The following is a 216318-nucleotide window of genomic DNA, read 5'->3' as shown; positions in this document are numbered from 1 at the left end:
CAGGACCGTGAAACAACTTTGCGCCGATGATAGTGCTGCAACCAGTGTGAAAGTAGGTTATCGTCAGGCTTGTTATTCGCAGTAAGAGAAAAACCCGTCAAGCAATTGACGGGTTTTTTTTCGTCTGCTGCTTTCGTGATGCGGCCCCCAGGCAAAGGCGGGGGGCAGTCACTGCGTGAGCGGGATGTCCCCCGCCGGAAGGCCGGGGTCAGACCCGCGTGCCAACGTCAAAGTCATCGCCAACGGGCGAGGGGGGGCTGACCCCGCCTGTCAGGATCTGACCCCGGCGGTGCATCGACTGCCGCGACAGGCGAAAAAAAGGCAGCGCTGCGCACTGCCTTTGTCATGTAACGTCGCTTAACTTCCCCGATACGTCGAATACGACCACGGCGACACCACCAGCGGCACATGGTAATTTTCATCCGTATGCGCGATGCCGAAGGACAGGGTCACCAGGTCGATGAAGCGGGGCGAGGGCAGTTCCACGCCCTGAGCGGCGAAATAATCACCGGCATTGAATACCAGCTCATATTGGCCCGCTTTCATGCTGTCGCCTTCCAGCAAGGGTGAACTGCAGCGGCCATCGCTGTTGGTCATATCCATCTTCAATAAGACTTTTCCTTCCGGCGCGACCGAAAACAGGGCCACCTTGACGCCGGCTCCCGGCTTGCCGTGGGCGATATCGAGTACGTGCGTGCTGAGTTTTCCCATTTGCTATCCTGTATATAGGGTGAGTGAATGTGCTTATCCTGCAAATCATATACCGATGGCGGCATCGGGCTATATGATTGGGCATATAGACACACATTGTCCTCCTATAGGCGAGCCACCGCATGAGCAATTACGACCATTATCCACGCGACTTGATCGGCTATGGCCGCACGCCGCCGCATCCGCACTGGCCGGGCAAGGCCCGCATTGCGCTGCAATTCGTCCTCAATTACGAAGAGGGCGCTGAAAACAGCGTATTGCATGGCGATCCCGCGTCGGAGACGTTTTTATCGGAAATGATCGGCGCCGCCGCTTTTCCCGCCCGCCACCTGAGCATGGAATCGATTTATGAGTACGGTTCGCGCGCGGGGCTGTGGCGCTTGCTGCGCATGTTCGAGGAACGGCGCCTGCCATTGACGGTCTTTGGCGTCTCGATGGCCTTGAAGCGCAATCCGGAAGCGGTGGCCGCGTTCCAGGAACTGGGCCATGAAATCGCCTGTCACGGTTTGCGCTGGATTTCCTATCAAAACATGGATGAGGCGACGGAACGTGAACACATGCGTGTAGCCGTGCAGATCATCCGCGAATTGACGGGGGCCGCCCCGCAAGGCTGGTACACCGGGCGCGATTCGCCAAATACGCGCAAACTGGTGGTGGAACATGGCGGTTTCCGCTACGACGCCGATTATTATGGCGACGACCTGCCCTTCTGGGAAAAGGTCGCATGCACGGACGCTTCCGGCGCCAGCGCCGTGCAGCCGCAGCTGATCGTGCCGTATACCCTGGACACGAACGACATGCGTTTTGCCGCCATGCAAGGTTTTAATTCGGGCACGCAGTTCTTTGATTATCTGAAGGATGCATTCGATGTGTTGTATGCGGAAGGCGATCCGGATGGCTTGAACCAGCCGAAGATGCTGTCCGTGGGCTTGCATTGCCGGCTGGTGGGCCGCCCTGGCCGCGCAGCCGCCCTGGCGCGCTTTCTTGACTACGTACAGGGCCACGAACAGGTGTGGATCACGCGCCGCATCGATATCGCCGAGCACTGGCATGCGACGCATCCGTTCCAGGGATAAGTTTATTGATATAGGATGATAAGTAAAATCAGTCTTTGCATATAGTTGTCCTGTGTGCCGGTGTTAATCTTCTCCACTGGGACTATTCCGAGGCCAGCATGTCAGAACCGATTCGCTTTTATTACCGTGGCGCCGTGCAGGAAGTGCACAATGCCGCCCCCACGCAGACTGTGTTGCAGCACCTGCGCGAGGATCTGCATTGCACGGGCACCAAGGAAGGCTGCGCCGAAGGCGACTGCGGTGCCTGCACGGTGGTCATCGGCAGCCTGGTGGATGGCCAGGTCGAGATGAAGGCCGTCAACGCCTGCATCCAGCTCACGCCCACCCTTGATGGCAAGGCCCTGTTTTCCGTGGAAGACTTGCAGCAGCCCGACGGCGCCCTGCACCCGGTGCAGCAGGCGATGGTCGAGTGGCACGGTTCCCAGTGCGGCTTCTGCACGCCCGGTTTCGTCATGTCGCTGTGGGGCATGTACCTGGAGAAGAATGGCGCGACCCCCACGCGCTGCGAAATCGACGATACCCTGTCGGGCAACCTGTGCCGCTGCACGGGCTATCGCCCTATCATCGATGCGGCCAAACGCATGGGCGAATTGCCGCATGTAAGCTTTGACCGTGACGCCTTGCAGACGCAATTGCAGGCGCTGCAGCGCGGCAGCCTGCTGAGCTACGAACATGGCGGCCAGCGCTTCCATGCGCCGCGCACATTGGACGAACTGGTGGCGCTGCGCGCGGCATATCCGCAAGCTTGCCTGCTGGCCGGTTCCACCGACATCGGCCTGTGGGTCACCAAACAATTGCGCGACCTGGGAGATATCATTTATCTGGGCAACGTCGCCGTGCTGAAAAACATCGCCATTGTTGACGGCAAGCTGCAGATTGGCGCTGGCGCCAGCCTGAACGCTGCCTATGGCGCGCTGTGCCAGCATTATCCCGATGAACTGTCGGAACTGTGGCAGCGCTTCGCTTCCTTGCCGATCCGTAACGCGGGCACCCTGGGCGGCAATGTGGCGAATGGCTCGCCGATCGGCGACTCGATGCCGTGGCTGATCGCACTGGGCAGCGAGATCGTGCTGCGCGGCCCTGCCGGTCAGCGCAGCATGCCCTTGGAAAACTTCTACCTGGGCTACCAAAAAAAAGATCTGCAGCCCGGCGAATTCGTCGAAGCCGTGCGCGTGCCCTTGCCCCGTGCCGGCGTGCATTTCCGCACGTATAAACTGGCCAAGCGCTTTGACCAGGATATCTCGGCCGTGTGCGCCGCGTTTGCCTTTGAGCTGGACGGCGAACGCATCGTCGATGCGCGTATCGCCTTTGGCGGCATGGCGGCCACGCCGCAGCGGGCGGCGCAGACGGAAGCGTTCCTGCGCGGGCAAGCCTGGACGGAGGACAATCTCGTTATCGCCATGCGCTTGCTGGCCGACGATTACGCGCCGCTGTCGGACATGCGCGCCTCGAACACTTACCGCATGACGACGGCGCAAAACCTGCTGCGCCGCTTCTGGCTGGAAACTCGCCCCGGCGCGCCCTTGCTGCGCACCGCCGTCAACGCCTACGCTTGCCGCGCCTGAAAGGACCCGCATGAACCATCCTGTCACGCCCGAACTGCAAGCGGCCGCCTGGGCCGCCGTGGGCAAGTCCAGCCCGCATGAATCGGCCCAGTTGCATGTGCTGGGACAAGCCACGTACACGGACGACATTGCGGAACTGCAGGGCACCCTGCACGCGGCCCTGGGCCTGTCGCAAAAGCCCCATGCACGCATCACGGCCATGGACCTGTCCGCCGTGCGCGCCGCTCTTGGCGTCGTTGCCGTCTATACGGCGCAGGATATTCCCGGCACCAATGATTGCGGCCCCATCATCCATGACGATCCCATCCTCGCTTCTGACTTGGTGCAATACGTGGGCCAGCCCATCTTCATCGTGGTGGCCGATACGCACGACCGCGCGCGCCGCGCCGCGCGCCTGGCGCACGTGACGTATGAAGAGCTGCCGGCGATCATGACGCCGCAGGCAGCCAAGGCGGCGCAATCGTACGTGCTGCCACCGATGCGCCTGGCGCGTGGCGACTATCAAGCCGCGTTCGAGAAGGCGCCGCATGTGGTCAAGGGCCAGTTATATGTGGGCGGGCAGGAACAGTTTTATCTGGAAGGGCAGATTTCCTACGCGATTCCGAAGGAAGCGCAGGGCATGCTGGTGCTGTGTTCGACCCAGCATCCGAGCGAGATGCAGCACGTGGTGGCGCATGCGCTGGGCGTGCATTCGCATAACATCACTGTCGAATGCCGGCGCATGGGCGGCGGCTTTGGCGGCAAGGAGTCGCAATCGGCCCTGTGGGCGGCGGCCTCGGCCATTGCTGCATCGAAACTGAAACGCCCCGTGAAGCTGCGCGCCGACCGCGACGATGACATGCTGGTGACGGGCAAGCGCCACTGTTTTTATTATGAGTACGAGGTGGGCTACGACGCCGATGGCAAGATTCTCGCCGCCAAGGTCGACATGACCACGCGCGCCGGGTACTCGGCGGACCTGTCCGGCCCCGTCGCCACGCGCGCCGTCTGTCATTTCGACAACACCTATTATTTGTCCGATGTGGATATCCGTGCCGCCTGCGGCAAGACGAATACGCAGTCGAACACGGCGTTCCGTGGCTTTGGCGGGCCGCAGGGCGCCATCGCCATCGAATACGTGATCGATGAAATCGCCCGCCACCTGCAGCGCGATGCGCTCGATATCCGCCTGCTCAATTTTTATGGCCGCAACGATGGCGAAGGGCGCAACGTCACGCCCTACGGGCAGAAGATCGTCGACAACGTGATCCACGAACTCGTTGCCGAACTGGAAGAGAGCAGCGACTACCGCGCGCGCCGCCGCGCCATCGATGCCTACAACGAGGCCAGCCCTGTCCTGAAGAAGGGCTTGGCGTTTACGCCATTAAAATTTGGCATCGCCTTCAACGTCACGCATCTGAACCAGGCCGGCGCGCTCGTGCACGTGTACGTGGATGGCTCCGTGCTGGTCAACCATGGCGGCACGGAAATGGGGCAAGGCATCAATACCAAGGTGATGCAGGTGGTGGCGCACGAACTGGGCCTGGACCTGGACAGCGTGCGCGCCACGGCCACGGACACCAGCAAGGTGGCGAATACCTCGGCCACGGCGGCCTCCACGGGCGCCGACCTGAACGGCAAGGCGGCGCAGGATGCGGCGCGGCAGATCCGTGAACGCCTGGCCGCTTATGCGGTCAAACTGTACGGCGGCGAGGACGGCTCCGTGCGCTTCGTTAACAACCATATCCACGTGCATGGCCATGTCGTGCCGTTTGCCGAGCTGGTGCAAAAGGCGTATTTGGCGCGCGTGCAACTATGGTCGGACGGTTTTTATGCCACGCCCGGTTTGTCATGGGATGCGAAGACGATGACGGGCCATCCGTTTTCGTATTACGCGTATGGCGCGGCCGTGGCCGAAGTGGTGGTCGATACCCTGACGGGCGAATGGAAGCTGCTGCGCGCCGATGCCTTGTACGATGCGGGCCAGTCGCTCAATCCCGCCATCGACCTGGGCCAGGTGGAAGGCGCGTTTATCCAGGGCATGGGCTGGCTGACGACGGAACAGCTGTGGTGGAACGCCGCGGGCAAGCTGATGACGCATGCGCCCTCGACGTACAAAATTCCCGGCATCTCCGATTGCCCGGAAGATTTTCGCGTCAAGTTGTTCCGGAACCGTAATGTGGAGGACAGCATCCACCGCTCGAAAGCCGTGGGCGAGCCGCCGTTGCTGTTGCCGTTTTCCGTCTTCTTCGCCATTCGAGACGCCATTTCCAGCGTTGGCAGCCATGCCGTGCAGCCGCCGCTGAACGCACCCGCCACCAGCGAGGAAATCCTCAAGGCGGTGATGGCCGTGCAAGCGGCGGCTGCGGTCGCATAGGAGAATATGATGAGCGACTGGCTGACAGCGATGGACGACGACAGGCAGGCTTCCGTGCTGGTGACGGTTGCGCTGGTGGAAGGCTCCGGGCCGCGCGAGGCGGGGGCCAAGATGCGCGTCACCACGCTCGGCCAGGTTGACACCATCGGTGGCGGCCACCTTGAATTGCGCGCCGTGGAAATTGCCAAGACCATGCTGGTCACGGGCAATACCCAGGCGCGCCTGGAGCGCTTTGCCTTGGGCCCCAGCCTGGGCCAATGCTGCGGCGGTGTCGTGCACCTGGCGTTCGAACCCGTCGATGCCAGCCTGACGGCGGTGCTGTCCGCCTTGCGCGAACGCCGTCAGCAAGACAGCTGGCGGCTGACGGCGCTCGATGGCGGTGCCGCCTCGGTGCTGTTCGATGCGGCGGGCAAGCTGGTCGCCGGCACGGGGGAACAGGCGCCCGATACGTTTTCACGCGAACGTGGCACGCATGTGGCGCAAGGCATGGACGGACGGCGCTGGCTGGTCGACCCCTGCCTGGCGCCGCGCGCCCACCTGACCCTGTTTGGCGCCGGTCACGTGGGCGCCGCCATCGTGCGGGCGCTGGCCCATTTGCCCTGCAATGTGACCTGGGTCGATGAACGCGAAGACATGTTTCTCGCCCACATGCCCGATAATGTGCGCATCGCCGCCACGGACACCCCCGAAGAGTTTGTCGCCATGGCGCCGCCGGGTGGCAGTTTCCTCGTCATGACGCACAGCCATGCGCTGGATCAGCGCTTGACGGAAGCCATCATGGGGCGCGAGGATGCGGGCTGGTTTGGCTTGATCGGTTCGCAAACCAAGCGCAAGCAGTTCGAGCACCGGCTGCAGGCGCGCGGCGTGCCGGACGAGCGTATCGCCGCCATGGTGTGTCCGATCGGCATGCCCGGCATCCGCAGCAAGGTGCCGGCCGTGATTGCCGCCTCTGTTGCCTGTCAATTACTCATGGTGTGGGAGGAAGCCGCCAGCGCGGCCCTGGCCGCACCGCTGCGGCTGGTATCTGCCAGTGCGCCGCCGCGCCGCAAGAGCCGCGCGGCCATTCATCCCTTATAGAAAGAAGTCATGCCGATAGTTCCCGCCACATTGCAAGCTTACCGTGCCAGCTTGCTGCACTTCCACGCCGATCCTGCTTTCAGCGAGCAGGCGCACGCCTGGCATGCGGATGGCTTGCTGATCGTTGCCGATGGCCAGGTCGTGGCGGCCGGCGATTATGCGCAGCTGCTGCCGACTTTGCCTCCAGTAACGGAGGTCGTTGATTACAGCGGCAAGCTGATCGTGCCCGGCTTTATCGATACGCACCTGCATTTCCCGCAGACGGAAATGATCGCTTCGCCCGCACCCGGTTTGCTGCCGTGGCTGGAAACGTATACCTTTCCCACGGAGCGCGCGTTTGAGGATCCCGTCCACGCGCGCAACGTGGCCGAATTCTTCCTCGATGAACTGCTGCGCTGCGGCACCACCACGGCCATGGTATATGGCAGCGTGCATCCGCAATCGGTCGATGCCTTCTTTGGCGCCAGCGAGGCGCGCGGCTTGCGCATGGTGGCGGGCAAGGTCATGATGGACCGCAACTGCCCTGAATTCCTGCGCGATACGGCCGAGTCGGGGGCGCGCGACAGCGAAGAACTGATCCGGCGCTGGCACAAGCACGGCCGTTCGCTGTATGCGATCACGCCCCGCTTCGTGCCCACCTCAACGAATGAACAGATGCACCTGGCGGGCGAGCTGGCGCGCGCCTATCCGGATACGTATCTGCAGACGCACGTATCGGAAAATGCGGATGAATGTCGCTGGGTGCGTGAACTGCACCCGCAGGCGCGCAGCTACCTCGACGTGTATGACCAGTACGGCATGCTGCGTCCCCGTGCCATGTTTGGCCACTGCATCTGGCTCGACGAGCGCGACCGCGCACGCATGGCGGAGACCGCCTCTGCGGCGGCCATCTGCCCGACGTCGAATCTCTTCCTTGGCAGCGGACTATTCGATTTTGAGCGGGCCGATGCGGCGCAAGTGCTGATCTCGCTGGCCACCGACGTGGGGGGCGGCACTTCGTTCTCGATGTTGCAAACCATGAACGAAGCCTATAAAGTAGCACGCTTGAAAGGCAGCTACCTGCCCGCCTTGCGCATGTTTTACCTAGCCACGTTGGGTGCCGCGCGGGCCATGCAACTGGAAGGCGTCCTGGGCAATTTCACGGCTGGCACGGAAGCGGACTTTATCGTGCTCGACAAGAAGTCGACACCGCTGCTGGCGCGCCGCACGGCGGGCTGTCACAGCCTTGAGGAATTGCTGTTTGCCTTTGCTTTGCTGGGCGACGACCGTGCCGTGGCCGCCACCTATTCGGGCGGACGCTGCGTGCATGTGCGGGGGGCTGACCTTCCCGTTGTTTAACATGAATCACCCTGAGCGAGAACGCGAATGCAAAAGAAACTCACCGGCCTGGCGCTTGGCGCCGCGCTGACACTGGCCGGAACGGCCCATGCCGCCAGCCCATCGTCGAATGAAGCGGCCACCGCGCGCCATTTTGCCGCGTTGGTTGCGGGCGCCCAGCCCAGGACTGCCGAGCTGAGTCTGTTCTTTTCCATGATGCCCAAGGGCGGTGACTTGCATCATCATTACTCGGGCGCCATCTACGCAGAGCAATTCCTCGACTGGGTCGACAAGGAAAACTATTGCGTCAACAAGACGACCTACCGCATCGAAAGCAACAAGGATGTCGTGGCGGCCGAGCGCGCCAAGCCGGCCGCACAGCGCGCCTGCCTGTCGTCCACGGAAGTGTTTGCCGATGCGGGCCTGTACGCGGAATTGCTGCAGCGCTGGTCGACCAAGGATTTCTATAACCACGGCGCCATCCAGACGCCGCCGGATCGTACCTTCTTCGATACCTTCGGCTACTTCGGCCCCGTCGCCTCGACCAACACGGCCGATGGCCTGAAAACCCTCAAGCAGCGCGCCATCGCGGAAAACCTGAGCTATATCGAAACGATTTTCGAACTGTCGCCATTCGTGCAAAACACGCAGTTCGACCAGCAAGTGCTGGCGCCAGGCTTGCAGCCGGCCGCCTTGCAAGCCCTGCTGGCCAACTGGACGGGCAGCCTGGAGCAGGATGCCAGCTTCCAGAAAAGCATCACCGCTTATAACGACAACGTGAACAGCAGCAGCGCCGGCATCGACGACGCCAACTTCACCATGCGCTACCAGGCGTATGTGCTGCGCTTCCTGTCGCCATCGCAAGTGTTTTCCTCGATGGTGGCGGCGTTCAAGGCGGCCAGCCTGAATCCGCTGGTGGTGGGCGTCAACATCGTGGGCCAGGAAAGCGTGAATGTCTCCATGCGCGATTACAGCCTGCACATGGAAATGTTCAAATTCCTGAAGGCGAAATATCCGAACGTCAAGATTGCCCTGCACGCGGGCGAACTGGCGCTGGGCATGGTGCCGCCGGAAGGCATGGCCTTCCACATCGCCGAAGCCGTCGATGTGGCCGGTGCCGACCGTATCGGCCACGGCATGGATATCGCCTATGAACACAAGGCGCTGGCCACCATGGAAAAGATGCGCGAGCGGGGCATTCCCGTGGAAGTGAACCTGACCAGCAATGATTACATCCTCGGCATCAAAGGCCAGGCCCATCCGATCACATTGTATCGCAAGTACGGCGTGCCATTCGTCATCTCGACGGACGATGCGGGCGTGTCGCGCAATACCTTGTCGAACGAATACGTGCTGTTTGCCAGCCAGTACAAGACCGATTATGCGGAATTGAAAAAGCTGTCGTATAACAGCCTGCGCTATTCCTTCCTGGCTGAGGCAGATAAACAACGTTTGTTGAAAGCACTCGATGCGCGTTTTGCCCGCTTTGAGGCACAGATCGCTGCCGCCGACAAGGCGGGAAAAAGAAGCAAACCGTAAGTCTCAGCGTTGTCGAAACTGATACTTCCATAACGGCCGGGTTCTCCGGCCGTTTCTTTTTCTCCCCCCAATTTCCATGCTGTTTTTCTGTTAATTTTGTGGCAGCCATGCGACACAATTAACGACAGATGCGCGACTTTGCGCAATTTGATGGATGAATCAAATTCAAGGACATATTGCTCATTTATAATCTCGCGCCATAAGCCCGGACGCTGTCAGCACGATATTCATCCAGCCGGTTCCCCACGCTATTTATATTTTAAATATATAAATATGTAAAAAAAAACGTATTTGTCATCCATTTTTTGATGATGCATAGTGGGATGAGCGTGATGTTAAAAAGTCACAATTCGTATGGCGGATAGCGTATGAAGATGGGTATTAGCAGTAAATAACGGTGAGATGCAGAGTGAAACAAACAGTCGCGTAGCCAAATGACGACATTCCTCCGTATCTTGCCGCCGTGTCACAGTCTTGAAATATTTAACAATTACACTCGCGGCTTGCCATGTTGGCCGGTTCAGCATGTCGGGTGAATGACACAGGTGCTAGCGCCCTGGGTTGTACAGACAGGAAACATTGTTTTCTGTCGTCATTGCTTGAATGTTCCATGGCGGTGATGTGTGGAAAGGCGTTTGTGAAGGTCTTTGTCAGGACCGCAGCCAGTCCAGCCGGCGTAACAGTTGCAGCATCGTAAAGAGGAAATGTTGTGTTTGTGTTGCTGTGCGGCGCAGCCGGGCAGTGAGGCAATCCAGGATTTTCAAAAAATAATAGTCTTTTCTGGGGTTAAAGATGATCAATCACAAGCGACTTCGGCTAACGCAAATCGCGTTAAGCCTGTCTATTGCACTGGCGGCGGCACCATCGTTCGCACAGAACACCACGTCCGCCATCAGTGGACGTATCTCGGCCAATGACGGCAAGCCTGCAGCTGGCGCACAAGTCAATATCGTTCACGTTGAGTCTGGTTCGGCCAGCAACGTCACCACCGATGCCGAAGGCCGTTATGTTGCACGTGGCTTGCGCGCAGGCGGTCCTTACACGATCACCATCACCAAAAATGGTCAAGTGGAAAAACGCGAAGGCGTGTTCATCCAACTGGCGGAAACGGCCAGCGTCGACGCCACCTTGGGCGCGCAGATGCAAGTGGTGAACGTCAGCACCAATGCCATCCGCAATCAGGTATTTAACCGCAACAACATGGGCGCCGGTACCAATATCAGCCCAACCGAGCTGGCAACCCAGGCGTCGATTTCGCGCAGCCTGCAAGATTACGCCCGTGCCGACCCGCGCCTGTCGCAAACCGACAAGGAACGCGGCGAAATTTCCGTTGCCGGCCAGAACTCGCGCTACAACTCGATGACGATTGACGGCGTAGCCGTGAACGATACCTTCGGTCTGGAAGCATCCGGTACCGCGACCGGCAAGCAACCGATTTCGATCGAAGCGATCCAGTCCGTGCAAGTGAACGTCGCCAACTATGACGTCACGCAAAAAGGCTACACTGGCGCCAACATCAACGCCGTGACCAAGTCCGGCACCAACAAGGTCAAGGGCAGCGTTTACTATGTTTTCCGCAATGACACCACTGCTGGCGACCGCTACAACGACACGACCGGCGAATACTACGCGCCACCAAAATCGAAAGACACCACCAAGGGCATCACCCTGGGCGGCCCGCTGATCGAAGACAAACTGTTCTTGTTTGCCAACTACGAAGAAACCAAGAGCTCGCGCGGCGCGCCAGCCTTCGGTCCGATCGGCAGCGCGCAGACCAACGTGGCGATCACCCAATCGGCCATCGATGGCGCCATCGCCATTGCCAAAGATAAATATGGTATCGATATCGGCAGCTCGGCCATTCCTAGCGGTTCGGAATTCACGGCCAAGGAAAAGCTGCTGAAACTGGACTGGAATTTGACCGACACGCAACGCATGATGTTGCGTTACGCTAAGACCGAACAGTCCGAGCCAATCTACACGGGCTTCTCGCCGACGGGTTTGTCGTTGAGCTCGTACTGGTACAACCAGGAAAAGAGCCTGGAAACCCTGGTTGGCCAATGGACGGCCGAGTGGACGCCAACGTTCTCGACCGAAGTGAAAGTGTCGTCGCGCGAATATGACAGCGTGCCGAAAAACAATTCTTACTTGCCATCCATGGGCATCCAGTTCACGGGGGCCTTGCCTGCGGGCGCGCCAGCTGGCCTGGCTACCGGTAACCGTTTCCTGAACTTCGGTACCGAGCAAAGCCGTCAAATGAACGTGCTTGGCACGAAGACCAAGGATTTCTACGCTGCCGGTACGTGGGCGCTGGGCGATCATGAAGTCAAGTTCGGCACCGACTACAGCAAGAACGATGTCTACAATGCATTTTTGCAAAACGTTAACGGTAACTACACGTTTGGTTGTATCAACAACGTGGAGTACTCGTTCCTGAAGCCGGATATTGGTACTACGAATAAATACACATTCAACTGTACGGGAGCCGCTGCAGCGTTGCAACAGCAAGCCGTGCTGGAAAACTTCAGCCGTGGCCGTCCAAGCTCGTACAGCTACCAGACGCCACAGCCAGGGCGTTCGCTGGCCGACGCTACCGCTACGTTCTCGCTGAAAAACATCGGCCTGTTCGTGCAAGATACCTGGGATGTCAGCAAGCAGCTGACCATCAGCGCCGGCTTGCGTATCGATGGCACGCGCATCGGTGAAAAGCCGATTTACAATCCAACCGCAGCCTTGCCTATGGTGGCGCGCACCACGCAGTACGGTCGTCAAACCGGCGGTTTCGGTGTCGACAATTCGCGCACCATCGATGGCGAAAACCTGTACCAGCCGCGCGTCGGCTTCAACTACAAGTTTGATTCGGCGCGTCCGACGCAACTGCGCGGCGGCTTCGGCTTGTTCCAGGGCGCGGCAGCCAGTGTCTGGCTGGGTAATCCTTACCAGAATACCGGCATGGTCATGCAAAACATTACCTGCTCGTCTTCGGCTGGTACTTGCCTGAACACGGATGGTTTCTTCAATCCTGATCCGACCAAGCAGCCGACCAGCATTGGCCCTGTTATTCCGGCAATGAAGGTCGATCTGCTGAGCCCAAGCCTGGCACAACCTTCCGTATGGAAAGCCAACTTGGCCTTCGAACACGAGTTGCCATGGATGGGTCTGATTGTTGGCGCTGAGTACCTGCGTCTGCAAACGAAGAACTCGATTTACTACCAAGAGCTGAACATGGGTGCCCCGACCAATTTTGGTAGCGATGGCCGTCCCCTTTACTATGGCGAAAATGCGTATAAATCGACGTGCTGGAATGCCACGGGCAGCTTGATTGGTGGTGCTTCTTGCAGCGCCTTGACCAAAGCGGGTTCCAACGAGAAATTTGGCCAGGTGCTGATGGCAACGAACACCGACAAAGGCGCTTCGAACGTGCTGACCCTGTCGCTGCGTAGCCCGCTGCGCGAAGGCCTGTCGTGGGGTTCGTCGTACACCTACAGCGATGCCACGGAAGTGTCGCCGCTGACGTCGTCGACGTCGAGCTCGAACTGGGGTGGCCGTGCTATCTTCAATCCGAACGAAAACGTCGCGTCGAACTCGAACTACATGGTCAAGGACCGCTTTACGGCTAACGTCAACTGGCAAAAACGCTTCTTCGGCGAATACAAGACCACGTTCGGTCTGTTCTATGAAGGCCGTAGCGGCAAGCCATACAGCTGGACCATCAACAATGACTTGAACGGTGATGGTCTGGCCGGCAATGACTTGATGTACATTCCTAGCGCACCAGGTTCGGGCGAAGTGGTCTTCGCTGGCGCCACGGCAGCGGCAAAGGCTGCCAACGAGGCAGCGTTCTGGAAAGTTGTCAACGCGAATGGCGACCTGCGCAAAGCCAAGGGCGGCGTGATTGGCCGTAACGAAAGCTTTGCACCATGGACCAACAGCTTCGACGTGCGTCTGAGCCAGGAAGTGCCGGGCTTCTTCAAGGGTAACAAAGGTATCTTCACCTTCGACATCCTGAACGTCGGTAACATGATCAACCGCAAATGGGGCCGTATCAATGAAGTGGCCTTCCAATCGGCCGGCGGTCAAGTGCGCAGCTTCGTGGACTACGTGGGTATGGAAAACGGCAAGTACGTTTACAACACCCGCCCTGTGGTGGAAAGCCTGGAAACGCGTCAAGCCAAAGGCGAGTCGCAATGGGCACTGCAAGCGACGGTCAAGTACGAGTTCTAATCTCGTAATTGCTTCGTAGCTTGGCAAACTAAAAAACGGCTGGTGGCGACACCAGCCGTTTTTTTTATAGGCAAGATGGTTTACCCTTTCTCTTTTTTACATATTGATTCCATGGCTCACTTCCTACGCACTCCGGTCGCCAGCGCGGCCCTGATCCTGACCCTGTCCGGCTGCAGCCATTTCGCTGCCGCGCCACAGGCTGCACGCAGCGGCCCGATTGAAGTGAACCTGGTTGCCCTGAACGATTTTCACGGCAATCTCGACCGCAGCAAATTCAGCTACACCAGCGTCACCGACCCGGTGCGCCAGACAGTGCAGGCGGGCGGCATCGATACCTTGTCCGGCGCCTTGGCGGCCTGGCGCAAGGAAGACGCGCAATTGATTTTTGTCGGCAATGGCGACCTGGTCGGCGCCAGCCCCGCCATGTCGGCCCTGTGGGCGGACGAGCCGAGCATCGTGGCCATGAACATGCTGGGCATGAAGGCCAGTTCCGTCGGCAACCATGAATTTGACCAGGGCAAGGCGGAATTGCTGCGCCAGCAGCGCGGCGGCTGCGAGTCCTCGCGCGCCGACAAGGCGTGCAAATTCAGCCCCGACTTCAAGGGCGCCAGCTATGCCTATCTGGCGGCCAACGTGGTCGACACGCAGACGGGCAAGTCCCTGCTGCCGGCCTACCGCATCGAAGAAGCGCATGGCGTCAAGGTGGGCCTGATCGGCGCCGTGCTGAAAGATACGCCGTCCGTGGTGACGGCCGCCGGCATCGCCGGCCTGCAGTTCGGCGATGAAGCCGACGCCATCAACGCCACCTTGCCGCAATTGCGCGCGCAGGGCGTGGGCGTGTTCGTCGTGCTGCTGCACCAGGGCGGCGAGACCAAGGAAGCCGTCGACCAGCCCGATTGCAGCCATCTGAAAGGCGAAGTGGTCGACGTGGTGAAACGCCTCGATCCGGCCATTCAATTGGTCATCAGCGGCCACTCGCACCAGGGCTATCTGTGCCGTGTCGATGGCCGCCTGGTAACGCAGGCACAGATGGGCGGGCACATGCTGACGCGCATCAAGCTCAAGGTCGATCCCGTCAAGCATGCCGTGATGGATGCCAGCGCGCGCAACGTCGTCATGCTGCCGGGCCAGTATGAACCGGACCCGGCCGTGGCTGCCTACCTGGAATCCGTGAAGCAGCGCAGCGCGGCCGAATTGTCGCGTCCGGTGGCCGTCATCGCCGTGCCCAATGTGGGGCGCAGCACCAAGGGCAGCGGCGCCTCCCCGCTGGGCGACCTGGTGGCCGACAGCACCCTGTTCGGCGCGCGCGCCGCCGGTGCGCAAATCGGCCTGATGAACAATGGCGGCATCCGCAAGGACCTGGAGGCGGGCGCCGACCTCATGACGAACGTGGGCCAGAACCAGGCCGTGGTGCCATTTGGTAATACCCTGATCGTCGTCAGCCTGTCTGGCGCGCAGATCCGCACCTTGCTCGAGCAGCAATGGCCGGGTGAAGCAGCGGAAGAGGGCAATCTGCTGCAGGTCTCCGAAGGCTTTGCTTATCGCTGGGACAGCACGCGGCCACAAGGCCAGCGCGTGCTGCCGGATAGCATCATGCTCAATGGCAAGGCCATTGAAGATAATCAACAATACCGTGTCGCCGCCAACAGTTTCCTGGCCGGTGGCGGCGACCGCTTCACCGTGCTGGCAGCCGGCACGCGCCGCCTGGACACGGGCGTGCGCGACATCGATGCCTTCAGCGATTACCTGATCGCCCGCGCGCGTGCCGGCAAGCCGGCCGGCAGTGCTACGTCCGCCGGCCGCATCGTGCGCGTCAAATAATTTTTACAAGGAAAAACCATGCGTCGTTTATTTGTTTCCGTTCTTCTCTCCAGCCTGTTCGCGGGCAGCGCCCACGCCGACTTCACGATTCCCGGCTACGAGCTGGTGCACACCTCGCCCGTGGAAACCACCTTGACCAATCCCGACCTGCGCGAGCCTGTTGCCGTGTGGACGGAGCTGTTCGATGCGGCAAAAAAAGAGATCGTCATCGCCCAGTTCTATGCCGTCAGCAAACCGGGCACGGCCTTTGAAAAAGTGCTGGCCAGCCTGACGGCGGCCGGCCAGCGCGGCGTAAAAATCCGCTTCCTGCTGGACCAGAAGGGCGTGGGCCTGTCGGAAGCGTCCACCATCGCCCAGATCAAGGCCATACCGAACCTGGACTTGCGCCTCATCGATTTCAATAAAGTCACGGGCAACGGCATCGTGCACGCGAAATACCTGGCCGTCGATGGCCAGGCGGCGTATATCGGCAGCCAGAATTTCGACTGGCGCTCTTTCGAGCACATCCATGAGACGGGTTTGAAGATCACGGAACCCGCCATGGTCAGCCAGGTGCAGGCCATCTTCGAGCAGGATTGGCAAGCGCAGGCGCTGACGTCGCAAGGCAGCCGCGCCACGGTGCTCAACAGCAAAGTGGTGCCGGCCAATTATGCGCAAAACGCCTTCCTGCTGGCCAGCCCGAATGCCTACAATCCTGCCGGCGTGGGCGACTCGGAAACGGGCTTGCCCGCCTTGCTGGCGCAAGCGCAAAGCGAGGTGCGCATCCAGCTGCTCGATTACGCCCCCCTGTCGTATGGCCCGAACCGCACGCGTCCGTACTACGCCGTGATCGACAACGCCGTGCGCGCAGCGGCCCAGCGCGGCGTGAAAATCAAGCTGATGGTGTCCGCCTGGAACACGGAAGCGCCCGCCATTGCCTACCTGAAAAGCCTGGCCCTGGTGCCGAACGTGGAAATCCGCATCGTCACCTTGCCAGCGGCATCGACGGGCTTCATTCCCTTCGCGCGCGTGATCCACAGCAAGACCATGAGCATCGACGGCAAGCTGGCCTGGGTCGGCACGAGCAACTGGGCTGGCGGCTATTTCGACCTGTCGCGCAACCTGGAAGTGGTGCTGCGCAACGATGCCATGGCGCAGCGTATCGCAGCCTTGCATGAACAGACGTGGAGCTCCGCGTACGCGCAGCCGATCGACATCAACAAGCAGTATCCGAAGCCGGCGAAAGCCACGCCGCAAGGCAAGGAGTAAGGGTGAGTACATCGATGAAAAAACTGTTGGGCGTGCTGGCGCTGGGCACCGCTTTTGCTTCCGGCAATGCGCTGGCCTGGGGCAATGACGGTCACCGCGCCGTCGGTGCCATCGCCGATCAATTGCTCAAGGGCAGCGCTGCCCAGGCGCGTATCGACAAGCTGCTGCTGCCCGGCGAAAGCCTGGAAAAGATCGCCAACTGGCCCGATTGCGTGAAGGGCACGTATTGCGGTCCGCAATCGCCTGAAATGCTGACCTATGTGGCGGCCAATCCGAAGCATGGCGAATACCATTACACGAACGTGCCGTTCCAGAGCGCGCATTACCACGACCATGGCGTGGGCACGGCCGACGACGATATCGTGCAAACGCTCAAGCAGGCGATCCTGGTGTTGCAGGGCAATGCTGATGCGGCCGGCAATCCGCACGGCTTCAGCCAGCGCGAAGCCTTGATCCTGATCACGCACCTGGTGGGCGATATCCACCAGCCGCTGCATGTGGGCAATGCCTTTGTCGGCAAGGATGGACAGTTCTTCGTGCCCGCCACGCAGGCGCAGATCGACGACGTCAGCATTTTCAATGCGCGTGGCGGCAACGACCTGCTGCTCGACGATGCGAAGATGACGGCCTTGTCGGACGCCGTGATTCCTGCTGCGCTGCCGACGGAGGAAGGAGTGGCCAGGGCGCCGGCGTATCCGAAGTCGCCCACCAAGCCCTTGCATTCCTACTGGGATACGACCGTGGTCGACTACGCCATGCGCCGCCTGAGCACGCGCACGCCGCAGCAGTTCGCCAAGACCGTGATCGCCAGCGCGCCTGAGGTAAACGGCAACAGCGGGGACCCCGTCACGTGGCCGTATCAATGGGCCGATGCCTCGCTGGCGGCTTCGAAGCTTGCCTTCACGGATGTGGTGGCGGGACCGGCCACCCAGCAGACCAGCCGCAAGGGCGATGTGTACAAGGTCTGGGCCTTGACGGTGCCGGACAATTATCCCGTGCCCAGCTCGGCGCTGGCGAAGCAGCAATTGATCGAGGCGGGCTATCACCTGGCAGCCGTGCTGCAGGCAATCTGGCCGCAGTAAGATGACAAAGAGAAAGCGGCCTGCGGGCCGCTTTTTTTATGCCAGGATCACATTGATGTCCAGCTCGCGGTAAGGCGCCACCAGCGCATCATCTGTTGTCCGGGTCACTACAATGTCGCTGACCTGGTCCAGGGGCACGATCTGGAACGGCGAAGCCGTATTGAACTTTTCCGGCGAGGCCAATACCACGGTGCGGGCGGCAGCGTCGCTGAATGCCCGCTTCACGCACGCTTCTTCGTAATCGCCCGTCGTGATGCCCGCTTGCGGATGCAGGCTGGACACGCCCATGAAATACAGGTCGGCGCGGATGCGGCCGATGGCTTCCACGGTGGCCGCGCCCACGCCCACGATCGAGTGCTTGTACAGGCGCCCGCCCAGCATCAGCACCTCGATCAGCGGATGCTGTACCAGCTCGACGGCAATCGACGGGCTGTGCGTGACGACGGTGGCCTGCAGCTCGCGTGGCAACTGGCGTGCCAGCTGCACGGCCGTGGTGCCGCCATCGATGAAGACCACTTGCCCCGTTTGTATCAGGGCGCCCGCCGCGCGGCCGATGGCCGGCTTGGCTTCCAGGGAAATCTGCTCGCGGCCGGCAAACGGCACCAGGGCGGGCGAGCGGGCCAGCAAGGGCAGGGCGCCGCCATGCACGCGTTCCAGCAGGCCGTCTTTCGCCAGCTCGCGCAGGTCGCGGCGTATGGTGTCTTCCGATAATCCCAAGGCGTCGCTGACGGCCTTGGCGACGAGTTGTCCTTCGCGCTGCAGCAAGTCCAGCAGGTATTGTTTGCGTTGCTGAGTGAGCATGATTTTTCTTGTATTTTCTTGATATTGCACGAGTTTGCATGATAAAGTCGGTGAAGGCAAGCGTAGGTAGACACAAGGAGACACGATGCGCGAAGAAAATACGCAGCAGGAGCGGGTACGCATCCACGGCGTGCAGACCCTGTCGCAAGACTGGTATCTGCTGCAAAAGACCACGTTCGATTACCTGCGCCGCGATGGCCAGTGGCAGACGCAAACGCGGGAAACCTATGACCGCGGCGACGGCGCCACCATCCTGCTCTACAACAAAGTCAAACGCACGGTGATCCTGATCCGCCAGTTCCGTTTCCCCACCTATCGCGAAGGCCACGACGGTTTCCTCATCGAGGCGGCGGCCGGCCTGCTGGAAGAGGCCAGCGCGGAGCAACGCATCCGCGCCGAGGTGGAGGAAGAAACGGGGTACACCGTGGGCGATGTGCACAAGGTATTCGAAGCCTTCATGAGTCCCGGCTCGGTGACGGAGCGCCTGCATTTCTTTGTCGCCGAATACGATCCATCCAGCCGCATCAGCGACGGTGGCGGCCTGGCGCAGGAGGGCGAGGATATCGAGGTGCTGGAGTTGCCGCTGGCACAGGCCATGCGCATGGTGGCCGATGGCCGCATCTGCGACGGCAAGACCATCATGCTGTTGCAGCATGCGCAGTTGCACTTGATGCCGCCAGCGCAAGAGATGCGGCAGGGCATGCAGATTCTCGTGGCCGGCCCTTACCGTTCAGGCACGGGCGACGATCCCGCCCGGATGGCGGCGAACGTGGCGGCCATGCAAGCCGTCTGCCTGCCCCTGTATGCCAAGGGACACATGCCCGTGCTCGGTGAATGGCTGGCCTTGCCCATGCTGGCGCTGGCCGGTTCCACCCGGGTGGGTGATCGTGTGTACGAAGAACTGTTCCACGCGCATGCGGTGCGCCTGCTCAGCCATTGCGATGCCGTGCTGCGCATCGGCGGTGCTTCGGCGGGGGCGGACCAGATGGTGGCCGTGGCGCGCAGCCTGGGTCTCGCCGTCTTTTTCTCGCCGGACGAGATTGCTCAGGCGTAAAAAAAGCGAAGCCCGCGGGCTGCGCTTTTTTATCATTTGATAGTGAGCCTGAAAAGTGCCCAGGGCTAGGCGTCTTGCCGCATGTACGATGAGGCAAGGCACCGACGCCACGGATATTTTCTCGGGTGCTCCTAGCGCGATTTGACGAACGGGATACCGATGGCTTTGGGCGCGATGGATTTCGCCATCAGGCCCGCCAGCACGATCACGGTCACCACGTACGGCACCATCTGGATCAGCGAGCCGGGGATGCGGCCCACGACCGGCAAGTCCACGCCTTCGATCTGGATCTGGATGGCGGCGAAGAAGCCGAACATCAAACAGCCCAGGAAGGTATAGACGGGGCGCCAGTTGCCGAACACCATGGCCGTCAGGGCCAGGTAGCCGGCGCCGGCCGACATGTCGCGCAGGAAGAAGCCGCTTTGCACGATGGCCAGGTAGGCGCCCGAGAACGAGCACAGGATGCCGGCCACCAGCATGGCCATGTAGCGCGTCGCTTCCACGCTCACGCCGGCCGAGTCGGCAGCATGCGGGTTTTCGCCGCAGGCGCGCAGGCGCAGGCCGAAGCGCGTGTGGTACAGCAGCCAGTGCACGAGCGGGATCAGCAGGAAGGCCACGTAGACGAGGATGGAATGACCGCCGATCAGGTGGGCATACACCCAGCCGATGAAGGGAATATGCTCCACGTACTGCGTGCCCGGCAGGACGACGTCGAACAGGCGCGCCGATCCCAGGTCGGGCGTGCGGCCGCCTTGCTGGAAGAAGAATTGCGCCAGCACGAACGTCAGTCCGCTCATGGCGATGTTGATGGCCATGCCGGCCACCAGCTGGTTGCCCTTTTGCGTGATGCTGACGTACGCCTGCAGCAGGGCCAGGGCGACGCATACCAGCATGCCGGCCGCCATGCCGTAATACGGGTTTTGCGTCGTGTAGGCCACGGCGGCGGAAGCGAAGGCGCTGGCCAGGATCTTGCCTTCCAGGCCGATGTCGATCATGCCGCTGCGTTCGGCGAACAGGCCGGCCATGGCGGCGAAGATCAGGACCGGCGCATTGCGCACGGTCGATACCAGGATGCTGGCGAAATGAAAGTCGTCGAGTGTCATGGTTTAGCCTTTGGTGCGCTTGAGCAGGGCGGAAATGGCCGGTGCGTAGAAGTTTTCCATCGCGCCGCAGAACAGGATGATCAAGCCCTGGATGAAGATGAAGGTTTCCGTCGGAATATTCGGTTTTTCCAGCGACAAGTCGAAGCCGCCCTGGATCAGCGCGCCGAACAGCACGGCCGAGAGGAAGATGCCGACCGGATGCTGACGGCCCATCAGGGCGATGGCGATGCCGATGAAGCCGGCACCGCCGACGAAGTTGAGCGACAGATAATGCGTCGACCCCATGATGGAATTGACGGAACCCAAGCCCGCCAGCGCGCCCGAGATCAGCATGACGATGATGATCATCTTGCTGATCGACACGCCCGCATAGTGGGCCGCATGCTTGTTCAAGCCCGTGGCGCGCAGCTTGAAGCCCCACGACGAGCGCCAGACCATCACGCCGTAGATCACCAGCGCGGCGATCGCCAAAATAAAACTGATGTTCAGCGGCGTGTCGCCCAAGGATGGGAACCAGGTGGAGAGGCGCGGCATTTCGCCGCTTTCCGCAAACACGCGGCTGGCCGTGTTCTGCTCGCCTGGCGGGATCAGGTATTTGACGATCACGAAGTTCATCAGGCTGGCGGCGATGAAGTTGAACATGATGGTGGTGACGACGATATGGCTGCCGCGCTTGGCTTGCAGGTAGCCGGGCAGGAAGCCCCACAGGGCGCCGAACAGGGCCGCGCCGATCATGGCAGCGGGGATCAGCAGCCAGGCGGGCAGGGTCTGGTCGAAGGCCAGCATGGCCACCGTCAGGCCCAGGCCGCCAATATACATCTGGCCTTCGGAACCGATATTGAACAGGCCGGCCTGCATCGCCACGGAAACCGACAGGCCCGTGAAAATGAAGGTGCTGGCGTAGAACAGGGTGTAGCTCAGGCCTTCCGGATTGAGGATGGCGCTGTTGACGAGGATGCCCAGCGATTCGCCCGGATCTTCGCCCAGCATATAAATCACCAGGGCCGCGACCAGCATGGCCGACAGCAGGTTTAACATGGGCATGACAAAGGCTGTCGCCCAGCGTGGCAAGTCGTTATTCATGATTTATGCATTCCCCCCATCAGCAGACCGATGCGGGTGGTATCGAATTCTTCAATTTTCAGTTCGCCGGTGATGCGTCCGCCGCACATGACGAGAATGCGGTCGGCCAGCGCCCGCACTTCTTCCAGTTCGACGGACACCAGCAGGATCGCCACGCCCGCGTCGCGCAGGGCCAGCAATTGCGTATGGATGCTTTCGATGGTGCCGATATCGACGCCGCGCGTGGGCTGGCCCACCAGCATCAGTTTTGGCTGCGCCAGCACTTCGCGCGCGATCACCACCTTTTGCTGGTTACCGCCCGACAGCAGGCCGATGCGCAGGTCCGGATTGGCCGGGCGCACGTCGAAGGTCTTCAGCAGTTCCGCGCAGCGCGCGCCGATGGCCTTGAAGTTGAACAGGCCCCAGCGGTTTTTCAGGCGGTCCTGGTAGCCGAGGATGGTGTTCTGCATGACGGAGAAATTCTTCACCACGCCATCGCGCAGGCGGTCTTCCGGAATGTGGGCGATGCCCAGTTCGCGGAAGGCCAGCGGCAAGCCGTCGGCATCGTGGCGCTTGGCAAACGGCAAGTCCTTGTCCAGGAAGCGCAGCGTGCCCGCCGTGGGCAAGCGCATGCCGGACAGGATTTCCAGCAGTTCGCTCTGGCCATTGCCCGAAACGCCCGCGATGGCGACGATCTCGCCGGCGCGCAGTTTGAAACCTATATCGGCCAGCAATTTGACCTGCTGCTCGTCGGCCAGTTGCAGGCCGTCCACTTCCAGCACCGTGGCGCCCGGATTGTACGGCGCGCGCGGAAGATGGCTCTGGATGGGGCGCCCGACCATCATGTTGGCCAGCTCCTCCTTCGAGGTGCCGGCTGTTGCCACGGCACCCACCACCGTGCCGCCGCGCATGACGGTGACGTTGTCGGTGATTTCCAGGATCTCCTGCAGCTTGTGCGTGATCAGGATGATGGTCTTGCCCTGTTCCTTGAACAGGCGCAGGATTTCAAACAGCGAAGCCGTTTCCTGCGCCGTCAGCACGGCCGTCGGCTCGTCGAGGATCAGGATATTGGCGCTGCGGTAAATCTGCTTGAGGATTTCCACGCGCTGCTGCGCGCCGACGGACAGGTCCTCGATCTTCGCCAGCGGATCGACGTCGAGGCGGTAGCGGGCGCAGATGTCGCGCAGCTGGGCTTCCGCTTCGGCGCGGTGGCTGGCCAAACGAAAACCGCCTTCCGTGCCCAGCATGATATTGTCGAGGACGGTGAAGTTCTCGACCAGCATGAAATGCTGGTGCACCATGCCAATGCCGAGGTTGATCGCCTCCTGGCTGTTGCGGATCGGCTGTACTTTTCCGTCGAGCAGGATTTCTCCGCCGTCGGCACGGTAGTACCCGTACAGGATGCTCATCAAGGTCGACTTGCCGGCGCCGTTTTCCCCCACCAGGCCATGGATACTGCCCTTGGCGATGGAGAAGCTGACGTCGGCGTTCGCCTTCACATGTCCAAATTGCTTGGAAATGCTGCGAAATTCTACTGCTGGCTGCATAGGTTCATAACTGGATAGTTTCATGGAAACGCGCCGCGCGGAGACAGGCCCCGGCGGCGCGCTAAAAGATACGGAGAAAAATTAAACCGGGCAGCTGCTGCCGACGCGGTAATCGATCACTTTGATCTTGCCATCGATAATGTCCTTACGCGCACCCAACACGCGCTTTTCGATTTCCGGCGTGATCAGCTTGCGGTTGTTGGCGTCGAGCGCCCAGTCCACGCCGCCTTCTTTCAAGCCTTTATAGCTGACGCCGCCCTTCCAGGTGCCGTTCTTGACTTCCATGAAGCTGTCGTAAACCGTGTTGTCGACGCGCTTGACCATCGAGGTCAGGATGCTGCCTGGATACAGGTGGTTCTGGTTCGAATCGACGCCGATGGCCAGCTTGCCTTTTTCCTTGGCCATCTGCAGGGTGCCCATGCCGCTGCCGCCGGCAACGGCGAAGACGACATCGACGCCGCGCTCGAATTGCGAGCGGGCCAGTTCGCCACCCTTGGCCGGGTCATTCCAGGCGCCGGACGTGGTGCCGACCATGTTTTGCGTGATTTCCGCCTTCGGATTGACGGCCTTGACGCCTTGCGCGTAGCCGCAGGCGAAGTTGCGGATCAGGGGAATATCGATGCCGCCGATGAAGCCGACCTTCTTGCTCTTGCTGGCCATGGCCGCAGCCACGCCCACCAGGTAGGAGCCTTCTTCTTCCTTGAAGACGACGGAATTGACGTTGCTGCCGGCGGCCTGGCCGTCGATCAGCACGAATTTCACGTTCGGGAATTCCTTGGCGACCTTTTGCACGGCTTGCGTTTGCGCAAAGCCGATGGCGGCGATCATGTCGAGTTTCTTGCGGGCCAGGCCGCGCATGACTTGCTCAGCCTGCGTATCGCTCGAGGCCTGTACTTCGATGAAGGAAATGCCCGTGTCTTTTTTGAAGCGCGATGCGCCTTCGAAAGCGGATTGATTGAACGACTTGTCGAACTTGCCGCCCGCGTCATACACGACACCCAGTTTTGGGGTAGCCGCGGACGCTTGAGCAGTCAGAAATACGGCTGCGATCGTCAAACTAAATTGTGTAAGTTTCATGAATTGGCTCCTGGAAGATCGATATTGTATATTTTTTATAGGTGAAACATATAATTTGGGGTCGATTTAGCCTGTTTTTCATGCACGAGGTGATAATTCCTTATCAACATTGCACCGTATTGCACAAGATCATTGCTGGGCTTGTATGCTTTTGCGGCGACAGTGTGATGCTCGTGCAACAGTTGAGCCCCGTCTCTTTTATAGTTACAACATCGAATGGGGCGGCCGGAGCGGGCTGGGATGCGCCGTCAGCGGACGGGCAAGGCAAGCACGGAACCGGCGCCGCGATGGGCGTCCGAATCACTATGCATCATGCCAGATATGTATGACAAATACGTTTTTGTTTAACTATTTATATGAAAGCCATATAAATAACCGTATCAAGCCGTGGGGGGATTCAGGATATTCAGGAAAGCCCGCACGACAGGGGCGTCGTCGAGCGTGGTGTAGCTGATATACAGGTTGGCCGACGGCGGATTGGTCTTGATCGGCAGGAACACTACGCCGGGCCAGCCGATGCGGCTCGTCGTTTCCGGCACCAGGGTCACGCCCAGGCCGGCGCCCACCATGGCCAGCAGGGTTTGCGGTTCGCTTGCTTCCTGGAAGATCACCGGTTCGAAACCGGCATTGATGCAGCATTGCACCAGGTAGCGGGGAAATGCGGATTTATCCAGGTTCAGGGTGAGCATGGGCTCATGGGCGATGTCGATCAGCTCGATGGCCGTGTTTTTCGCCAGCGGATGGTGTTCATTGACGGCCACGCAGACGTTTTCGCGGAAGCACAGTTCCTGGCGCAGATTGTCGTGGCGCAAGTCGTCGTCGTTGAGTTTGGGTTCGCGCCAGAAGCCCACGTCGATCTGCTTGGCGCGCAGCGCTTCGTATTGCACCGTGGGACCGAATTCGTGGATGGTCCAGCTGACGCGGGGAAATTTCGTCTGGAATTCCTCCAGCAGGCTGGGGATGGGACCCCACATGGCCGAGCCGACGATGCCCACGCGTAAACGGCCCACCTCGCCACGGTCGATCTGGCGGATGGTGTCGATGGTCATGCGCATCTTGGCCAGCAGGTCGGCCGCTTCATTCATCAGCGCCTTGCCTGCCACGGTCAGCTCGAAGGTGCGCGTGGTGCGCGCAAACAGGCGTACGCCCAGTTCGCTTTCCAGTTTCATGATCTGCTGGCTCAGGGGCGGCTGCGAGATATGCAGGCGCTCGGCGGCGCGGCTGAAGCTTTTCTCCTCGGCGACGGCAAGAAAATACTTTAACTGTTTCAGATCGATGGACATGCTTTCCTTGGCGTTGCGCGGTGCTTGGCGATGGAACGGCGCGCGCACCGGCAAGGCGCGCGCGCTTTCTTTACAGCACTCCTATTATCGTGCCAGCACTGCCTGCATGGCAATGGCCAGTGCCGTGCCGACTTGCGCATTGTGCTTGACGAGGGCGATATTCGTCGCCAGGCTGCGGCCATCCGTCAGCTGTTTGATGCGCGACAGCAGGAATGGCGTGACTTGCTTGCCCTTCACGCCGCCCGCGTCCGCCTCCTGCAGGGCCTGCGTGGTGATCGCATCGATTTCTTCCTTCGGCATGGCTTGCGCGGCGGGCACGGGGTTGCTGACGACCACGCCGCCTTTCAAGCCCAGCTGCCACTTGGTGCCGATGAAGGCCGCCTGTTCCGCGGGTGTATCCAGGCGGAAATCGGCCTTGAAGCCGCTTTCGCGCGTGAAGAAGGCGGGAAAGCCTTCCTGCCCCACGCTGATGACGGGCACGCCATGCGTTTCCAGGTATTCCAGGGTCAGGCCGATGTCGAGGATGGATTTCACGCCTGCGCAGACGACGGCCACCGAGGTGTGCGCCAGTTCCTGCAAGTCGGCGGAAATATCGAAGCTCGTTTCCGCGCCCCGGTGCACGCCGCCGATGCCGCCCGTGACGAACACGGCGATGCCAGCCAGTTCCGCGCAGATCATGGTGGCGGCCACGGTGGTGGCGCCCAGCTTGCCTTGCGACAGCACGAACGGCAGGTCGCGGCGGCTGACCTTCATGGCGTCGGGCGAGGTGCCCAGCAATTCCAGCTGCTCGGGCGACAGGCCCACGCAGATCTTGCCATCGATGATGGCGATGGTGGCCGGCACGGCGCCGCCGTCACGGATGATCTGTTCCACTTCGCGCGCCATTTCCACGTTTTGCGGATACGGCATGCCGTGCGAAATGATGGTCGATTCCAGCGCCACGATGGCCTTGCCGGCGGCGCGCGCGTCGAGGACTTCTTGCGAGAACGAGAGGAAGTTATTGAGTTGAGTCATGCTTCAATCCTGTTGAAAGAGGGTAGGTGGGGGCGGCGCTAGGTCGGCGTCGTCGATATCGTCGAGTGCGCCGGCAGAAATCAGCGGCGACACGGTGGCATCGGATTCGAGGGTCATGGCAGCGAGCTTCAAGCCGCGCCGGCAAGCCAGCTTCAGGTCGCTGCTGTCGTGGTACAGCGACCAGCAGACGGCGGCGGAAAACGCGTCGCCGGCGCCCGTCACGTCGACGGCATGCACTTCGCGCGCGGCCAGATGCTCGATCGGGGCGTCCAGCGTGTCGCCATCGGTGAAGTACACGCCTTCGCCGCCGCAGGTGACGATCACCTGGCGCGCGCCCTGGCGCTGTACTTCGCGGCAGGCGGCGCGCACATCAAACGCCGTGGGCAGGGCGCGCGCCACGCGCGTTTCCAGCTCGCCCCGGTTGAGGATCAGCAGGCGCAGGCCCGCCAGGTCCTGCGGCAGGTGCGCCATCTTCGGCTGCGAGACGGCGATGATGACCAGCGGCGCGGCCAGGCTGCTGCCCTGGCCGGCGTCCTGGCGCGCATCAGCCAGCAGTGCCTGCACGCTATCGTGGCCCAGGTTCAGGTCGCACACGGTCAGGGCGGCGGCGGCGCGTTGCGGCTGGCGGCTGTGCAGGAAAGCGGGCGTCAGTTGTTCATACAGCTGCATGTTGGCCATGGCCAGCAGCATTTCGCCATGTTCGTCCAGCACGGCCGTGTAGGTGCCGCTGCTGGTATTGCTCAAATGCAAGCTGCCGCGCATGTCGATGCCGGCCTCTTCCGCATGCGTTTGCAGGGCGTGGCCGGCCGCGTCGTCGCCCAGCGCCGTCAGCAAGGCGACGGGCAGCGACAAGCGGGCCAGGTTTTCCGCGATATTGCGGCCCACGCCGCCAAATACCTCTTCCGAGCGCACGGGATTGGACGTGCCCATCTGTAAGGTGGCCAGGGTGCGCATCTTGCGGTCCAGGTTGGCGGCGCCGATGCACAGGACGGGACGGCTGTCGGGCAGCACATAGGCGCGTCCCAGCAGGCGACGTTCACGGATCAGTCCGGCGATATGGCCGGCGACGGCCGAGCGCGACAAGCCCAGTTCGCTCGCCAGGTCTTGCTGCGAGATGAAGGGGTTGTTGCGGATCAGCGTATATAACTGGTCTTTTTTATTGATATCGGTCACAAGGTTTTCGCTGAGGGTTGAACATTTGTTTGCGACTGTAAACATTTGTCTTGCTTGTGTCAAGAGGGTGTCAAGTTCAGGCCCGGCGTGCGCGGCGTCATGCGTGCCGGCCATGGAATCCATACATTTTCCGGGCATTGCGGGGAATTGGCGGCGGCTGGCGGGCAAGGGCTTGCCTGGACTATAATATCGGCCATTTATATTTGAATTGTATAAATGGGCAAGAAAAATGGTATTTGCCATACATATTCCGTTTGATGCATAGTGGCGGCCAATAGCAGCCATACGCATTTCGATATACCCGTAGCACCATGCATACCCGATGCCTGGGCCGCAGCATCTTGCCTTGTACTGCCGAGCAGGCAGCAACCATCATCATTAGTCAATCAGAGGATAACCATGTCGAACAACGCCCCTTTCCACGCCGCCGAAATCATCCGTGCCCGCGCTCCTGAAAATTTCAAGCCGCGCGTGGCGATGATCCTCGGTTCCGGCCTGGGCGTATTGGCCGAGCAGATGACGGACGCCGTCAGCATCAGCTTTGACGAATTGCCGGGCTTTCCGATCAGCACCGTGCATGGCCATGCGGGCGAGCTGGTAGTGGGCACCCTGTCGGGCGTCGCCGTCGTCTGCATGAAGGGCCGCGGCCACTTCTATGAAGGCTATGGCATGGGCGTCATGACGAGCGCCATCCGCACCTTGAAACTGCTGGGCTGCGAAATGCTGTTCGTCACCAACGCCGCCGGTTCGCTGCGTCCTGAAGTGGACGCTGGCAGCCTGGTCGCCATCAGCGACCATATCAACCTGCTGCCAGGCACGCCGATGGTCGGCCCGAACGACGACCGCTTCGGCCCGCGCTTCTTCAGCATGGCCAATGCCTACGATGCGGACCTGCGCAAGCTGGTCAAGGAAACGGCCGCGTCGAACGGCATCACCCTGCATGAAGGCGTGTTCGTCGCCTACCCGGGCCCGAACTTCGAGACGGCCGCCGAGATCCGCATGATGGCCCGCCTGGGCGCCGACACGGTCGGCATGTCGGTGGTGCCGGAAGTGGTGTCGGCCCGTCATTGCGACCTGAAAGTGGTGGGCGTGTCCGTCATCACCAACCTGGCAGAAGGCATGTCGCCATTCGCCCTGTCGCACGAACAAACCCTGAAGTACGCGGCCATCGGCGCGAAAGACCTGGTCAAGCTGATCCTGGCTTTCCTGGCCACCGTCTCGGCCACGCCGCAAGCCTGAGCACCTTCTTGACGCAGCAGCGGCGCGCCAGGCACTGGCGCTGCCGCGCGGCAGGCCGGAAAAATCCGGCCTACACTGTCCGCATCACCTTTGCATCACTCCATAAAGCGAGCCTTATCATGTCACGCGCATTTATCCTCCTGCTTGATTCCTTCGGCCTTGGCGCGACGCCAGACGCCGCCAAGTATGGCGACGCAGGTGCCAATACCTTTGGCCATATTGCCAGCACTGTCGCCAAAAGCGGCAAGACCTTGAAACTCCCGAACATGGAACGCCTGGGCCTGGGCGCCGCCGCCCACCTGGCCAGCGGCGAATGGGCCACCGGCTTCGACCAGCGCGATGGTTTCACGGGCGCCTACGGCGCGGCGCGCGAGCGCTCCACCGGCAAGGACACGCAGAGCGGCCACTGGGAAATCGCCGGCGTGCCCGTCGAATTCGACTGGGGCTACTTCCCCCGCACCACGCCGTCGTTCCCGGCCGACCTGACCGACAAGCTGAAAGCCATGTCGGGCGTGCCGGGCTTCCTCGGCGACTGCCATGCCTCGGGCACGGACATCATCAACAAGCATGGCGATGAACACGTCGCCACCGGCAAGCTGATTATCTATACCTCGGGCGACTCGGTGATGCAGATCGCCGCGCACGAAGAATCGTTCGGCCTCGAACGCCTGTACGCAGTGTGCGAAATGGCCTTCAAGCTGGTCGAGCCGTACAACATCGGCCGCGTCATCGCCCGCCCGTTCACGGGCAGCAACGGCAATTACACGCGCACCTCCAACCGCCACGACTACGCCGTCGCGCCACCTGCGCCCACCCTGCTCGACCACGTCAAGAATGCGGGCGGCGAAGTCGTCGGCCTGGGCAAGATCAGCGACATTTTCGCCACCCAGGGCATCTCGCGCGTCGTCAAGGGCGTCGACAACATGGCGCTGTTCGAAGCGCTGTTGAAGACGGCCGATGAAGTGCAGGACAAGTCGCTCACTTTTGTGAACTTCGTCGATTTCGACCAGGCTTTCGGCCACCGCCGCAACGTCGAGGGCTATGCCGACGCGCTGCGCGAAATGGATGCGCGCCTGCCGGAATTCATGGCCAAGCTGAAGGAAGGCGACCTGGTCGTGATCACCGCCGACCATGGCTGCGACCCTACCTGGCACGGCTCCGACCACACCCGCGAACACATTCCGATGATCTTCTTCGGTCCCGGCGTCGCCCCGCGCGCACTGGGTATTTCCGAGACGTTCTCCGATATTGGCCAAACCCTCGCCAAGCACCTTGGCGTACCACCACTTGCTAATGGAACCAGCTTGTTATGACACTCATGCACCCCGACTTCAAGCGTAACGAAGCCATCGGCCTCGACCTGGGCTGGATCAACCAGATCCGCGTCAACCGCGCCGCGACGGACCGCCGCGCTGCCAGCCTGGCGAACCGCCGCACGGTGAAAAAAGAATACCAGGCCGCCTGGCTGGTGAAAGCCATCCAGATGATCGACCTGACCACCCTGGGCGGCGACGATACGCCGGGCCGCGTCGAGCGCCTGTGCATGAAGGCCATGCGCCCGCTGCGCGCCGACCTGATGGCCGCGCTGGGCCTGACCGACTTGAGCACTGGCGCCGTGTGCGTGTACCACGAGATGATCGCCCCAGCCGTGAAAGTCATCCAGGGCCGTTTGCCCATCGCCGCCGTGTCGACGGGTTTCCCGGCCGGCCTGACGAGCATGGAAACGAAGCTGCGCGAGATCGAACTGTCGGTCGCCGCCGGCGCTTCCGAGATCGACATCGTCATCACGCGCCAGCACGTTTTGAACGGCAACTGGCAAGTGCTGTACGACGAAATGCTGGCTTACCGCAAGGCGTGCGGCGAAGCGCACGTGAAGGCGATTCTCGCCACGGGCGACTTGCTGACCCTGGAAAACGTGGCCAAGGCCTCGTGGGTGTGCATGATGGCCGGCGCCGATTTCATCAAGACTTCCACCGGCAAGGAGGGCGTGAACGCCACCATTCCCGTGGCCCTGACGATGGTGCGCACGATCCGCGAGTACCACGAGCAGACGGGTTTCCAGGTGGGCTTCAAGCCGGCCGGCGGCGTCAGCTCGGCCAAGAGCGCGCTGCAATACCTGACCCTGATGAAGGAAGAACTGGGCAACGAATGGCTGCAGCCGCACCTGTTCCGCATCGGCGCTTCCAGCCTGCTGACCGACATCGAGCGCCAGCTCGAGCACTACGTCACCGGCAGCTACTCGGCCAATCATCGTCACGCACAACCTTAAAGAACAATCGTCATGCCTACAATTAACGAGATTCTCACTACTATGGACTACGGCCCTGCTCCCGAAAGTCAAAAAGAAGCACAGGCGTGGCTGGACGGCCACCAGCGCAAATTCGGCCTGTTCATCGACAATGCCTGGAGCGAGCCGGCCGAGCTGTTCGCCTCGACCAATCCTGCCGACGGCACGCAGCTGGCCGAACTGACGCAAGCCACTGACGCGGACGTGGAACGCGCCGTGGCAGCGGCACGCCGCGCGCAGCCCGTGTGGCAGGGCATGGGCGGCCATGGCCGCGCCAAAGTCATGTACGCGCTGGCCCGTTTGCTGCAAAAGCATGCGCGCCTGTTCGCCGTGCTGGAAACCCTGGACAACGGCAAGACCATCCGCGAAACGCGCGATATCGACCTGCCGCTGGCCGCGCGCCACTTCTACCACCACGCGGGATGGGCGCAGCTGCAGTCGGAAGAATTCGCCGACTACCGCGCCGTGGGCGTGGTGGGGCAGATCGTGCCGTGGAATTTCCCCCTGCTGATGCTGTCGTGGAAAATCGCCCCGGCCCTGGCGGCCGGTAACACGGTGGTCTTCAAGCCGGCCGAATTCACCTCGCTTACCGCCATGCTGTTCGCCGAACTGTGCGTGCAGGCGGGCGTGCCGGCCGGCGTGGTCAACATCGTCACCGGCGACGGCCGCGTGGGCTCGGCCATCGTCAACCATCCTGGCGTCGACAAGATCGCCTTTACGGGGTCGACGGAAGTGGGCCGTCTGATCCGCGAGGCGACGGCAGGCAGCGGCAAGAAGCTGTCTCTCGAATTGGGCGGCAAGTCGCCATTCATCGTCTTTGAAGACGCGGACCTGGACGGCGCCGTGGAAGGCCTGGTCGATTCGATCTGGTTCAACCAGGGCCAAGTGTGCTGCGCCGGTTCGCGCCTGCTGGTGCAGGAATCGATCCAGGAGCGCTTCCTGAACAAGGTGCGCGCGCGCATGGAAAACCTGCGTCTGGGCTCGCCCCTGGATAAATCGATGGACGTGGGCGCGCTGGTCGACCCCGTGCAGCGCCAGCGCATCGCCGCGCTGGTCGCTTCGGCCAAGGCCGAAGGCTGCGACGTGTGGCAACCGGCGTGCGAACTGCCTGCCGACGGCTCGTGGTTCCCGCCGACCCTGATCACGGGCGCGTCCACTTCCGCCGCCGTGGCGCAGGCTGAAATCTTCGGCCCCGTGCTGGTGGCCATGAGCTTCCGCACGCCGCCAGAAGCGGTGCAGCTGGCGAACAACACGGTGTACGGCCTGGCCGCCAGCGTGTGGACGGAGTCGATCAGCCTGGCGCTGGACATCGCGCCCGCCATCAAGGCCGGCGTGGTGTGGATCAACAGCGCCAACCAGTTCGACGCGGCGTGCGGCTTCGGCGGCTACCGCGAATCGGGCTTCGGCCGTGAAGGCGGACGCGAAGGCATGTTGGAATACATGACGGCCCTGGCCGAAGACGCGCGCCCGGCCCTGCCGGTGGTGGAAGCGAAAGCCAAGGGCAATGCGAAGCCGGCAGCCGCCGATCCCTTCGCCATCGACCGCACGGCCAAGATGTACATCGGCGGCAAGCAGGCGCGCCCTGACAGCGCCTACAGCGCCCCCGTGTTTGGCGCGAACGGCGCCCTGCTGGCCGAAGTGGGCGTGGGCAGCCGCAAGGACATCCGCAACGCCGTCGAGGCGGCGCACAAGGCGTCCGGCTGGACCGGCGCCACGGCGCACAACCGCGCGCAAGTGCTGTACTACATCGCCGAGAACCTGGCAGCGCGCGCCGACGAATTCGCCGCCCGCATCGCCGCCATGACGGGCAGCAAAAACCCGGAGAAGGAAGTGCAGGCATCGATCGAACGCCTGTTCTACTATGCCGCCTGGGCCGACAAGTACGACGGCCTGGCGCACCAGCCGCCCACCAAGGGCATCACCGTGGCGCTCAATGAAGCCGTTGGCGTGATCGGCATCGTCTGCCCGAACGAAGCACCCTTGCTGGGCTTCATTTCGCTGGTGGCGCCGGCCATCGCGCTGGGCAACCGCGTGGTGGTGGTGCCGTCGGAAGCGCATCCGCTCTCCGCGCTGGACCTGTACCAGGTGTTCGACACGTCCGACCTGCCTGGCGGCGTCGTCAACATCATCAGCGGCAACGCCGATGAACTGGCACGCACCCTGGCCACGCACGCCGACATCGACGCCGTCTGGCGCCATGACGGTTCGGCGGAAGGCTGCGCGGAAGTCGAGCGCCTGTCGGCCGGCACCCTGAAGCGCACCTGGGTCGGCGGCGCCAAGGGCCGCGACTGGTACAGCGCGGCCCAAAGCGGCGGCCGCGCCGTGCTGGCGCATGCGTCGCAAGTGAAAAACGTGTGGATTCCTTACGGCGTCTGATGGACAACTAGCGTTGCAAAGCTGGGGTCAGCGCCGCAGGCACTGACCCCAGATCTCATTATTGGAGCTATTCCATGTTTTTAACCCAAGAAATCATCCGCAAGAAGCGCGACAAGGGCGTGCTGAGCGCCGAGGAAATCCAGTTTTTCGTGCGCGGCATCACTGACGGCAGCGTCAGCGAAGGCCAGATCGCGGCGCTGGGCATGGCTGTCTATTTCAACGACATGAACATGGATGAACGCGTGGCGTTCACCCTGGCCATGCGTGATTCCGGCCACGTGCTGGACTGGCGTACGCTGAACCTGCCGGGCCCCGTCGTCGACAAGCATTCGACGGGCGGCGTGGGCGACGTGGTCTCGCTGCTGCTGGGCCCCATGGTGGCCGCGTGCGGCGGCTACGTGCCGATGATCTCGGGCCGCGGCCTGGGCCACACGGGCGGCACGCTGGACAAGTTCGATGCCATTCCCGGCTACTGCACGGTGCCGGACAATGAACTGTTCCGCAAGGTGGTACAGGAGATCGGCGTGGCCATCATCGGCCAGACGGCGCAACTGGCGCCGGCCGACAAGCGTTTCTACAGCATCCGCGACGTCACCGCCACGGTGGAGTCGGTGGCCATGATCACCGGCTCCATCCTGTCGAAGAAGCTGTCGGCCGGCCTGGACGCGCTGGTGATGGACGTGAAAGTGGGCACCGGCGCCTTCATGCCGACCTACGACAAATCGGTGGAGCTGGCCGAGAGCATCGTCGCCGTGGGCAATGGCGCGGGCATGCAGACGTCGGCCATTTTGACGGACATGAACGAATCGCTGGCGCCGTACGCCGGCAATGCGCTGGAAGTGCGCGGCGCCATGGATTACCTGACGGGCCGCTCGCGTCCCGCGCGTCTGCACGAAGTGACCCTGGCGCTGTGCGCCGAGATGCTGGTGCTGGGCGGCCTGGCCGCCACCGAGGAAGAGGCGCGCGCCAAGCTGGTGGCGGTCCTCGATTCGGGCGAAGCGGCCGAGCGCTTCTCGCGCATGGTGTCCGCCCTGGGCGGCCCGGCCGACCTGGTCGACAACCCGGACAAGCACCTGGAACAGGCACCGTTCGTCGTGCCGGCGCCGGCCTTGTCCGCCGGCTATGCCAATGTGCGCGATTGCCGCGCCATCGGCCTGGCCGTCGTCGCCCTCGGTGGCGGGCGCCGCCGTCCGACGGACAGCATCGATTTTGCCGTCGGCCTGACGGACCTGGTGGGACTGGGCGAGCAGGTGGCCGTCGGCCAGCCGCTGGCCATGGTGCACGCGCGCACGGAAGCGGCGGCGCAGCAAGCCGTCAAGGAAATCCAGGATGCGTATGCCATCAGCGCCGTGGCGTTGGCGGCCAATCCGGTGATTTACCGTACCATTCGACCGTAGTCGACAACTGGGGTCAGAACCCCGTTTGCGATAGCGCTGAACTATGTGTCAGCGGTGTTGAGGGTCTGACCCCGGCCTTAATGATTTCAAAGGTATTGCAGAAAAAATGAACAACCAAGAACTGATCGCTGAAGCCAATGCAGGGCGCGAACTGGCGTACGCGCCATACTCGCGCTTTAAAGTGGGCGCGGCGCTGCTGTGCAAGGATGGCCGCGTCTTCCGTGGCTGTAATGTGGAAAACGCCGCCTATGGCCTGTGCAACTGTGCCGAGCGCACGGCATTCTTCAGCGCCGTCGCGCATGGCTGCAAGCCGGGCGACTTCGCCAGGCTGGCTGTCACGGGCGACACGGCCGAACCGATCTCGCCATGCGGCGCCTGCCGCCAGGTGATCTTCGAGATGGGCGGCGCCGACCTGCCGGTGATCCTGACGAACCTGAAGAACGACATCATGGAAGTGACGGCGGGCTGGCTGCTGCCGCACGGCTTCGGCAATTCCGACCTGGACATGAAGTAACAGGATCCGCTTGAACAAGACGATTGACATTCAGGCCGCTGTGGCGATAGCCGCGGCCGAAGCGCTGGCGGCCAAGACGCAAGGCACGTTCGGCGTGGGCGGCGTGCTGCTCGATGGGGCCGGCAATGTGCTGCAATCGATGCACAACAACGTCGTGCGCCAGGGCCTGGTGTTCGATCCCACCGCGCATGGCGAACGCCAGCTGGTGGACTGGTATTTTGCCGAACGGGCCAAGGGCACACCCTTGCCGCCGCCCGGCGAGCTGACCATCGTCACTTCGCTCGACCCGTGCTGCATGTGCACGGGCGCGATTTTGGCCGCCGGCTTCAACGTCGTGGCGGCCGCTCCCGACGCCAAGGCAGGCATCAACTACGATGGCGCCGCCATCTTCACGGCCTTGCCGGCGCCGCTGCGGGCGCAGGCGGGGCGCAGCTTCTGCTATCCGGCCGTGCGCGGCGCCACCGACTATGCGCGCGTGCCCTCCGGCGCCGCGCCCAAGTCTTTTTTCATCGGCAAAAGCATCCACGAAGCCACGCAGGCCCTGTGTTCGCTGGTGTTCGAATCGACGTCGGCGCAGGTGATGCAGCTGCTGAACGCCGGCGACGACGAGCAGCGGCGCGACCCTGCCACCTTGCCGTTCGAGCATCCCGTGGTGCGCGCCTTGCGCCGGCGTTATCCCGATGCCCTCACTTACCGCTGCGCGCCGCATGCGCCTGATGCGGGCCTGGCGCCGTTCCTGCAGGCGGCCATGGAACAGGACCTGCGCGATGGCGGGCAGGGCGATGCGGCTGCCTTGCTCGATTCCTTCGGCAACCTGCTGCTGTGCATGCCGGGAAAAGTGGCGCAATCGGCCATCCGCACGCCGTTCATGGAATGCACGCGCCAGTACGCCCAGCTGCGCTATGAGTTGATGGCGAACGCGGCGCCGGCGCTGCAGGACGAGATCAAACGCTATCTGTGCCACCCCAAGCACGGCACCTTCGTGCTGGCCATCGGCCCGGACGACAGCGCCGCCAGTTTCATGACCCTGGGCGCCTATGGCTCCACGATGGAAGGGGCGCTGCCGGAAAATAATCCCGCACAATTCCAGTATGTGCGTCCGGCCATGGACGAAGACGCGCTGCTGGCGCTGTGCGACGCCATGCCGCCCCTGTACCGCAAGCTGATCCGCATCCGGCCGCGCAAGGTGGCGAGCCAGGCGTTGATCGACGCACTCGCTTAGGCGTCGTCGTCCGGCAGGTTTTGCAGTAAAAAGTCGCGCACGTTTTCACCGGCGACGCGGCGGATCTGCGCTTCCGACAGGCCCGCGTCGAGCAGCGCCTGCGTCAGGCGCGGCAGCCCGGCCGCGTCGATGGCGGTGGTGACGGCGCCATCGAAATCCGAGCCATAGGCCACGTGCTGCGCGCCGACCAGCTTGACCGTGTAGACGATGGCGCGCGCGATCGACGCCACGTCCTTGCCGCAGACGGCCGTGTTCCAGAAGCCGATGCCCACCAGGCCGCCCTGGGCGGCGATGCGTTTCAGCTGTGCGTCGCTGAGATTGCGGCCATTGGCGCAGGTGCCGCGCACGCCCGTGTGCGACACCATCACGGGGCGTTTCGCCAGGCTCAAGACGTCGTCGATGGTGGCCGGCGAGGCGTGCGCCAGGTCGACGATCATCCTGCGCTGCTCCATGGCGCGCAGCCATTGCCTGCCCAGCGGCGTCAAGCCGCCTTTTTTCAAGCCGTGCTGGGAGCCGGAGATTTCCGTGTCGAAGAAATGCGTGGGCGCGGCCATGCGGAAGCCGGCCCGGTACAAGGTGTCGAGGTTGTCCAGCTTGCCTTCCAGCGCATGCGCGCCTTCCAGCGTCAGCCAGCCGGCCAGCAGGCGCTGATCGGTGTCGCGCGCGGCGATGAAGCTGCGCAGCTGCGCGCGGCTGCCGATGACGCGCATCTTGCCATCGCTCCTGGCCGCTTGCTGGCGCAGTTCGTCGGCCTGGTAAGTGGCGCGCGCCAGCAGGCTGTTCCAGGTGGCCGGCGGCAAGCCTTGCGCCACGACCAAGGCCGTGATGTTGTCCGTGTCGCTGCCATTGCGCTCGATATTCATCTTGCGCGGCGTCTTGGTGACGACGGAAAAGGCTTGCAGCGCCACGTTGGCCCGCTGCAGGCGGGGGAAGTCGACGTGGCCGCGCTGGCTGTCGCGGTTCAGGTCGCGCTGCCACAGCAGGCTGTCCGCGTGCAGGTCGGCGATCCACAGGCTCTGGTGCAGGGCCACGCTGGCCGCCGATGCTGCCTTGCCGGAAGGGGGATGGGTGCGGTTGAGATGTTCGTCAACGAGGACGGGAGCGGACAGGAAGCCGCCAGCCAGCACGAAGCTGGCGGCGGCGATGGTACTGATGATCATTGTTCTCCGTTTCACCATGGGTCGTAGGTGCCCAGGCTCCAAATGTGGCCTTCCGGATCGCGGCAAGTAAAGCCGCGTCCGCCGTAATCTTCATCCTTGATGTCGAGCACGATCTCGGCACCCGCTTCGCGCGCCTGGCGGTAGACGGCGTCGGCGTCGCTGACGACCAGGTAGCAGCTTTGCGTGTTGGCATTGCCGATTTCGCCTGGCTGCTTCATCAGGCGGCCATACTCGCCATCGACCACGGAGCCAAGCATGATCATGCCGTTGCCATAGCTGAGCTGGGCATGGGCGATGCCGCCGTCGCTGTCGGGGACGACCAGCTGTTGTTCAAAACCGAATGCCTTGCATAGCCAGTCGATGGCCGCTGGCGCATCGCGGTAGCGCAGGCAGGGAATGGTGGTGGCCCTCGTGGCTTTTGCTGTCGTGGTCATATGGAAACTCCTGTAGGGGAATGGAGTAGTTTCGATCGTGAATGCTGCATTGCGTTCACCATGACGGGTATTGACGGCAAGGGTATTGATACCTGTCATGGCCGCGCTTCACTATATGCCACTCCCGTCCGCCCTACAAGCGCGTCACGCCTGGGGCGGCTGTTCCGGCTGCGCCGTTTTTTTGTCCCAGCTGAAGCCGCCCGCATTGCCGGCCCATTTCAGCAGCAGGAAGATGACGAACAGCGTGAGGGCCAGTGGCAGGATGGTGATGACGAAGGCCAGGCCGATGGCGCAAGCGAGCAGCATGGGCCAGGACATGGCCGCCAGGGCATCGAGGCCCTGGCGCGCATAGCCGCACAGCTCGTTCCAGAAGGCGGAAAAGGATGTGCTGCCGGGTGCCGAATTGATGTCTTTCATGCTGCTCTCCTGTCGTCGTTGAGTGCCGTTGCCGTCATGATGGCCTGGCGATGAAGCAACTATAGCCAGGCATGTTCCTGCCTGCAGCCTGTCTGCGACGAATGGCATGTTGGGCGGCACGAACGACGATCTGCGGCGACAGGCCGTTACTCGAAGACTTTCAGCTTGAGCTGGAAGCTGAGGGCGCCATACAGCCGGTCCTTGTACGACGGCACGATGGCGATATTCACGCCCACGCGCTGGTATTCATAGCTGATGGTGGGCACCAGGGCGGGAAACCAGCCGCCGTCGCGCATCTTCGGATAACCATTGAAGCCACCAACGACGGCGCCCACGCGAAACGGTCCCATCTGGATGGGCTGGTAATACACGCCCAGGTAGTTCGAGTACCCGCGGTCGCTATTGTAGAAGCGGCCGGCCGTGGCCGAGGCAACAGTGGAAAAACGGTACTCGGCGCCCAGGCCCGGGTTGCTGTCGTTCAAGCCCTTGTCGCGCTGGAAATGGTACGAATAAAAGCCCGCGTTGAGCCACGTTTCGCTGAGCGGCTGGTTCTCGATCATGTTGAACACATCGGCTTGCGCGCCGCAGGCATATGCCAGCATCAGTGCGCCTAGGGACAATCGTTTCATGCGTGCTTCATCCTTATGATGTCGTAATCTGTGGTCCGGCCTGGTCTGGCGCTGCCGCGATCGTAGCACTTGTCGGCCAGGTTGCTAAGCAATATTGAAAACCTTGAACAGGCGGCTGTTTACCCCTCTGTTGCATGCGTAAGCCTGACGTCAGCGGCGTTTCCCGGGCAACGCTCTGATAATGATTTCCATTAAGCAACTATGTTTTCATAATTGTTACAAAAGTTGTTGGCTAGCGACATCTTAAATCCGATGAATATGATATTCTGGCGTCAAGTTAATTTTCTTTTTGGAAATAAAAATGTCAACCGTGCCAAAATTGCCACTCCTCCTCGTTCTGTCGACCGTGTTCGCCGCCGGCGCCGCGCAAGCCGGTGTTGTCGATCTGGGGATCGGTGGCGCCAATTTGTATTCCCTGAGCAACTTCAGCGCGTCCGGCAGCGATGTCGAAGGCGGCGTGCTGGTCGCCGGCAATCTCAATGCATCGAGCTATTCGATCAATGACAAGAACAAGGACGCCTATGTTGCGCATGGCAATTCCGGCTATGCGCTGGTGGTCGGCGGCAACCTGAACTACAGCTCCGGTTCGATCAAGAACGGCAATTACTATGTGGGCGGCAGCACGACGACGAGCAGCGTGGGCCTGAACACGGCGACCAAGACGACGACGTCGCCCGTGTCGTTCGCCTCGACCTCGGCGCAGCTGAAAAATACCTCGACCTCGCTGGCGAAAGTGGCATCCACGGGCAGCAGCTCCGTGGCCTACGGCGGCATGACCCTGAAGGGCGGCACGGGCAACGTGCAAGTGTTCGACCTGACTTCCGCGGCCCTGGGCTCGGTGAACAACTTCAAGTTCAGCAACCTGCACACGAACGACACGCTGATCCTCAACATCAGCGGCACGGACGTGACCTTGAGCGGCGGCTATGATGGTTTTAAGAATTACAATGTCCTGTACAACTTCTACGAAGCGAAGAACCTGACCTTGAGTAACGTTGGCCTGTACGGCAGCGTACTGGCGCCGCTGGCGAACCTGGCTGGCGGTGGTGGCCAGATCAACGGCAACGTGGTGGTGGGCAACTGGGCGTCGAACATCCAGGTCAACGCCAATCATTATTTCAACGCCACCAACGTGGCCGGTTATGTCTCGGCCGTGCCGGAACCGGAAACCTATGCGATGCTGCTGGCCGGCCTGGGCCTGGTCGGCTTCATGGCACGCCGCCGCAAGAACAAGGCGGCAGCGTAAGCCGTCGCCTCCTTCGGAAAACCGCCTGTCAGGGCGGTTTTTTTTCGTCTGCCGGCGGCATGGAGACGGCCGCCAGCACCATGTGCGTGATGAGGGTTTCCGCCTCTTCGTAATCCTTGCGCGTGAGCTGTTTGCGCTCCAGCACCAGGATCATCTGCGCTGAAAAATCCGCGTACGATTGCGTCATGGCCCAGATGGTGAACATCAGGTGCGTGGCGTTGACGGGGGCGATCTTGCCGGCCGTGATCCAGGCCTCGAAGACGGCGATATCCTTGCGCAGCAGGGGCACGACCCTGTCGCGTATCTGCGCGCCGTACAGCGGCGCCCCGTTGATCACTTCCAGCGCGTACACGCGCGACGCCCACGGCTGTTCGCGCGAAAAGCGCAGCTTGGCGCCGATATACGCGCGCAGCACGTCGCCCGGCTCGTCATGCCCGCTGGCCAGCATGTCCATGCGCGCCAGCCAGTCGTCGAGCACGTCGTCGAGCACGCGCTGGTACAGCAGCTGCTTGGACGGGAAGTAGTACATCAGGTTCTGCTTCGACAGGCCGGCCCGCTCGGCGATGGTGGCGATCGATGCGCCCTCGTAGCCGTTTTCCGCGAACACGCGCACCGCCTGTTCGAGGATGTCCGCCTCCAGGCGGTCGCGGTTCTGCAGGCGCCGGCCGCCGGCGTTTTTCACGGGAAGGGCAGGGGATTTGTCGCTGGCCATGGCGGGTTCTCTAGCGTGGACGGATCGATTGCAGGAAGGCTTGCAGCACGGGTGTATCGGTGTAGGCCACGTTGAAGCGGAACCACACCGTCTCGGGCGCGCGCAGCGTGAAAAATTCGTTGGGCGACAGCAGGATTCCCGCCTTCAAGGCCATGTCGGCGATGATTTTCCCGTTCCATTCCGGCGTCTGGATATCGGGCCAGCCGGCGCTGACGAACATGCCGCCGCGCGGACGCGCCACGGGCGCCATGCCGGCCTGCGCCAGGCAGTCGATGCTGCGTTCGCGGGCCGCATCGAGCTGCGCCACCAGGCGCTCGACCATCCGCTTGTAGGGCCGCGCGGACACGGCGTGGTAGACGGCGCGCTCGTTGATTTCCGACGTCGTCAGCCCCGCCAGCATTTTGACGCGCACCAGTTCGGCCACCAGCGACGGCGAGGCGCAAATCGATCCCACGCGCAGCACGGGCGACAGGGTCTTGGAAAAGCTGCCCACGCGGATCACGCGGCGCAAGCCATCCATGGCCGCCAGCGATGCCTCGCCGCGCGCCGCCAGTTCGCGGTAGATATCGTCTTCCACCAGCCAGAAATCGAATTGCTCGGCCAGTGCCAGCAAGCGGTGCGTTTGCGCCTGGTTCAAGGACGTGCCCAGCGGATTTTGCAGTACCGTGTTGACGAACATGAGCTTGGGCTGCGTGCGCGCCGCTTCCAGCGCCAGCGCCTCGAGATCGAGGCCCGCCTCGCCGCGCGCAATGCCGACGGGGATGCAGCCATGGTGGCGTATCAGCGACTGCAAATTGCTGTAGCCGGGATCTTCCACCAGCACCGTGTCGCCCGGCTTGGTCAGGCTGCGCAGGATCAGGTCAAATGCATGCGTGGCGCCATGCGTCAGCAGGACCTGGTCCGGCTCGACCTGGAACAGCTCTTCCGACAGGTGTGCGGCCAGGTGCTGGCGCAGCGACGGGAAGCCGAGCGGGTGGCCATAGCCGCGCAGGCGGCTGGCGGGAATGCGCATGGCCTGGCGCACGGCGTCGAGCACCGTCGCCTCGCCATACATCTCGGGCGGCAGCCAGCCCGCGCCCACGGGCAGCGCTTCCGACACGCCCGAATACAGGTCAGGCGTGAGGGCGTCGATGGCCGTGGGACTGGCGTGCATGGCGGTTTGTGGCGATGCGGCGATATCGTGGCGCGCGACAAAATAGCCGGAACCGCGCCGCGACGACAGCAAACCGAGGTTGACCAGGCGGTCGTATGATTCGACGACGGTAAACGTCGACACGCCATTGCTGCGGGCGAACTGGCGCACGGAAGGCATGCGCGTGCCGATGCGCAGGGCGCGGCTGCCGACCATGACGCTGATGGCGATCACGATCTGCTCGACCAGGCCGCCCTTCTTCTGGCGGTCGATGTCCAGCACGGGCCAGCCGCTGGCTTGCTCGGGAGCATCGTCTGTGCTGTCGCTGTGCTTCACGGTGGCTCCTTATGCTGCCTTGCACAAAACTGTAGTGGTTTTTTGACCTGTACGGTTGGGATACTTTGCCGTTTGTGTATCTGTGCCATTGGGGATGGCCTGTCTATTATTACATCAGCTTTTTGCCAACTGGTAAATTATTTTACGCTTCGTCAAAAACGATCTTGGCGCCGCGGCAGCCCATCCCAAGGAGAAGGTCATGAACGAAACAAGGCCGGAATCGATGTCGGCATTCTGGATGCCGTTTACGAACAATCGTGATTTCAAGGCCCATCCGCGCTTGCTGGTATCGGCCGAAGGCATGTATTACAAGGACGTCGATGGCAACGCCATCCTCGATGGCACGGCCGGCCTGTGGTGCGTGCCGTGCGGCCATGCGCAGCCGAAGATCGTCGGTGCCATCCGCGAAATGGTGGGCCAGCTGGACTTCGCGCCCACCTTCCAGATGGGCCATCCAGCCGCCTTCGACCTGGCGGAAAAACTGATGGACTACACGGGCCATAAATTCGGCCACGTCTTCTATACCAACTCCGGTTCCGAGGCGGTGGACACGGCCCTGAAAATCGCGCTGGCCTATCACCGGGCGCGCGGCGAGGGGGCGCGCACGCGCCTGATCGGCCGCGAACGCGGCTATCACGGCGTGGGCTTCGGCGGCATTTCCGTGGGCGGCATCGGCGGCAACCGCAAGACCTTCGGCCCGCTGCTGCCGGGCGTGGACCATTTGCCGCACACGCATAACCTCGACAAGAATGCCTACACGGTGGGCGAACCGGAATACGGCACGCACCTGGCCGATGAACTGGAGCGCATCGTTGCCCTGCATGACGCCTCCACCATTGCCGCCGTCATCGTCGAACCCGTGGCCGGTTCCACGGGCGTGCTGATTCCGCCGAAAGGCTATCTGAAACGCTTGCGCGACCTGTGCACCAAGCACGGCATCCTGCTGATCTTCGATGAAGTCATCACGGGTTTCGGCCGCATGACCACGCCGTTCGCGGCCGACTATTTCGACGTCGAGCCGGACCTGATGACGACGGCCAAGGGCCTGACCAATGGCATGGTGCCGATGGGCGCCGTGTTCAGCAAACAGTACATCCACGATGCTTTCATGGATGCGCCGGCCGGCATCGAATTGTTCCACGGCTACACGTATTCCGGCCACCCGCTGGCTTGCGCCGCCTCGCTGGCGACCCTGCAGGTATTCGAGGAGCAGGACATCCTGGGCCACGCCAAAGCGATGCAGGCATATTGGAGCGACGCCGTGCACTCGCTGAAAGGCTTGCCGCACGTGATAGACCTGCGCAGCATCGGCCTGATCGCCGGCATCGAGCTCGACCCCGTCGCGGGCAAGCCGGGCACGCGCGCCTTCAACGCCTTCAAGCAGGCCTTTGCCGATGGCGTGCTGATACGCACGACGGGTGACATCATCGCCCTGTCGCCGCCGCTGGTACTGGAAAAACAGCATGTCGACGAGCTGTTTGGCAAGCTGGCCAAGGTATTGAAAAATCTCGACTAAGGAACACCATGAACGATCTCGACACCATCACCCACTACATCAACGGCGCCCAGGTCGACACCAGCAGCGGCCGCTACGGCGACGTCTACAACCCCGCCTTGGGCGAGCCGGTCGCCCGCGTGGCGCTCGGCACCAGCGCAGAAGTCGATGCGGCCGTGCAGGCGGCGGCCGCCGCCTTTCCCTCGTGGTCGGCCACGCCGCCATTGACGCGCGCCAGGGTCCTGTTCCGCTACCTGCAGCTGTGCCAGCAGCACACGGACGACTTTGCCGCCATGCTCACGCGCGAGCATGGCAAGACCTTCGCCGACGCGCAGGGCGAAGTGGCGCGCGGCATCGAGATGGTGGAATTCGCCGTCGGCATCCCGCAGCTGTTGAAGGGCGAATTCACGGACCAGATTTCGCGCGGCATCGACGCCTGGTCCATGCGCCAGGCGCTAGGCGTGGTGGCCGGCATCACGCCGTTCAATTTTCCCGTGATGGTGCCGATGTGGATGTTCCCCGTCGCCATCGCCTGCGGCAATACCTTCGTATTAAAACCATCCGAACGCGATCCCTCCGCCTCCCTGCTGCACGCGAAATTGCTGAAGGATGCGGGCCTGCCGGACGGCGTCTTCAACGTGGTGCAGGGCGACAAGGTGACGGTGGACGCCTTGCTCGACCATCCCGTGGTGCAGGCCATCAGCTTCGTCGGCTCCACCCCGATCGCCGAATACATCTATGCGCGCGGCAGCGCCAGCGGCAAGCGCGTGCAGGCGCTGGGCGGCGCGAAGAACCACATGGTGGTGATGCCCGACGCCGACATGGACATGACGGTCGACGCGTTGATCGGCGCGGCCTACGGTTCGGCGGGCGAGCGCTGCATGGCCATTTCCGTGGTGGTGGCGGTGGGCGACGCGGGCGACAAATTGATCGATGCACTGGCAACGCGCACGGCCGCACTGAAAGTGCGCGACGGCATGGCCGATGGCGCGGAAATGGGGCCGGTGGTGTCCGGCGCGGCCAAGCAGCGTATTGAAAAGCTGATCGGAGAGGGCGTGGAGCAGGGCGCCACCCTGGTCGTCGATGGCCGCAACCACGTGGTGGCCGGACGCGAAAACGGCTTCTTCGTCGGCGGAACCCTGTTCGACCACGTGACGCCCGACATGAGCATCTACAAGGAAGAAATTTTCGGCCCCGTGCTGTGCGTGATGCGCTCGCCCGACGTGGTGCATGCGGTGAACCTGATCAACGCCAACGAGTATGGCAATGGCGTGGCCATCTACACGCGCGACGGCGGCGTGGCGCGCGAATTCGTGCGCCAGATCCAGGTCGGCATGGTGGGCGTCAACGTGCCCTTGCCCGTGCCGATGGCCTTCAACAGTTTCGGAGGCTGGAAGCGCAGCCTGTTCGGCGACCACCACGCCTACGGTCCCGAAGGCGTGCGTTTCTATACGCGCCACAAGGCCGTGATGCAGCGCTGGCCGAATACCGCCAGCGCTGGTGTGGAATTTGCTTTTCCCCAGATGAAGTAAAGGTTTCAAATCACAAGCCGGCCGCATATAACAAGAGGAATACGCGATGATCGAGTCTTTGAACTATTTGCCGCATCCCGCCCTGCCCAACGAAGAACTGGCAGGCCACTTCACGGACCTGGCGCCACCCCTGAGCGCGCGCCAGGCTGCCATCGAAAGCGCCCGCTGCCTGTACTGCTACGACGCGCCGTGCAGCCGCATCTGCCCGTCGGAAATCGACGTGGCCAGCTTCATCCGCAACATCCACGACAAGAATATCAACGGCGCCGCCGCCGGCATCCTGAAGCAGAATATCCTGGGCGGCAGCTGCGCCCGCGTCTGCCCGACGGAAATCCTGTGCGAAGACGTCTGCGTGCGCAACCACGACGCGGAAGGCCAGCCCGTGAAAATCGGCCTGCTGCAGCGCCATGCCGTCGACCACATGCACTTTGCCAGCCACCCGTTCCAGCGCGCCGCATCTACCGGCAAGACGATCGCCGTCGTCGGCGCGGGACCGGCCGGCCTGTCGTGCGCGCACCGCCTGGCCATGCTGGGGCACGACGTGGTGATCTTTGAAAAGGAAGGCAAGGCGGGCGGCCTGAATGAATACGGCATCGCCAAGTACAAGCTGACGGACGATTTCGCGCAAAAGGAAATCACGTTCCTGCTCGGCATAGGCGGCATTGAAATACGATGTCGCCAGGTGCTGGGCGAGAACCTGCACCTGCGCGACCTGCACGCGCAGTACGACGCCGTGTTTCTGGGCCTGGGACTGGGCGCCAGCCGCAAGCTGGGCCTGACGGGCGAGGATGCGCCGGGCCTGCTGGCCGCCGTCGACTATATCGCCGCCCTGCGCCAGGCGGACGACCTGGCCGCGCTGCCCGTGCCGAAACGCGCCATCGTCATCGGCGCCGGCAATACGGCCATCGACATGGCCGTGCAAATCCAGCGCCTGGGCGCCGAGGAAGTCACCCTGGTGTACCGGCGCGGTTTCGACGCCATGACGGCCACCCGCCATGAACAGGAGATCGCCAAGGCCAACCAGGTGCGCATGCTGACGTGGGCCCAGCCGCAGCATGTGCTGCTCGATGGCGCGGGCAAGGTGGCCGGCATGCGCTTCGAGAAGACGTCCATGCAAGGCACGCGCCTGGCAGGCACGGGCGAGACGCTCGACGTGGCGGCCGACGCCATCTTCAAGGCCATCGGCCAGAGTCTCGATAGCGAGGTGCTGCATGACCCGATGGCGTCGCTCCTGAAGCGCGAGGGCGACAAGATCGCCGTCGATGGGGGCTTTCGCACGGTGCTGCCGGGGATTTACGCGGGCGGCGACTGCGTGGCGCCGGGGCAGGACTTGACGGTGCAAGCCGTCCAGCATGGCAAGCTGGCCGCGCTGGCCATCCATGCCGATTTACTGACCAAACTGGAGGCTGCATAATGGCTGATCTCAGCATCGAATTTTGCGGCATCAAGTCGCCAAACCCCTTCTGGCTGGCCTCCGCGCCGCCCACCGACAAGGCCTATAACGTCGTGCGCGCCTTCGAGGCGGGGTGGGGCGGCGTGGTGTGGAAAACGCTGGGTGAAGACCCGGCCGCCGTCAACGTCTCGTCGCGCTATTCCGCCCTGTATGGCAAGAACCGCGAAGTGGTGGGTTTTAATAACATCGAGCTGATCACCGACCGTTCGCTGGCGATCAACCTGCGCGAAATCACGCAGGTGAAAAAAGACTGGCCCGACCGCGCCATCGTCGTCTCGCTGATGCTGCCGTGCGAAGAGCACTACTGGGCCGACATCCTGCCCAAGGTCGAGGCGACGGGGGCGGACGGCATCGAGCTCAATTTCGGCTGCCCGCACGGCATGCCGGAGCGGGGCATGGGCGCCGCCGTGGGCCAGGTGCCCGAGTATGTGCAGATGGTCACCGCCTGGTGCAAGAAGCACAGCCGCCTGCCCGTCATCGTCAAGCTCACGCCGAACATCACCGACGTGCGCATGCCGGCGCGCGCGGCCAAGGCGGGCGGCGCCGATGCCGTCTCGCTGATCAACACCATCAATTCCATCACTTCGCTGGACCTGGACCGCATGGTGGCCCTGCCCATCGTGGGCGGCGCCAGCACGCACGGCGGCTATTGCGGCGCGGCCGTGAAACCCATCGCGCTCAACATGGTGGCGGAAATCGCCCGCGATCCGCAGACCCGGGGCTTGCCCATTTCCGGCATCGGCGGCATCGGCAACTGGCGCGACGCGGCCGAATTCATCGCCCTGGGCGCCGGCTGCGTGCAGGTGTGCACGGCCGCCATGCTGCATGGTTTCCGCATCGTCGAAGAGATGAAGGATGGCCTGTCGCGCTGGATGGACGAGAAGGGCTATGAACGCATCAGCGACTTCTCCGGCAAGGCCGTGGCCAACACGACGGACTGGAAATACCTGGACATGAACTACCAGGTCATCGCACACATCAACCAGGACGACTGCATCAAGTGCGGCAAGTGCTACGTGGCCTGCGAAGACACCTCGCACCAGGCGATTGCGCAGCTGATCGACGCCGCCGGCACGCGCAGCTATGAAGTCATCAAGGACGAATGCGTGGGCTGCAACCTGTGCGAAATCACCTGTCCGGTGCAGGGCTGCATCACGATGGTGCCGCAGACCACGGGCAAGCCGTACATGAACTGGACGCAGGATCCCAGGAATCCCCGCGCGTTGGCGGAGACGGCATAGGGCACGGTTATTGCGTGTGTTTATTTTATAAACAGCGGCGCGTCTTTGCAGTAAGCTAGATTACGTAACAGCCGAGCCGTTTCCACATTGCCGTATCCCTGGCGCCTTCGCGCGCCAGCGGTCTCACCGATGGAGCCACCCTGTGAACCACGACTACTCAGGCAACACGCAACTCTGGAATGAAGACCTGGCGCCCACCACGGCGGCGCAGCGCACCTGGCGCTGGTATCACTTCGCCGCGCTGTGGGTCGGCATGGTGATGTGCATACCCGCCTATACCCTGTCGGCCAGCCTGATCGACAGCGGCATGTCCGGCTACCAGGCCGTGCTTACGGTCTTTCTCGCCAACGCCATCGTGCTCCTGCCCATGCTGCTGATCGGCCATGCGGGCACCAAGTACGGCATCCCGTACGCGGTGCTGGCGCGCGCCTCGTTCGGCACCATGGGCGCCCGCCTGCCGGCGCTGATGCGCGCCATCGTCGCCTGCGGCTGGTATGGCATCCAGACCTGGTTCGGCGGCCAGATGATCTACACCCTGATGGGCGTGCTGATAGGGCATGAACTGGGCGGCGAGAAGATCGCGGGCCTGGGCATCAACGGCAGCCAGCTGCTGTGCTTCCTGGCTTTCTGGGCCATCCAGTTCTATTACATCCTGCACGGCATGGAATCGATCCGCAAGCTGGAAACCTACACGGCACCCCTGAAAATCCTCATCTGCTTCGTGCTGCTGTACTGGGTGCACAGCAAGGCTGGCGGCGTGAGCGCGCTGCTGGACCAGCCGTCGCAATTCATCCCCGGCGGTAAAAAGGCGGGCCAGTTCTGGAGCGTCTTCTGGCCGTCGCTGACCGCCATGGTGGGTTTCTGGGCCACGCTGGCGCTGAACATTCCCGATTTCACGCGCTTTGCCAAGACGCAGCGCGACCAGGTGATCGGCCAGTCGATCGGCTTGCCCGTGCCCATGGGATTGCTCGCCATGCTGGCCGTCATCGTCACGGCAGGCTCCGTCGTCATGTATGGCAAGGCCATCTGGGATCCCGTTGACCTGGCCAGCCGCATGACGGGCGCCGCCGTGCTGATCGCCCTGATCATCCTGCTGATCGACACCGTCAGCGTCAACCTGGCCGCCAACCTGGTAGGTCCGGCGTACGATTTTTCCTCGCTGGCGCCGAAGCAGATTTCGTACAAGATGGGCGGCTACATCACGGCCTTCATCGCCATCGTGATGATGCCGTGGAAGGTGCTCGAATCGACGCAGGGCTACATTTTTACCTGGCTGATCGGCTACTCGGCCCTGCTGGGTCCCATCGCCGGCATCCTCATCGTCGACTATTACTTCGTGCGCAAGACGCAGCTCGACGTCAGGCAGCTGTACCGCGACGACGGCGCCTACTCGTATGGCAATGGCTGGAACATGGCGGCGCTGATCGCCTTCGTCATCGCCGTGCTGCCGAACATCCCGGGCTTCTTGAACGCGGCCTTTCCCACGGCGTTTCCCGACGTGGCCGAAGGCTTTAAAACGGTCTACACCTACGCCTGGTTCGTGGGCGTGGCCATCGCCGCCGTCGTCTACGGCGTCATGATGAAGGGCAAGGTGGCGGCGCACGTGCAGCAGGCGCCGCAATCCTGATCTTCCCGCATAAAAAGGAGACAAGATGACTACACTGATACGTGGCGGCACCGTCGTCAACGCCGACCGCGCCTTCCGCGCCGATGTGCTGATCGAGGGCGACAGCATCGCCGCCGTCGGCGAGAACCTTGTGGCACCCGCCGGCGCCACCGTGATCGATGCGGGCGGCCAGTACGTGATGCCGGGCGGGATCGACACGCACACGCACATGAACTTGCCCTTCATGGGCACCGTGACGTCCGACGATTTTTTCACGGGCACGGCGGCGGGGCTGGCGGGCGGCACCACCACCATCATGGACTTCGTCATCCCCGCGCCGAAGCAGTCGCTGATCGAGGCCTATCACCAGTGGCGCGAGTGGTCGGCCAAGGCGGCCGGCGACTACACCTTCCACGTGGCGATCACCTGGTGGAGCGAGCAGGTGCATGAAGAGATGGGCACCCTCGTGCGCGAGCATGGCGTGAACAGCTTCAAGCACTTCATGGCGTATAAAAACGCCATCATGGCCGACGATGAAACCCTGGTCAAAAGCTTTACCCGCTCGCTGGAGCTGGGGGCGCTGCCCACCGTGCATGCGGAAAACGGCGAGCTGGTTTTTCAGTTGCAGCAAGCCTTGCTCAAGAAGGGCATCACGGGGCCGCAGGCGCATCCCTTGTCGAGGCCGCCGGCCGTGGAAGCGGAAGCGGCCAACCGGGCCATCGCCATCGCCAATGTCCTCAATACTCCCGTGTACATCGTGCACGTCTCCTGCGCCGAGTCGCTGGACGCCATCACGCGGGCGCGCGCAAATGGCCAGCGCGTGTATGGCGAGGCGCTGGCGGGCCACCTGGTGATCGACGACAGCGTCTACCAGAGCGATGATTTCGATTACGTGGCGGGCCACGTCATGAGCCCGCCGTTCCGCGGCAAGCATCACCAGGCAGCGCTGTGGCATGGCCTGCAAAGCGGCAACCTGCACACGACGGCCACCGATCACTGCACCTTTTGCGCGGAGCAGAAGGCGGCGGGCAAGGATGACTTCACGCGCATCCCGAACGGCTGCGGCGGCGTCGAGGAACGCATGGCCGTGGTGTGGGATGCGGGCGTCAATTCCGGCATGCTGACGCCGTCCGAATTCGTCAAGGTGTCGTCGACGAATGCGGCGCAGATCTTCAATATGTATCCGCGCAAGGGCGTCATCGCCGCAGGCAGCGACGCCGACATCGTGCTGTGGGACCCGCAGGGCACGCGCACCATTTCCGCCGCCACGCAGTTCGCCAAGGGAGGCTTCAATGTCTTCGAAGGACGCACCGTGCGCGGCATTCCCAGCACCACGATTGCCGCCGGCAAGGTGGTGTTCCACAAGGGCGAGCTGATGGCCGTCGAGGGTGCGGGACGCTATATCGGGCGTCCGGCGTTTTCCGCCACCACCGCATGAAGTCAGGAGACAGTAATGGATGATCTACGGGATGATCTGCGCATCAATGGCGCGCGATTGTGGGCAGCCCTGATGGAGCTGGCGCGAATCGGCGCGACAGCAAAAGGCGGCGTCAAGCGCCTGGCCCTGACGGACCTGGACAAGCAGGGGCGCGACCTGGTGGTGGGCTGGGGCAGGGAAGCGGGCATGAGCATCACCATCGACCAGATCGGCAATGTCTTCATGCGCCGCGACGGCACGGACAATAGCCTGCCGCCCGTGATGACAGGCAGCCATATCGACACGCAGCCCACGGGCGGCAAGTTCGATGGCAATTACGGCGTGCTGGCGGGCCTGGAAGTGGTGCGCACCCTGAACGACCTGAAAATCAAGACGCGGGCGCCCATCGAGGTGGCCTTCTGGACCAACGAGGAAGGTTCGCGCTTCGTGCCCGTGATGATGGGCTCGGGCGTGTTCTGCGGCGCCTTTTCGCTCGAAACCGCGTACGCGGCCAAGGATACGGAAGGCAAAACGGTGGGCGAGGAACTGGCGCGCATCGGATACAAAGGCGAGCAGGTGCCGGGCGAGCATCCCATCGGCGCCTACTTCGAGACGCACATCGAACAGGGCCCGGTGCTGGAAGACGCGGACAAGATCATCGGCGTGGTGCCGGCCGTGATGGGCCTGTCGTGGTATGACTGCGTGGTGACGGGCATGGAAGCGCATGCGGGCCCCACGCCCATGGGATTGCGCAAGGATGCGCTGCAGGTGGCCACCGCCATCATGCAGGAGGTGGTGGCGATTGCCAACCGCTACCCGCCATACGGGCGCGGCACGGTGGGCATGGTGCAGGTGTTCCCGAACAGCCGCAATGTGATACCCGGCGAAGTCAAGTTCAGCATCGACCTGCGCAATGTGAACGACGAGCTGCTCAACACCATGCACGGCGAAATCACGGCCTTCATCGACGCCACGCGGGAAAAGACAGGGCTGGGCATTTCGCTGGAGAGAGTCTCCTATTACCCGCCATGCCCGTTCCATCCCGACTGCGTGGGCGCCGTGCGCAATGCCACGGAAAAGCTGGGCTACTCCGTGATGGACGTGGTGTCCGGCGCCGGCCATGACGCCATCTATGCGGCCCGGCTGGCGCCGGCCGGCATGATCTTCGTGCCGTGCAAGGACGGCATCAGCCACAATGAAATCGAGGACGCCAAGCCCGAACACCTGGAAGCGGGCTGCAACGTGCTGCTGCACGCGATGCTGGAGCGGGCCGTCGCCGTGTAGCCGCGCCGGCCCGGGCCCGCCTCAGGGCTTGGGCTGGAAGTGGCGCAAAAATGCCAGCAGCGCGCGCGCCGCGATGTCGGCGTCGTCCGCCGTCATGGTTTCCAGCGGGTTGTGGCTGATGCCGCCATTGCCGCAGCGGACAAACAGCATGGCCACGTCGGTGATGGCGGCCATGGCCATGGCGTCGTGGCCGGCGCCCGACAGCAGCGCGTACGGCGCGATGCCGACCGACTCCACGGCCTGCGCCAGTTGCGCCATCAGCCACGGTGCGCAGGGCGCGGCGCTGATCGACAGCAGCAATTCGAGCTGATAGTCGATCTGGCGCCGCGCGCAGATGGCGGCGATGCCATCGAGAATATCGTCGACGGCCGCCTGGCGCACGGCGTCGCTGGCGGCGCGGATATCGAGCGACAGGGCGCAGGCGCCGGCGATCACGTTGACGGAGCCATTGGGCACGTGCAGCTGGCCCACGGTGCCCACCAGCGCCTCGCCCTGGTTGCAGCGCTGTTCCACCAGCAGGATGATTTCGGCGGCCGCGCTGGCCGCGTCCTTGCGCATGGTCATGGGCGTGGTGCCGGCGTGGCTGGCCACGCCGCCGAGGCTCACCAAATAGCGCGAGCTGCCGGCAATCGCCGTGACGATGCCCAGTGGCAGGTCGCGTTCCAGCAGCACGGGACCCTGCTCGATATGCACTTCCACATAGCCCAGCAAATCGGCCGGATCGCGCGCGATGGCGGCGATGGCGGTCGCTTCGTGGCCGGCGGCGGCCAGCGCCTCGCGCATGCTCGTGCCGTCCGCATCCACCTGCTCCAGCAGCGCCACGTCGAACCTGCCCGTGACGGCCGTGCTGCCCAGGAAGGTGCTCTTGAAACGCACGCCTTCTTCCTCGGCGAAGCCGACGATCTCGAAGTGAAATGGCAGTTTTTCCCCCCGTTCATGCAGGTGGCGCACGACGGCGATCGGCAGCACGATGCCCAGGCGGCCATCGTACTTGCCGCCATTGCGCACCGTGTCGTAGTGCGATCCTGTCATCAATGTCTTTGCGCCCGGCGTGTCGGACAGGTAGCGCCCCACCACGTTGCCGACGGCGTCGATATGCACCTGCATGCCCGCGTCGAGCATCCATGCGGCCAGCTGTGCGGCCGTTTTCCGGTGCGCCGGCGTCAGGTAGGCGCAGGTCAGGTTGTAATCCGAGTCGCTCCAGCCGGCCAGCGTTTCGGCCTGCTGCATGATGGCCGGGCCGAAATCGAGGCGCACGTCGAACAGGTCGTTCAGGCGCAGCTCGGCGATGCGCTTGATCTGCCGCAGCGACTCGGCCAGTTCGTCGGCGCGGCGGTTTTTCAGGCGCCGCGCAAAGGTGGCGATGATGTCCTGGCGCGTCAAGCCTTCGCCCGTCGGTCCCTTGACGGCGAGGATGAAGGGAAAGCCGAACTTGGCGTTGTAGTCGCTGTTCAGGCGCTGCAGGGTGGCAAATTCGTCGGCGCTGCACAGGTTCAGGCCGGACTTGGCCTGTTCGCGCGTCGATTCCGCCGTCAGCTGCCCGGCGATGGCGGCCTTGCCGGCCAGTTCGGGGTGGGCGCGGATGAGCCCCAATTGTTCTTCCGGCGAAGCGAGGGCCAGCACGCGCTGCAGTTCCGTCTTCAGCGCCGTCAGGCTGGCAAACGGCATGGCGGCGGCGGCCCGCTGGGCGATCCAGGGCGAGTGTTCATAGATGCCATGCAGCCGTGCGATAAAGTCGGCCGGGCTGCCGGCGTTCAGGTCTGAAAGGGTGGTCATGGTTTTCCGATCATGCAAGCGGTGATGATAGCGCCCCGTTCTGGCGTCCATTATATGCGCGCGCTGATAGCGCCTATCGCTGCACCAGCGCCTTGGCCGCCGCGCTGACCTGGTCGCGCAGCCATTTGTGCTCGGGCGCCTGGTGCACGCGCTGGTGCCACAACTGGTAAAAGCGCATCGGCGGGAATTTCAATGGCACGGTATACGTCTTCAAGGCCAGGGTCTTTTCATAGAAGCGCATGAATTGCCGGCCTGTCGTCAGCACCAGGTCCGTCTGCGTCAGCATGTACGGAATCAGGCCGAAGTACGCCGATTCCACCACCACGTTGCGCTGCAGGTTTTGCCGTTCCAGGAAGGAGTCGATCACGCCGTGATAGCCGGGCATCATCTGCGACGGCGCCACGTGGGGCAGGCTCAGATAGTCGTCCAGGGTCATGGCGTCGCTGGCCGTGCGGCGCGCATAGGCGTTTTCCGCATGCATGGCGCAGATGATCGGGTCCTCGAACAATTTCGAGATGTGCAAGTGGGCGGGCGGCTCGTCCCAGTTGGCGATCACCAGGTCCAGGCCGCCGTCGGACAATTGGCGGATATGGTCGATGCCCGGCCCCAGGCTGTGCAGCACCACGCGGCTTTTCGGCGAGCCGCGGCGCAGCAGCGCCACCACGTTGGGCAGGAACTGGCTGTCCAGGTAGTCGGGCGCGGCGATGTGGAAGGTGCGCGCCTCTTCCTGCGCCACGAAGGGCGTCTTCTTGACGAACAGGCTTTCCGTCTGGTCGAGGATGCGCTTGGCCGGATTGAGCAGGCTTTCGCCATGCTGCGTGGGCACCATGCCGCGCGCGCCGCGCACCAGCAGCGGATCGCCCGTCAGCTCCCGCAGCTTGCGCAGGGAGGCGGAAATCGAGGGCTGCGGCTGGTTCAGTTTCAGCGCCACGCGCGAGACATTTTTTTCCACCAGCAGCAGGTAGAGGATGCGGATCAGGTGCAAATCAAGGTGTTGCGGCAGGCTGGACATGGGGCAGTGGCTCTGTTGTATATCGAATTGAATATGTCAAATATACGATATTTTTCATGTGACGGGCGGTAAATCCGTTTATCTTGTGTAGATTGGCACGAATATTGGTTCGGTCTGACTAGAGGAAATTTATGGAAGTATTTGCCTACCTGATTCCGTACGGCCTTGAATGGCTGAACCTGATCGTCCGCTGGCTGCACGTCATCACGGGCATCGCCTGGATCGGTGCTTCCTTTTATTTTGTCTGGCTCGACAACTCCATACGCCCGCCTGCTCCCGGTTCCGAACTGGCGAAGAAGGGCGTGTCGGGCGAGCTGTGGGCCGTGCATGGCGGCGGCTTTTATCATCCGCAAAAATACCTGGTGGCCCCGGCCGAATTGCCGAAGGAACTGCACTGGTTCAAATGGGAAGCGTATTCCACCTGGCTGTCCGGCTTTGCCCTGCTGACCATCGCCTACTACTTCAACGCGCAAGCCATGATGATCGACAAATCCGTGGCGGACATTTCCAGCGGCCAGGCCGTCGGCATCGGCATCGCCACCCTCGTCATCGGCTGGACCGTGTACGATTTGCTGTGCCGCTCGAAGCTGGCGCAATATGAACTGTGGTTCGGCGTGACGGTGTTCGCCTTGATCGTCGGCGCCGCCTATGTGCTGACGCACCTGCTCAGCGGACGGGCCGCCTACATCCACGTGGGCGCCATGATCGGCACCATCATGGTGGCCAATGTGCTGATGCTGATCATTCCAGGCCAGCGCAAGATGGTTGAAGCCATGGCCGCCGGCAAGCTGCCCGACCCCAGGCACGGCCTGAAAGCCAAACAGCGCAGCGTGCATAACAATTACTTTACCTTGCCGGTGCTGTTCATCATGATCAGCAATCACTATGCGATGACTTACCGCAACGATCACGCCTGGCTGGTGCTGGCGCTGATCATGGCGGCCGGCGTCTTCATCCGCCACTTCTTCAACCTGCGCCACAAGGGCCGCGTCGAGTGGCGCTATCCGGCCCTCGGCGTGGCCTTGCTGGTGGCCGTGGCGGTGGCCATCGCGCCGAAAGCGCCCGTGACCGTGGCGGCCGCGCCGGCCGTGGATTCGGCCGCGCAGTTCAAGGCCGTGCATGCCATCATCGCCCAGCGCTGTGCCACCTGCCATTCGGCCCGGCCCACGCAGCCGGGCTTCGCCACGGCGCCGGCCGGCATGATGCTGGATAATGAAACGGAAATCCGCCAGCACGTGGCGCAAATTTACAAGCAGGCCATCGAACTCAAGGCCATGCCGATCGGGAACCTGACCAACATGACGGACGCCGAGCGCAGTGAGCTGGGCGTCTGGCTGCAACAGACCATGCAAGGAACAAAATGACGACGCACGCAGAACAGATTACGGCCTGGATCGACAGCCATTTCGACGAGGAAGTCGAATTTCTACAGAAAGTGGTGCAGCAGCCGACGGACACGCCACCCGGCAATAACGCGCCCCATGCGGACCTGGTGGCGCAGCTGCTGCAGGCGTATGGCTGGCACGCGGAAAAGCACGCGGTTCCGGCGGACCAGGTGGCAGCGTACGGCATGCAGAGCATCACCAACCTGATCGTGCGCCGCCCGTATGCGGCCGGCGGGCCGACAGTGGCCCTGAATGCCCACGGCGACGTGGTGCCGCCCGGCGACAACTGGACATATCCGCCGTACGGCGGGCAGATCGACAACGGCTATATGTACGGCCGCGCGACGGCCGTCTCGAAAGGCGACTTCGCCACCTATGTGTTTGCCGCGCGCGCGCTCGAAGCGCTGGGCATTCCACTGCAAGGCCAGCTGGAACTGCATTTTACGTACGACGAGGAATTCGGCGGCCTGCTGGGGCCGGGCTGGCTGCTGGAACAGCAGCTGACCAAGCCCGATTTCGTCATCGCGGCCGGTTTCAGCTACGGCATCGTCACGGCGCACAACGCCTGCCTGCAGCTGGAAATCACCGTGCATGGCAAGGCTGGCCACGGCTCCATGCCGGAAACGGGGCATGATGCGCTGCAGGCGGCCAACAAGATCCTCAACGCCATCTACGGCCAGTTGCCCGAGCTGAAAAAGATCAAATCGACAGTGGCCGGCATCGACTCGCCCACCATGCTGGTGGGGCGCATCGACGGCGGCACGAATACCAATGTGGTGCCGGGAAAAGTCGTCATGAAGATGGACCGCCGCATGATCCCGGAAGAAGACCCGGTGGCGGTGGAGGCGCAGGTGCGCGCCCTGATCGAGGACGCCGTGCGGGGCGAGCCGGGCATCCGCATCGAGATCCGCCGCCTGCTGCTGTCGCATGCGCTGCGTCCCTTGCCCGGTTCCGAGCAGCTGGTGGACAGCCTGCAAAAGAACGCGCAAGCCGTCCTCGGCGAAAGCATCCCCGCCGTCGGCACGCCCCTGTATGCGGATGCGCGCCTGTATGGCGAGCGGGGCATCCCGGCCGTGCTGTATGGCGCCGGCCCGCGCACGGTGCCCGAGTCGAATGCGAAGAAGGCCGACGAGCGCCTGGCGCTGGACGACTTGCGCAAGGCCAGCAAGATCGTTGCCCTGACCTTGCTGGACTTCCTGGCGCAGAAATAGGGCAGGCCGCTTTGGCTTACAATGGGGCGACCTCGCCATCCGTGAAGATGAACCCCGTTGATTGAAGAGCCAAATTGAATACCCGTTTTCTCGAAGCGTTTGTCTGGGCCGCGCGGCTGGGCAGCTTCCGCACGGCCGCCGACAAGCTGCACATCACGCAGGCGGCCATCTCCAACCGCATCGCCTCGCTGGAGCAGGACTTCGGCACGCGCCTGTTCGACCGCGACGCGCGTGAAATCCGCCTGACCTTCGCCGGGCGCAATCTGCTCGTGTACGCCGAGCGCATGCTGGAACTGTGCCGCGACATGTACGCGGCCAATTCCTCGCCCGCCCATATCACGGGCGAGGTGCGCATTGGCGTCATCGAAACCATCGTGCATACGTGGCTCATTCCCTTCCTGCAGCGCGTGCAGGAACGCTATCCGGGCATCGAGATCCAGCTGACGTCAGAATCGACGCGCCGCCTGCACGAACAGCTGCAGCAGGGAGAGCTCGATATCGCGCTGCAGACGGACATGCTGACGGGCGACCATATCCGCAGCACGGGCAGCGGCGCCATCGCCATGGGCTGGGCCGGGCGCGCGGCCGACTGGGCCGGCACGGGCACGCCATTCACGGTGGCGCAACTGGCGCAGCATCCGATCATCACCATGAACCGGGGGTCGCAGCCGCATTCCGCGCTGAAAGCGCTGTGCCAGGACGAGGGCGTGCAGCTGGGCAGGGTGCACTGCGTCAGCTCGATCTCGGCCATCGTGCGCCTGGTGAAAGCGGGTTTCGGCATCGCCGTGCTGCCGCTGGCGCCCCTGCGCGAGGAAATCGAGCTGGGCAACATCGCCCTGATTCCGTGCACCAGCAGCCTGGCGCCGCAGCGCATCGTCATCAGCTACAGCGAAGACCTCACCACGGAAGCGATCCAGCTGGTGGCCATGCTGGCATGCGAGGAGGCGGCCAGGTTCACCTTGGCGCTGGGTGAGGAATATGGGGCGGGGTGATGTCGGCTTACGCTGGCGCTAAGCCGACCTACGATGCCGTGGTCGAGGTAAGTCGCGCAGGCCGGATGAGCGCCCAGGCGCGTCATCCGACAGCATTCCTGCTGACAGCGTTCCCGACCCACAAGAAAAACTTATCAGTCGCGTTCAGAATAACCCGTTTGCCAAGGAATGGCGTGCCACCTATTCTGGGTTGGCACACCACCCATAACGCAGAACGGAACCATCATGACGACGTCCCCCACCTTGCCCGGCATCCTGTTTGTCTGGACCAGCGCCGACCCGGAACACGAACTCGATTTCAACCGCTGGTATGACCGCGAGCACGTGGAAGAGCGCGTGCGCATTCCCGGCTTCGTCAGCGGCACGCGCTACCAGAGCGTGCGCGGTCCCCGCAAATACCTGGGCCTGTACCGCACCGTTTCGCTCGACGCCTTCCAGACGCCCAATTACTTCAAGGCCTTCGGCCAGCAGACGCCATGGTCGGTGACGAACTTGCAGCGCATGCTTGATCCCATGCGCCGCGTCTGCGCCATCGAGGCGGAAACGGGCATGGGCACGGGCGCCTGGCTGGCCGTGCTGCGCCTGGGCGCATCAGCCATCGGCCAGGATGCCGCAGCGAAGGCTGGCATGGCGGCGCTGGGCGAAAAACTGCTGCGTGCCGATGGCGTGATTGCCACGCGCCTGCTGACGCCCGACGAGAAACTGTCCGGCCCCCTGCCGGCGGAGCGGAAGGAAGGCCGCGTGCTCGATCCGATCTTCCTGATCGACGCTTCGTCGGAAAGCGCCGCCGTGGCGGCCGCCAGCGAAGCGAGCGCGGCGCTGGGCCTCGATGGCGCCGAGGCGGCCATCCTGCAGCTGTCCTGGCAATTGCGCGAGGCCGACCTGCAGGCCGCCTGACACGGCCGCGCGCATCTTGCCGGCACCGATAACACGAGACACGGGCGACGGCGCAGGGCAAAGCATCCTGCGCCGCGCCTGCAATAAAACTGACGAGAGAGGTAGGCTATGACCACACACACCACGGCGCACGGCACCGCACAGGGACGCACGGACGCCAGCACGCATGCGGGGGCACCGGGCGCACAGCCCAGGACGGGCCGCCTGGCCACGGCCAGCATGGTCGGCACGACCCTGGAATGGTATGACTTCACCGTCTACAACACCATGGCCGCGCTGATTTTCAACCATCTGTTCTTTCCTTCATTCGACCCGCTGACGGGCACCATCCTGGCTTTTTCCACGTATGCGGTAGGCTATATCTCGCGCCCGATCGGCGGCGTGATCTTCGGCCACCTGGGCGACAAGCTGGGACGCCGCTGGGTGCTGGTGGTGACCCTGATGCTGATGGGCCTGACGACGGGCCTGATGGGCCTCTTGCCCACCTACGCCACGGCCGGCATCTGGAGTCCCGTCCTGCTGGTGGCGCTGCGCTTCGTGCAGGGCATCGCGCTGGGCGGCGAATGGGCGGGCGCCGTGCTGATCTCCGTCGAACACGGGGCAGCGGACAAGCGGGGCCGCAACGCTTCGTGGACGCAGGTGGGGCCGTCCTTCGGCACCTTGCTGGCGACGGGCTGCATCGGCCTGATCACGTATCTGCTGCCGCATGACGCCTTCATGGACTGGGGCTGGCGCATGCCGTTCATCGCCAGCCTGCTGCTGGTGGCCTTTGGCATGTGGATACGCAGCGGCATCGATGAAACCCCGCTGTTCAAGGAACTCGACAAAAAAGACGCGAAGGCGGAAGCGCCGATCGGCGACGTGCTGCGCGTCTATTGGCGCCGTCTGCTGATCGCCGGCGGCGTGCGCATCGGCTCGGACGTGCTGTATGCGCTGGTGGTGGTGTTTACCCTGACCTACGTGACGACGGTGCTGCACCTGTCGTCGACCCTGGCGCTGACCGTCATCATGCTCGGCACGGCCTGCAATGCGCTGGCGGTACCCGTGTTCGGCGCGCTGTCGGACAGGATCGGCCGCCGGCCCGTGTATGCGCTGGGCGCCGTGCTGGGCCTCGTGTGGGCGTTTGCCTTCTTTACCTTGCTCGACACGGCCAGCCCTGCCGCCATCGTCACGGCCGTCGTCGTTGGCCTGGTTATCCACGCCATCATGTACGGCCCGCAGGCGGCCTTCGTCATCGAGCAGTTTCCCACCAAGGTGCGCTATGCGGGTTCCTCGCTGGCGTACACCCTGGCCGGCGTCATCGGCGGCGGTTTCGCGCCGCTCGTCATCGCCAGCCTGTACCGCTCGTACAACAGCACCATGGCCGTCTCGCTGTACGTGGCGGCGGCTCTGCTGATCACCGGCGCCGCCGTTTTCGCGGCCAGAGAAACGGGCCGCGGCCCATTGGAAGAGTAATACATACCATGACTACCCATACCTTCAACCTGGCCGGGCACGGCCCCGTCACCTTCGACATCGACAACCTCATCATCGCCGGCTGGACGGGCCGCGACATGGCCATGGTGGAGCACCATATCGCCGAACTGGAAGCCATCGGCGTGGCGCGCCCGAAAAGCGTGCCGACCTTTTACCGCGTGGCGGCGGCGCTGCTGTCCAGCGATGCGGCCATCGAAGTGCCGGGCAGCGATTCGTCCGGCGAGGCGGAATTCGTGCTGTTTTCCACCGAGTACGGCCTGCTGGTGGGCATCGGTTCCGACCATACGGACCGCAAGGTGGAAAGCTATGGCGTGACGGTGTCGAAGCAGATGTGCGGCAAGCCCGTGGGCGATACCCTGTGGCGCTATGCCGACGTGGCCGGCCACTGGGACCAGCTGCAGATGCGTTCCTGGCGCGAACGGGCCGGCGTGCCGGCGCTGTACCAGGACGGTCCCGTGACGCGCATGCTGTCGCCGGAAGACCTGATACAGCGCTACACGGGGCAGGCCAGCCTGCCCGTGGGCAGCGCCATGTTCTGCGGCACGCAGCCTATCATCGGCGAGATGGGCCACGGCGACGCTTTCGAGCTGGAGCTGTATGATCCTGCCTTGCAGCGCCGCCTGCAGCACCGCTATGCCGTGCAAACCCTGCCCGTGGAAGGATAAGGCAATGAACAAGACGATCCGTGAACTGGCCGCCGACCTGGCCGCCGGCCGCATCACCAGCGTGGAACTGACGCAGCGCATGCTGGCGCGCGCCGAAGCGCACCGGGCACAGGGCGGCCATGCCTATGTCAGCCTCGATGGCGAACAGGCGCTGGCCGAGGCCCGCGCCAGCGACGCGGCGCGCGCCGCCGGCTGGCTGCCGTCGCCGCTGGCGGGCATTCCCCTGTCCATCAAGGACCTGTTCGACGTCAAGGGACAAACCAGCAGCGCAGCCTCGCTGGCGCTGGCCGAGGCACCGCCCGCCACCGCCGATGCCGGCGCCGTGGCGCGCCTGCGCGCGGCCGGCGCCGTCCTGCTGGGACGCACCAACATGAGCGAATTTGCCTTTTCCGGCCTGGGCTTGAATCCCCATTACGGCACGCCGCGCAATCCGCTGGACCGCGACAGGGTGGCGGGCGGCTCCACCTCGGGCGGCGCCGTCACGGTGGCGCTGGAGATGGCGGCCGGCGCGCTGGGCACGGACACGGGCGGCTCGATCCGCATCCCGTCCGCCTTTTGCGGCCTGACCGGCTTCAAGCCGACGGCGGCCAGCGTTACGCTGGAAGGCACGGTACCACTGTCGCGTTCACTCGATTCGGCCGGTCCCATCGCGCGCAGCGTCGACTGCTGCGCGATCATGTATGCGGCGCTGTCGGGCCAGGAGATCGGCGCTGACGCGCCGGCAGTGAAAGGACTGCGCTTCGGCTTTACCACGGATTATGTCGGCACCCATGTCGAGCCGCAGGTGCAGCGGGCATTTGACCGCGCGCTGGACACGCTGCGCGCGGCCGGCGCGCAGGTTGAACAGTTCGACTTCCCCGAATTGCTGGAGCTGCCCGTGATCAATGGCGGCGGCGGGCTGGTGGCGGCCGAGGCGTGGCACTGGCACCGGGCGCTGCTGGAAGAGCGGGGCGGGCAGTACGACCAGCGCGTGGCGGCGCGCATCCGCCGCGGCCAGCAGCAGGGCGCGGCCGACTACATCGACCTGCTCGACGCGCGCGCGCGCCTGATCGCGGCCGCAGAGCGGCGCCTGGCGCCATTCGACGCCTGGCTGATGCCCAGCGTGGCGATCCTGGCGCCGCAGCTCGCGCCGCTGGAAGCCGATGACGCCACCTTCTTCGCCACGAATGGCCTGGTGCTGCGCAACGCCAGCGTGATCAATTTCCTCGATGGCTGCGCCTTGTCGCTGCCATGTCATGCGCAGGGCGAACTGCCCGTGGGGCTGGGCATTTGCGCGCTGGCGGGCGAGGATGCGCGGGTGCTGCGGATTGGCCGCGCGGTGGAGGCCTTATTCGGCGCGCGTGCGTAAATAATGCTGTAGTGCAGGAAAATGCCAACTCTGTCATGATGGCTGGCATTGACAAGAGATCGGCGTGCCTTCCCGCGCCGGCAAACTTCACACTGTGCACCGATACGACCTGATTAGCTGTCATGACTGCGGCGTGCTGTACCGCAAACGTCCGCTGCGTCCACGCGAAAAGGCGCGCTGCATCCGTTGCCGCTCGGTGCTGTATCGCGCCGCGTCAGGCCGGGCCGCGTCAGGCCGCGGCGCGCCCGCTGGCCTGGACAAGGTGGTGGCCCTGACCCTGGGCGCCGCCCTGGTCTTCCTGATCGCCCAGTTTTTCCCCATCGTCGAACTCGACGTCAATGGCCTGACGTCCAGCGCCACCCTGCTGGGCTCCATCCGCGTGCTGTGGTCCGAGCAGATGCAGGTGGTGGCGACCATGGTTTTCCTGTTTACCATCCTGTTTCCCGCCATCGAACTGGGTTCCCTGCTGTACGTGGCGCTGGGTTTGCGCGGCGGCGTCAAGGTGCCCGGCTTTAACCGCGTGCTGCGCGCCGTGCAGACGTCGCGCGAGTGGGGCATGACGGAAGTGCTGATGATCGGCATCCTGATTACTGTTGTCAAGATGACCAGCCTGGCCACCGTGGTGCCGCAACCGGGGCTGTTCGCCTTTGGCGCCCTGACCCTGCTGCTGGCGATTGTCGTTTCCTTCGATCCGAAGGCGCTGTGGAACCTGGGCGACGACCTGACCCGGAAAGCGCTGCCCGGCATGCGCTACAAGGCTTTCGCGCCCGGTGAAAAAGTCGTGCCCTGCCACGCCTGCGGCCTGGTGGCGCCGCCTGTGGGCAAGGGCAGGCATCTGGCGTGCGCGCGCTGCGGCTCCACCCTGCATGTGCGCAAACCAGACAGCATCAACCGCACCTGGGCCCTGCTGATCGCCGCCATGATCCTCTACATCCCCGCCAACCTGCTGCCCGTGATGGTGACGTACACGCTGTTTGGCGCGCAGAACGACACCATCATGAGCGGCGTGGTGCTGTTCTGGACCAGCGGCTCGAAGGGCCTGGCCATCATCATTTTCATCGCCAGCGTGGTAGTGCCCATGCTCAAGCTGGGCGTGCTGGCGCTGCTGGCCTGGACGGCGCAGCGGCGTTCGCGCTGGCGGCCGCGCCAGCGCACCGTTTTGTACCGCATGGTCGAATTCATCGGCCGCTGGTCCATGCTCGATATCTTTGTCGTCACCCTGACGGTGGCGCTGGTGCGCTTCAAGTCGCTGGCGGTGATCACGGCGGGTCCCGGCGCGCTGGCCTTTGGCGCCGTGGTGGTGCTGACCATGCTGGCGGCGATGCAGTTCGACCCGCGCCTGATCTGGGACCCCGTCGACGAGCAGGCTCCCGGCGAGGAAGAACCCGTGGTGATAACGAATACCGGAAACAATACAGTGATTGGAGAACAGCATGTCTGACAAAGAAGCGGGCGACCTTGCCGAAACGGGCGGACGGCTATTGCCGGAACCCGAGGTGGAACAGGGCAGCCGCTGGCTGCCGTCGCTGGTGTGGCTCATTCCGCTGCTGGCCGCGCTGATCGGCGCCGGCCTGGCCGCCAAATCCATCCTCGACCAGGGACCCACGTTGACGGTCAGCTTCAAGAGCGCCGAAGGCCTGGAGCCGGGCAAGACCAAGGTCAAGTACAAGGATGTCGACATTGGCCAGGTGCGTGCCATCACCCTCGATGATGATCTGACCAGGGTGCTGGTGACGATCGACATGAGCAAGGAAGCGCGCCGCTTCGCCACCAAGGATACGCGCTTCTGGGTGGTGCGCCCGCAGATCGGCGCCAGTGGCGTGACGGGGCTGGGCACCTTGCTGTCGGGCGCCTACATCGGCGTCGACACGGGCAAGTCGGAAGAGAAAAAGGAGAGCTTCGTCGGCATGGAAGATCCGCCCGCCGTGGCCGGCGACCAGAAGGGCAAGCTGTATACCCTGCATGCGGAAAGCCTCGGTTCCGTCGACGTGGGTTCGCCCCTGTTCTTCCATCGCCTGCGCGTGGGCAAGGTGGTCAGCTTCGCGCTGGACAAGGATGGCCACGGCATCACCATGTCGGTCTTCGTGAATGCGCCGTATGACCAGTTCGTCGGCAAGAATGCGCGCTGGTGGCATGCCAGCGGCGTCGACGTGCGCCTCGATTCCAACGGTTTCAAACTCAATACCCAATCGCTGGCCGCCATGCTGGTGGGCGGCATTGCCTTCGAGGCGGAAAACGGCCGCAAGCCGGAGGAGCCGGCGCCGGCCGGCACTGTTTATCGCCTGGCCGCCGACGAGGCAAGCGCCATGCGCGAACCCGATGGCGAAGCCATTACCACCGTGTTCTATTTCGACCAGTCCCTGCGCGGCTTGCAGCCCGGCGCCACGGTGGACTTCCGCGGCATCGTGCTGGGCGAGGTGCGCTCGGTGGGCATCGAGTTCGATCCCGTGAAAAAGAACTTCCGCATGCCCGTCACCGTCAACCTGTATCCGGCCCGCCTGGGCATGCGCTTCAAGACGGCCGTCGACGATGCGGAAGGCTCGGCCGGCCACCAGCTGCTCGAACGCATGGTCAGCCGCGGCTTGCGCGCGCAGCTGCGCACCGGAAACCTGCTGACCAGCCAGCTGTATATCGCGCTGGACTTCTTCCCGAAAGCGCCGAAGGTGGCGCTGGAGCTGAACAAGTATCCGCTGGAAGTGCCGACCGTACCCAATACGCTCGATGAATTGCAGACGCAGATCGCCAGCATCGCCAGGAAGCTCGACCAGGTGCCGTACGCCGAGATCGGCAACAACCTGAACGCCACCATCAAGCAGGCCAATACCCTGTTCAAGCAGCTCGATGGCCAGGTGGTGCCGGAAATGCGCGACACCCTGACGGCGGCGAAGCAGACCTTCGGCACTGCCGAGCAGGTGCTGCAAAAGGATTCGCCGCTGCAGTCCGACGTGCGCCAGGCCTTGCAGCAGCTGACGCAAACCCTGCAATCGCTCAATGCCCTGTCGGACTACCTGGAACGCCATCCCGAGTCCCTGATCCGCGGCAAAAAAGGAGATGAAAAATGATGAAGTCCATCCTCGCGGCATGCGCGGCGGCCGTCCTGCTGGGCGCCTGCTCCACGCCCCAGCCCGAGCATTTCTATACGCTCAGCGGCGGTGCCGACGTGCAGCCGGCCAAGCCCGTGAAATACTATGTCGAGATGCTGGCCGTCAGCGTGCCGCAGCAGGTGAGTCGCAACCAGTTCGTCGTCACGGCGCCATCGGGCCGCATCGAACTGCTGGAGCAGCAGCGCTGGGCGGGACCCTTGGCCGGCGAAATCGGCCAGGCCCTGTCCACGGCCGTGACGAACGACCTGGGTGCCATCGACGTGTTCCGCACGCCGCATCCCGACAATCTGCCCGTGTACCGCATCAGCACCAACGTGCAGCGCTTCGAGTCGGTGATGGGCCAGTACGCGCTGATCGACGCCGTCTGGAGCGTGCGCCAGCTGTCCAGCAGCAAGGTGGTGACATGCCGCACGGTGGCCAATGAAAAGGTCGGCGCCGGCTACGACGCCCTGGTGACGGGCCACCGCCAGGCCGTGGGCCGCATCGCCGCCGACATGGCCACGGTCGTGCGTTCCTTTGACAACGGCAGCGCCGCCTGCCCGGCCGCCTGAGGCGCTTTCCGCTACCCGTTCCCGTCGGCCGCTGGTAAAATGCGGCCATGGGAATGACCTTGTTCACGCGCCGCTTTGCCGCCTGGATCGCCTGTTTCGCGATCCTGCTGGCGGCGCTCGCGCCATCGATTTCCCAGGCCGTCGCCAGCGCCAAGCAGGAGTCTGGCTCCGGCTGGGCGGAAATCTGCTCGGTGGCCGGCATCCGTTTCGTCCAGGTCGCTGACGGCGCGACCGATGACGGCAAGTCCGCCGGCAAGGCCATGCAGATGGAGCATTGCGCTTTCTGCTCCACGCATGCGGGTTCCGTGGGCTTGCCGCCCAGCCCGATAGTGCCGCTGCCCGTGGCCAGCGGCACGGCCATCTTCCCCGCCCTGTACTACCAGTCTCCCGCACCGCTGTTCATCTGGAGCACCGCGCAGTCGCGCGCGCCGCCCGCCCTCGTCTGAGTTTTGCATTGTCAAGTTCGACCTGTCCGCCTATTGGCGTGACGGGCCGCATCCGCATACTTCAACGAGAATCACATGAACAAACAACTGTTGGTGCTGGCCGTGGCCATCACCCTGGCCTATCCATGCGCGCAGGCGCAGCAACTTGATAAAACCGACCACGCCATCGACACCGTCGTCGTTTCCGGCTCGCGCGCGCAAGCGTGGCTGTCCGAGACGCCGCAGGCGATCGGCGTGGTCAATACCCAGACGCTGGAACGCGACAAGCCCAAGACCATGGGCGATATCCTCAACCGCATCGCCGGCGTGTACTGGAATGACCTGGGCAACGAGCAGCACAGCATGAGCATCCGCCAGCCCATCGGCACGAACGCCGTCTACCAGTACCTGGAGGACGGCATTCCCATCCGTCCGCTGGGCGTCTTCAACCACAACTCGCTCAACGAGATGAACATGGCCGGGGCCAGCGGCGTGGAAGTGGTGAAGGGGGCCGCCTCGTCGCTGTACGGCAGCAATGCCGTCGGCGGCGCCATCAATTTCCTCACGGCCAGCGCCAGCGCGGCCGCCACGGCAAGCGCGGGAGTTCGGCGCGACCATGTGGCCGGCTACACGCGCTACGACACGTCCGCCAGCGATACCTGGGGTCCGCTGGGCCTGCGCTTTTCCCATTACAGCTCGCGCCGCGCGCGCGACAACTGGCAAGAGTACAGCTATGGCGACAAGGATTCATTCTCGCTGCGCGCCGACTATGCGCTCAGTCCCACGTCGCAGCTGCGCGCCACCATCGCCCACACGGATCTCGACGCGGCCATGACGGGCAGCTTGTTCGAGAACGATTACCGCAATGATCCTGGCAAGAGCCTGAACACGTTCACTTATCGCAAGGACAAGACGACGCGCATGAACCTGGCGTGGGAAGGCGCGACGACGCAACGGGGCACGAGCACCGTCACCGTGTTTACGCGCAAGAACGACCATGGGCAGATACCCGCGTATTCCATCGGCAGCTGCGCAGGCATGCTGTGCAAGGGCGTCATCAACAACAACCACGTCGATTCGCTGGGGCTGGACGTGAAACACCAGCAGGAATTCGCCTGGCTGCGCTCGCGCCTGGTCGCCGGGGTGTACGTGGACAGGAGCGACAATCCCTTTGTCAGCGACAACCTGTCCATCGTGCGCGATGCGGCCACGGGCAGGTATTTGCGCTACAGCGTGGCCAATGCGAGCAATCCGCAGGGCGTGCGCGACTACCGGACGGATATCCTCAACACGGCCGTCTTCGCGCAGTGGGAATTTTCTCCGCTGGCCGGCACGCGCGTGGTGCTGGGCGGCCGTTCGGACGCCATCCGCTACGATTACCATAACCATCTGGCGCCCGGCGGCAGCGTTGATTACGGCGCGCCCGACGAGGCGCGCAGTTTTTCCCATGCCAGCCCGAAGCTGGGCGCCACCCATGCCATCGGCCATGCGGGCAGCGCGTATGCGAACGTCAGCCAGGGTTTTACCCCGCCCGAAGTGAGCCAGCTGTATGGCAAGACGGGCATCGCCGACTTGCGGCCGTCCGTGTACAACAACTATGAAATCGGCCTGCGCTGGGCCTTCCTGCAGGGCCGGCTAAAACTCGATACGGCCCTGTACCGGCTTGACGGGCGCGACACCATCGTCAGCTATACCGTCTCGCCAGGGAACAGCGAAAACCGCAATGCGGGCCGCACGCGCAGCGAAGGACTGGAGCTGGGCCTGAACTACGCCAGCGGTCCGTTCGACGCCCGCTTCGCCACGGCCGTCGCGCGCCACCGCTACCTGCGTTACCAGCTCTCGAGCACCCTCGATTACAGCGGCCGCACCATGCCGCAGGCGCCGCGCGACATCACCTCGTTCGAGATCGGCTACCAGCCCGTGGCCGGCGCCAGGGTGGCGCTGGAAGCCGTGCACCAGGGCCGCTACTGGATGAACAACGCCAACACGGTGGCATACGGCGGCCACGCGCTGCTGAACCTGCGCGCCAGCTACCGCATCGCGCGCGGCCTGGAAGCGTGGGCGCAGGTGCGCAATGTGGCCGACAAGCGCTACGCCGATTCGGCCAGCAGCAGCTATTCAGGCGTGGGCAGCTACGCGGCCAATACGCAGAACCAGTACACGCCCGGCGCGCCGCGCAGCGTGATGCTGGGCCTGTCCTACACCTACAGCGCACTGTGAGGCACAGCATGGACGATCACACCTTTCTCATCGCACGCCGCAAAAGCCTGTACTGGCGCATCCACTTCTGGGCCGCGCTGATCGCCTCGCCGTTCGCCCTGCTGGCGACCTTGACGGGCATGCTGTACGTGTTCACGCCGCAGATTGAAACGGCGCTGTACGCCCACCTTGACCATGTGGCGCCGCAGGGCGCCATGCTGCCGCTGGACGCCGCCGTGGCGGCGGCGGAACGGGCCGCGCCGCGTGGCTGGCAAGTGCAGAATGTCATACCGCCATTCCAGCCGGACGATGCGGTGCAGGTGGCGTTCGCGCCGCCCGGCAGTGCATCCGACGAGCATGCGGGGCATGGCGGGCATGCGGTCGCCGTCAAGCCGACATTCGGCTTGCCCGCGCAAGCCATCGTCGTCTACGTGAATCCGTATGACGCGCGCGTGCTGGGCAGCCTGGCCAGCAGCGAGCGTTTCGGCAACTGGGCGAAAAGACTGCATTCGAGACTGCTGCAGAACGATGGCTGGCGCTGGATGATCGAGCTGGCGGCCAGCTGGCTGATGGTGATGCTGGTGACGGGCGTGATCCTGTGGTGGCCGCGCGGCGCACAGGCAGGCGTGCCGAGGCGCGGCGCGCGGGGGCGCAATGGCTGGCGCCAGTGGCATGCCTTCCTGGGCGTGGCGCTGGGACTGGTAAGCTTTGTCATCCTGACCACGGGGCTGACGTGGAGCCAGCAGGCGGGCGGGCGCATCCGCGCGCTGCGCGACATCAGCGGCCAGGCATCGCCGCCCGCGCCGCGCGGCCTGCACTCAACCGAGGAGGGCGCTCCGCTGGACTGGCAGGGCGCCTGGCAAGTGGCGCGCAGCCATGCGCCGGCCATTGCCGTGCAGCTGACGGCGCCGGCCAGCCAGGACGATGTGTGGCGCGCCACCATGGCCGACCGCAGCCGGCCCACCTTGCGCTTCGACCTGCAATTCGACGCTTACAGCGGCAAGCCCCTGTACTACGCGGGGTGGGAGGCGCAAACGGCGTTCGGCAAGGCCACGGCCATCGGCATCCCTTTCCATCGCGGCGAATTCGGCTGGTGGAACCAGGCCTTGCTGCTGCTGTTCGGTGCCAGCGTGCTGTTCTCGCTGGTGTCGGGCTGGGTGATGTTCTTCAAGCGGCGCACGCCGGGCACCCTGGGCTTGCCCAAGCTGCTGCCTGGCGCCTGGACCTCGCCTTCCGCGCTGGCCTGGCTGGTGGCGGCGCTCATGTGCGCGCTGATGCCGCTGCTGCTCCTTTCCGGCAGCGTGCTGATGCTGCTGGAGCTGGCCCTGGCGCGGCGACAGCGGCTTAGCCGCCGACGATGGGCTGGGCGATGATCCAGAGGCTGAGCAAGGTGTAGGCGATCATCAGTGCCAGCATTGGATACTGGCTGCGCAGGGCGGCGCGGCGGCTGGCGTACAGGCGCAGCGCGCAGACGTGGGCCAGCCAGACGGCCGCCACGTGGCCGGCGATGATGGCGAACAGCGACACGTACCACACTACCTTGGCGTCGACGATGCCAAGGCGGATGAAGTACAGCTTCGTGCCGAACAGGTCCCAGCCCAGGCCCAGCGGGTCCGACGCCAGCGGAATCAGGTACTGGCCCGCCATCGCCAGGAAGGAGAGGTAATGGGCGAAATGGTAGGCGATGGCAATCGGCACCAGCGTCAGCACGAAGTGCCCGGCCACGCGCGGCAGGAGCAGGGCCGGCTGGCCATCGCCTGCGCCGCAGCGGGCGATCAGCGCGCAAAACAGCAGGAAGATGGCCAGGAACAGGGCCGGCATCAGCAGCAGGGCGGCCGTGGTGATCCACGCCAGCGCGCCCGGCGCCACGGCAAGGACGGCCTCGACGATGTCGTACCATGCCTGCGTTTCCATCATGCCGTCGAAGCTGACGGAGGCCAGCATCAGGATCACCAGCGCCACGCAGGCGGGGCGCACGGGCTCTGTCGCCAGCAGTCCCGCCGCATACGGGCGCACGTACCATCCGCCATCGCGCAAGGAGAGGGGAGCGAAGCGCGCCAGCAGGCCGAAGACGACGTGGAACACTTCCGCGTGGCGCAGCCAGGTTTCACGGCCGAACAGCGCCATGCCCGCCCATGTGCAGGCGGAATACAGCAGCATGGTCCAGGCCAGGCTGGCAGGCTGCTCGCTGCCTTCCCAGTTCAGCTCCATCCAGATAAAGGCAAAGAACAGGGCTGTCGCCGGCCAGCTGTCGAGCCAGCGCGGCCAGCTTAGCGGCGCGCGCCAGCGCGGGTACAGCTGCGCCGCCGCGCGCGCCACGCTGTCGAGCGGATTGACCAGCGCCCACAGGTCCCCCACCAGTGCCGAGACATACGCCATGCCCACCCACCAGATGGCCCACACCATGGCGGGGGCGATATTTTTCACGGGGTTCTGCACGCCCACCAGTCCGGCCACGATCACGAGGACATACAGCGCCAGCACCAGCAGGCGCAGCGCAAGGTTGATGGCACGCGCAGCGGGGACGTGCCGCACGAGCAGGCGCGCATAGTCGCCCTGATAGGGCGCTGCATCGTCGCGGCGCCACAGGGCCAGGAAGACAAACGACAGCGCCACCGTCAGCCCCGCGCCGGTCAGGTACAGCCAGAGCGGCAGGGGCAGGTCGTAGCGCTGGCCAAAACCGTGGGCGTGCCCAAGACATGGCGCGGCCAGCAGGCCGAGAGCGGCGGCGCGCCGCATCATCGCGGCAGCACTTCCAGGTACATCAGCGGCGCTTCGCGGTGATGCTTGCCCTTGTGCTCCGTCTGCGCGCCGTAGCCGTGCGCGGAAACGGGGAAGCGGCCCGGCACGCTGGCGTCGATACGCATGGCTTGCGGGGCGCCCGGCTTGACCGTCAGCAGCTGGTCGTAGCCGTGCAAGTGGATACTGACTTCCTCGTCGGTAGTCCAATCCAGCGTGATGATGTCGTGCTGCCGCACCCGTATCGTCGGCGGCCTGGGCGCGATTTTGCGCTGCGCGATGGCCAGCGCCACATGCTGTTCCGGTTGCCGCTGGTTGGCCGCCGGGCCGCCCTGCGCCTGGCTTTGCGCCGATGCGCACAGCAGAAAAATGGCCAGACCCAGGCTGGCGAACGGAAGGGGGAGTGGAGTTTTTTTCATGCTTAAATTTTAGGAAAGATTTCCAGCATTGGCCATCTGAAAAAAAACGCCAGTTTGAAAAAGTACCGCCGTAGAATGATCGGCGCAGACTGGCGGCAAGCGTTGTCCGTCCGGGCCATCCAATGACACTTGAAAGAGGCAGGGGAGACGATGAAGAATAAAAAAATGCTGTTTGCACTGGCGCTGGCCTGCCTGGCCACGCTGCCCGCACGGGCCGAAAACCTGGCCATGGTCAATTACGAAAGCAAGTCGCCCGAGTCATTGAAGTCGCTGAAAAGCCCCGTCGCGCCGCCCTCGCGCAAGGAGGGCATCGCCATCATCGACGTCGATCCGGAGTCGAAACACTTCGGCAGGATCGTGCGCGACATACCCCTGCCGCCGGACCTGGTGGCGCACCATATTTTCTACAACCACGACATGAGCAAGGCCTACATCACGGCGCTGGGCAGGACGCAGCTGCGCGTGATGGACATGCGCCACAAGGACTTGCCGATCAAGGTGATCGAGGTGCCGACCTGCCAGGTGGGCGAGGACATCGTCTTTTCGGATGACCACAAGCGCTGGTACCTGAGCTGCATGGGCTCGCAGGCCATGCTGGAAGGCGACGCCGTGCACGACAAGCCGGGGCGCACTGTCAAGCTGCCGGCGCCGTATCCGCATGGCCTGGCCGTCCACGATGGCATCGACCGCACCTTGCTGACCAGCACCATCCGGCCCACGGACCTGGGCGATGCGGGGGAGGTGATCAGCGTGGTGGAAACGAGCACGGGCAAGGTGCTGGGCACGCGCAAGCTGTCGAAGAAGCCGTCGCCATCGGGCGAGGCGCCCGTGGAAGTGCTGTTCGTGCCTGGCAGCAATCCGCCCGTGGCGTATGTCGCCAATATGTATGGCGGCACCGTGTGGACAGCCACGTGGAACCCGCAAACGAAGGATTTCGACATGGCCCAGGTGCATGACTTTGCCGAGCAAAAGGCGGGCGTGCCGCTGGAGCTGTATTTCAACCAGGGCGCCACCCGGATGTACCTGACGACGGCCAAGCCGGGGCATCTGCATATCTTTGATTTGACGGCCGGCGTCGGCAAGCCGCGGCTAGTGAAATCGATCCCCGCCGCGGAAGGCGCGCACCACGTGGCGTTCACGAAGGATGGGCGCTATGCCTTCGTGCAGAATGCGTTGCTCAATTTGCCCGGCATGAGCGATGGCAGCATCACCGTCATCGACATGAAGAAAGAGGCGGTGGCGGGCAGCGTCGATACCCTGAAAAACAAGGGACTCAACCCGAACAGCATCGTGCTGCTGCCGAAGTGGAATGACTTCATGGGGCATTGAAAGACGCATTCCGCTAGAATGCCAAGGCGCGGCCAGGCTCGTTGCCAAAGGCCGCACCTTTGCAATGGCCGAGCATGATATTCATCGATTTTTCCGCCTTGTCCACCCTGGCCGCCGCGTCGGCGCTGGTGACAAAACAGTGCAGCTGCTGCGCCGTCCCTCTGGACGCCTGGCAGCGTCTTCCCACTTCGCTGGAACTGGACCGGTTTGCAGAAATCGGCACCCTGCGCGAAGACCCGTACGAGGAACCGACCTTCGCCGAGTACCATCCGCAGGGCACGCGCTACGACAGCGTGGATGCGCCCATCGCGCCGCGCTACTATCCCGCCAACCTGAGCCAGGTGGCCCGCTGCCTGGACTGCGGCCGCCACTACCTGCGCTACAACGAGGCGGGCGGCTATTTCACGGAACTGCGCATCCGCGCGCTGCGCCCCGAACTGCTGGCCGACGCGCCGCTGTAGCCTGATTTCCGCTACAGGCTTTCCTTGACGTGCGCGATGCCGTGTTCATCGTAGATCGAGTACACGGCGGCGAGGATGTTTTCCAGTTCGGGCGCGCGGTCCATGTGGCGCACGCTGAAGAAGATGGGGGAAAACGCGTGCGTGTCGTCCAGCTTGCGGTACACGACGTTCCGGTGATGCATGGCTTGCACGCTTTCCGGCACGATGGAAATCCCCTGGCCGGCCGCCACCAGTCCCATGGAAATCTGCAGCTCGCGCACCTCGGTGACGAGGCCCGGCGTGACATTGCCATCGCTGAACATGGCCAGCACCTGGTCGGCAAAGCTGGGGCGGGGTGCCTTCGGGTAGACCAGCAGGGTTTCATGCGTCAGGTCCGTCAGGCGCAGGCCGCCCTCGCCATGCGCCAGCCGGTGCCCGGGCGGCAGGGCCACGACCAGGCGCTCCTCGCGCAGCAGGATGCGGCGGATGCTGGGGTCCTCGCTTTTCAGGCGTCCGAAACCGACGTCGATGCGGCCCTCCTTGAGCGCCTTGATCTGCTCCACCGTCGTCATCTCGTGCAGGGTCACGTCCACCTCGGGGTGGCGCTCGCAATAGCGGTGCACCACATCGGGCAATTCCCCGTACAGGGTCGAGGCGACGAAGCCGACCGACAGGGTGCGTTCCAGCTTGCCGATGCGCTGCGTCATCGCCTTCAGGTCGCGCACCTGGTCGAGCAGCGGGCGCGCGTGGGCGAGGAAAAACTCGCCCGCTTCCGTCAGCCGCAGGGGCCGGGAACCTTTTTCGATCAGCGCCACGCCCAGGGTTTCTTCCAGCTGCTGCATCTGCCGGCTCAGTGGCGGCTGCGCGATATGCAGGCGCTCGGCGGCGCGCGTGAAGTTCCTTTCTTCGGCGACCGCAACGAAGTAGCGCAAATGGCGTAATTCCATCTTCATACCTTTCAGGTATAGGTTTGATACCAACTCGGTGTTGGACGTGGGGACTTTGGGGGCATATCGTGTCACCACTCCACAGAATTATACGGAATAAATATGATTCAAAATATCGAGACCTTCCTGGTCGATGTGCCTACCATCCGCCCGCACAAGCTGTCCGTCGCCACCATGAATACGCAAACCCTGGTGCTGGTGCGCGTGCGCTGCGCCGACGGCATCACGGGCTGGGGCGAGGCCACGACCATCGGCGGCTTGAGCTACGGCGGCGAAAGCCCGGAAAGCATCAAGACGAATATCGATACCTATATCGCGCCCCTGCTGGCCGGCATGGAAGCGAGCCAGGTGGCGAAGGCCATGGCCAAGGTACGCAAGGTTATCCAGGGCAACCGCTTCGCCAAGTGCGCGATCGAGACGGCGCTGCTGGATGCGCAGGCGCGCCGCCTGGGCGTGCCCCTGTCGGAATTGCTGGGCGGCCGGGTGCGCGACGCGCTGCCCGTGGCCTGGGTGCTGGCCAGCGGCGACACGGTGCGCGATATCGCCGAAGGGGAAAAAATGCTGGAACTGCGGCGCCACCGCATCTTCAAGCTGAAGATCGGCTTGCGCGACGTGATGGACGACGTGGCCCACGTGCTGGAGATCAAGCGTGCGCTGGGCGACCGTGCCAGCGTGCGCGTCGACGTCAACCAGGCCTGGAGCGAGACGGACGCCGTGCGCGGCATCGCCGCCCTGGAAGCGGGCGGCATCGACCTGATCGAGCAGCCCGTCAAGGCGGGCAACCGCGCCGCGCTGGCGCGCCTGAAGCAGCGCTTCGACGTGGCCATCATGGCCGATGAAGCCTTGCACGGTCCCGCCGATGCGCTGGCGCTGGCGCAGGCCGACGCGGCCGACGTGTACGCGGTGAAGATCACCCAGTCCGGCGGCCTGCTGCCGGCGCTGGAAGTGGCCACCGTGGCGCGCCTGGCCGGGGTCGGCCTGTACGGCGGCACCATGCTCGAAGGCGGCATCGGCACGGCGGCCACGGCCCATGTCTGTTCCACGTTTGCGGAACTGGCCTGGGGCACGGAACTGTTCGGGCCTTTGCTGCTGACGCAGGAAGTCCTGCGCGAACCGCTCGTGTACCGCGACTTCATGCTGCAGGTGCCGACGGGGCCGGGCCTGGGCGTGGAGATCGATATGGACAAGCTGCGTTCCCTGCAGCGCGCCTGAGGACGCCTATCAAAACCTACTGCGCGTCGTGATTTACGGCCTGCGATGCTCACTGTACCTTCGTACAGTTGCGCTTCTCGACCGCAACTCTCTTCCGCTCGCTACGGTTTTGTTAGGCGTTGTACGTGCCAATAAAAATCTTAAGGAGACACCATGTTATTTCATGTACGCATGAACGTGAACCTGCCCGTCAGCATGCCGGCGGAACAGGCGGCGCAGCTGAAGCAGACGGAAAAGGCGCTGGCGCAGCGCCTGCAGCAGGAAGGCAAGTGGCGCCACCTGTGGCGCATCGCCGGCCAGTACGCCAACATCAGCGTCTTTGACGTGGACAGCGTGGACGAGCTGCATGCTTTACTCACCTCGCTGCCCTTGTTCCCCTATATGCAGATCGACGTGATGCCGTTGTGCCGCCATCCGTCGTCCGTGCGCGACGGCGATGCCTGACCCGCGATGCGGCACGAGCCGAGGACCCATGCCATGAAACAGACGGATACCGGAATTGTCGTGACCACCTCGAACGGGGACGATACGCTGCTGCATTACCGTACCGACGGCGAGCGGGGAAAACCATGCCTGCTGCTGTCCAATTCCCTGGGCACGGACCTGTCCATGTGGGATCGCCAGGCAGCGGACCTGGCCAGCGACTTCTACGTCGTGCGCTACGATACGCGCGGCCACGGCCACTCGGCCAGCGGCGGCGCGCCGTTCGGCATCGAGCGCCTGGGCCTGGACGTGGTGGCGCTGCTCGACCATCTGGACGTGGCGCAAGCCGCGTTCTGCGGCATCTCCATGGGCGGCTTGACGGGGCAGTGGCTGGGCATCCACCGGCCGCAGCGCTTCACGCATCTGGTGCTGGCCAACACGGCGGCGCGCATCGGCGCGGCCGACGCCTGGCTGGCGCGCGCGGAACAGGTGCGCCGCGATGGCATGGCCACGGTGGCCGACGGCGCCGCCGGGCGCTGGTTCACGCCGGCCTTCATCGCGCGCGAGGCGGCTACCGTGGCGCGCATGATCGCCACCCTGCGCGGACAGGAGGCCGAAGGTTACGCGGCTTGCTGCGCGGCGCTGGCGCTGGCGGACTTGCGCGACGCCGTCGCCACGATCACGGTGCCCACCCTGGTCATCGCCGGCGCGCACGATCCCGTCACCACGGTGGACGATGCGCGCTGGCTGCAGCGGCAAGTGGCAGGCGCGCAGCTGGCCGAGCTGCCCGCGTCGCACCTGTCGAATGTCGAGGCGGCGCCAGCCTTCACGGTACAGCTGCGCGCCTTTGTCGCGTCGCAGGCAGGATAAGATTCGCTTTGCCCCTGGGCACCGCCACCGGCAAGGCCGGCACGCGGCAGGGGAAGCTTTTTTAAAAAATAATAAGAAAAAAGCAGACTTGGACTTGGAGCAGACAGATGGAAAACAGATTGATGATTATCGCCGGGGTCACGGTGGGCTATTTTGCCCTCATGAGCTACATCACGTACAGCGTGCGCAAGCATGCCAACAGCAGCGAAGGCATGACGGCGGGCGGGCGCAATTATCCCGCCTTCCTGATCGGCGCCTTGCTGCTGTCGGAATTCATCGGCAGTTCCGTGAGCATCGGCACGGCCCAGAAGGGCTATGAGCTGGGCATTTCCGCCGCCTGGAACCTGGTGGCGCTGTCGCTGGGCTTTTTGCTGCTGGCCATCGTGCTGGTCAAAAAATACAAGGAAAGCGGGCAGTCGACGATTTCCGGCATCCTCGCGCAAACGTATGGCGAGCCCGTGCGTTATGCCGCATCCATCCTCACCATCGTCGCGCTGGGCATCGTTGCCGTCGCCCTGTACGCGAGTGGCGGCGCCGTGCTGGCCGCCGTGCTGCACATCAATAAAACCGTCGCCATCCTGCTGGTGGGCGCCATTACCGTGATCTATGTCAGCCTGGGCGGCATGCGCTCGGTCGTGTACACGAATTTTGCGCACTCCATCGTCAAGTACCTGGGCGTGATCCTGGCGCTGGCGTATGCGCTGGAAGCGACGGGCGGCATCGGCGAATTGCAGGCGCAGCTGCCGGCCAAGATGTTCAACTGGATCGAAATCGGCTGGGGCCAGGTCATCGCCTGGATGATCGGCGGCATCGGCTCCATCTTCGCCACGCAGTACGTGATCCAGGCCCTGGTCAGCACGGACAACCCGGCCGTCGCCAAGCGCGCCTGCTACTACGTGTCGTCCCTGATGATCCCGTTCGGCCTGATGGCGGCCCTGATCGGCATGTGCAGTGCCGTGTTGTATCCGGGCATGAAATCGATCGACGCGTTTCCCACGCTGATCGCCCACATGCCAGCGTTTTCCGCCAGCATCATGATCGTCGGCCTGGCTGGCGCCCTGTTCGGCGGCATTTCCGCCACCACCCTGGCATCGGCCACCCTGGCGATGAAGGATTTTTATGACCCGTGGTACAACAAGGCAAAGAATGACGCGAAGTCGATGATGTTCCTGCGCATCGCCATCGTCGTGGCCGGCTTGCTGCCGCTGGTGCTGGCCCTGTATGCGGAGAAGCTGCTGATGATCGCCTTCCTTGGCAAGGCCTTGCGCGCCACGCTGGCCGTGCTGGTGCTGATGGCCTTTTATGCGCCGAAATTCGGCACGCCGCGCGGCGCCTTTGTCGGAGTGATCGTCTCCGTGGTTGCCACCATCGGCTGGTTCCTGGCCGGCAATCCGTATGGCGTGGACAGTTCCTACCTGGCGCTGGCCGGCCCGCTGCTGACCATGGGCATCAGCCATCTGTTCAAGCCGGCGCAGGCCGTGGCCAAGCCGGCAGCGTCCACGCGGCCGTAATCGACGCCTGGCCTTACACGAGTCCCGTCATGTAATAGATGCCGATCACGAAAAACACGACCACCGTCTTGATGATCGTGATGCCGAAGATGTCGCGGTAGGACTGGCGGTGCGTCAGGCCCGTGACGGCCAGCAGGGTGATCACGGCGCCGTTGTGCGGCAGGGTATCCATGCCACCGCTGGCCATGGCCACCACGCGGTGCATTACTTCCAGCGGAATGTGCGCCTGCCGGGCGGCCTGGATGAAACTGTCGGACATGGCGGCCAGCGCGATGCTCATGCCGCCCGAGGCGGAACCGGTGATGCCGGCCAGCGTCGTTACGGACACGGCCGCGTTGACGAGCGGATCGGGCACGCTGCGCAGGGTATTGCTGACGGCAAGGAAACCGGGCAGGGCGGCGATGACGCCGCCAAAGCCATATTCGGATGCCGTGTTCATGGCTGCCAGCAAGGCGCCGCCCACAGCCGCCTTGGTGCCTTCGGCAAAGGCGGCGCGGATGCGCCCGAACGCCGTCACGCACACGAGCAAGATACCCAGCAGCAAGGCGCCTTCCACGGCCCAGATGCCGGTGACGGAGGCAATGGCCGTCGACACGGGCGCATGCAGGCCCGGCAGCGCGTCGGCGGACAGCACATAGCTGTCGCCATACCAGCGGGGAATCAGCTTGGTCAGCGCAAAGTTGGCCACGCCCACCAGCACCAGCGGCGCCACCGACAGCAGCGGATGGGGCAAGTCGCCCGCGTCGGCCGTGGCCTTTTCGGCCTCGGCCCCATAGCCTTCGCCCGTCGCCATGACGGAGCGGCGGCGCCATTCCAGGAAGGCCAGTCCCATTGCCACGGTCAGGATGGCGCCGATGGTGCCCAGCCACGGCGCGGCCCAGCCGGTCGTGTTGAAGAAGGTGGTGGGGATGATGTTCTGGATCTGCGGCGTGCCCGGCAAGGTATCCATGGTGAACGAAAACGCGCCCAGGGCGATGGCACCCGGCATCAGCCGCTTGGGAATATCGCTCTGGCGGTACAGTTCGGCCGCGAACGGGTACACGGCAAACACCACCACGAACAGCGACACGCCGCCATAGGTGAGGGCACCGCAGACGGCGACGATGACGGCATTCGCCCGCGCGCTGCCGATATAGCGGATCGCCGCCACGACGATGGACCGGGAAAAACCGGACAGTTCGATGAGTTTGCCGAACACGGCACCGAGCAAAAAGACGGGGAAATACAGCTTGATGAAACCCACCATCTTTTCCATGAAGATGCCGCTGAACACGGCGGGCACGGCGGACGGATCGGTCAGCAGCACGGCGCCCAGTGCCGCGACGGGTGCAAACAGGATCACGCTGTAGCCGCGGTAGGCGGCCAGCATGAGGAAGGCCAGAGCGGCCAGCACTATCAGGAAAGACATTTGACCAGGCCCTCGCGCAAAAAGTGTATGAAATACTAATTATTCAATTAATATCATACTTCCCGGCAACACGCCAACGCGCAGGTCAAGGGCGCAGCAATGGATGCGGACACGCGGTGCGGATATGGCCAAGAAAAAAGCTGGTCGGGGTGAGAGGATTCGAACCTCCGGCCTCTGCGTCCCGAACGCAGCGCTCTACCAGGCTGAGCCACACCCCGCGTACTGCATTTGCATTACAGCAGATGGCGGGGGTGGTTTCAAGTGGCCATATCAAGGCTTATTTCTTTTCCTGCTGCGCCTTCTGGATGTCCGCCTCGCTGACCTTTTTCGCCGGCGCATTCGTCGCGGGCGAGGTGGGGTTCTTGCGCGTGGCCTTGGCTTGCGCCATCACGGCGGCGCAGTCCGTGTCGGGGGCCTTGTCGATGTTGACCAGGGGCAGCAGGGCGGCCAGCGGCGTGACGACGGTGGCCAGGGCCACGGCGGCGCCCGCCTTCAAGGCCAGCGGGCCTTTCTGCGGACCCACGTCCGGGTTCTTGAACGTGCCTTTCGCGTACAGCGGCGTGCGCAGGGTGATGATGCGCGCGCCTTTGGTACGGGGACGCACGTCCAGGTCCAGGGTTTCATTGGCCAGGTTCACGTTGCCCGTGACATTGACGACGGCGCTGTCCGTGTCGAGCACGAAGCGGCGCACGTCGGCGCGGCCATTCGTCACGGCAAAGTCGCTGGCCAGGCAGTTCAGCTGCACCTGCTTGTCGCCGAAGATTTTCACGAAGACGGCATTGGCCAGGTTCAGGCCGGCCAGTTCCAGCACGAACTGGCTGACGGAGCCTTCGCTGACGGTGGCGGCCAGCTCGCCATTCGCGCTGGCCAGCATGGCCGAGACGGAATTGCCGTGGCCCGTCAGCGCTGCGTCGCCGTACACTTCGCCGAAACTGGCCTGCATCGATTGCAGCTTGGGAAACAGTTCGCGTATCTTCAGGTGGCGCGCCGCCACCTTGGCTTGCGCGGCGATGTTTTTCTGGCGCCCGTCGAGCGTGATGTTCGAGGTGATGTCGCCGCCGGCCATGCCGAAGTTAAGCGGCGTCAGGCTCAGCACCTTGTCCTTCATGCGGATGTTGGCGACGATGTCGTTGAACGGAATGTCGTGGGTGCGCACGAGCTTTTTGCCCGTAAATTTCACGTCGGCATCGAGCGCATCCCATTTGGCCGTGTTGAACTGTTCCACTGGCAAGGCCTTATTGTCCGGCTGCACGGGTGCCTTGCCGCGCGCCTGTTTCTGCGCATTGCTGTCGGCGCCGATGGTGGGCCCCAGGTCTTCCAGGCGCAATTGCTGCGACGTCACTTCGCCGCGCAGCAGGGGACGCGGCTGGCGCGGCAGATATTGCAGGGTGCCAGCCAGGTCGCTCTTGCCCACCGTGCCCTTGAAGTTCTGATACGTCCAGTCCCAGGTAGCGCCATCCTTCTTGCCCAGCAGGCGGCCCTTGGTGGCGTATTCCGGCGTTTCCGGCAGCAGCACGCCCGTCAGCGGGTACAGGTCGGCCATGCTGGCGCCGGCCAGGCTCAGCTGCAAATCGATGCCGGACAGCGAGCGCGGGTCCGTCAGCGTGCCGGCTATGCTGGCCTTGTTCTTGCCCAGCACGGCATGCGCCTGCACGGGATACACGGTCTTGTCGTCGGTCAGGGACAGCACGGCGCCGGCCTTGCCGCCACCCGTCACGGGCGCCTTGCGGTAGCTGCCGCCCAGGGTGAAGGCGATGCCGTACTTTTCCACGGGCGCGGAGCCTGGCGCATCGCCCGGCGTGGCGTCGGGCGCCGTCGAGCTGACCTTGGCGCGCACGTCCAGCGCGATGCCCTCGTCGAGGTAGCGGATGCTGCCGTCGGCAAAGGCCATGCGCTGGATTTCCACCTCCCATGGCGACGGGCCATTGTCCTTGAAGGTCCAGCTATTGCTGCCATCGGCGCGGCGCTGCAGGGCAATATTCGGCGCATCCAGCGCCAGGTCCGTCAGCACCACCCTGTGTTGCAGCAGGGGCAGCGGATGGATGGCCACGTCGATGCGCCTGGCGCTGGCCAGCTGCGGGCCGGCCGTGGCCCAGTCCGGGTTGCTCATGCGCACGTCCTGCGCGCTGATGACGGGGCGCGGCACGTAGCGGCGCCAGCCCGGCTCCGTCTTCAGCCCCTGCTTCCATTTCACTCGCAGGTCGCCGGCGATGACGAAGCTGCGCCCCGTGCTGTCGGATACTTTCTGGTTGATGTAGGGGCGGGCGCGGTTCCAGTCGAAGGTCAGCACGAGGATGACCAGGATTGCGAGGAGGGCCAGCAGGGCGGCCAGGCTCCAGCCGAGAGTTTTGAGCGGGGTTGAGCGTGTCATGGGAAGCCGATCTCAATGATTTTTTCATCAATGTAGTCCGATTGCCCATGCCGGTCGGTGCGCTGGGTTACGTACGTGAGGGCAGGCGCGCGATGATTGACGTCGATTCCATAATTCGATTATTATTGAATTATGGAAAACGAAAACACAATCGCCGCACAGGCCGCACCACTGACCAGCACGGCGGCCATTGCGGCGCTGGCCGCGCTGGCGCAGGAATCGCGGCTGGCAGTGTTCCGCCTGCTGGTGCAGGCGGGGCCGCAAGGCATGGCCGCCACGAAGATCGCCGAGGCGCTGGCCATCGCGCCGTCATCCCTGTCGTTTCACTTGAAGGAATTGGCGCATGCCAACCTGGTGACGGCGAGCAAGGCTGGGCGTTCCATCATTTACGCGGCCCATTACGCGGGCATGAATGGCTTGCTCGCCTTCCTGACCGAGAACTGCTGTGCCGGTGCCCCTTGCTGCATCAGCGAACCCAATTTACTCAAGGACATCACGCCATGACCATCACGATCTATCACAACACGGCCTGCGGCACCTCGCGCAACACCCTGGCCCTGATCCGCAACACGGGCGTGGAACCCGTCATCATCGATTACGTCAAGCATCCGCCCACGCGCGGGCAACTGGCCGACCTGATCCAGCGTGCGGGCCTGTCCGTGCGCGCCGCCATGCGCGACAAGGGCGCCCTGTACGACGAGCTGGGCCTGGCCAATCCGGACTTGTCCGATGCGGCCCTGCTGGACGCCATGCAAGCCCATCCTATCCTGATCAACCGTCCCATCGTCGTCACGGAACTGGGCGTGCGCCTGTGCCGGCCGTCGGAAAAGGTGCTGGAGATCCTGCCGCTGCCGCAGCAGGGCGCGTTTGCCAAGGAAGATGGCCAGCCCGTGGTGGGCACCGACGGCAAGCCGGTGGCCTGACATGGACGACTTTGCCTATGAGCTGGCCAATGAGTTGCCGAACATCAGCGCCGCACACCTGGACGTGCCGACCCTGGACAAGCTGGCGCCGGCCAGCGTGTCCACGCATGCGCCGCGCATCCTGCTGCTGTATGGTTCCTTGCGCGAACGCTCGTACAGCAAGCTGATGATCCTGGAGGCGGAGCGTATCCTGCGCCGCTTCGGCGCCGACACGCGCGTGTTCGACCCGCACGGCTTGCCCATGGTCGACAGCGTGCCGCCCGAGCATCCGAAAGTGCAGGAGCTGCGCGCGTTGTCGCTGTGGTCGGAAGGGCAGGTGTGGTGCAGCCCCGAGCGCCATGGCGCCATGACGGGTGTCTTCAAGTCGCAGATCGACTGGCTGCCGCTGGAAACGGGCAGCGTGCGCCCCACGCAGGGGCGGACCCTGGCCGTGATGCAGGTGTCGGGCGGCTCGCAATCGTTCAATGCCGTCAATGGCTTGCGCGTATTGGGACGCTGGATGCGCATGGTGACCATCCCGAACCAGTCGTCAGTGGCCAAGGCCTACCAGGAATTTGACGATGACGGCCGCATGAAGCCGTCGGCGTATTACGAGCGCCTGGTCGACGTGATGGAGGAATTGTATAAATTCACCCTGCTGGTGCGCGACCGCCGCGATTACCTGGGCAGCCGCTACAGCGAGCGGCGGGAAGCGGAGCCGGCCATCGTGCAGGAATTGGCGGGCGCGGCAATGGAGCACGAGCGCAAGTAGTTTTTTTTGTGCATGAAAAACGGCGCCATCGGCGCCGTTCTTTTTGCTGCAAGGTCAACCGTGATCAGTGATTGCGGTCGACGGCAAACGAGCACAGTTGCAGCATGGATTGCTTGTAGATACTGTCCGGCCAGCCGGCGATGGCATCGGCGGCGCGCTGGCCGGCGATTTCCGCCTGCCGGCGCGTGTAGTCGAGGGCGCCACTATTGGTGATGGCGGCCAGGATGGCGTCGAAATGCTGTTCGTCGCCCTGCTCGATGCAGCTGCGCACCAGTTCGCGCTGCTCCGGCGTGCCGTTTTCCATCAGCCAGATCAGCGGCATGGTCGGTTTGCCTTCGCGCAAGTCGTCGCCCACGTTCTTGCCGATTTCGGCGGCGTCGCCGGCATAGTCGAGCACGTCGTCGATCAGCTGGAAGGCCGTGCCCAGCGAACGGCCGTATTCGGCGGCCGCTTCGATATCGGCTTCGCTGGCGCCGGCGATCAGGGCGCCCAGCTGCGCGGAGGCTTCGAACAGTTTCGCCGTCTTCGAGCGGATGACGTTCAGGTAGCTTTCCTGCGTCACGTCCGGATCGTGCATGTTCAGCAATTGCAGCACTTCGCCTTCGGCGATCACGTTGGTGGCGTCCGACAAAATTTGCATGACGCGCATATTGTTCAGCGAGACCATCAGCTGGAACGAGCGCGAGTGCAGGAAGTCGCCCACCAGCACGGAAGCGGCATTGCCGAACAGGGCATTGGCCGTCTGGCGGCCGCGGCGCATCGACGATTCATCGACGACGTCATCGTGCAGCAGGGTGGCCGTGTGGATGAACTCGACCACGGCGGCCAGTTCATGGTGCGCCGTGCCGCGATAGGCGTGGGCATTGGCCACCAGCAAAATCAGCACGGGACGGATGCGTTTGCCGCCCGCGCTGATGATGTATTCGGCGATCTGGTTGATCAGAATCACATCGGAATGCAGTTTTTGGCGGATCACCGTGTTGACTGCGTCCATATCGGCGGCAATCGTTTGCACGATGGTGTTTTGGTTAACGTGTTTGTTAGCGTCAGACAAGGCGAACCTGCAATAGATTGTGGGTGCCGCGATTATACGACATGGCTTGCCTGCGCGTGACGTTTGCCTATGACTGCAGAGCAATTGATTGTTCTTATTGTCATGGGCGCGCGTTTTCCTGTTTGCCCGGAACAAGCCTGACATCGTGTCCAGGTTGTCGACATACCACGATCGTCAAGCTTTGTGAATAGTTTTTGACGCATTTTCTCAGTCCGTGTATAATCGCTGGTTCCCCCTGTTGTGTACGGCTTGCTTTGCACGGCGTCGGGACAAATTCTTTCAACATTTGATGAGGTTTCAAATCATGTACGCGGTCATAAAAACCGGTGGCAAACAATACAAAGTTGTCGCTGGCGAAAAACTTAAAGTAGAACAGATACCGGCAGACATTGGTTCCGAAATCACCATCGATCAAGTTCTCGCAGTAGGCGCGGGCGACAGCATCAAGTTTGGTGCTCCATTGGTCGAAGGTGCAACGGTACTGGTTACGGTTGTGGCGCATGGTCGCCATGATAAGGTCAAAATTTTCAAGATGCGTCGTCGTAAGCACTACCAAAAGCATCAAGGCCATCGCCAGAATTTTACCGAAATCCAAATCGTTTCGATCAACGGCTAATCGCCGCTGTTTGAATTAATCAGCTATCAAGGAGTCTTAAATGGCACATAAAAAAGGCGGCGGCACAACGCGAAACGGCCGTGATTCAGAATCAAAACGTCTGGGCGTTAAAGTCTACGGCGGCCAAGCTATCAATGCTGGCGGCATCATCATTCGTCAACGCGGCACCCCAGTGCGCGCCGGCGAAGGCGTAGGCATGGGCAAGGACCACACTCTGTTCGCGTTGATCGCAGGCAAAGTGAAGTTCGTTGTCAAAGGTGCTGGCTCGAAGCAATTCGTGACCGTTGTACCAAACGAAGCAGTACCAGCGTAATTCATCGCGGAGCGCGTGCTCCGCATGATCGCATGATGTAAGGCGCAAGCCTTCAATCGAAAGGCTCTGCCCAAGGTAGAGCCTTTTTAGTTTTATGGCGGCAAAATTATGAAGTTTATCGACGAAGCAAAAATCGAAGTCATCGCGGGCGATGGCGGCAACGGCTGCGCATCTTTCTGCCGTGAAAAATTCCGGCCTTTCGGCGGCCCCGATGGCGGCGATGGCGGTAAAGGCGGGTCCATCTGGGCCGTGGCCGACCGCAATATCAACACGCTCGTCGATTTCCGCTTTTCCAAAATGCACAAGGCTCGCAATGGCGAGCCTGGCCGTGGCGCGGATTGCTATGGCAAGGGCGCGGATGACATCCACCTGCGCATGCCGGTTGGCACCTTGATCATCGACAACGCGAGCGGCGAAATCCTGGCCGACCTGACCGAACACGGCCAGATCGAATTGCTGGCCAAGGGCGGCGAAGGCGGCTGGGGCAATATCCACTTCAAGTCCTCGACCAACCGCGCGCCACGCCAAAAGGGCGAGGGCAAGGAAGGCGAACGCCGCGAACTGCGCCTGGAACTGAAGGTATTGGCCGACGTGGGCCTGCTGGGCATGCCGAACGCCGGCAAGTCGACCTTCATTTCGGCCGTCTCGAACGCGCGCCCGAAAATCGCCGACTACCCGTTTACCACCCTGCACCCGAACCTGGGCGTGGTGCGCGTGTCGCACGAGAAGAGCTTTGTGATCGCCGATATTCCCGGCTTGATCGAAGGCGCTTCCGAAGGCGCGGGCCTGGGCCATCAATTCCTGCGCCATTTGCAGCGCACGGGCTTGTTGTTGCACATCGTCGACCTGGCGCCGTTTGAAACCAACGTCGATCCTGTCAAGGAAGCCAAGGCGCTGGTCAAGGAACTGAAGAAGTATGACGAAACGCTGGTCGACAAGCCGCGCTGGCTGGTGTTGAACAAGCTCGACATGGTGCCGGAAGAAGAGCGCAAGAAGATCGTCAAGGACTTCCTCAAGCGTTTCGCCTGGAAAGGTCCCGTTTTCGAGATTTCCGCGCTGAACCATCAAGGTTGCCCGGAACTGGTGAATGCGATTTACCAGCATCTGGAAGAGAAGAAGCACAGCGAAAGCCGTGCCGAAGAAACGCAGATGACCGAAGAAGCACGCGGTATCTCGTCGATCGACCCGGATGATCCGCGTTTCAAGATCCTCGACTAAGAGCCTTACCTGATGTCGGTACAGACGGTCGCTGTCGCGCCAGCGCGCAAGCAAGCGTGGCAGCGCCGTGTATTGCATCTGATCGCGTATGCCTACGGGCTGGGCGCGGTCGCCTGTTTGCTGTTCGCCGATGAAATGGCGGCCGGCATGGGCATCTTCCTCAATGGCGTCAACGGCTACAGCCAGTTCTACGCCAGTCATGTCGGCCTCTGGGGCGCCACCGCGCTCCTGGCGCTGTTCGCGGCACGGCAGGGCGAACCGCCCGTCTACAGCGATATCACTGCAATGTTGGTCCTGGCGCAGCCCGCCGGCCGCCTGTTCGCGGCCATCAGCTTCGGCTTGCCCCAGGGTATAGTGTTGTTCATGTGCGTCATGGAACTGCTGGCGGGGCTGATCTTGCTGCTGCTGCGTCCTGCACGCTGACGTCTATCAAAAGTGAAGAGCGCCACCCCATGGATTCCGTGATTCAAAAAGCTACCCGTATCATCATCAAAGTCGGCTCCTCGCTGGTCACCAACGATGGCCGCGGACTCGACCATGCCGCCATCGCGCGCTGGGCCGCGCAGATTGCCGGCTTGCGCGCCTTGGGCAAGGAAGTCGTCCTCGTCAGTTCCGGCGCCATCGCCGAAGGCATGCTGCGCCTCGGCTTCGAGCAGCGCCCCACCGATATCCACGAATTGCAGGCCTGCGCCGCCGTGGGACAGATGGGCTTGGCGCAAATCTATGAAAGCAGCTTCCGCGCCCACGGCCTGGGCACGGCGCAAGTGCTGCTGACGCACGCTGACCTGGCCGACCGCGAACGCTACCTGAATGCCCGCTCCACCCTGACGACCTTGCTGCGCCTGGGCGTAGTGCCGATCATCAATGAAAACGACACCGTTGTCACGGATGAAATCAAGTTCGGCGACAACGATACCCTGGGCGCCCTCGTCGCCAACCTGATCGAGGCCGACGCGCTTGTTATCTTGACGGACCAGCACGGTCTGTTCTCGGCCGACCCGCGCAAGGACCCGAACGCCTACCTGATCACGCAAGGCATCGCCGGCGATCCGGCCCTGGAAGCGATGGCCGGCGGCGCCGGCAGCAGCCTGGGGCGTGGCGGCATGCTGACCAAAATCCTCGCCGCCAAGCGCGCCGCCAAGTCCGGCGCCCATACCATCATCGCCTGGGGCCGCGACAGCGACGTGCTCAGCCGTCTCGCCAAAGGCGAAGCGATCGGCACGGAGTTGCGGGCACAAACGGGGCAATTGACGGCGCGTAAGCAGTGGATGGCCGATCATCTGCACACGGCCGGCGCCGTCGTGCTGGACGCGGGCGCCGTGCAAAAGCTGCGCCAGGAAGGCAAGTCGCTGCTGCCGATCGGCGTGACGGGCGTGAATGGCGAATTCGGCCGCGGCGCCGTCATCACCTGCGTCGATGCGGCTGGCGCGCCCGTGGCGCGCGGCCTGTCCAACTACACGAGCGGCGAAGCGCGCCGCATCATGCGCAAGCCGTCCACCGAGATCGAGTCCATTCTCGGCTACATGGAAGGCCATGAGCTGATCCATCGGGACAATATGGTATTGCTGTAAATCACGTATGGCCCGCTGGAGACTGCGGGCCATTGTTACATCTGGCCGTAGCGAAATCCCATGCCCAGTGCCATTGGCCACTTTAGCCACAGCAGCAGCAGCAATCCGCCATACCACAGCGTGAAGAGCAGATGCACGACTGGTGCTGGCAAGTAACGCAAAAGAAATTGGTACATGTCACGTCCCAGGTAACAGTGGCGCAAACAGCGCCGTCATGCAGGTCCAGGCCGTCTGCAGGTCCGGCGTCGAGGTCAGGGCGAAACTGAGTATGACAAATTGCAAAGTCAAAAACCAGCTGAAAGCACGCCAGAGAGCGTAGCGGCGCAGATGGTGCGCCCAAGGCAAGTGCTTGCCCCACAGGTGCGCGAGGGCGAGTCCGGCGCCGTGGAACAGGCCCCAGGCCAGGTAGCGGGGCGACAGCTCATGCCACAGGCCCAGCACGATCATGCTGCCCAGGCTGGCAAACAGGTATTGCCGCGTGCGCGACAGAATGGGGCGGAAAACGAAATCGCGGCACCATTCCGATACGGTGATATGCCAGCGCCGCCAGAAGTCAGGCAAGTTGCGCGCGGCAAATGGAAAATGGAAGTTTTCCGGTACCCGTATGCCCAGCAACGCGGCAAAGCTGATGGCAATATCGCAATACCCCGAGAATTGCCAGTACAAATTCAAGCCATAGCCCAGCAGGGGCAGATAGGCATCGAGCCAAGCATATCCCGTCGACAGGTTCAGGCCATTGAGCTTGACGGTGAGGAGAAAACCCGCCAGCAGCACCACCTTGCAATAGCCGTACAGCATGCGCTGCAGCGCTTGCGAGGCGAGTTGCCTGTCCCAGCGCGCGCGCAATAGTTCCATGCGAAACGCATCGTAACGCTGGATCGGGCCGACGGCCAGGGTGGGCGGGAACAGCAGATAGCTCAGCGTCGTGCTGGCACGGCCATCGCGCGCGATGCCTCCGCCATGCTCGGCGATCAGGTGCCAGGCTTTCAGCGAGACGAAGGCATAGCCCAGGTAGGCGGCCAGGCCATGGCTGGCTTTGGCGTACTGGTAAGCCATAAAAGCGAGTAATACACCGGCCAGCCCCAGCGTTTGCATGACAGCCGGGCGGCGCCATTGCGGACCGCAGATAAAGGCCAGCCATGCCAGCAAGGCGCTCCATGCTGCCGCGCTGCTCCAGCCGTCATGCGCCAGCAAGATGGCGCCGCCCAGCGCCAGCAGCCAGGGGCGCCAGGCCGTTGGCAAACGCCAGTAGAGCACGGCCAGAATGGGCATGCACAGCATGCCAAAGCTTGTCAGCCACACCATGCTAGGCCCTGTTCCGCAGTTGCTGCAACTGGCTTTGCCACCAGGGACCAAACAGGCGCGCGCCCTGCGCGTTCAGATGGCTGCCGTCACAATAAAGGTTTTGCCGGGTGAATGCGGGTGAGGTGAGATAAATGATGTTCCGGCTTGCAGGCAGCAAGGCATGCAGGCGCCGCTGCCAGTCTTCCTTTTGTTGCGCTGTTAGTTGTTCCATGAGTAATGAGCGCCTTACATCGAGCAGAACTACCCGCACGCCCCGCTGCGCCAGAGCGGCAACGTTGCTGATCAGTGCGGCATCGAAGGTGCTCTGTCGATACAGATCTTGTAGCGAGACAGCATGCTGCCGCATCTGCGCGACGCTGAATGTTCTCTGTTCCGGTCCGCAGGTAAATGCCAGCTCCTGATCATTGCGCTCCCAATAGGGCGGTGGCGAAGAAAATTTCCCGGCGGTGAGAAGTGAAACAGTTTGCTTGGCAAAATGCCAGGCATCTTCGCGCAGTTCATCCATCGCCATGTTGCCATCATCTGGCAAGAGCAAGTTCTGCTCAAGGATCAGCACGTCCGGTGGCCGGCTGACGAGCGTGGCGAGGCTTGCTTGCAAATAACCCATGCCGCCTCCGCCCTTCGTCATGCGCATCCATGCGATGTCTGGCATGGCAGCCCGTTGCACGCTTGCCACTTCAGGGGTAGCGGCCCGCAGTAGCGACGAACCAAGGGCGAGCACGCGCAACTTTTCACCAGAAGAGGGTGTGGCGAGAAACGTTTGTGTCTGGCTAGCAATCGTGTTGTCGTAGCGGGGGCCGGGCATATGTCGCAACAGCATACATAGTCCGATCACGCCTGCCAACAGCGCCGCACTGTACAGCCAGACGCGTAGAGGAGGTGCATTTGTCATCTCAGCGCGTCAACCGTTTGATCAGTTGCACGGTAGCGTCCATCGTTTCCATATGCACGACGTCGGATGGGCTCAGGCGCACCTTGAACAACGTTTCCAGACCGATCACGAAGTTGATATGTGCCAGCGAATCCCAGCCTGGCGTATTGGCCGGGCCTGAATCCCCCTTCAAGGCCCCTGCCGGCAAGTTGAACAGGTCGGCGGCCAGCGCAAAAATGTCCTCCTGCTGATTGCCGTGTGCGCTTGCCTCCTTGGGCGCAAGCGAGAGCGCGTGCTGTAACTGAGCCGTAATGACCTTGCCCGATGGTGTGCGCGGCAATTGGCCAGTAAAACTGATGCGTTTTGGTATTTCGTGCGTCCCGAGATGTTGGGTGCAATGTAGTAATAGTTGTTGGCTGTCCGCCTCCATGCCGGGGCGCAATACTACACAGGCGACGGGTATTTCGCCCCAAGTCGGGTCGGACAAGGCGACGGTCGCCGCTTCCAGCACGGCTGGATGTTGCATCAGTACGCCATTGATGGCTTCCGGCGACAGGTTGTAGCCGCCGCAAATGATCACGTCCTTGATGCGCCCCGTGATCCAGTACACGCCATCGCTGTCGCACCGTGCCAGGTCGCCCGTATGCAGCCAGCCATTGCGCAGTACGGCAGCGGTCGCTTGGGGATTGTCCAGGTAGCCTTGCATCAGGTTGGCACCTTGCAGGCACAGTTCTCCTGCCTCGTCGCATCCGGCCTCGCTGCCATCGTCGCGTACGATTTTTGCCAGCATGTCGCGGGGCATGCCTACGCTGCCGATCTTGTGGCTGGCTGCATCCGGCCCCGCGTACAGTCCGCAGGTCCCCGTTTCGCTCAAGCCATAGGTATTAATCAGTTTTACATTGAAACTTTGGCTGAAGTTGCTCCAGGTGGCTGCGCTCAAGGGGGCGCTGCAGGAAACGGCGAAGCGGAAATGAGCATTCTCGAAGTTTTCCGCCAGGTGGGCGCCATATTGCTGCATCAGGGCCAGCGCCGTGGGCGCGGCGATCAGGTGCGTGACTTGTTCGCGGTAGACCGCGATCAGGATCGCCTCGATGGCGACGATGCTGAACGGCGCCGGCCGTACCAGGGCACAACCGCGCTGGTACGCCAGTAGTACGCCTTGCACCAGGCCATCGGCGTGCGAGAGCGGCATCAGGTTCAGCAGTCGTGAAGCGGGTGTCAGTGTGTAATGTTCGCCGATGGTATGCAAATGCGCCAGCAAGGAAGGCCAGTGCATTTCCACGCCTTTCGGACGGGCGGTGCTGCCGGAGGTGAACACGACATAGGCGGCTCCCTCCTGTCTTGCGGGCGGCAGCGGTGCCGGTGCCGGCGCTGCCAGCAGGCCGGGCCAATTATCCAGGTCGGCTGGCGCACGCCGTCCCAGCAGCTTACTCAGCAGCAATCCCTTGGTCTGGGCGGCACCGACTCTTATCTGCCGCGCCGGTAAAGGAACCTCCTGCGCGCGCCACAGGTCGATGGCGTCCGCATCGGCAATGACAGCATCGATATGGGTATGTTGCAGCAAGTCCTTGACCTGCCGCGCAGCGGTGCCTGGATCGAGCAGCAGGGGGACCGCGCCTGCGCGCATGCAACCCAGCAACAAGGGAATGTAAGCCAGATCGTCACGCACCATCAGCAGCACACGCTTGTCGTGCAGGTCGCCTGCGATCAGCCTGGCAGCTACCCGCAGGACCTGTTCATCCAGTTCAGCATGAGACAAGGACTTGGGACCGATGAGGAATGGTGTATTCGTGGGTGTGGGGCGAGTCAGAAACATGTTGGGCGTGTCTATTATTGTGTGATGGAATGAGCCAATGCGCGGCGGTCAAGTTTTCCTGCCGGCGTATAAGGCAGCACCGCCTGTACGCGCAAGTCGCGGGGGAAGGTAGTAACTTGCGCGTGTTGGCGGCAAAAGGCGACAAAAGCAGGTAAATCAAAGCCATCATCGACCACCAGCAAACCGATCAGGCCCTGTGGCCCGGCAGTGACGGCCGCTTGGCGCACCTGCGGATAGCTGCACATGGTGCGCTCGAGCGGGGCGGGGTGGACGATGTCGCCATATTCGTTCTTCAGCTGGTCGTCATGCCGGCCCAGCAACGTAATGTTGCCAACACCGTCATGGCTGGCAATATCGCCCGTATAGATCCAGCCATCGCGGGCCATGGACGCCGTTTGGACCGGATCGCCCCAGTATTCCAGCATGAGCTGATTGCTGTGCACGCGCAGTTCGCCAGGCTGATCCGGCCCCAGCGGCAAGCCCTCCGCATCGCAGACCTGCACCACGGCGCCCGCGGGGCGGCCGCTGGCTTGCGCGGCGCCGGGAGCGTGCTGGAACACCATGCACAGGCCTCCCGTTTCCGTCAGTCCGTAGTAATCGATGATCTCGATCCGCATGCGCTCGCTCAAGGCCGTGTGTAGCGACGATTGCAGCGGCGCGCCCGTGGAGATCATTTGCCGCAAGCTGGCAGGATGCAGGGTCAGGTGCGCCGGCAGCAGTTGCAGCATGGCTAGCCAGGCGGGACCTGTCGCCAGGATGGTCACGCCATGGCGCTGAACGGCTTGCAAGGTCTTGCCGACGCTTGCCCTTTCGCTTTCATCGGTCAGGTACACGCTGGCGCCAGCAAACAGGGCGGCCACCATGGGATTGCGCAAGCCGCTCATCGTGTGACAGTCGCCCAGCGACAACAGCACGTCGCCATCATGCCAGGCAAATTGCGTGGCGGCCAGCTGGCCGCTCTGCATGAGGGCACGCTGGCTGTGGACGACGCCTTTCGGCACGCCGGTGCTGCCGGACGTGAACAGGATCATGGCAGGATCGTCAGGGTGGACGACATGTTCCGACCGCTCAGGCAATGGCGGCAAGTCCATCCAGCGTTCCAGCAAGGCCGACAATTCAGGCAATTCAAAGCCTGGCGCCAGGATCGCTGCCGCCTCCTGGCGGATATCGTCGAGCAGCAGGGCCGGGCACTTGACCAAAGCGGCGGCGCCGTGACGAGGATGGTCCAGTACCAGCAAGGCGGGAGCGATGCGTTCCAGCAAGGGCTGCAGCAAGACGGGCGTGTCCGTCAATTCCTTGCGTAAAGGAACCACGACGGCGCCGATGCGCCAGCTGGCCCAACTGAGCAGTACCGCTTCAGGATGTTGCGCGCACAGCATGACGATGCGGTCGCCAGGCCGCACGCCCAGCGACAGCAGGCCACGCTGCAGCGCCGGTACGAGTATCTCGACTTCCGTCCAAGCAAAAGCGCTGTCATCCATGCCACACAACAATAGCGGGCGTTGCTGGTACAGCGTCGGCAGCAGTTGCCACAGGTATTCAAAAGTCTCCTCCTGTGGCAGCGGGCGCACCACCTGGCTCGCATAATAGGATTGCAGGCGGGCCATGGCGCCGCTGATGGGGGCCACCTGCAGCAGTTCGCTTTGCACCATCAGGTAGGCTTGCCGGCAAACATGTTCCACTGGCAGGCACAGGCGCTGCGCCACTGCGTCGAGGGTACGCAACTGCCCCAACTGGAACAGGATTTGCAATTGCTCGGCGTTCAGCGGCTGTGGTCCCAGGCGCGCCAGGCGCTCCGCATAGCACGGATGGCGCAACAACAGATCTTCCATCAGACCACCCAGCGCATCGGCATCGGGCACGGCGCAGCCGTTCAGGCTATCGATACGCAGCAGGGCATTGACGATGGCGCGCGAGGAAGGCGAGGCGATGTCCAGATTGGCCTGGCGCAAGGTGCCGCCCGTCCAGACGGGCGGCACCAGCGCCACGACGCCGTTGTAGTGCGACGTGTCCGGTTCGCTACACAGGCTTCCCTTGCCTTCGAACATGGTCACTTCGGACATCACCATCGTCTGGCGCTGGCCGCATGCTTGCGCGGCATCAAAGCGATCCTGATAGCGCTGACCATGCAGGATGGTGCCGCCCCGTTCGAAATACGGCGATGGCTGGCTGTTGGCCATGTGCACATGGGGGAAAATAATGGGCGCATCACGGCGGGCGATGCGCAGCATGTCGCCCGCAAAAGTCGACGGCGCGTAGCGATGCAAGGAATCAAGGCCGTGGATCAGTGCAAACTGCTGGTCGCGGAAAGGCATGGGACTGCCTGGCGGCACGAAGATGATGTCGTGGTTGGGTGCCCGTTGGCCGGCGGGCAGCCAGTGTGCGTAGCCCATGTATCCCAGCACATCAAAATTGCCTTCCCAGACGGAGATTACATGTTGCTGGGGAAAGGCCGCGGCCAGCATTTCGCCGCTCCAGCCCGTGCGGCCCCAGGTGTCGAGGATGAGGTCTCCAGGTTGCAGTTGTTCCCTGACCATGTCCAGCAAGGTATAGAAGGCCCGGGTGGATTCATTGAAAGGCTGGAAGGCGGCGTAGCGGTCGGGGATGCGGCGCACATGGCGGCGATGCATGAAGGACAGATAGTCGGCACTGGGCGTCAACAGGGCACCCAGCTGGGACAGTGCCAGTTGCGCATGTGTATCGCTGCCTTGCAGCACTTCGGTAAACAGGGCGAAACCTTGCACGACTGGGATCTTGATCGCGCAGGCGGAGCAGCTCAGCAGGGCTTGCTGCAAGGGTGTCCCTGCCTCGACATGCATGTCGCTGTGCAAGGGTTGCCGGCAGGCGGGGCAGGCCAGGGTGTCAAGAGTCGTTTTCAGCATGGTGAAACGGCGAGTGAAAGTGGGTTGTCAGATAAGGGCCGGCATCGGCGTCTTACTCTTGTAATCGCACAGGTCGGCGATCATGCAGTTCCAGCATTGCGGCTTGCGCGCCGTGCACGTGTAGCGGCCGTGCAGGATCAGCCAGTGGTGGGCGTCGTGCAGGAACTCTTTTGGCACGAACTTGAGCAGCTTTTGTTCGACGATATCGACATTCTTGCCTGGCGCGATGCCAGTGCGGTTCGAGACGCGGAAGATATGCGTGTCGACGGCCATGGTCGGTTCGCCAAACGCCGTGTTCATGACCACGTTGGCCGTCTTGCGGCCCACGCCGGGCAAGGCTTCCAGCGAGGCGCGGTCGCGCGGTACGTCGCCGCCGTGCTGCTCCAGCAGGATCTGGCAGGTGGCGATGACGTTCTTCGCCTTGGTGCGGAACAGGCCGATGGTGCGGATATAGCTGGCCAGCTCGTCGACGCCCAGGGCCAGCATGGCGGCCGGCGTATTGGCGACGGGATACAGCAGGCGCGTGGCCTTGTTGACGGACACGTCCGTTGCCTGGGCCGACAGCAGCACGGCGATCAGCAGCTCGAACGGCGTCGTGTATTCGAGCTCGGTTTTCGGCGAAGGGTTGGCGGCGCGGAAGCGCGTAAAGATTTCCAGGCGTTTGGCGGCGTTCATGCGTCTTTTTTCGGGGCAGTGGGGGGAATTTGTTCGGCTTTCGCTTCGGCGCCGGCGGCCGCCTTGGCGCGCGCGCGCTCCATGGCGGCAGCGATGATCGCGCGCTTGCGTTCCTTCTCCGCCAGTTCGTCGGGCGTGGCGGGCACTTCCTGCGTCACTTCCTGCATCTTGGCAACCGCCTTGGCGGCCAGGCGTGCCTCGTTTTCCTCGCTTTCGCGGCGCAGGCGCTGCGTGCGGAAATCGTGGCGCGCGCGCGCTTCGTCGGCATCCGTCTGGCTCCAGGCATCCCAGCCCGTGGCGTCGCCGCTGACGGGATACATGACGATGCAGTCGACGGGGCAGGGCGCCACGCACAGGTCGCAACCGGTGCACAGGCTGGTCACCACCGTATGCATCTGCTTGGCGGCGCCGACGATGGCATCCACGGGGCAGGCCTGGATGCACAGGGTACAGCCGATGCACAGTGATTCGTCGATGTAGGCGACAGATCGCGGACGTTCCAGGCCGTTGACGGGATTCAGTGGAATGACTTTTTTGCCCAGCAAGCTGGCCAGGCGCGCGATGCCCTGCACGCCGCCGGGCGGGCACTGGTTGATGTCGGCGCTGCCGGCGGCAATCGCTTCCGCATACGGACGGCAGCCGTTGTAGCCGCATTTGGTGCACTGCGTCTGCGGCAGCAGGTCTTCGATTTGGTCGGCAAGTGAGGGAGGGGCGGGAAGCGGCACGGTCATCTTCAATACGGTAAAACGTCATTATCGGCCATCTGGCGCACGCACAAGTAAAAACCTGCCAGGCGCAAGGGAATAGCCGGCCATCGGGCGTTGCGCGGTCCCGCCAGCGCACAGCTATTTTATTTCCCTATGGAATTTCAAAGTGCAAATAAACAACTTTGCAAATTCATTTTTTTGTGGGAGCATGATTTTAATCAAGAATGATTTAGTAAGCCGACCGCCAGTCCTGTTGTTGCGCCGATACGACACGGTGCGCCAGGCCATAGGAGCAGAGCATGCGTTTCCTCCGGACAGTTGGTTTGCCCTTCTGTTTGTTCCTTACTTCCACGCTCGCCGTTGCGCACGGCCAGGCGGATGCCGCCACGCCGGGACCGGCTTCCTCGCGCATCGTGCGCCTGGCGGCCGAAGACTGGCCGCCGTTCATTTCCCGCAGCTTGCCGGCCGATGGCCTGTCGGGCGCCATGGTCAGTGCCATCTTTGGCCGCCTCGGCTATACCGCCAGATATGATTATTTTCCCTGGAAGCGGGCCATGCAATTCGGCTTGAGCAGTCCCCGTTACGCGGGCTTCCTGGCGGTCTGGCGCACGCCGGAGCGCGAAAAAGTGTGCCATTTCTCTGTTCCCGTTGGCAATACCCAAAGCGTGCTGGCTTACCTGAAGGAAGATGGCTTGCCTGGCGCCAGCCTGGGCGAGATGCGCGGGCTGCGTATCGGCACCGTGGCCGGCTATGCGAATGGCGAGCAATTCGATGCCATGGTGGCGCGCGGCGAATTGAAAACGGAAGAGGGCCTGAACGACGCGACCAATCTGAAGAAATTGCTGATCAAGCGCTATCGGGTGATCGTCATCGAGCGCCACGTCTTGCAGCACCTGCTGATGAGCCGGGAATTCAGCAAGGCGGACCGCGAGCGCATCGGACTCGTCGATACCGTCTTCAAGGAACGCCCCGTGCATGTCTGTTTCCAGCGCACGGCGGAAGGAGCGGCGCAGCAGAAGCGCTTCAACGAGGCCGCGCGCGACGTCGATACGGCCAGGCTGGAGCGCGATTACTGGAAACGGCTCGACCAGAGCCTGGCGAGCGCCCCGGCGCTCCCCTGATATACCTCTGCTGTTGCTCGTTGCCAAAACGAAATATCCAAATACGAAACCATTCGTTCTTGTTTGTTTGTTCATCCTTTAGTCTGCAGCCACTGTGTTGACGACTCTTGAAAGGATGCTTTCGTATGCTAGACCTGTTTCACAAGCCCGGTGCGGCGCCGTGCGTTGCGCTCCCGTTGCGGCCATTGGCGCAAGCCGCCGCGGCCGCCTTGCTGCTGCTGGGCGTTCCCGCTCAGGGCCACGCGCAGGCATCGCCGGGGGAGGACGGCGCGCTCGCCGCCAGCCCGGCCGACACGGTCATCGTCACGGGCGCGCGCGGCACGGGCCGCACGGTGGCCAACAGTGCCGCACCGATCGACGTGATCAGCGCGCAGCAGTTGCTGGCGACGGGCAAGCTGAACTTGCTTGAGGCGCTCGATACGGCTTTGCCGTCGTTCAACTTGCTGGCCCGCGTGCAGCCCGACCTGGGCAGCATCGTGCGCGCCGGCCAGCTGCGCAACCTCGATCCCTCGCATACCCTGGTGCTGGTAAATGGCAAGCGCCGCCATACGACGGCCATTGTCAACGAGGACGGCTTCCCCGGCTCCGTCGCCACCGACCTGGCGCTGATACCCACGGGCGCCATTACCCGCGTGGAAATCCTGCGCGACGGCGCCTCGGCCATCTATGGCTCCGATGCGATCGCCGGCGTCATCAATATCATTCTGAAATCCGATGACAAGTTCAGCGCCAGCACCCAGCTCGGTTCCACCTACGAGGGCGACGGCAGCAACGGCCATGTGCGCATCGACGGCGGCACGCGGCTGGGCGAGCACGGCTTTGCGCATTTCGGCGCCGAAGTCCAGCGCCAAGGCATTGCCGTTCGCAATTTCGGCTTGAATCCCGGCTACCTGTCCTATCCGGCCGTGCGCACCAGCGATGGACAACTCGTGAAGCTGGGGCCGAGTAACAGCCTGCCGGCTGGCGCTGCGCCGAACCCGGCCGAGGCGACGCGCAACAGCAATCCGTGGCGCAACACGGGTGTGCCGCAAAGCACGATGACTTCGCTCAGCGCCAACCTCGGCTATGACGTCTCGTCCGACGTGCAACTGTACGGTTTCGGCACGTATGCCCACCGCGATGCCCGCTCGGCACAGAATTTCCGCCTGCCCAATACCATTTTCAATAACAACCGGGGCTTGCTGTCCGTGTATCCGGACGGTTTTACGCCATATGAAACGACAAGCGAAAATGACTTTTCGCTGACCGGCGGCATCAAGGGCGAGACGGCGGGCTGGGCCTGGGACCTGAGCACCACGTATGGCCGCGACGACATCGACGTGGGCGTGGAGCATTCGGCCAATTACTCGCTCACTTATCCGGGCGGCAAGACGGATTTTGATATCGGCAAGCAGCGCTACAGCCGTTCGACCACCAATGCCGATGCGCGCCGCGCCGTTTCACTGGGGCTGGCCGAGCCGGCCGACCTGAGCATTGGGCTCGAGTATTCGCACGAAACGCAGCAGCGCAGTCCGGGCGAGCCCGCGTCCTGGCAAGGCAGCGGTTCCTCGGCGCTGGCCGGCTACCTGCCCGTCGATGCGTCCGACACGGCGCGCCACAGCTACGCCGCGTATATCGGACTGGGCGCGAAACTGACGCCGCAGTGGCTGCTCGACGCGGCCTTGCGTGCCGAGAAATATTCGGATTTCGGCAGCAAGACGACGGGGCGTTTGTCGGCGCGCCATGACGTCACGCCGACGGTGGCCGTGCGCGGCACCGTCAGCAATGGCTTCCATGCACCGAGCCTGGTGACGCAATCGTATTCGAACACGTCGGACCATGCGGGCGTGCCATATACGCTGGCGCAGCCGAATTCGCTTGCCGCACGCGCCCTGGGCGCGCAGCCCTTGAAACCGGAAAAGTCGACGAACTTCTCGGCCGGCCTGACGTTCAATCCCGCGGCCAGCCTGCGCCTTGCCGTCGACGCCTACCAGATCAAGGTCAGCGACCGCCTGGGGGTGTCGTCGAACATCGGCATCGACCGCAGCTCGGGCGTGGCGCTCGATGGCAGTGGCCGGCCACTGACGGCGGCGCAAGCGTCGGTGATCGAGAACCTGCTGCGCTCGGCGGGGCTGACGGTGGGCAATGGTCTGGTGGCGCATTACTTTGCCAACTTGGGCGACACGCGCACGCGCGGCATCGATTTCACGGCCGAGGATGTGCTGCGCGTGGCCGGTGGCAAGCTGCGCTGGACGGCGGCGGTCAATATCAACCACACGAGCCTGGTGGGCAAGGCGGCGCTGCCGGCCGTGCTGCAAGGCTTGCCGAACATCGGCACCCTCAGCAAATCGGCCGAGTACGACTTGCTGTACCGCGCGCCGCGCGACAAGGAAATTGTCACGGTGGCGTATGAAAAGGCGGGCTGGACCTTCAACCTGCGCGAGACGCGCTACGGCAAGCTCAAGCGCCTGAACGCCATCACGGGCGGCGACTACCAGCTGAAAGCGGCCTTCGTGACGGACCTCAGCGCGGGCTATGACATCAGCAAGCGCATCAATGTGACGGTGGGCGCCAACAACGTTTTCGACCAGAAGCCGAACCAGGTGCCGCGCGCGGCGCGCAGCGCGTCAAACTTGGCGCAGTACACGGGCGCGTATGACAACTCCGGGCCATTAGGCGTCCTCGGCGGCTATTACTACGCCCGCGCCACCGTGTCTTTCTAAACAAAGCGCTCAAGAAAGTCCATGGCGGCGTGGCATTGCGTCGCAGCGCTGTCGCACTGTCTGCGACAGCGCGCCTGGCCCTGGTCTTTTCACTGAGCACTCTTTACACCTCATTGGATAAGAAGGAACTCAACATGACCGACAAAACTGAACACGCCGCCGTCGACCTGGAATGGGCCAATCTCCTTTCTCCGCAGCGCCGCGCGGTCTTGCGCGGCGGGAGCCTCGTGGCCGCGCTGGCCGCTTCCGGCCTGGCCGGGACGGCCCTGGCGCAGGAGAGCGCCGTCAAGCGGGTGAGGCCAGCGCCCGGCAAGAGCCCGTGGGGCGAGCACACGGATACGGCGCCCACGCCGCGCCCCGCCAGCGTGCGCCCCGGCGAGGAAACCCTGCCGTCGAAGCCGCGCGCCTACACGGATATCGAGAGTTATCACGCACACATTTATTTCGATGAAGATAATTATCAGAAGGCGGCGCTGATACGCACATGGGCGGCCGAGCGTTTCCAGATCGAACTGGGCGACTGGAACCTGGAGCCGCGCGGCCCGCACGTGACGCCGTCGTTCTACTTCGGCTTTACGAATGATTTATTACCCGTGATCGTACCGTGGCTGCAGCTCAACAGCCTGGGGCTGACCATCCTGATCCACCCGAATACGGAAGATCCGCGCGCCGACCACCTGTATTACGCGCTGTGGGTCAACCGTTCGCAGCCCGTGAATGGCTATGCGATGAAAAAACCGGGGCCGGGCGAGCCAAGAGTGGAGCAGATCTTCGTCAATACGCGCCCGACGGTGAAGATCGAGCGGGCATGAGCGGGGCATAAAAGAAAACGCCACGCCAGCATGAACTGGCGTGGCGTTTTTGGGGAAGCTATCCGGCTCAGGAATGCTTCTGGATGAATTCGCCGATTTTCGGGCAAATGATCTCGCGCCAGCGGCGGCCCGAGAAGATGCCGTAATGGCCGCATTTCGGCGCCACGAAGTCTTGCTGCATGTCGGCTGGAATGCCGGAGCACAGGTCGTGCGCCGCTTGCGTCTGGCCGGCGCCGGAAATATCGTCCAGCTCGCCTTCCACCGTGAACAGCGCCACGTTCGTGATGTCCTGCGGCCGCACCAGCTGGCCGCCCACTTTCCAGGTGCCCATCGGCAGGCTGAATTCCTGGAAAACCGTTTTAATGGTTTCCAGGTAGTACTCGGCCGGCATGTCCAGGACGGCGTTGTACTCATTGTAGAACTGGCGATGGCCTTCCGCCGGTTCGTCGTCGCCCGTCACGAGGTGCATGTAGAACTCGCGGTGGCTTTGCGCGTGGCGGCCCGGGTTCATGGCGATGAAACCCGCGTGCTGCAGGAAGCCGGGATACACCTTGCGGCCAAAACCCGGATAGTTCGGCGGCACCGCGTAGATGACGGTGTTTTCAAACCACGAGAATTTCTTTTCCGTCGCCAGGTTGTTCACTTGCGTCGGCGAGCGGCGCGGGTCGATCGGGCCACCCATCATGGTCATGGTCTTCGGCATGTGCGGATCGTTGGCCGTTGCCATCAGCGAGATGGCGGCCAGCACGGGCACTGTCGGTTGACAGACGGAAATGACATGCAGGTCCGGCGCCAGCAGGCGGATGAATTCCTGCACATAATAAATGTAGTCGTCCAGGTGGAACGGGCCTTCCGTCAGCGGTACCATGCGCGCGTCCGTCCAGTCGGTGATGTAGACATCGTGCTCGGCCAGCAAGCCGCGCACGGTGTCGCGCAGCAGGGTCGAGTGGTGACCGGACAGGGGGGCAACCAGCAAAACTTTGGGCTGTTGCAAGCCAGTGGCTTCTTTCTTGAAGTGGATCAGGCGGCAAAACGGTTTTGTCACGACAACGTGTTCGAGGATGTCGACGCTCTCGCCTTGGACGAGAACGGATTTGATGTCGAATTGTGGTTTTTCGTAGTCTTTGCCAAGGCGGTACATCAGCTCGTAGCCGGCTGCGATGCGTTGCGAAAACGGGGTGTGGGCCAGTGGAGAAACCGGGTTGGTAAATAACTTGGAGGACATGTCTGCCCATTGCATCACCGGAGTGAGGAAGGAGCGTTGCAGTTCGTGCAGTTGGTAAAGCATATAGAGTCCTTGTTTAATTCCAAGCGCCAATATCGGCTCAAATATCATAATCCAATTTTACGATGTTTGTTGAGGACAAAATGTGCTTTAACGCGCATAGATCCACAGTTTGCGCAACTGTGTGGATTCCCGCCACAGTTGCATAGACAGAGCTGCAAACATGCTTTAAAAGTAAAAAAGCAGCGTTTCCGCTGCTTTTTATGCTTGTCGTGTCCGGTGACCGCGTCTTAGCGCACCAGCATGTCCAGCTTGTCCTTGACGTCCTTGTATTGCTCGGCTTCCGGCAAGGCAGGCTTGGTCTTGGTGATCGACGGCCAGTTGCGGGCCAGGTCGACGTTGATCTTGATGAAGGCTTGCTGGTCGCCCGGCACGTCTTCTTCCGCGAAAATCGCGTTCACCGGGCACTCTGCCACGCAGACTGCGCAGTCAATACATTCGTCCGGGTCGATTGCCAGGAAGTTCGGGCCTTCCCGGAAACAATCTACCGGGCAGACATCGACGCAGTCGGTATAGCGACAGGCGATGCAGGATTCGGTGACAACGTGGGTCATAACAGTCCTATCAATTTGGGGGGAGGTGCTGTAGCGCCTGCAGGAACGTCGGCGGCGCATACTAAAGCAAAGCATTGTATTTTAAGGCAATTCGCTATTTCTCACAAATCCCGCTTATATACAATACATATAAGCAAATTCATTTTTTGGCAGCCCCGCTATGGCGCAGAGCGTGCAATTCAGCGACTTTCCGGGACGTTGCCATGAAGAACGCAGCAAGAAAGCGACAGTCCCCTGTCGCCGCCGGCTGCGAGGCTGGCTTCGCCCTGACCTGTGTTGTGGTGCTTTTGTTTTGCGCAAATCAATATCTGTCTGAAAAATCATGCGCTGGCGCGGATTTGCGCCACCAGCCGTTGCCAGCGTGCACTCTCGGGACTACCATCCTCGGCAAAGGTCAGCGTGCGGCGCGCGGCCGGTGCGTCCACCGTGATATGCCATTGTGGAATATCGGCGCCCACCGGTTTGCCCATGGCCTGGTCGTGCGTGAAAAAGCCGCTGCTGGCCAGAGCCGCTTCCAGGCTGGCGCCGGCCGGGTGGACTTGCGTATCGATGTCATATTGTTCGCTCAGGCCGGCAAAGCCGCCGCTGCTGCGGGCTGAAATTTTCATGATGCTCCCTGCTGTGGATGGTGGTGAATGGTGGTGGACGCCCATCGGCCTGCCGCGGCCGACGGCAGCGCGCTAAGCTATGCGCAAGCGCAAGCATTAGCGGGGGGCGTAATTGCGGCACCAGGTCGCCAGGGCCTCGCGCTCCGCCTCCAGCAATTGATCCGATTCGCTGTATTCCGCATGGTTCATGGTACCGCAGCAGGCGCGCCGGTCTTGTACGGCGCCTTCTTCATCGACGACGTCGGCGGCGAACGTCATCTGGCCATCTTCCGTCATGGCATTGGCCTTGAAGACTTCGCGCACGGTAAAACTGTTGCGGATGTACTCGAGGTAAGCAGCGTTGCCGTCGGCCTCGGCAATGCTCAGCATGTGGCTGGCCACATCCGCATACGTGGCGGCCTGGTCGGGCGACGCCACCAGCGCGCGCAGGACCAGGCTGCGCAGGTAGTCCCCGCAGCGGTGCAGCACGGCCGCATCGTCTTCCAACTGGGGCTGGCGTTCGTGGGCAAAGATGTCAGCCAGGATGTCGTAGATAGCGCCCGTAAAGACTTGCGAGATGGCGTGCACCTCCGTGCCAGCCTCGGACAGCTTGATGTCGTTGTCGGCATTGCGCAAGCCGTTGGGGCGGCCCAGGGCCAGGCCGAATTGCTCGGCCAGGTCGGCGAGAAACGTCTTGTCGTGCAGGTCGGACTTGGTCTGGGCGATGACGGCCTCCACCTGGTCCAGCTGCGACAGGGCCAGGAAGATGGCCGTCAGGTCGCCGAATGATTCGTGCAAGCCGCCTGTCTGCGGCGGGTTGTTGCTGAGCAGCCAATTCGGTTTCAAGCCATCGAGGACGGCGTGGCCCGTTTCATGCGAGACGATGTCGAGCGAGCGGCAGGTGTAGACGCGCTCGGTGGCGCCGCTGGGGATGAAATCGCCGAACTTGAGGGCCTTGTCGCTGCGGCTGTAATAGGCATTCATGACGTTGGGCAAGCCGTGCGGGAACACGCGCAGCGGCGCCGTGTTGCTGGCGCTGTTCCATTGCCAGGGCAGCGGCGGCGCCGTATCGTTGCTGGCCAGCGCGCGCTGGTACATGGTGAGGGTCATGCGCACGACGGCGAAGGTGTGGACGGCATCGAACTGGTCGGTATTGGGCGAGACGATGAAGTCGCCAAACGCATTCGGGCTGACCTGGGCGATGCCCGGTTCGCCAAACGTGATGCGCGCGTCGCGCGGGCCTTGCAGGGTCAGGCCGGGCAAAAAGGCTTTGCGGGTACCCAGGTCGCTGACGGACGGGTCTTGCTTCCAGATCAGCACGCGCGAGCCGACGGGCGCGGCTTCGAGCTTGCGCGTGGTGGCCTCGATCAGGCGGGGCGGGCCCGGCTGCAAGGTCAGCTGGGCGTTCTTGCGGTGCTGGCGGTAGGGCGCCGATGGGGTGGGGACGTAGCCGACGGGCAGGGACACGCATTTGGTCAACACGGCTTCGACCGGCACGATGACTTTCTGGTCCATGGTGGTTCTCCAAAACATGCTGCGACTGGAACTGAAATAGTCGGCCTGCTTGGGCGGATCAGGTTTGACACAACGCAAGCGATGCGTAGTAAAACGCGCGTTTTTTCCATGGGCGGCCGCCAGCCGTGGTCGCGCCTGCTGGAGCGCGGCTGGTATGATGCAGGCCGTAATGCCCCGTTTTTAAGAAAAGGATAGGTTGATGGCGGATATAAATATAGTTCAGCAACATAAGCTGACAGCGGTAAAGGCCCGTGAAGCGGCGCAGCAAGTGGCCGACAAGCTGGCCCAGGAATATGACCTGGCCTGCGCCTGGGATGGCGATGTGCTGCGTTTCGAGCGCAGCGGCGTCGACGGTACGCTGACCCTTGAAAAAGAGCAGGCACAGTTGCAGATAAAGCTGGGATTCATGCTCAGCGCCTTCGCCTCGACGATTGAAGGCAAGATCGCGGAAAAGATGCGCAAGGTGTTTGCCGAGCAGGTTTGAGGGCGTGCGGCCAGCTTGTCTGGCGCCCCGTTTGGTGGTAAGAATGGCGCCGCAGCGCCAGGCGAAAAGCAGCCTCTTTTCGCCCTTTTACCCCCTTGTTTCATGTCTGACTGTGCGCCAACACACATTGCTATCACATTTCTATTTGGAAAGCCATTGGACTTTTGTGTCTTTTTGCGTTATACTTGAGTCATATTTACAACAGCTACACCGCGTTTCACCTTCTGCTCCGCAGTACTCCCCACTCATTGAGTGGTGAATAATTCATTGGGTTTTACACCCGCATCCAGTAAGTAAGTTGATCGTTTTTTCGGTCAAATACATTTGGTGCCATGTATTTGCATGGCGCTAGCGTTGTTAAAAGTCCTGAACCACAGCCTCTTTTAGCACGCACACGGCACCCCGGCATCGGCTTTTGCCATCCGCTGGTCACACGCGTGTCACCCCCTGTTTGCTGTCGCTCCCGTGCGCTTGTTGGCGCCGTGGCGTAGCCGACGCAACAGGGTTTGCTGATTCCCGCCGCAAGCTCGCAGCTTGCTGGGGCGTCATTCCATTCGTCCAATCGAGGGAGAACCACATCGTGGCAAAACAAATTATTATCGACCATGTGTTCAAAGTGTTCGGCGACAAGCCAGAAGAAGCGCTTGAACTCGTCCGTCAAGGCGCCAGCAAGCAGGATATCCTGGCCCAGACCGACTGCACCATCGGCGTTTTCGACGCCACTTTTACCATTGAAGCGGGCGAGATCTTCGTCATCATGGGCCTGTCCGGTTCCGGCAAGTCGACCCTGGTGCGCATGCTGAACCGCCTGATCGAGCCGACCGCCGGCCGCATCCTGATCGACGGCAACGACATCAACACTTTGCCGGACGCCCAGCTGCGCGCCCTGCGCCGCAAGGACATCAGCATGGTGTTCCAGTCGTTCGCGCTGCTGCCGCAAATTACCGTGCTCGACAACACTGCCTTCGGCATGGAACTGGCCGGCATGCCGAAAGCCGAGCGCCATGCGCTGGCCCAGCAAGCGCTGGAGCAGGTGGGCCTGGACGGCTACGGCGCCAGCTATCCCGATGAGTTGTCGGGCGGCATGCAGCAGCGCGTGGGCCTGGCCCGTGCGCTGGCCTGCGACCCGTCGATCCTGCTGATGGATGAAGCGTTTTCCGCGCTCGATCCGATTATCCGCACGGAAATGCAATCGGAATTGCTGCGTTTGCAGCAGATCAAGCGCCGCACCATCGTCTTCATTTCGCATGATCTCGACGAAGCCATGCGCATCGGCGACCGCGTCGCCATCATGAAAGACGGCCACGTGGTGCAAGTGGGCACGCCGGAAGAAATCCTGCGCAAGCCTGCCAACGATTATGTGCGCAACTTCGTGCGCGGCGTCGATGCGGCGGCCGTCTTCAAGGCCAGCGATATCGCCCGCAAGAGCCAGATCGTGGTGTCGGAGTCGCCGAGCCGCGGTTCGCGCGCCGCGCTGTCGATGCTGGAAGAGCAAGATCGCGCGTATGCCTACGTCGTCAACCCGCAGCGCAAGTTCCTCGGCGTCGTCTCGGCCGATTCGCTGCGCAATGCGCTCGACGGCCACGTGGGTCCGCTGGGCCTGGCGCATGCCTACCTGCCAGACGTGCAGACCATCAACGCAGAAGAGCCCGTGGCCGGCCTGTTCGGCCAGGTGGCGCAACTGCCTTACGCCGTCCCTGTGGTGGCCAATGACGGCAGCTTCCGCGGCGCGATCAGCAAGACGACCTTGCTGAAGTTCCTCGACCGCGATACGCCAGCCATTGCCGAACAACAACAGAAAGGACAAGCATGAACCCAAGCACCGTTTCTACCGTAGAACCTGTTGTTGAACAGGCCGCCCAAGTCAATCCCTGGGCGCTGACGCCGCCTGGCGACACTTCCTGGCTGGATGCGGCCGGTCCGGCCGTGCAGCCGGAACACGCCGCCTCCGGTTTTCACCTGACGCAGATTTTCGACGGCTCGCTGCCGCTGGAAAGCTGGATCAATCAGGGTCTGGGCTGGGTCGTGACGCATTTCCGCCCCTTTTTCCAGGCCGTGCGCGCGCCGATCGACAGCACCCTGAACGGCGTGGAAGGCGTGCTGCTGGCGGCCCCGTCGCTGACGGTGATCGCCATCATCGGCTTGCTGGCCTGGCAATTTACCAGCCGCACCTTGGCCATCGGCACCGTGCTGGCGCTGCTGCTCGTGTCGATGCTGGGCATCTGGCCGGAAGCCATGACCACCCTGTCGCTGGTATTGACGTCGCTGGCCTTCTGTCTGGCCATTGGTTTGCCGCTGGGCATTTTCCTTGCCAGCAGCGACCGCGCACAGAATGTGCTGCGTCCCTTGCTCGACGCCATGCAGACGACGCCCGCCTTTGTCTACCTGGTGCCGGTGGTGATGCTGTTTGGTATCGGTAATGCGCCTGGCGTGATCGTGACGATCATCTTTGCCCTGCCGCCGCTGGTACGCCTGACCAACCTGGGCATCCGCCAGGTGCGTCCCGACCTGATCGAAGCGGCCCGCGCGTATGGCGCTTCGCCGTGGCAGCTGCTGACCCGCGTGCAATTCCCGCTGGCCATGCCATCGATCATGGCCGGTATCAACCAGTCGCTGATGCTGTCGCTGTCGATGGTGGTGATCGCCTCGATGATCGCCGTGGGCGGCCTGGGCCAGATGGTACTGCGCGGCATTGGCCGCCTGGACATGGGCCTGGCCACCGTGGGCGGCCTGGGCATCGTGCTGCTGGCCATCACCCTGGACCGTTTGACGCAAGCGATGGGCCAGCCGCGCCGCGGCGTGCGCCACTGGTACCAGACGGGTCCCGTGGGCTGCGTGCTGCGCCTGGTGCGCGGCAATAGCGAAAAAAATAATGTTGAACAGCAAGCTACGCTGGCCAACGCACAATAAGAAAGGAACTACATGCATCAAATCGAACATTTTAAAGCGACGCAAAAATCACAACGCAAGTTCCAGCTGTTTTCGGCCCTGGCGCTGGCCGCCCTGGCCCTGACCACCAGCCTGGCCATGGCGCAGACGCCGGCCGCCGCTGCCGATGCGCTGCCGGGCAAGGGCATCAAGGTGCAGGCGCTGCAAAGCTCGATCGCGGAAGAAACCTTCCAGACCATGCTGGTCGACAAGGCCCTGGAAAAGCTCGGCTACGAAGTGCAGCCGATCAAGGAAGTGGAATACCCGACGGCGCATATCGCCATCGCCAACGGCGACGCCACGTTCATGGCCGTGCACTGGGACCCGATGCACAAGGATTTCTATAACAATGCGGGCGGCGACGCCAAGCTGCTGCGCACGGGCCAGTACGCCGGTCCGGCCGCGCAGGGGTATCTGATCGACAAGGCCACGGCGGAAAAGTACAACATCACGAATATCGACCAGCTGCGCGATCCCACCCTGGCCAAGCTGTTCGACCACGATGGCGACGGCAAGGCCGACTTGACGGGCTGCAATCCGGGTTGGGGCTGCGAAGCGCTGATCGAGAACCACATGGATGCGTACAAATTGCGCGAAACGGTGACGCACGTGCAGGGCAGCTATGCGGCCCTGATCGCCGACACCCTGGGCCGCTACAAGCGTGGCGAACCGATCCTGTACTATACGTGGACCCCGTACTGGGTCAGCGGCGTGCTGGTGCCGGGCAAGGACGTGATCTGGCTGAAAGTGCCATTCTCGGCCAACCCGGACAAGGTCAACACGCGTCTCGACGATGGCAGCGACTACGGTTTTGCCGTCAACACGGCGCGCATCGTGGCCAACAAGGCCTGGGCGGAAAACAACCCGGCCGCGGCCAAGCTGTTCGAGGTGATGCAATTGCCGGTGGCCGACATCAATGCGCAGAACGAACGCATGCGCCGCGGTGAAAACACGCAGGCGGATATCGCCCGCCACACGGCCGGCTGGATCAAGTTCCACCAGCAGACGTTCGACGGCTGGATCGCGCAAGCGCTGGCGGCGGCGAAGAAGTAAGGTACCGTTGTTTCGGCAGTAAAAAAGTGGCTACCGTTTTGGTAGCCACTTTTGCGTTAACGGCCTGTTTTGGTGGGTTTTGGTGAGTTTTTAGCCCATTTCGGCCAGTTTCAGGTGCAAAATGGGGAAAGGCTGGCCAAACGGGTCGAGTGCCGAGCGGCTTGCCACGCGAAACCCCAGGTGCGCGTAAAAACCGTGCGCCTGCGCGTTGTGTTCGTTGACGTCGACGGCGGCGGCGCCCAGTGTATCGATGGCGTGGCGCAGCAGCGCGCGGCCGGCGCCGCTGCCGCGCCGGTCAGGATGCACGAAGAGCATCTCGATCTTGGCGTGCTCGACGCACAGGAAGGCGCAGGGGGTACCATCGGCAACGCGCAGCACGAGCAGCAGGCCTGCGGCGGCTACCCGGGCCAGCTCGTCGCGCACGTAGGGGCCGAGGAAATCGATATCGCTGTCGGCGAGGAAATCGTGGGTGGCGCGCACGGACAGGTGCCAGACGTCGAACAAGCGGGGCAGGTCGGCGGCGTGCGCCGGAGAAATTGGTGATGATGTCATGCGGAAATTATACTGCCCCGGCAGGCGCCGGGGCAGGGAGGGACGATCAGTCCTTCAAGTCTTCGATCAGGTCGATGTATTGCTGCTGCGCTTCTTCTTTCGACGTGCCGGCCAGGGCCGCCCAGGCATCGAACTTGGCACGGTTGACGAAGTCGGTCATGCCGGGACGCTCGCCCGTGGCGTCGCCGCTCGAGGCTTGCTTGAACAAGGCGTAGATTTTCAACAAGGTCATATTGTCCGGACGTTCGGACAGGGTCTTGGAATCGAGCTGCGCTTGTTCGAATTGCTCTTGTAAACTCATGGTGGCTCCTGTGGGCTGATGGATACGCTGGAAAAGTGCGGCAGGCCCGGCGGAGTGGCCACCGTGCGTGCTGCAGTGCCTGACATCATAGTGAAAAAAGGGCGCGCTGCATTAGAGGGCATCCTCAAAACAAAAACGCCGCCGCTGAGTGAACAGGGGCGGCGCCTGGCGCGATCATGTGAGCGCGGCCTTGTCCGTGCTTACACGCCCAGCAGTTCGACGTCGAAAATCAGGGTGGCGTTCGGCGGAATCACGCCGCCCGCGCCGCGCGCGCCATAGCCGAGCGCTGCCGGGATGATCAGCTGGCGCTTGCCGCCGACTTTCATGCCTTGCACGCCTTCATCCCAGCCTTGAATCACGCGGCCGGCGCCCAGCGGGAATTCGAATGGGTCGTTGCGGTCCTTGCTCGAGTCAAATTTCGAACCGGCGCTGCCGTCGTCGTTTTGCAGCCAGCCCGTGTAATGCACGACAACATTGTTGCCAGCTTGCGCTTCAGCGCCTTCGCCAACAACGGTGTCGATGTATTGCAGGCCGGAAGCGGTGGTAGTGGTGGTCATGATAATCCTTGTGTAGGCGATGAAAGCTTCAGATTGTAGAGCAATGGCTTGCAAAGCGCCATTCCAGGCCCTGCAGGGCGAAAAACCGGAAATTACCGCCATGGGTGGCGATTGGTATCATTCAAAGGGGAATTAATTCAAAAAATACAGTGTTTCCACGTAAAATACATGTTTTGTATTTAACAGTGATTTCCTCCATGTTCCGCAGTCTACGCCGCCTTGTTTTTTCCTCGCTGTGCCTGGTTTCCGCAATGTCCACGGCGCAAGCCGAAGTGGTGGTGGTACTCAACTCCCGTGATGCTACGGTGCAACTGCTTGACCAGAAAACCTACGCCCCCCTGTCTACCTTTGCCGTCGGCAAGGAACCGCACCACCTGATGGAAACGCCGGACGGCAAGTCGCTGATCGTCGCCAGCTCCGTCGGCAATGAACTGATCTTCCTCGACCCCGTGTCGGGCCAGATCCAGCGCCGCATCAGCAATATCCTCGATCCGTATCAAATCGGCTTTTCGCCGGACCAGAAGTGGTTCATCTCGAATTCGCTGCGCCTGGACCGCATCGACCTGTACCGCTACGATGGCAAGAACCTGACCCTGGCCAAGCGCATTGCGCTACCCAAGCTGCCCAGCCACATGGCGTTCACGGCCGACAGCAGCATGGCGTTCATTACGCAGCAGGGCAGCAACCAGGTCAGCGCCATCGACCTGGCTACGCAGACGGTGAAATGGACCATGCCCGTGGGCCCCGCGCCGGCCGGCATCACCATGACGCCTGATGGCAAGTATTTGCTGGTCGGCATCATGGGCAGCGACTACGTGGAAGTGATCGACTGGCGCACGCAAAAAACCGTCAAGCGCATCAAGGCCGGCGCCGGCACGCACAACTTCCGCGCGCTGGGGGACAATCGCATGACGTTCGTCTCGAACCGCGTGTCGAACACCATCAACATCATCGACCAGCAGACCCTGGAAAACGTGGGCACCATCAATGTGCCTGGTGGCCCGGACTGCATGGAAATCACGCCGGACGGCAAGACCATGTGGGTAACCCTGCGCTGGATCAAGAAAGTGGCCGTGATCGACCTGACCACGCGCAAGGTGATCAAATTGATACCCGTGGGCCGCTCGCCCCATGGCGTGTATTTCGCCACCCACTCGCCGCGCATGTGATGAAGCAAGTGATGACGCAAGTGACGATCCAAGTGACGATCCAAGTGACGACCCGGGCGATGAATAAACGTCTTCTGGCCGGCGCCATGCGGGCCATGCTGCTGGTCGCGGCCGCGTTGCCGCCTGCCGCGCACGCCGCATTAGCTGCTGCCGCTGCCGCACCGGCCGCGTCCGCAGCGCCTGGCGCCCCGGCGGCCTCATCGGCCGCCCCCACTGCCCCCGCTGCCTGCAGGGGCACCATCTACCTGACCTTCGACACGGGCAGCCAGTCGCAGGCGGCGTTGATTGCCGACGTGCTCAACAAACGTCACGTGAAGGCGACGTTTTTCCTGGCCAATGAAAAGACCACGCGTGGCGACTATTCGCTCGATCCGTCATGGGCGCCATACTGGAAAGCCCGGGTCGCCGAAGGCCATGCATTCGGCACGCATACGTTTGATCACGTGTACTGGAAGAAGGATCTGGCCAACGGCTTGATCCAGGTCAAGCCCCAGTTCGGCAAGGAGGGCGGCAAGCTGGCGTCGTTGACGGATAAACAGTTCTGCGAAGAATTGCGCCGTGTCGACACGCGCTTCCAGGAACTGACGGGACACAAGCTCGACCCGTTCTGGCGCGCGCCGGGCGGCTACACGTCGCCCCGCACGCTGGCGGCCGGCAGCGCCTGCGGCTACCAGCATGCGGGCTGGGCGCCAGCCGGCTACTCGGGTGACGAGTTGTCCAGCGACAAGTATCCGAACGCCATGCTGCTGAAAAAGGCGCTGGCGAACCTGCGCAGCGGCGATATCTTCATCGCCCACATGGGCATCTGGTCGCGCAAGGAGCCATGGGCGCCCGCCAACCTGGACGCCTTGATTGCCGGTTTGCAGGACAAGGGCTACTGTTTTGCCACCCTGCGCGAGCATCCCGCCTACGCGAAGCAGAAGGGCCAGCCATGATGGCCGCCGGCATCGGCGGCCTCGTCGCGCCCGTCATCGATACCATCGTCGCAACCTTTGGCGACGCGCAAGGCTGGCTGTTCCAGGCCGTCGTCAATCCCCTGGTGTATCACCTGGGCTTTGGCGAGTTCACGGAAGAAGCGTTCGAAGGCACGGAGTGGCTGCTGATCGGCCTGTGCGAACTGGTGCTGCTGTTTCTCGTACTGCGTCCGCTCGAAGCCGTGATTCCCGCGCAAAAGATCACCGACCCGCGCGCCCGCTGGAACGATTTTATCTACACGGTATTGCACCGCATCGGCCTGTTTTCCGTGCTGATCTTCTTCACGCTCGATCCGCTGATGGATGGTCTGGCCGGAGCCTTGCGTTTTGATAATATCCATCCCCTGAACCTGGAGTCGCTGTTGCCCGGCATCAGCCCGCTCGTCAGTTTTATCATTTATTTTGTGATACTGGATTTCGTCGACTATTGCTACCACCGCGCCTCGCACCATTTCGGCTGGTGGTGGGGCTTGCACAGCCTGCATCACAGCCAGCAAAACATGAATTTGTGGAGTGATAACCGCAACCACCTGCTGGACGACTTTTTGCGCGACGTGGTCATGGCCCTGGTGGCGCTGGGCATTGGCGTGCCACCGGGACAATATGTGCTGCTGGTGTCGATTTCGCGCATTCTGCAAAGCTTGCAGCATGCGAATGTGAGGATGCACTTCGGCCGCATCGGCGAGCGGCTGCTGATCTCGCCCCGTTTCCACCGCACGCACCACGCCATCGGCGTGGGGCATGAGTCGAAAGGCAAGGGCAGCCTGGGTGGCTGCAACTTCGGCGTGGTCCTGCCAATTTGGGATATGCTGCTGGGCACCGCGAATTTCTCGGCGGGCTATGCGCGCACGGGCGTGCGCGACCAGCTGGCCCGCATCGACAGTGAAGGCGTGGGCCGGCCGGGACGCAACTATGGACGCGGCTTCTGGCAGCAGCAATGGCTGGGCCTGCGCCGCATGGTGGAATTTGCAAGATTGAAACGAAAAGGACGCCGTTGATGCGTAATGTGTTGAACTCGTATGGCCGTGCCTTCCTGTCGCAATTGCATGGCAGGATACTGTTGCTGAGCGCCGTGCCGTTTGTGCTGTCGCTGGTGCTGTGGGGCGTGCTGCTGTATCTCGGCCTGCAGCCGCTGATCGACAGCCTGCATGCGCTCTTCACGCAGTATGACTTTTTCCGCACCAGCGGCCAGGTGCTGTCCGCCTTTGGCCTGGGCGTGCTGAAGGCCGTCATCGTGCCGCTGATCGCCATGTTCATGCTGCTGCCGCTGATGATATTGACGGCGCTGATCTTCATGGGCCTGTTCGCCATGCCGGCCATCGGCCGCCACATCGGCGGGCGGCACTTTCCACAGATGGAAAAGAAATACGGCGGCAGCCTGCTGGGCAGCGTCGGCACCTCGCTGGCCACCTTCCTGCTGTTTATCGTGGCCTGGGTGCTGCTGCTGCCCCTGTACGCGTTCCCGCCTGCCGCGCTGGCGGGCCAGGCCGTGCTGTGGGGCTGGCTGACCTACCGCGTCATGGCCTATGACGCCATGGCCGACTACGCCAGCAAGGATGAGCGCCTGGCCATCATGCGCGAGCAGCGCTGGCCCTTGCTGGCCATCGGCATGGTTTCGGGCGCGGCCGGCGCCGTGCCGGGCCTGCTGTGGATGGGCGGCGTGATGTCGGTGGTGTTCTTCCCCTTCCTGGCCGCATTTGCCATCTGGCTGTATGTGCTGATCTTTATCTTTACGGGCCTGTGGTTCCAGTATTACTGTCTGGAAGCGCTGGCGCGCCTGCGGGGCGTGCGCGGCATGACGGACGTGGCGCCGGCTGACGCTTGAACTTGACTATCAAACTTGACTATCGAATCGAACGAGGAAGTTTCATGGCTATTGGATTGATCATCATCGGCGACGAAATCCTGTCGGGCAAGCGCACTGACCAGCATTTCCCGAAAGTGGTGCAGATGCTCAAGCAGCGCGGTTTGCAGCTGAGCTGGGCGGAATACGTGGGCGACGAGCCGGCCCGCCTGGTCGCCTTGCTCAAGCGCAGCTTTGCCAGCGGCGACATCGTCTTCAGCTTTGGCGGCATCGGCGCCACGCCGGACGACCATACGCGCCAGGCGGCGGCCGATGCGCTGGGCCTGCCGCTGGTGCTGCATCCACAGGGCAAGCAGAATATCCAGCAGCGCATCACGGAAATGGGGGAAGAGGCGGGCGTGCCAGCCGATTTGAACTCGCCGGAAAACCTGCACCGCCTGAAAATGGCGGAATTCGTGCAGGGCGCCGAGCTGATTCCGAATCCGTACAACAAGATCGCCGGCTTTGCCGTGCGCGAGCATTACTTTGTGCCCGGCTTTCCCATCATGTCCTGGCCCATGATCGAATGGGTGCTCGACACGCATTACAGCCATTTGTTCAACCAGGTGCCGCATGCGGAACATGCCTTGCTCGTGTACGAAACGGCCGAGTCCCTGCTGACGCCGCTGATGGTGCGCCTGGAAGCGGAGTACCCGCTGATCAAGGTGTTCAGCCTGCCCAGCGTGGGCGATGCGCAGACGCGGCGGCATATCGAGCTGGGCGTCAAGGGCGAGCCGGCGCAGGCAGTGGCCGCGTTTGCCGAGATGTGCGCCGAGCTCGACGCCATGCGCGCGGAATACACCACCATCTGACATTCGCCAGCCCGGCGCCGGCGGCTTTTTCGCCGGCGTCCAGCCCGCCTCACGCTTATGTTCGCAAGCGTACAGTCCAAGTCGTTGTTTTTTTGCGAAAATCTTCATTGAAGCAAGATTTTTGTGCGCGCTCGTCAGTCGTTTTCATGCCGATGTGGTGGAATGGTGAACAGGGGCTCCGCGTGTCAAAACGGGAGCTGCCTGCCTGTGCAGTAGAGCGTATTTTTGATTCACCGGTCTGGACATCATGTTAAGCAATCTTCGTTGTTACCGGTCTTGCCGCCCCCTGGCCGTGATCTTGCCTGGCGCCGATAGTGCTGCGAAGTGGCATTGCCACCGCACGGTCCGCGCCGTCCAAACCCAACCTTACCCCAGCATCCCATGAAAGACACAGGCGTCAATCTGGCCGCGCAAGAGCGGCCCCAGGAAGAACCAGCCCCGCAGGCGCCAGTGCCGGCGAGCCCGCCGAAGAAGCGCCGTTCGCGCGTCTGGCCCATCTTTGCCATCATCGTGCTGGCGCTGATCGCCGGCGTGGCCTGGTTCGTCATGCGCGAAGTGCGCACCTCGGCCCTGCAGGCGGAATTTTTCACGCGCATCGACCGCCAACTGACGTTCAAGGTCGAGCCAGGTCCCGCGCCTGCCGATGCCATCCGCTATCCGCAGCATGGGCCGTACGACGAGCGCCTGGGCTATGCCAGCCTGCCGGATTTTATTAGCAAGCTGAACGCGCGCGACTATGCCGTCACGGCGCAGGCGCGCATGTCGCCGAAGATGGTGCAACTGGTCGACCGGGGCATCTTTGCCACCTATCACGAGAAAAACCGCGCCGGCCTGTCGATTCTCGATTGCCGCGCCGCGCCCTTGTTCGCCGCCAGTTATCCCGAGCGCATGTTCGACGGCTTCACCGAAGCACCGCCGGCGCTCGTGCAAAGCCTGCTGTTCATTGAAAACCGCGAATTGCTGGACCCGGGCACGCCCATGCGCAATCCCGCCGTGGAATGGGACCGCCTGAGCAAGGCTATCCTCGACAAGGCCTTGAATTTGTTCGGCGGCCACCGCGGCGGCGGCGGCAGCACCTTGGCCACGCAGATCGAAAAATACCGCCACTCGGAAGATGGCCGCACCAGCTCCATGAAGGACAAGCTGCTGCAGATGCTGTCGGCCAGCCTGCGCTCGTACCAGGATGGCGAGAACACCATGGAAGCGCGGCGCAAGATCGTCGTCAATTACCTCAATACCGTGCCGCTGTCGGCAAAAAGCGGCTTTGGCGAGGTCAACGGCATTGGCGACGGCATGTGGGTGTGGTATGGCCGTCCGTTTGCCGAAGTCAAGACCTTGCTCAAGGGCGACATGAACCAGCCGGGCAGCGCCTTGGCCTACAAGCAGGCGCTGAGTCTGCTGATCGCGCAGCGCCGTCCCTCGCATTACCTGGTGGCCGGCGGCGCCGACCTGGAAGAATTGACGAACAGCCATCTGCGCCTGCTGGCGCAGGCGGGCGTGATCTCGCCGCAGTTGCGCGATGCGGCCATCGCCGAGAAGCTGCGCCCATCGACGGCCTCGGGCGTGCAGTCGGAAGCGTCCACCTCATTCGTCACGCGCAAGGCGTCGAATGCGGTGCGCAATCACCTGGCCAGCATGCTGGGCGATCCGCGCTTGTACAACCTCGACCGCCTGGACCTGAAGGTGGTCAGCACCCTCGATGCGCAGGCGCAAAACGCCGTCACCAAGGTACTGCGTGAGCTGCGCGATCCGGAAGTGGCGAAAGCGGCCGGCCTGACGGGCAAGGGCATGCTGGGCAATGGCGATCCCGCCAACGTGGTGTACAGCTTTACCTTGCTGCAAAAGGGCGACCAGGCCAACTTGCTGCGCGTGCAGACGGATAATTACGACCAGCCGCTGGACATCAACGAAGGCGCCAAGCTGGACCTCGGTTCCACGGCCAAGCTGCGCACCCTGGTGACTTACCTGGACATCATCGACCAGCTGCACCAGCGCTACAGCGGAATGAGCGCCGCCGAGCTGGGCAAGATTGCCGTCGATCCCAAGGACATGCTGTCGCAGTGGGCGATCGCCTATCTGAAACCGTTGCCGATCGGCGAAGCGCGCAACCTGCCGGCCATGCTGGCGGCCGCCATGGAACGCAAATACTCGGGCAATCCGGGCGAAGGCTTCTTCACGGGCGGCGGCCTGCACCATTTCGGCAACTTCTCCAAGCTCGACGACAGCCGCATCATGACGGTGCAGCAAGCCTTGCGCCAGTCGACCAACCTGGTGTTCGTGCGCCTGATGCGCGACGTGGCCCGCTACTACATGTTCTCGCGTCCCGATTCCTCGGCTTCCCTGCTGGCGGACGCGGACGATCCGCGCCGCGCCCAGTACCTGAGCCGTTTTGCCGACAAGGAAGGGCGTGAATTCCTGCACCGCTTCTACCAGAAGTACCGCGGCAAGAGCGTGGACGAGCAGGAAAAGATTTTGCTGGCCAGCATCCGCCCGACGCCCGTGCGCCTGGCGAATATTTTCCGCACCATCAATCCAAAAGGCACGCTGGAGGAGTTCGGCGACTTCCTGAACGCCAACCTGCCGTCGCAAAACGAAGTGCCGCCCGAGCGCGTGGCCAAGATGTACCAGCAGTACGCCATGGAGAACTGGTCCTTGGCTGACCGCGGCTATCTCGCCAATGTGCATCCGCTGGAACTGTGGATGGTGGCGTACCTGCGCCAGCATGAAGGTTCCACCCTGTCGCAGATGGTGGCGGCCAGCGAGAAGGAGCGCCAGGAAGTGTATAAATGGCTGTTCAATACGCACCGCAAGCACGCGCAGGACCGCCGCATCGCCAATTTGCTGGAAGTGGAAGGCTTCCTGGAAATCCACCGCCAGTGGAAGAAGATGGGCTACCCGTTCGATTCGCTGGTGCCGTCGTATGCCACCACCCTGGGCGCCTCGGCCGACCGGCCCGCCGCGCTGGCCGAGTTGATGGGCATCATCATCAACGATGGCGTGCGCAAGCCGAGCGTGCGCATCGATTCCATGCATTTCGCCGCCAACACGCCATATGACACCATGGTCAAGCGGGGCGCCAAGGTGGAGGCCGAGCAAGTGCTGTCGCCGGACGTGGCCAAGGCGGTGGCCAAGGCCATCCGCGAAGTGGTGTCGGACGGCACGGCAAAACGGGCGAAGACGGCGTTTGTCGGCGCCGATGGCGTGCCCATCCCGATGGGCGGCAAGACGGGCACGGGTGACCAGCGCTTCGACGTGTATGGCGCCGGCGGCCGCCTGATCGAGTCGCGCTATGTGAACCGTTCGGCCACCTTCGTCTTCAATATCGGCGAGCGCTTCTATGGCAGCATGACGGCGTATGTGCGGGGGCCGGAATCGAAGAACTACGATTTCACCAGCGCCTTGCCGGTGCAATTGCTGGTCTCGCTGGCGCCGAGCCTGATGCCGCTGATCGAGCCGCCCGCGCAGGCCGATGGCGTGGCCAAGCAGTGCACGAATTAAGACGGCGCTGCAGAGAAAAGCCGGCCTGCATGGCCGGTTTTTTTTGCCGCAGGAAAAGGAAATATGGACAGGACGCAGCAGATTTTTGAACAGTACCACCGTTTTGACGATGGATCACTGGTGTCGATGGACCAGCGGTACCAGCCACACGGTGTGTTATCCGTGCGCATCGTGTTGTACGCAAGAAATCATGCACTGGATGGCAATGTCTGGCGCCAGGTGGCCATCACGGTGGGCGATGTGCGGGAATTGGCAGTCAAGATGCCGGGCAACTTCGTCAATCGCATGTGCTGCGGCGTGAAGCTGCTGCGTTTCGGCGCGCTGTGGTGCGTGGATGTCGACGGCACCTATGCGCATGACGATCCCGCCTCGCTGGACGAGGTGCGCCGCGATGGCGATTGCTACGTCATCGGCGGCAGGGTCGAGGCGATCGAACTGGACTAGCCGGCAAATTCGGCCGTCTTGCCCGCCAGGCGCGCGTGATACGCGGCAATGCCGGGGTAGTCGGGACGATCCATGGGGGCCATCAGCCAGCGCTTGACGGACAGGCCCAGCACGATATCGGCCACGGTAAATTGCTCGCCGCAGGCGTAGGCGCCCGTGCGCTGCAGTTGCTGCTCCAGGATGCCCATCATCTTGTTCCATCCGGCAATGCCCGCCGCCAGCTGTACCGCATCCTGATGTGCCGGGCTGCGGCGCACCAGCGACATGAAGGCGTAGCGCCAGCTGTTGTTGAGCTCGCCCATTTGCCAGTCCATCCATTTTTCCACTTCCGCGCGGGCGCGGGGCGCGCCTGGCAGCAAGTCGTCGCGGCCCGCCTGCGCGCACAGGTAGCGGCAAATGGTGTTCGATTCCCACAGCACCAGGTCGCCGTCGAGCAGCACGGGCACCATGGCGTTCGGGTTCAGGGCCAGGAAGGCGGGATCGTCCGTGGCGCGAAAGCCGCTGCCCCAGTCTTCGCGTTCGTAGGGCAGGTCCAGTTCCTCGCACGTCCACAGGACCTTGCGGACATTGATCGAGGCGGCTTTTCCAAGAATTTTCAGCATGCGGGCTCCAAAGGGCAGGTGGTCGATCCTGCACTGTAGCCGAATTGGCCACGCCGCGCGCATGAAAGTGCCTTGCATAGTTGAGGTTTTCTTGGCATCGTAGCCACCCATGAAACCTATGCGCCACCACATGTCCAAAATCCTCGCGTTCAGCCGCTTTTCCGTGCGCGATTTCCTCGCCACCGCCGGCCCCACCCTGCTGCTGGTCGGCGCGTTCTGCGCGCTGGCGTACTGGCTGGTCGACCCGGCGCCGCCGCGCCAGGTGAGCCTGTCGACGGGGCAGGACAATAGCGCTTACGAAGAATTCGGCAAGAAGTATGCGGCGACCCTGGCCAAGCACGGCATCAAGGTGACCTTGCAGCCATCGCTGGGTTCGCAGGAAAACCTGCAGCGCCTGAACGCGGGCACGACGGATATTGCCTTCGTGCAAAGCGGCTCGACGGAACACGCCGATGCGGAGCGCCATGGCCTCATTTCCCTGGGCAGCCTGTTTACGGAACCCGTCTGGCTATTCATGCGCGAAGACAAGGCCGTCACGGAGCTGACGCAATTGAAGGGCTTGAAGATCAATCTGGGGCCGGAAGGCACGGGCGTGCCCAGCCTGTTCCGGCAGTTGCTGTCCGTGAATGGGGTGGAGGCGAACGAGTTGACGGTGAGCGACTTGCAAAATACACCGGCCACGGTGGAGCTGCTGGAAGGGCGCATCGACGGCCTCGTGTTCAGCTCGGCACCGGAGGCGCCGCTGATCCAGATGCTGCTGCAAACGCCGGGCATCAGGCTGTTTGATTTTTCGCAGGCCGAGGCCTATACGCGGCGCCTGCCTTTCCTCACCCACGTGGTGTTGCCACGCGGTATCGTCGACCTGGGACGCAATATCCCGGCGCAGGATTACCACCTGATCGCGCCGACGGCCACCCTGGTCGCGCGCGAAGACTTGCATCCCGCCCTGGTCGACCTGTTCGTGCAGGCGGCGGCCGGCATCCATGGCGGCACGGGCTGGTTCCAGCAGCAGGGGCAATTCCCGTCCGCCCGCTACACGGAAATTCCCGTGGCGCCGGAAGCGCTGAAATTCTACAAGGATGGCGCGCCCGTGCTGCAGCGCTACATGAGTTTCTGGCTGGCGAATTTCTTTGACCGCATGTGGGTGCTGGTGGTGGCCTTGGGCGCCTTGATCCTGCCCCTGTCGCGCGTGGTGCCGCCCTTGTACGTGTGGCGCATCCGCTCGCGCGTGTACCGCTGGTACGGCCAGCTGCGCACGGTGGAGCAGGCGCTGGAAGACGTGCCGGAAGAGCAGCGCACGCACGTGTATGCGGAGCAACTGAAACGCCTGGACCAGATCGAGGAAATGGTCAACCAGATCTCGATTCCCCTGTCGTTTGCGGACGGCCTGTATGGCTTGCGCAGCCACATCAATTTCGTGCGCAAGCGCATATTGACCCTGATGGGCGAGCATCCTGAAGCAGGCGAGCCGGCCTGAGCGCTTAACCCGCCTCAACGAGGGTGATCGACAGCTTGCGGCCCACCAGTGCGGCGGCCCGCCAGATCAAACCCGGTTCAGATAGTCAGGCAGCCAGCGTCAGGCGCCCAGCCACGGCAAGCCCGCCTTGCACCAGCCGCCCACCTGCTTGCGGTGGCCGTCGGCATCCTTGTCGCCCTCGAAGCCTTCGAGGATGTCGAAACAGTTGGCATAGCCGTGCTCGGTCGCCAGCTTGGCCGCATGGCGCGAGCGCACGCCGGAACGGCACAGGAACAGCAGGATGTCATCCTTGCCGGCCTGGCTGGCCAGTTGCTGGACGAAATCGGGATTCGGCACGCCGCCCGGATAGGTGGCCCATTGCACCGCGCCATGCTGGGTATCGGCGATGTCGACGCGGCCGACCCAGTCGCGCTCGGCATTGGTGCGCACGTCGATCAGTTTCACGCGGGCGTCCAGCTGCAGCAGGTCGTAGGCTTCCTGCGGCGTCACGGCGCCGGCATACGGCATGGCCTCGTTGGCGCGGCTGCGGGCGGTGGTCAGGATATCGGCGGCGGTGGTCATGGCATCCTCGATGAAAGTGAAAAGGTGTGGTCGATTATAGTGCGCCGCCGGCGCCCCGCAAGCGGGATTGCGTGACGCCGGCCCGATGCACCATAAGAAGGCATTTTGAAGAAAATCCGTCGAAATGCACGATAATGGTGCGTTATTCGTTTTTCGCACTTGTATAGTGCATTCTTGATGTGGCGCAAACGCGGAGTCAACATGATGGGCTGGAAACCTTGCACTGGGATGGCCGCGATTTTTGCGCCGCTGCGGCCAGCCTCCTGGAGCTGGCATGGAATCTGCTATGATCCTTATTGAGTTTTGGTGGCACGCAATGTTTGCTTCGCTTCATCAGCCCAGACGCACTAAGGTCGGCTCACCCCACATTCATTTAGGAGATACGCATGGCAATGACAGCCGCAGAAGTCTTGAAGATGGTAGAAGAGAACGAAGTCAAATTCGTTGATTTCCGCTTTGCCGATACCCGTGGCAAAGAGCAGCACGTGACGGTTCCCGTGTCGCACTTCGATATGGACAAATTTGAGTCGGGCCACGCCTTCGATGGCTCCTCGATCGCTGGCTGGAAAGGCATTGAAGCCTCCGACATGATCTTGCTGCCGGATCCAAACACGGCCAATATCGACCCGTTCATGGAAGAAACGACCCTGTTCATGCAGTGCGACGTGATCGAGCCGTCGGACGGCAAGGGCTACGACCGCGACCCGCGCTCGATCGCGAAACGCGCCGAAGCCTACCTGAAATCGTCGGGCATGGGCGACACCGCCTACTTCGGCCCTGAGCCTGAATTCTTCATCTTCGACAGCGTGCGCTGGAAGATCGACATGTCGGGCTGCTTCGTCAAGATCGGTTCGGACGAAGGTTCGTGGTCGACCGGCAAGGACATCGAAGGCGGCAACAGCGGCCACCGTCCGACCGTCAAGGGCGGCTATTTCCCCGTGCCACCAGTGGACAGCTTCCAGGACATGCGTTCGGAAATGTGCCTGATCCTGGAGTCCCTGGGCATCCCGGTTGAGGTACATCATCACGAAGTGGCTGGCGCCGGCCAGAATGAGATCGGCACCAAGTTCTCGACCCTGGTCGAGCGCGCCGACTGGACGCAAAACCTGAAATACGTCGTGTGGAACGTGGCGCACAGCTATGGCAAGACGGCCACCTTCATGCCGAAACCGATCGTTGGCGACAACGGTTCGGGCATGCACGTGCATCAATCCGTATGGAAAGATGGCAAGAACCTGTTCGCTGGCGACGGCTATGCCGGCCTGTCCGATTTCGCCCTGTACTACATCGGCGGCATCATCAAGCACGCCAAGGCACTGAACGCCATCACCAACCCGGGCACCAACTCGTACAAGCGCCTGGTGCCAGGCTACGAAGCTCCGGTGAAACTGGCGTACTCGGCGAAAAACCGTTCCGCCTCGATCCGTATTCCGCACGTGGCCAATCCAAAAGGACGCCGCGTCGAAGCGCGCTTCCCGGATCCGCTGGCGAACCCGTACCTGTGCTTCGCCGCGCTGCTGATGGCCGGCCTGGACGGCGTTGCCAACAAGATCCATCCGGGCGAAGCCGCCTCGAAAGATCTGTACCATCTGCCGCCGGAAGAAGACGCGCTGATCCCGACCGTGTGCGCTTCGCTGGAAGAAGCACTGGAAGCGCTGGACAAGGACCGCGAATTCCTGACCCGCGGCGGCGTCTTCAGTGATTCCATGATCGATGCTTACCTGGAACTGAAAATGCAGGACGTGCAGCGCATGCGCATGACCACGCATCCTGCCGAGTTCGACATGTACTACTCGCTGTAATGGCGCCATGCCGGCAACGTGCCGGTAGTGAATAAAAAACGCGGGTGAGGCGATGGTCTTGCCCGCGTTTTTTTATGCCGCGGCCCAAGGCGGCGCCAGCGCGGTGTTGTATAGTCGGCCCAGGATCGATGCGGCATGAGCCGGCAGGAGTTGAATTTGACAAAGCAATACAGAATGGCGCTGATGGCAGGATTGCTGGGCGCGGCAGCGCAGGCGCATGGGCAGCTGTATGTCTGCGCCGATGCGCAGGGACACAAGACGTACACGGACAAGCGCGCCGGCGCGCACTGCCAGCTGCTGGACTTGCCCGGCGCCATGACGGAACCGCCGCGCAGGACGGCGCCATTGGCCGGCGTCCCCGCCGCCCGGCCCGCCATGCAGGCGGCGGGGACGCCGGCGCCGGCCGCCGGCGCGTTTCCCAGGGTCGATGGCGCCGAGCAGCGGGCGCGCGACCTGGACCGCAGACAGATCTTGCAGGATGAATTGCGCAGCGAAGAGCAGAAGCTGGCGGCGCAGCGGCTGGAATTCAATGCAGGCCAGCCTGAACGCCAGGGAAACGAGCGCAACTACGCCAAGTACCAGGAAAGAGTGGCGCAGTTGAAGGACAACATCAGCCGGACACAGCAGAACGTCGAGGCCCTGAAACGCGAGATCGCGAATATTCGGTAAGCACATGACCCTAGATACCCACGCCAGCCGCCCGGCCCACCTGGCCGGCCTTGATTTACTCGCCTCGGCCGTCATCCTGCTCGACGGCGATGGCCGCATCGGCTATGCCAACGCGGCGGCGGAAAACCTGCTGGAAAGCTCATTGAAGGCCCTGTCGCGGCAAAAGCTGACGGCCCTGTTCCTGAATCCCGAGGAACTGGCCGGCATCTGCGCGCAGGCGCTCGAACATAAATTTTCCGACTTGCGCCAGGACCTGAGCCTGGAACGCCTGGGGCGCGAGCCGCTGCGCGTGCACAGCATCATCAGCGCGCTCGACGCGCCGCCCGACAGCGTGCTGATCGAGCTGCGCGAAAACGTGCAGCAATTAAAACTCGACCGCGAGGAGCGCATCCTCGACCAGAGTCAGGTCAACAAGGAGCTGATCCGCAACCTGGCGCATGAAATCAAGAATCCGCTGGGCGGCATCCGTGGCGCGGCGCAGCTGCTGGAGCTGGAATTGCCGGCCCTGCACCTGAGCGAACTGCGCGAATACACGCAAGTCATCATCAAGGAAGCGGACCGGCTGCAGACCCTGGTCGACCGCCTGCTGGCGCCGCACCGCCGCCCGCACATCGTGGGCGACGTGAATATCCACGAAGTGTGCGAGCGCGTGCGCAGCCTGATCCTGGCGGAGTTTCCCAGCGGCCTGACCATTTCGCGCGATTACGACGCCTCGATTCCCGAGTTCCGCGGCGACAAGGAACAGCTGATACAGACCGTGCTGAATATCGCGCACAACGCGGCGCAAGCGCTGGCCGAGCGCATCGAGGCGGGCGACGCGGAGCTGATTTTCAAGACGCGCGTGGCGCGCCAGGTGACCCTGGCCAAGGTCCGCTACAACCTGGCATTAGACTTGCATATCATTGACAATGGACCGGGCATCGCACCGCAGATCCGCGACCGGATTTTCTACCCGCTGGTGTCGGGCAGGGAAGGCGGCAGTGGTTTGGGGCTGACCTTGGCGCAAACCTTCGTGCAACAGCACCTGGGCGTGATCGAGTGCGAAAGCCGGCCTGGATACACCGATTTCAGGATCGTTTTACCCTTGCCATAAGCGGGGGAAGTATCCCACCCATGAAATCCATTGCGGGACACACACACTAATGAAGCCAATCTGGATAGTTGACGACGACGAATCAATCCGCTGGGTGCTGGAAAAAGCCCTGGCGCGGGAAAATCTCGCCACCAAGAGTTTTGCCAATGCGCGCGACGCCATTGCTGCACTGGAACTGGACACGCCGCAAGTGCTCGTCTCGGACATCCGCATGCCGGGCGCTTCCGGCCTGGAATTGCTGCAGACGGTCAAGTCGCGCTTTCCTGGCTTGCCCGTCATTATCATCACGGCCTTTTCCGACCTCGATTCGGCCGTCGCGGCCTTCCAGGGCGGCGCCTTCGAATACCTGGCCAAGCCTTTCGATATCGACAAGGCTGTGGAGCTGATCCGCCGCGCGCTGGAAGAGAGCCTGCGCGAGACCAGCGTCGAGTCGGGCCCGTCTGAAACGCCGGAAATCCTCGGCCAGGCGCCCGCCATGCAGGAAGTCTTCCGCGCCATCGGCCGCCTGTCGCAATCGAACGTGACGGTGCTCATCACGGGCGAATCCGGTTCCGGCAAGGAACTGGTGGCGCGCGCGCTGCACAAGCACAGCCCGCGCGCGGCGCAGCCTTTCATCGCCTTGAATACGGCGGCCATCCCCAAGGATTTGCTGGAGTCCGAATTGTTCGGGCATGAGCGGGGCGCGTTCACGGGCGCGCAGACGACGCGCCGGGGCCGCTTCGAGCAAGCCGAGAACGGCACCCTGTTCCTCGACGAAATTGGCGACATGCCATTCGACTTGCAGACGCGCTTGCTGCGCGTGCTGTCCGACGGGCATTTTTACCGGGTCGGCGGACACCAGCCCATGAAGGCCAACGTGCGCGTGATCACGGCCACCCACCAGAACCTGGAACAGCGCGTGCGCGACGGCCTGTTCCGCGAAGACTTGTATCACCGCCTGAACGTCATCCGTCTGCGCCTGCCCAGTTTGCGGGAGCGGCGCGAGGATATCCCCATTCTGGTGCGCCACTTCCTGGTGCAAAGCGCGCGCCAGCTGGGCGTGGAAGCCAAGCGCATGAGCGAACCGACCATGCAGTTCCTCAGCAGCCTGGACTTGCCTGGCAACGTGCGGCAACTGGAAAACCTGTGCAACTGGATCACCGTCATGGCGCCGGGCCAGACGGTGGAAATCAAGGACTTGCCGCTGGAACTGACGCAGGGACAGGGCGACGGCGCCGCCGCCGCTGCCGCCGAAACGGCAGCCGCTGCCGTGGCCCATGCGCCGGGCGGCCAGGTATTCGACGCGGCCGCCCCCGCGAATGGGGCGCCGCCTGGCTGGATCGGCTTGCTGGAGCTGCAGGCGGCCGGCATGCTGGGCGCGGGACAGCAGGAAGTCATGGCCGTGCTGGGACGCCAGTTCGAATCGGCCCTGATCAAGACGGCGCTCAAGCATACGCATGGGCGCAAGAACGATGCGGCCGTGCGCCTGGGCATCGGCCGCAACACCATCACCCGCAAGATCTCCGAACTGGGCATCGACGGCGCCAAGGAAGATTGACGCATGGCCGGACGGGGACTCCCCCGTCCGCTTTCCCGCCCGGCGTGCCTCGCACGCCACAACACCCACAACAATGGCAGGCGATAAGGTAAGCTGGCGCTTGCCGGACTGTTTCGTCCGGTCTTAACTTTTATTGTGGAAATTGTATGCCGGGATTCGTATGCTGATTAACTGCGTGGCCTACCAGGATGGCAAAAAACTGGCCGACTTGCCGATCGACGATATCAGCGATTACGTCGAGCGCCCCGACTGCTTCGTGTGGGTTGCCCTGCTCGATGCCACGCCGGACGAGCTGAAACAGATGCAGCACGAGTTTTGCCTGCACGAACTGGCCGTCGAGGATGCGCAGCGGGGCCACCAGCGCCCGAAGATCGAGGAATATGGCGACTCCCTGTTTGCCGTGGTGAAAACCGTGGAAATGGTCGAGAACGAACTGGTGCTGGGCGAAGTCGACATTTTCGTCGGCGCCAATTACGTGCTCTCGTCGCGCAGCAACAGTTCGCAGGGCTTTCTCGGCGTGCGCGCGCGCGCCGAACGCGAGCCGCACCTGCTGCGCCAGGGCTCGGCCTTCGTGCTGTATGCGCTGATGGATGCCGTCGTCGACCGCTATTTTCCCGTGCTCGACGCGCTGGAATCGGAACTGGAACTGATCGAGGACCGCATCTTTGACCGCGGCACCGAGCGCGACAACATCGAGCGCCTGTACCAGTTGAAGCGCAAGGTGATGGTCTTGCGCCACGTCGTGGCGCCCCTGATGGAAGCCGTGGGCAAGCTGCATGGCGGCCGCGTGCCGCCGCTGTGCCACGATACCCAGGAATATTTCCGCGATGTGCACGACCATCTGGCGCGCATCAATGGCACGCTCGATACCATCCGCGACACGATCAGCACGGCCATCCAGGTGAATCTGTCGATGGTGGCCATCGATGAGAGCGAAGTGAACAAGCAATTGGCGGCCTGGGCGGCAATCTTCGCCGTCTTCACGGCGTTTGCCGGCGTGTGGGGCATGAACTTCAAGTTCATGCCGGAACTGGACTGGCATTACGGCTATCCCGTCGCCGTGGGACTGATGAGTTGCGTGTGCGGCTATATGTACTACCTGTTCAAGCGTTCCGGCTGGCTATAAAAATTTCCTGCGCATCTGTATTATTAAACAATAGCCAGGGGTACAATCGCGGCAGGTCCGCATGCGGGCCATCGCTGAGGATCGCCGCGCCGGCAGATGTGCTGGCGCTTCCCGTGCTGCGCAGGAGCATTCATGAGTATTCCGTTGTTTGATGTGAATTCGCAAGAACCCCTGTTCGATCCCGAGCAGCGGCGCACCCTGGCGGAAGCGGCCCTGCGCTCGATCACGGCCTCGACGGCGCGTGCCCGGGGCGACGACTTCCTGCGCATTCTCGTCAAGGACCTGGCCGAAGCGCTGGACGTGCACTACGTGATCGCCGGGCGCCTGATCCGCATGGACGACGGCAGCGAAGGCATCCGCACGCTGGCCCTGTGGGGCGGCGACGGCTATCAGCCGAATATCGCATACAGCCTGCAGCATACGCCTTGCCAGGATGTCACCTGCCAGAGCATGTGTTTTCATGGCAGCGACATTCAGCGTCGCTTTCCTTTCGATACCCTGCTGGTCGACATGCACGCGGAAAGCTATGTCGGCATGCCGCTGATCGACACGGATGGCAAGACCCTGGGCATCCTGTCGGCCATCGACACGCGCCCCATCGATGAAAACAAGCGCTTGCTGGCCTTGCTGCTGCTGTCGATTTTTTCGGCCCGCGGTGCTGCCGAGCTGCAGCACCAGGAGCGCACGCAGCAGCTGGAAGAAATCGTGCGCGTGCGTACCGAATCGCTGCTGGCGGCGCAGGCCAACCTGATCGAGCAGGAGCAGATGGCGGCGCTCGGATCGCTGGTGGCAGGCGTGTCGCATGAAGTCAACACGCCCATCGGCGTGGCCCTGACGGCGGCGTCGAGCATGGGCAGCTATGCCGACCAGCTGGTGCAGCTGCTCGGCGGCGCCAAGGTCAGCCGCGCCGAGCTGATCGACATTGCCGAGTCGCTCAAGGGCGCGGCCGCCTTGATCGAGCGCAATCTGGCGCGCGCCGCCGACCTGATCGGCAACTTCAAGCAGCTGGCCGTGGACCAGGTCAGCGAATACGTGGCCGACCTGGCGCTGCATGACTATGTGCATGGCCTGGTATCGGCGCACAGCCCGGAGCTGCGCAAGGCCGCGCTCGGTGTGGAACTCGACATTGCCCCCGATTGCCAGGTGCGCCTGGCGGCCGGCAAGCTGTCGCAGATCCTCTCGAATCTGCTGATGAACAGCGCCCGCCACGGCTATCCGCAGGGCGGCCCGGGGCGCATCCTGATCCGCGCGCGCATCGAAGCGGCTGCGGACGATGGCGCCTTGCCATGGCTGCTGCTGGAATTTTCCGATGACGGCATCGGCCTGGCGCCGGCCGTGCGCGAACACATGTTCGAGCCGTTCTTTACCACCAAGCGGGGGCAGGGCGGCTCCGGCCTGGGCATGCATATCGTCTACACCATCGTGCAGCAGCTGGGCGGCCAGGTATGTGCCATCGACAGCACTCCCGGCTGCCATATCCACATCAGGCTGCCACTGGCGGCCTGATGACGGCCTTATGCCTTGGCGATGGACAGGGCGACGGCCTCGGCCACCTTGATGCCGTCGACGGCCGCTGACAGAATGCCGCCCGCATAGCCGGCGCCTTCGCCAGCCGGGAACAATCCCCGCGTATTCAGGCTCTGCAGGTCGTCGTCGCGCCGCTTGATGCGGATAGGCGAGGACGTGCGTGTTTCCACGCCCGTCAGCACGGCGTCGGCCTTGTAATAACCCTTGATCTGCTTGTTGAAAGCTGGGAAGGCTTCGCGCAGGGCCGTGATCGCGTACTCCGGCAGCGACGGCGCCAGGTCCGTCAGGTGCACGGCCGGCTTGTACGACGGCACGACACTGCCAAATTCCGTCGAGGCGCGGCCGGCGACAAAATCGCCCACCAGCTGGCCCGGCGCATCGTAGTTGCCGCCGCCCAGGGCGAAGGCGCGTTCTTCCAGCTCGCGCTGCAAGGCGATGCCGGCCAGCGGGTCGCCCGGATAGTCGGCCGGTGTGATGCCGACGACGATGGCGCTGTTGGCGTTGCGCTCATTGCGCGAATACTGGCTCATGCCATTCGTTACCAGGCGGCCCGGTTCGGATGCGGCCGCCACCACCGTGCCGCCCGGGCACATGCAGAAGCTGTAGACGGAACGGCCATTGCTGGCGTGATGCACGAGCTTGTAGTCGGCCGCGCCGAGGATGGGGTGGCCGGCGCTGGGGCCGAAGCGGCAGCTGTCGATCAAGGACTGCGGGTGTTCCACGCGGAAGCCGATCGAGAACGGTTTCGCCTCGATATACACGCCGCGCTTGTGCAGCATCTCGAAGGTGTCGCGCGCGCTGTGGCCGATGGCCAGCACCACGTGGTTGCTGGCGATGGTTTCGCCGCTGGCCAGCACCACGCCGCGCACCTGGCCGCCGTCGGCGCCGGGCACGATGTCGATATCGACCACCTTGCTTTCAAAGCGGTATTCGCCGCCCAGCTGTTCGATATTCGCGCGCATTTCTTCCACCATCTTGACCAGACGGAAGGTGCCGATGTGCGGCTTGCTCACATACATGATTTCTTCCGGCGCGCCGGCCTTGACGAATTCCGTCAGGACCTTGCGGCCGTAGTGTTTCGGATCCTTGATCTGGCTGTACAGCTTGCCGTCGGAAAAAGTGCCGGCGCCGCCTTCGCCGAACTGCACGTTCGATTCCGGGTTCAGTTCGCGCTTGCGCCAGAAGCCGAAGGTGTCGACCGTGCGCTCGCGTACCTGCTTGCCCCGCTCGAGGATGATGGGACGCAAGCCCATCTGCGCCAGGATCAGCGCCACGAACAGGCCGCAGGGCCCCGTGCCGATGACGATGGGCCGCGGCTCATTGCTGTGGCCGGCCAGCTGTTCGCCGCCGGCGACGAATTTATAGTCGGTATCGGGCGCGGGCATCAGGTGCACATCGTGTTGCAGGCGGGCCAGCACGGCCGCCTCATTCTTGACTTCAACATGCAGCGAGTAAATCAGCACCACGGCGCTGCGCTTGCGCGCGTCGTAGCTGCGCTTGAAGACGGTAAAGCCGGTCAGGTCGGCCGCGGGGATGTCCAGGCGCGCCAGGATGGCGGCGGGCAGGGCCGCTTCGTCGTGTTCGAGGGGGAGTTTTACTTCGTTGAGTCGCAACATGGTGTGTCTTTTTAAAAATTACCGGGCTCCGTATCTAGCGGAGAGTCTGTGAGGCAGCGCGTGCGCAGTGCCGTCAGGACGCTATTTTACCTGCAGTGCGGTGGGTTGCGGCAGGCGCGGCAGGTGTCGGGGCGCGGCCGCCTGGGGGTATCGGCGTGGCGGAGCGATATGCGATGGCGGTCCTGCCGCTCGTAAATGGCGGCGCAAAGTAAATGGCGTGCCTGATGCATTGGCCGGCAATGAATCATGGCGATATTTTTAAATGGCCTGTTTAAATGAATCGAGGTGGTGCGCGTGTAAATGTGGCGCTAATTGATGCGGGTGGTCGCGGAAATGAAAGACGGGATGGAGTAAATATCCGGAGGAATATCTGAATGGCTTTTCGTGGAATTCGAAGAATTACAATAGTTTATTTAAAAATAACTTCTATACTCGGGAATATACGCATCCGATCAATGTGGATGGTGCATTACAACGAGACTACTTCTTTGAAAGCTGGAACGTAATGTAGAGCAAAAAATGAAGTTTTGATAGCTTTAGTTTGTTTTGTTGTATTTTTCCAACATGCTGATTTTTACCCCTGCCGCCGGCTGGTTGCCAGGCACCGGCTTCCCTGCGTCACGCTGGCGAGGCGCAGGAATGGCCGCTCTGCCGTGCGCCAGTTTGGTGCGCAAGGAATCCTGCAGCGGCGCGGCATCTGATTTTCCGTCAACGCCAGTGGGGTTTTTTTTAGTATCGGCGGGCGCCGCGGCGCATTTTCGGCATGAAATCCTGGTGCACCAGTAAATGGCGGATAAACCACGCGCAAGTTCCAGCCGCACCGCGCTGGTGCAGATGAATTTTTTAATCAGTGTAACAATTTTTTTTTGAGACGCAAATTAAAACACTGGTATCAAAAAAAGTGTTGTTTCTGGGTTGAATTCATTTTTGACTATTATTGACAGTGCTGCTTTGAAAGTGGTTTGATGGCGTAATGTCATAGTAACGACGCTGGCTCGCTCATAAAGTGATAAACGGTTGGATACACGGCCGACGGCGCGGGAAGAAAGACATTAAACATAATTTTATGTTTACAAGAGCCTGACTAGATCAGTAGGTAGTATTTCAAATCGGAGAACTTATGCATCAACGCACCAAGATTGCCGTAGCAGTAGCGATGGCATTGAACTCGCTTACAGCATTTGCCCAAGAGCAAGCTGAGGCCCCGCAGCGCGTCGAAATCACCGGCTCCCGCATTCGCCAAGTTGACTTGGAAACCGCGCAACCTGTCCAAAAGATTACTGCTCAGCAGATTCAGGCTACCGGCCTGGTCACTGTTGGCGATATCCTGAACCAGATGACGTCGGCAGGTACGCCAGCCTTCAGCAAGGGCGCCGTCCTGACGTCGAACCGCGAACAAGGCGGTCAGTACATCGACATGCGCAACCTGGGCGCCAATCGCCTGCTGGTGCTGGTCAATGGCAAGCGCTGGACGCAGTCGGTTGATGGCTATACCGACATGTCGACCGTCCCCGCGTCCATGATCGAACGTATTGACATCCTGAAAGACGGCGCATCGTCGATCTACGGCTCCGATGCGATCGCGGGCGTGGTCAACATCATCCTGAAAAAACGCCTTGAAGGCGCCGAGATCAGCGTCTACAAGGGCATCAACGAAAAAGGCGACGGCAAGACCGAAGACTACTCGCTGTCGTATGGCGCGAATGGCGAAAAAGCCTCGATGATGTTTGGCATTTCGCACAGCAAGACCGAGCCCGTCTGGGCCAAGACGCGCGACATCACTTCGCAAAGCTACGGTACGGGTGACTTCTTCGGCGCGGGCTTTGGCGCTGCGCCATGGGGCCGCATCACGCCAATCACTGCTGCCGGCACCAGCAACACCGTTGCTGCTAATGGCGGTTTCAACAAGATCCTGAACCACACCGGCGGCTTTGATGGCAGCGGCGTGGGCGCGGACTCGCGCAACCCGGCGAACTATCATAATTTCGCCAACTCGGACGACGACAAATACAACTCGTCGCAACAGATGATGTTCCAGTCGCCGACCAAGCTGACCTCGATCTTTACCAAGGGTACGATCGAACTGCCAGGCGACGTGCGTTTCACGACGACGGCCATGTACGCCGAGCGCAGCTCGACGCGCCAGATCGCCGGTTATCCGCTGAACAGCCTGTCGCAGCCTAATTTCCCGGTGTATATCGACAAGGATAGCTATTTCAATCCATACGGCAACCAAGTCGCCGGTGCCGGCAACGGCCAGGACCTGTACTTTGCCCGCCGCACGATCGAGCAGCCGCGTATCACTGAAAACAACAACCAGACCTTGCACATCGATGCAACCCTGGAAGGCGAATTCACGCTGCGCGGCTTGCCATGGAGCTGGAGCGCTGGCTATAACCACAACTCGCTCAAGGGCGAAAACCTGAGCACCGGCAACCTGAATCTGTTGAACCTGAAGAAAGCCCTGGGTCCATCGTTCATGAACGCGGCAGGCCAGGTGCAGTGCGGTACGGCAGCGAATCCGGTTCCATTCTCGCTGTGTACGCCTTTCAACATCCTGGGCGGCCCATCCGTATCGAACCCGGAAGCGTGGAAATACGTTTCGGCTAACGGCCAAGGCACCTACGGCAGCACGGTCAACAGCATCACGGCGGATGTCTCCGGTGAGCTGTTCACCCTGCCAGCTGGCGCAGTTGGCTTCGCAGGCGGTATCGAGAAGCGCGACGTGCGCGGCTACGACCGTCCGGGCCAGTTCGATCAGTCCGGTTATTCGACCGATCTGGCTGCAAATTCGACCCAAGGCCGCTATTCGGTGAAAGAAGTTTACCTGGAAGCGAGCATCCCTCTGCTGAAAGGCCAAAGCTTCGCCAAGCTGCTGTCGCTGGATCTGGCTTCGCGCTACTCCGACTATGACAACTTCGGTTCGACGACCAACAGCAAAGTCAGCGTCATGTGGAAACCGGTTGATGACTTGCTGGTCCGTGGTACCTGGGCCGAAGGCTTCCGCGCACCTGCACTGGGCGATACCTTCGGTGGCGGCGGTCAAAGCTTCGACTCCTACCTCGATCCATGCGACAGCCGCTGGGGCCTGGCCGCACGCGATCCAGCTGTTGCTCAACGTTGCGCCGCCACCGGCGTACCTATTGGCTATCGTCAGTTGGCACAATCCGGCGCCGCGGTACCTGCCGCCGGCGCACAGTCGACCGTGCCTTTCCAGACCGGCGTAGGTAACGATACGCTGACGCCAGAAACGGCTAAAACCAAGACCCTGGGCTTTGTCTACAACCCATCGTTCGTGCCAGGCCTGTCGGCTACCCTGGACTGGTTCAAGATCAGCGTGAAAAACCAGATCTCCGGTTGGACCGCTGCTGAAGTCATCAGCAACTGTGTCGTTGAAAATATTCAAAAATACTGCGGCGATGTCGTCCGTAACTCGACCGGCGCCATCACCGGCCTGTCGCGCGGCACGATCAACAAGGGCGAACTGTCGACCGAAGGTTTCGACATTGGCCTGGGCTACCGCCTGCCACGTACGGCATATGGTAACTTCGCTGTCCGTACGGAATCGACCGTCCTGCGTTCGTTCAAGCAAAAAGCCAGCGCTACCACGGATTGGCAAGAGTATGCAGGCGAATTCACCTACGCCCGCCTGAAATCGAACATCAGCCTGGACTGGATGATGGGCAACTGGAGCTCGACCCTGACCGCGCGCTACACCAGCGGCGTCAAGGATCTGTGCCTGGATTCCGAGGTCCAATGCTCGAATCCTGACGACCAAGGCGTCAGCTATGACGGCGGCGGCTACAACAAGCGTGGTTCGACCACCTACTTCGATCTGAACGTGGCGTACAAAACGCCTTGGAAAGGCCAGATCTCGGTCGGCGCGAACAACCTGTTTGACCGCGCTCCACGCCTGATGTACGCAGCAACGAGCCAAGGCGTCGGCGTTTCTTCCTCGTCGGCTGTCGATCCTAACGTGCCTATCGACCGTTTCGTCTACGTGCGTTACAACCAGTCCTTCTAATGCCGCGCTCCGCAAGGAGCCTGGGATGAAAGTCTGAAAAAAACCCGCCAGGTTCGCCTGGCGGGTTTTTTTATGCCTGCATGGAAAGCGATTTCTGGAAGCGCGCGGCGGCGCGGGCAGAGCGGCTGGGAGGGATGGATTGCGGCGTTTGCCGGCCGCTGGCTGCTTGCTACATGCCGCCCCACAGGGCGTTCAAGGCGGCCAGCGCCGTCAGGCCCGCCGTTTCCGTGCGCAGGATGCGCGGCCCCATCGACAGGCCGATGGCGCCGGCCGCCAGCGCGGCCTTTTCTTCCGCGTCGGAAAATCCGCCTTCCGGCCCCACCATCAGGGTCACGGCCTGCGGCGGCTGGTGGCGTGCCCAGTCGGCCAGCGACTGTTCCGCGCGCGGCGTCAGGATGATGCGCTTGTGTAAATCTTGCTGTTTGCTCCAGCTGTTGACGTCCTGCAAGGGCGCCAGTTGCGCCAGGCGGTTGCGCCCGCTTTGTTCCGAGGCCGAGACGATGATGCCTTGCCAGTGCGCCAGCTTCTTCTCGGCCCGTTCGGCGGACAGGCGCACGACACAGCGCTGCGCCGCCAGCGGCACGATGCCGGCCGCGCCCAGTTCGATGGCTTTCTCGATGATCCAGTCCATCTTCGACGCTTCCGGCAGCGCCTGCGCCAGGGTCACGGCGTAGGGCAGCTCCGCTTCGCGCGCCACGTGCGCCTGCACTTCGGCCGTCACGCTGCGCTTGGCCACCGTCACCAGGCACGCCTGCACTTCGCCGCCTTCGCCATTGAACAGGGTAATGAGATCACCCGGCGCCAGGCGCACGACCTGGATATGGTGGGCGACGGCGTCAGGCAGGTCGATGGTGGTGCCGGCGACGAGCGGCTGGGGGCAGAAAAAACGCGGCATGCAATTCCTAAATGGGGCAAAAGTGGGGTGAAATGACACTAAAGTATAGCGAGTTGGCGCGCCAGTACGGCGCAATTCTAATTTGCCGCCCCCCAGTCTGGTAAAATAGTTGACTACAGAAAGCAGCCGGCTTCCCTGTCCGCGCTGTTGCAAACGAATCCCAAACTCGCGACTGACCCACACCATCATGACAACTACGCTCCCGACTACCAAAATGGCCAATGCGATCCGCGCACTGGCAATGGACGCTGTACAAAAGGCCAACTCCGGCCATCCAGGCATGCCGATGGGCATGGCCGAGATCGCAGTTGCCCTGTGGAGTGGTCACTATCGCCATAATCCCGCGAACCCGAAATGGCAGAACCGCGACCGTTTCCTGCTGTCGAACGGCCATGGCTCGATGCTGCACTACGCGCTGCTGCACCTGACGGGCTACGACCTGTCGATGGATGACATCAAGGCCTTCCGCCAGATGCATTCGAAAACCCCGGGCCACCCGGAAGTCGATATCACGCCAGGCGTGGAAACGACCACCGGCCCGCTGGGCCAGGGTATCGCCAACGCCGTCGGCATGGCCCTGTCGGAGCAGTTGCTGGCCGCTGAATTCAACAAGCCTGGCCACGACATCGTCAACCACTACACCTACGCTTTCGTCGGCGACGGTTGCCTGATGGAAGGCATTTCGCACGAAGTGTGCGCACTGGCCGGCACCCTTGGCTTGAACAAGCTGATCGCCCTGTACGACGACAACGGCATTTCCATCGACGGCAAGGTCGAAGGCTGGTTCACGGACGACACCCCGGCCCGCTTCGAAGCGTACGGCTGGAACGTCATCCGTGCCGTCGACGGCCATGACGTTGCCGCCGTGGCTGCCGCCATCACCGCCGCCAAGACCGCCAGCAAGCCCACCCTGATCTGCTGCAAGACCATCATCGGCAAGGGTTCGCCGAACCTGCAAGGCGGCGACAAGGTCCACGGCGCCGCGCTGGGCGACAAGGAAATCGCTGCCGTGCGCGAATACATCGGCTGGGATGCCGCGCCATTCGAGATGCCGGCCGACGTGTACGCGGCCTGGGATGCGAAAGAGCAGGGCGCCCTGCTGGAAGCGGACTGGAACGAGCGTTTCGCCGCCTATGGCAAGGAATTCCCGCAGCAAGCCGCGGAACTGTCGCGCCGCATGCAGGGCGAGCTGCCACAGGCATTTGAAGCGGCATTGAGCGCCGCCATCGCTTCCTGCGTCGAGAAGAAAGAAAACATCGCCACCCGCAAGGCCAGCCAGAATGCCATCCAGGCGCTGGCCTCGTCCCTGCCGGAATTCCTCGGCGGCTCGGCCGACCTGACCGGTTCGAATCTGACCAACTGGAAAGAGTGCGTGGCCGTGCGTTCGGGCCAGCCGGGCAACCACATCAACTACGGCGTGCGCGAATTCGGCATGAGCGCCATCATGAACGGCATCACCCTGCACGGCGGCTACATCCCGTTTGGCGCCACGTTCCTGACGTTCTCCGACTACAGCCGCAATGCCCTGCGCATGGCTGCCCTGATGAAGCTGCGTTCGATCTTCGTGTTCACCCACGATTCGATCGGCCTGGGCGAAGACGGCCCCACGCACCAATCGGTCGAGCACGTCTCGTCGATGCGTTTGATCCCGAACCTGGACAACTGGCGTCCGTGCGACACCGTCGAGTCGGCCGCAGCCTGGGGCGCCGCCGTGCGCCGCAAGGATGGTCCGTCGACCCTGATCTTCTCGCGCCAGAACCTGCCGTACCAGGAGCGTAGCGCCGAACAGATCGAGAACATCTTCCGCGGCGGCTATGTGCTCAACGACGTGGCCGACGCCAAGGCGATCCTGATCGCCACCGGTTCCGAAGTGGAACTGGCCGTGGCCGCCGCCAGCGCGCTGGCTTCGGAAGGCATCAACGTGCGCGTGGTGTCGATGCCATCGACCGACGTGTATGACCGCCAGGACGCCGCCTACAAGGCCAGCGTGCTGACGAAAGGCGTGCCGCGCGTGGCCATCGAAGCGGGCGTGACCAGCTTCTGGTACAAATACGTGGGCCTGGAAGGCGCCGTGGTCGGTATCGACACGTTTGGCGAATCGGCTCCGGCTGGCGTGCTGTTCAAGCATTTCGGTTTCACGGTCGACAACGTCGTGGCTAAAGTAAAAGCCGTGATCGCCGGGTAATCGACCTACTCGTTTCCGCCGCCAGCGCCCCGCAGATGGGCGCGGCGGCGAGCAGATTTTTTAATGTGCTAAGTACTTTCTATTCAATCAGGAGCAGAGTATGACGATCAAAGTTGCAATCAATGGCTACGGCCGCATCGGCCGTAATGTGTTGCGTGCTTTCTACGAAGGCGGCAAGAAACAGGATATCCAGATCGTTGCCATCAACGACCTGGGCGATGCCAAATCGAACGCCCACCTGACCCGCTACGACACCGCGCACGGCAAGTTCCCCGGCACGGTCACCGTCGAAGGCGACAACATGATCGTCAATGGCGATCCGATCCGCGTGTTCGCACAGCGCAACCCGGCTGAAATCCCATGGGGCGAGCTGGGCGTGGACGTCGTGCTGGAATGCACGGGCTTCTTCACCACCAAAGAAAAAGCGTCGGCGCACTTGAAGGGTGGCGCGAAAAAAGTCATCATTTCGGCACCAGGCGGCAAGGACGTCGACGCCACCGTCGTGTTCGGCGTGAACCACTCCGTGCTGAAATCGACGGATACCGTCATCTCGAACGCCTCGTGCACCACCAACTGCCTGGCACCGCTGGTCAAGCCGCTCAACGACGCCATCGGCATCGAAACGGGCCTGATGACCACCGTGCACGCCTACACCAACGACCAGGTGCTGTCCGACGTGATGCATGAAGACCTGCGCCGCGCCCGTTCGGCCACCATGAGCATGATCCCGACCAAGACGGGCGCTGCCGCCGCCGTTGGCCTGGTCTTGCCTGAGCTGAATGGCAAACTGGACGGCTTCGCCATCCGCGTGCCGACCATCAACGTATCGCTGGTCGACCTGTCCTTCATCGCCAAGCGCGACACCACCGTGGAAGAAGTCAATGCCCTGATGAAGTCCGCTTCGGAAGGCGCCCTGGAAGGCATCCTGACGTACCAGACCGAACCGCTGGTATCGATCGACTTCAACCACAACCCGGCATCGTCGAACTTCGATTCGACCCTGACCAAAGTCTCGGGCCGCCTGGTGAAAGTGTCGTCGTGGTACGACAACGAGTGGGGTTTCTCGAACCGCATGCTGGACACCACCGTGGCACTGATGTCGGCCAAGTAATTCTTGACCGCATAAGAAAAAACGCCCTGCGGGGCGTTTTTTTTCGTCTGCCGACAGGCGGGCGCTTATTCCGCGCCGTCGTTGGCACACTTGTTGTACCAGAGTTCGCAGGCTTCCTGATTGCCCTGGTAGCAGCTGTTCAGGATGTAGTTGCAGCTTTCCGACGGGACCCAGGAACGCACGGCGGCCGTGCTGGAGAACGAGGCGGCGATGCCGACGGCGGCGGCAAAGACAAACAGGGCTTTTTTGATGGAAATCATTTTTCTCGCTTTCAAAATTGGACAACGATAGGGTGTCAAATCAAAAGGCCGCCAAGGCATGCATGATGAGCACGCCGGGCGCAGAAAAATATTAGCATTAAAACCAATAAAATATTGCTATAAAGAAAAATATTTCTGCCAATGCTAATGCAGGGTGTGGGCGCGCAGGCGGCGCCGGTAGAAGCGCCACAGCAGGCGCAGGTCGCGCAGCACGGGCACGCCGGACAGCAGGCTCAGCACGCCGGCCAGGATGATGGTGGCGGCAGGAAAGCCGATATGCTTGAAGGCGAGGGCGCCGCTGACGCCGCCGATGAAGAAACAGGCGATCAGCAGGCTGTGGGTTCTCAGCTTGCCCCGGTTGACCTTGACCACGCGGTCCGGCAAGGCGCGCCGGTTGTAATAGGCCATCTTGCCCAGTTCGATGCCGATGTCGGTGGACAGTCCCGTCACGTGGGTGGTGCGGATGACGGCGCCCGAGATCTTGGTGATGATGGCGTTTTGCAAGCCCATCACAAAGCACAGCAGCAAGATGGTGACGGGGCCCAGCACGTCGGGCATGGCGGCCAGGTAGTTGCCCGCCAGGCCGAACAGCAACAGCAGGGCCGCTTCCAGCAGCAGGCTGGCGGCGAACTGGCTGTGCAGCCGGCGCCGCTTGCCCCAGTTCACCATGATGGCCGTCACGGCCGCGCCGCTGACGAAGGCCAGCCAGGCGCCCAGCGCGGCCAGCGCCACCGTGATGTTTCCCAGCGCCAGGTCGTCGGCCATGCCGGAGACGATGCCCGTCATGTGCGAGGTATAGCCGCCGATGGCGAGGAAGCCGCCCGCGTTCACGGCACCGGCCACCAGCGCCAGCACGCAGCCCAGCTGCAGGTTGGCTTGCGTGTCGCGCGCCGCGCCGCTCAGGCGGGACAGGTAGTGCAAGGGCATGGGGGCAGGTTTCCTTCGTCAACGCGGCAGGGACCTCCATCATACGCCCTGCCGCGGACGTCGAATATCTTCGATGAAAACGTCAAGGCTGGCCCGTTATTGGATGCGCACCACCTTGGGGGAGCGGGATGCTCCTTCGATGTCGAGATAGATGGCGCCCAGCATGCCGCGCACGAGGGTGGCTTTCAAATCCTTGCCGACCACCACGCCATCACTGCCGTCGACCACTTTCCAGCGCTGGCCATTGGCCAGGGTAATGGTTTGTCCTGGCTGCCAGCCTTCGAACTTGCCGGCAATATGGCTGCTCAGGCTAGTCAATGGCGGCGCCGATACGGCGTCGGCGGCCCGCTTTTGCTTGCCTTCCATGCCGAATGCCTGCTTTTGCTGTTCCACCGTCATGGGCGCCACGGCCACCGCCGCAACTGGTGCGGCGCCGACGGGCATGGCGTCATAGCATGCCAGCCGGGCCGGGCCGTCTTTCAAGGTGCGGCATTGCAATGTCGCCGCATCGTCCGCCAGGACTGGACCGCAGACTGCCAGCAACAGTAATAATTTCTTCATATCCATTCCCTGTGTTTTCTTCTGCGGAAAAGAAAACGGCGCACCGTGGCGCGCCGTTGTTGCGAGGATGGAGGGCGCTGACGCCCTCCATCCGAAGCCGGATTACAGCGTCACGCGCAGGCCGACATAGTAGCGGCGGCCGATCGGGTCATACGTGCCCGCATCGGTGTTGGTGCCAGTCGAATTGCCTGGCAAGCCGCTGTAGATCGGTGGCGCCACGGTGTCAAAGGCGTTGTCGATACCCAGGTACAACTGCATCTGTTTCTTCACGTCGAAGGTCAGCTGGAAGTCCTGGTAGGTGCGCGCGCCCACTTTCACCGAGTTCGCTGGCAGGTCGAACTGTGCCAGGAACTGGTCATCCAGCGCGGAACGGCCGATGAAGTTCGTCGTGCTGCTGATGCCGAAGCTGCCCCATTTGTAGGCCAGGTTCAAGTTGGCCTTGTTCTTGGCTGCACCAACTTCGCCTGCAAACGGATCCTTGTCTTCGCCCTTCAGCGGAATCACATAACCTTCCTTGACGTAGGTATATTGGATCTTCGCACTCAGGCGGCCTGGGCCAACCATATCCACCCACGAAGCGGTCAAGTCGACACCTTTGGTGCCCAGGCCACCGCTGTTCGACGATGCCGAATCGATGTAGCTGAGGGTACCGATGTTGTTGCCGCCACTGGTGGCCGTACGGCGCGTGATGAAGCTGCAGAAGGCCGGATTGCCGCCGCCGTAGCACTGGCTCAGGGCATACTGGCGCGGGGTATCGACGATGGCGTCCGAGATCTTGATGTCGAAGTAGTCCGCCGTGAAGGTGAACTTGCTCAGCATGGGGATCGAACGCGGGGTCACGACGACGCCGACGGTGGTCGAACGGCCTTGCTCCGCCTTCAGCTCGGGATTGCCGCGATCGTAGCCGCTGATACCTTGCAAGTCAGACTGCGTTTGCGTGAACACGCCGTTTGCCTGGATATTGGCCAGCACGGATGGATTCGCGCGGCAGCCTGCCGAGAACTCCGTGTTGGACGTCAAGGTGACGCCTTTGCACGGATCGGAGATGCCTGGTGGGAAGGTTTGCTTCGCCGGCGAATACAGTTCGTTGATATTCGGCGCGCGGGTGGAAATCGAACGCGTGGCGCGGAATTTCACGTCCGACGTTGGCGCCCATTCCAGGCCCGTGTTCCAGCTGTTGGTGTGGCCGATCGTCGAGTAGTCACCCACGCGGTACGCTGCGCGGAAGTCCAGCTGTTTGGCGAGGAACTTGTCTTTCAGCAGCGGCACCAGGGTTTCCAGGTACGCTTCCTTGACATTGAATTTGCCGAAGGTCGGTGGCGCGGCATTGCCGGCGTTCAGACCCGCCTGCGTCAGCGCATCAGCAACGCTGCTCGACTCTTCCTGGCGCCATTCGAGGCCGCCGGACAGGCCGACTTTACCTGCAGGCAGTTGGAACAATTCGCCGCTCAAGTTACCGCCGGCGATTTTTTGCGTGGTCGACGTGATCAGCGAACCTGGCGCAGCCACATATTTCGCTGCTTCAGGCGAAATCGAGTTGTAGCCAAAGATGTTGATCGGTACGCAACCTTGTGCCCGTGCGATCGGGTCCGCGCACTGCACGCCGCCTTTGCCGTCAGGAATTGCCAGCAACGCATTGCGGAAGCTCATGACATTGACTTGGCCAGTCGAATTCTGTGCTTCCTTGGTTTTGCCGTACGACACGAAGGCTTCATAGTTCCATTCCTTGATCGTGCCTTTCAGGCCGGTTGCCAGACGGAAGGTATCGCGTTCCGCCGTGCTGCCACGCGTGCCCACTTCGGACAGGCGGCGCGAGAACGAGTAATCGCGGATGCCATCGCCATCGGTGTCGGTGGCGCGGTCATACAGGTATTGCGGCACCAGTGGATTGCGCACGAAAGCGCCATTGACCATGGAGCCGGTTGGGACGGAGCCGCCTGGGAAAATGTTGACTGCCTGCAGGCCGAAAGGCTCGGTGCGCGATGTTACCTTGGTCGACGAGTACGTACCTTCGAAGAAGGCGCTGTGGTCTTCGTTGAAGGCATGGTTGCCATTCAGGGCAAACAGGAAGCGCTCGGTCGGCACGGCGATCGTACGGTATTCATTGCGGTTGAAGCCAGTGGCTGCCTGGGTGGCGGAGCCGTTGGTATTCCATGGAATGACGTTGCCGGCCTTGTCGTAGGTAAAGTTGCCAGCCGTGGCGCCCGAGCCGTACAGGAAGCGGCCCTGCGGTGCGAGACCCGAATAGAACGGCGTTTGCAGCGAGAAGATGTCGCTTGCTTCGCCGGTGACCAACGCTTTCGACTGATTGTCGACAGCCGTGTCAGGACGGTTGCGCGAATACACGGCGCCTTGCTTCGAGTAACCGAAGTGGCCCATGATATTGCTGGCGCCATCGGCGCTGTTGGTGCCGAAGGTGATTGCCAGCTTTTTCTTCGAGTCATCGTGGTAATCGCTTTGGCCCAGCGATGCATCGACCAGCACGCCACTGAAGTTACGCTTCAGGATGATGTTGACCACGCCGGCGACGGCGTCGGAGCCGTAGGCAGCAGAGGCGCCACCGGTCAGCAGTTCGACGCGCTCGATGAAGTCGGTCGGGATGGTGTTCATGTCGACGGCGGATTCGCCGGGTACGCCCGCGACAAAGCGGCGGCCGTTGACCAGCACCAGGGTGCGCGACGTGCCCAGGTTGCGCAGGTCTACCGTGGCCACGCCCACGCTGGCAGTCTGGAAGTTGGAGTTGGTACGGCTGATGCTTGGCGTACCCAATGTTGGATTTTTCAGCAACAGTTCCTGCAAGTTGGTGGCACCCGATGCGGCGATATCGGCCGACGTCAGGATTTGCAGCGGCGATGGCGATACGGCATTTGGCGAGGACAGACGCGAACCGGTGACTTGCACCTTGGTGACGTTTTCCTCTTCGGTTTGGGCAAATGCGGAGTGCATGGTAAGCGCGATACTGCCTGCGCAAATGAGTCTGACTGAGCGCGCTAGAACTGTTTCATTCAACATTGTCGATTCCCTTGTGTTGTAAGTTAATAGTTATGTTTTAAAAAACTTTACGACAATCGACTGTACATAAGCACAAGTTTCAAGTCAATTTAATAGTTGCAATCTCTAAAAATAACAACAACTTGCATTTGTATTATCTTTTTGTGCGACTGCACAATTTTTACGATGTGGGAGATGAAACTTCATGCGGCCGGGACTGGCAATGAAAGCAGTGCCAATCTTTTCCTTGAATAAAATTCTCAAGGCGCAGCTAGCCTGGCGTTGTTGCCAGCCTGTCTAGACAATATGGCTGCAGATTGTGAAATCCGAGCATTACTTCTCACATATTATTAATTGATATAATTTGTTGTATTGCATTTTATTTAATTTGATATTTTTTTTAATATATAAAAATTGCGAAATTAATTAATGACGAGATAATCGCTGCAGAGCGAATGGTTTTTAGTTGATTAAATTGCAGTTTTGAAAATTAAAATGCTGTTTTGCAATGCCCGTCCATAGAGGAAAACGGCTCGCGCGACGGAGCGTCTTGTTCCGCCTGGAGAAACGCTGGATGGGAATAGGGAATAGGTGCCGATTATTGAATGCGGATCGTCATTTGTACGGATCACGGTGCAGATCGGGTACGGGGCAGGTGGAGACATTCTGGTTATTTTTGCGTATGGATAAAATACGCGTCGCGCGTGGATTTTTCTTGAAAGAAGCACCACGCGGAATGGGATGACGTTTATATCCTGGTACTGGCGATATGCGCCGCCATAGGAAAATGCACGGTGCCAGCGTGATTGCGGCGCTGCGTAAGGGCGCCATCGCGTGGTGTTGATGGCCGCGCCGGCCGCTGGCGACAGGCGTCAGGCGGCCCGGTTTTGTGTGGTAAGTTTGCGACAGCGCTCCAACGGAGCGTGCCGGGCGAAGAGGGTCAGGCAGGCTCCTGAAAGATCGCCTGCCACAGGCGCGTGACGTTGTCCGCATGCACGCGCACCCGTTCCGGTTCCACGCGGGCCAGATCCTGCCCTTGCAGCCGCAACTGATGCTGCAGCTTGCGCAGCGCGCGATAGGCGTCGGCCACCGCGCCGGCCAGCTGTGCATCGATCAGCCCCAGTGCGCCGCACAGGCGCAGCAGGGCGATGTTGCCCGCATTTGCCGTCAGTTGCGGATACTTCGCCGCATGCTGTAGCACCAGGTATTGCACCATGAATTCGATGTCGATCATGCCGCCCGGATCCTGCTTCAGGTCGAAGTTGCCGGGGCGGGGCGGATGGGCATCGAGCATTTTCTTGCGCATGGCCACCACTTCGCCCTTGAGCGGCCCATTTTCCGGGCGTTCCTTGCGCAGGATGGTGTCGCGGATGCGTTCGAAGTGCTTGCCGATGGTGGTATCCCCGGCGCAAAAACGCGCGCGCGTCAGTGCCTGGTGTTCCCATACCCAGGCCGCGCTGCTCTGGTAGCGCTCGAATGCCTGCACGCTGGACACCAGCATGCCCGAGGCGCCATCGGGGCGCAGGGCGATGTCGATGTCGAACAATATGCCGGCCGAAGTGTGCGAGGTCATCCAGGTAATGAAACGCTGTGCCAGCTTGGCGTACAGGCCGGGCGCTTCCTGGTCGTCGTCGTCGAACAGGAAGATGACGTCGAGGTCGGAAACATAGCCCAGTTCCTTGCCGCCCAGCTTGCCATAGGCGATGACGGCGAATTTCGGCACTTCGCGGTGGCGGCTGGGGATGGTTTGCCACACGGCTTGCACGGTGGCGGCGACGATGATGTCGGCCAGCTGCGACAGGTAATCGGCCAGCTTTTCCACGCTGAGGTCGCCCGCCAGGTCCTGCGCCAGGCATTGGAACAGTTGCGCGTGGTGCATTTCGCGCAGGATATCCATTTGCCGCTCCGTATCGCCGGGGGCGTCGTCGAGCTGGCGTTGCAGGTCCAGCGCCAGCGCGGTCGGGTCCGGCACCGTGTGGCGGATGCGTTCATCGAGCAGTTCGTCGAGCAGGATCGGGTGCTGCGTGAGGAAGGTGGCGGCCCAGCCGCTGGCGCAGACCATGCGCACCACTCTTTCCAGCGTGTGCGGATATTCCGTCAGCAGCGACAGATAGGCCGAGCGGCGCGCGATCGCTTCCAGGAAATCGAGCAGCCGGCCCAGGGTGGCCAGCTGGCTGGCGTTCCCATTGGACACTGAGCAATCGGTGATCAGGGGCAGGGCGGAATTGACGAGGGCGACGAGGCGCGTGCGGCTCGCTTCGGGCAACGATTGCAGGCGCGGCGCCTGCCAGGTGGCCAGCAGGCGCCGCGCGCAGGCGGCCGGCTCATGGAAGCCCAGGGCGGCAAAGCGGGCCTCGATGGCTTCCTGCTGGTCCGAGGCGGCGCACTCGTTCGAGGTTTGCGGGTCGATGCCCGTGTCGGCCGGCGGCGTGCCGCTGCTCTTGTCGCTGAACATTTCGTCAAACTGGCCGGCGACGAAGACGCGGTGCGCTTCCAGCCGGGCCAGCAAGGTGGGCGTGTCGGGCAGGCCCATCATTTGCGCCACGGTCAGGCGGTCGGCATCGTTGGCGGGCAAGGTGTGCGTCTGCGCATCGTCCAGGTATTGCAGCCGGTGTTCCAGGTTGCGCAGGAAAGTATAGGAAGCGAGCAGCTGTTCCACGATGGGGGGTTCCAGCAGTCCTTTTTCCGCCACCGTGCGCAGCGTGGCCCGCGTGGAACGTTCGCGCAGCTCGGCGTCGCGCCCGCCGCGTATCAATTGAAAGACTTGCGCCAGAAATTCGATTTCGCGGATGCCGCCGCGGCCCAGCTTGACGTTGTTGCTGCGGTCCGGGTGCAGCCGCTCCTGGCGGTTGACCTCGGCGCGGATCTGGCCGTGCATGGTACGAATGGCATCGATGACGCCGAAATCGAGGTAGCGGCGGAAGACGAAGGGGCGCACGATGGCGTCGAGCGCGGCGATATCCTCGGGGTTGCCCGTCACGGCGCGCGCCTTGACCCAGGCGTAGCGCTCCCATTCGCGTCCTTGCACGATCAGGTATTGCTCCACCATGCCCAGGCTGGCGGCCAGCGGACCCGAGTTGCCGTTCGGCCGCAGCGCCATGTCGACGCGGAAAGTAAAGCCATCCTGCGTGATCTCGGCCAGGGCGGCGATCAGTTTCTTGCCCATACGGATGAAAAACTCGTGGTTGGACAGGCTGCGCTGGCCCGGCAAGGTCGCTTGCGTGTCGCCATCTTCCGGATATACAAAGATCAGGTCGATGTCGGACGAGACATTCAGCTCGCCGCCGCCTTGCTTGCCCATCGCCAATACCATCAATGCCTGTTCCTGCCCGGACTCCTCGCCGACAGGCATGCCGTGCTGGGCCACCATCTCGGCCATGATGGCGTCCACGTGCGTGCGGATGGCGAAATCGGCAAATGCCGTCATGGCCGTGACGACTTCGTTGAGATCGGCCTGGCCGCCCAGGTCGCGCTCGATCAAGCCGCAGACCAGCAGATTGCGCAGGCGGCGCATGGCCCGCTCGGCCGGCAGCGGCGGCGTGGCGGCGTTCGCCTGCCCGGCCAGCGCGGCGGCAAAATCGAGCTGGTCCAACGGTGCGCGCACCAGTTGCGCCACCTGCGCGGCGCGTTCGGGAGCGGCATTCAGCCAGCGTTGATGGAAACGGGAGGCGGAAATCAGGGGCGTTTGGCTCATGGTGACGGTGTCGGTAAGTGCTGCGTGAATGCTTCGTGCATGGATCTTGCGTAACTTGGCTGCGAACGGCGAGGGATGCGGTAAAATTGTGCCGCCGGCGAGGTTGCTGCCGGCAGTGCGCGGTCTCCCGGACGATGGTAAGGGAGGCCTTGTTCAGAAGCAAGCGCAAGGAGGCAGGCGCGCGCCACGAATGCAGACGATTTTTGCCATTATTTGACGCCAGGCCAGTTTATTAGCTTATTGATGCAAAAACCGCCAGAAGCAAGCGTGACAGAACATGTGCCATTGGCTCTGCGCTGGCAACGGCTGCGTGCCGCCTATCGCATGGCCAACCTGGCCACCCACCACGTGCTGGGTTTCGCCATCAAGGCCGTGCTGCTGGCATATTTCGCCTTTGCCGTGCTGTTCCTGTTCCTGCGCTACGCCATCCTTCCGAATATCGATTACTACAAAGGCGATATCGAGCGGGCGGCCAGCCGCGCGTTGGGCAATCCCGTCAGTATCGCGCGCATTTATGCTTCCTGGCATGGCGTGCGGCCGAATCTGTTTCTGGCCGATGTGGCCCTGCGCGACCAGACGGGACGCCTGGCGCTGAGCCTGCCGAGCGTGTCGGCCACCGTGTCGTGGTGGAGCGTGCTCGGCTCCGTGCGCTTTGAAACCCTGGAAATCACGCGGCCCGACCTGGACGTGCGGCGCAGCAAGGATGGCAAGCTGTATGTGGCCGGCGTGCTGGTCGACAATCGCCAGGGCAGCGATGGCAAGGGCGCCGACTGGCTGCTGTCGCAGCACGACATCATCATTCGAGACGGCAAGGTGCGCTGGACGGACGAGGCGCGCGGCACCCCCGAACTGGCACTGGAACAGGTCAATTTGCTGCTGCGTAACCGCTGGCGCAGCCACCGCCTGGGCTTGCAGGCGACACCGCCCGCCAATCTCGCCGCGCCCATCGATGTGCGCGCTCACTTCGTGCATCCGCCTTTCAGCACGCGTATCTCGGATGTGTCGATGTGGAAAGGGGAGCTGTATGCGGACCTGAAAAATGCCGATCTGGCCGCCTGGCGCCGCTACCTTGATTACCCGTTCGAACTAAGCCAGGGCAAGGGCGCCCTGCGTGCCTGGCTGAGCCTGGACCATGCGCGCCTGGCCGGCTTCACGGCGGACGTGGGCCTGACGGATGTACAGGCGCAGCTGGGCGAGCATATCGCCCAGCTCGACCTGCTGACCGTCAGCGGTCGTATTTCTGCCAAAGAAGAATTGTCGGCGCAGGTGCCGGACGGCAAGCCTACTTTCGGCGCGAACGGGCACCAGGTGCAGTTGACGAATTTCGCGCTGGAAACACGTGATGGTCTCAGCCTGCCACCGACGACCCTGTCCGAGCGCTATATCGCCGCCACCAGGCGCAAGCCGGCGCAGACGGAGATCGCGGCCCAGTCGCTCGACCTGCAAACGCTGGCTGCGCTGGCCGACAAGTTGCCGCTGGGCCAGCAGCAGCGCCAGCGCCTCGAAGCCCTGGCGCCACGGGGGCGCCTGGAAGACTTTTCCGCGCAATGGCAGGGAGATATCGCCACGCCCGCCAGCTACCGGCTACGCGGCAAGCTCATCGAGCTGGGCCTGAATGCGCAGCCGGCGCGCCTGGCCGTGGCGAAGACGGCCAGCACCCCCGCGCAGGCCGCCGCGCCAGCCATTCCCGGCTTTGACCACCTGACGGGCACGATCGATGCCAGCGACAAGGGCGGCACCATCAGCATCGCCGCGCAAGACCTGGTGTTGCAGCTGCCTTCCTACCTGAGCGAACCGGCCATGCCGTTCGAACAATTCACCATGCAGGCGCGCTGGGCGTTTGAAGCGGAAAATATGCTGCAAGTCGAGCTCGACAAGCTGGACTTCGACCAGCAAGGCTTGCGCGTCAGCTTGCATGGCTCGCACCGCATGCCGCTCGACGGCAAGAACCTGGGCCAGGTGGATGTGACGGGCACGATCGACAATTTCGAAATCAACACCATCGGCCGCTACCTGCCCATGCAGACGCCCGAACACCTGCGCCACTGGCTGACGGGCGCCCTGGAAGGCGGCGTGGCGCGCGACGTCAGCCTGCGCCTGCGCGGCGAACTCGAGCATTTCCCGTTCAATGCGGCCACGCCGGCCCAGCGCAACCGTGGCGACTTCCGCGTGGCGGGCAAGATCGACAATGGCACCTTGAATTACGCGCCGGGCGAATTTGCCGAAAGCGGCCCGCTGGCCGGCAAGGCGCCGCTGTGGCCGCAGGCGGAGAAGATCAAGGGCAGCTTTGTTTTCGAGCGGGCGCGCATGGAAATTCGCGGCGACACGGCCACCACGGGCGGCGTGGCCTTGAGCAACGTGAAAGCCGTGATTCCCGACCTGACCGTCTTCGACACCTTGCTCGACATCGATGGCAATGCGGCCGGCCCGATGCAGGAATTCCTCAAATACGTGACGGCCAGCCCCGTGCTGGGCTGGATCGAGCATTTCACGGATGAAACGACGGCCACCGGCAATGCCAAGCTGGCATTGAAGCTGCACCTGCCGATCGAGCGCCTGATGGAATCGACGGTGCAAGGCAGCCTGCAGCTGGCCGGCAACGACGTGGTGCTGTTCCACGACATGCCGCCCGTGCTGGGCACGCAGGGCAAGATCGAATTCAACGAGAAGGGCGTCAATCTGAATGGCTTGAATGGCAGCCTGCTGGGCGGGCCCCTGGCCATCTCGGGCGGCAGCCAGCCGGACAATTCCATCCAGGTGAAGATTGCCGGCAACATGACCATCGACGGCTTGCGCAAGACGTATCCGGCGCCCGTGCTGCAGCGCCTGGCCAAACACTTGAATGGCGGCGCCCGTTATAACGGCTTGATCACGGCGCGCGACCACCAGGTGGTGGTGAACGTGGAGTCGCCGCTGACGGGGCTGGGGCTGGATTTCCCCGCGCCCCTGAAAAAGGCGGCGGGCGACAGCTTGCCCGTGAAATTCACCCTGACGGGCAATGCGGCGAATGCGGCAGGTTTGCGCACGGATGAGATCCGCATCGCCCTCGGTTCCGGCATCGCGGCCCGCTACCAGCGCCAGAAGCAGGGCAAGGACGCGTGGCGCCTGGTGCGCGGCGGCATCGGCGTGAACGTGCCGGCGCCGGAACCGGACAGTGGCATGATGCTCAACGTTAATATGAAGTCGCTGGACGTGGATAGCTGGATCGACGCCGGCAGCGAAATTGCCGGTAGCGGCACTGCTCCCTCCGATGCAGGCGCTGCCGACGGCGATGCGCCCGATATCGCGCAATACGTGGTGCCCGACATGATGGCGGCGCGCGCCAGCGAGCTGTTGCTGGGCGAGCGCAAGCTGGAAAACGTGGTGGTGGGCGCCACGCACCAGAAAGATGTATGGCAAGCCAATATCGACGCGAAGCAGGTGTCCGGCTATGTGACGTGGCTGGAAACGCCGTCCGGCCTGGGCAAGATGACGGCCCGCCTGTCCTCGCTGATCATTCCCGAGTCGGCCGCCAACGATGTGAAGAATCTGCTTGAAGGCAAGAGTGCCGCCCAGTCGATCCCGTCGCTCGATATCGTCGCCGAGCAATTTGAACTGTTCAACAAGAAGATCGGCCGGCTGGAGTTGCAGGCGTATAACACCATGGCGGCCGGCGGACGCGAGTGGAGAGTGGGCAAGCTGCAATTGTCGAATCCCGATGGCGCGCTGAGCGGCAATGGCAAATGGGTCATCAAGGATGGCCAGAGCACGACCAGCCTGCGCTTCGGCCTCGATATCGTCGATGCGGGCAAGCTGCTCGACCGCTTTGGTTTCGTCGACACCGTGCGCCGCGGCAAGGGGCGCCTGAGCGGCGACATCGCCTGGAATGGCTTGCCGTATTCGCTCGACATCCCCACCTTGTCGGGGCAGATCGAAATGAATGTGGAATCGGGCCAGTTCCTCAAGCAGGACCCGGGCGCCGCCAAGCTGCTGGGCGTGCTCAGCCTGCAAGCCTTGCCCCGCTTGCTGAAACTCGATTTCCACGATGTGTTTTCCGAAGGCCTGGCCTTCGATGGCATCACGGCCAACGCCAGCATCAAGCGTGGGGTGGTGACGACCGATAACCTCAAGATGCATGGCGTGGCGGCGACCGTGCTGATGGATGGCAAGGCGGATATCGCCAATGAAACGACGAATTTGCACGTGGTGGTAATTCCCGAATTTAACCTGGGCACGGGCCCCCTCGTGTATGCGCTGGCCGTCAATCCCGTCATCGGCCTGGGCAGCTTCCTGGCGCAATTGTTCCTGCGCGCGCCCGTGATGAAGGCGCTGACCTATCACATGCAGATCGCCGGCCCCTGGAAGTCGCCCGTGGTGACCAAGCTCGATGGTGGTAAATTGGAGCCTGTCGCCGTGCCTGCCGCAGCGGCGGAGGCGGTGGCGAAATAGGCCACGCGTTTGAATGGACAAGAGGTGGAGATGATGCACACAGTCGCAGCGATACAGATGATTTCCTCGCCCTCCGTGGACGAGAACCTGGCCACGGCGCGGCGCCTGGTGGCGCAGGCGGCAGCCGCTGGCGCGATGCTGGTGGTGCTGCCGGAATACTGGGCCATCATGGGCCGGCAGGAAACGGACAAGCTGGGCCACGCGGAACACGCCGGCAGTGGCCCCATCCAGGATGGCATGGCGCAGATGGCGCGCCAGCACGGCATCTGGCTGATTGGCGGCACCTTGCCCCTGATCTCGGGCCAGGAAGGGAAAGTGCTGAACACCACCCTGGTGTACAACCCGCAAGGCGAGCCGGCCGGGCGCTACGACAAGATCCACCTGTTCGGCTTTACGCGCGGCACCGAATCCTATAATGAATCGCGCACCATCGTGCCCGGCGCGCAGGTGCGCTCGATCGAGACGCCGTTCGGCCGGGTCGGCTTGTCCGTCTGCTATGACTTGCGCTTTCCCGAGCTGTACCGCGCCATGGGCGATTGCGCGCTGATGGTCGTGCCGGCCGCGTTTACCCACACGACGGGCCGCGCCCACTGGGAAGTGCTGCTGCGCGCGCGCGCCATCGAAAACCAGTGCTATGTGCTGGCTTCGGCGCAAGGCGGCCTGCATCCGAATGGCCGCCGCACCTGGGGTCACAGCATGCTGATTGACCCGTGGGGCGAAGTCAAGGCCGTGCTGCCCGAGGGCGAAGGCGTGGTCAGTGGCGCCATCGATTCGCTGTTTTTGGCCGGCGTGCGCGAATCCTTGCCCGCCCTGGCACACCGCACCATGTGAGGGCGACCCGACATGCGCTACCGCGCGCCGCGCTTTGCGCCCTGCGATGCTGGCCGGCTCGGCGCCCCGGCTCGGCGCCCCCTGCGAGGGCACGGGGCGCTGCTTGGCCACAAATTGCTGCCGCCCGCTACGCTACGGCCAGGTATTGGAAGTGAATTGAATTTTGAGAAAAGATAGCCATGAATCCATTTGAACCCAATCTGTCCAGCCTGGCCGTGGCGCGCGAGATTTTGCTGACGCCTTTTGGCCTGGACGAAGACAAGCTGCTCAAGGCCCTGGGCACGATGTTTACGCACAAGGTCGATTATGCCGACCTGTACTTCCAGTTCACCAAGAGCGAAGGCTGGAGCCTGGAAGAGGGCATCGTCAAGACGGGCAGCTTTTCCATCGACCAGGGCGTGGGCGTGCGTGCCGTGTCCGGCGACAAGACGGCGTTTTCGTACTCCGACGAGATTTCCGAACGGGCCCTGCTGGAAGCGGCGGCCGCCACGCGCACCATCGCACGCGCTGGCGCCGGCAAAGTCAAGATCGCGGGACAGACGCTGGCGCAGGGCGGACGCTCCTTGTACCTGCCCAACGATCCGCTGGCCTCGCTCGATGCCACGGCCAAGGTGCAGTTGCTCGAACGCGTGGAAAAGATGGCGCGTGCGAAAGATCCCAGAGTCGTGCAAGTGATGGCGGGCCTGGCCGGTGAATACGACGTGGTGCTGGTGCTGCGCAGCGACGGCGTGCTGGCGGCCGACATCCGCCCGCTGGTGCGCGTCTCGCTGACGGTGATCGCCGAACAGGACGGGCGCCGGGAAACGGGGTCGGCCGGTGGTGGCGGACGCTACAGCTATGACTATTTCAGCGATGCCGTGCTGGAGCAGTATGCGGCGGACGCCGTCAATTCGGCGCTGGTCAACCTGGAAGCGCGGCCCGCGCCCGCCGGCCCCATGACCATCGTGCTGGGGCCGGGCTGGCCCGGCATCCTGCTGCACGAGGCGATCGGCCACGGCCTGGAGGGCGATTTCAACCGCAAGGGTTCGTCCGCGTTCTCCGGCTGCATCGGCGAGCGTGTGGCCGCCAAGGGCGTCACCGTGGTCGACGATGGCACGCTGGCGGGCCGCCGCGGTTCCCTGAATATCGATGACGAGGGCAACCCGACGCAGTGCACGACCCTGATCGAGGATGGCATCCTGAAGGGCTATATCCAGGACACCATGAATGCGCGCCTGATGAAGATGCCCGTGACGGGCAATGCGCGCCGTGAATCGTTCGCCCACCTGCCCATGCCGCGCATGACCAATACGTACATGCTCGGCGGCGACAGGGATCCGGGCGAAATCCTCGCTTCCGTAAAAAACGGCCTGTATGCCGTCAATTTCGGCGGCGGCCAGGTCGATATCACCAACGGCAAGTTCGTCTTCTCCGCCAGCGAAGCGTACATGATTGAAAACGGCAAGCTCAGCTACCCGGTGAAGGGCGCGACCCTGATCGGCAATGGCCCGGATGTGCTCAACCGCGTCTCCATGATCGGCAACGACATGCGCCTCGATTCCGGCGTGGGCGTGTGCGGCAAGGAGGGGCAGAGCGTACCCGTGGGCGTGGGGCAGCCGACCCTGCGCCTCGATGGCATCACGGTCGGCGGGACAGCCTGATTTTTCGGACACTGGGAAGCCAGCGCGATTGTCGGATTACGTCCTCCGGGCTAATCCGACCTACTTTTTTCTGACATGGCGCTCGCGTAGGTCGGGTTAGCGTAAAGCGCGTAACCCGACACCACCAGTACGCCAACAGCACCGGCCGTGCCGACACGGCTGCTGGATTTCTCAGAATTTGTACTTCACCCCCGCACTGAAAAACCGTCCCGCCGCACCCGCGTAATCGAGCGGGTTGTAGCCCGTGGCACCGTAAGTCAGCGGGTCCAGCGGGGCGATCTTGTCGAACAGGTTTTGCACCGACGCAAACACTTCCAGCTTGGGCGTGGCCAGCCAGCGGCCCGTCAGGTCCACCGTGGTGAACGAGGCGATGCGGCAGCCGCGCGGCGCGTCCGTGCCGTCGGCGAAATGCGTGGCGCAGCCGTCCGGATCGTTCTTGAACAGCACGTTGTCGAGGTGGGCACGGTAGTTGACGTTGGCCGTGACGCGCCAGTTCTGGCGTTCCCAGGTGGCGCCCAGGTTGACGCGGTCTGCCGGCGTGCCCATGCAGTTCGAGACGTCGCAATTGCCATGCGTGCCGGCGAAATCGCGCTGCGTGCCGTCCTGTTCCGTGCGCAGCCATTTGTACAGGTGTGTCCACTTCACGTCGAAGGTCAGGTTGCCGTAGTCGCCGCCCAGGTTGAAGCGCTGGCGCGCGTCGACATCGAGGCCGCGCACCGTCGTCTGCGCCGAATTGACATAGTTGGCCAGCACGGCCGTGATGGCGCCCGGATCGCCGGCGATGCCGGTGGCCGTCGACGGGTCGCGCGACACATGGCCTTCGGCGATGGCCGTATCCGTTTGCTCCTGGTTGATTTCATTCTTGCGGCGGATTTGCCACAGGTCGACGGAAATGCTGGTGCGCGGCAGCGGATCCCACACGGCGCCCACGGAATAGCTGCGCGAACGCTCGGGCGACAGGTTCGGGTTGGGCGAGGTGATGACGGCGATCGAGGCGGGATCGCAGGCGACCGCCACGCCCAGCGCGCAGCGCAGCGGATCGCTGGCGGTGGAGAACGCGGCCAGGCCGCCGACGCCGTTTTCCGCTGCGCTGGGGGCGCGAAAGCCCTTGGCGAAGGTGCCGCGCAGGGCCAGTTCGCGCACGGGTGTCCACTTCACGCCGACTTTTGGCGTGTAGGAGTTGCCCACGTCGGTGAAATGGTCGGCGCGCAGGGCGCCCGACAGTTCCAGGTTCCTCAGCACGGGGGCCAGCACTTCCGCGTAGATGGCCGAGGCGTTGCGGCTGCCCTTGTAGGCCGAATAGCCGAGGCCGATGATATTGCCCCGTTCCGTGCCCGTCGTGGGTTTGAGTTCCGTCGCTTCATGGCGAAACTCGGCACCCAGGGCCACGCCCAGGGCGCCACCGTCGAGCTTGCCCATTTCGCGGCTGGCCTTGAAGTCGACTTGTGCGATATGCGTCTTGGCATCATTCGAGATGCGCGGCGACAGCGCCGCATACAGTTCGGGCGAATTGAGGCCCGCGTTTTCCGCGATGCGCCACAGGCTGCCGGCAGGCAAGGCCGCATACGCGGGATTCAGGCTGGCGGCCGCCACGTTGGCGGCGGTGGGGTTGAGCAGGGCGAAGGCGACGTCGCGCTGCAGGTAGCCGTTCAGGTCGTTCGAGACCTTGTTTTGCGAGTACAGCAGGGCGCTGTCGATGTCCCAGCCCGCCACGGCGCCCTTGATGCCGGCAACGAAGCGCGTGAAGGTGGAATCGACTTCCGACAGGCGCGGCCCCACGTCGGCCGCCAGGTAGCGCAGGCGCGCCGCCGTGCCGAAATACGGGTTGTCCGGGTGGTCGGCGCCCAGCGACACGCCCGCATTGCTGACAGGGCCGCCCGGAAAACCGACCGAACCGCTGACGGTCGACGGCGTGGTGGCCGAGTTCGATTCGCTGTGATACAAGTTCAGTTCGGCATAGGTTTGCAGCGCCGGCGTCAGTTGCCAGGCGGCGCGGCCAAAGAAGTTGATGTTCTTTTGCTTGGGCTGGATCTGGCCATATTGCTGCGCCGCGTCCGTCAGGCAGCCGCCGCCGGGGTCGCCTTGCGGATGGTTCGTGAAGTTGCCGCAGGCAGCGCCGGGGAAGGTGCGCGTAAAGCCCACGCCGGCCAGGTTGCCCCGGTTGTAGTAGTCGAGCGTGTCGGGATTGCGCACATTGCCGTTGACGGCGCTGCCGGCCGCATTATTCGTGGTGATGGCACCGGCGCCGCTGAGGGTTTCCTGCGCGCTGAAACCCAGGTCGCGCAAGTCGCTGCGGCCGACGGCGCCCCGGCCGGCACGGTCGCGGTTCCAGATGGCGGCCTTTTCGCTGTATTCGAGGTTCAGCAGCACGTTGTAGCGGTCCTTGTCGATGTCGCCAAAGCCATGCGTGATGGCGGCGCGCGCGTCGCGTCCGTCCCAATCCTTGGTCTTGCCGTAGTTGCCCTTGATGGCCGTGCCCTGGTAGTCGCGCCGCAGGATCACGTTGACCACGCCGGCAATGGCGTCCGAACCGTAGATGGCCGAGGCGCCATCCTTGAGGATTTCCACGCGCTCCACGGCTTCCAGGGGAATGATGTTCAGGTCGGCAAATACTTTCTGCCCGTCGTCCGCCAGGCCGTAGGGCGCCACCCTGCGGCCGTTCAGCAGCACCAGGGTCGAGGCCGTGCCCAGGCCGCGCAGCGACACGCCCGACGCGCCGGCCGCAAAGCCGTTGCCGAACGTGGTGGGCACGGAACCCTGGTTGTCGACGGCCAGGGTTTGCAGCAGTTCGGCGACGCTGGATTTGCCCGATTTCTCGATATCGGCCGCGTTCAGGGTTTGCACGGGCGACGCCGTTTCCGCTTGCGCGCGGCGGATGTTGGAACCGGTGATTTCCACGCGGGCGATAGGCGCGGCGTCCTGCGCCAGCACGGGCAGGCTCAGCAGGGCGCCAGCCAGGGCCAGGCCCAGGCGGGGCGGCGAGATGCAAACGGGATGGGCGAGTGTCTTATGGATCATGCTGTTCTCCGGGTAGGGGCCGACTCTCAAAGGTGATCGGTGCGTCTTCGAGTCTTGTCTTTGCAGCCGTCGCGGATTAGATATTGATCAGAAGTGTGTCGCTTGCCGCGGCCTGCCGGGGCGTTCGTGGCGCATGCGCCACGACGGACACAGCGCTAGTGGGCGGAGGCGGAGGCCATCCGCCTCTGTCATGGAGAGCGCGCTTGGGACGCCTGCCCGGCGCAATTTTTTATGCTTTTTGCAGTGCGCTACAGTGTGAAACGGCAGCACCATGCGGCTTTGCCGACAAATATGCTTGCCAACCCTTGCAATTTAGGTTTATAGTCGTTCATCACTTACGGATGACTCGCATGTTCGCTCGCCACTTTTTTACCGCTTACTTTTACTTTAGCAATTCCAACCCAAAGGCGGTGGAGTAGCGGTCGGTTCACGTAGCAGCAAAACGAGATCCCAGCAAATTCTAAAAAACCGCCACTGATGGCGGTTTTTTTTTACCCAGATGTTTTACCCATCCTTAAATTTTGGAGAAAATAATGCCCCGCACCGATGATTTGCGTATTCGTGAAATGAAGGAATTGACCCCGCCGTCCCACCTGATCCGCGAATTCGCCTGCTCGGAGCAAGCCGAACAGACCGCCGCCAGCGCCCGCATTGCCCTGCACCGTATCCTGCACGGCCAGGATGACCGCCTGATGGTGGTGATCGGCCCGTGCTCCATCCACGATACCAAGGCGGCCATGGAATATGCGCGCCTGCTGGTCAAGGAGCGCGCGCGTTTCGCCGGCGAACTGGAAATCGTCATGCGCGTGTACTTCGAGAAACCGCGCACCACGGTGGGCTGGAAAGGGCTGATCAATGACCCGTACATGGATAACAGCTTCCGCATCAACGATGGCTTGCGCATGGCGCGCGAACTGCTGCGCGACATCAACGAGCTGGGCCTGCCTGCCGGCACGGAATTCCTCGACGTGATCAGTCCGCAATACATCGCCGACCTGATCAGTTGGGGCGCCATCGGCGCGCGCACCACGGAATCCCAGGTGCACCGCGAACTGGCGTCGGGACTGTCGTGCCCCGTCGGCTTCAAGAACGGCACGGACGGCAATGTGAAAATCGCCGTGGAAGCCATCAAGGCCGCTTCGCAGCCGCACCATTTCCTCTCCGTCACGAAGGGCGGCCACTCGGCCATCGTCTCGACCAACGGCAACGAGGATTGCCATATCATCCTGCGCGGCGGCAAGACCCCGAACTATGACGCGGCCAGCGTGGACGAGGCGTGCAAGGCCATCGCCGCCCAGGGCCTGGCGGCGCGCTTGATGATCGACGCCTCGCATGCGAACAGCTCGAAAAAACCGGAGAACCAGATTCCCGTCTGTGCCGACATCGCCAGCCAGGTGGCGGCGGGCGATGGCCGCATCGTCGGCGTGATGGTGGAATCGCACCTGGTGGCGGGCCGCCAGGACCTGATCCCGGGCAAGGAGTTGATCTACGGCCAGTCCGTCACGGACGGCTGCATCGACTGGAGCGCCAGCGTGGCCGTGCTGGAAAACCTGGCGGCGGCCGTGAAGCAGCGCCGCCTGCAGGGCGACCAGGAATAAAATGCTGCGCAGCATGAAAAAAAGCCCGGAAAGCTAAGCTTTCCGGGCTTTTTTATTGCGTTCTAGACGCCTGACGGAAGCGTGGCGAGCGGCAGCGAGTGGCTGCCGCGACGCCCGTAGCTTGTGTCAGGTGGATTTAGAACTTGTAGGTGGCGCGCACGTAGAAGGTACGGCCCAGCGGATCGGCGAAACGCGGATCGTAGCCGGACTGGAAGGTACCGATCTGGTTACTGAACGGTGGATCTTCGTTCAGCAGGTTTTTCACGCCGACGGTGATTTCCGTGTTGTTGAAGCCAGAGTAGGCACCCGACAGCGACCAGACCGAGTATGCCTTGACGCTTTGCTCGAATTCAGGGTCGACGTAGTTCTGGTCGCGGTAGCCGCTCATGTACTTGTTCGACAGGGTAGCGTTCCACTTGTCCAGATTCCATTGCAGGGAGGCATTGTGTCTCCAGCGGAATACCGGTGCATTGTCGCCATACACGCCGACGTTTTGCACGAACTCGCCGCCGCGCTCGTTCTGGTATTCATACTTCTGTACCCAGGTACCGTCGAAGTTGAACGTGAAGTTGCCGTACTGGCTGCGTGGCAATTTCCAGTTCAGGCCCAGGTCGATGCCCGAGGTGTGCATTTCACCAAGGTTACCCAGTGTGGCCAACACGTAGTCGAGCTTGCCGTCAGCCGTATAGATGAAGTTGCTCTGATATTTCTCGTAGTTGTCGAACAGGGTCTGTTCGGCCACGGTGCCGATCTTGTCGCGCAGCTTGATCTTGAAGTAATCGAGCGAGACGGTGACCGATTTGACAGGCTCGATGACGATACCGGCGCTGAAGGTCTTCGATTTCTCAGGGCCGACGTCCGGATTGCCGCCCGAACGGATGTATTGCTGCGCGCCGCAGGCCACGTTGCTGTTGGCGCCAGGGATGGCGACGCCGCCAGGGCACAGGCGCGGGTCGTCATACTTGTTGGCCGTGAAGGTCTTGGTTTGCGGGCCATGCAGGTCATACAGGGTTGGTGCGCGGAAACCGGTATTGTAGGAACTGCGCAGCAGCACCTGGGGCGTTGGCTGCCAGCGTACGCCGACTTTCGGGTTGAAGCTGCCGCCGACGTCGTTGTAGTGGTCATAACGGGCGGCCAGCGACAGTTCCAGATCTTTGACGACAGGAATGCTCAGCTCGGAGAAAATGGCGGAGATGTTGCGGCTGCCCGACTGGTTCTGTGCTTCGGCGTAGCCGGAGCTCGATGCCTGGCCAGCCAGGTCGCGGTTCACGTTGTATTCCGCTTTGTCGTTGCGGAATTCCGTGCCGACGGCGAAACCGACGGCACCTGCAGGCAGGTTGAACAGCTCGCGGCTGATCTTGGCGTCAACCGCCGTGCTGGTCATTTTGGCGCTCAGGTACTCGCCTTTCAGCACGGAGTCGTTCAGGTAGGCCTGGCCGGCAGCGCTCTGTTCGCCAAACGGATTCAGGATGCCGCTGCCAACGCCGTCAATGATGCGCTGGTCGTTCAGGTAGCCGCCCGTGAAGGCGCTGGTGGCCTTGCTGACGGAGTAGCTGAGGCCGACGTTATAGTCCCATGCGCCCAGCACGCCTTCGGAGGCCAGTACCAGGCGATCCGAGGTGCTGGTATCGAAGCCGCTGCGCTGGCCCGACGCCACTGGACGCCAGCTGATGTCCAGATCTTCACCCGACAGGCCAGGCACGGCTGGCACGCCGCCGCTGCCGCCTGGATAGTAAGGCGAGCTCGACGACATGAGGATGCCGATGTTCGACATTGGCGGCGGCGAGATGCGCGCTTCGTTGGTGCTGCGCGAATGCAGGTATTCGATGGTGGCCAGGTGATCCTGGTTCAGCTTGAAACTGGCCTTGCCCAGGAAGGATTCCTGCTGGGTCTTTGGAATGGCCTGGATGAACGGCGTGACATCCATGGCGCAAGTGCTTTTGCCGGACGTGTTCTTGTACAGGTTCGGGCCCACGCAGCCGGAGGCGAAGGCCGGGTTGCCGATCACGCCATTGCCCGTATCGTAGAAGTTGGCAGGGAAGGTGGTGCCGCTCAGGTTATCGACGCCCTTGCTTGGAATGTAGCCGCTCTTCGAGAAGGAACGGTCGGCCGCGCTCAGCGCCGACTGGCGGTGCACGTCGACGACGCCGAAGACGTTGAAGCCGTCTTTGTTCAGGTCGCCATAGCCGGCCGACAGGTTCAGGCGCGACTCGTCGCCGCCGCCCGCTTTTTGTGGCTCGTAATGTTCGACGGTCACGGAACCGCCCTTGACCGAACGCTTGGTGATGAAGTTGATCACGCCGCCGATGGCGTCGGTGCCGTAGATGGCGGAAGCGCCGTCACGCAGCACTTCGACGCGCTCCAGGGCCGAAATCGGAATGATGTTCAGGTCGACGGACGAGCCGTTGAACGGGTGGCTGGCGATACGGCGGCCATTCAGCAGTACCAGGGTCTTGTCGCCGCCGATGCCGCGCAGGTCGGCGACGGACTGGCCGCCCGTGCCGGAGCCGACGGATTGCGAGCTGCTTTGCGAACTTTGATTCATGGAAATGGTGGACAGGACTTCCTGTGCCGTCGTCAAGCCTTGCTTGGCGAAATCGTCAGCCTTGATCGAGGTGATCGGCAACGCGGTTTCCGACGCCAGGCGCTTGATGCTCGAGCCCGTGACTTCCACACGTTGCATGGCGCCTTCGGTTGTTTCCTGAGCATATGCTGCGTGCATGCCCAAGGCCAGGCTGCCAGCAAACATGAGGCGCAGCGACCGCGATATTACACTTTCAATCATCATTTGTAATTCCTTGTTTTTGTGATAAAGGTGGCAATTATCTTGATATAAGTTGTTGCTTGCTAACAATTTATTTGCTTCTTTTAAATTTCACCAGTGAAAATTCGGTAAATTTTCCGGACCCTCATCAAAACATTCACCATTCATATTGTCAATTTCGTGCAGACTTTTTGGACGAAATGCAACATATTGCTAATCTTTTTGCATTACTTCAGTAATAAAATATCGCGAACACTTGTCAGGCATGCTCAGGCGCGTAAAATAAAACGGCGCGCATCATGCCTGATGGCGCCGTCTCTGGGGCTGCAGGCAAACGCTGGTCAGCGCCGCCCCGTTCATGTCTGTTTCAGCCAATCTCCCTTAAAACGTATAGCTTCCGCGCAGGTAGTAGGCGCGTCCGACCGGGTCCGTATAGCGCGGGTCATAGCCTTTCTGGAACAGCGTGCCCTGGTTCGAGAACGGCGGTTCCTTGTCGAACAGGTTTTTCACGCCGGCCGTCAGCAGCAAGCCTTTCCACACATAGCTGCCCGACACGCTCAGCAGGCTGTACGACGGCACGTCGTGCTGGTACTGCGGGTCCACATTGTTCTGGTCCGTGTAGCCGGACTTGAACGTTTGCGACACGGTGGCGCCCCAGTTGCCCTTGCGCCAGTTCAGCGCGGCCGTGTGTTTCCAGCGGAACACGGGGTTGTTGTCCGCGTAGCGGCCCACGTTGGAAATGAATTCGCCGCCCCGTTCATTCTGGTAGTCATACTTGTGGGTCCAGGTGCCGTCCACCGACACGCTGAAATCGCCATAGGCGCTGCGGCCCAGGCGTGCATTGACGCTCAGGTCGATGCCGTCCGTCTTGACTTCGCCGAGGTTGTCGTTCAAGTCCAGGATGGCGTACGGTGAACCGTCGGGGTTGCGCAGGAACAGATCCTTGTACTTGGCGTAGTTGCCGTAGATCGATTGCTCGGGCAAGGAGGAAATCTTGTCCTTCAGATGGATGTTCCAGTAATCGATGGCCACCGTTATTTCCTTGACGGGTTCGAGCACGACGCCGAAGGCAAAGGTGGTGGATTTTTCCGGCTTCAGCTTTTCATTGCCGCCTTGCAGCTTGAACTGCTGCAAGTCGCAATCGCGCAGGGGATTGGCGCCCGGCTGCGGCACGCCGCCCGGGCACAGGATGGGATCGTCATACGAATCGTTGGTGTCGTTCTTCGATGGCGGCGCATTTTTTTCAAACAGCGTCGGGGCGCGGAAACCCGTGCTGGCCGAGCCGCGCAGCACCAGCGCGCTGCTGGCCTGGTAGCGCAGGGCCAGCTTTGGATTGGTGGTGCTGCCCACGTCGCTGTAGTGGTCGAAGCGGGCCGCCAGCTGCACTTCCAGATCCTTGATCAGCGGCAAATTGACTTCGCCAAACACGGCTTCGATGTCGCGCGAACCGTTCTTCGACAGCGAACCCGACAGCCCGGAGCTGGTGGCCTGGCTGGCGATATCGCGGTTCACATTGAATTCCGCCTTTTCGCGCCGCAGTTCGCCGCCCAGCGCGATGGCCAGCGGACCGCCCGCCAGTTGCATGAGTTCGCGGCTGCCCTTGATGTCGAAGCCGGTGGTGGTGACCTTGGCATTCTGCACTTCGCCGCGCAGGGCGGTGCTGTCCAGGTAAGCCTTGCCGGCGGCATCCTGCATGCCGAAGGGATTCAGGATGCCGTTCAACACGCCAGCGGCAAACGACGCGTCCTGCACATAGCCCCCCGTGAACTTTTCGGACGACTTGCTGATGGCATGGCTCAGGCCTGTTTTGTAGTCCCAGCCCGCCAGTTCGCCTTCGACGGCCACGACCAGGCGGTCCGCCTTGCCATCCGAATCGATCTGCCGCTGGCCTGCTTCCACCGGGCGCCAGTTGACGCTCAGCGGCTGGCCCGACAGGCCAGGCTGGGCTGGCACGCCGCCCGCGTTGCCCGGGTAGTATTTGCTGCTGATGGGCAGGATCAGACCCGTCTGCGGTGGTGGCGCCGTGCGCGCCTTGACCTTGTTTTCCGAGTGCAGATATTCCACGGTGGCCAGGTGGCCGCCGCCCAGCTTGAAGGCGCCCTTGCCGAAGAACGCCACTTGTTCCTGCGCCGGCAGATCGTCGATCTGGCGCGTGTAATCCTGGCGGCAGGTGCCATTCGCGGCGGCGACCGACAGGGGCGGATTGCAGCCCGTGGCCGCGTAGGGATTGCCGGCCAGGCCGTTGCCGCCGTTGGCGGCCGCGTCAAAGTAATTGCCAGGGAAAGTGGTGCCGCTGGTGAGTGACAGGCCGCGGTCCGGAATGATGCCGGTCTTGGAAAAATCGCGGTCTTGCGACGTGAGCACGTTCTGCTTGTGGTAGTCGACGACGCCGAAGATGTTGTAGCCGTCCGTGTCGAGCTTGCCGAAGCCCGTCGACAGGTTGATGCGGTGTTCGCCGCCCCCCTTGTGTTCCGGGGCGATTACCTCGGCAGTGATGTTGGTGACATTGATCGAGCGCTTGGTGATGAAGTTGATGACGCCGCCGATGGCGTCCGTGCCATAGATGGCCGAGGCACCGTCGCGCAGTACCTCGACCCTTTCCAGCGCGGCGATCGGGATGATGTTCAGGTCGACGCTGGCGCCGTCATACGGGTGGTTGGCGATGCGCCGGCCATTGAGCAGCACGAGGGTCTTGTCGCCGCCCAGGCCGCGCAAGTCGGCGCTGGCCTGGCCGCCCGTGGGCAAGCCGCTGGTGTTGCCGCCGACGGCATTGCCGCTGCCCATGCTGGAGGAATTCGAGGGGATCTTGCTGAGGACTTCCTGGGCCGTGGTCAGGCCCTGCTTGGCGAAATCCTCGGCCTTGAAGATGGAGAGGGGGGTGGCTGTTTCCGATACCAGCCGCTTGATGGAAGAACCGGTGACTTCAACGCGCTGCATGCCGGCGGTGTCGCCGGTGTCCTGGGCCAGTGCCGGCTGGCTGAGGATGCCGGCGGCAAGGCCGCCGGCGCAGATCAAACGGATGGAACGGGACAGGCATATTTCTCTAATCATGTTCAAGACTCCTGCTGAAGCGGTTGGCTAAAAGGGCAAGAACGGTCGCGCCGGTTGGCGCACCGAAAACATCGAAAAGTATTTATATCTTTTCAACCGATCCACTGTAATGAGCTGCAAAAGTCCTTGTCAACATGGCAAACAGCTTTGTGTGTCTAAACAACGCAGTGGATCATCGGTACTGATTTAAAACAAAGGAGATGCATTTTGTGCTGCATTTTTGACGAATATGGGTCTTGCTCGTGGGAAAGGTAGAAAACACCCGCTGCGCTGCAACGGGTGTCTTGGTGGATGGCATGATGATAGTGACTCAGCCGTGCCGGATGCGCAGGCTGCGCGTGGCAGCCTGGCCGTGCGCTTAGAAGAACTTGTAGCTGGCGCCCAGTTTGAAATAGCGGCCGATCGCGCCGCTGGCATCCATCGGGTTGTAGCTCATGCCGCCGTACGTGAGCGGATCGAGCGGGGCGATCTTGTCGGTCACGTTGTTGATCGAGGCAAACAATTGCAATTGCTTGCTGTAGTTCCAACGGGCCGACATGTCGAGCGTGGTAAACGAGGCCAGCTTGCAACCGGCCGGTGCCGGCGTGCCATTGGCCAGCTTGGAGGCGCACGGGTCGCCTTCAAACTTGATGTTTTTCATGTCCGAACGGTAGTTCAGCACGCCGCTGAGATTCCAGTTGCCCAGGTCCCACGAGCCGGTGACATTGATCTTGTCCTTCGGCGTACCGGCGCAGTTGGAGGTGTCGCAATTGCCGTGCGTGCCGGCGAACTGGTAGCGCACGGTGTTTGATTCGGCGCGTACCCATGAAGCGACATGCGTCCACGTCAGGCCGAAGGTGGCGCGGCCGTAGTCGCCCAGGCGCACGCGCTGCTTGATGTCCAGGTCGATACCCTTGATCTCCGTGTAGCTGGAGTTGCGGTAAGGTGCCTTGGTGATCAGCAAGGTGCCCGTGTTCGGCGTGACGACGCCGTTGATGGTCAGGTTGTTGTCGGAACGAATGGCTGTCGGCAGGGCTGCCGCTTCGTTGTATGGCAGGGGATTGATCTCGTTTTCACGCTTGATTTTCCAGCCGTCCAGCGACATGCTCGTATCGTTGAACGGATCCCACACGAGGCCCAGGGTGTAGCCCTTGGATTTTTCCGGCTTGAGGTTCGGGTCGCCGATCTTGACGGCCGCCACTTGCAGTTCGCAGTCGCTGGCATTGGCGCCAGGCAATTGCTTGCCGCCTGGGCAGCGCACGGGATCGCTCACGGTCGAGGTGCCGGTCGATTGCGAGTTGGCATTGCTTTCGGCAGGTCCCGGCGCGCGGAAACCTTCCGAATACGTGCCGCGCAAGGCGAAGGTTTTCACCGGCGTCCACTTGGCGCCCAGTTTCGGCGTCGTCGACGAGAAACGGTCGTATTTGTCATAGCGCAAGGCAGCAGACAATTCCACCGTCTTGATCACGGGCGCCAGGACTTCCAGGAAGACGGCCGACACCTTGCTGTCGCCTTTGGCCGCCACATAGCTGGAGTTGATCGAACCATTTTCCGTGCCCGATAGTGATGGATTGTCGAGCTTGTCGCGGCGGTGTTCCGCTCCCACTGCCAGGCCCATGGTGCCGCCCGGTAGTTGCATCAGTTCGCGCGACGCCTTGAAGTCGATAATGTCGAGCTTGGTCGTTGAGTCGGAGGTGGCGTTCGTCACCATGGCAGCGTACAGCGATGCGGGGTTTTTGCCCGCCTGTGCGCCGATGTAGTAAGGGAAGTAAGGACTGTTCGGATTGCCCAGGGCATCCTTGACGACGGCCATGTTGAGCATGCTGCTGTAATCGAGATGCAGCTTCGATTCCGAATGCGTGTAGCCGGCATCGTAGTCCCAGCCCATGGCGTTACCCTTGACGCCAAGCACGATGCGGTTGAACTTATTGTTGGCCTGGCGCGTGCTGGCGCCAGCATCGAAGGCCTGGTAGCGCACGCGCACCGGCACGCCGTACGGATTTTGCGGATGATTGGCGGCCAGTACGATGGTGGTGCCCGCACCGGAACCGTAGTTGATGACGCCGGTCGGCGAGGTGGCATTCGGCGGGAATGCGATGGTCGGCGTGATCGACGGCGGGATGACGGTAAATGCCGTGTCGCGTTTCGAGTAGCCCGCTTCCGCATACACTTGTGTATCGGAATTGACTTGCCAGCTGCCACGCGTGTACAGGTTGATCGATTCGATCTTTGGCTGCATCGAACGGAACTGGTCGTGATGCCACAGGCAGCCGCCCTTTGGATCTTGTGGCGACGAGACAGACAAGGTCGAGCAGCCGGGCAGGGCGACATAATTGTTGGTGACGGGGTCGCGGATCAGGCCTACCGGCGATGCGTTCGCATCGTTGGTGCCATTGATATAACCGCCTGCGAACTGGGTGTTGATCGCATAGCCATACGGACGCAGGTCGCCTTTGCCTATCCATTTGCGGTCCGCGCGATCCTTGTTCATCAGCATGTCCGATTTGGCGTATTCGGCATTGATGACGAAGTTGTATTTGTCTGTGTCCAGATTGCCCTTGCCAAAGGTCAGCGATGCGCGGTGCTGCTTGGCATCGCTGTCGCCGGAAATGCCCGTATCGCCTTTCAGGGTCAGGCCTTCGAAGTCCTTGCGCAGAATGATGTTGACGACGCCGGCGATGGCGTCCGCGCCGTAGGTGGACGAGGCGCCATCCTTGAGAATTTCGATGCGTTCAACGATCTGCATCGGCACGGTGGAGAGGTCGGTGAAGCTTTTCTGCCCGTCATCGGCGCGCGCGAATGGCGCCATGCGGCGGCCGTTGAGCAGCACCAGGGTGGAGGTGGCTCCCAGGCCGCGCAGCGAGATGGCCGTGGAGCCGGCGGCAAAGCCGTTGCCGAAGCCGGTCGGCAGCGAGCCCGCGCCATCGGCGGTCAGGGTTTGCAGGTATTCGGCCACGGTGGCCTTGCCTGATTTCATCAAATCATCGCGGGTGATCACTTGCACGGGCGACGCCGTCTCCGCCGTGGCTCGCTTGATGCTCGAACCTGTAATTTCCACCCGTTGCACATTGGCGTCCTGCGCCATTGCCGGCACAGCCATCATGCCAAGGCTGACTGCTGCTACGCTACCTGAAAAAATCAGGCGTACGGAGCGGGATATAACTGTTTCCATCATCATTCTCGAAACTCCGAAAGAAGCTAGGCAGGCCGTTTTGCGGCACCACGTCGCTAGTCTGAAAAAGATTGCTGCGTCGGCAATCGCTGTGGATGTTTCGGCAGATTTGATGTCTGCCGCAATCAATAAGACCATTTGCCGTGAAACATTGTCAACGCGCGCATGTGACATTTCGGTATGGAAACAACAGTGTTTTTTATAAATTCTTGATGTTTCATTCTTTGCAATTATTTTAATGTTGCGCTGCGCTATGCGCTTTCCGTCCGTCGATCCAAAGTGGCTTCATTCAGGGACGTAAGGGTTTCTACCAATGCGCTTTTTCGCCCCATTGGCCGGACTATGTTGCGGTGCGAAAAATTTCACGGGAGGCAGGGGACCTTGTTGCTGCGCACGCCAGAAGTGCCATCGCTTTTCGCCCGGCGCGCAAAATATGCGTTATCGTTACGCCTTTTTCCAGCTCGCCAACACATCGGCGCGGCTGGCGGCGAACAAGGCACAGATCTTGCGAGGATGGACTGGTTTTGGTGGTGGAATCCTGTATCCCAGGCGGACGCCAGTACAAGCGCACCAATACGGTGCGACAGATAATCGAGATGAAGGGTATTACATGAAGTCACCATGGATGCGGCGCGTGGCGCTGCTCGCCTGCCTGGCCACCCTGCCGCTGGCGGCCATTGCCGCCGATGCCGCCCCTGGCCCTGCGGCCGCGCCGGTCAAAACCTTGCGCTATATCCTGCCGGCCGCCGAGACGGGCTTCGACCCGGCCACCGCGCGCGACCTGTATTCGAACCACATCACGCAGGCCATCTTCGATACCCTGTACACGTATGACTACCTGGCGCGTCCCGTCAAGGTCGTGCCCGGCGCGGCGGCCGCGATGCCGGAAGTGTCGGCCGACGGCAAGACCTATACCATCCGCCTCAAGAAAGGCATCCTGTTCACGCCGGACGCCGCGTTCGGCGGCAAGCGCCGCGAACTGACGATGGCCGACTATGTGTATTCGTGGAAACGCCTGTTCGATCCGCGCCTGGCCTCGCCGCATACATGGCTGTTCGAAGGCAAGGTGGTGGGTCTCGATGAGCTGGCGAAGGAAGCGGCCAAGTCGAACAAGTTTGACTACAACAAGAAAGTCGCCGGCCTGGAAATTCTCGATCCGTACACCCTGCGCGTGACGTTGACCAAGACGGATTTCAATTTCCCCATGATCCTGGCCTATGTGCCGACGGCCGCCCTGGCGCGCGAAGTGGTGGACAAGTATGGCGACGTGAAGGGCGAAGTGGGCTCGAATCCCGTCGGCACGGGCTACTACACCCTGGGCGAATGGACGCGCGGCAACCGCATCGTCCTGAACCGCAACACGCAGCATTTGCCCGAGACGTGGAATTTCATGGCCGGCGACGACCCGGACGACCAGCGCATCGTGCGCCAGATGCAGGGCAAGCGCATTCCCGCCATCGACCGCATCGAAATTTCCGTGATGATCGAAGACCAGTCGCGCTGGCTGTCCTTCCAGAGCGGCGGCACGGACGTGTTCTGGCTCGACGGCCCGCTGGCGCCGAAAGCCTTGTTGAACGGCAAGCTGCGGCCCGAACTGGCGGAGAAGGGCGTGCAACTGTCACGCCTGCTCGACCCCGAGATCAGCTATTACTACTGGAACATGGAAGACCCGACCCTGGGTGGCTTCAGCAAGGAAAAGATCGCCCTGCGCCGCGCCATTGCCATGGCGCACAATATCGATGAAGAAATCCGCATCATCTGGAATGGCCAGGCCAAGCGCCTCGACTATCCGATTCCGCCAGGCGTGGTCGGCTACGATCCGCACTACAAGAGCCTGCTGCAATACGATCCCGTGCTGGCGAACAAATTGCTCGACAAGTTCGGCTACAAGAAGGGCGCCGACGGCTGGCGGACTTTGCCTGATGGCAAGCCGTTGCTGATCCGCTACGCGTCGCGCAACGAAGCCAACGGCGTGCTGCAGGCGGAAATGTGGCGCAAGACCTACAACTCGCTGGGCATCCGCATGGAAAACGACCGCATGATCTTTTCCGATATTTTGAAGACGGAAAAGCAGTGCAAGATGCAGACGCGCACGGCGCCCTGGCTGGCCGACTATCCGGATGGCGATAACTTCATGCAGCTGTTCTACGGCCCGAACACGCACCAGAACAACAATGGCTGCTACCAGGACCCGGAATACGATCAATGGTATGCGGCCAGCCAGCACATGCCGGCCAGCCCCGAGCGCGACGAGCTGTACCACAAGATGGCGCGCCGCCTGGAAGTCAACGCGGGCGCCCTGATCGGCTATGCGCGCTACCGCAACATGCTGGCGCAAAAGACGGTGCAAGGCTACAAGAAGCACCCGATCCTGTTCCAGGAATGGGCCTTCATGGATATCGACAGCACGGGCGCGCCCGTGGTTGCCGCGCCAGCCCCTGCGGCCCCGGCGAATAAATAAGCAGCGCTTATAACAACAAGGAATCATTATGTTCGCTTATATCCTGCGCCGTTTATGGCAGATGCTGCCGACCATGCTGGGCGTCGTCCTGCTGGTCTTCATCCTCTTCAACTGGGTGGGTGGCGACCCCGCCTACATTTTGGCCGGCAAGATGTCGAGTGCCGAAAGCATTGCCAACATCCGCCGCCAGCTGGGCGTCGACCAGCCCTACTATGTGCAGCTGTGGATCTTCATCAAGCAGATCGTCACCTTTGATTTCGGCCAGAGCTGGGCCACCGGCGAAACCGTGTCGCACATCATCACGTCGCGCCTGGGCCCATCCATGATGGTGCTGATTCCGCTGACCGTGCTGGAAACCTTCTTTGGCGTGGCGCTGGCGCTGGCCATCGCGTTTGTCCGCGGCTCGCTGACGGACCGCGCCGTCATGATCGCCTGCACGGTGGGCATGTCGATTTCCATCCTCGTCTACATCATCGTCTTCCAGTACGGCTTTGCCTACAAGCTGGGCCTGTTCCCCGTGCAGGGCTGGGGCGACAGCTTCTGGGAAAACCTGCTGCGCTATTCGACCCTGCCGATCCTGATCGGCCTGGCCGTGTCGATTGCGCCCACCCTGCGCCTGTTCCGCACCTTCGTGCTGGACGAAGCCAACCAGGATTACGTGCGCACGGCGCGCGCCAAGGGCTTGAAGGAAGGGCGCATCATGTGGGTCCACGTGCTGCGCAATGCCGCCATTCCCATCATTACCTACGTGATGTCGAACTTGCCGGCCCTGCTGATCGGCGCTTTCCTGCTGGAACGCTTCTTCGGCATCCCCGGCATCGGGCGTGAAGTGATCCTGGCCGTCGAGCGCAGCGACTTTCCGGTGATCAAGGCGATCACCGTGTATGTCGCCGCCGCCACCATGCTCTTCAACCTGCTCACCGACTTGCTGTACCAGGCGGTCGATCCTCGCGTACAACTGAAGTAGAAAGAGACGATGTCGAAACCTCATACTTCGCCCGGCCTGTGGGCCCTGGCGTGGCGCCGTTTGCGCGGCGACAAGATTGCAATGGTATCGCTGGCCGTGGTCGGCGCGTTTTTCCTGCTGGTGCTGGCCTCCGCCAGCGGCCTGCTGGCCTCGAACTGGGAAGATGAAGTGGCCGTCAGCTATGCGCCGCCCACGTTTGTCGGCGCCGACAAGGACGCGGCCGCGGCCGGCGACGGCGCCATTCCCCTGGCCGACGAGCGCAGCGCGCCTACGCCCGTCAACGTGCTCGACCCGCTGGCCGACGACATCGCCGAACTGCGCGCGCAGATGGGCAGCAACCCTTCTGCCGGCGTGGAAATGTACGGCGTGACGGACCCGCTGGCCGACGACTTGACGGCCTTGCGCGCCGGCATGGGCAAGGCCAAGAAACTCGTCACGCACAAGGCGGCCACCCTGCCGTTCGGCGCCGACAAGTGGGGCCACGACATCTTGCAGAAGACCATCAAGGGCGGCGAAACGTCGATCGTCGTGGGCCTGGTGGCCGCCTTGCTGGCCGTCGTGCTGGGCACGCTTTTTGGCGCCGTCTCCGGCTATTTCGGCGGCATCGTCGATGATTTCTTCAACTGGTTCTACAGCATTTTTACGTCGATTCCGTCCATCCTGATGATTTTGACGGTGGCGGCCGTGCTGCAGCAGAAGGGCGTGCTGACCATCGTGCTGATCCTCGGGTTGACGGGCTGGACCGGGCCATACCGGCTGATCCGCGCCGAATACATCAAGCACAAGGCGCGCGAATACGTGATGGCGGCCGACGCCATCGGCGCCTCGCACTGGCGCAAGATGTTTTCGCACATCTTCCCGAACGTGAGCCACGTGGCGCTGGTGCAGATGTCGATTCTGGTGGTGGGCTTCATCAAGGCCGAGGTGATCCTGAGTTTCCTCGGCTTCGGCGTGCCGGTGGGCACCGTCTCGTGGGGCAGCATGCTCAACGAGGCACAAAATGAACTGATCCTGGGCAAATGGTGGCAGCTGACGGCCGCCGCCACGGCGATGGCCGTGCTGGTGACGGCGTTCTCGCTGTTTACCGATGCCTTGCGCGATGCGCTCGACCCCAAAGTGAAATAGGAGTTGCTCATGGACCAGAATAACCTGTTGGAAGTGCGCGACCTGCGCGTCACCTTCCGCCTCGACAAGAAGACCACGTTTGAAGCCGTCAAGGGCATTTCGTTCAACGTGCCGCGCAACAGCACCGTGGCCCTGGTGGGCGAATCGGGCAGCGGCAAGTCCGTCAGCTCCCTGGCCGTGATGGGACTGCTGCCGCCGGACAGCACCATCATCGATCCCGCCTCCCGCATCCATTTCGGCGGGCGCAATCTGCTGGACCTGTCGATCGCCGAGCGCCGCAACATGTGCGGCAAGGATATCTCGATGATCTTCCAGGAACCGATGTCGTCCTTGAATCCCGTGTTTACCGTCGGTTTCCAGATCGCCGAAGTGTTGCGCCAGCATATGGGCATGAATGGCAAGCAGGCCCGCGCGCGTACCCTGGCATTGCTCGAGGAAGTGGGCATCCCCGACCCGGCGACGAAAATCGACGCCTACCCGAGCCAGATGTCGGGCGGCCAGCAGCAGCGCGTGATGATCGCCATGGCGATCGCCTGCGAACCGAAACTGCTGATCGCCGATGAACCGACGACGGCGCTGGACGTGACGATCCAGAAGCAGATCATGGACCTCATCGCGGCGCTGCAAAAGAAGCATCAGATGTCCGTGCTCTTCATTACCCACGACCTGGGCCTGGTGGGGGAGATCGCCGACCAGGTGATCGTCATGCGCCACGGCGAAGTGCGCGAGACGGGCGAGGTGCGGCAAGTGTTCGAAGCGCCGCAAGACAGCTATACCAAGGCGCTGCTGCATTGCCGCCCCTCCTTGGACGAGCGCCCATGGCGCCTGCCCGTGATTGCCGATTACATGGAGGGCAAGGCCGGCCCAGGCGTCGAGGTGAAGCAGCGCACGCGCGGTTACACCCCGGGCGACAAGCCGGTGCTGGTGGTGAATAACCTGAGCAAAAGTTTTTATACGCGCGAGGGCCTGTTCGGCAAGCGCGAATTCCAGGCCGTCAAGGATGTGTCGTTTACTTTGCCGCGCGGAAAAACCCTGGGCGTGGTGGGCGAATCCGGCTCCGGCAAGACGACGGTGGGCCTGACCTTGCTGCGCCTGCACCAGGCGACGGGCGGCACGGCCATGTTCCATGGCAAGGATCTGATCGCCATGCCGAACAAGGAATACCTGCCGTATAAGCGCCGCATCCAGATCATCTTCCAGAATCCGTATGCCTCGCTCAATCCCCGTTTCACGGTGGGGCAGATCCTGCTGGAACCGATGCGCATCCACAACATCGGCGCCAACGACAAGGAGCGCATCGCCAAGGCCTACTGGCTGCTGGACAAGGTGGGCTTGCCGGAACAGGCTTTCCACCGCTATCCGCACGAGTTTTCCGGCGGCCAGCGGCAGCGCATCGCCATCGCGCGCTGCCTGACCATGCAGCCGGAAATTCTCGTGTGCGACGAATCCGTGTCGGCGCTGGACGTATCGGTGCAGGCGCAGGTGCTGAACCTGCTGCAGGACTTGCAGGATGAGTTCGGCCTGTCCTACATCTTCATCTCGCACGATCTGTCGGTGGTGAAATACATCGCCGACCAGGTGATGGTGATGCACAAGGGGCAGGTGGTGGAGCTGGCCGATTCGGACGAGCTGTACCGCAATCCCGTGCATCCATACACGCGTACCCTGCTCAGTGCCATACCGAAGGGCGTGCAAATATAAACAGGCTTTTGCGGTAAGATAGCGCCCATGCCCAACCTCATTTACCTGCTCGAACATTACGGTGTCCTGATTGTCTTTGGCATCGTGCTGGTGGAGCAGCTCGGCTTGCCGATTCCCGCCTTTCCCATCCTCGTGGTGGCGGGAGCGCTGGCCGTCGATGGCGACATGAATGGGGCGCTGGTGCTGGCCGCCGCGCTGGGCGCCTGCCTGATCAGCGACTTCACGTGGTTCCGCGCAGGCCGCTATTTTGGCAAGCGCATCCTGCGGCTGCTGTGCCGCATCTCGCTGTCGCCCGACTATTGCGTCAGCCAGACGGAAGACAAATTCAAGCGCTGGGGCCCGAAAGCCCTGATCGTCTCCAAATTCGTGCCAGGTTTTAATACCGTGGCCGCGCCCATGTCCGGCGCGCTGGGCACGCCACCGGGGCAATTCTTCCTGTATGCGGGCCTGGGCGCCTTGCTGTGGAGCGGCACGGGCATCGTCGTCGGCGTGATTTTCCACGCCAGCGTGCAGCAGGTGCTCGATTTGCTCAGCACCATGGGCAGCACCGCCTTGCTGATGCTGGCCACCTTGCTGGGCTTGTTCCTGCTGTATAAATTCCTCGAACGCCGGCGCTTCCGCCAGGCTTTGCAGATCGAGCGCATCGGCATCGATGAATTGCTCGAACTCATAGCGCAGGGCGAGGAGCCGCTGATGGTCGACGCCCGCAGTGCCACGGCGCAGGCGCTGGAGCCGGCCGTGCCGGGCGCCTTGTTCTTCAATGGCAAGGAACCCGTGCCCGCCATGATTGCCATGGACAAGGACCGCCACATCATCGTGTATTGCAGCTGCCCCAACGATGTGACGGCCGCGCAAGTGGCCCAGCTGCTGCACCAGCATGGCTTCCACCGCGCCAAACCCCTGCATGGCGGCCTCGACGCGTGGAACGCCGCCTACCGTTCGGACCAGCCGGCGCCTGCCAGCCTGCTGGGCGAAAGCGTGTCTTCCTGAGCACGCATCTGGCTATCCGCCTGTCGGTGGTGCGCGATGACTGGAAGTTGGTAGTAATAATACGAAAATACGCCCCATGGGTCGCCTGAGAAGCGCCGATTTCCTCCCCGTTTCCTGTACAACGCAGCATTGCGCAAACTTGGGCATACTATCCCGTATGGGGCGTTTCTGCTGCTATGCAGCATGGATTGCTGGCTGCTGGCGAGTGTGGGCGCTTACTGTAAAACATTGTATGCGAGTAACTTTACCTGTGCCTGTTGCATTTGGAGTGTAACTACCAATAAAGGCCTGTTTTGATGTACTTAAACTACAAACTTTGCTTGCCTCCGGGCGCATTCATCCTTTAAGCTTGGCGTCCCATGCGTCCCACTTCATCATTTAAAATCATGAGCGCTTCGTCTTCACCCGTATTGCCGACTTCCGCCTTTGCCGATGGGCCGCGCCTGCTGGCCGACGTGGGCGGCACCAATGCCCGCTTCGCCCTGGAAGTGGCCGCCGGCCACATCGTTCTGGTGGAAGTGCTGCCCTGTGCCGACTATCCGAGCCTGTCCGCCGCACTGAAGGCTTACCTGGCCCTGCCGCACGTGGCCGCCGCCGGCGGGCAAGCCGTGCGCCATGCCGTGATCGCCATCGCCAATCCCGTCGACGGCGATTTCCTCAGCATGACGAATCACCACTGGTCGTTCTCGATCCGCGCCATGCGTGAAGAGTGCGGTTTCACGACCCTGGACGTGGTCAACGATTTCACGGCCCTGGCGCGCGCCTTGCCGCTGCTGTCGAGCGAGCAGAAGCATCAGGTCGGCGCGGGCACGGCCCGTCCGAACACGGCCATCGGCCTGATCGGCGCCGGCACGGGCCTGGGCGTGTCGGGCCTGATTCCTTCGCATGGCGGCTGGATCGCCCTGCAAAGCGAAGGCGGCCATGTGAGCTTTGCGCCGTCGAATGAAACGGAAGTGGGCATCCTGCAGTTTGCCTGGCGCGAATTTGAACACGTCTCGGCCGAGCGCCTGATTTCCGGCGATGGCCTGGAGCTGATCTACCGCGCCCTGGCCGACCGCGCCGGCGTGCCGGCCGAAGACTTGCCGGCGGCGGAGATCACGCGCCGCGCGCTGGCCGGCGAATCGCAGCTGTGCGACGACGTCATCGAAGCGTTCTGCTGCATGCTGGGCACGGTGGCGGGCAACGTCGCCGTCACCCTGGGCGCGCTGGGCGGCATCTATATCGGCGGCGGCATCGTGCCGCGCCTGGGCCAGCGCTTCGACCGTTCGGGCTTCCGCGCCCGCTTCGAGCGCAAGGGGCGCTTCGCCAACTATGTCTCGCAAGTGCCGACCTTCGTGATCACGGCGCAGTATCCTGCTTTCCTGGGCGCATCGGCCATTCTCTCGGAGAAACTCTCCTCCCTGTAATATGGGGCAGGCGCGACGGGTATTGCCGATTTGTAACGCCGGGACCGGGTAAAACGCGTGTTTTGCCCGGTTTTGCGCTTTTCCGCTTTTTATCAGGTACAATTGGCATCGTTGGATGAAACGACGACTGTCGCTCACTTGCCTGGCTGGTCCGCCGCCACAAGAGAAGCAGCTGCTCCGGATATCGTTTCATTGCTGGTTATTTAAGGCCAGCACCATGGATCGCAGGACTTTCACTGCATCCGCAAGTCCCGCTTTGCGCGCATCGGCCAAGGCGTCGGAAAAACAGCCTCAACTTGTAACCCCAGCATGGCGTCGTCATCGATGTCTGCCATCCGTTACGTTGAAATGAACGTTTTTGATTTCTTTCTCTGCATACGAATTGCAACACACATCCGCACAGAATTGCTATGAATACAATTGAGGCTAAAAAAGTCCTCGAAACCGCGTTGCTGTGCGCTCGTGAATCGCTGACGATCCACAGCTTGAAAAAGCTGTTCGTCGATGCGGACGAGAGTGGCCGCGTGCGCGGCGTCGGCGTCGGTGCCGACACGATCAAGCAATTGCTGGAAGAGTTGCGCGATGAGTGGGAAGGGCGGGGCATCGAGATCGTCAGCCTGGCTTCAGGCTGGCGCTTTCAAAGCCGTCCCGAAATGAAGATGTATCTGGATCGCCTGACGCCCGAGCGGCCGCCCAAGTATTCGCGGGCGACCCTGGAAACCCTGGCCATCATCGCCTACCGCCAGCCGGTGACGCGGGGTGACATCGAGGAAATCCGCGGCGTTGCCGTCAATTCGCAGACGATCAAGATGCTGGAAGACCGCGGCTGGGTCGATGCCATCGGCTACCGCGACGTGGTGGGCCGGCCGGCCTTGCTGGCCACCACCAAGCAATTTTTGGATGACCTGGGTTTGCATTCGCTGTCCCAGCTGCCGCCGTTGCAGCAAATCAGCGAAATGCAGGGCAATGGGCTCGAAGCCCTGGAAGCGGCCCTGCAGGAAAATTTTGACAAGGCAAGCAATGAGCTTGCCCCCCAGCTTGGTGCAGGTAGCAATACGGCTGTGACAGATGTAGATGTGACAGCAAGCCTTGATGCCGGCCCCGATGCTTCGCCCACGGACGAAGCCTACACTCACGACCCTGCGCCAGAACTAACGGTTGACGCTGCGCCAGGTCAGCACAGCCAAGAAACGAATAATGAATAATCCGAATACTCCCGAGACAGTTACCGCCAGCGACGAAGTCATCGTTGCCAAGCCCAAGCGCCGCACCAAGGCCCAGATCGAAGCCGATGCCGCAGCTGCTGCTACGCCCGCCGCCGGCGACGCCGTTGCCGCCAAGCCGAAGCGCCGCACGAAAGCCGACGTGGCCGCCGATGCGCCTGTCGCCGCCGATGCCGCTGCCGAAGCTGCTCCTGTCGTCAAGAAAACCCGCGCCAAGCCGGCCCTGAAGGCCGTGGCCGAAGCGGCGGAAGCCGCTGCCGAGGCGGTCGCCGCCCCTGCGCCGCGTCCGCCGCGCGCCCGCGCCGCCGCCAAGGCCGCTGCCGCCGAGGCGGAAGCCGCGCCGGAAGCGGCCGCTGAAAAGCCGGCCGAAGCGCGCCCGACGCGCGGTCCGCGCCAGATGCGCGGCGTGCAAGCCGAACGCGCGCTGCGCCAGCCGCCGCGCGCGGAAGCGCCGCAGGCAGCGGAAGCCGCTGCGCCTGCCGCAGAGCAGGCTGCCGCGCCAGCCGCCGACGTGTTCGACGCCGAAGGCAACCTCGTTTCGGCGCCACGCGCGCCGCGCGGTCCGCGCAACGACGTGCCGGGCGCCGGCAAGAATGCAGGCAAGAGCCGTAAAAAAGGCAAGGGCCGCCAGGCTGCGCCGGGCAAGGTCAGCGATGCCGACGCCGTGTTCTCGTTCGTTACCTCCGACGCCTTCGACAGCGAAGAGGGCGGCACGGGCCGCGTGCAGAAAGCCGCCGTGCGCCGCGACCTGACGTCCGACGACGATGCGCCGAAGCTGCACAAGGTGCTGGCCGAAGCCGGTCTCGGTTCGCGCCGCGACATGGAAGACCTGATCATTTCGGGCCGCGTGTCCGTGAATGGCGAGCCGGCCCACATCGGCCAGCGCATCCTGCCGACCGACCACGTGCGCATCAACGGCAAGTTGATCCAGCGCCGCGTCAGCAAGAAGCCGCCGCGCGTGCTGGTGTACCACAAGCCGGCCGGGGAGATCGTCAGCCATAACGACCCGGACGGCCGTCCATCCGTGTTCGACCGCCTGCCGACCATGAAGGCGGGCAAGTGGCTGGCCGTTGGCCGCCTCGACTTCAACACGGAAGGCCTGCTGCTGTTTACCACCTCCGGTGACCTGGCCAACCGCCTGATGCACCCGCGCTACGGCATCGACCGCGAGTACGCCGTGCGTACCCTGGGCGAGCTGGAAGAGGGCATGCGCCAGAAGCTGCTGGCCGGCGTCGAACTGGAAGACGGCATGGCGCAATTTTCGAAAATCGCCGACGGCGGCGGCGAAGGCATCAACAAGTGGTACCGCGTGGTGATCGGCGAAGGCCGCAACCGCGAAGTGCGCCGCATGTTCGAAGCCATCGGCCTGACCGTGTCGCGCCTGATCCGTACCCGCTACGGCGCCATGACCCTGCCAAGCGGCCTGAAACGCGGTCGCTGGGAAGAGATGGATGAAAACACCGTGCGCGATCTGCTGACCGCCTACGGCATCGAAAAGAAAATGCCGCCTTCGGGCGATCCCCGCGCCGCTGGCGCCGCCAAGGGCCGCGAGGCGCGCAAGGCCAGCCGTGATGACGAGCCGAATGGCAACCGCATCGATGTGAGCAACCGCAACGCCGATCCGTTCCCTGTCGCGCCGCGCCGTGGCCAGCCGCAAGGCCAGTTTGCCCGTCCGCAAGGCCAGGGCCGTCCCGGCGGCGCCGGCCGTCCTGGCGAAGCGCGTGGTCCGGGCCGTGGCCAGCCACAAGGTCCGTTCCAGGGTGGGCAGCCGCGTTCGTCGGCATCGTTCGAAGGTGCGCCGCAAGGCCGTGCTCCGCGCGCTGCCGGCCAGGGCCAGGGTCGTCCGGGTGGCGAAGGCCGCGCGCCGCAGCGCGGTCCGCGCCAGCCGGACCCGCTGCAAACGGCATTTGGCTTCGCCAACACGGGTCCGCGCCGCAATGCCGGCGGTGGCACCGGTGGCCAGGCGCGTTCGGGCGGCCAGCCGCGTGGCGGCATGGATCGTGGCGGCATGGATGGCATGCCGCGCCGCCGCAGCAAAGGTTAAGCGGGGAGTGTTTCTTCTCGCGCACCCGCTGATCTGCCGCGGGTGCGCGCTCTTGTAACTGTTGTAAGCCGGGCCGCTCCTTGTGTGCGGCATTGCGGCGAAGTTAATAAGAGGTTATAATCTGCAGCCTAATAAAAGTTCTCCGCAGGGTTGTTTGGTGGGGAGTGCTTTCATCTGGTTGGGGAAATACAAGAAGATGGGCAGATGCCCATTTTTTTTTTGTTGAACCGTTTGTAATGGCTCCGCAAGGGGCCATATATGACTTGAATGCGTGTTTTTCGCATGCCGCCGGTGCTGTTGCAGTGCCGCGATGCTGAAAACGGGCCTTATTTCTGGAGAATTTCTTGCAGCAGTTGGGATTAATTGAAAAGACAGTCACTGGTCTGGGCTATGAGCTCGTTGATGTCGAACGTGCCGAGCGCGGGCTGCTGCGCGTCTTTATTGATTTCAGCGCCGCCGATGCCGCTGAAAAAGGTCCGATCACGGTCGAAGACTGTGCCACGGTGAGTCACCAGTTATCGCATGTGTTGACGGTAGAGAACGTTCCTTACGAGCGTCTCGAGATCTCTTCCCCGGGTCTGGATCGCCCGGTGCGCAAGCTGGAAGACTTTGTCCGTTTCGCAGGCCAGGAAATCATCGTCAAGCTGACTGTGGCGATGCCGGGTACGAACAACCGGAAATCGTTCCAGGGGATTCTGCAAGAACCCGTGGGCGATAAATTGTCGTTGGAATTTGAAGGTAAGGATGGTCCGGCGATGTTGGAGTTTACGCTCGCCGACGTGGATAAGGCACGCTTGGTGCCGCAGGTGGTTTTTAAGGGACGCAAAGCATGAGCCGCGAAGTTTTATTATTGGTTGACGCGCTGGCGCGCGAAAAAAACGTCGATAAAGATGTCGTCTTCGGCGCCCTCGAATTCGCGTTGGCGCAAGCCACGAAGAAACGGTATGAGGGTGAAGTAGACATCCGCGTTTCGATCGACCGCGAAACGGGCGAATTTGAATCGTTCCGCCGCTGGCACGTGGTGCCCGATGAAGCTGGCCTGCAATTGCCGGATCAGGAGATCCTGCATTTCGAGGCAAAAGAACAGATTCCCGATATCGAAGTCGATGATCACATCGAAGAACCGATCGAATCCGTCGAATTCGGCCGCCGTTTCGCCCAGGATACCAAACAGGTCGTCCTGCAGCGCGTGCGCGATGCCGAGCGCGAACAGATCCTGGTGGACTTCCTGGAACGCGGCGATTCGCTCGTCACCGGCACCATCAAGCGCATGGAGCGCGGTGATGCCATCGTTGAATCGGGCAAGATCGAAGCGCGTCTGCCGCGCGACCAGATGATCCCGAAAGAGAATCTGCGTATCGGCGACCGCGTGCGTGCTTACATCTTGCGCATCGACCGCAACATGCGCGGCCCGCAAGTGATTCTGTCGCGCACCGCGCCGGAATTCATCATGAAGCTGTTTGAACTGGAAGTGCCGGAAATCGAGCAAGGCATGCTGGAAATTAAATCCGCAGCCCGCGATGCCGGCGTGCGCGCCAAGATCGCCGTCTACACGGCTGACAAGCGCATCGACCCGATCGGTACTTGCGTCGGCATGCGCGGTTCGCGCGTGCAGGCTGTCACCGGTGAGCTGGGCGGCGAACGTGTGGATATCGTGCTGTGGTCGGAAGATCCGGCGCAGTTCGTCATCGGCGCCCTGGCACCGGCGAACGTATCGTCGATCATGGTCGACGAAGAAAAGCATGCGATGGATGTTGTCGTCGATGAAGAAAACCTGGCAATCGCGATCGGCCGCTCCGGCCAGAACGTGCGCCTGGCGTCGGAACTGACCGGCTGGAAGATCAACATCATGACGGCCGAAGAATCGGCTGACAAAGCTGCCCAGGAAACGGCTGCCGTGCGCATCCTGTTCATGGAAAAGCTCGATGTCGACCAGGAAGTGGCCGATATTCTGGTGGAAGAAGGTTTCGCCAGTCTGGAAGAAATCGCTTACGTGCCAATTTCCGAAATGCTGGAAATCGAATCGTTCGATGAAGATACCGTCAATGAACTCCGTACCCGTGCGCGTGATGCGCTCGTGACCGAAGCGATCGCTTCGGAAGAGGGTCTGGAAGGCATGGACGAGGCGTTGGTGAATCTGGAAGGCATGGATCGCATCACCGCCGGCAAGCTGGGTCTGGCTGGTATCAAGACCGTAGAAGCATTTGCAGCACTGGCATACGACGAATTTGGCGCAATCCTGGCCTTGTCTGCGGACCGTGCGCGTGAACTGATTACAAGTGAATTTAAAGATGTGACCGACGATGAGATGAAGTTGGTTGACTCGAAATACGACGATCGTGCCAAGGCGTTGCAAGCCAAGGCATGGAGTCTGGCCGAATCCGCAAAGGCTTAATTTGAGTATCTTTATCATCTCCGCGACACATAGAAAAGAGGACTGAATGGCGAGTAACAACGTAGCCCAATTTGCCACCGAACTGAAGATGCCTGCAGATTTGCTGCTGACGCAGCTGCGTTCTGCCGGCGTCGAGAAAAGTTCGACGTCAGATCCATTGTCGAAAGATGATAAGGACAAGCTTTTGGATCATCTGCGCCGCACACACGGCGCAGCGGCTGACACAGAAAAGAAAAAAATCACCGTGACCCGCAAGGAAACGACTGAAATCAAGCAAGCTGACGCCACCGGCAAGTCGCGCACCATCCAGGTGGAAGTGCGCAAGAAACGCACCTTCGTCCAGCGTGACGAAGCGGCGCCGGTCGCAGCTGAACCGGCCGCGCCTGCCGCGCCGGTGATCGATCCCGCCGAAGTGGCGCGCCGTGAGGAAGATGCCCGTAAACAGGCAGAACTGATCGCCCGCCAGGAAGCCGACCTGCGCGAAAAGCAGGAACGTCTGGCCAAGCTCGACGCGGAAAAAGAAGCCCAGGCGAAAGCCACGCAACAGGCTGAACTGGCTGCGAAGAAAGAAGCGGAAGCGGAAGCGAAGAAAGCCGCCGCCAAGGCTGCCGCCGCGCCTGCCGCCAGCACCGCCGCGCCTGTCGCCGACGATGCCGCCGCGGAAGCGAAAAAAGCTGCCGCCGCTGAAGAAGCGAAGAAAAAAGCCGCTGCCGCTGCTGTTGCCGCCAAGGAAGCCGCCGAGAAAGCGGAAGCCACCGAGCGCGCACGCAAGGCCGTTGCCGATGAAGTGGCCCAGATCAAGGCCATGATGAACGCGCCACGCCGCGCCATCAAGGCGCCTGAGCCTGCACCGGTTCCCGTCAAGCCAAAGGCGCCGGAAGGCACCCTGCACAAGCCTGCCGACAAGAAACCTGGCGACAAGCCGGGCGACAAGAAGCCTGCTGTTGCAGACAAGAAATCCATCAAGTCGGCCAATGTGTCGTCCACCTGGTCCGATGACGCGAAAAAACGCGGCACCACCGGTGGTCCCAAGCCACGCGGCAATAGCGGCCCAGGCGGCCGTGACAGCTGGCGCGGTGGCGCGAAGGGCCGCCGCCCGACGCACCATGACGACCGTGAATCGAACTTCCAGGCGCCGACGGAAGCCGTCGTCAAGGACGTGCACGTTCCGGAAACCATCACCGTGGCCGAACTGGCGCACAAGATGTCCGTCAAGGCTTCCGAAGTCATCAAGCATTTGATGAAACTGGGCCAGATGTGCACGATCAACCAGGTGTTGGACCAGGAAACCGCCATGATTCTGGTGGAAGAAATGGGCCACAAGGCGTTCGCCGCCGAACTGGACGATCCGGAAGCGCTGCTGGCCGACGTGGGCGAACACGCGCACTTCGAAACCAAGCCGCGCGCACCGGTGGTCACCGTCATGGGTCACGTCGACCACGGCAAGACCTCGCTGCTCGATTACATCCGTCGCGCCAAGGTGGCATCGGGCGAAGCGGGCGGGATTACGCAGCATATCGGCGCTTACCACGTCGATACGCCACGCGGCATGATCACCTTCCTCGACACCCCGGGTCACGAAGCGTTTACCGCGATGCGTGCCCGTGGCGCGAAGGCAACCGACATCGTTATTCTGGTGGTTGCCGCCGACGATGGCGTGATGCCGCAAACGAAAGAAGCGATTGCCCATGCGAAAGCAGCTGGCGTACCGCTGGTGGTGGCGATCAACAAGGTCGACAAACCAGGCGGCAACGTTGACCGCGTGACGCAGGAACTGGTCGCCGAACAAGTCGTGCCGGAAGAATACGGTGGCGAATCGCCATTCGTGCCGGTCTCGGCCAAAACGGGTCAGGGTATCGATGACCTGCTGGAACAAGTGCTGCTGCAAGCCGAAGTGCTGGAGCTGACGGCACCGGTGGAAGCGCCTGCACGCGGCCTGGTGGTCGAGGCGCGTCTGGACAAGGGCCGTGGTCCTGTCGCGACGATCCTGGTGCAGTCGGGTACCTTGCGCCGCGGCGACGTGATCTTGGCGGGCTCTTCGTATGGCCGCGTGCGCGCCATGCTGGACGAGAACGGCAAGGCCATCGCTGAAGCGGGTCCGTCGATTCCGGTCGAAATCCAGGGTCTGACGGAAGTGCCGGTCGCCGGTGAAGAAGTCGTCGTCATGGCTGACGAGCGCAAGGCGCGTGAAATCGGTCTGTTCCGTCAAGGTAAGTTCCGTGACGTGAAACTGGCGAAACAGCAAGCTGCGAAACTGGAAAACATGTTCGACCAGATGGCCGAAGGCGAAGTGAAAAACTTGCCGTTGATCATTAAAACCGACGTGCAGGGTTCGCAGGAAGCGCTGGTTGGCTCCTTGCAGAAACTGTCGACTTCCGAAGTGCGCGTACAAGTGGTACACGCGGCCGTCGGTGGCATCACGGAATCGGACGTCAACCTGGCAGTCGCCTCGAAAGCGGTCATCATCGGCTTTAACGCCCGTGCTGATGCCCAGGCACGCAAGCTGGCCGAGTCGAATGGCGTGGACATTCGCTACTACAACATCATTTACGATGCGATCGACGAGATCAAATCGGCGTTGTCGGGCATGTTGGCACCAGAGAAACGCGAAACGGTCATCGGCCAGGTCGAGATCCGCCAGGTTATCCTGGTCTCGAAAGTGGGCGCGATTGCCGGTTGCCTGGTCACCGATGGCGTGGTCAAGCGTGCTTCTTCCGTCCGCCTGTTGCGCAACAACATCGTGGTCTGGAGCGGCGAGATCGACTCCCTGAAACGCTTCAAGGACGATGCGAAAGAAGTTCGCGCCGGTCTGGAGTGCGGCCTGTCGCTGAAGAACTACAACGACATTCAGGTTGGCGACACGCTGGAAGTGTTCGAAGTCCAGGAAATCGCGCGTACCCTGTAATCGCAGCAGTAAAAGAAATGAAATACCGCGCGGACATATCGTTGTCCGCGCAAACACGTGGGGCGCATGGGGCAACGGGTAACCGTTTGACCCATGCGCCCTGCGGCACTTAGGACAGCACTTACTATCATGGCTAAACATAGCAAAACCATGCCAGCGCGCGGCTTGCGCGTGGCTGACCAGATCCAGCGCGATCTGGCTGAAATCATCGCCTACGAATTGAAAGACCCCCGCGTCGGCACGATGATCACCATCACCGAAGTGCAGATCACGCCCGACTACGCGCACGCCAAGGTGTTTTTCACAATGTTGAAAGACAGCAAGGAAGCCATCAAGAACACCACCGAAGGCCTGATGGCTGCGGCCGGCTTCATCCGTGGCTTGCTGGGCAAGCGCCTGCACATCCACACCTTGCCGATGCTGCATTTCGTGCACGACAGCTCCACCTCGCGCGGCATGGAAATGTCCTTGTTGATCGACAAGGCCAACGCCACGCGCGCGGCCGATGCCGAGCCGGACGAGCAGCCGAACGGCGAGCCCGCGGACAAAGCGGGCGAGCAATAACAGTGGCCGGTCCGAAGAAACCGCCCGGCATCAAGCGGGTGCGCGATCTGGTGGACGGCGTCTTGCTGCTGGACAAGCCCGTGGGCTGGTCCAGCAACGATGCGCTGATCAAGGCCAAGCGCGTGCTCAACGCGAAGAAGGCGGGCCATACGGGTACCCTGGACCCGTTCGCCACGGGCTTGCTGCCGCTGTGCTTTGGCGAGGCGACCAAGTTTTCCCAGGATTTGCTGGAAGCGGATAAAACCTACGAAACCCTGGTGCACCTGGGGCAGACGACGGATACGGGCGATACGGAAGGCGACGTGCTGGAAACGCGCGACGTCAACGTCACGCCGCAGCAGATCGAGGCCGTGCTGGCGCAGTTCCGCGGGCCCATCCTGCAGACGCCGCCCATGTACTCGGCCTTGAAAAGGGACGGCAAGCCCTTATATGAGTATGCAAGGGCGGGCATCACCCTGGAGCGCGAAGCGCGCCCGGTGACCATCCACAAGCTGGAGTTCCTCGGCTATGAAGCCCCGTTCCTGAAATTGTCCGTGATGTGCAGCAAGGGCACGTATATCCGCGTGCTGGGCGAAGACATCGGCCATGCCCTCGGTTGCGGCGCCCATCTGAACGCCTTGCGCCGCACGCAAGTGGGCAGCCTGACCCTGGACGGCGTCGTTACGCTGGACGAGCTGACGGCCCATGCCGAACCGTTGAGCCTGCTCGCACCCGTCGATGCCTTGCTGTCGAGTTTTCCTGCCGTGCAACTGACGGAAGAGTTGGCCAAGCGTTTCCTGCATGGCCAGCGCATCGCGCTGGGCAAAGAAGAGGTCGCCGTACCCGCCGAGCCGGGCAGGGTGCGCGTGTATCACGACAGCAAGCTGCTGGGCACGGGCCAGTTGCAGGAATACAGCATCCTGGCGCCGGAGCGCTTGATCGCCACCGCGCATCAGTGAAGGCCTGACCAAACCTACTGCGCGTCGTGATTTGCGGCCTGCGATGCTCACTGCCCCGGCGGCCCCGTGCCGCGCACAGCTGCGCTTCTTGACCACAACTCACTTCCGCTCGCTACGGTTTTGTCAGGTGTCGTTAAGTCATAGGTAAGTCATAGGTAAGTCATGGTCAAGTCATATTGATCAGCGACACTGCTAACCCGGTGTCGCATTTTTAAACAATCCGTCCCCGACTGCGGGAGCCGCCAGCATTTTTAGATAGCGTTGCAACGCAACATGCTATACTACGCGGTTCCGGAAATAGATTAGCATTCGGGTATCTCGTACATCTTGTACGCACACCGCAGTTTTTCAGTAACTACTACGACCATGTCAAATACAAAACGCGCAATTCGTAATATCGCCATTATCGCCCACGTTGACCACGGCAAAACCACGCTGGTGGATCAGCTGCTGCGCCAGTCCGGCACCTTCCGTGAAAACCAAGCGGTCGACACCCGAGTCATGGACTCGAACGACCTGGAAAAGGAGCGCGGCATTACGATTCTGTCGAAGAACTGCGCTGTTGAGTACGAAGGCACCCACATCAACATCGTCGACACCCCAGGCCACGCCGACTTCGGCGGCGAAGTGGAACGTGTTCTGTCGATGGTGGACTCGGTTCTGCTGCTGATCGATGCACAGGAAGGCCCGATGCCACAAACCCGTTTCGTCACGCGCAAGGCGTTGGCACTGGGTCTGAAGCCTATCGTCATCGTCAACAAGATCGACCGTCCAGGCGCGCGCCCGGACTGGGCCATCAACCAGACGTTCGAACTGTTCGACAAGCTGGGCGCTACAGACGAGCAACTGGACTTCCCTATCGTTTACGCTTCGGGCCTGAACGGCTATGCCGGCCTGACCGAAGACGTGCGCGGCGGCGACATGAAGCCGATGTTCGACGCCATCCTGGAACACGTTCCAGTGCGTGACGACAATCCGGAAGGCCCGCTGCAAATGCAGATCACCTCGCTCGACTACTCGTCGTACGTGGGCAAGATCGGCATTGGCCGCGTCAACCGCGGTACCGTTAAAGTTGGTCAAGACGTGCTGGTCATCAATGGTCCAGGCGCCACCCCGATCAAGGGCCGCATCAACCAGGTGCTGAACTTCAAGGGCCTGGAGCGCGTGCTGGTGGACGAAGCCGTCGCCGGCGACATCTGCCTGATCAACGGTATCGACGAAATCGGCATCGGTTCGACCCTGTGCGCAGTGGACACGCCAGAAGCGCTGCCTATGCTGACCGTCGACGAGCCGACCCTGACCATGAACTTCATGGTCAACAACTCGCCACTGGCTGGCCGCGAAGGCAAGTTCGTGACCTCGCGTCAACTGCGCGACCGTCTGGAAAAAGAATTGAAAGCCAACGTTGCTCTGCGCGTGGCACCAACCGACGACGACACGATCTTCGAAGTATCGGGCCGCGGCGAGCTGCACCTGACGATTCTGATCGAAAACATGCGTCGCGAAGGCTTCGAGCTGGCCGTATCGCGTCCGCGCGTGGTGTTCAAGATGGTCGATGGCGTGCGCCACGAGCCGTTTGAAAACCTGTCGGTCGACGTGGAAGAAGCCAACCAGGGCGGCGTCATGGAAGAACTGGGCCGTCGTCGCGGCGACCTGCAAAACATGGAATCGGATGGCAAGGGCCGCGTGCGTCTCGAGTACCTGATCCCGGCGCGTGGCCTGATCGGCTTCCAGGGCGAATTCATGACCCTGACCCGCGGCACCGGCCTGATGAGCCACGTGTTCCACGAATACGCACCAGTCGACAACACCCGTGGCGAAATGGCTGGCCGTCGCAACGGCGTGCTGATCTCGCAGGACGACGGCGCCGCTGTTGCCTACGCTATCTGGAAACTGCAGGACCGCGGCCGCATGTTCGTGTCGCACAATGACCCGGTCTACGAAGGCATGGTCATCGGTATCCACTCGCGCGACAACGACCTGGTCGTCAACCCGATCAAGGGCAAGCAGCTGACCAACGTGCGTTCGTCGGGTACCGACGAAGCGGTGCGCCTGGTACCGCCGATCCAGATGTCCCTGGAATACGCGGTCGAGTTCATCGAGGACGACGAACTGGTGGAAATCACGCCGAAATCGATCCGTCTGCGCAAGCGTTTCCTGAAAGAGCACGAGCGTAAAAAAGCGTCGCGTGATTCTTAATATGTTGTAGCGCATGGCCTGCGGGCCATGTTGCCTCCGGCCCGCTGCGCCGCGTCACCGTCACTGGTGAGGCGCGCAGCGGGTTTGTCATTTGCAGCCCTTGTTTTTTTGTAGACATCATGACTTCCTCTTCTCTGCCTTCCCGCCGCCTGTCCGTCGCCCCCATGATGGACTGGACCGACCGCCATTGCCGCAAGTTCCACCGCGAAATCACGCGCCATACCTGGCTGTACACGGAGATGGTGACGACGGGCGCGCTCGTCTACGGCGACGTGGAGCGCCATCTGCGCTTCAACGAGGAAGAGCATCCGGTGGCCCTGCAGCTGGGAGGCAGCGATCCGGCTGACCTGGCCACCAGCGCCAAGCTGGGCCAGCAGTGGGGCTATGATGAAATCAACCTGAACTGCGGCTGTCCTTCCGAGCGCGTGCAAAAGGGCGCATTCGGCGCGTGCCTGATGGCCGAGCCGCAACTGGTGGCCGACTGCGTGAAAGCCATGCGCGACGTGGTCGATATCGACGTCACGGTGAAGCACCGCATCGGCATCGATGACAGCGAGTCGTATGACTTCGTGCGCGATTTCGTCGGCACGGTGGCCGACGCGGGCTGCAAGACGTTTATCGTGCATGCGCGCAATGCCATCCTGAAGGGCCTGAGCCCGAAGGAAAACCGCGAAGTGCCGCCGCTCAAGTATGACTATGCCTACCGCCTGAAGCGCGACTTTCCCCAGTTCGAGTTCATCATCAATGGCGGCATCAAGACGCTGGACGAAATCGACCTGCACCTGCAGCACCTCGATGGGGTGATGCTGGGCCGCGAGGCGTATCACAACCCCTACGTGATGGCGCAGTTCGACCAGCGCTACTATGGCGACGACGCTCCCGTGAAAACGCGCGAGCAGGTGCTCGAAGCGATGATCCCCTACATCAGCGCGCAGCTGGAAAAAGAAGCGGGCCGCCTGAAGCTCAACAGCGTTACGCGCCACATGCTGGGCCTGATGCAAAACCTGCCCGGCGCGCGCGGCTTCCGCCAGACCCTGTCGGACTCGAAGAAGCTGGCATCGGGCGACCCCCGCTTGCTGCTGGAAGCGGCGGCGCGCCTGTCGCTGCCGGCCTGATGAGCGGCGACGGCCACGCCCATGCACGCCAGTTGCATGGCTACCTGCAAGCCGTCAGCGCGCTGAAGGATGATGGCAGCCTGTTTCTGTGCGAGTATCTGGGACCCGTTGCGCCGCAGGCGTCGCTTGACGCGCTGTGCCGCGTGCTGCGCATGGCGCCGGAGGGCTGGGCCCTGCGCCCGCTGGGCAGCGTGGCGTGCAGCGGCGTTGCCTGCACGCCACGCCAGTGGCTGCTGGAGCGCCTGCGTGCCATGAGCGAAGCGGAGCGCCAGCCGCTCGATGCCCGTTTATATGACGGGTTCGAGGGCGAACTGGCCGAACTGCTCGGTGCTGAAGTGCACTGGTATCAACTGGTATCATCGGTCCAGCGCAGCCTGGCCGGTCAATTGGGCGCCATCTGGAGCGTCTTTGTCTTCGGCACGGGTACGCACGCCTATGTCATGCATTGCAGCTGGGATAGCTGATCCAAGCTGTCTATACCTGTGCCGCCGCGTACTGGTATTACCCGCCTTGCTTCCTCCTCTGTTGTCTCGCCGAAAACGATGTCATATGGCTATGCCATGTGTTGTAAATGCGCATTTTCGGCGCACGCCCGCACTGCAATGGGGCGTTTCTGCTTGGCAAGAAACGGCGTTGTTGCCATTTCCCCGAAGAAAGTTAATCTGCAATTTATTCAGGCACTTATTGCTTGCTTTGAGGCAAAATTTACACCTATAATTGATTATAGACAAATATTTCTCATATGAATGTTTGATGTTGATCTCACCATCAAGTGTGTCAAAAATTCAGTATGTGGAACAAATTTGCATTCGCAGTCACTGGTTTTTTCAGCGCTGCAGTAGACCAGGAAGCACCCCAGGCTGCGTGCGGCCGGATACCACCAGCTGACCAGTCGGCAGCGGTGGAAACCGGCGTCCCGCAGCCTTCGTCTTGTCGTGCCGGGCAAAATTCTTATCAATAGTTTCATTTACGAAGAGCCGAAATGAATTTAGCAAAAATGAAGGTTGGTACCCGCCTGGGCCTGGGATTCGCCCTGGTACTGGTTCTGCTGGTGGCCGTCACCGTCCTCGGCATCGCGCGCATGGCGCAAATCCAGGAACGCCTTGATCATGTGATCAATGTCAACAACGTCGTCACCCGCCTGGTGATCGACATGCGTGGCAACGTCAGCGACCGCATCACGTCGCTGCGCATCCTCACCCTGATGACGGACGCGAGCGATATGGAACCGGAAATGGCGCGCATCAAGACGCAAACGGCCACGTATCAGGAGACGCAGAAAAAGCTCGAAGAGAAATTTGCCGTCGAGTCGACCCCTGAAGAAAAGGCCTTGCTGACGTCGATCAAGGAATATGAAGCCGCCGCCATGCCGGCCATCGCCAAGGCGTCCGCCCTGTGGATGGCCAACGATGCGGAAGGCGCCACGCGCGTGATGATCAAGGAAATCCGCCCGGTACAGAAAAAATGGATGGAAGCGCTGGAGCAGCTGGCCACGCTGGAAGACAAGCTGAACGAGCAGATGCAGTCGGATGCCCGCAAGGCCTTCGACAGCGCGCGCCTGTTCATGATCATCCTCGGCGTACTGGCCGTGGCGATGGGCGTGGCGGCAGCGCTGGTGATTACCCGTGGCTTGCTGAAACAGCTGGGCGGCGAACCGGACTACACGGCATCGATCGCCGGCAGCATCGCCAACGGCGACTTGTCGATCGGCATCCACACCCAGCCTTCGGACAATTCCAGCCTGCTGGCGGAAATGAAAGAAATGCGCAACAGCCTGGTGGGCATCGTCGGCCAGGTACGCGTGGGAACGGAAACCATCGGCACGGCATCGCGCGAGATCGCCGACGGCAATATCGACCTGTCTTCGCGCACGGAAATGCAGGCCAGCGCGCTGGAAAAAACCGCCTCGGCCATGGAAGAGCTGACCTCGACCGTGAAGCAGAATGCGGACAATGCGCGGGAAGCCAACAAGCTGGCCGCCACCGCATCGGACGTGGCCCTCAAGGGCGGCTCCGTGGTCTCGCAAGTGGTCGATACCATGAGCTCGATCAATGAATCGGCGAAGAAGATTGTCGACATCATTGGCGTGATCGACGGCATCGCCTTCCAGACCAACATCCTGGCGCTGAACGCGGCCGTGGAAGCGGCGCGTGCCGGCGAACAGGGCCGCGGCTTCGCCGTGGTGGCGTCGGAAGTGCGCAACCTGGCCCAGCGTTCCGCTGGCGCGGCGAAAGAAATCAAGATCCTCATCGACGACTCGGCCGAGAAGACCGAACGCGGCACGCGCCTGGTCGGCCAGGCCGGCGTGACGATGGGCGAAGTGGTCGACAGCGTGCGCCGCGTCACCGACATCATGAGCGAGATCGCCAGTGCCAGCCAGGAGCAGAGCGCCGGCATCGAACAGGTCAACCTGTCGATCATCGAGATGGATGGCATGACGCAGCAAAATGCGGCACTGGTGGAACAGGCGGCCGCCGCGGCGCAAAGCCTGCAAGACCAGGCGGCCGAACTGGCCCACGTGGTCAGCATCTTCAAGCTGGTCGAAGGCGAGGAAAAGCCGGCGGCCTACGTGCCGGCACCCGTGGCGGCCGCACCGGTTGCCGCGCGCAAGCCTGCACCGGCATTGCGTCCGGTCAAGTCGTTGACACGCAAGGCGGAAGCCGCCGCGCCTGTCGCCCCTGCGGCGCCACGCAAGGCGGCTGCGGCCAGCAGCACCAGCAATGACGAGTGGGAAGAGTTTTGATCGTTCGGCAGCGGTGGCGTCACGCGGCGCTGGCCGCCGTACTGCTGGGCAGCGCGGGCTGTGCCGTCCAGCAGGGCATGGTGGCGCCGGTTTTTGATGCCGAGCAATGCAAGGCGGGCTATCCGGAACGTGCCCGCCAGAACAAGGAAGAGGGCGACATCACCTTGTCCGCGCTGGTGACGGCGCAGGGTAAGGTGCTGGATGTCAAGATTGAAAAAAGTACCGGTTTCCGCGAGCTGGACAGGGCGGCGATCGTTGCTGTTGCGCGCTGTACTTTTGTACCAGCGAGCAAGGATGGCAGCGCAGTGGAAAGCTGGACCACGGTCCACTATTCCTGGAAATTGTAATTACTGAATCTGATAATCATTGGGGAAGCACATGTTTGAGAATAAGCGTTTTATGAGTGTTGCAGCAGCTTTGCTGGTATCGGCCTCCTCCGCGTCGTTCGCGGCCGAGGTGCCGGCGTCGTTCGATTCCAAGAACTGCAAGGCGGAGTATCCGAAAGCCTCGCTGATGAATGAAGAGCAGGGCACGGTGACGATGTCCTTCCTGGTGAATGCGGACGGCAGCGTCGCCGATTCGAAAGTCGACAAGAGCAGCGGCTTCAAGAACCTGGACAAGGCTGCCGTCAAGGCCATTTCCGCCTGCAAGTTCAAGCCGGGTACCAAGGATGGCGCCGCAGCGCAAACCTGGACCAAGGTTGATTACGCCTGGAAACTGGATTAATCCAGGTGGCGCCGGGAGGCTCACTCCCGGATGATGCTTTACCCCGGACGGGCAGCGCTTGCAAAGGCGCTGCCCGTACTGTTATGTGCGCCAGCCAACGGCGGTGCCGCTCCCGACTCTGTTACTCTCGGGGCATGCCATCGCGGTTTCCGCCAGAAGAGGTTTATTATGCAACGTATCCTGATACTCTCCACGCTCGCCGCCGCCGGCCTGCTGCTGTCCGCCTGTGCTTCCCTGGGCACCCCGCCCGGCCTGCAGGCGGGGCAAACGGTGGCCATCGTGAATAGCCTGAGCTGGGACAATCCCCTGAACGGCAAGCGTGATGGCGTACGCACCAGCTGGCCTGTCAAGGATGGCACGATTGCCGCCGAATATTTTCCGCTGGCGCAACTGAAGCAATGCGATGCCGCTGGCAAGGCCTGCAGCTGGGGCGTGATGCGCGCGCAGCGCAGCGCGCCGAAGCTGGCGTATGTGGATGGCGGCGTCGACGTGGCGCTGAGCGTATCCATGGACGTGGCGCGGCGCCAGGATGCGCGCCAGGGCGAGACGCAAACGGCCATGGCCATTCCGCAGGACGTGGCCGCGCTGTCCGGCCGCAAACAGGCGCAGCCCAGCTGGAAATTAAAGTATGGCAAGGTCGAGCAAGTCGAGCTGGACTACGGCGTGCGCTACCAGATATGCGTGCAGCGCTACGATGCCGCCGGCAAAGCCATCGATACCTGCGAGATACCATTTATCTGAGCATGAATGTGAACATTAATGTGAGCCGGTAGACGGGGAAACGTGCAGTACAGGCCGCTTGTGGCGGCGTTGCCACACTTCATGTTGCAGTCTGCGTATGGGTGTAACAATCGGTAAAAGCACAGCAAAGCACCGCGTAATTTCTTATAGTACTTAATTAGCAGTAGTACAAATTAGGAGAATTGCGATGAAAATCCTGTTGGCAGGCATTTCACTGGTTGCCTTGGGCGGCTGCGCCGTGGCGCCGCCCGGTCCCGCGTATTACGGCACGCGCGCGCCACAGGCAGCCTACAATCCATATGAATGGCATACGGTGTCGTCCGAGCCGGTGCAGTCGAGCCGCGTGGTCGGCGAGCCGCGCGTGGAGTACACGAGCGAACCGGTGTATGTACAACAGCAGCCGGTGTACGTACAGCAACCTGTGTACGTGCCGACGCCTGTCTATGCGCCACAGCCGTATTACTACAATCCGCCCGTATCGATCGGGCTGGACTTCGTGTTTGGTTTTGGCCGCTACGGTGGACACCGCGGCGGCTGGGGCGGGCATGGACGTTACCACGGCCGCCGTTAATGCCCCGGCCAGCCCAATGGGCGAGACGCGCCTGCGGCGCGCTGCGTCGGTGGAATTTTAGTGCAAATACGCCGCGATTTTAGTGGAAGTACACCGCGCTCTGGTGCAGCACATCCGCCGAGCACAGGATATACATCGCCGCCGCTGCCAGACCTATTTGCAAGGCGCCAAAGCTGATCGGGATGAGGCGGGACATGTCGTACTCCTGAGTGATGTGGAATGTGTTGGTATGCTTTCATCATAGGGTGAGTTGATGCTTGGAGGCATCAGATGACTGTCCGCCACTTTGTAGGACAACACCTCGTCACTGGCGCCACGCCTGGCTTTGCGGCCGGTCAGCGGTTCTTCCAGCGCACGACCGGCGCTTCCGGTGCCGTGTCGAGCACGTTCGAGATCGTCAGCCAGTGCGTCAGGCGTTCGGGATGCTTGAGGTTGATGCCCATGCCATCGATGATGCCCACTTGTTCCAGCATGCGCGCATCGATCTTCGCCTTCGATACCGTGGGCGCGCCCATGACCATGCGGTCATACGCCTTGCGCGCCTTGTGCTCCCACTTGTGCAGGTTGCTTTCGTCGAAGCGGTTCGCCTCGAAGTACACGGTCAGGGTGCCATCGAGGTTGCCAAAGCCGACAATGCCGGCACCCTTGCGGATGGTGGTCGTGTTGTCGATGTCAAATTCCGCGGTGGGGACGAAGATGCCCGCGCGGCCATCGATGTCGGGACGTCCCACCGGCGTTTCCTTGCCGTAGGAACTCGTTTCGGTGATGGTTTTTTCTTCAGACATGGTGCGTGCTTGGTGGTGGTGTCAGGAGCGCAAGCCCGGCACCGCCAGCCATCCTGTTCAAAAAATGCGTGCTGATGATCAGGGCGGGGTAGTGGCCCTGGCGGAGCGATGCGTGGCATTGCTTGATACGACGCTATTGTAGTCCCAATTTAATTCTTTTGGGCAACATTTCATGCAACTTTCATGACCGGCCCAGACATAAAAGAGCCGCCCGGCTGCGCAGGCAGCGGGGCGGCTCCTTGAGGCCGTCCGGAAAGAATCAGGCAGCGGACTTGCGGCGTGCCATGAAGCCCAGCAAGCCCAGGCCCAGCAGCATCATGGCGTAGGTTTCCGGTTCCGGCACGGCAGCCATCACCGAGACATTGTCCAGGTAGGAGCCGTACGTGGGCGAGGATGCCGGACCGATGGATTCGAAGCGCAGCACGGTCGACGAGCCCAGCGCGGTCAGGTTCTGGCTGTAGCTTTGCCAGACGCCGCCCGTGTTGCCGACCAGCGCCGTCGGCGTCAGCAGGGTCGATCCCCAATACACATTCATCAGGCTGTTCGCGCCGCCCGCCGTGTCGGGCCGGCCCGAGTAGGCAAACGACAGCGCATATGTGCCGCCGGCCGTGGTGGCGATGGCTTGCGATATGGAGGTCAGCTGGTCGGTATTGAGTTCCAGGTATTGCGTGCCGTTGGCGGCGACGGGATTGAAGCCGCTCAAGCCGCCTTGCGTGGCGCCTTTCTGGATTTCAAAGGCGGAGTTGCCGCTGGCCGACGACGTCCAGCCCGTCACGTTGCTGACGGGCGCCCAGGCCGAGGAGATGACGTTGTTTTCAAAGCTGCCGTTGACCACCAGTTCGGTCGCGGCGTTGGCGGCGCCGGCGGTGACCAGGGTGGCCAGTGCGGCGAGCTTGAAGAGGGTGGCTGGCGTGTTCATGGGGTTCTCGCTTGGTTGATTAAAGGATAATTTGATTTCCTAAATGACATTTAAAGAATATCACCAAAACTCACATAACGAACGCACGCTCGCTGAAAATATTTGCAATTGTGAAATCATTTATATCCATATGGCAATTGATTTTCGTAGGAAGTCAAATGCCTGGGTGGTCCAAGGCGGAGACGTCCTTGAAACTGCTTGCCGCATGGTATTTTTGTGACGTCGGGACGCAAAAAAAACCTGCAGCGCCACAACAACGATGCAGGTTTTTCAGGAGATGCGGGGGCGCGGCGGCATATCGATTCGATAGGCGCCAGCTTATGCGGTGCTCAGAACGTCAGGCGGCCCTGCACGTAGACCATGCGCGGCGCGCCCACCATCTTGCCCAGGTTGGCGTCGGAGGTGCGCGTGAAGTAGCGCTTGTCCGTCACGTTATTGACGCCAGCGACCAGTTCCAGGCCGGCCTGGCCCGGTACTTTCCACTTGGCTTGCGTGTTCCAGGTGCGAAAGCCGGGAATCACGCCCACGTCGCCCTTGGCGCTTTCCGCCACGGTGTTGGCATCGTCGGCGAACTGGCGGCTCTGATGGGTGGTCGACAGGTCGAAGCCCCAGGCACCCAGCTGGTAATGGGCGCCCACCGTGTCCGTGTTGCGCGAGTAGAAGGGCACGTCGTTGCCGGCGTTCACGCCGTCCTGCAAGGTGGCCTTGGTGTACGTGTAGGTGGCATAGGCATTCAAGCCAGCCAGCGGGCCGGACTTGTCGAAGTGGTAGTCGACGGCCGACTCCAGGCCCCGGTGGTGCGTCGCGCCCACGTTGTAGAAGGTGACATTGCTGCCGCTGCCGATGGACTGGATCTGGTTGTCGAACTTGATGTTGAACAGGGTCGCCTCGGCCGACAGCTGGCCGCTCTTCCAGCGCGCGCCCAGTTCGGCCGTCTTCGCCAGCTCAGGCTGCAGCGGATTCTTGCCCGACTGCGAGTTCAGTTGCGTATTCTGCACGGCGCCGAACGAGCTGTTGTAGTTGCTGAACAGCGTGACATTGTTGTTGAGTAAGTAGGCCACGTTCAGCGACGGCAGGGCCTTGTTGTTGAGCAGTTCGATGGTTTCATCGGCCGGCAGGTGATTGATGCGCTCGGTCTTGATGTGTTCGTAGCGCACGCCCGGCGTGATGCGCCAGGCATCGACGGCGATCTTGTTGTCGATGTACACGGCTTGCGCATCGGTGGCGTTGTCCGCAAAGCGCGTCGGCGCCTGCTGCACGCCCGTGGCGATGACGACGTTGTAGACGCTTTCATCGGCCCGTTCCGCCAGGTAGCGGTAGCCGATGGTGACATCCTGCGAGACCTTGCCCGTGATGAAACGCTGCGTGTAGCGGGGCTCGACGGCCATGGTTTCGTAGTTGCGCGGCTGGTGGCCCATGCCCGTGTTGGTGGCATTGACGAGCGTGCTCTGGCGCGAGCTCTTGTTGTAGTAGGCGCGCACTTCGAATTCTTGCGTGCCGGAAATGGCGTTCAGGTAGCCCATGTCGAAGGCCTTGCGCTCGCCGCTCCAGAAGTCGCCGCGGCGCGTGTTCTGGAACGGGTCGGCATTATATTGCGCCACGGTCAGGCCGCCCGGCGTGCGCGAATTGACGTCGTAGTAGGACAGCTTGCCGTACACCTCGGCGGTCGGGCTCAGGTCGTAGCGGAATTTCAGGGCGAAGTCGTTGACCTTCTCATCGCTGGCCACGCGCCAGTCGCTGCCGCGGATGCCCGAGTACAGGATGGCCAGTCCCAGGCCATTGTCGAGCTGGGTACCGGCAAACACGCTGGCCTGCGTGTTCTGGCCCACTTCGCTGTAGGAGTTGTAGCGCACGCTGGCGTCGCCCGTGATGCCTGGCGTGGTGGGCACGCGGCGCGTCTTGAAGTTGATGATGCCGCCCACGTTTTGCGGGCCGAAGCGCACGGCGCCGCCGCCGCGCACCACGTCGACCGTCTCGACGTTGGCCAGGCTGACGGGCGCGAACGACAATTGCGGCTGGCCATACGGCGCCACCGACATCGGGATGCCGTCGAGCAAGACCGTGCTGCGCGGCGAATAGCGTCCGGCCAGGCCGCGCACGCCGATATTCAGGGACACGGCGCTGCCGGCGCTGCCCGAGTTGTCGCTGACCTGCACGCCGGGAATGCGGCGCATCACGTCGCTGATGCTGGACGCGCCCGAATTCTCGATATCGTCCTTTTGCACTACGGTGCGGGCGCCGGCGAAGTTTTTCGTGCTGGCGGCCATGCTGGTGCCCAGCAGGTTGCTGCTGACCTGGATCGATTCGAGGATGGGGCCGGCGTCATTGGCGCCATTGGCTTCCTGCGCCTGCGCTGCCAGGGGTGCGCCCAGGCACGCCAGGGCGATGGCCAGCGCGCATGGGCGCAGCGAAAAGGGAAGTGGGGAATAAGTGGCAGCCATGCATGAATCTCCGTAATGACAATGGTTGCGCGGGCGGTCAGGCGGCGCGACAACGGCGTGGCGTAGGCATCCGGCGCAAGGGGATAGGAATGATAATGATTCTCATTTTATCCGTCAATTGCGCACACTGCGTATGGCCGGCTTTATCAGCGGGAGAGGGAAGAAGTGTTGTTGGCGCGGTACAGTGGTCCCACGCGTTGCTGCTTGGCTACAGTGCTGGGGTGCGGCGGCATTGCCCGCGCTTCTTGTATACTGCCGCTTTTGCAGCCGCCGGACGTGAACGTACAATGAGCCAGACAACTGAACCGATACCAGGCAGTTCCACCGTGGAACGCCGCCAGGGCGAGCAGCCCGCCGCCGCCGCGCGCAAGCTCAATCTGCTGGTGGTCGACGACAACCAGGAAGTGGGCGAATCGCTGGCCATGCTGCTCGAAGCGCTGGGCCACCAGGTGGTGGTGGTGCGCAACTGGCAGATGGCTGTCGAGCAGTGCAAGCTGTGCGTGCCCGATGCCGTCTACCTCGACATCGAAATGCCCGGCATCAGCGGCATCGAGATCGGCCGCCGCCTGCACAACAATCCCGACACGGCCAATGCCGTGCTGATCGCCGTCACCGGCCACAGCCTGCCCATGTACATGGACGACGCGCTGGCCGTGGGCTTCCGCCATTTCCTCGTCAAGCCCGTGCGCCTGGAAGACCTGGCGACGACGGTGCAGTCCGTGCTGGCGGGCTAGTTCCCGATCCTATGGCCGGCTCAGCGACCACTGCTGGTTATTCGCATTGGTCAGGTTCCACTGGATGATCTGCGCGTTTTCCGCCGTGCTCAGGTTCAGGACGTCCAGGGTCAGGTTGCTGTAGCGGTTGCTGATCGTCTGGTAGCCGGCAGCGGGGCTGGCGAAGCGCCATTGCTGGCCCAGTCCGCCCCAGTAGCTCCATTGGGCAATGTTGGTGCCGGCCGTGGTCGAGTTGTTGTAGTCGTCCAGGCCCAGCAGGCTGTTCGCATTGATCAGGCTGTAATACCCGTCGCCATGTCCCACCACGTACCATTGCTGGTGTTTGGCTCCCGTATACGTTTGCTGCTGCACCAGCGCGCCATTGGCCGTGCTGGCGCCGGCCACGGCCAGCGCCTTGCCACTCAGGCGCGAGCGCAGCACGGTGGGGCCGTCGGAAATGCCGCCGCAGCTGGCTACCGTGAAATTGCGCGTCAGGCTGGGCCAGCCGTCGCTATACGTCATCTTTAAAATGTCGAGCTTGGCCGCGCCATTGTCGTTGACGTCGTAATAGTGGATGGAGGTGTAGTTGCAGCCATCCTGCTTGAGCACGCCGATATGGCCTGGCCCCTTGTACTTGCCGTCCAGGTTGGGCAGCACCGTGCGCGTGCCGCTGTACGGCCCCGTCACGCTGCTGGCGCGCTGCACTTCCACGTAATACGTGCTGGCGGCGCCCTGGCAGCATTTGCCGCGATTGGCGAACAGATAGTAATACTCGCCGTCGCGCGTGATGTAGGGCGCTTCGATATCCTTGCCGCCGCCACCGAGGATGGTGGTCACGTTGCCTGTCGTTTTGCCCGTGGCCTGGTTGATTTCCGTCACGCCGATGCCGCCGAAAAACGAGCCGTAGGACATATAAACCTTGCCGTCATAATCGCGGAACAGGGCCGGGTCGATGGCGTTGATTTCCGCGCCGCCTCCATACGATTGCACGACGATGCCCAGATCCGTCCAGCCGGGGTTCTTCAGCGAGGCGGAGCGGGCCACGCCGATGGCCGAGACGGACGTGCCGAAGGTGGATACCGAGTAATACAGATAATAGTAGCCATTCATGTGGATCACGTCCGGTGCCCAGTAAGAACCGCCGAAGTTGGGAATCTTGTTGGCGATCCAGGCCGGCGGCGTGCTGAAGACGGGCGCGGGGCCGGCCTGCCAGTTCAGCATGTCCGTCGAGCTGGAATACCAGATGCCGGTGCCAGTGGTGAAATTGAAATATGTATCGCCGTCGCGGGTCAGGGTGCCGGGGTCGTGCGCATTGGGCACGCCCGTCAGGTTGACCGCCTGCGCCGCGTGGGCGCAGAACATCAGGCAGAGTGCTGCCAGGAATTGCTTCATCATCGTCTCCGTGCTGTTTTTATGGTGCGGTCAGGCCGCACCCCAGAGTAGGGCGATGGTCAAATTTGCACTAATGAATTTTTTGCAGGGAGCGATACCGGAGCCGGTATCGGTGACGGCAGAAAACTGGCGCCGGAATGGAAAAAGCCCGGTTCGAAAACCGGGCTCTTCTTTATTCTGTGGGGTGGCTGATGGGGCTCGAACCCACGACAACAGGAATCACAATCCTGGACTCTACCAACTGAGCTACAGCCACCACTGTCTTACTTACCTATTTAGCTGTTTTGCTGAACAGGTGCCGAATTATACAAAGAACTCGGCAAAGTGGCAAATCTAAATGCAGTCTTTTTTAAAGAATCGAAAGAATGCTTGAAAACGGCTGTTTTCGCTCAGACTTCCAGGTGGGCGACGGGCGGCTGCAAGTCCAGCAAACCGGCGAAGGCTGTTGCCAGCGACTCGACCGTGGCCGTCGTGTAGCCCTGCAGTCCTGGCGCATCGTTGGCGGTGCGGCGCAGCTTGGCCGCGTCGAGCAGGCGGGCCAGCTGGCGCGCCACGGCCTCCCCGGTGTCAACCAGAGTAATCTGTTCCTGCGTATGCGCGCGCACCGTGCGTTCGATGGCGTCCTGCACGAACAGGTAGTGCGTGCAGCCCAGCACCAGGGTGTCGGCGCCTTGCGCCAGCAGGGGCGCGATGTAGCGTTCCAGCATGGCGCTGGTGGCGTCCAGCGGGTCGGTGCCCAGCTCGCACTGCTCGATGCGGTCGGCCAGGCCGATGCACGGCTGCAAAATGAAGGTGGCGCCGGTGGCGGCGCTGACTTGCTCGCGTAGGGCCAGCAGCTTGTCGCCGCGCAAGGTGCGCTCCGTGGCCAGCACGCCGATGGTGCCATTGCGGCTGATGGCGGCCGCTGGTTTGAGGCCCGGCTCGACGCCGACGATGGGCAAATCGGGATAGCGCGCGCGCAAGGCCTTGATGGCGGCGATGGTGGCCGTGTTGCAGGCAACGACCAGCGCCTTCGCGCCTTGCCGCAACAGGAAGGCGGCGATCGCCAGCGAGCGGTCGATGACTTGCTGCTCCGTCTTGTCGCCGTACGGCGCATAGGCGGAATCGGCAAAGTAAATCAAATCTTCCTGCGGCAGCTGGGCGCGGATATGGCGCAGCACCGACAGGCCGCCCACGCCGGAATCGAATACGCCGATGGGGGCGTCCTGGCGGGCATTGCTTGTGATAGAAGTCATGGGGAGCCGAAGTAGATAAAAAAACGCCGCGCTGGTGTGCCGCGCGGCGTTCATGGTAGTGCCTGGTTAAGCAACCGTCACGGGAATCTTGCTGACGCTATTGAGTTGCTCGATCTTCGCCTGCCATTCTTTCGGGCCCGTGTTGTGCACCGACGTACCCTTCGAGTCCACGGCCACGGTGACTGGCATGTCGACCACGTCGAATTCGTAGATGGCTTCCATGCCCATGTCGGCAAAGCCCAGCACTTTCGCGCCCTTGATGGCTTTCGACACCAGGTAGGCGGAACCGCCCACGGCCATCAGGTAAGCCGACTGGTGCTTCTGGATCGATTCGATGGCGACGGGGCCCCGTTCGGCCTTGCCGATCATGGCGATCAGGCCGGTTTTTTCCAGCATCATGTCGGTGAACTTGTCCATGCGCGTGGCCGTCGTCGGACCGGCCGGGCCCACCACTTCGTCGCGCACCGGATCGACGGGGCCGACGTAGTAGATCACGCGGTTCTTGAAGTCGACGGGCAATTCCTCGCCCTTGGCCAGCATGTCCTGGATGCGCTTGTGCGCGGCATCGCGGCCCGTCAGCATCTTGCCGTTCAACAGCAAGGTCTGGCCCGGCGTCCACGAAGCGACTTCTTCCTTCGTCAAGGTGTTCAGGTCGACGCGCTTGGATTTTTCCGTATCCGGCGCCCAGCTCACGTTTGGCCAGGTCGACAGCGGTGGCGGCGTCATGTAGGCCGGGCCGGAGCCGTCCAGCACGAAGTGGCCGTGGCGCGTGGCGGCGCAGTTCGGGATCATGGCGACGGGCTTCGATGCCGCGTGCGTCGGGTGCATCATGATTTTGACGTCCAGCACGGTGGTCAGGCCGCCCAGGCCTTGCGCGCCGATGCCCAGCGAGTTGATCTTGTCGCACAGCTCGATACGCAGTTCTTCCAGTTTATTTTGCGGGCCGCGCTGTTTCAGCTCATACATGTCGATGTCTTCCATCAACACTTCCTTCGCCATCAGCATGGCTTTTTCCGCCGTGCCGCCGATGCCGATGCCCAGCATGCCGGGCGGGCACCAGCCGGCGCCCATGGTCGGCACCGTCTTCATGACCCAGTCCACCAGCGAGTCGGACGGGTTCATCATGATCATCTTCGACTTGTTTTCCGAGCCGCCGCCCTTGGCCGCCACTTTCACGTCGACGGTGTTGCCTTCGACCAGTTCCATGTGCACGACGGCCGGCGTGTTGTCCTTGGTGTTCTTGCGGTCGAAATGCGGGTCGGCCACGATGGAGGCGCGCAGCTTGTTGTCGTCGAAGTTGTACGCGCGGCGCACGCCTTCGTTGACGGCGTCGGTAACCGTGCCGGAGAAGCCCTCGAAGCGCACGCCCATGCCGATTTTCAGGAAGACGTTGACGATACCCGTGTCCTGGCAAATCGGACGCTTGCCTTCCGCGCACATGCGCGAGTTGGTCAGGATTTGCGCGATCGCATCTTTTGCCGCCGGGCTTTGTTCCGCCTCATAGGCGCGCGCCAGGTGCTCGATGTAATCAGCAGGGTGGTAGTAGCTAATGTACTGCAACGCTGCGGCGACGGATTCGATCAGGTCTTCTTGCTTTATGACAGTCATGGTGTTCTCGCGGTAGATAAGAAGGGTAAGACTCTTTACTAATACTAGTTACTGCATTGGAATGACAAAAGCCCACGGCCGCCGCTGGCAGCCATGGGCTTCGGGTTTAATGCGGTCGTGCCTGGTTCTGCGTCACCGTCATGATGCGGTCGGTGTAGGCGATCGCCATGGCGGAAATGATGAAGACCATGTGGATCACTGTTTGCGCGATGATCACTTCCATCTTGTAGGAATTGGCATTGATGAAGGTCTTCAGCAGATGGATGGACGAGATGCCGATGATGGCCATCGCCAATTTCGTCTTCAGCACGGAAGCATTGACATGCGACAGCCATTCCGGCTGGTCTGGGTGGTCATCGAGGTGCATGCGCGAGACGAAGGTTTCGTAGCCGCCGATAATGACCATGATCAAGAGGTTCGAAATCATCACCACGTCGATCAGGCCTAATACCACCAGCATGATGGTCGCTTCGTTCAGCTTGGTTGGCAGGGCGCTGCCGGGCACGGCGACGGCCGTCAGCACGTGCTGCAAGGCGGCATCATTGCCGAACACGGCGCCGATCAGGTCGGACAATTCCACCCAGAAATGGAAGACATACACGCATTGTGCGAGGATCAGGCCCAGGTACAGCGGCAACTGCAGCCAGCGCGACATGAAGATGAAGGCGGACAGCGGATGCAGCTTGGTATGTTTGGTGGTCGGTGGTAGGTGGTCGATCATGTGGAGTTTCCTGGGGGAGTAAATACCAATTTTTGGCATGCCCGACATTTTACACTTGCTGCTGATCACTGCGCATGGCCTGGCTCAGGATTATTGGATTTGATGAAACACAAAGTGGTATTGATCCTTCGGTGCGCCAGGCATTTTCCCAGTGAAAATACTGTACGGCGTCCCCTTGACTCCCATCGCCGAAGGCGCTTATGGTTAGCCTTGACAGAGGCAAACGCTGCACAAAACGCACAATGTAAGGCGTCCGTAAGACACGGCGCTTATCGTGTTAGCAAACAATTACTACACTGGAGACAAGCATGGCCGCTACAGAAAACCAAGCACAGGGCACGCAGCAGCAAGGACCAGAAGAGTCGCGCGTATTCGAACCATCGGCGGCCTTTGCCGCCCAAGCCACCATTTCCGGCATGGCCGCCTACCACGCCATGGTGAAAGAGGCGGAAACCGACTACGAAGGCTTCTGGGCCCGTCTGGCGCGCGAGAACCTGAGCTGGAAAAAGCCATTCACCCGCACCCTGAACGAAGACAATGCGCCGTTCTACAAATGGTTCGAGGACGGCTTGCTGAACGTGTCGTACAACTGCCTGGACCGCAATATCGAAAATGGCCTGGGCGACAAGACCGCCATCATCTTCGAGGCGGACGACGGCACCGTTACCAAGGCCAGCTATAAAGAGCTGCACGAAAAAGTCTGCAAGTTCGCCAACGGCCTGAAAGCCAAGGGCATCGCCAAGGGTGACCGCGTGATCATCTATATGTCGATGTCCGTCGAAGGTGTTGCAGCAATGCAAGCCTGCGCACGCATCGGCGCCACCCACTCGGTGGTGTTCGGCGGCTTCTCGGCGAAATCCCTGCAGGAACGCATCATCGACGCGGGCGCCGTGGCCGTCATCACGGGCGACGAGCAATTGCGCGGCGGCAAGAAGCTGCCGCTCAAAGCCATCGTCGACGAAGCGCTGGCGCTGGGCGGCTGCGATTCCGTGAAAAACGTCATCGTCTACAAACGCACGGGCAGCGACCTGCCGATGGTGGCCGGCCGCGACACGTGGCTGCACGAACTGGTCGAAGGCCAGAGCGCGCAATGCGAACCGGAATGGGTCGATGCCGAGCATCCCCTGTTCATCTTGTATACCTCCGGCTCGACGGGCACGCCGAAGGGCGTGCAGCATTCGAGCGGCGGCTACCTGCTGTGGGCCGCGCTGACGATGAAGTGGAGCTTCGATATCAAGCCCGACGATGTCTTCTGGTGCACGGCCGACATCGGCTGGGTGACGGGCCACAGCTACATCGCGTATGGTCCGATGGCCGTGGGCGCCACGCAAGTGGTGTTCGAAGGCATCCCGACCTACCCGAACGCGGGCCGTTTCTGGGAAACCATCAAGAAGCACAAGGTCAGCATTTTCTACACGGCGCCAACGGCCATCCGTTCGCTGATCAAGGCGGCCGACGTGGACCCGAAAGTCCACCCAAGCAACTACGACCTCTCCAGCCTGCGCCTGCTGGGTTCGGTCGGCGAGCCGATCAATCCGGAAGCGTGGATGTGGTACTACAAGAACATCGGCGGCGAGAAATGCCCGATCGTCGACACCTTCTGGCAAACGGAAACGGGCGGCCACATGATCACGCCATTGCCTGGCGCAACGCCGATGGTGCCCGGTTCCTGCACCCTGCCATTGCCCGGCATCATGGCCGCCATCGTCGACGAAGCGGGCCAGGACGTGCCGAACGGCCAGGGCGGCATCCTGGTGGTGAAGCGCCCATGGCCATCGATGATCCGCACGATCTGGAACAACCCGGACCGCTTCAAGTCCAGCTATTTCCCGGAAGAGCTGGGCGGCAAGATGTACCTGGCCGGCGACGGCGCCATCCGCAACAAGGACACGGGCTACTTCACCATCACGGGCCGCATCGATGACGTGCTGAACGTGTCGGGCCACCGCATGGGCACGATGGAAATCGAATCGGCCCTGGTGGCCAACCCGCTGGTGGCCGAAGCGGCGGTAGTCGGCCGTCCGGACGACACGACAGGCGAATCGATCTGCGCCTTCGTGGTGCTCAAGCAAGCGCGTCCGACCGGCGAGGAAGCGAAGAAGCTGGCCCTGGAACTGCGCAACTGGGTCGGCAAGGAAATCGGCCCGATCGCCAAGCCGAAGGAAATCCGCTTCGGCGACAACCTGCCGAAAACCCGCTCCGGCAAAATCATGCGCCGCCTGCTGCGCGTACTGGCCAAGGGCGAGACGATCACGCAAGACGTGTCGACCCTGGAAAACCCGGCCATCCTGGAGCAGCTGAAGGAAGCGTCTTAATGTAAGGTCGGTCCCTGCGAGGGGCCGACTATGGCCTCTGTTGGGCTGCTGCTTGTCGCTGTGTGCTTTAACTTTTACCCCACGGTAAATAACTTTGGCAGTCCGTAGAATCTTTGCTATAATCTGCGGCTTCGCGACAAGCGAGAAATAGTACGCAATGTGTGCAAGTAAGGCGCATTGCCTGCAGGAGAGGTGGATGAGTGGTTGAAGTCGCACGCCTGGAAAGCGTGTATAGGTTCATAGCCTATCGGGGGTTCGAATCCCCCTCTCTCCGCCACGGATAGTAATTAAGTAAGATCAGGACGTCTCAGGAAGTCCCTCAAAAACCGCTTAGAGCCTTGATTCTAAGCGGTTTTTTCGTTTTTCAGCGTCTCGGGATGTGCCAAGGTATTTCAGGATATCCAACTTTTTTGAGGGAATGCGCCGGGCCGGATTCCCCCATCCTTGACTACCATTCCCGCATAACTGTCCTATAGTGGTTCCAGACGCATTTGCGAAGGAGGCCACCATGGCAAAGCTCATTGTCCCGCTGTCCGAACTCCAGGTCAAAAACGCCAAACCAAAGGATAAACCATACAAGTTATCCGACGGCGGCGGCCTGTTCGTAGAAGTCATGCCGAGCGGGTCTCGCATCTGGCGCTGGAAGTTTCGCCAGGCCAACGGTAAGGAGAACGCACTGACGTTTGGTCCTTATCCGGAAATTACGTTGCAGGATGCGCGTGAAAAGCGCTTGGCAGCGCGGCGCCTGATGCTGCAAGGGATCGACCCGGCCAAGCATCGCGACGACGCCAAGCGGCTGTTGAAAGAGCGCGCCGCCAATACTTTTGAAAAAATCGCCCGCGAGTGGCATGCCAACAGGGTTCCGACCTGGAGCGAGCGCACCGCCAAGAACGTCCTGCAACGGCTGGAGGCAGATATCTTTCCTGCCATTGGCCGTAAGCCCATCGATGAACTCAAGCACCTCGATGTGATCGCCGCACTGCGCAAGATCGAGGAGCGTGGCGCAAGCGAGGTCGCCCATCGCCAGAGAGCGGTATGTGCGTCAATTTTCAGCTACGCGATTCAGTGCGGATTCACAGAGCGCAATCTGGTCACCGATATGAAGGATGTGCTTAAGACCGTCCGCGCCGGACACTTCGCCGCCATCAACGCCGACGAGCTACCGCAGTTCCTGGCCATTCTTGACCGCAACGAAGCGCGCATGTTCGCGCCGACCCGCATTGCGCTGCGGCTGATGCTGCTGTGCTTTGTGCGTACCAGCGAGTTGATTGAAACGCCCTGGAGTGAAATTGACCTGGAGCGCGGCGAGTGGATCATTCCATGGCAGCGCATGAAGCGCGGCAAGCTGACCGTCAATCCGGATATGACCAACCATCACGTCTGCCTGTCGCGCCAGGCGCTGGAGCTGCTGCGCGAACTGCACGCGATCACGGGCCGCAGCCAGTACCTGTTCCCGAATCAGCGCGACCACGAAAAGCCGATCAGCAATAACACGATACTGGTGGCGCTTGGACGCATGGGATACAAGGGCAAGATGACCGGCCATGGCTTCCGGGCGCTGGCCATGAGCACCATCAAGGAGCGCCTGGGCTACCGGCATGAAGTCGTGGACCGGCAGCTGGCACATGCACCGAAGGATAAGGTGGCCAGCGCCTATGACCGCGCCCAGTTCCTGGCGGAGCGGCGCCGGATGATGCAGGATTGGGCTGACTATATCGATGCCGTCAGCGGCAAGGGAGCGCCGCCGCAGACACCCAGATTAACGCTGGTCAGTGGCGAATTCAGCCGGGATGGCGGAACAGGAGGGCACCATGTCTAAGTATGTATTGCGCCTCACGGATGCGCTTATCAAGCAGGCTGCTCCGATGGACAAGTCAGTCGCAAAGGTGAGGCGCACCCGCATGGGCTTAAGCGGAGCAAGAAAAACTCTCTCGGCGCTCAGTTAGTCCAGACGTCCTGTTTTTCGCACAAGGTCAAAGCCACGGAGGCAAGACCGCGCCGGTCGTAATTCTGCGTACTACGAAAAGTGCACTTGACGAAACGAACCGCTTGCAAACGTCAATATCAGGCATAGAATGAAGCTCTCTTATGTGGGAATCGCTCCCACGAGGGCATGCTTCGAGCATGTCTCTATGCTTAGCGGCATAGGCGTTGCGGTCGTTACCCGCCACCATGATACCTAGCAGCTTCTGCTAGACAGATCGCCGAGCCATGCAGAAGCATGCACACTCGGCACGATAAAGCGCTGCCTTCAGCGCCTTCATATGCCGCAATCCGCCAGACGGATTGCCTGATTGATTACGCCCTTTGGGCGCTTCCTCAAACAGGAGCAAGACTCCTGCCCCTATTGGTTCGCATACCCCGCGAGGTAGCGCACCCTATGAAGCACAGCATGGCTTTGCCGCAAGCCGCATCGTCAGCAGAAATGCCAGCGATGCGATGCCATCGCGGCTGCCGCCAGCGCATGTGCTTCAGAGTCGCCAGTATCGTCACCGCGAGTGCGATGCTGGCATGTATGCCGTCACATGCCATGGCTACGTGCGCGCGTCGTTACTGGCGGCGTGCTGCCAGTGACGACGCGCCGCCGACGGCATAGGCCAAGGCGGCAAGCACAGAGCGTCCGCGTGACGGTGCTCAGTGACGAGGCCAGATGCCTCTCCATCGCAGGCTAGCCTTGCGATTTCCTTTGCCCGCTACGGGCTGATTAGTAGAAGTTGATCCGTGCACGATGTGCACTCCATGGACCCTGGGTGATTGGTCCCCGCTGCGGCAGCTTCCTCCGGGAGCGGCAGCGGTGCCACACGCGCATGCGGCGCGGGCAGGCAGTAACAGCAACCGCATACACGGGAGTGGTGTCCCGAGGCCCTTGATTCAACCTTTTCTGCCGAGGCAGTGAGGGTGGCCAGAAACACTTACCAGACAGGATTACACCACGCGGCATCGATGTGAAAACCAAAGATCGAAGGGATGACTTTGCCATGCGCGACTTGAACTACCAGCTCAAGCAACTGTGTCACCGCAACCGGGATGGCAGCTTTGCGACGCAGGCCGACCGCGAGCGCCTATTAAACCTGTGCGCCAACGACCTGGCGGAACGGGGCTTCCAGCATATGAGCGTGGACAGCCTGAAACCGAAGCATGTGGCGGCGCTGCTCGACAAGTGGAAGCAGGATGGCGTCAGTACCGGAACGATCAAGAATCGCATGAGCGCCCTGCGCTGGTGGGCCGAGAAGATCGGCAAGGAAAACATTATTGCGCGTACTAACGGCGAATACGGCATCGCGGAGCGGGTGTTTGTCACCAACGTCTCGAAGGCGAAGGTGCTCGACGCTGACACGCTGGCCCGCGTGAATGATCCGTATACGCGCATGTCCCTGCAGTTGCAGGCGGCGTTTGGTTTGCGGCGTGAGGAAAGCATCAAGATCAAGCCGGGATGGGCCGACGGCGGGAACATCCTGCGGCTGAAGGATAGCTGGACCAAGGGTGGCAAATACCGGGAGCTGCCGATTGCCACCATGCAGCAGCGCGCCGTGCTGGACGCGGCCAAGGCACTGGTGGGCAAAGGCAGCTTGATTCCGGCGCAGTTGCGCTATCGGGACCAGTTGAACCGCTTTCGGGCGCAGTGCGACAAGGCTGGCATCCATGGTGTGCACGGGCTGCGCCATGAGTACGCGCAGCGGCGCTACACCGAGTTGACTGGCCGACCTTGTCCAGCCAGTGGCGGCCCGACGGCCAGACAGCTGGATGCTTCACAAAAGTTGGCGGATAGCGCTGCAAGGTTAAAGATTTCGACGGAGATGGGGCATGGTCGTGAACAGGTCACGTCTATCTACCTGGGCAGATGACCGCCCACTTGTATCAGGGCCGCAGCGCATGGAGCGGAAGATATGTAAAGGTTGCAGCCCTGGCGCTGCCGGAATGATCGCGGAGAGTCGGTATGACTCTCCATTGTTTGCTGTTCATCAATCGAAGGAGAATCTTATGACCACGACTAAAAAATTCCTCCGCTTGCCCGCGGTAATCGAAGCCACCGGCTGGTCCCGCGCCACAATCTGGCGGAAGGTGAAGGCAGGCGTGTTGCCAGCACCAATTCCCATCGGCCCCAAGTCCGTCGCTTGGGACGCGGAGGAAATCGCCGAATGGCAGCAGCGCTGTATAGAAGCCAGACGTGAAGTAGCTTGAGGGCGAAATTGAACAACTGCTGGCTCAACAATGCCCTCACCATTAACTTGGTCGGAAACGGTACGTAGCGTCCCGGTTCACGAGCGGGGCGTAGCACCGGGCGATCAATCTCAGCTGCCATTACCACGAGGTCCACATGCTGCATCGGTAGTCGCAGTATGCCGCCGAGCAATATTTTCCTAATGCGATTTAGCTAGGTATCTTTGCCAAAAACCACCTTTCCCAATAGTTATAAGAATACGATTCTGTTAGACTATGAGCGATTTGAGACGACAAAAAATAAACCCTTAGTGAAAATTTCATGCATACAGAAACATGGGTAACCGCCGAACAAGTTGCGCAGCATCTTGGCGTAGTGAAGGACACCGTATACCGCTGGCGGGAGCGACGTGGCCTGCCCGCTCATCGCATCGGCAGGCTCTGGAAGTTTCAACTTTCCGAGGTCGATGAATGGGTGCGTGCGGGTGGGGCTGACGAATACTCAGTAAGTGCGGTTTCAAATTACAAAGATGAATAAGGAGAGAAAAACTGATGGTTTTCAGCGAGGACTCACGAGTCAAGATTCCATGCATCCTGCATTTGGTGCGACTTGGCTACCGCTATCTTTCCCTGAAAGATGCTACTTGGGATGAAGAAACCAACATCTTCCCGGACCTTTTCCGAGCGGCCATCGCCCAGATCAACCCAGACATTGATGCCAGCAACATAGATCGTCTGTTTACTGACGTCAAACTGCTGCTGGATAACGAAGACCTCGGCAGAGCCTTCTACGAAAAACTTACTGAACGTTCAGGAGTCCGATTAATCGACTTCGAGAATTTTGACAATAACAGCTTCCATGTTGTTACAGAGTTGACGTGCAAGAACGGCGACGACGAGTTTCGGCCTGACATTACGCTGCTCATCAACGGCATGCCGCTAAGTTTTATCGAGGTCAAGAAGCCGAATAACCGCGAAGGCGTGCTTGCCGAGCGCAATCGCATCGTCACACGCAGTCGGAATCCGCGTTTCCGTCGTTTTATTAACATCACGCAACTGATGGTCTTCTCCAATAACATGGAGTACGAGGATGGCTCACCGCAGCCCATCGAAGGCGCATTCTATGCTAGTCCGTCCTATGATTCGCCAGTATTCAACTATTTCCGCGAAGAAGAAACACTGGATCTGTCGAGGTTGCTGGCCGACGAGAACGACGCCATTGAGAACGAGGTGCTGCGCGACAATAACCTAAATGTTATCAAGTATAGCCCTGAATTTCTCAGCAACAAATCTCCCGATGCACCGACCAACCGCATTTGTACCTCGCTGTTCAGTCGTGATCGGCTGGCTTTCTTGCTGCGATTCGCGCTTGTTTATGTAAATGAGACCGATGGCCTGCAAAAGCACGTCATGCGATACCCGCAACTCTTCGCTACCAAGGCGATCGAGCGCAAGCTTGACGCTGGCGTGAGAAAGGGCATTATTTGGCACACACAAGGCAGTGGAAAAACAGCACTGGCGTACTACAACACCCGCTTTCTGACTGACTACTTTCAGAGGCGAGGCGCCATTCCCAAGTTCTACTTCATCGTCGATCGACTTGATCTGCTCATCCAGGCGCAGCGGGAGTTTGCGGGGCGCGGGCTTGTGGTGCACAGCATTGATAGTCGCGAGGCTTTCGCTCGCGACATAAAGACCACAAAGGTACTGCACAATAACACCGGCAAGCCTGAAATCACTGTGGTCAATATTCAGAAATTCCAAGATGACCCTGATGTAGTGCGTACAGAGGATTATGACGTTGGCATCCAGCGAGTCTACTTTCTTGACGAAGTTCACCGCAGCTATAACCCACAGGGCAGTTTTCTTGCAAACCTCACCCAGTCAGATCGCAATGCAATCAAGATTGGGCTAACTGGTACGCCGCTACTCGGAGACGATTACAACTCCCGTGCGCTGTTTGGCGATTACATACACAAGTACTACTACAACGCGTCAATTGCCGACGGCTACACTTTGCGCTTGATCCGTGAAGAAATTGCCACTAACTACAAGCTCATTTTGCGAGAGGCGCTTGCCTCTGTAGTGTAGTGGTCAACCCATCCCGGACACTACGTTAAGTTTTTCTTCGGTGACGGCCGGAGCCAATCCCTCATTGAACTGATGTGGCCGTATCCAGTTATACCGGTGCATCAGGTAGTGGCTAATATCCC

167 protein-coding genes, 3 tRNA genes and 1 pseudogene are annotated in these 216318 nt (G+C 62.1%); 111 read left to right on the top strand and 60 right to left on the bottom strand.

From position 1 onward, the window contains the following. Positions 1–357 precede the first annotated feature (357 nt). Positions 358–711 carry a hydroxyisourate hydrolase gene (gene uraH / locus ACZ92H_RS23550; protein ID WP_072454221.1) on the bottom strand — a complete coding sequence of 118 codons (354 nt, stop codon included), beginning with the start codon at positions 709–711 and terminating at the stop codon, positions 358–360. A 122-nt stretch (positions 712–833) separates the two neighbouring features. On the opposite strand from uraH, the gene puuE reads away from it, so the two are divergent. From puuE to ACZ92H_RS23500, 10 genes are all read left to right on the top strand, one after another. Then, entirely contained in the window at positions 834–1787 is a 954-nt protein-coding gene (gene puuE / locus ACZ92H_RS23545; protein WP_465051218.1) for an allantoinase PuuE, read from the top strand. Positions 1788–1885: 98 nt separating this feature from the next. Then, positions 1886–3352 (top strand): xanthine dehydrogenase small subunit, encoded by a 1467-nt coding sequence (gene xdhA, locus ACZ92H_RS23540; RefSeq protein WP_465051217.1) that lies wholly within the window; start codon positions 1886–1888, stop codon positions 3350–3352. A gap of 10 nt (positions 3353–3362) precedes the next feature. Next, positions 3363–5708, top strand: a complete 2346-nt coding sequence (gene xdhB / locus ACZ92H_RS23535; RefSeq protein WP_465051216.1) for a xanthine dehydrogenase molybdopterin binding subunit — start codon at positions 3363–3365, stop codon at positions 5706–5708. A 9-nt stretch (positions 5709–5717) separates the two neighbouring features. Continuing rightward, on the top strand, positions 5718–6785 hold the full coding sequence (gene xdhC / locus ACZ92H_RS23530; protein ID WP_465051215.1) for a xanthine dehydrogenase accessory protein XdhC: 1068 nt from the start codon (positions 5718–5720) through the stop codon (positions 6783–6785). 9 nt (positions 6786–6794) lie between these two features. Beyond that, on the top strand, positions 6795–8123 hold the full coding sequence (gene guaD / locus ACZ92H_RS23525; RefSeq protein WP_465051214.1) for a guanine deaminase: 1329 nt from the start codon (positions 6795–6797) through the stop codon (positions 8121–8123). Positions 8124–8150: 27 nt separating this feature from the next. Next, the gene (locus tag ACZ92H_RS23520) at positions 8151–9641 is read left to right on the top strand and encodes an adenosine deaminase family protein (protein ID WP_465051213.1); all 1491 of its coding nucleotides are present in this window, start codon (positions 8151–8153) and stop codon (positions 9639–9641) included. A gap of 792 nt (positions 9642–10433) precedes the next feature. Further along, positions 10434–13865 carry a TonB-dependent receptor gene (locus ACZ92H_RS23515; RefSeq protein WP_465051212.1) on the top strand — a complete coding sequence of 1144 codons (3432 nt, stop codon included), beginning with the start codon at positions 10434–10436 and terminating at the stop codon, positions 13863–13865. 111 nt (positions 13866–13976) lie between these two features. Continuing rightward, positions 13977–15686, top strand: a complete 1710-nt coding sequence (locus ACZ92H_RS23510; RefSeq protein ID WP_465051211.1) for a bifunctional metallophosphatase/5'-nucleotidase — start codon at positions 13977–13979, stop codon at positions 15684–15686. Between the two features lie 18 nt (positions 15687–15704). Then, positions 15705–16934, top strand: coding sequence for a phospholipase D-like domain-containing protein (locus ACZ92H_RS23505; protein WP_465051210.1), 1230 nt, complete (start codon positions 15705–15707; stop codon positions 16932–16934). A 14-nt stretch (positions 16935–16948) separates the two neighbouring features. After that, positions 16949–18016, top strand: a complete 1068-nt coding sequence (locus ACZ92H_RS23500) for a S1/P1 nuclease (protein WP_465051209.1) — start codon at positions 16949–16951, stop codon at positions 18014–18016. A gap of 36 nt (positions 18017–18052) precedes the next feature. Here the strand turns inward: ACZ92H_RS23500 and ACZ92H_RS23495 are convergent, their stop codons facing one another. Further along, complete coding sequence (locus ACZ92H_RS23495) at positions 18053–18817, bottom strand: DeoR/GlpR family DNA-binding transcription regulator (RefSeq protein WP_131374333.1); 765 nt, start codon at positions 18815–18817, stop codon at positions 18053–18055. 85 nt (positions 18818–18902) lie between these two features. Here ACZ92H_RS23495 and ACZ92H_RS23490 point away from each other — a divergent pair. Further along, positions 18903–19487 (top strand): annotated as a pseudogene (locus ACZ92H_RS23490) (NUDIX domain-containing protein); the annotation flags it as partial. 515 nt (positions 19488–20002) lie between these two features. Here the strand turns inward: ACZ92H_RS23490 and ACZ92H_RS23485 are convergent. The 7 genes from ACZ92H_RS23485 to ACZ92H_RS23455 form a co-directional block, all read right to left on the bottom strand. Beyond that, positions 20003–20974 carry an ABC transporter permease gene (locus ACZ92H_RS23485; RefSeq protein ID WP_071325225.1) on the bottom strand — a complete coding sequence of 324 codons (972 nt, stop codon included), beginning with the start codon at positions 20972–20974 and terminating at the stop codon, positions 20003–20005. A 3-nt stretch (positions 20975–20977) separates the two neighbouring features. Then, a complete protein-coding gene (locus ACZ92H_RS23480) occupies positions 20978–22057 on the bottom strand; it encodes an ABC transporter permease (RefSeq protein WP_131374329.1) in 1080 nt (359 codons plus the stop codon). After that, complete coding sequence (locus tag ACZ92H_RS23475; protein WP_465051208.1) at positions 22054–23583, bottom strand: ABC transporter ATP-binding protein; 1530 nt, start codon at positions 23581–23583, stop codon at positions 22054–22056. Before ACZ92H_RS23475 ends, ACZ92H_RS23480 begins: the two co-directional genes overlap by 4 nt. Positions 23584–23664: 81 nt before the next feature. Continuing rightward, on the bottom strand, positions 23665–24660 hold the full coding sequence (locus ACZ92H_RS23470) for a BMP family lipoprotein (protein ID WP_092798098.1): 996 nt from the start codon (positions 24658–24660) through the stop codon (positions 23665–23667). Positions 24661–25040: 380 nt separating this feature from the next. Then, positions 25041–25943 (bottom strand): LysR family transcriptional regulator, encoded by a 903-nt coding sequence (locus ACZ92H_RS23465; RefSeq protein ID WP_131374325.1) that lies wholly within the window; start codon positions 25941–25943, stop codon positions 25041–25043. Between the two features lie 84 nt (positions 25944–26027). Continuing rightward, positions 26028–26957 carry a pseudouridine-5'-phosphate glycosidase gene (locus ACZ92H_RS23460; protein WP_131374323.1) on the bottom strand — a complete coding sequence of 310 codons (930 nt, stop codon included), beginning with the start codon at positions 26955–26957 and terminating at the stop codon, positions 26028–26030. A gap of 3 nt (positions 26958–26960) precedes the next feature. Continuing rightward, positions 26961–28130: a carbohydrate kinase gene (locus ACZ92H_RS23455; RefSeq protein WP_131374321.1), complete on the bottom strand. Its 1170-nt coding sequence runs from the start codon at positions 28128–28130 to the stop codon at positions 26961–26963. A gap of 399 nt (positions 28131–28529) precedes the next feature. Here ACZ92H_RS23455 and xapA point away from each other — a divergent pair, with 399 nt between their 5' ends. The 7 genes from xapA to ACZ92H_RS23420 all read left to right on the top strand — a co-directional run bounded on the left by xapA (position 28530) and on the right by ACZ92H_RS23420 (position 37165). Then, complete coding sequence (xapA, locus tag ACZ92H_RS23450; protein ID WP_131374319.1) at positions 28530–29369, top strand: xanthosine phosphorylase; 840 nt, start codon at positions 28530–28532, stop codon at positions 29367–29369. Between the two features lie 119 nt (positions 29370–29488). Then, entirely contained in the window at positions 29489–30682 is a 1194-nt protein-coding gene (locus tag ACZ92H_RS23445) for a phosphopentomutase (protein WP_131374317.1), read from the top strand. Continuing rightward, complete coding sequence (deoC, locus tag ACZ92H_RS23440; protein WP_131374315.1) at positions 30679–31638, top strand: deoxyribose-phosphate aldolase; 960 nt, start codon at positions 30679–30681, stop codon at positions 31636–31638. Before ACZ92H_RS23445 ends, deoC begins: the two co-directional genes overlap by 4 nt. A 12-nt stretch (positions 31639–31650) precedes the next feature. Then, complete coding sequence (locus tag ACZ92H_RS23435) at positions 31651–34032, top strand: aldehyde dehydrogenase family protein (RefSeq protein ID WP_465051207.1); 2382 nt, start codon at positions 31651–31653, stop codon at positions 34030–34032. Positions 34033–34106: 74 nt separating this feature from the next. Then, positions 34107–35429 (top strand): thymidine phosphorylase, encoded by a 1323-nt coding sequence (deoA, locus tag ACZ92H_RS23430; RefSeq protein WP_131374313.1) that lies wholly within the window; start codon positions 34107–34109, stop codon positions 35427–35429. A gap of 106 nt (positions 35430–35535) precedes the next feature. Beyond that, positions 35536–35943 carry a cytidine deaminase gene (locus tag ACZ92H_RS23425; protein WP_131374311.1) on the top strand — a complete coding sequence of 136 codons (408 nt, stop codon included), beginning with the start codon at positions 35536–35538 and terminating at the stop codon, positions 35941–35943. Positions 35944–35947: 4 nt separating this feature from the next. Further along, a complete protein-coding gene (locus ACZ92H_RS23420; RefSeq protein ID WP_465051224.1) occupies positions 35948–37165 on the top strand; it encodes a nucleoside deaminase in 1218 nt (405 codons plus the stop codon). On the opposite strand, the gene ACZ92H_RS23415 is transcribed toward ACZ92H_RS23420, so the two are convergent. The 4 genes from ACZ92H_RS23415 to ACZ92H_RS23400 form a co-directional block, all read right to left on the bottom strand. Continuing rightward, on the bottom strand, positions 37162–38325 hold the full coding sequence (locus tag ACZ92H_RS23415) for a dipeptidase (RefSeq protein WP_465051206.1): 1164 nt from the start codon (positions 38323–38325) through the stop codon (positions 37162–37164). The two genes, ACZ92H_RS23420 and ACZ92H_RS23415, sit on opposite strands and share 4 nt — an antisense overlap. An 11-nt stretch (positions 38326–38336) precedes the next feature. Next, positions 38337–38759, bottom strand: coding sequence for a VOC family protein (locus tag ACZ92H_RS23410; protein ID WP_131374305.1), 423 nt, complete (start codon positions 38757–38759; stop codon positions 38337–38339). Between the two features lie 144 nt (positions 38760–38903). Next, the gene (locus ACZ92H_RS23405; protein ID WP_465051205.1) at positions 38904–39176 is read right to left on the bottom strand and encodes a hypothetical protein; all 273 of its coding nucleotides are present in this window, start codon (positions 39174–39176) and stop codon (positions 38904–38906) included. A 146-nt stretch (positions 39177–39322) separates the two neighbouring features. After that, positions 39323–39805 carry a hypothetical protein gene (locus tag ACZ92H_RS23400; protein WP_465051204.1) on the bottom strand — a complete coding sequence of 161 codons (483 nt, stop codon included), beginning with the start codon at positions 39803–39805 and terminating at the stop codon, positions 39323–39325. A 301-nt stretch (positions 39806–40106) separates the two neighbouring features. On the opposite strand from ACZ92H_RS23400, the gene ACZ92H_RS23395 reads away from it, so the two are divergent. Continuing rightward, positions 40107–41051 (top strand): choice-of-anchor A family protein, encoded by a 945-nt coding sequence (locus tag ACZ92H_RS23395; protein ID WP_465051203.1) that lies wholly within the window; start codon positions 40107–40109, stop codon positions 41049–41051. A gap of 28 nt (positions 41052–41079) precedes the next feature. On the opposite strand, the gene ACZ92H_RS23390 is transcribed toward ACZ92H_RS23395, so the two are convergent. Continuing rightward, positions 41080–41763: a TetR/AcrR family transcriptional regulator gene (locus tag ACZ92H_RS23390; RefSeq protein ID WP_465051202.1), complete on the bottom strand. Its 684-nt coding sequence runs from the start codon at positions 41761–41763 to the stop codon at positions 41080–41082. A 10-nt stretch (positions 41764–41773) separates the two neighbouring features. Beyond that, the gene (locus ACZ92H_RS23385; RefSeq protein ID WP_465051201.1) at positions 41774–43231 is read right to left on the bottom strand and encodes an aminotransferase-like domain-containing protein; all 1458 of its coding nucleotides are present in this window, start codon (positions 43229–43231) and stop codon (positions 41774–41776) included. Between the two features lie 199 nt (positions 43232–43430). Between ACZ92H_RS23385 and aptA the strand changes: the two genes are divergently transcribed. The 7 genes from aptA (at position 43431) to ACZ92H_RS23350 (ending at position 53259) form a co-directional block, all read left to right on the top strand. Next, the gene (aptA, locus tag ACZ92H_RS23380; RefSeq protein WP_131374297.1) at positions 43431–44747 is read left to right on the top strand and encodes an omega-aminotransferase AptA; all 1317 of its coding nucleotides are present in this window, start codon (positions 43431–43433) and stop codon (positions 44745–44747) included. Positions 44748–44755: 8 nt separating this feature from the next. Next, positions 44756–46258: a CoA-acylating methylmalonate-semialdehyde dehydrogenase gene (locus ACZ92H_RS23375; RefSeq protein ID WP_465051200.1), complete on the top strand. Its 1503-nt coding sequence runs from the start codon at positions 44756–44758 to the stop codon at positions 46256–46258. Positions 46259–46304: 46 nt separating this feature from the next. Further along, complete coding sequence (locus ACZ92H_RS23370) at positions 46305–47672, top strand: NAD(P)-dependent oxidoreductase (protein WP_465051199.1); 1368 nt, start codon at positions 46305–46307, stop codon at positions 47670–47672. After that, on the top strand, positions 47672–48952 hold the full coding sequence (gene preA, locus ACZ92H_RS23365; protein ID WP_465051198.1) for an NAD-dependent dihydropyrimidine dehydrogenase subunit PreA: 1281 nt from the start codon (positions 47672–47674) through the stop codon (positions 48950–48952). The genes ACZ92H_RS23370 and preA overlap by 1 nt, the downstream gene beginning before the upstream one ends. A gap of 142 nt (positions 48953–49094) precedes the next feature. Next, entirely contained in the window at positions 49095–50579 is a 1485-nt protein-coding gene (locus ACZ92H_RS23360; protein ID WP_465051197.1) for an NCS1 family nucleobase:cation symporter-1, read from the top strand. 25 nt (positions 50580–50604) lie between these two features. Beyond that, positions 50605–51996, top strand: coding sequence for a dihydropyrimidinase (hydA, locus tag ACZ92H_RS23355; protein ID WP_465051196.1), 1392 nt, complete (start codon positions 50605–50607; stop codon positions 51994–51996). A gap of 15 nt (positions 51997–52011) precedes the next feature. Then, entirely contained in the window at positions 52012–53259 is a 1248-nt protein-coding gene (locus tag ACZ92H_RS23350) for a Zn-dependent hydrolase (protein WP_131374286.1), read from the top strand. A gap of 21 nt (positions 53260–53280) precedes the next feature. On the opposite strand, the gene ACZ92H_RS23345 is transcribed toward ACZ92H_RS23350, so the two are convergent. Both ACZ92H_RS23345 and ACZ92H_RS23340 read right to left on the bottom strand, forming a co-directional pair. Continuing rightward, positions 53281–55035, bottom strand: a complete 1755-nt coding sequence (locus ACZ92H_RS23345; protein ID WP_465051195.1) for an allantoate amidohydrolase — start codon at positions 55033–55035, stop codon at positions 53281–53283. Between the two features lie 73 nt (positions 55036–55108). Continuing rightward, the gene (locus ACZ92H_RS23340) at positions 55109–56047 is read right to left on the bottom strand and encodes a LysR family transcriptional regulator (RefSeq protein WP_092798123.1); all 939 of its coding nucleotides are present in this window, start codon (positions 56045–56047) and stop codon (positions 55109–55111) included. Between the two features lie 131 nt (positions 56048–56178). Between ACZ92H_RS23340 and ACZ92H_RS23335 the strand changes: the two genes are divergently transcribed. From ACZ92H_RS23335 to ACZ92H_RS23275, 13 genes are all read left to right on the top strand, one after another. Further along, positions 56179–57411, top strand: a complete 1233-nt coding sequence (locus ACZ92H_RS23335; protein WP_465051194.1) for a urate hydroxylase PuuD — start codon at positions 56179–56181, stop codon at positions 57409–57411. Continuing rightward, positions 57408–58643, top strand: a complete 1236-nt coding sequence (locus tag ACZ92H_RS23330) for a M20/M25/M40 family metallo-hydrolase (RefSeq protein WP_465051193.1) — start codon at positions 57408–57410, stop codon at positions 58641–58643. Before ACZ92H_RS23335 ends, ACZ92H_RS23330 begins: the two co-directional genes overlap by 4 nt. 74 nt (positions 58644–58717) lie before the next feature. Then, the gene (locus tag ACZ92H_RS23325; protein ID WP_465051192.1) at positions 58718–59635 is read left to right on the top strand and encodes a LysR family transcriptional regulator; all 918 of its coding nucleotides are present in this window, start codon (positions 58718–58720) and stop codon (positions 59633–59635) included. Between the two features lie 225 nt (positions 59636–59860). After that, positions 59861–60532, top strand: a complete 672-nt coding sequence (locus tag ACZ92H_RS23320; RefSeq protein WP_465051191.1) for a hypothetical protein — start codon at positions 59861–59863, stop codon at positions 60530–60532. 108 nt (positions 60533–60640) lie between these two features. Further along, complete coding sequence (locus ACZ92H_RS23315) at positions 60641–61987, top strand: MFS transporter (protein ID WP_465051190.1); 1347 nt, start codon at positions 60641–60643, stop codon at positions 61985–61987. Positions 61988–61995: 8 nt separating this feature from the next. After that, positions 61996–62673 (top strand): DUF2848 domain-containing protein, encoded by a 678-nt coding sequence (locus tag ACZ92H_RS23310; RefSeq protein WP_465051189.1) that lies wholly within the window; start codon positions 61996–61998, stop codon positions 62671–62673. A 4-nt stretch (positions 62674–62677) separates the two neighbouring features. Then, positions 62678–64021 carry an amidase gene (locus ACZ92H_RS23305; RefSeq protein WP_465051188.1) on the top strand — a complete coding sequence of 448 codons (1344 nt, stop codon included), beginning with the start codon at positions 62678–62680 and terminating at the stop codon, positions 64019–64021. A gap of 133 nt (positions 64022–64154) precedes the next feature. Further along, positions 64155–65462, top strand: a complete 1308-nt coding sequence (locus tag ACZ92H_RS23300) for a paraquat-inducible protein A (RefSeq protein WP_465051187.1) — start codon at positions 64155–64157, stop codon at positions 65460–65462. Beyond that, entirely contained in the window at positions 65455–67083 is a 1629-nt protein-coding gene (locus tag ACZ92H_RS23295) for a PqiB family protein (protein ID WP_465051186.1), read from the top strand. Before ACZ92H_RS23300 ends, ACZ92H_RS23295 begins: the two co-directional genes overlap by 8 nt. Then, positions 67080–67676 (top strand): PqiC family protein, encoded by a 597-nt coding sequence (locus tag ACZ92H_RS23290; protein ID WP_465051185.1) that lies wholly within the window; start codon positions 67080–67082, stop codon positions 67674–67676. Before ACZ92H_RS23295 ends, ACZ92H_RS23290 begins: the two co-directional genes overlap by 4 nt. 47 nt (positions 67677–67723) lie before the next feature. Continuing rightward, on the top strand, positions 67724–68122 hold the full coding sequence (locus ACZ92H_RS23285; protein WP_465051184.1) for a DUF2946 domain-containing protein: 399 nt from the start codon (positions 67724–67726) through the stop codon (positions 68120–68122). 75 nt (positions 68123–68197) lie between these two features. Next, positions 68198–70321, top strand: a complete 2124-nt coding sequence (locus ACZ92H_RS23280) for a TonB-dependent receptor family protein (protein ID WP_465051183.1) — start codon at positions 68198–68200, stop codon at positions 70319–70321. An 8-nt stretch (positions 70322–70329) separates the two neighbouring features. Further along, a complete protein-coding gene (locus ACZ92H_RS23275) occupies positions 70330–71673 on the top strand; it encodes a PepSY-associated TM helix domain-containing protein (RefSeq protein ID WP_465051182.1) in 1344 nt (447 codons plus the stop codon). On the opposite strand, the gene ACZ92H_RS23270 is transcribed toward ACZ92H_RS23275, so the two are convergent. Beyond that, on the bottom strand, positions 71645–73042 hold the full coding sequence (locus ACZ92H_RS23270; RefSeq protein ID WP_465051181.1) for a hypothetical protein: 1398 nt from the start codon (positions 73040–73042) through the stop codon (positions 71645–71647). The genes ACZ92H_RS23275 and ACZ92H_RS23270 overlap by 29 nt on opposite strands. After that, on the bottom strand, positions 73039–73458 hold the full coding sequence (locus tag ACZ92H_RS23265; RefSeq protein WP_465051180.1) for a hypothetical protein: 420 nt from the start codon (positions 73456–73458) through the stop codon (positions 73039–73041). The genes ACZ92H_RS23270 and ACZ92H_RS23265 overlap by 4 nt, the downstream gene beginning before the upstream one ends. 150 nt (positions 73459–73608) lie before the next feature. On the opposite strand from ACZ92H_RS23265, the gene ACZ92H_RS23260 reads away from it, so the two are divergent. Then, positions 73609–74787, top strand: a complete 1179-nt coding sequence (locus tag ACZ92H_RS23260; protein ID WP_465051179.1) for a YncE family protein — start codon at positions 73609–73611, stop codon at positions 74785–74787. Positions 74788–74861: 74 nt separating this feature from the next. After that, positions 74862–75248 (top strand): hypothetical protein, encoded by a 387-nt coding sequence (locus ACZ92H_RS23255; protein WP_131374258.1) that lies wholly within the window; start codon positions 74862–74864, stop codon positions 75246–75248. Positions 75249–75259: 11 nt separating this feature from the next. Here the strand turns inward: ACZ92H_RS23255 and ACZ92H_RS23250 are convergent, their stop codons facing one another. Further along, the gene (locus tag ACZ92H_RS23250) at positions 75260–76174 is read right to left on the bottom strand and encodes a LysR family transcriptional regulator (RefSeq protein ID WP_131374257.1); all 915 of its coding nucleotides are present in this window, start codon (positions 76172–76174) and stop codon (positions 75260–75262) included. Positions 76175–76276: 102 nt separating this feature from the next. On the opposite strand from ACZ92H_RS23250, the gene ACZ92H_RS23245 reads away from it, so the two are divergent. The 4 genes from ACZ92H_RS23245 (at position 76277) to ACZ92H_RS23230 (ending at position 80190) form a co-directional block, all read left to right on the top strand. Continuing rightward, positions 76277–77386 (top strand): muconate/chloromuconate family cycloisomerase, encoded by a 1110-nt coding sequence (locus ACZ92H_RS23245; RefSeq protein WP_131374255.1) that lies wholly within the window; start codon positions 76277–76279, stop codon positions 77384–77386. 153 nt (positions 77387–77539) lie between these two features. Continuing rightward, complete coding sequence (gene catC, locus ACZ92H_RS23240; RefSeq protein ID WP_131374254.1) at positions 77540–77830, top strand: muconolactone Delta-isomerase; 291 nt, start codon at positions 77540–77542, stop codon at positions 77828–77830. 33 nt (positions 77831–77863) lie between these two features. Further along, the gene (gene pcaD, locus ACZ92H_RS23235) at positions 77864–78679 is read left to right on the top strand and encodes a 3-oxoadipate enol-lactonase (RefSeq protein WP_131374252.1); all 816 of its coding nucleotides are present in this window, start codon (positions 77864–77866) and stop codon (positions 78677–78679) included. A 122-nt stretch (positions 78680–78801) separates the two neighbouring features. Continuing rightward, entirely contained in the window at positions 78802–80190 is a 1389-nt protein-coding gene (locus tag ACZ92H_RS23230) for a sodium:solute symporter family protein (RefSeq protein ID WP_465052377.1), read from the top strand. Between the two features lie 13 nt (positions 80191–80203). Here ACZ92H_RS23230 and ACZ92H_RS23225 read toward each other — a convergent pair whose 3' ends face one another. From ACZ92H_RS23225 to ACZ92H_RS23215, 3 genes are all read right to left on the bottom strand, one after another. Continuing rightward, positions 80204–81598, bottom strand: coding sequence for a GntP family permease (locus ACZ92H_RS23225; RefSeq protein ID WP_465051178.1), 1395 nt, complete (start codon positions 81596–81598; stop codon positions 80204–80206). Positions 81599–81739: 141 nt separating this feature from the next. Further along, a tRNA-Pro gene (locus ACZ92H_RS23220) sits at positions 81740–81816 on the bottom strand. A 59-nt stretch (positions 81817–81875) separates the two neighbouring features. Next, entirely contained in the window at positions 81876–83969 is a 2094-nt protein-coding gene (locus ACZ92H_RS23215) for an AsmA family protein (RefSeq protein ID WP_465051177.1), read from the bottom strand. Positions 83970–84101: 132 nt separating this feature from the next. Here ACZ92H_RS23215 and ACZ92H_RS23210 point away from each other — a divergent pair, with 132 nt between their 5' ends. The 3 genes from ACZ92H_RS23210 to arsH are packed head-to-tail and all read left to right on the top strand — an operon-like array spanning position 84102 to position 85643. Further along, the gene (locus ACZ92H_RS23210; protein WP_465051176.1) at positions 84102–84473 is read left to right on the top strand and encodes an ArsR/SmtB family transcription factor; all 372 of its coding nucleotides are present in this window, start codon (positions 84102–84104) and stop codon (positions 84471–84473) included. After that, positions 84470–84892, top strand: a complete 423-nt coding sequence (gene arsC, locus ACZ92H_RS23205) for an arsenate reductase (glutaredoxin) (RefSeq protein ID WP_131374245.1) — start codon at positions 84470–84472, stop codon at positions 84890–84892. The genes ACZ92H_RS23210 and arsC overlap by 4 nt, the downstream gene beginning before the upstream one ends. A 22-nt stretch (positions 84893–84914) precedes the next feature. Further along, entirely contained in the window at positions 84915–85643 is a 729-nt protein-coding gene (gene arsH / locus ACZ92H_RS23200) for an arsenical resistance protein ArsH (RefSeq protein ID WP_465051223.1), read from the top strand. 64 nt (positions 85644–85707) lie between these two features. Here the strand turns inward: arsH and ispB are convergent, their stop codons facing one another. Beyond that, positions 85708–86697 (bottom strand): octaprenyl diphosphate synthase, encoded by a 990-nt coding sequence (gene ispB / locus ACZ92H_RS23195; RefSeq protein WP_131374244.1) that lies wholly within the window; start codon positions 86695–86697, stop codon positions 85708–85710. Positions 86698–87001: 304 nt separating this feature from the next. Between ispB and rplU the strand changes: the two genes are divergently transcribed. The 5 genes from rplU (at position 87002) to proB (ending at position 90415) form a co-directional block, all read left to right on the top strand. Next, positions 87002–87313, top strand: coding sequence for a 50S ribosomal protein L21 (gene rplU / locus ACZ92H_RS23190; RefSeq protein WP_034754730.1), 312 nt, complete (start codon positions 87002–87004; stop codon positions 87311–87313). 40 nt (positions 87314–87353) lie between these two features. Continuing rightward, entirely contained in the window at positions 87354–87626 is a 273-nt protein-coding gene (rpmA, locus tag ACZ92H_RS23185) for a 50S ribosomal protein L27 (RefSeq protein ID WP_070219281.1), read from the top strand. Positions 87627–87734: 108 nt separating this feature from the next. Beyond that, on the top strand, positions 87735–88844 hold the full coding sequence (obgE, locus tag ACZ92H_RS23180; RefSeq protein WP_465051175.1) for a GTPase ObgE: 1110 nt from the start codon (positions 87735–87737) through the stop codon (positions 88842–88844). Between the two features lie 12 nt (positions 88845–88856). After that, complete coding sequence (locus ACZ92H_RS23175; RefSeq protein ID WP_465051174.1) at positions 88857–89267, top strand: hypothetical protein; 411 nt, start codon at positions 88857–88859, stop codon at positions 89265–89267. Between the two features lie 29 nt (positions 89268–89296). Continuing rightward, entirely contained in the window at positions 89297–90415 is a 1119-nt protein-coding gene (proB, locus tag ACZ92H_RS23170) for a glutamate 5-kinase (RefSeq protein WP_465051173.1), read from the top strand. 35 nt (positions 90416–90450) lie between these two features. Here the strand turns inward: proB and ACZ92H_RS23165 are convergent, their stop codons facing one another. From ACZ92H_RS23165 to rsxB, 7 genes are read right to left on the bottom strand one after another with little or no spacing between them, the layout of a single operon-like run. Then, entirely contained in the window at positions 90451–90591 is a 141-nt protein-coding gene (locus ACZ92H_RS23165) for a hypothetical protein (protein ID WP_465051172.1), read from the bottom strand. Between the two features lies 1 nt (position 90592). Continuing rightward, a complete protein-coding gene (locus ACZ92H_RS23160) occupies positions 90593–91687 on the bottom strand; it encodes an MBOAT family O-acyltransferase (RefSeq protein WP_465051171.1) in 1095 nt (364 codons plus the stop codon). A 34-nt stretch (positions 91688–91721) separates the two neighbouring features. Then, positions 91722–92612, bottom strand: a complete 891-nt coding sequence (locus tag ACZ92H_RS23155; RefSeq protein WP_465051170.1) for a hypothetical protein — start codon at positions 92610–92612, stop codon at positions 91722–91724. Position 92613: 1 nt separating this feature from the next. Next, positions 92614–94407 carry an AMP-binding protein gene (locus ACZ92H_RS23150; RefSeq protein WP_465051169.1) on the bottom strand — a complete coding sequence of 598 codons (1794 nt, stop codon included), beginning with the start codon at positions 94405–94407 and terminating at the stop codon, positions 92614–92616. A 14-nt stretch (positions 94408–94421) separates the two neighbouring features. Continuing rightward, on the bottom strand, positions 94422–97289 hold the full coding sequence (locus ACZ92H_RS23145) for an AMP-binding protein (protein WP_465051168.1): 2868 nt from the start codon (positions 97287–97289) through the stop codon (positions 94422–94424). 27 nt (positions 97290–97316) lie between these two features. Continuing rightward, the gene (nth, locus tag ACZ92H_RS23140; protein ID WP_465051167.1) at positions 97317–97964 is read right to left on the bottom strand and encodes an endonuclease III; all 648 of its coding nucleotides are present in this window, start codon (positions 97962–97964) and stop codon (positions 97317–97319) included. Then, positions 97961–98695: an electron transport complex subunit RsxB gene (rsxB, locus tag ACZ92H_RS23135; RefSeq protein WP_465051166.1), complete on the bottom strand. Its 735-nt coding sequence runs from the start codon at positions 98693–98695 to the stop codon at positions 97961–97963. Before rsxB ends, nth begins: the two co-directional genes overlap by 4 nt. A 275-nt stretch (positions 98696–98970) precedes the next feature. On the opposite strand from rsxB, the gene ACZ92H_RS23130 reads away from it, so the two are divergent. The 3 genes from ACZ92H_RS23130 to ACZ92H_RS23120 all read left to right on the top strand — a co-directional run bounded on the left by ACZ92H_RS23130 (position 98971) and on the right by ACZ92H_RS23120 (position 103306). Then, positions 98971–99792, top strand: a complete 822-nt coding sequence (locus ACZ92H_RS23130; protein ID WP_465051165.1) for a substrate-binding periplasmic protein — start codon at positions 98971–98973, stop codon at positions 99790–99792. 125 nt (positions 99793–99917) lie between these two features. Then, complete coding sequence (locus tag ACZ92H_RS23125) at positions 99918–102494, top strand: TonB-dependent receptor plug domain-containing protein (protein WP_465051164.1); 2577 nt, start codon at positions 99918–99920, stop codon at positions 102492–102494. Between the two features lie 134 nt (positions 102495–102628). Beyond that, a complete protein-coding gene (locus ACZ92H_RS23120) occupies positions 102629–103306 on the top strand; it encodes a DOPA 4,5-dioxygenase family protein (RefSeq protein ID WP_465051163.1) in 678 nt (225 codons plus the stop codon). 67 nt (positions 103307–103373) lie between these two features. Here the strand turns inward: ACZ92H_RS23120 and ACZ92H_RS23115 are convergent, their stop codons facing one another. The 4 genes from ACZ92H_RS23115 to ACZ92H_RS23100 form a co-directional block, all read right to left on the bottom strand. Next, entirely contained in the window at positions 103374–104594 is a 1221-nt protein-coding gene (locus ACZ92H_RS23115; RefSeq protein WP_131374223.1) for a polyhydroxyalkanoate depolymerase, read from the bottom strand. Positions 104595–104821: 227 nt separating this feature from the next. Beyond that, positions 104822–105145: a ferredoxin FdxA gene (gene fdxA, locus ACZ92H_RS23110; RefSeq protein ID WP_131374221.1), complete on the bottom strand. Its 324-nt coding sequence runs from the start codon at positions 105143–105145 to the stop codon at positions 104822–104824. Between the two features lie 320 nt (positions 105146–105465). Further along, on the bottom strand, positions 105466–105753 hold the full coding sequence (locus tag ACZ92H_RS23105) for a protealysin inhibitor emfourin (RefSeq protein ID WP_131374220.1): 288 nt from the start codon (positions 105751–105753) through the stop codon (positions 105466–105468). A gap of 96 nt (positions 105754–105849) precedes the next feature. Continuing rightward, positions 105850–107247 (bottom strand): gluzincin family metallopeptidase, encoded by a 1398-nt coding sequence (locus ACZ92H_RS23100; RefSeq protein WP_465051162.1) that lies wholly within the window; start codon positions 107245–107247, stop codon positions 105850–105852. Between the two features lie 199 nt (positions 107248–107446). On the opposite strand from ACZ92H_RS23100, the gene ACZ92H_RS23095 reads away from it, so the two are divergent. From ACZ92H_RS23095 to proX, 4 genes are all read left to right on the top strand, one after another. Beyond that, positions 107447–107731 (top strand): polyhydroxyalkanoic acid system family protein, encoded by a 285-nt coding sequence (locus tag ACZ92H_RS23095; RefSeq protein ID WP_131374216.1) that lies wholly within the window; start codon positions 107447–107449, stop codon positions 107729–107731. 580 nt (positions 107732–108311) lie between these two features. After that, positions 108312–109544: a glycine betaine/L-proline ABC transporter ATP-binding protein ProV gene (proV, locus tag ACZ92H_RS23090; RefSeq protein WP_131374214.1), complete on the top strand. Its 1233-nt coding sequence runs from the start codon at positions 108312–108314 to the stop codon at positions 109542–109544. Further along, complete coding sequence (gene proW, locus ACZ92H_RS23085) at positions 109541–110641, top strand: glycine betaine/L-proline ABC transporter permease ProW (protein WP_465051161.1); 1101 nt, start codon at positions 109541–109543, stop codon at positions 110639–110641. The genes proV and proW overlap by 4 nt, the downstream gene beginning before the upstream one ends. 12 nt (positions 110642–110653) lie before the next feature. Continuing rightward, positions 110654–111712, top strand: a complete 1059-nt coding sequence (proX, locus tag ACZ92H_RS23080) for a glycine betaine/L-proline ABC transporter substrate-binding protein ProX (RefSeq protein ID WP_465051160.1) — start codon at positions 110654–110656, stop codon at positions 111710–111712. A gap of 90 nt (positions 111713–111802) precedes the next feature. Here proX and ACZ92H_RS23075 read toward each other — a convergent pair whose 3' ends face one another. The 3 genes from ACZ92H_RS23075 to ACZ92H_RS23065 all read right to left on the bottom strand — a co-directional run bounded on the left by ACZ92H_RS23075 (position 111803) and on the right by ACZ92H_RS23065 (position 113122). Beyond that, positions 111803–112264, bottom strand: a complete 462-nt coding sequence (locus ACZ92H_RS23075) for a GNAT family N-acetyltransferase (RefSeq protein ID WP_465051159.1) — start codon at positions 112262–112264, stop codon at positions 111803–111805. A gap of 46 nt (positions 112265–112310) precedes the next feature. Then, a complete protein-coding gene (locus tag ACZ92H_RS23070; RefSeq protein WP_034782468.1) occupies positions 112311–112565 on the bottom strand; it encodes an acyl-CoA-binding protein in 255 nt (84 codons plus the stop codon). Between the two features lie 200 nt (positions 112566–112765). Next, positions 112766–113122 carry an FKBP-type peptidyl-prolyl cis-trans isomerase gene (locus ACZ92H_RS23065; RefSeq protein ID WP_034760263.1) on the bottom strand — a complete coding sequence of 119 codons (357 nt, stop codon included), beginning with the start codon at positions 113120–113122 and terminating at the stop codon, positions 112766–112768. Between the two features lie 197 nt (positions 113123–113319). Here ACZ92H_RS23065 and ACZ92H_RS23060 point away from each other — a divergent pair, with 197 nt between their 5' ends. The 7 genes from ACZ92H_RS23060 to ACZ92H_RS23030 all read left to right on the top strand — a co-directional run bounded on the left by ACZ92H_RS23060 (position 113320) and on the right by ACZ92H_RS23030 (position 121862). Further along, positions 113320–114291 carry a YVTN family beta-propeller repeat protein gene (locus ACZ92H_RS23060; protein WP_131374204.1) on the top strand — a complete coding sequence of 324 codons (972 nt, stop codon included), beginning with the start codon at positions 113320–113322 and terminating at the stop codon, positions 114289–114291. Between the two features lie 95 nt (positions 114292–114386). Beyond that, positions 114387–115226 (top strand): polysaccharide deacetylase family protein, encoded by an 840-nt coding sequence (locus tag ACZ92H_RS23055; RefSeq protein WP_465051222.1) that lies wholly within the window; start codon positions 114387–114389, stop codon positions 115224–115226. After that, positions 115226–116263: a sterol desaturase family protein gene (locus ACZ92H_RS23050; protein ID WP_465051221.1), complete on the top strand. Its 1038-nt coding sequence runs from the start codon at positions 115226–115228 to the stop codon at positions 116261–116263. Before ACZ92H_RS23055 ends, ACZ92H_RS23050 begins: the two co-directional genes overlap by 1 nt. Beyond that, entirely contained in the window at positions 116263–117090 is an 828-nt protein-coding gene (locus ACZ92H_RS23045) for an EI24 domain-containing protein (protein WP_465051158.1), read from the top strand. Before ACZ92H_RS23050 ends, ACZ92H_RS23045 begins: the two co-directional genes overlap by 1 nt. A 44-nt stretch (positions 117091–117134) precedes the next feature. Next, positions 117135–117920, top strand: coding sequence for a competence/damage-inducible protein A (locus ACZ92H_RS23040; RefSeq protein ID WP_131374200.1), 786 nt, complete (start codon positions 117135–117137; stop codon positions 117918–117920). A 381-nt stretch (positions 117921–118301) separates the two neighbouring features. Then, entirely contained in the window at positions 118302–121418 is a 3117-nt protein-coding gene (locus ACZ92H_RS23035; RefSeq protein ID WP_465051157.1) for a transglycosylase domain-containing protein, read from the top strand. A gap of 63 nt (positions 121419–121481) precedes the next feature. After that, positions 121482–121862 carry a hypothetical protein gene (locus ACZ92H_RS23030; RefSeq protein WP_465051156.1) on the top strand — a complete coding sequence of 127 codons (381 nt, stop codon included), beginning with the start codon at positions 121482–121484 and terminating at the stop codon, positions 121860–121862. On the opposite strand, the gene ACZ92H_RS23025 is transcribed toward ACZ92H_RS23030, so the two are convergent. Then, the gene (locus ACZ92H_RS23025) at positions 121859–122464 is read right to left on the bottom strand and encodes a glutathione S-transferase family protein (RefSeq protein WP_465051155.1); all 606 of its coding nucleotides are present in this window, start codon (positions 122462–122464) and stop codon (positions 121859–121861) included. The genes ACZ92H_RS23030 and ACZ92H_RS23025 overlap by 4 nt on opposite strands. Before the next feature lie 130 nt (positions 122465–122594). Here ACZ92H_RS23025 and ACZ92H_RS23020 point away from each other — a divergent pair, with 130 nt between their 5' ends. After that, complete coding sequence (locus ACZ92H_RS23020) at positions 122595–123941, top strand: TAXI family TRAP transporter solute-binding subunit (protein WP_465051154.1); 1347 nt, start codon at positions 122595–122597, stop codon at positions 123939–123941. Positions 123942–124040: 99 nt separating this feature from the next. Here the strand turns inward: ACZ92H_RS23020 and ACZ92H_RS23015 are convergent, their stop codons facing one another. Next, positions 124041–124502: a rhodanese-like domain-containing protein gene (locus ACZ92H_RS23015; RefSeq protein WP_131374188.1), complete on the bottom strand. Its 462-nt coding sequence runs from the start codon at positions 124500–124502 to the stop codon at positions 124041–124043. A 386-nt stretch (positions 124503–124888) separates the two neighbouring features. Here ACZ92H_RS23015 and glnA point away from each other — a divergent pair, with 386 nt between their 5' ends. From glnA to ACZ92H_RS22985, 6 genes are all read left to right on the top strand, one after another. Beyond that, on the top strand, positions 124889–126304 hold the full coding sequence (gene glnA, locus ACZ92H_RS23010; protein ID WP_070219258.1) for a type I glutamate--ammonia ligase: 1416 nt from the start codon (positions 124889–124891) through the stop codon (positions 126302–126304). A 183-nt stretch (positions 126305–126487) separates the two neighbouring features. Continuing rightward, positions 126488–126973, top strand: a complete 486-nt coding sequence (locus ACZ92H_RS23005) for a DUF4124 domain-containing protein (protein WP_465051220.1) — start codon at positions 126488–126490, stop codon at positions 126971–126973. A gap of 4 nt (positions 126974–126977) precedes the next feature. Then, a complete protein-coding gene (gene glnL, locus ACZ92H_RS23000; RefSeq protein ID WP_131374187.1) occupies positions 126978–128066 on the top strand; it encodes a nitrogen regulation protein NR(II) in 1089 nt (362 codons plus the stop codon). A 49-nt stretch (positions 128067–128115) separates the two neighbouring features. Further along, positions 128116–129603 (top strand): nitrogen regulation protein NR(I), encoded by a 1488-nt coding sequence (gene ntrC, locus ACZ92H_RS22995; protein ID WP_465051153.1) that lies wholly within the window; start codon positions 128116–128118, stop codon positions 129601–129603. Positions 129604–129763: 160 nt separating this feature from the next. Next, the gene (gene corA / locus ACZ92H_RS22990) at positions 129764–130729 is read left to right on the top strand and encodes a magnesium/cobalt transporter CorA (RefSeq protein ID WP_131374183.1); all 966 of its coding nucleotides are present in this window, start codon (positions 129764–129766) and stop codon (positions 130727–130729) included. Positions 130730–130861: 132 nt separating this feature from the next. Further along, complete coding sequence (locus ACZ92H_RS22985) at positions 130862–132235, top strand: ATP-binding protein (RefSeq protein ID WP_465051152.1); 1374 nt, start codon at positions 130862–130864, stop codon at positions 132233–132235. Positions 132236–132243: 8 nt separating this feature from the next. Here ACZ92H_RS22985 and ACZ92H_RS22980 read toward each other — a convergent pair whose 3' ends face one another. Together ACZ92H_RS22980 and ACZ92H_RS22975 are read right to left on the bottom strand one after the other, a co-directional pair. Continuing rightward, entirely contained in the window at positions 132244–133872 is a 1629-nt protein-coding gene (locus ACZ92H_RS22980; RefSeq protein WP_131374179.1) for an NAD(P)/FAD-dependent oxidoreductase, read from the bottom strand. Between the two features lie 536 nt (positions 133873–134408). Then, on the bottom strand, positions 134409–134546 hold the full coding sequence (locus tag ACZ92H_RS22975) for a hypothetical protein (RefSeq protein ID WP_465051151.1): 138 nt from the start codon (positions 134544–134546) through the stop codon (positions 134409–134411). A gap of 446 nt (positions 134547–134992) precedes the next feature. Between ACZ92H_RS22975 and ACZ92H_RS22970 the strand changes: the two genes are divergently transcribed. Then, positions 134993–137896, top strand: coding sequence for a TonB-dependent receptor domain-containing protein (locus tag ACZ92H_RS22970; RefSeq protein WP_465051150.1), 2904 nt, complete (start codon positions 134993–134995; stop codon positions 137894–137896). Between the two features lie 169 nt (positions 137897–138065). On the opposite strand, the gene ACZ92H_RS22965 is transcribed toward ACZ92H_RS22970, so the two are convergent. Next, positions 138066–138791: a 16S rRNA (uracil(1498)-N(3))-methyltransferase gene (locus ACZ92H_RS22965; RefSeq protein ID WP_465051149.1), complete on the bottom strand. Its 726-nt coding sequence runs from the start codon at positions 138789–138791 to the stop codon at positions 138066–138068. A 187-nt stretch (positions 138792–138978) separates the two neighbouring features. On the opposite strand from ACZ92H_RS22965, the gene tkt reads away from it, so the two are divergent. Both tkt and gap read left to right on the top strand, forming a co-directional pair. Further along, complete coding sequence (gene tkt / locus ACZ92H_RS22960) at positions 138979–140976, top strand: transketolase (RefSeq protein ID WP_465051148.1); 1998 nt, start codon at positions 138979–138981, stop codon at positions 140974–140976. Between the two features lie 100 nt (positions 140977–141076). Beyond that, on the top strand, positions 141077–142087 hold the full coding sequence (gene gap, locus ACZ92H_RS22955; protein WP_046685413.1) for a type I glyceraldehyde-3-phosphate dehydrogenase: 1011 nt from the start codon (positions 141077–141079) through the stop codon (positions 142085–142087). 65 nt (positions 142088–142152) lie between these two features. Here gap and ACZ92H_RS22950 read toward each other — a convergent pair whose 3' ends face one another. The 5 genes from ACZ92H_RS22950 to glnE all read right to left on the bottom strand — a co-directional run bounded on the left by ACZ92H_RS22950 (position 142153) and on the right by glnE (position 150520). Next, positions 142153–142347 (bottom strand): hypothetical protein, encoded by a 195-nt coding sequence (locus tag ACZ92H_RS22950; RefSeq protein ID WP_465051147.1) that lies wholly within the window; start codon positions 142345–142347, stop codon positions 142153–142155. Positions 142348–142491: 144 nt separating this feature from the next. Next, positions 142492–143274 carry a YoaK family protein gene (locus tag ACZ92H_RS22945; protein ID WP_131374169.1) on the bottom strand — a complete coding sequence of 261 codons (783 nt, stop codon included), beginning with the start codon at positions 143272–143274 and terminating at the stop codon, positions 142492–142494. 96 nt (positions 143275–143370) lie between these two features. Further along, positions 143371–143835: a hypothetical protein gene (locus tag ACZ92H_RS22940; protein WP_465051146.1), complete on the bottom strand. Its 465-nt coding sequence runs from the start codon at positions 143833–143835 to the stop codon at positions 143371–143373. A 102-nt stretch (positions 143836–143937) separates the two neighbouring features. Then, positions 143938–146781, bottom strand: a complete 2844-nt coding sequence (locus ACZ92H_RS22935) for a TonB-dependent receptor domain-containing protein (RefSeq protein WP_465051145.1) — start codon at positions 146779–146781, stop codon at positions 143938–143940. Between the two features lie 985 nt (positions 146782–147766). Then, the gene (gene glnE / locus ACZ92H_RS22930; RefSeq protein ID WP_465051144.1) at positions 147767–150520 is read right to left on the bottom strand and encodes a bifunctional [glutamate--ammonia ligase]-adenylyl-L-tyrosine phosphorylase/[glutamate--ammonia-ligase] adenylyltransferase; all 2754 of its coding nucleotides are present in this window, start codon (positions 150518–150520) and stop codon (positions 147767–147769) included. Positions 150521–150787: 267 nt separating this feature from the next. Between glnE and ACZ92H_RS22925 the strand changes: the two genes are divergently transcribed. From ACZ92H_RS22925 to tldD, 3 genes are all read left to right on the top strand, one after another. Further along, positions 150788–154948 (top strand): YhdP family protein, encoded by a 4161-nt coding sequence (locus ACZ92H_RS22925; protein WP_465051143.1) that lies wholly within the window; start codon positions 150788–150790, stop codon positions 154946–154948. A gap of 30 nt (positions 154949–154978) precedes the next feature. Next, positions 154979–155779, top strand: coding sequence for a carbon-nitrogen hydrolase family protein (locus ACZ92H_RS22920; RefSeq protein WP_131374159.1), 801 nt, complete (start codon positions 154979–154981; stop codon positions 155777–155779). 179 nt (positions 155780–155958) lie between these two features. After that, positions 155959–157419 (top strand): metalloprotease TldD, encoded by a 1461-nt coding sequence (tldD, locus tag ACZ92H_RS22915; RefSeq protein ID WP_465051142.1) that lies wholly within the window; start codon positions 155959–155961, stop codon positions 157417–157419. Positions 157420–157590: 171 nt separating this feature from the next. Here the strand turns inward: tldD and ACZ92H_RS22910 are convergent, their stop codons facing one another. Continuing rightward, the gene (locus ACZ92H_RS22910) at positions 157591–160437 is read right to left on the bottom strand and encodes a TonB-dependent receptor (RefSeq protein ID WP_465051141.1); all 2847 of its coding nucleotides are present in this window, start codon (positions 160435–160437) and stop codon (positions 157591–157593) included. Between the two features lie 533 nt (positions 160438–160970). On the opposite strand from ACZ92H_RS22910, the gene aroG reads away from it, so the two are divergent. Beyond that, complete coding sequence (gene aroG, locus ACZ92H_RS22905; RefSeq protein ID WP_465051139.1) at positions 160971–162035, top strand: 3-deoxy-7-phosphoheptulonate synthase AroG; 1065 nt, start codon at positions 160971–160973, stop codon at positions 162033–162035. A 136-nt stretch (positions 162036–162171) separates the two neighbouring features. Here aroG and ACZ92H_RS22900 read toward each other — a convergent pair whose 3' ends face one another. The 3 genes from ACZ92H_RS22900 to ACZ92H_RS22890 all read right to left on the bottom strand — a co-directional run bounded on the left by ACZ92H_RS22900 (position 162172) and on the right by ACZ92H_RS22890 (position 170914). Beyond that, positions 162172–164718, bottom strand: coding sequence for a TonB-dependent receptor (locus ACZ92H_RS22900; RefSeq protein WP_465051137.1), 2547 nt, complete (start codon positions 164716–164718; stop codon positions 162172–162174). Positions 164719–165180: 462 nt separating this feature from the next. After that, positions 165181–167850: a TonB-dependent receptor gene (locus ACZ92H_RS22895; RefSeq protein WP_465051135.1), complete on the bottom strand. Its 2670-nt coding sequence runs from the start codon at positions 167848–167850 to the stop codon at positions 165181–165183. Between the two features lie 358 nt (positions 167851–168208). Then, positions 168209–170914: a TonB-dependent receptor gene (locus ACZ92H_RS22890; protein ID WP_465051219.1), complete on the bottom strand. Its 2706-nt coding sequence runs from the start codon at positions 170912–170914 to the stop codon at positions 168209–168211. On the opposite strand from ACZ92H_RS22890, the gene ACZ92H_RS22885 reads away from it, so the two are divergent. From ACZ92H_RS22885 to ACZ92H_RS22780, 22 genes are all read left to right on the top strand, one after another. Further along, entirely contained in the window at positions 170865–171206 is a 342-nt protein-coding gene (locus tag ACZ92H_RS22885) for a hypothetical protein (RefSeq protein WP_465051225.1), read from the top strand. The two genes, ACZ92H_RS22890 and ACZ92H_RS22885, sit on opposite strands and share 50 nt — an antisense overlap. A 405-nt stretch (positions 171207–171611) precedes the next feature. Continuing rightward, positions 171612–173462 (top strand): ABC transporter substrate-binding protein, encoded by a 1851-nt coding sequence (locus tag ACZ92H_RS22880; protein ID WP_465051134.1) that lies wholly within the window; start codon positions 171612–171614, stop codon positions 173460–173462. A gap of 28 nt (positions 173463–173490) precedes the next feature. Continuing rightward, positions 173491–174429 carry an ABC transporter permease gene (locus tag ACZ92H_RS22875; protein WP_131374152.1) on the top strand — a complete coding sequence of 313 codons (939 nt, stop codon included), beginning with the start codon at positions 173491–173493 and terminating at the stop codon, positions 174427–174429. A 9-nt stretch (positions 174430–174438) separates the two neighbouring features. Then, positions 174439–175554, top strand: coding sequence for an ABC transporter permease (locus ACZ92H_RS22870; protein ID WP_465051133.1), 1116 nt, complete (start codon positions 174439–174441; stop codon positions 175552–175554). A 9-nt stretch (positions 175555–175563) separates the two neighbouring features. Further along, positions 175564–177255 (top strand): ABC transporter ATP-binding protein, encoded by a 1692-nt coding sequence (locus ACZ92H_RS22865; RefSeq protein ID WP_465051132.1) that lies wholly within the window; start codon positions 175564–175566, stop codon positions 177253–177255. 27 nt (positions 177256–177282) lie between these two features. Continuing rightward, positions 177283–178245 carry a VTT domain-containing protein gene (locus tag ACZ92H_RS22860; protein ID WP_131374146.1) on the top strand — a complete coding sequence of 321 codons (963 nt, stop codon included), beginning with the start codon at positions 177283–177285 and terminating at the stop codon, positions 178243–178245. A 386-nt stretch (positions 178246–178631) separates the two neighbouring features. Beyond that, positions 178632–179651 (top strand): glucokinase, encoded by a 1020-nt coding sequence (locus ACZ92H_RS22855; protein WP_465051131.1) that lies wholly within the window; start codon positions 178632–178634, stop codon positions 179649–179651. 410 nt (positions 179652–180061) lie between these two features. Next, complete coding sequence (scpB, locus tag ACZ92H_RS22850; protein ID WP_131374143.1) at positions 180062–180856, top strand: SMC-Scp complex subunit ScpB; 795 nt, start codon at positions 180062–180064, stop codon at positions 180854–180856. Next, on the top strand, positions 180849–182918 hold the full coding sequence (gene rluB, locus ACZ92H_RS22845; protein ID WP_465051130.1) for a 23S rRNA pseudouridine(2605) synthase RluB: 2070 nt from the start codon (positions 180849–180851) through the stop codon (positions 182916–182918). The genes scpB and rluB overlap by 8 nt, the downstream gene beginning before the upstream one ends. Positions 182919–183262: 344 nt before the next feature. Further along, positions 183263–183751, top strand: a complete 489-nt coding sequence (gene rimP, locus ACZ92H_RS22840; RefSeq protein ID WP_034760462.1) for a ribosome maturation factor RimP — start codon at positions 183263–183265, stop codon at positions 183749–183751. Further along, positions 183748–185313, top strand: a complete 1566-nt coding sequence (nusA, locus tag ACZ92H_RS22835) for a transcription termination factor NusA (protein WP_092798205.1) — start codon at positions 183748–183750, stop codon at positions 185311–185313. Before rimP ends, nusA begins: the two co-directional genes overlap by 4 nt. Before the next feature lie 46 nt (positions 185314–185359). Further along, the gene (infB, locus tag ACZ92H_RS22830; protein WP_131374139.1) at positions 185360–188218 is read left to right on the top strand and encodes a translation initiation factor IF-2; all 2859 of its coding nucleotides are present in this window, start codon (positions 185360–185362) and stop codon (positions 188216–188218) included. Positions 188219–188347: 129 nt separating this feature from the next. Continuing rightward, positions 188348–188782: a 30S ribosome-binding factor RbfA gene (rbfA, locus tag ACZ92H_RS22825; protein WP_465051129.1), complete on the top strand. Its 435-nt coding sequence runs from the start codon at positions 188348–188350 to the stop codon at positions 188780–188782. Positions 188783–188784: 2 nt separating this feature from the next. Further along, positions 188785–189720, top strand: coding sequence for a tRNA pseudouridine(55) synthase TruB (truB, locus tag ACZ92H_RS22820; RefSeq protein ID WP_131374136.1), 936 nt, complete (start codon positions 188785–188787; stop codon positions 189718–189720). A 366-nt stretch (positions 189721–190086) separates the two neighbouring features. Next, positions 190087–191919, top strand: a complete 1833-nt coding sequence (gene typA, locus ACZ92H_RS22815) for a translational GTPase TypA (protein WP_076569139.1) — start codon at positions 190087–190089, stop codon at positions 191917–191919. Between the two features lie 119 nt (positions 191920–192038). Continuing rightward, entirely contained in the window at positions 192039–193034 is a 996-nt protein-coding gene (gene dusA, locus ACZ92H_RS22810; protein ID WP_465051127.1) for a tRNA dihydrouridine(20/20a) synthase DusA, read from the top strand. After that, a complete protein-coding gene (locus ACZ92H_RS22805; protein WP_465051126.1) occupies positions 193034–193498 on the top strand; it encodes a hypothetical protein in 465 nt (154 codons plus the stop codon). The genes dusA and ACZ92H_RS22805 overlap by 1 nt, the downstream gene beginning before the upstream one ends. Positions 193499–194031: 533 nt before the next feature. Then, a complete protein-coding gene (locus ACZ92H_RS22800) occupies positions 194032–195777 on the top strand; it encodes a methyl-accepting chemotaxis protein (RefSeq protein ID WP_131374402.1) in 1746 nt (581 codons plus the stop codon). Beyond that, on the top strand, positions 195774–196124 hold the full coding sequence (locus ACZ92H_RS22795) for an energy transducer TonB (protein ID WP_131374131.1): 351 nt from the start codon (positions 195774–195776) through the stop codon (positions 196122–196124). Before ACZ92H_RS22800 ends, ACZ92H_RS22795 begins: the two co-directional genes overlap by 4 nt. A gap of 52 nt (positions 196125–196176) precedes the next feature. Further along, positions 196177–196503: an energy transducer TonB gene (locus ACZ92H_RS22790; protein ID WP_131374129.1), complete on the top strand. Its 327-nt coding sequence runs from the start codon at positions 196177–196179 to the stop codon at positions 196501–196503. A gap of 168 nt (positions 196504–196671) precedes the next feature. After that, on the top strand, positions 196672–197244 hold the full coding sequence (locus ACZ92H_RS22785; RefSeq protein WP_465051125.1) for a hypothetical protein: 573 nt from the start codon (positions 196672–196674) through the stop codon (positions 197242–197244). Between the two features lie 187 nt (positions 197245–197431). Then, the gene (locus ACZ92H_RS22780) at positions 197432–197815 is read left to right on the top strand and encodes a hypothetical protein (RefSeq protein WP_465051124.1); all 384 of its coding nucleotides are present in this window, start codon (positions 197432–197434) and stop codon (positions 197813–197815) included. A 335-nt stretch (positions 197816–198150) separates the two neighbouring features. On the opposite strand, the gene ACZ92H_RS22775 is transcribed toward ACZ92H_RS22780, so the two are convergent. From ACZ92H_RS22775 to ACZ92H_RS22765, 3 genes are all read right to left on the bottom strand, one after another. Then, positions 198151–198600, bottom strand: a complete 450-nt coding sequence (locus ACZ92H_RS22775; RefSeq protein ID WP_131374123.1) for a hypothetical protein — start codon at positions 198598–198600, stop codon at positions 198151–198153. Positions 198601–198859: 259 nt separating this feature from the next. After that, complete coding sequence (locus ACZ92H_RS22770) at positions 198860–199519, bottom strand: FxDxF family PEP-CTERM protein (RefSeq protein ID WP_465051123.1); 660 nt, start codon at positions 199517–199519, stop codon at positions 198860–198862. Between the two features lie 329 nt (positions 199520–199848). Continuing rightward, positions 199849–201960, bottom strand: a complete 2112-nt coding sequence (locus ACZ92H_RS22765) for a TonB-dependent receptor family protein (RefSeq protein WP_465051122.1) — start codon at positions 201958–201960, stop codon at positions 199849–199851. A gap of 287 nt (positions 201961–202247) precedes the next feature. On the opposite strand from ACZ92H_RS22765, the gene ACZ92H_RS22760 reads away from it, so the two are divergent. Beyond that, on the top strand, positions 202248–202694 hold the full coding sequence (locus ACZ92H_RS22760) for a response regulator (protein WP_465051121.1): 447 nt from the start codon (positions 202248–202250) through the stop codon (positions 202692–202694). Positions 202695–202703: 9 nt separating this feature from the next. Here the strand turns inward: ACZ92H_RS22760 and ACZ92H_RS22755 are convergent, their stop codons facing one another. The 5 genes from ACZ92H_RS22755 to ACZ92H_RS22735 all read right to left on the bottom strand — a co-directional run bounded on the left by ACZ92H_RS22755 (position 202704) and on the right by ACZ92H_RS22735 (position 207629). Continuing rightward, the gene (locus ACZ92H_RS22755; protein ID WP_465051120.1) at positions 202704–204068 is read right to left on the bottom strand and encodes a family 43 glycosylhydrolase; all 1365 of its coding nucleotides are present in this window, start codon (positions 204066–204068) and stop codon (positions 202704–202706) included. Positions 204069–204245: 177 nt separating this feature from the next. After that, a tRNA-His gene (locus ACZ92H_RS22750) sits at positions 204246–204321 on the bottom strand. Between the two features lie 133 nt (positions 204322–204454). Next, on the bottom strand, positions 204455–205300 hold the full coding sequence (gene murI, locus ACZ92H_RS22745) for a glutamate racemase (protein WP_465051119.1): 846 nt from the start codon (positions 205298–205300) through the stop codon (positions 204455–204457). Positions 205301–205366: 66 nt separating this feature from the next. Then, positions 205367–206908 carry a fumarate hydratase gene (locus ACZ92H_RS22740; RefSeq protein ID WP_092798220.1) on the bottom strand — a complete coding sequence of 514 codons (1542 nt, stop codon included), beginning with the start codon at positions 206906–206908 and terminating at the stop codon, positions 205367–205369. Between the two features lie 106 nt (positions 206909–207014). Then, complete coding sequence (locus ACZ92H_RS22735; RefSeq protein ID WP_131374110.1) at positions 207015–207629, bottom strand: YqhA family protein; 615 nt, start codon at positions 207627–207629, stop codon at positions 207015–207017. 308 nt (positions 207630–207937) lie between these two features. On the opposite strand from ACZ92H_RS22735, the gene acs reads away from it, so the two are divergent. The 7 genes from acs (at position 207938) to ACZ92H_RS22700 (ending at position 216196) form a co-directional block, all read left to right on the top strand. Beyond that, a complete protein-coding gene (gene acs / locus ACZ92H_RS22730; protein WP_465051118.1) occupies positions 207938–209944 on the top strand; it encodes an acetate--CoA ligase in 2007 nt (668 codons plus the stop codon). A 186-nt stretch (positions 209945–210130) separates the two neighbouring features. Then, positions 210131–210221: transfer RNA gene (locus ACZ92H_RS22725), tRNA-Ser, on the top strand. A gap of 231 nt (positions 210222–210452) precedes the next feature. After that, on the top strand, positions 210453–211763 hold the full coding sequence (locus ACZ92H_RS22720; RefSeq protein WP_465051117.1) for a tyrosine-type recombinase/integrase: 1311 nt from the start codon (positions 210453–210455) through the stop codon (positions 211761–211763). A gap of 1159 nt (positions 211764–212922) precedes the next feature. Further along, positions 212923–213789, top strand: coding sequence for a phage integrase N-terminal domain-containing protein (locus ACZ92H_RS22715; RefSeq protein ID WP_465051116.1), 867 nt, complete (start codon positions 212923–212925; stop codon positions 213787–213789). Positions 213790–213925: 136 nt separating this feature from the next. Further along, entirely contained in the window at positions 213926–214126 is a 201-nt protein-coding gene (locus ACZ92H_RS22710; protein ID WP_465051115.1) for a helix-turn-helix transcriptional regulator, read from the top strand. 301 nt (positions 214127–214427) lie between these two features. Further along, a complete protein-coding gene (locus ACZ92H_RS22705; RefSeq protein ID WP_465051114.1) occupies positions 214428–214643 on the top strand; it encodes a helix-turn-helix domain-containing protein in 216 nt (71 codons plus the stop codon). A gap of 14 nt (positions 214644–214657) precedes the next feature. Beyond that, complete coding sequence (locus ACZ92H_RS22700; RefSeq protein WP_465051113.1) at positions 214658–216196, top strand: type I restriction endonuclease; 1539 nt, start codon at positions 214658–214660, stop codon at positions 216194–216196. Positions 216197–216318: the final 122 nt, after the last annotated feature.

It is taken from the genome of Janthinobacterium foliorum (assembly GCF_978021625.1).
Note: the sequence above shows the minus strand (reverse complement) of the source record. Positions and strands in the feature narration are given on the sequence as shown.

Bases quoted from the DNA above. Each gene is read 5' to 3' on its own strand.
- hydA (WP_465051196.1), top strand. From the start codon at position 50,605: ATGACTACACTGATACGTGGCGGCACCGTCGTCAACGCCGACCGCGCC.
- ACZ92H_RS22940 (WP_465051146.1), bottom strand. From the start codon at position 143,835: ATGAAGAAATTATTACTGTTGCTGGCAGTCTGCGGTCCAGTCCTGGCG.
- ACZ92H_RS23055 (WP_465051222.1), top strand. From the start codon at position 114,387: ATGCTGCTGGTCGCGGCCGCGTTGCCGCCTGCCGCGCACGCCGCATTA.
- ACZ92H_RS23270 (WP_465051181.1), bottom strand. From the start codon at position 73,042: ATGATGCGGCGCGCCGCCGCTCTCGGCCTGCTGGCCGCGCCATGTCTT.
- ACZ92H_RS22740 (WP_092798220.1), bottom strand. From the start codon at position 206,908: ATGACTGTCATAAAGCAAGAAGACCTGATCGAATCCGTCGCCGCAGCG.
- ACZ92H_RS22775 (WP_131374123.1), bottom strand. From the start codon at position 198,600: ATGTCTGAAGAAAAAACCATCACCGAAACGAGTTCCTACGGCAAGGAA.
- ACZ92H_RS22935 (WP_465051145.1), bottom strand. From the start codon at position 146,781: ATGCACTCCGCATTTGCCCAAACCGAAGAGGAAAACGTCACCAAGGTG.
- ACZ92H_RS23445 (WP_131374317.1), top strand. From the start codon at position 29,489: ATGTCACGCGCATTTATCCTCCTGCTTGATTCCTTCGGCCTTGGCGCG.
- ACZ92H_RS22870 (WP_465051133.1), top strand. From the start codon at position 174,439: ATGTCGAAACCTCATACTTCGCCCGGCCTGTGGGCCCTGGCGTGGCGC.
- ACZ92H_RS22760 (WP_465051121.1), top strand. From the start codon at position 202,248: ATGAGCCAGACAACTGAACCGATACCAGGCAGTTCCACCGTGGAACGC.
- ACZ92H_RS22765 (WP_465051122.1), bottom strand. From the start codon at position 201,960: ATGGCTGCCACTTATTCCCCACTTCCCTTTTCGCTGCGCCCATGCGCG.
- rbfA (WP_465051129.1), top strand. From the start codon at position 188,348: ATGGCTAAACATAGCAAAACCATGCCAGCGCGCGGCTTGCGCGTGGCT.
- ACZ92H_RS23025 (WP_465051155.1), bottom strand. From the start codon at position 122,464: ATGCTGAAAATTCTTGGAAAAGCCGCCTCGATCAATGTCCGCAAGGTC.
- ACZ92H_RS22800 (WP_131374402.1), top strand. From the start codon at position 194,032: ATGAAGGTTGGTACCCGCCTGGGCCTGGGATTCGCCCTGGTACTGGTT.
- ACZ92H_RS23275 (WP_465051182.1), top strand. From the start codon at position 70,330: ATGGACGATCACACCTTTCTCATCGCACGCCGCAAAAGCCTGTACTGG.
- scpB (WP_131374143.1), top strand. From the start codon at position 180,062: ATGAATACAATTGAGGCTAAAAAAGTCCTCGAAACCGCGTTGCTGTGC.
- ACZ92H_RS23315 (WP_465051190.1), top strand. From the start codon at position 60,641: ATGACCACACACACCACGGCGCACGGCACCGCACAGGGACGCACGGAC.
- rplU (WP_034754730.1), top strand. From the start codon at position 87,002: ATGTACGCGGTCATAAAAACCGGTGGCAAACAATACAAAGTTGTCGCT.
- ACZ92H_RS23475 (WP_465051208.1), bottom strand. From the start codon at position 23,583: ATGCAGCCAGCAGTAGAATTTCGCAGCATTTCCAAGCAATTTGGACAT.
- ACZ92H_RS23320 (WP_465051191.1), top strand. From the start codon at position 59,861: ATGACGACGTCCCCCACCTTGCCCGGCATCCTGTTTGTCTGGACCAGC.
- ACZ92H_RS23260 (WP_465051179.1), top strand. From the start codon at position 73,609: ATGAAGAATAAAAAAATGCTGTTTGCACTGGCGCTGGCCTGCCTGGCC.
- ACZ92H_RS23285 (WP_465051184.1), top strand. From the start codon at position 67,724: ATGGGAATGACCTTGTTCACGCGCCGCTTTGCCGCCTGGATCGCCTGT.
- typA (WP_076569139.1), top strand. From the start codon at position 190,087: ATGTCAAATACAAAACGCGCAATTCGTAATATCGCCATTATCGCCCAC.
- ACZ92H_RS22880 (WP_465051134.1), top strand. From the start codon at position 171,612: ATGAAGTCACCATGGATGCGGCGCGTGGCGCTGCTCGCCTGCCTGGCC.
- ACZ92H_RS23500 (WP_465051209.1), top strand. From the start codon at position 16,949: ATGAAAAAACTGTTGGGCGTGCTGGCGCTGGGCACCGCTTTTGCTTCC.
- glnA (WP_070219258.1), top strand. From the start codon at position 124,889: ATGGCAATGACAGCCGCAGAAGTCTTGAAGATGGTAGAAGAGAACGAA.
- ACZ92H_RS23305 (WP_465051188.1), top strand. From the start codon at position 62,678: ATGAACAAGACGATCCGTGAACTGGCCGCCGACCTGGCCGCCGGCCGC.
- tldD (WP_465051142.1), top strand. From the start codon at position 155,959: ATGAATCCATTTGAACCCAATCTGTCCAGCCTGGCCGTGGCGCGCGAG.
- ACZ92H_RS22770 (WP_465051123.1), bottom strand. From the start codon at position 199,519: ATGAACACGCCAGCCACCCTCTTCAAGCTCGCCGCACTGGCCACCCTG.
- fdxA (WP_131374221.1), bottom strand. From the start codon at position 105,145: ATGACCCACGTTGTCACCGAATCCTGCATCGCCTGTCGCTATACCGAC.
- aroG (WP_465051139.1), top strand. From the start codon at position 160,971: ATGCCCCGCACCGATGATTTGCGTATTCGTGAAATGAAGGAATTGACC.
- glnL (WP_131374187.1), top strand. From the start codon at position 126,978: ATGACCCTAGATACCCACGCCAGCCGCCCGGCCCACCTGGCCGGCCTT.
- ACZ92H_RS23015 (WP_131374188.1), bottom strand. From the start codon at position 124,502: ATGACCACCGCCGCCGATATCCTGACCACCGCCCGCAGCCGCGCCAAC.
- ACZ92H_RS23290 (WP_465051185.1), top strand. From the start codon at position 67,080: ATGATGAAGTCCATCCTCGCGGCATGCGCGGCGGCCGTCCTGCTGGGC.
- ACZ92H_RS22910 (WP_465051141.1), bottom strand. From the start codon at position 160,437: ATGATCCATAAGACACTCGCCCATCCCGTTTGCATCTCGCCGCCCCGC.
- ACZ92H_RS23470 (WP_092798098.1), bottom strand. From the start codon at position 24,660: ATGAAACTTACACAATTTAGTTTGACGATCGCAGCCGTATTTCTGACT.
- ACZ92H_RS23250 (WP_131374257.1), bottom strand. From the start codon at position 76,174: ATGGAATTACGCCATTTGCGCTACTTCGTTGCGGTCGCCGAAGAAAGG.
- gap (WP_046685413.1), top strand. From the start codon at position 141,077: ATGACGATCAAAGTTGCAATCAATGGCTACGGCCGCATCGGCCGTAAT.
- ACZ92H_RS23375 (WP_465051200.1), top strand. From the start codon at position 44,756: ATGAACGATCTCGACACCATCACCCACTACATCAACGGCGCCCAGGTC.
- ACZ92H_RS22885 (WP_465051225.1), top strand. From the start codon at position 170,865: ATGCTCGAACCTGTAATTTCCACCCGTTGCACATTGGCGTCCTGCGCC.
- ACZ92H_RS22700 (WP_465051113.1), top strand. From the start codon at position 214,658: ATGGTTTTCAGCGAGGACTCACGAGTCAAGATTCCATGCATCCTGCAT.
- acs (WP_465051118.1), top strand. From the start codon at position 207,938: ATGGCCGCTACAGAAAACCAAGCACAGGGCACGCAGCAGCAAGGACCA.
- ntrC (WP_465051153.1), top strand. From the start codon at position 128,116: ATGAAGCCAATCTGGATAGTTGACGACGACGAATCAATCCGCTGGGTG.
- proW (WP_465051161.1), top strand. From the start codon at position 109,541: ATGAACCCAAGCACCGTTTCTACCGTAGAACCTGTTGTTGAACAGGCC.
- ACZ92H_RS23295 (WP_465051186.1), top strand. From the start codon at position 65,455: ATGTCTGACAAAGAAGCGGGCGACCTTGCCGAAACGGGCGGACGGCTA.
- aptA (WP_131374297.1), top strand. From the start codon at position 43,431: ATGAACGAAACAAGGCCGGAATCGATGTCGGCATTCTGGATGCCGTTT.
- ACZ92H_RS22865 (WP_465051132.1), top strand. From the start codon at position 175,564: ATGGACCAGAATAACCTGTTGGAAGTGCGCGACCTGCGCGTCACCTTC.
- ACZ92H_RS23165 (WP_465051172.1), bottom strand. From the start codon at position 90,591: ATGTACCAATTTCTTTTGCGTTACTTGCCAGCACCAGTCGTGCATCTG.
- ACZ92H_RS23105 (WP_131374220.1), bottom strand. From the start codon at position 105,753: ATGAAAATTTCAGCCCGCAGCAGCGGCGGCTTTGCCGGCCTGAGCGAA.
- pcaD (WP_131374252.1), top strand. From the start codon at position 77,864: ATGAAACAGACGGATACCGGAATTGTCGTGACCACCTCGAACGGGGAC.
- ACZ92H_RS23045 (WP_465051158.1), top strand. From the start codon at position 116,263: ATGCGTAATGTGTTGAACTCGTATGGCCGTGCCTTCCTGTCGCAATTG.
- ACZ92H_RS23435 (WP_465051207.1), top strand. From the start codon at position 31,651: ATGCCTACAATTAACGAGATTCTCACTACTATGGACTACGGCCCTGCT.
- obgE (WP_465051175.1), top strand. From the start codon at position 87,735: ATGAAGTTTATCGACGAAGCAAAAATCGAAGTCATCGCGGGCGATGGC.
- glnE (WP_465051144.1), bottom strand. From the start codon at position 150,520: ATGAGCCAAACGCCCCTGATTTCCGCCTCCCGTTTCCATCAACGCTGG.
- puuE (WP_465051218.1), top strand. From the start codon at position 834: ATGAGCAATTACGACCATTATCCACGCGACTTGATCGGCTATGGCCGC.
- dusA (WP_465051127.1), top strand. From the start codon at position 192,039: ATGACTTCCTCTTCTCTGCCTTCCCGCCGCCTGTCCGTCGCCCCCATG.
- uraH (WP_072454221.1), bottom strand. From the start codon at position 711: ATGGGAAAACTCAGCACGCACGTACTCGATATCGCCCACGGCAAGCCG.
- ACZ92H_RS23020 (WP_465051154.1), top strand. From the start codon at position 122,595: ATGTCCAAAATCCTCGCGTTCAGCCGCTTTTCCGTGCGCGATTTCCTC.
- ACZ92H_RS23480 (WP_131374329.1), bottom strand. From the start codon at position 22,057: ATGAATAACGACTTGCCACGCTGGGCGACAGCCTTTGTCATGCCCATG.
- ACZ92H_RS23120 (WP_465051163.1), top strand. From the start codon at position 102,629: ATGACCGACAAAACTGAACACGCCGCCGTCGACCTGGAATGGGCCAAT.
- ACZ92H_RS23345 (WP_465051195.1), bottom strand. From the start codon at position 55,035: ATGACCACCCTTTCAGACCTGAACGCCGGCAGCCCGGCCGACTTTATC.
- corA (WP_131374183.1), top strand. From the start codon at position 129,764: ATGCTGATTAACTGCGTGGCCTACCAGGATGGCAAAAAACTGGCCGAC.
- ACZ92H_RS23040 (WP_131374200.1), top strand. From the start codon at position 117,135: ATGGCTATTGGATTGATCATCATCGGCGACGAAATCCTGTCGGGCAAG.
- rpmA (WP_070219281.1), top strand. From the start codon at position 87,354: ATGGCACATAAAAAAGGCGGCGGCACAACGCGAAACGGCCGTGATTCA.
- catC (WP_131374254.1), top strand. From the start codon at position 77,540: ATGTTATTTCATGTACGCATGAACGTGAACCTGCCCGTCAGCATGCCG.
- ACZ92H_RS23425 (WP_131374311.1), top strand. From the start codon at position 35,536: ATGAACAACCAAGAACTGATCGCTGAAGCCAATGCAGGGCGCGAACTG.
- ACZ92H_RS22900 (WP_465051137.1), bottom strand. From the start codon at position 164,718: ATGCAACGTGTGGAAGTCACGGGCTCGAGCATCAAGCGCCTGGCGTCG.
- ACZ92H_RS23415 (WP_465051206.1), bottom strand. From the start codon at position 38,325: ATGATCATCAGTACCATCGCCGCCGCCAGCTTCGTGCTGGCTGGCGGC.
- ACZ92H_RS23175 (WP_465051174.1), top strand. From the start codon at position 88,857: ATGTCGGTACAGACGGTCGCTGTCGCGCCAGCGCGCAAGCAAGCGTGG.
- proB (WP_465051173.1), top strand. From the start codon at position 89,297: ATGGATTCCGTGATTCAAAAAGCTACCCGTATCATCATCAAAGTCGGC.
- ACZ92H_RS23210 (WP_465051176.1), top strand. From the start codon at position 84,102: ATGGAAAACGAAAACACAATCGCCGCACAGGCCGCACCACTGACCAGC.
- ACZ92H_RS23400 (WP_465051204.1), bottom strand. From the start codon at position 39,805: ATGAAACGATTGTCCCTAGGCGCACTGATGCTGGCATATGCCTGCGGC.
- ACZ92H_RS22945 (WP_131374169.1), bottom strand. From the start codon at position 143,274: ATGCCCTTGCACTACCTGTCCCGCCTGAGCGGCGCGGCGCGCGACACG.
- ACZ92H_RS23405 (WP_465051205.1), bottom strand. From the start codon at position 39,176: ATGAAAGACATCAATTCGGCACCCGGCAGCACATCCTTTTCCGCCTTC.
- ACZ92H_RS23095 (WP_131374216.1), top strand. From the start codon at position 107,447: ATGGCGGATATAAATATAGTTCAGCAACATAAGCTGACAGCGGTAAAG.
- ACZ92H_RS22980 (WP_131374179.1), bottom strand. From the start codon at position 133,872: ATGTTGCGACTCAACGAAGTAAAACTCCCCCTCGAACACGACGAAGCG.
- ACZ92H_RS23005 (WP_465051220.1), top strand. From the start codon at position 126,488: ATGGCAGGATTGCTGGGCGCGGCAGCGCAGGCGCATGGGCAGCTGTAT.
- ACZ92H_RS23495 (WP_131374333.1), bottom strand. From the start codon at position 18,817: ATGCTCACTCAGCAACGCAAACAATACCTGCTGGACTTGCTGCAGCGC.
- ACZ92H_RS23520 (WP_465051213.1), top strand. From the start codon at position 8,151: ATGCAAAAGAAACTCACCGGCCTGGCGCTTGGCGCCGCGCTGACACTG.
- ACZ92H_RS23060 (WP_131374204.1), top strand. From the start codon at position 113,320: ATGTTCCGCAGTCTACGCCGCCTTGTTTTTTCCTCGCTGTGCCTGGTT.
- rsxB (WP_465051166.1), bottom strand. From the start codon at position 98,695: ATGACCGTGCCGCTTCCCGCCCCTCCCTCACTTGCCGACCAAATCGAA.
- ACZ92H_RS22715 (WP_465051116.1), top strand. From the start codon at position 212,923: ATGCGCGACTTGAACTACCAGCTCAAGCAACTGTGTCACCGCAACCGG.
- ACZ92H_RS23035 (WP_465051157.1), top strand. From the start codon at position 118,302: ATGAAAGACACAGGCGTCAATCTGGCCGCGCAAGAGCGGCCCCAGGAA.
- ACZ92H_RS22950 (WP_465051147.1), bottom strand. From the start codon at position 142,347: ATGATTTCCATCAAAAAAGCCCTGTTTGTCTTTGCCGCCGCCGTCGGC.
- ACZ92H_RS23310 (WP_465051189.1), top strand. From the start codon at position 61,996: ATGACTACCCATACCTTCAACCTGGCCGGGCACGGCCCCGTCACCTTC.
- xdhC (WP_465051215.1), top strand. From the start codon at position 5,718: ATGAGCGACTGGCTGACAGCGATGGACGACGACAGGCAGGCTTCCGTG.
- ACZ92H_RS22780 (WP_465051124.1), top strand. From the start codon at position 197,432: ATGAAAATCCTGTTGGCAGGCATTTCACTGGTTGCCTTGGGCGGCTGC.
- ACZ92H_RS22720 (WP_465051117.1), top strand. From the start codon at position 210,453: ATGGCAAAGCTCATTGTCCCGCTGTCCGAACTCCAGGTCAAAAACGCC.
- ACZ92H_RS23340 (WP_092798123.1), bottom strand. From the start codon at position 56,047: ATGTCCAGCCTGCCGCAACACCTTGATTTGCACCTGATCCGCATCCTC.
- ACZ92H_RS23125 (WP_465051164.1), top strand. From the start codon at position 99,918: ATGCTAGACCTGTTTCACAAGCCCGGTGCGGCGCCGTGCGTTGCGCTC.
- ACZ92H_RS23115 (WP_131374223.1), bottom strand. From the start codon at position 104,594: ATGCTTTACCAACTGCACGAACTGCAACGCTCCTTCCTCACTCCGGTG.
- ACZ92H_RS23505 (WP_465051210.1), top strand. From the start codon at position 15,705: ATGCGTCGTTTATTTGTTTCCGTTCTTCTCTCCAGCCTGTTCGCGGGC.
- arsC (WP_131374245.1), top strand. From the start codon at position 84,470: ATGACCATCACGATCTATCACAACACGGCCTGCGGCACCTCGCGCAAC.
- ACZ92H_RS22965 (WP_465051149.1), bottom strand. From the start codon at position 138,791: ATGCCGCGTTTTTTCTGCCCCCAGCCGCTCGTCGCCGGCACCACCATC.
- ACZ92H_RS23150 (WP_465051169.1), bottom strand. From the start codon at position 94,407: ATGTTTCTGACTCGCCCCACACCCACGAATACACCATTCCTCATCGGT.
- ACZ92H_RS22875 (WP_131374152.1), top strand. From the start codon at position 173,491: ATGTTCGCTTATATCCTGCGCCGTTTATGGCAGATGCTGCCGACCATG.
- rluB (WP_465051130.1), top strand. From the start codon at position 180,849: ATGAATAATCCGAATACTCCCGAGACAGTTACCGCCAGCGACGAAGTC.
- ACZ92H_RS23390 (WP_465051202.1), bottom strand. From the start codon at position 41,763: ATGGCCAGCGACAAATCCCCTGCCCTTCCCGTGAAAAACGCCGGCGGC.
- ACZ92H_RS23465 (WP_131374325.1), bottom strand. From the start codon at position 25,943: ATGTCCATCGATCTGAAACAGTTAAAGTATTTTCTTGCCGTCGCCGAG.
- preA (WP_465051198.1), top strand. From the start codon at position 47,672: ATGGCTGATCTCAGCATCGAATTTTGCGGCATCAAGTCGCCAAACCCC.
- ACZ92H_RS23280 (WP_465051183.1), top strand. From the start codon at position 68,198: ATGAACAAACAACTGTTGGTGCTGGCCGTGGCCATCACCCTGGCCTAT.
- ACZ92H_RS22970 (WP_465051150.1), top strand. From the start codon at position 134,993: ATGCATCAACGCACCAAGATTGCCGTAGCAGTAGCGATGGCATTGAAC.
- tkt (WP_465051148.1), top strand. From the start codon at position 138,979: ATGACAACTACGCTCCCGACTACCAAAATGGCCAATGCGATCCGCGCA.
- xdhA (WP_465051217.1), top strand. From the start codon at position 1,886: ATGTCAGAACCGATTCGCTTTTATTACCGTGGCGCCGTGCAGGAAGTG.
- ACZ92H_RS23215 (WP_465051177.1), bottom strand. From the start codon at position 83,969: ATGACACGCTCAACCCCGCTCAAAACTCTCGGCTGGAGCCTGGCCGCC.
- ACZ92H_RS22790 (WP_131374129.1), top strand. From the start codon at position 196,177: ATGAGTGTTGCAGCAGCTTTGCTGGTATCGGCCTCCTCCGCGTCGTTC.
- ACZ92H_RS22705 (WP_465051114.1), top strand. From the start codon at position 214,428: ATGCATACAGAAACATGGGTAACCGCCGAACAAGTTGCGCAGCATCTT.
- ACZ92H_RS23145 (WP_465051168.1), bottom strand. From the start codon at position 97,289: ATGCTGAAAACGACTCTTGACACCCTGGCCTGCCCCGCCTGCCGGCAA.
- ACZ92H_RS23155 (WP_465051170.1), bottom strand. From the start codon at position 92,612: ATGACAAATGCACCTCCTCTACGCGTCTGGCTGTACAGTGCGGCGCTG.
- ACZ92H_RS23410 (WP_131374305.1), bottom strand. From the start codon at position 38,759: ATGACCACGACAGCAAAAGCCACGAGGGCCACCACCATTCCCTGCCTG.
- ACZ92H_RS22985 (WP_465051152.1), top strand. From the start codon at position 130,862: ATGAGTATTCCGTTGTTTGATGTGAATTCGCAAGAACCCCTGTTCGAT.
- nth (WP_465051167.1), bottom strand. From the start codon at position 97,964: ATGAACGCCGCCAAACGCCTGGAAATCTTTACGCGCTTCCGCGCCGCC.
- infB (WP_131374139.1), top strand. From the start codon at position 185,360: ATGGCGAGTAACAACGTAGCCCAATTTGCCACCGAACTGAAGATGCCT.
- ACZ92H_RS23100 (WP_465051162.1), bottom strand. From the start codon at position 107,247: ATGGACCAGAAAGTCATCGTGCCGGTCGAAGCCGTGTTGACCAAATGC.
- ACZ92H_RS23485 (WP_071325225.1), bottom strand. From the start codon at position 20,974: ATGACACTCGACGACTTTCATTTCGCCAGCATCCTGGTATCGACCGTG.
- nusA (WP_092798205.1), top strand. From the start codon at position 183,748: ATGAGCCGCGAAGTTTTATTATTGGTTGACGCGCTGGCGCGCGAAAAA.
- ACZ92H_RS22855 (WP_465051131.1), top strand. From the start codon at position 178,632: ATGAGCGCTTCGTCTTCACCCGTATTGCCGACTTCCGCCTTTGCCGAT.
- ACZ92H_RS23225 (WP_465051178.1), bottom strand. From the start codon at position 81,598: ATGTCTTTCCTGATAGTGCTGGCCGCTCTGGCCTTCCTCATGCTGGCC.
- ACZ92H_RS22710 (WP_465051115.1), top strand. From the start codon at position 213,926: ATGACCACGACTAAAAAATTCCTCCGCTTGCCCGCGGTAATCGAAGCC.
- deoC (WP_131374315.1), top strand. From the start codon at position 30,679: ATGACACTCATGCACCCCGACTTCAAGCGTAACGAAGCCATCGGCCTC.
- ACZ92H_RS23070 (WP_034782468.1), bottom strand. From the start codon at position 112,565: ATGAGTTTACAAGAGCAATTCGAACAAGCGCAGCTCGATTCCAAGACC.
- ACZ92H_RS22785 (WP_465051125.1), top strand. From the start codon at position 196,672: ATGCAACGTATCCTGATACTCTCCACGCTCGCCGCCGCCGGCCTGCTG.
- xapA (WP_131374319.1), top strand. From the start codon at position 28,530: ATGTCGAACAACGCCCCTTTCCACGCCGCCGAAATCATCCGTGCCCGC.
- ACZ92H_RS23230 (WP_465052377.1), top strand. From the start codon at position 78,802: ATGATTATCGCCGGGGTCACGGTGGGCTATTTTGCCCTCATGAGCTAC.
- ACZ92H_RS22755 (WP_465051120.1), bottom strand. From the start codon at position 204,068: ATGATGAAGCAATTCCTGGCAGCACTCTGCCTGATGTTCTGCGCCCAC.
- ACZ92H_RS22895 (WP_465051135.1), bottom strand. From the start codon at position 167,850: ATGATTAGAGAAATATGCCTGTCCCGTTCCATCCGTTTGATCTGCGCC.
- ACZ92H_RS23460 (WP_131374323.1), bottom strand. From the start codon at position 26,957: ATGACTCAACTCAATAACTTCCTCTCGTTCTCGCAAGAAGTCCTCGAC.
- deoA (WP_131374313.1), top strand. From the start codon at position 34,107: ATGTTTTTAACCCAAGAAATCATCCGCAAGAAGCGCGACAAGGGCGTG.
- ACZ92H_RS23510 (WP_465051211.1), top strand. From the start codon at position 13,977: ATGGCTCACTTCCTACGCACTCCGGTCGCCAGCGCGGCCCTGATCCTG.
- ACZ92H_RS22920 (WP_131374159.1), top strand. From the start codon at position 154,979: ATGATGCACACAGTCGCAGCGATACAGATGATTTCCTCGCCCTCCGTG.
- murI (WP_465051119.1), bottom strand. From the start codon at position 205,300: ATGACTTCTATCACAAGCAATGCCCGCCAGGACGCCCCCATCGGCGTA.
- ACZ92H_RS23130 (WP_465051165.1), top strand. From the start codon at position 98,971: ATGCGTTTCCTCCGGACAGTTGGTTTGCCCTTCTGTTTGTTCCTTACT.
- ACZ92H_RS22890 (WP_465051219.1), bottom strand. From the start codon at position 170,914: ATGGCGCAGGACGCCAATGTGCAACGGGTGGAAATTACAGGTTCGAGC.
- ACZ92H_RS22805 (WP_465051126.1), top strand. From the start codon at position 193,034: ATGAGCGGCGACGGCCACGCCCATGCACGCCAGTTGCATGGCTACCTG.
- ACZ92H_RS22735 (WP_131374110.1), bottom strand. From the start codon at position 207,629: ATGATCGACCACCTACCACCGACCACCAAACATACCAAGCTGCATCCG.
- ACZ92H_RS23370 (WP_465051199.1), top strand. From the start codon at position 46,305: ATGATCGAGTCTTTGAACTATTTGCCGCATCCCGCCCTGCCCAACGAA.
- ACZ92H_RS23330 (WP_465051193.1), top strand. From the start codon at position 57,408: ATGACGACGCACGCAGAACAGATTACGGCCTGGATCGACAGCCATTTC.
- ACZ92H_RS22860 (WP_131374146.1), top strand. From the start codon at position 177,283: ATGCCCAACCTCATTTACCTGCTCGAACATTACGGTGTCCTGATTGTC.
- ACZ92H_RS23515 (WP_465051212.1), top strand. From the start codon at position 10,434: ATGATCAATCACAAGCGACTTCGGCTAACGCAAATCGCGTTAAGCCTG.
- ACZ92H_RS23335 (WP_465051194.1), top strand. From the start codon at position 56,179: ATGGAAGTATTTGCCTACCTGATTCCGTACGGCCTTGAATGGCTGAAC.
- xdhB (WP_465051216.1), top strand. From the start codon at position 3,363: ATGAACCATCCTGTCACGCCCGAACTGCAAGCGGCCGCCTGGGCCGCC.
- ACZ92H_RS23075 (WP_465051159.1), bottom strand. From the start codon at position 112,264: ATGACATCATCACCAATTTCTCCGGCGCACGCCGCCGACCTGCCCCGC.
- ACZ92H_RS23255 (WP_131374258.1), top strand. From the start codon at position 74,862: ATGATATTCATCGATTTTTCCGCCTTGTCCACCCTGGCCGCCGCGTCG.
- guaD (WP_465051214.1), top strand. From the start codon at position 6,795: ATGCCGATAGTTCCCGCCACATTGCAAGCTTACCGTGCCAGCTTGCTG.
- ACZ92H_RS23395 (WP_465051203.1), top strand. From the start codon at position 40,107: ATGTCAACCGTGCCAAAATTGCCACTCCTCCTCGTTCTGTCGACCGTG.
- ACZ92H_RS23030 (WP_465051156.1), top strand. From the start codon at position 121,482: ATGGACAGGACGCAGCAGATTTTTGAACAGTACCACCGTTTTGACGAT.
- proX (WP_465051160.1), top strand. From the start codon at position 110,654: ATGCATCAAATCGAACATTTTAAAGCGACGCAAAAATCACAACGCAAG.
- ACZ92H_RS23350 (WP_131374286.1), top strand. From the start codon at position 52,012: ATGGATGATCTACGGGATGATCTGCGCATCAATGGCGCGCGATTGTGG.
- ACZ92H_RS23265 (WP_465051180.1), bottom strand. From the start codon at position 73,458: ATGAAAAAAACTCCACTCCCCCTTCCGTTCGCCAGCCTGGGTCTGGCC.
- ACZ92H_RS23065 (WP_034760263.1), bottom strand. From the start codon at position 113,122: ATGACCACCACTACCACCGCTTCCGGCCTGCAATACATCGACACCGTT.
- ACZ92H_RS23160 (WP_465051171.1), bottom strand. From the start codon at position 91,687: ATGCCCATTCTGGCCGTGCTCTACTGGCGTTTGCCAACGGCCTGGCGC.
- ACZ92H_RS23245 (WP_131374255.1), top strand. From the start codon at position 76,277: ATGATTCAAAATATCGAGACCTTCCTGGTCGATGTGCCTACCATCCGC.
- ACZ92H_RS23050 (WP_465051221.1), top strand. From the start codon at position 115,226: ATGGCCGCCGGCATCGGCGGCCTCGTCGCGCCCGTCATCGATACCATC.